General features: G+C 59.3%; 212 protein-coding genes, 5 tRNA genes and 7 pseudogenes (2 of these 224 only partly in view). 108 read left to right on the plus strand and 116 right to left on the minus strand.

What is annotated here, in order from left to right:
- A protein-coding gene (locus ACOERD_RS03040; RefSeq protein WP_419738011.1) for an Rne/Rng family ribonuclease crosses the window boundary here: on the minus strand, positions 1-2,122 show its 5' portion. The gene continues 728 nt to the left of window position 1, outside the view; only the first 2,122 of its 2,850 coding nucleotides appear in the window; its start codon is at positions 2,120-2,122; the stop codon falls past the left edge of the window.
- 645 nt (positions 2,123-2,767) lie between these two features.
- Here ACOERD_RS03040 and ACOERD_RS03045 point away from each other — a divergent pair.
- Complete coding sequence (locus ACOERD_RS03045; protein ID WP_419738012.1) at positions 2,768-4,312, plus strand: trimethylamine methyltransferase family protein; 1,545 nt, start codon at positions 2,768-2,770, stop codon at positions 4,310-4,312.
- A 51-nt stretch (positions 4,313-4,363) separates the two neighbouring features.
- Here the strand turns inward: ACOERD_RS03045 and ACOERD_RS03050 are convergent, their stop codons facing one another.
- Positions 4,364-4,609: a hypothetical protein gene (locus ACOERD_RS03050; RefSeq protein WP_419738013.1), complete on the minus strand. Its 246-nt coding sequence runs from the start codon at positions 4,607-4,609 to the stop codon at positions 4,364-4,366.
- A 536-nt stretch (positions 4,610-5,145) separates the two neighbouring features.
- A complete protein-coding gene (locus ACOERD_RS03055) occupies positions 5,146-8,760 on the minus strand; it encodes a vitamin B12-dependent ribonucleotide reductase (RefSeq protein ID WP_419738014.1) in 3,615 nt (1,204 codons plus the stop codon).
- 507 nt (positions 8,761-9,267) lie between these two features.
- Here ACOERD_RS03055 and ACOERD_RS03060 point away from each other — a divergent pair.
- From ACOERD_RS03060 to ACOERD_RS03075, 4 genes are all read left to right on the plus strand, one after another.
- Positions 9,268-9,507, plus strand: coding sequence for a hypothetical protein (locus tag ACOERD_RS03060; protein ID WP_419738015.1), 240 nt, complete (start codon positions 9,268-9,270; stop codon positions 9,505-9,507).
- A gap of 59 nt (positions 9,508-9,566) precedes the next feature.
- On the plus strand, positions 9,567-11,075 hold the full coding sequence (gene istA, locus ACOERD_RS03065) for an IS21 family transposase (RefSeq protein ID WP_419737605.1): 1,509 nt from the start codon (positions 9,567-9,569) through the stop codon (positions 11,073-11,075).
- A complete protein-coding gene (gene istB / locus ACOERD_RS03070; protein WP_419737606.1) occupies positions 11,062-11,793 on the plus strand; it encodes an IS21-like element helper ATPase IstB in 732 nt (243 codons plus the stop codon). The genes istA (ACOERD_RS03065) and istB (ACOERD_RS03070) overlap by 14 nt, the downstream gene beginning before the upstream one ends.
- A gap of 182 nt (positions 11,794-11,975) precedes the next feature.
- Positions 11,976-12,248 carry a hypothetical protein gene (locus tag ACOERD_RS03075; protein ID WP_419738016.1) on the plus strand — a complete coding sequence of 91 codons (273 nt, stop codon included), beginning with the start codon at positions 11,976-11,978 and terminating at the stop codon, positions 12,246-12,248.
- A gap of 9 nt (positions 12,249-12,257) precedes the next feature.
- Here the strand turns inward: ACOERD_RS03075 and ACOERD_RS03080 are convergent.
- The 4 genes from ACOERD_RS03080 to pdxH form a co-directional block, all read right to left on the minus strand.
- Positions 12,258-12,334: transfer RNA gene (locus ACOERD_RS03080), tRNA-Pro, on the minus strand.
- A 44-nt stretch (positions 12,335-12,378) separates the two neighbouring features.
- A complete protein-coding gene (locus ACOERD_RS03085; RefSeq protein ID WP_419738017.1) occupies positions 12,379-12,846 on the minus strand; it encodes a DUF192 domain-containing protein in 468 nt (155 codons plus the stop codon).
- 4 nt (positions 12,847-12,850) lie between these two features.
- On the minus strand, positions 12,851-13,378 hold the full coding sequence (locus tag ACOERD_RS03090) for a cold-shock protein (protein ID WP_419738018.1): 528 nt from the start codon (positions 13,376-13,378) through the stop codon (positions 12,851-12,853).
- Between the two features lie 121 nt (positions 13,379-13,499).
- The gene (gene pdxH, locus ACOERD_RS03095; protein ID WP_170373802.1) at positions 13,500-14,105 is read right to left on the minus strand and encodes a pyridoxamine 5'-phosphate oxidase; all 606 of its coding nucleotides are present in this window, start codon (positions 14,103-14,105) and stop codon (positions 13,500-13,502) included.
- A gap of 136 nt (positions 14,106-14,241) precedes the next feature.
- Here pdxH and fabI point away from each other — a divergent pair, with 136 nt between their 5' ends.
- The 5 genes from fabI to trpE all read left to right on the plus strand — a co-directional run bounded on the left by fabI (position 14,242) and on the right by trpE (position 20,230).
- The gene (gene fabI / locus ACOERD_RS03100) at positions 14,242-15,048 is read left to right on the plus strand and encodes an enoyl-ACP reductase FabI (RefSeq protein WP_170373803.1); all 807 of its coding nucleotides are present in this window, start codon (positions 14,242-14,244) and stop codon (positions 15,046-15,048) included.
- 6 nt (positions 15,049-15,054) lie between these two features.
- Positions 15,055-15,564 (plus strand): xanthine phosphoribosyltransferase, encoded by a 510-nt coding sequence (gene gpt / locus ACOERD_RS03105; RefSeq protein ID WP_170373804.1) that lies wholly within the window; start codon positions 15,055-15,057, stop codon positions 15,562-15,564.
- Between the two features lie 57 nt (positions 15,565-15,621).
- Positions 15,622-16,797 carry an aminotransferase gene (locus tag ACOERD_RS03110; RefSeq protein ID WP_419738019.1) on the plus strand — a complete coding sequence of 392 codons (1,176 nt, stop codon included), beginning with the start codon at positions 15,622-15,624 and terminating at the stop codon, positions 16,795-16,797.
- Between the two features lie 68 nt (positions 16,798-16,865).
- Positions 16,866-18,707: a SurA N-terminal domain-containing protein gene (locus tag ACOERD_RS03115; RefSeq protein ID WP_419738020.1), complete on the plus strand. Its 1,842-nt coding sequence runs from the start codon at positions 16,866-16,868 to the stop codon at positions 18,705-18,707.
- An 11-nt stretch (positions 18,708-18,718) separates the two neighbouring features.
- Positions 18,719-20,230 carry an anthranilate synthase component I gene (gene trpE / locus ACOERD_RS03120; protein ID WP_419738021.1) on the plus strand — a complete coding sequence of 504 codons (1,512 nt, stop codon included), beginning with the start codon at positions 18,719-18,721 and terminating at the stop codon, positions 20,228-20,230.
- A gap of 53 nt (positions 20,231-20,283) precedes the next feature.
- Here the strand turns inward: trpE and ACOERD_RS03125 are convergent, their stop codons facing one another.
- Complete coding sequence (locus ACOERD_RS03125) at positions 20,284-21,690, minus strand: divergent polysaccharide deacetylase family protein (RefSeq protein ID WP_419738022.1); 1,407 nt, start codon at positions 21,688-21,690, stop codon at positions 20,284-20,286.
- 195 nt (positions 21,691-21,885) lie between these two features.
- Between ACOERD_RS03125 and ACOERD_RS03130 the strand changes: the two genes are divergently transcribed.
- From ACOERD_RS03130 to glp, 5 genes are read left to right on the plus strand one after another with little or no spacing between them, the layout of a single operon-like run.
- Positions 21,886-22,467, plus strand: coding sequence for an aminodeoxychorismate/anthranilate synthase component II (locus ACOERD_RS03130; RefSeq protein ID WP_170459279.1), 582 nt, complete (start codon positions 21,886-21,888; stop codon positions 22,465-22,467).
- Positions 22,464-23,483 carry an anthranilate phosphoribosyltransferase gene (gene trpD / locus ACOERD_RS03135; protein WP_419738023.1) on the plus strand — a complete coding sequence of 340 codons (1,020 nt, stop codon included), beginning with the start codon at positions 22,464-22,466 and terminating at the stop codon, positions 23,481-23,483. The genes ACOERD_RS03130 and trpD overlap by 4 nt, the downstream gene beginning before the upstream one ends.
- Positions 23,480-24,292 (plus strand): indole-3-glycerol phosphate synthase TrpC, encoded by an 813-nt coding sequence (gene trpC / locus ACOERD_RS03140; RefSeq protein ID WP_170665064.1) that lies wholly within the window; start codon positions 23,480-23,482, stop codon positions 24,290-24,292. Before trpD ends, trpC begins: the two co-directional genes overlap by 4 nt.
- Positions 24,292-24,765 carry a cyclic pyranopterin monophosphate synthase MoaC gene (moaC, locus tag ACOERD_RS03145; protein ID WP_419738024.1) on the plus strand — a complete coding sequence of 158 codons (474 nt, stop codon included), beginning with the start codon at positions 24,292-24,294 and terminating at the stop codon, positions 24,763-24,765. Before trpC ends, moaC begins: the two co-directional genes overlap by 1 nt.
- A complete protein-coding gene (gene glp / locus ACOERD_RS03150) occupies positions 24,762-25,934 on the plus strand; it encodes a gephyrin-like molybdotransferase Glp (protein WP_419738025.1) in 1,173 nt (390 codons plus the stop codon). The genes moaC and glp overlap by 4 nt, the downstream gene beginning before the upstream one ends.
- Before the next feature lie 155 nt (positions 25,935-26,089).
- On the opposite strand, the gene ACOERD_RS03155 is transcribed toward glp, so the two are convergent.
- The gene (locus tag ACOERD_RS03155) at positions 26,090-27,271 is read right to left on the minus strand and encodes an ISNCY family transposase (protein ID WP_419737631.1); all 1,182 of its coding nucleotides are present in this window, start codon (positions 27,269-27,271) and stop codon (positions 26,090-26,092) included.
- A gap of 156 nt (positions 27,272-27,427) precedes the next feature.
- Between ACOERD_RS03155 and lexA the strand changes: the two genes are divergently transcribed.
- On the plus strand, positions 27,428-28,126 hold the full coding sequence (lexA, locus tag ACOERD_RS03160; RefSeq protein WP_170373813.1) for a transcriptional repressor LexA: 699 nt from the start codon (positions 27,428-27,430) through the stop codon (positions 28,124-28,126).
- Here lexA and ACOERD_RS03165 read toward each other — a convergent pair.
- Positions 28,120-30,171, minus strand: a complete 2,052-nt coding sequence (locus tag ACOERD_RS03165; RefSeq protein WP_419738026.1) for a ComEC/Rec2 family competence protein — start codon at positions 30,169-30,171, stop codon at positions 28,120-28,122. The genes lexA and ACOERD_RS03165 overlap by 7 nt on opposite strands.
- Before the next feature lie 78 nt (positions 30,172-30,249).
- Here ACOERD_RS03165 and gltX point away from each other — a divergent pair, with 78 nt between their 5' ends.
- The 3 genes from gltX (at position 30,250) to ACOERD_RS03180 (ending at position 34,192) form a co-directional block, all read left to right on the plus strand.
- On the plus strand, positions 30,250-31,650 hold the full coding sequence (gene gltX / locus ACOERD_RS03170; protein WP_419738027.1) for a glutamate--tRNA ligase: 1,401 nt from the start codon (positions 30,250-30,252) through the stop codon (positions 31,648-31,650).
- A gap of 124 nt (positions 31,651-31,774) precedes the next feature.
- Positions 31,775-33,070, plus strand: a complete 1,296-nt coding sequence (gltA, locus tag ACOERD_RS03175) for a citrate synthase (protein ID WP_170373816.1) — start codon at positions 31,775-31,777, stop codon at positions 33,068-33,070.
- 228 nt (positions 33,071-33,298) lie between these two features.
- Positions 33,299-34,192, plus strand: coding sequence for an autotransporter outer membrane beta-barrel domain-containing protein (locus ACOERD_RS03180; RefSeq protein ID WP_419738028.1), 894 nt, complete (start codon positions 33,299-33,301; stop codon positions 34,190-34,192).
- Between the two features lie 8 nt (positions 34,193-34,200).
- On the opposite strand, the gene ACOERD_RS03185 is transcribed toward ACOERD_RS03180, so the two are convergent.
- On the minus strand, positions 34,201-35,268 hold the full coding sequence (locus tag ACOERD_RS03185; protein WP_419738029.1) for a PA0069 family radical SAM protein: 1,068 nt from the start codon (positions 35,266-35,268) through the stop codon (positions 34,201-34,203).
- A 255-nt stretch (positions 35,269-35,523) separates the two neighbouring features.
- Between ACOERD_RS03185 and ACOERD_RS03190 the strand changes: the two genes are divergently transcribed.
- Both ACOERD_RS03190 and ACOERD_RS03195 read left to right on the plus strand, forming a co-directional pair.
- On the plus strand, positions 35,524-36,222 hold the full coding sequence (locus tag ACOERD_RS03190) for a cobalamin B12-binding domain-containing protein (protein WP_170373819.1): 699 nt from the start codon (positions 35,524-35,526) through the stop codon (positions 36,220-36,222).
- Positions 36,223-36,332: 110 nt separating this feature from the next.
- On the plus strand, positions 36,333-36,992 hold the full coding sequence (locus ACOERD_RS03195) for a DUF1638 domain-containing protein (RefSeq protein ID WP_419738030.1): 660 nt from the start codon (positions 36,333-36,335) through the stop codon (positions 36,990-36,992).
- A 2-nt stretch (positions 36,993-36,994) separates the two neighbouring features.
- On the opposite strand, the gene ACOERD_RS03200 is transcribed toward ACOERD_RS03195, so the two are convergent.
- The gene (locus ACOERD_RS03200) at positions 36,995-37,405 is read right to left on the minus strand and encodes a SufE family protein (protein ID WP_170374327.1); all 411 of its coding nucleotides are present in this window, start codon (positions 37,403-37,405) and stop codon (positions 36,995-36,997) included.
- A gap of 138 nt (positions 37,406-37,543) precedes the next feature.
- Here ACOERD_RS03200 and ACOERD_RS03205 point away from each other — a divergent pair, with 138 nt between their 5' ends.
- The gene (locus ACOERD_RS03205; RefSeq protein WP_419738031.1) at positions 37,544-38,071 is read left to right on the plus strand and encodes a hypothetical protein; all 528 of its coding nucleotides are present in this window, start codon (positions 37,544-37,546) and stop codon (positions 38,069-38,071) included.
- Between the two features lie 4 nt (positions 38,072-38,075).
- On the opposite strand, the gene rnd is transcribed toward ACOERD_RS03205, so the two are convergent.
- The 3 genes from rnd to purM all read right to left on the minus strand — a co-directional run bounded on the left by rnd (position 38,076) and on the right by purM (position 40,982).
- Complete coding sequence (gene rnd / locus ACOERD_RS03210) at positions 38,076-39,233, minus strand: ribonuclease D (protein WP_419738340.1); 1,158 nt, start codon at positions 39,231-39,233, stop codon at positions 38,076-38,078.
- A 109-nt stretch (positions 39,234-39,342) separates the two neighbouring features.
- Positions 39,343-39,939 carry a phosphoribosylglycinamide formyltransferase gene (purN, locus tag ACOERD_RS03215; RefSeq protein WP_419738032.1) on the minus strand — a complete coding sequence of 199 codons (597 nt, stop codon included), beginning with the start codon at positions 39,937-39,939 and terminating at the stop codon, positions 39,343-39,345.
- Complete coding sequence (purM, locus tag ACOERD_RS03220; protein WP_419738033.1) at positions 39,936-40,982, minus strand: phosphoribosylformylglycinamidine cyclo-ligase; 1,047 nt, start codon at positions 40,980-40,982, stop codon at positions 39,936-39,938. Before purM ends, purN begins: the two co-directional genes overlap by 4 nt.
- Before the next feature lie 107 nt (positions 40,983-41,089).
- On the opposite strand from purM, the gene ACOERD_RS03225 reads away from it, so the two are divergent.
- Positions 41,090-41,166 (plus strand) — tRNA-Ile (locus ACOERD_RS03225).
- Between the two features lie 32 nt (positions 41,167-41,198).
- On the opposite strand, the gene ACOERD_RS03230 is transcribed toward ACOERD_RS03225, so the two are convergent.
- Entirely contained in the window at positions 41,199-42,518 is a 1,320-nt protein-coding gene (locus ACOERD_RS03230) for an ATP-binding protein (RefSeq protein WP_419738034.1), read from the minus strand.
- A 44-nt stretch (positions 42,519-42,562) separates the two neighbouring features.
- Between ACOERD_RS03230 and ACOERD_RS03235 the strand changes: the two genes are divergently transcribed.
- Positions 42,563-43,477 carry an MBL fold metallo-hydrolase gene (locus ACOERD_RS03235; RefSeq protein ID WP_419738035.1) on the plus strand — a complete coding sequence of 305 codons (915 nt, stop codon included), beginning with the start codon at positions 42,563-42,565 and terminating at the stop codon, positions 43,475-43,477.
- 75 nt (positions 43,478-43,552) lie between these two features.
- A tRNA-Asn gene (locus ACOERD_RS03240) sits at positions 43,553-43,627 on the plus strand.
- Between the two features lie 146 nt (positions 43,628-43,773).
- Here ACOERD_RS03240 and ACOERD_RS03245 read toward each other — a convergent pair.
- Together ACOERD_RS03245 and ACOERD_RS03250 are read right to left on the minus strand one after the other, a co-directional pair.
- Positions 43,774-44,112, minus strand: a complete 339-nt coding sequence (locus tag ACOERD_RS03245; protein ID WP_419738036.1) for a hypothetical protein — start codon at positions 44,110-44,112, stop codon at positions 43,774-43,776.
- Between the two features lie 560 nt (positions 44,113-44,672).
- Complete coding sequence (locus ACOERD_RS03250) at positions 44,673-44,987, minus strand: hypothetical protein (protein ID WP_419738037.1); 315 nt, start codon at positions 44,985-44,987, stop codon at positions 44,673-44,675.
- Between ACOERD_RS03250 and ACOERD_RS03255 the strand changes: the two genes are divergently transcribed.
- Entirely contained in the window at positions 44,980-46,722 is a 1,743-nt protein-coding gene (locus ACOERD_RS03255; protein WP_419737624.1) for an IS1634 family transposase, read from the plus strand. The two genes, ACOERD_RS03250 and ACOERD_RS03255, sit on opposite strands and share 8 nt — an antisense overlap.
- 525 nt (positions 46,723-47,247) lie before the next feature.
- Positions 47,248-47,322 (plus strand) — tRNA-Asn (locus ACOERD_RS03260).
- A gap of 11 nt (positions 47,323-47,333) precedes the next feature.
- Here ACOERD_RS03260 and ACOERD_RS03265 read toward each other — a convergent pair.
- The 4 genes from ACOERD_RS03265 to zwf form a co-directional block, all read right to left on the minus strand.
- Positions 47,334-48,953 (minus strand): long-chain-fatty-acid--CoA ligase, encoded by a 1,620-nt coding sequence (locus tag ACOERD_RS03265; RefSeq protein WP_419738038.1) that lies wholly within the window; start codon positions 48,951-48,953, stop codon positions 47,334-47,336.
- 184 nt (positions 48,954-49,137) lie between these two features.
- Positions 49,138-50,745, minus strand: coding sequence for a glucose-6-phosphate isomerase (pgi, locus tag ACOERD_RS03270; protein WP_419738039.1), 1,608 nt, complete (start codon positions 50,743-50,745; stop codon positions 49,138-49,140).
- A 3-nt stretch (positions 50,746-50,748) separates the two neighbouring features.
- The gene (pgl, locus tag ACOERD_RS03275) at positions 50,749-51,420 is read right to left on the minus strand and encodes a 6-phosphogluconolactonase (protein ID WP_419738040.1); all 672 of its coding nucleotides are present in this window, start codon (positions 51,418-51,420) and stop codon (positions 50,749-50,751) included.
- Between the two features lie 11 nt (positions 51,421-51,431).
- The gene (zwf, locus tag ACOERD_RS03280) at positions 51,432-52,871 is read right to left on the minus strand and encodes a glucose-6-phosphate dehydrogenase (RefSeq protein WP_419738041.1); all 1,440 of its coding nucleotides are present in this window, start codon (positions 52,869-52,871) and stop codon (positions 51,432-51,434) included.
- A 189-nt stretch (positions 52,872-53,060) separates the two neighbouring features.
- Here zwf and ACOERD_RS03285 point away from each other — a divergent pair, with 189 nt between their 5' ends.
- Positions 53,061-54,629: a caspase family protein gene (locus ACOERD_RS03285; RefSeq protein WP_419738042.1), complete on the plus strand. Its 1,569-nt coding sequence runs from the start codon at positions 53,061-53,063 to the stop codon at positions 54,627-54,629.
- Positions 54,630-54,633: 4 nt separating this feature from the next.
- On the opposite strand, the gene ACOERD_RS03290 is transcribed toward ACOERD_RS03285, so the two are convergent.
- Positions 54,634-54,903, minus strand: coding sequence for an usg protein (locus ACOERD_RS03290; protein WP_170700535.1), 270 nt, complete (start codon positions 54,901-54,903; stop codon positions 54,634-54,636).
- Positions 54,904-55,313: 410 nt separating this feature from the next.
- Between ACOERD_RS03290 and gyrA the strand changes: the two are divergent.
- Positions 55,314-57,856, plus strand: a pseudogene (gene gyrA / locus ACOERD_RS03295) (DNA gyrase subunit A).
- 283 nt (positions 57,857-58,139) lie between these two features.
- Here the strand turns inward: gyrA and ACOERD_RS03300 are convergent.
- A complete protein-coding gene (locus ACOERD_RS03300) occupies positions 58,140-59,882 on the minus strand; it encodes an IS1634 family transposase (protein WP_419737624.1) in 1,743 nt (580 codons plus the stop codon).
- Between ACOERD_RS03300 and ACOERD_RS03305 the strand changes: the two genes are divergently transcribed.
- Positions 59,875-60,129, plus strand: a complete 255-nt coding sequence (locus ACOERD_RS03305) for a hypothetical protein (RefSeq protein ID WP_419738043.1) — start codon at positions 59,875-59,877, stop codon at positions 60,127-60,129. The genes ACOERD_RS03300 and ACOERD_RS03305 overlap by 8 nt on opposite strands.
- A pseudogene (locus ACOERD_RS03310) lies at positions 60,020-60,307 on the plus strand (DNA gyrase C-terminal beta-propeller domain-containing protein); the annotation flags it as partial. The gene ACOERD_RS03305 and the pseudogene ACOERD_RS03310, both read left to right, overlap by 110 nt.
- 29 nt (positions 60,308-60,336) lie before the next feature.
- On the opposite strand, the gene ACOERD_RS03315 reads toward ACOERD_RS03310, so the two are convergent.
- The 4 genes from ACOERD_RS03315 to ACOERD_RS03330 all read right to left on the minus strand — a co-directional run bounded on the left by ACOERD_RS03315 (position 60,337) and on the right by ACOERD_RS03330 (position 65,118).
- Positions 60,337-61,605 carry a DsbA family protein gene (locus ACOERD_RS03315; protein ID WP_419738044.1) on the minus strand — a complete coding sequence of 423 codons (1,269 nt, stop codon included), beginning with the start codon at positions 61,603-61,605 and terminating at the stop codon, positions 60,337-60,339.
- Positions 61,606-61,692: 87 nt separating this feature from the next.
- On the minus strand, positions 61,693-63,162 hold the full coding sequence (locus ACOERD_RS03320) for a carboxypeptidase M32 (protein ID WP_419738341.1): 1,470 nt from the start codon (positions 63,160-63,162) through the stop codon (positions 61,693-61,695).
- A gap of 4 nt (positions 63,163-63,166) precedes the next feature.
- Entirely contained in the window at positions 63,167-64,312 is a 1,146-nt protein-coding gene (ctaA, locus tag ACOERD_RS03325) for a heme A synthase (RefSeq protein WP_419738045.1), read from the minus strand.
- A gap of 62 nt (positions 64,313-64,374) precedes the next feature.
- Positions 64,375-65,118 carry an RNA methyltransferase gene (locus tag ACOERD_RS03330; RefSeq protein ID WP_419738046.1) on the minus strand — a complete coding sequence of 248 codons (744 nt, stop codon included), beginning with the start codon at positions 65,116-65,118 and terminating at the stop codon, positions 64,375-64,377.
- A 147-nt stretch (positions 65,119-65,265) separates the two neighbouring features.
- Here ACOERD_RS03330 and ACOERD_RS03335 point away from each other — a divergent pair, with 147 nt between their 5' ends.
- Positions 65,266-66,447, plus strand: a complete 1,182-nt coding sequence (locus ACOERD_RS03335; RefSeq protein WP_419737631.1) for an ISNCY family transposase — start codon at positions 65,266-65,268, stop codon at positions 66,445-66,447.
- A 248-nt stretch (positions 66,448-66,695) separates the two neighbouring features.
- Positions 66,696-67,319, plus strand: a complete 624-nt coding sequence (locus ACOERD_RS03340; protein WP_419738047.1) for a thiamine phosphate synthase — start codon at positions 66,696-66,698, stop codon at positions 67,317-67,319.
- On the opposite strand, the gene ACOERD_RS03345 is transcribed toward ACOERD_RS03340, so the two are convergent.
- Both ACOERD_RS03345 and ACOERD_RS03350 read right to left on the minus strand, forming a co-directional pair.
- Positions 67,312-68,154 carry a HupE/UreJ family protein gene (locus ACOERD_RS03345; RefSeq protein WP_419738048.1) on the minus strand — a complete coding sequence of 281 codons (843 nt, stop codon included), beginning with the start codon at positions 68,152-68,154 and terminating at the stop codon, positions 67,312-67,314. The two genes, ACOERD_RS03340 and ACOERD_RS03345, sit on opposite strands and share 8 nt — an antisense overlap.
- Positions 68,155-68,251: 97 nt before the next feature.
- Positions 68,252-69,994, minus strand: a complete 1,743-nt coding sequence (locus tag ACOERD_RS03350) for an IS1634 family transposase (RefSeq protein WP_419738049.1) — start codon at positions 69,992-69,994, stop codon at positions 68,252-68,254.
- Between ACOERD_RS03350 and ACOERD_RS03355 the strand changes: the two genes are divergently transcribed.
- A complete protein-coding gene (locus ACOERD_RS03355; protein ID WP_419738050.1) occupies positions 69,987-70,196 on the plus strand; it encodes a hypothetical protein in 210 nt (69 codons plus the stop codon). The genes ACOERD_RS03350 and ACOERD_RS03355 overlap by 8 nt on opposite strands.
- Here the strand turns inward: ACOERD_RS03355 and ACOERD_RS03360 are convergent.
- Positions 70,108-70,704 carry a hypothetical protein gene (locus ACOERD_RS03360; protein ID WP_419738051.1) on the minus strand — a complete coding sequence of 199 codons (597 nt, stop codon included), beginning with the start codon at positions 70,702-70,704 and terminating at the stop codon, positions 70,108-70,110. The two genes, ACOERD_RS03355 and ACOERD_RS03360, sit on opposite strands and share 89 nt — an antisense overlap.
- A 165-nt stretch (positions 70,705-70,869) precedes the next feature.
- On the opposite strand from ACOERD_RS03360, the gene ACOERD_RS03365 reads away from it, so the two are divergent.
- The 3 genes from ACOERD_RS03365 (at position 70,870) to ACOERD_RS03375 (ending at position 73,413) form a co-directional block, all read left to right on the plus strand.
- Complete coding sequence (locus ACOERD_RS03365; RefSeq protein ID WP_170466701.1) at positions 70,870-71,763, plus strand: PfkB family carbohydrate kinase; 894 nt, start codon at positions 70,870-70,872, stop codon at positions 71,761-71,763.
- Positions 71,760-72,671 carry a pseudouridine-5'-phosphate glycosidase gene (locus ACOERD_RS03370; protein WP_419738052.1) on the plus strand — a complete coding sequence of 304 codons (912 nt, stop codon included), beginning with the start codon at positions 71,760-71,762 and terminating at the stop codon, positions 72,669-72,671. The genes ACOERD_RS03365 and ACOERD_RS03370 overlap by 4 nt, the downstream gene beginning before the upstream one ends.
- 64 nt (positions 72,672-72,735) lie before the next feature.
- On the plus strand, positions 72,736-73,413 hold the full coding sequence (locus ACOERD_RS03375) for a DUF502 domain-containing protein (protein WP_170373840.1): 678 nt from the start codon (positions 72,736-72,738) through the stop codon (positions 73,411-73,413).
- On the opposite strand, the gene ACOERD_RS03380 is transcribed toward ACOERD_RS03375, so the two are convergent.
- Together ACOERD_RS03380 and ACOERD_RS03385 are read right to left on the minus strand one after the other, a co-directional pair.
- The gene (locus ACOERD_RS03380) at positions 73,414-74,439 is read right to left on the minus strand and encodes a patatin-like phospholipase family protein (RefSeq protein WP_419738053.1); all 1,026 of its coding nucleotides are present in this window, start codon (positions 74,437-74,439) and stop codon (positions 73,414-73,416) included.
- A gap of 64 nt (positions 74,440-74,503) precedes the next feature.
- Positions 74,504-75,277, minus strand: coding sequence for a 3-hydroxybutyrate dehydrogenase (locus tag ACOERD_RS03385; RefSeq protein WP_419738054.1), 774 nt, complete (start codon positions 75,275-75,277; stop codon positions 74,504-74,506).
- A gap of 286 nt (positions 75,278-75,563) precedes the next feature.
- Here ACOERD_RS03385 and ACOERD_RS03390 point away from each other — a divergent pair, with 286 nt between their 5' ends.
- Positions 75,564-77,378: an extracellular solute-binding protein gene (locus tag ACOERD_RS03390; RefSeq protein WP_419738055.1), complete on the plus strand. Its 1,815-nt coding sequence runs from the start codon at positions 75,564-75,566 to the stop codon at positions 77,376-77,378.
- A gap of 296 nt (positions 77,379-77,674) precedes the next feature.
- Positions 77,675-77,896, plus strand: a complete 222-nt coding sequence (locus tag ACOERD_RS03395; protein WP_170373844.1) for a hypothetical protein — start codon at positions 77,675-77,677, stop codon at positions 77,894-77,896.
- 2 nt (positions 77,897-77,898) lie between these two features.
- Here ACOERD_RS03395 and ACOERD_RS03400 read toward each other — a convergent pair whose 3' ends face one another.
- Positions 77,899-78,522, minus strand: a complete 624-nt coding sequence (locus ACOERD_RS03400; protein ID WP_419738056.1) for a helix-turn-helix domain-containing protein — start codon at positions 78,520-78,522, stop codon at positions 77,899-77,901.
- A 65-nt stretch (positions 78,523-78,587) separates the two neighbouring features.
- On the opposite strand from ACOERD_RS03400, the pseudogene ACOERD_RS03405 reads away from it, so the two are divergent.
- From ACOERD_RS03405 to ACOERD_RS03420, 4 genes and pseudogenes are all read left to right on the plus strand, one after another.
- A pseudogene (locus ACOERD_RS03405) lies at positions 78,588-80,104 on the plus strand (class I adenylate-forming enzyme family protein).
- Entirely contained in the window at positions 80,101-80,769 is a 669-nt protein-coding gene (locus ACOERD_RS03410; RefSeq protein WP_170373847.1) for a DsbA family oxidoreductase, read from the plus strand. The pseudogene ACOERD_RS03405 and the gene ACOERD_RS03410 overlap by 4 nt, the downstream one beginning before the upstream one ends.
- A 78-nt stretch (positions 80,770-80,847) precedes the next feature.
- A complete protein-coding gene (locus tag ACOERD_RS03415) occupies positions 80,848-82,056 on the plus strand; it encodes a multidrug effflux MFS transporter (RefSeq protein WP_419738057.1) in 1,209 nt (402 codons plus the stop codon).
- 61 nt (positions 82,057-82,117) lie between these two features.
- A complete protein-coding gene (locus ACOERD_RS03420) occupies positions 82,118-82,441 on the plus strand; it encodes a tetratricopeptide repeat protein (RefSeq protein WP_419738058.1) in 324 nt (107 codons plus the stop codon).
- On the opposite strand, the gene tnpC is transcribed toward ACOERD_RS03420, so the two are convergent.
- From tnpC to tnpA, 3 genes are read right to left on the minus strand one after another with little or no spacing between them, the layout of a single operon-like run.
- The gene (tnpC, locus tag ACOERD_RS03425) at positions 82,433-84,139 is read right to left on the minus strand and encodes an IS66 family transposase (RefSeq protein WP_419737621.1); all 1,707 of its coding nucleotides are present in this window, start codon (positions 84,137-84,139) and stop codon (positions 82,433-82,435) included. The two genes, ACOERD_RS03420 and tnpC, sit on opposite strands and share 9 nt — an antisense overlap.
- A 55-nt stretch (positions 84,140-84,194) precedes the next feature.
- Positions 84,195-84,548 (minus strand): IS66 family insertion sequence element accessory protein TnpB, encoded by a 354-nt coding sequence (gene tnpB / locus ACOERD_RS03430; protein ID WP_419737608.1) that lies wholly within the window; start codon positions 84,546-84,548, stop codon positions 84,195-84,197.
- Positions 84,545-84,955, minus strand: a complete 411-nt coding sequence (gene tnpA / locus ACOERD_RS03435; protein ID WP_419737609.1) for an IS66-like element accessory protein TnpA — start codon at positions 84,953-84,955, stop codon at positions 84,545-84,547. The genes tnpB and tnpA overlap by 4 nt, the downstream gene beginning before the upstream one ends.
- 83 nt (positions 84,956-85,038) lie before the next feature.
- Between tnpA and ACOERD_RS03440 the strand changes: the two genes are divergently transcribed.
- A complete protein-coding gene (locus ACOERD_RS03440; RefSeq protein ID WP_419738059.1) occupies positions 85,039-86,442 on the plus strand; it encodes a hypothetical protein in 1,404 nt (467 codons plus the stop codon).
- Between the two features lie 133 nt (positions 86,443-86,575).
- On the opposite strand, the gene mfd is transcribed toward ACOERD_RS03440, so the two are convergent.
- Positions 86,576-90,037, minus strand: a complete 3,462-nt coding sequence (gene mfd / locus ACOERD_RS03445) for a transcription-repair coupling factor (RefSeq protein ID WP_419738060.1) — start codon at positions 90,035-90,037, stop codon at positions 86,576-86,578.
- A 21-nt stretch (positions 90,038-90,058) separates the two neighbouring features.
- Positions 90,059-90,583 (minus strand): component of SufBCD complex, encoded by a 525-nt coding sequence (locus ACOERD_RS03450; protein ID WP_419738342.1) that lies wholly within the window; start codon positions 90,581-90,583, stop codon positions 90,059-90,061.
- 119 nt (positions 90,584-90,702) lie between these two features.
- Here ACOERD_RS03450 and hemB point away from each other — a divergent pair, with 119 nt between their 5' ends.
- The 4 genes from hemB to ACOERD_RS03470 all read left to right on the plus strand — a co-directional run bounded on the left by hemB (position 90,703) and on the right by ACOERD_RS03470 (position 95,546).
- The gene (gene hemB, locus ACOERD_RS03455) at positions 90,703-91,701 is read left to right on the plus strand and encodes a porphobilinogen synthase (protein ID WP_419738061.1); all 999 of its coding nucleotides are present in this window, start codon (positions 90,703-90,705) and stop codon (positions 91,699-91,701) included.
- A 142-nt stretch (positions 91,702-91,843) separates the two neighbouring features.
- The gene (locus tag ACOERD_RS03460; RefSeq protein WP_419738062.1) at positions 91,844-92,416 is read left to right on the plus strand and encodes a YSC84-related protein; all 573 of its coding nucleotides are present in this window, start codon (positions 91,844-91,846) and stop codon (positions 92,414-92,416) included.
- Positions 92,417-92,578: 162 nt separating this feature from the next.
- Complete coding sequence (locus ACOERD_RS03465; protein ID WP_419738063.1) at positions 92,579-95,041, plus strand: penicillin acylase family protein; 2,463 nt, start codon at positions 92,579-92,581, stop codon at positions 95,039-95,041.
- 109 nt (positions 95,042-95,150) lie between these two features.
- Positions 95,151-95,546 (plus strand): SgcJ/EcaC family oxidoreductase, encoded by a 396-nt coding sequence (locus ACOERD_RS03470; protein ID WP_170373854.1) that lies wholly within the window; start codon positions 95,151-95,153, stop codon positions 95,544-95,546.
- 3 nt (positions 95,547-95,549) lie between these two features.
- Here the strand turns inward: ACOERD_RS03470 and hflX are convergent, their stop codons facing one another.
- The 4 genes from hflX to trkA form a co-directional block, all read right to left on the minus strand.
- Positions 95,550-96,821 carry a GTPase HflX gene (gene hflX / locus ACOERD_RS03475; RefSeq protein ID WP_419738064.1) on the minus strand — a complete coding sequence of 424 codons (1,272 nt, stop codon included), beginning with the start codon at positions 96,819-96,821 and terminating at the stop codon, positions 95,550-95,552.
- Positions 96,821-97,060, minus strand: coding sequence for an RNA chaperone Hfq (hfq, locus tag ACOERD_RS03480; RefSeq protein WP_005982826.1), 240 nt, complete (start codon positions 97,058-97,060; stop codon positions 96,821-96,823). Before hfq ends, hflX begins: the two co-directional genes overlap by 1 nt.
- Positions 97,061-97,190: 130 nt before the next feature.
- Positions 97,191-98,729: a TrkH family potassium uptake protein gene (locus ACOERD_RS03485; RefSeq protein WP_170764485.1), complete on the minus strand. Its 1,539-nt coding sequence runs from the start codon at positions 98,727-98,729 to the stop codon at positions 97,191-97,193.
- The gene (gene trkA, locus ACOERD_RS03490) at positions 98,729-100,105 is read right to left on the minus strand and encodes a Trk system potassium transporter TrkA (RefSeq protein ID WP_170466662.1); all 1,377 of its coding nucleotides are present in this window, start codon (positions 100,103-100,105) and stop codon (positions 98,729-98,731) included. Before trkA ends, ACOERD_RS03485 begins: the two co-directional genes overlap by 1 nt.
- Positions 100,106-100,201: 96 nt before the next feature.
- On the opposite strand from trkA, the gene ACOERD_RS03495 reads away from it, so the two are divergent.
- The gene (locus ACOERD_RS03495) at positions 100,202-100,681 is read left to right on the plus strand and encodes a hypothetical protein (RefSeq protein WP_170466659.1); all 480 of its coding nucleotides are present in this window, start codon (positions 100,202-100,204) and stop codon (positions 100,679-100,681) included.
- On the opposite strand, the gene ACOERD_RS03500 is transcribed toward ACOERD_RS03495, so the two are convergent.
- From ACOERD_RS03500 to dusB, 7 genes are all read right to left on the minus strand, one after another.
- A complete protein-coding gene (locus ACOERD_RS03500) occupies positions 100,669-101,829 on the minus strand; it encodes an MFS transporter (protein WP_419738065.1) in 1,161 nt (386 codons plus the stop codon). The genes ACOERD_RS03495 and ACOERD_RS03500 overlap by 13 nt on opposite strands.
- A 43-nt stretch (positions 101,830-101,872) precedes the next feature.
- A complete protein-coding gene (locus ACOERD_RS03505; protein WP_419738066.1) occupies positions 101,873-102,463 on the minus strand; it encodes a helix-turn-helix domain-containing protein in 591 nt (196 codons plus the stop codon).
- 18 nt (positions 102,464-102,481) lie between these two features.
- On the minus strand, positions 102,482-103,891 hold the full coding sequence (locus tag ACOERD_RS03510; RefSeq protein WP_419738067.1) for a sigma-54-dependent transcriptional regulator: 1,410 nt from the start codon (positions 103,889-103,891) through the stop codon (positions 102,482-102,484).
- Complete coding sequence (locus tag ACOERD_RS03515) at positions 103,888-106,176, minus strand: ATP-binding protein (protein ID WP_419738068.1); 2,289 nt, start codon at positions 106,174-106,176, stop codon at positions 103,888-103,890. Before ACOERD_RS03515 ends, ACOERD_RS03510 begins: the two co-directional genes overlap by 4 nt.
- A gap of 99 nt (positions 106,177-106,275) precedes the next feature.
- A complete protein-coding gene (locus tag ACOERD_RS03520) occupies positions 106,276-107,643 on the minus strand; it encodes a response regulator (protein ID WP_170373863.1) in 1,368 nt (455 codons plus the stop codon).
- Positions 107,643-108,731 carry a two-component system sensor histidine kinase NtrB gene (locus tag ACOERD_RS03525; protein WP_170659687.1) on the minus strand — a complete coding sequence of 363 codons (1,089 nt, stop codon included), beginning with the start codon at positions 108,729-108,731 and terminating at the stop codon, positions 107,643-107,645. Before ACOERD_RS03525 ends, ACOERD_RS03520 begins: the two co-directional genes overlap by 1 nt.
- Positions 108,728-109,711, minus strand: coding sequence for a tRNA dihydrouridine synthase DusB (gene dusB / locus ACOERD_RS03530; protein ID WP_419738069.1), 984 nt, complete (start codon positions 109,709-109,711; stop codon positions 108,728-108,730). Before dusB ends, ACOERD_RS03525 begins: the two co-directional genes overlap by 4 nt.
- A 182-nt stretch (positions 109,712-109,893) precedes the next feature.
- On the opposite strand from dusB, the gene ACOERD_RS03535 reads away from it, so the two are divergent.
- From ACOERD_RS03535 to ACOERD_RS03580, 10 genes are all read left to right on the plus strand, one after another.
- Entirely contained in the window at positions 109,894-111,024 is a 1,131-nt protein-coding gene (locus ACOERD_RS03535) for a bifunctional 2-C-methyl-D-erythritol 4-phosphate cytidylyltransferase/2-C-methyl-D-erythritol 2,4-cyclodiphosphate synthase (RefSeq protein ID WP_419738070.1), read from the plus strand.
- A complete protein-coding gene (locus ACOERD_RS03540; protein WP_419738071.1) occupies positions 111,021-111,518 on the plus strand; it encodes a phosphatidylglycerophosphatase A in 498 nt (165 codons plus the stop codon). Before ACOERD_RS03535 ends, ACOERD_RS03540 begins: the two co-directional genes overlap by 4 nt.
- Positions 111,515-111,991: a CinA family protein gene (locus ACOERD_RS03545; RefSeq protein WP_419738072.1), complete on the plus strand. Its 477-nt coding sequence runs from the start codon at positions 111,515-111,517 to the stop codon at positions 111,989-111,991. The genes ACOERD_RS03540 and ACOERD_RS03545 overlap by 4 nt, the downstream gene beginning before the upstream one ends.
- Before the next feature lie 198 nt (positions 111,992-112,189).
- Positions 112,190-113,371: an ammonium transporter gene (locus tag ACOERD_RS03550; RefSeq protein WP_419738073.1), complete on the plus strand. Its 1,182-nt coding sequence runs from the start codon at positions 112,190-112,192 to the stop codon at positions 113,369-113,371.
- A 141-nt stretch (positions 113,372-113,512) separates the two neighbouring features.
- Positions 113,513-114,190 (plus strand): orotate phosphoribosyltransferase, encoded by a 678-nt coding sequence (locus ACOERD_RS03555; RefSeq protein WP_419738074.1) that lies wholly within the window; start codon positions 113,513-113,515, stop codon positions 114,188-114,190.
- 259 nt (positions 114,191-114,449) lie between these two features.
- Positions 114,450-115,940, plus strand: a complete 1,491-nt coding sequence (locus ACOERD_RS03560; protein ID WP_170466628.1) for a replicative DNA helicase — start codon at positions 114,450-114,452, stop codon at positions 115,938-115,940.
- Positions 115,941-116,046: 106 nt separating this feature from the next.
- On the plus strand, positions 116,047-117,090 hold the full coding sequence (locus ACOERD_RS03565) for a Hint domain-containing protein (RefSeq protein WP_419738075.1): 1,044 nt from the start codon (positions 116,047-116,049) through the stop codon (positions 117,088-117,090).
- Positions 117,091-117,316: 226 nt separating this feature from the next.
- Positions 117,317-118,351, plus strand: coding sequence for an alanine racemase (gene alr, locus ACOERD_RS03570; protein ID WP_419738076.1), 1,035 nt, complete (start codon positions 117,317-117,319; stop codon positions 118,349-118,351).
- Entirely contained in the window at positions 118,348-119,130 is a 783-nt protein-coding gene (locus ACOERD_RS03575; RefSeq protein WP_170458563.1) for an MlaE family ABC transporter permease, read from the plus strand. Before alr ends, ACOERD_RS03575 begins: the two co-directional genes overlap by 4 nt.
- Positions 119,127-119,873, plus strand: coding sequence for an ABC transporter ATP-binding protein (locus ACOERD_RS03580; protein WP_419738077.1), 747 nt, complete (start codon positions 119,127-119,129; stop codon positions 119,871-119,873). Before ACOERD_RS03575 ends, ACOERD_RS03580 begins: the two co-directional genes overlap by 4 nt.
- Here ACOERD_RS03580 and ACOERD_RS03585 read toward each other — a convergent pair.
- Positions 119,870-120,298 carry a thioesterase family protein gene (locus ACOERD_RS03585; protein WP_170486860.1) on the minus strand — a complete coding sequence of 143 codons (429 nt, stop codon included), beginning with the start codon at positions 120,296-120,298 and terminating at the stop codon, positions 119,870-119,872. The two genes, ACOERD_RS03580 and ACOERD_RS03585, sit on opposite strands and share 4 nt — an antisense overlap.
- A gap of 103 nt (positions 120,299-120,401) precedes the next feature.
- Here ACOERD_RS03585 and ACOERD_RS03590 point away from each other — a divergent pair, with 103 nt between their 5' ends.
- Positions 120,402-120,848, plus strand: coding sequence for a paraquat-inducible protein A (locus tag ACOERD_RS03590; protein ID WP_170638573.1), 447 nt, complete (start codon positions 120,402-120,404; stop codon positions 120,846-120,848).
- Positions 120,849-120,993: 145 nt separating this feature from the next.
- Here the strand turns inward: ACOERD_RS03590 and ACOERD_RS03595 are convergent, their stop codons facing one another.
- Together ACOERD_RS03595 and ACOERD_RS03600 are read right to left on the minus strand one after the other, a co-directional pair.
- On the minus strand, positions 120,994-122,175 hold the full coding sequence (locus ACOERD_RS03595; protein WP_419737631.1) for an ISNCY family transposase: 1,182 nt from the start codon (positions 122,173-122,175) through the stop codon (positions 120,994-120,996).
- 234 nt (positions 122,176-122,409) lie between these two features.
- Positions 122,410-123,582: an ISNCY family transposase gene (locus ACOERD_RS03600; RefSeq protein ID WP_419738078.1), complete on the minus strand. Its 1,173-nt coding sequence runs from the start codon at positions 123,580-123,582 to the stop codon at positions 122,410-122,412.
- Between the two features lie 308 nt (positions 123,583-123,890).
- Here ACOERD_RS03600 and ACOERD_RS03605 point away from each other — a divergent pair, with 308 nt between their 5' ends.
- The 3 genes from ACOERD_RS03605 (at position 123,891) to ACOERD_RS03615 (ending at position 126,726) form a co-directional block, all read left to right on the plus strand.
- Positions 123,891-124,610: a DNA repair protein gene (locus tag ACOERD_RS03605; protein WP_419738079.1), complete on the plus strand. Its 720-nt coding sequence runs from the start codon at positions 123,891-123,893 to the stop codon at positions 124,608-124,610.
- A gap of 120 nt (positions 124,611-124,730) precedes the next feature.
- Positions 124,731-126,095, plus strand: a complete 1,365-nt coding sequence (radA, locus tag ACOERD_RS03610) for a DNA repair protein RadA (protein WP_170373878.1) — start codon at positions 124,731-124,733, stop codon at positions 126,093-126,095.
- A gap of 40 nt (positions 126,096-126,135) precedes the next feature.
- Complete coding sequence (locus ACOERD_RS03615; RefSeq protein WP_170373879.1) at positions 126,136-126,726, plus strand: CvpA family protein; 591 nt, start codon at positions 126,136-126,138, stop codon at positions 126,724-126,726.
- Between the two features lie 161 nt (positions 126,727-126,887).
- Here the strand turns inward: ACOERD_RS03615 and ACOERD_RS03620 are convergent, their stop codons facing one another.
- A complete protein-coding gene (locus ACOERD_RS03620; protein WP_419737624.1) occupies positions 126,888-128,630 on the minus strand; it encodes an IS1634 family transposase in 1,743 nt (580 codons plus the stop codon).
- 136 nt (positions 128,631-128,766) lie between these two features.
- Between ACOERD_RS03620 and ACOERD_RS03625 the strand changes: the two are divergent.
- A pseudogene (locus ACOERD_RS03625) lies at positions 128,767-128,919 on the plus strand (DNA repair protein RadA); the annotation flags it as partial.
- Between the two features lie 40 nt (positions 128,920-128,959).
- Entirely contained in the window at positions 128,960-129,550 is a 591-nt protein-coding gene (locus ACOERD_RS03630) for a CvpA family protein (RefSeq protein WP_170373879.1), read from the plus strand.
- 549 nt (positions 129,551-130,099) lie between these two features.
- On the opposite strand, the gene ACOERD_RS03635 is transcribed toward ACOERD_RS03630, so the two are convergent.
- Entirely contained in the window at positions 130,100-131,842 is a 1,743-nt protein-coding gene (locus tag ACOERD_RS03635; protein ID WP_419737624.1) for an IS1634 family transposase, read from the minus strand.
- Between ACOERD_RS03635 and ACOERD_RS03640 the strand changes: the two genes are divergently transcribed.
- The 3 genes from ACOERD_RS03640 (at position 131,835) to ACOERD_RS03650 (ending at position 135,169) form a co-directional block, all read left to right on the plus strand.
- Complete coding sequence (locus tag ACOERD_RS03640; protein WP_419738080.1) at positions 131,835-132,134, plus strand: hypothetical protein; 300 nt, start codon at positions 131,835-131,837, stop codon at positions 132,132-132,134. The two genes, ACOERD_RS03635 and ACOERD_RS03640, sit on opposite strands and share 8 nt — an antisense overlap.
- A gap of 342 nt (positions 132,135-132,476) precedes the next feature.
- The gene (purF, locus tag ACOERD_RS03645; RefSeq protein ID WP_419738081.1) at positions 132,477-134,000 is read left to right on the plus strand and encodes an amidophosphoribosyltransferase; all 1,524 of its coding nucleotides are present in this window, start codon (positions 132,477-132,479) and stop codon (positions 133,998-134,000) included.
- 512 nt (positions 134,001-134,512) lie between these two features.
- A complete protein-coding gene (locus ACOERD_RS03650) occupies positions 134,513-135,169 on the plus strand; it encodes an SDR family NAD(P)-dependent oxidoreductase (RefSeq protein WP_419738343.1) in 657 nt (218 codons plus the stop codon).
- A 59-nt stretch (positions 135,170-135,228) separates the two neighbouring features.
- On the opposite strand, the gene ACOERD_RS03655 is transcribed toward ACOERD_RS03650, so the two are convergent.
- The 4 genes from ACOERD_RS03655 to ACOERD_RS03670 form a co-directional block, all read right to left on the minus strand.
- Entirely contained in the window at positions 135,229-136,071 is an 843-nt protein-coding gene (locus tag ACOERD_RS03655; RefSeq protein WP_419738082.1) for an ATP-binding protein, read from the minus strand.
- Between the two features lie 118 nt (positions 136,072-136,189).
- Positions 136,190-137,065: a twin-arginine translocase subunit TatC gene (gene tatC / locus ACOERD_RS03660; RefSeq protein ID WP_170373885.1), complete on the minus strand. Its 876-nt coding sequence runs from the start codon at positions 137,063-137,065 to the stop codon at positions 136,190-136,192.
- Entirely contained in the window at positions 137,062-137,520 is a 459-nt protein-coding gene (gene tatB, locus ACOERD_RS03665) for a Sec-independent protein translocase protein TatB (protein ID WP_170373886.1), read from the minus strand. Before tatB ends, tatC begins: the two co-directional genes overlap by 4 nt.
- A gap of 6 nt (positions 137,521-137,526) precedes the next feature.
- The gene (locus tag ACOERD_RS03670; protein ID WP_170373887.1) at positions 137,527-137,742 is read right to left on the minus strand and encodes a twin-arginine translocase TatA/TatE family subunit; all 216 of its coding nucleotides are present in this window, start codon (positions 137,740-137,742) and stop codon (positions 137,527-137,529) included.
- Between the two features lie 218 nt (positions 137,743-137,960).
- Between ACOERD_RS03670 and ACOERD_RS03675 the strand changes: the two genes are divergently transcribed.
- Positions 137,961-138,263: a hypothetical protein gene (locus ACOERD_RS03675; protein WP_170373888.1), complete on the plus strand. Its 303-nt coding sequence runs from the start codon at positions 137,961-137,963 to the stop codon at positions 138,261-138,263.
- A 21-nt stretch (positions 138,264-138,284) separates the two neighbouring features.
- Positions 138,285-138,956, plus strand: a complete 672-nt coding sequence (locus ACOERD_RS03680) for a helix-turn-helix transcriptional regulator (protein ID WP_419738083.1) — start codon at positions 138,285-138,287, stop codon at positions 138,954-138,956.
- Between the two features lie 63 nt (positions 138,957-139,019).
- Here ACOERD_RS03680 and ACOERD_RS03685 read toward each other — a convergent pair whose 3' ends face one another.
- The 7 genes from ACOERD_RS03685 to ACOERD_RS03715 form a co-directional block, all read right to left on the minus strand.
- Positions 139,020-140,201 (minus strand): peptidoglycan DD-metalloendopeptidase family protein, encoded by a 1,182-nt coding sequence (locus tag ACOERD_RS03685; protein ID WP_419738084.1) that lies wholly within the window; start codon positions 140,199-140,201, stop codon positions 139,020-139,022.
- Between the two features lie 64 nt (positions 140,202-140,265).
- Complete coding sequence (locus ACOERD_RS03690; RefSeq protein ID WP_170373891.1) at positions 140,266-140,916, minus strand: protein-L-isoaspartate(D-aspartate) O-methyltransferase; 651 nt, start codon at positions 140,914-140,916, stop codon at positions 140,266-140,268.
- Entirely contained in the window at positions 140,913-141,695 is a 783-nt protein-coding gene (gene surE / locus ACOERD_RS03695; RefSeq protein WP_419738085.1) for a 5'/3'-nucleotidase SurE, read from the minus strand. The genes ACOERD_RS03690 and surE overlap by 4 nt, the downstream gene beginning before the upstream one ends.
- Positions 141,696-141,806: 111 nt before the next feature.
- Entirely contained in the window at positions 141,807-142,850 is a 1,044-nt protein-coding gene (locus ACOERD_RS03700; protein WP_419738086.1) for an ABC transporter ATP-binding protein, read from the minus strand.
- 126 nt (positions 142,851-142,976) lie between these two features.
- Positions 142,977-144,092 (minus strand): hypothetical protein, encoded by a 1,116-nt coding sequence (locus tag ACOERD_RS03705; RefSeq protein ID WP_419738087.1) that lies wholly within the window; start codon positions 144,090-144,092, stop codon positions 142,977-142,979.
- A gap of 2 nt (positions 144,093-144,094) precedes the next feature.
- Positions 144,095-144,874, minus strand: coding sequence for an SDR family oxidoreductase (locus ACOERD_RS03710; RefSeq protein ID WP_419738088.1), 780 nt, complete (start codon positions 144,872-144,874; stop codon positions 144,095-144,097).
- A 74-nt stretch (positions 144,875-144,948) separates the two neighbouring features.
- Positions 144,949-145,311: a nuclear transport factor 2 family protein gene (locus tag ACOERD_RS03715; protein WP_170373896.1), complete on the minus strand. Its 363-nt coding sequence runs from the start codon at positions 145,309-145,311 to the stop codon at positions 144,949-144,951.
- 110 nt (positions 145,312-145,421) lie between these two features.
- Between ACOERD_RS03715 and ACOERD_RS03720 the strand changes: the two genes are divergently transcribed.
- On the plus strand, positions 145,422-147,029 hold the full coding sequence (locus ACOERD_RS03720; RefSeq protein ID WP_209253758.1) for a peptide chain release factor 3: 1,608 nt from the start codon (positions 145,422-145,424) through the stop codon (positions 147,027-147,029).
- 49 nt (positions 147,030-147,078) lie between these two features.
- Positions 147,079-147,918, plus strand: a complete 840-nt coding sequence (locus ACOERD_RS03725; RefSeq protein ID WP_419738089.1) for a hypothetical protein — start codon at positions 147,079-147,081, stop codon at positions 147,916-147,918.
- A 6-nt stretch (positions 147,919-147,924) separates the two neighbouring features.
- Here the strand turns inward: ACOERD_RS03725 and ACOERD_RS03730 are convergent, their stop codons facing one another.
- A complete protein-coding gene (locus ACOERD_RS03730) occupies positions 147,925-149,667 on the minus strand; it encodes an IS1634 family transposase (RefSeq protein ID WP_419737624.1) in 1,743 nt (580 codons plus the stop codon).
- On the opposite strand from ACOERD_RS03730, the gene ACOERD_RS03735 reads away from it, so the two are divergent.
- Both ACOERD_RS03735 and ACOERD_RS03740 read left to right on the plus strand, forming a co-directional pair.
- Positions 149,660-150,805, plus strand: coding sequence for a glycosyltransferase family 2 protein (locus ACOERD_RS03735; protein ID WP_419738090.1), 1,146 nt, complete (start codon positions 149,660-149,662; stop codon positions 150,803-150,805). The two genes, ACOERD_RS03730 and ACOERD_RS03735, sit on opposite strands and share 8 nt — an antisense overlap.
- 184 nt (positions 150,806-150,989) lie before the next feature.
- On the plus strand, positions 150,990-152,348 hold the full coding sequence (locus ACOERD_RS03740; protein WP_419738091.1) for a DEAD/DEAH box helicase: 1,359 nt from the start codon (positions 150,990-150,992) through the stop codon (positions 152,346-152,348).
- A gap of 12 nt (positions 152,349-152,360) precedes the next feature.
- On the opposite strand, the pseudogene ACOERD_RS03745 reads toward ACOERD_RS03740, so the two are convergent.
- Positions 152,361-152,900: pseudogene (locus ACOERD_RS03745) on the minus strand (EamA family transporter); the annotation flags it as partial.
- A 139-nt stretch (positions 152,901-153,039) separates the two neighbouring features.
- On the opposite strand from ACOERD_RS03745, the gene ACOERD_RS03750 reads away from it, so the two are divergent.
- The gene (locus ACOERD_RS03750; protein ID WP_419737624.1) at positions 153,040-154,782 is read left to right on the plus strand and encodes an IS1634 family transposase; all 1,743 of its coding nucleotides are present in this window, start codon (positions 153,040-153,042) and stop codon (positions 154,780-154,782) included.
- Between the two features lie 6 nt (positions 154,783-154,788).
- On the opposite strand, the gene ACOERD_RS03755 is transcribed toward ACOERD_RS03750, so the two are convergent.
- From ACOERD_RS03755 to ACOERD_RS03765, 3 genes are read right to left on the minus strand one after another with little or no spacing between them, the layout of a single operon-like run.
- Positions 154,789-155,712, minus strand: a complete 924-nt coding sequence (locus tag ACOERD_RS03755) for an EamA/RhaT family transporter (RefSeq protein ID WP_419738092.1) — start codon at positions 155,710-155,712, stop codon at positions 154,789-154,791.
- Between the two features lie 21 nt (positions 155,713-155,733).
- Positions 155,734-156,627, minus strand: coding sequence for a fatty acid desaturase (locus ACOERD_RS03760; RefSeq protein ID WP_419738093.1), 894 nt, complete (start codon positions 156,625-156,627; stop codon positions 155,734-155,736).
- The gene (locus ACOERD_RS03765; protein WP_170373903.1) at positions 156,614-156,823 is read right to left on the minus strand and encodes a DUF2061 domain-containing protein; all 210 of its coding nucleotides are present in this window, start codon (positions 156,821-156,823) and stop codon (positions 156,614-156,616) included. The genes ACOERD_RS03760 and ACOERD_RS03765 overlap by 14 nt, the downstream gene beginning before the upstream one ends.
- A gap of 109 nt (positions 156,824-156,932) precedes the next feature.
- Here ACOERD_RS03765 and ACOERD_RS03770 point away from each other — a divergent pair, with 109 nt between their 5' ends.
- The 3 genes from ACOERD_RS03770 (at position 156,933) to ACOERD_RS03780 (ending at position 159,332) form a co-directional block, all read left to right on the plus strand.
- Positions 156,933-157,799: a helix-turn-helix domain-containing protein gene (locus tag ACOERD_RS03770; RefSeq protein ID WP_419738094.1), complete on the plus strand. Its 867-nt coding sequence runs from the start codon at positions 156,933-156,935 to the stop codon at positions 157,797-157,799.
- Between the two features lie 80 nt (positions 157,800-157,879).
- Complete coding sequence (locus ACOERD_RS03775) at positions 157,880-158,062, plus strand: hypothetical protein (RefSeq protein WP_170373905.1); 183 nt, start codon at positions 157,880-157,882, stop codon at positions 158,060-158,062.
- A gap of 289 nt (positions 158,063-158,351) precedes the next feature.
- Positions 158,352-159,332, plus strand: a complete 981-nt coding sequence (locus tag ACOERD_RS03780; protein ID WP_419738095.1) for a GlxA family transcriptional regulator — start codon at positions 158,352-158,354, stop codon at positions 159,330-159,332.
- Between the two features lie 174 nt (positions 159,333-159,506).
- On the opposite strand, the gene ACOERD_RS03785 is transcribed toward ACOERD_RS03780, so the two are convergent.
- From ACOERD_RS03785 to ACOERD_RS03800, 4 genes are read right to left on the minus strand one after another with little or no spacing between them, the layout of a single operon-like run.
- The gene (locus ACOERD_RS03785) at positions 159,507-160,553 is read right to left on the minus strand and encodes an aldo/keto reductase (RefSeq protein ID WP_419738096.1); all 1,047 of its coding nucleotides are present in this window, start codon (positions 160,551-160,553) and stop codon (positions 159,507-159,509) included.
- A gap of 34 nt (positions 160,554-160,587) precedes the next feature.
- Positions 160,588-161,046: a DNA polymerase III subunit chi gene (locus ACOERD_RS03790; protein ID WP_170764539.1), complete on the minus strand. Its 459-nt coding sequence runs from the start codon at positions 161,044-161,046 to the stop codon at positions 160,588-160,590.
- 4 nt (positions 161,047-161,050) lie between these two features.
- Positions 161,051-162,517, minus strand: a complete 1,467-nt coding sequence (locus ACOERD_RS03795; RefSeq protein ID WP_419738097.1) for a leucyl aminopeptidase — start codon at positions 162,515-162,517, stop codon at positions 161,051-161,053.
- 31 nt (positions 162,518-162,548) lie between these two features.
- Positions 162,549-162,683: a hypothetical protein gene (locus ACOERD_RS03800; RefSeq protein ID WP_419738098.1), complete on the minus strand. Its 135-nt coding sequence runs from the start codon at positions 162,681-162,683 to the stop codon at positions 162,549-162,551.
- Between the two features lie 63 nt (positions 162,684-162,746).
- Between ACOERD_RS03800 and lptG the strand changes: the two genes are divergently transcribed.
- The 5 genes from lptG (at position 162,747) to rsmA (ending at position 169,136) form a co-directional block, all read left to right on the plus strand.
- The gene (lptG, locus tag ACOERD_RS03805; protein WP_419738099.1) at positions 162,747-163,847 is read left to right on the plus strand and encodes an LPS export ABC transporter permease LptG; all 1,101 of its coding nucleotides are present in this window, start codon (positions 162,747-162,749) and stop codon (positions 163,845-163,847) included.
- Positions 163,847-166,009: an LPS-assembly protein LptD gene (locus ACOERD_RS03810; protein ID WP_419738100.1), complete on the plus strand. Its 2,163-nt coding sequence runs from the start codon at positions 163,847-163,849 to the stop codon at positions 166,007-166,009. The genes lptG and ACOERD_RS03810 overlap by 1 nt, the downstream gene beginning before the upstream one ends.
- Before the next feature lie 44 nt (positions 166,010-166,053).
- The gene (locus ACOERD_RS03815; RefSeq protein ID WP_419738344.1) at positions 166,054-167,253 is read left to right on the plus strand and encodes a peptidylprolyl isomerase; all 1,200 of its coding nucleotides are present in this window, start codon (positions 166,054-166,056) and stop codon (positions 167,251-167,253) included.
- On the plus strand, positions 167,250-168,215 hold the full coding sequence (pdxA, locus tag ACOERD_RS03820; RefSeq protein WP_419738101.1) for a 4-hydroxythreonine-4-phosphate dehydrogenase PdxA: 966 nt from the start codon (positions 167,250-167,252) through the stop codon (positions 168,213-168,215). The genes ACOERD_RS03815 and pdxA overlap by 4 nt, the downstream gene beginning before the upstream one ends.
- Before the next feature lie 84 nt (positions 168,216-168,299).
- On the plus strand, positions 168,300-169,136 hold the full coding sequence (rsmA, locus tag ACOERD_RS03825; protein ID WP_419738102.1) for a 16S rRNA (adenine(1518)-N(6)/adenine(1519)-N(6))-dimethyltransferase RsmA: 837 nt from the start codon (positions 168,300-168,302) through the stop codon (positions 169,134-169,136).
- 55 nt (positions 169,137-169,191) lie between these two features.
- Here the strand turns inward: rsmA and ACOERD_RS03830 are convergent, their stop codons facing one another.
- From ACOERD_RS03830 to prfA, 3 genes are all read right to left on the minus strand, one after another.
- Positions 169,192-169,773 carry a DUF4167 domain-containing protein gene (locus ACOERD_RS03830; protein WP_419738103.1) on the minus strand — a complete coding sequence of 194 codons (582 nt, stop codon included), beginning with the start codon at positions 169,771-169,773 and terminating at the stop codon, positions 169,192-169,194.
- A gap of 241 nt (positions 169,774-170,014) precedes the next feature.
- Complete coding sequence (gene prmC / locus ACOERD_RS03835) at positions 170,015-170,860, minus strand: peptide chain release factor N(5)-glutamine methyltransferase (RefSeq protein ID WP_419738104.1); 846 nt, start codon at positions 170,858-170,860, stop codon at positions 170,015-170,017.
- A complete protein-coding gene (gene prfA / locus ACOERD_RS03840) occupies positions 170,857-171,912 on the minus strand; it encodes a peptide chain release factor 1 (RefSeq protein ID WP_170373916.1) in 1,056 nt (351 codons plus the stop codon). The genes prmC and prfA overlap by 4 nt, the downstream gene beginning before the upstream one ends.
- A gap of 63 nt (positions 171,913-171,975) precedes the next feature.
- Between prfA and ACOERD_RS03845 the strand changes: the two genes are divergently transcribed.
- A complete protein-coding gene (locus ACOERD_RS03845; protein WP_170373917.1) occupies positions 171,976-172,257 on the plus strand; it encodes a hypothetical protein in 282 nt (93 codons plus the stop codon).
- A gap of 7 nt (positions 172,258-172,264) precedes the next feature.
- Here ACOERD_RS03845 and ACOERD_RS03850 read toward each other — a convergent pair whose 3' ends face one another.
- The 4 genes from ACOERD_RS03850 to ACOERD_RS03865 form a co-directional block, all read right to left on the minus strand.
- The gene (locus ACOERD_RS03850; RefSeq protein ID WP_419738105.1) at positions 172,265-172,666 is read right to left on the minus strand and encodes a DUF1499 domain-containing protein; all 402 of its coding nucleotides are present in this window, start codon (positions 172,664-172,666) and stop codon (positions 172,265-172,267) included.
- A gap of 65 nt (positions 172,667-172,731) precedes the next feature.
- Positions 172,732-173,679, minus strand: coding sequence for an agmatinase (gene speB, locus ACOERD_RS03855; RefSeq protein ID WP_419738106.1), 948 nt, complete (start codon positions 173,677-173,679; stop codon positions 172,732-172,734).
- Between the two features lie 89 nt (positions 173,680-173,768).
- Positions 173,769-174,743, minus strand: a complete 975-nt coding sequence (gene speB, locus ACOERD_RS03860) for an agmatinase (RefSeq protein WP_419738107.1) — start codon at positions 174,741-174,743, stop codon at positions 173,769-173,771.
- An 11-nt stretch (positions 174,744-174,754) separates the two neighbouring features.
- Complete coding sequence (locus ACOERD_RS03865; RefSeq protein WP_419738108.1) at positions 174,755-175,918, minus strand: M20 aminoacylase family protein; 1,164 nt, start codon at positions 175,916-175,918, stop codon at positions 174,755-174,757.
- 66 nt (positions 175,919-175,984) lie between these two features.
- Between ACOERD_RS03865 and mazG the strand changes: the two genes are divergently transcribed.
- The 3 genes from mazG to ACOERD_RS03880 all read left to right on the plus strand — a co-directional run bounded on the left by mazG (position 175,985) and on the right by ACOERD_RS03880 (position 178,279).
- Entirely contained in the window at positions 175,985-176,830 is an 846-nt protein-coding gene (gene mazG, locus ACOERD_RS03870; RefSeq protein WP_419738109.1) for a nucleoside triphosphate pyrophosphohydrolase, read from the plus strand.
- Positions 176,831-176,894: 64 nt separating this feature from the next.
- A complete protein-coding gene (locus ACOERD_RS03875) occupies positions 176,895-177,833 on the plus strand; it encodes a nucleoside hydrolase (protein ID WP_419738110.1) in 939 nt (312 codons plus the stop codon).
- Positions 177,830-178,279 carry an N-acetyltransferase family protein gene (locus tag ACOERD_RS03880; protein WP_419738111.1) on the plus strand — a complete coding sequence of 150 codons (450 nt, stop codon included), beginning with the start codon at positions 177,830-177,832 and terminating at the stop codon, positions 178,277-178,279. The genes ACOERD_RS03875 and ACOERD_RS03880 overlap by 4 nt, the downstream gene beginning before the upstream one ends.
- Here the strand turns inward: ACOERD_RS03880 and ACOERD_RS03885 are convergent.
- The 4 genes from ACOERD_RS03885 to ACOERD_RS03900 all read right to left on the minus strand — a co-directional run bounded on the left by ACOERD_RS03885 (position 178,276) and on the right by ACOERD_RS03900 (position 183,057).
- Positions 178,276-178,446, minus strand: a complete 171-nt coding sequence (locus tag ACOERD_RS03885) for a hypothetical protein (protein ID WP_170466505.1) — start codon at positions 178,444-178,446, stop codon at positions 178,276-178,278. The genes ACOERD_RS03880 and ACOERD_RS03885 overlap by 4 nt on opposite strands.
- A 367-nt stretch (positions 178,447-178,813) precedes the next feature.
- The gene (locus ACOERD_RS03890; RefSeq protein ID WP_419737624.1) at positions 178,814-180,556 is read right to left on the minus strand and encodes an IS1634 family transposase; all 1,743 of its coding nucleotides are present in this window, start codon (positions 180,554-180,556) and stop codon (positions 178,814-178,816) included.
- Positions 180,557-180,731: 175 nt separating this feature from the next.
- Positions 180,732-182,009, minus strand: a complete 1,278-nt coding sequence (gene eno, locus ACOERD_RS03895) for a phosphopyruvate hydratase (RefSeq protein ID WP_419738112.1) — start codon at positions 182,007-182,009, stop codon at positions 180,732-180,734.
- Between the two features lie 136 nt (positions 182,010-182,145).
- Positions 182,146-183,057, minus strand: a complete 912-nt coding sequence (locus tag ACOERD_RS03900; protein ID WP_419738113.1) for a DMT family transporter — start codon at positions 183,055-183,057, stop codon at positions 182,146-182,148.
- Here ACOERD_RS03900 and ACOERD_RS03905 point away from each other — a divergent pair.
- Positions 183,050-184,792 (plus strand): IS1634 family transposase, encoded by a 1,743-nt coding sequence (locus ACOERD_RS03905; RefSeq protein WP_419737624.1) that lies wholly within the window; start codon positions 183,050-183,052, stop codon positions 184,790-184,792. The genes ACOERD_RS03900 and ACOERD_RS03905 overlap by 8 nt on opposite strands.
- An 85-nt stretch (positions 184,793-184,877) precedes the next feature.
- On the opposite strand, the gene ACOERD_RS03910 is transcribed toward ACOERD_RS03905, so the two are convergent.
- The 3 genes and pseudogenes from ACOERD_RS03910 to ACOERD_RS03920 all read right to left on the minus strand — a co-directional run.
- Complete coding sequence (locus ACOERD_RS03910) at positions 184,878-185,201, minus strand: EamA family transporter (protein ID WP_419738114.1); 324 nt, start codon at positions 185,199-185,201, stop codon at positions 184,878-184,880.
- Between the two features lie 140 nt (positions 185,202-185,341).
- Positions 185,342-185,755: a Fur family transcriptional regulator gene (locus tag ACOERD_RS03915; protein ID WP_170373928.1), complete on the minus strand. Its 414-nt coding sequence runs from the start codon at positions 185,753-185,755 to the stop codon at positions 185,342-185,344.
- 83 nt (positions 185,756-185,838) lie between these two features.
- A pseudogene (locus ACOERD_RS03920) lies at positions 185,839-186,039 on the minus strand (endonuclease/exonuclease/phosphatase family protein); the annotation flags it as partial.
- Positions 186,040-186,156: 117 nt separating this feature from the next.
- Here ACOERD_RS03920 and istA (ACOERD_RS03925) point away from each other — a divergent pair.
- Together istA (ACOERD_RS03925) and istB (ACOERD_RS03930) are read left to right on the plus strand one after the other, a co-directional pair.
- Positions 186,157-187,665 (plus strand): IS21 family transposase, encoded by a 1,509-nt coding sequence (istA, locus tag ACOERD_RS03925; protein WP_419737605.1) that lies wholly within the window; start codon positions 186,157-186,159, stop codon positions 187,663-187,665.
- Positions 187,652-188,383 carry an IS21-like element helper ATPase IstB gene (gene istB / locus ACOERD_RS03930; protein WP_419737606.1) on the plus strand — a complete coding sequence of 244 codons (732 nt, stop codon included), beginning with the start codon at positions 187,652-187,654 and terminating at the stop codon, positions 188,381-188,383. Before istA (ACOERD_RS03925) ends, istB (ACOERD_RS03930) begins: the two co-directional genes overlap by 14 nt.
- Positions 188,384-188,579: 196 nt before the next feature.
- Here the strand turns inward: istB (ACOERD_RS03930) and ACOERD_RS03935 are convergent.
- Positions 188,580-189,089 (minus strand): annotated as a pseudogene (locus ACOERD_RS03935) (endonuclease/exonuclease/phosphatase family protein); the annotation flags it as partial.
- Positions 189,090-189,246: 157 nt separating this feature from the next.
- Here ACOERD_RS03935 and ACOERD_RS03940 point away from each other — a divergent pair.
- On the plus strand, positions 189,247-190,164 hold the full coding sequence (locus ACOERD_RS03940) for an adenylate/guanylate cyclase domain-containing protein (RefSeq protein WP_170466490.1): 918 nt from the start codon (positions 189,247-189,249) through the stop codon (positions 190,162-190,164).
- On the opposite strand, the gene ACOERD_RS03945 is transcribed toward ACOERD_RS03940, so the two are convergent.
- A complete protein-coding gene (locus tag ACOERD_RS03945) occupies positions 190,140-191,558 on the minus strand; it encodes a protein adenylyltransferase SelO (RefSeq protein ID WP_419738115.1) in 1,419 nt (472 codons plus the stop codon). The two genes, ACOERD_RS03940 and ACOERD_RS03945, sit on opposite strands and share 25 nt — an antisense overlap.
- Positions 191,559-191,645: 87 nt before the next feature.
- Between ACOERD_RS03945 and ACOERD_RS03950 the strand changes: the two genes are divergently transcribed.
- A complete protein-coding gene (locus tag ACOERD_RS03950) occupies positions 191,646-192,068 on the plus strand; it encodes a cupin domain-containing protein (protein ID WP_419738116.1) in 423 nt (140 codons plus the stop codon).
- A gap of 514 nt (positions 192,069-192,582) precedes the next feature.
- Here the strand turns inward: ACOERD_RS03950 and ACOERD_RS03955 are convergent.
- From ACOERD_RS03955 to ACOERD_RS03995, 9 genes are all read right to left on the minus strand, one after another.
- The gene (locus tag ACOERD_RS03955) at positions 192,583-193,524 is read right to left on the minus strand and encodes an ABC transporter permease (RefSeq protein ID WP_170377319.1); all 942 of its coding nucleotides are present in this window, start codon (positions 193,522-193,524) and stop codon (positions 192,583-192,585) included.
- Positions 193,521-194,564, minus strand: a complete 1,044-nt coding sequence (locus ACOERD_RS03960; protein ID WP_419738345.1) for an ABC transporter permease — start codon at positions 194,562-194,564, stop codon at positions 193,521-193,523. The genes ACOERD_RS03955 and ACOERD_RS03960 overlap by 4 nt, the downstream gene beginning before the upstream one ends.
- On the minus strand, positions 194,554-196,074 hold the full coding sequence (locus ACOERD_RS03965) for an ABC transporter ATP-binding protein (RefSeq protein ID WP_419738117.1): 1,521 nt from the start codon (positions 196,072-196,074) through the stop codon (positions 194,554-194,556). The genes ACOERD_RS03960 and ACOERD_RS03965 overlap by 11 nt, the downstream gene beginning before the upstream one ends.
- A complete protein-coding gene (locus ACOERD_RS03970; protein ID WP_419738346.1) occupies positions 196,071-197,465 on the minus strand; it encodes an amidase in 1,395 nt (464 codons plus the stop codon). The genes ACOERD_RS03965 and ACOERD_RS03970 overlap by 4 nt, the downstream gene beginning before the upstream one ends.
- Positions 197,446-198,429 (minus strand): BMP family protein, encoded by a 984-nt coding sequence (locus tag ACOERD_RS03975; protein WP_170641936.1) that lies wholly within the window; start codon positions 198,427-198,429, stop codon positions 197,446-197,448. The genes ACOERD_RS03970 and ACOERD_RS03975 overlap by 20 nt, the downstream gene beginning before the upstream one ends.
- A gap of 48 nt (positions 198,430-198,477) precedes the next feature.
- Positions 198,478-199,770 carry an amidohydrolase family protein gene (locus ACOERD_RS03980; RefSeq protein WP_419738118.1) on the minus strand — a complete coding sequence of 431 codons (1,293 nt, stop codon included), beginning with the start codon at positions 199,768-199,770 and terminating at the stop codon, positions 198,478-198,480.
- 341 nt (positions 199,771-200,111) lie between these two features.
- Positions 200,112-200,573: a hypothetical protein gene (locus ACOERD_RS03985; RefSeq protein WP_419738119.1), complete on the minus strand. Its 462-nt coding sequence runs from the start codon at positions 200,571-200,573 to the stop codon at positions 200,112-200,114.
- Positions 200,574-200,583: 10 nt separating this feature from the next.
- Positions 200,584-200,865: a hypothetical protein gene (locus tag ACOERD_RS03990; protein WP_170373933.1), complete on the minus strand. Its 282-nt coding sequence runs from the start codon at positions 200,863-200,865 to the stop codon at positions 200,584-200,586.
- Positions 200,866-200,949: 84 nt separating this feature from the next.
- Positions 200,950-202,071, minus strand: coding sequence for an anhydro-N-acetylmuramic acid kinase (locus ACOERD_RS03995; RefSeq protein ID WP_419738120.1), 1,122 nt, complete (start codon positions 202,069-202,071; stop codon positions 200,950-200,952).
- A gap of 245 nt (positions 202,072-202,316) precedes the next feature.
- Here ACOERD_RS03995 and tyrS point away from each other — a divergent pair, with 245 nt between their 5' ends.
- Together tyrS and ACOERD_RS04005 are read left to right on the plus strand one after the other, a co-directional pair.
- Positions 202,317-203,567, plus strand: coding sequence for a tyrosine--tRNA ligase (tyrS, locus tag ACOERD_RS04000; protein ID WP_419738121.1), 1,251 nt, complete (start codon positions 202,317-202,319; stop codon positions 203,565-203,567).
- 220 nt (positions 203,568-203,787) lie between these two features.
- Positions 203,788-204,438 (plus strand): DNA/RNA non-specific endonuclease, encoded by a 651-nt coding sequence (locus tag ACOERD_RS04005; RefSeq protein ID WP_419738122.1) that lies wholly within the window; start codon positions 203,788-203,790, stop codon positions 204,436-204,438.
- A gap of 98 nt (positions 204,439-204,536) precedes the next feature.
- On the opposite strand, the gene ACOERD_RS04010 is transcribed toward ACOERD_RS04005, so the two are convergent.
- Complete coding sequence (locus tag ACOERD_RS04010) at positions 204,537-205,169, minus strand: hypothetical protein (RefSeq protein ID WP_419738123.1); 633 nt, start codon at positions 205,167-205,169, stop codon at positions 204,537-204,539.
- Between the two features lie 199 nt (positions 205,170-205,368).
- Between ACOERD_RS04010 and ACOERD_RS04015 the strand changes: the two genes are divergently transcribed.
- Positions 205,369-206,124, plus strand: a complete 756-nt coding sequence (locus tag ACOERD_RS04015; protein WP_419738124.1) for an SDR family NAD(P)-dependent oxidoreductase — start codon at positions 205,369-205,371, stop codon at positions 206,122-206,124.
- A gap of 10 nt (positions 206,125-206,134) precedes the next feature.
- Positions 206,135-206,689, plus strand: coding sequence for a sugar O-acetyltransferase (locus ACOERD_RS04020; protein ID WP_419738125.1), 555 nt, complete (start codon positions 206,135-206,137; stop codon positions 206,687-206,689).
- 43 nt (positions 206,690-206,732) lie between these two features.
- Here the strand turns inward: ACOERD_RS04020 and ACOERD_RS04025 are convergent, their stop codons facing one another.
- The 3 genes from ACOERD_RS04025 to ACOERD_RS04035 all read right to left on the minus strand — a co-directional run bounded on the left by ACOERD_RS04025 (position 206,733) and on the right by ACOERD_RS04035 (position 209,921).
- Positions 206,733-208,541 carry an ABC-F family ATP-binding cassette domain-containing protein gene (locus ACOERD_RS04025; RefSeq protein WP_419738126.1) on the minus strand — a complete coding sequence of 603 codons (1,809 nt, stop codon included), beginning with the start codon at positions 208,539-208,541 and terminating at the stop codon, positions 206,733-206,735.
- 68 nt (positions 208,542-208,609) lie between these two features.
- The gene (locus tag ACOERD_RS04030) at positions 208,610-209,344 is read right to left on the minus strand and encodes a GNAT family N-acetyltransferase (protein ID WP_419738127.1); all 735 of its coding nucleotides are present in this window, start codon (positions 209,342-209,344) and stop codon (positions 208,610-208,612) included.
- Between the two features lie 100 nt (positions 209,345-209,444).
- Complete coding sequence (locus tag ACOERD_RS04035) at positions 209,445-209,921, minus strand: outer membrane protein assembly factor BamE (RefSeq protein WP_419738128.1); 477 nt, start codon at positions 209,919-209,921, stop codon at positions 209,445-209,447.
- Between the two features lie 84 nt (positions 209,922-210,005).
- On the opposite strand from ACOERD_RS04035, the gene ACOERD_RS04040 reads away from it, so the two are divergent.
- The 8 genes from ACOERD_RS04040 (at position 210,006) to ACOERD_RS04075 (ending at position 215,316) form a co-directional block, all read left to right on the plus strand.
- Complete coding sequence (locus ACOERD_RS04040; RefSeq protein WP_419738129.1) at positions 210,006-210,542, plus strand: YceD family protein; 537 nt, start codon at positions 210,006-210,008, stop codon at positions 210,540-210,542.
- 204 nt (positions 210,543-210,746) lie between these two features.
- Positions 210,747-210,953 carry a 50S ribosomal protein L32 gene (gene rpmF / locus ACOERD_RS04045; protein ID WP_008756996.1) on the plus strand — a complete coding sequence of 69 codons (207 nt, stop codon included), beginning with the start codon at positions 210,747-210,749 and terminating at the stop codon, positions 210,951-210,953.
- 24 nt (positions 210,954-210,977) lie between these two features.
- On the plus strand, positions 210,978-212,066 hold the full coding sequence (gene plsX, locus ACOERD_RS04050) for a phosphate acyltransferase PlsX (RefSeq protein WP_170548168.1): 1,089 nt from the start codon (positions 210,978-210,980) through the stop codon (positions 212,064-212,066).
- Between the two features lie 22 nt (positions 212,067-212,088).
- Positions 212,089-213,060 carry a beta-ketoacyl-ACP synthase III gene (locus ACOERD_RS04055; RefSeq protein ID WP_419738130.1) on the plus strand — a complete coding sequence of 324 codons (972 nt, stop codon included), beginning with the start codon at positions 212,089-212,091 and terminating at the stop codon, positions 213,058-213,060.
- Between the two features lie 96 nt (positions 213,061-213,156).
- The gene (gene ihfA / locus ACOERD_RS04060; protein ID WP_037316145.1) at positions 213,157-213,459 is read left to right on the plus strand and encodes an integration host factor subunit alpha; all 303 of its coding nucleotides are present in this window, start codon (positions 213,157-213,159) and stop codon (positions 213,457-213,459) included.
- An 18-nt stretch (positions 213,460-213,477) separates the two neighbouring features.
- On the plus strand, positions 213,478-214,038 hold the full coding sequence (locus tag ACOERD_RS04065; RefSeq protein WP_419738131.1) for a MerR family transcriptional regulator: 561 nt from the start codon (positions 213,478-213,480) through the stop codon (positions 214,036-214,038).
- Positions 214,039-214,098: 60 nt separating this feature from the next.
- Positions 214,099-214,175, plus strand: a tRNA-Pro gene (locus ACOERD_RS04070).
- A 61-nt stretch (positions 214,176-214,236) separates the two neighbouring features.
- A complete protein-coding gene (locus ACOERD_RS04075) occupies positions 214,237-215,316 on the plus strand; it encodes a 2'-deoxycytidine 5'-triphosphate deaminase (protein WP_419738132.1) in 1,080 nt (359 codons plus the stop codon).
- On the opposite strand, the gene ACOERD_RS04080 is transcribed toward ACOERD_RS04075, so the two are convergent.
- The 9 genes from ACOERD_RS04080 to argS all read right to left on the minus strand — a co-directional run bounded on the left by ACOERD_RS04080 (position 215,313) and on the right by argS (position 222,153).
- Positions 215,313-215,447, minus strand: coding sequence for a hypothetical protein (locus ACOERD_RS04080; protein WP_419738133.1), 135 nt, complete (start codon positions 215,445-215,447; stop codon positions 215,313-215,315). The genes ACOERD_RS04075 and ACOERD_RS04080 overlap by 4 nt on opposite strands.
- A gap of 26 nt (positions 215,448-215,473) precedes the next feature.
- Positions 215,474-215,956 carry an ISAs1 family transposase gene (locus ACOERD_RS04085; protein ID WP_419737870.1) on the minus strand — a complete coding sequence of 161 codons (483 nt, stop codon included), beginning with the start codon at positions 215,954-215,956 and terminating at the stop codon, positions 215,474-215,476.
- Positions 215,871-216,602, minus strand: a complete 732-nt coding sequence (locus tag ACOERD_RS04090) for an ISAs1 family transposase (protein ID WP_419737869.1) — start codon at positions 216,600-216,602, stop codon at positions 215,871-215,873. The genes ACOERD_RS04085 and ACOERD_RS04090 overlap by 86 nt, the downstream gene beginning before the upstream one ends.
- A gap of 38 nt (positions 216,603-216,640) precedes the next feature.
- Entirely contained in the window at positions 216,641-216,769 is a 129-nt protein-coding gene (locus ACOERD_RS04095) for a hypothetical protein (RefSeq protein ID WP_419738134.1), read from the minus strand.
- Between the two features lie 64 nt (positions 216,770-216,833).
- Positions 216,834-217,484 (minus strand): SMC-Scp complex subunit ScpB, encoded by a 651-nt coding sequence (scpB, locus tag ACOERD_RS04100; RefSeq protein ID WP_170458690.1) that lies wholly within the window; start codon positions 217,482-217,484, stop codon positions 216,834-216,836.
- Positions 217,477-218,271 carry a segregation and condensation protein A gene (locus ACOERD_RS04105; protein WP_170688808.1) on the minus strand — a complete coding sequence of 265 codons (795 nt, stop codon included), beginning with the start codon at positions 218,269-218,271 and terminating at the stop codon, positions 217,477-217,479. Before ACOERD_RS04105 ends, scpB begins: the two co-directional genes overlap by 8 nt.
- Positions 218,261-219,268, minus strand: a complete 1,008-nt coding sequence (gene nagZ, locus ACOERD_RS04110) for a beta-N-acetylhexosaminidase (protein WP_419738135.1) — start codon at positions 219,266-219,268, stop codon at positions 218,261-218,263. The genes ACOERD_RS04105 and nagZ overlap by 11 nt, the downstream gene beginning before the upstream one ends.
- Positions 219,265-220,320, minus strand: coding sequence for an SPOR domain-containing protein (locus ACOERD_RS04115; protein ID WP_419738136.1), 1,056 nt, complete (start codon positions 220,318-220,320; stop codon positions 219,265-219,267). Before ACOERD_RS04115 ends, nagZ begins: the two co-directional genes overlap by 4 nt.
- Positions 220,321-220,407: 87 nt before the next feature.
- Positions 220,408-222,153 (minus strand): arginine--tRNA ligase, encoded by a 1,746-nt coding sequence (gene argS, locus ACOERD_RS04120; protein ID WP_419738137.1) that lies wholly within the window; start codon positions 222,151-222,153, stop codon positions 220,408-220,410.
- Between the two features lie 131 nt (positions 222,154-222,284).
- On the opposite strand from argS, the gene ACOERD_RS04125 reads away from it, so the two are divergent.
- Positions 222,285-222,641 (plus strand): hypothetical protein, encoded by a 357-nt coding sequence (locus tag ACOERD_RS04125; protein WP_419738138.1) that lies wholly within the window; start codon positions 222,285-222,287, stop codon positions 222,639-222,641.
- Between the two features lie 189 nt (positions 222,642-222,830).
- Here the strand turns inward: ACOERD_RS04125 and ACOERD_RS04130 are convergent, their stop codons facing one another.
- Entirely contained in the window at positions 222,831-223,973 is a 1,143-nt protein-coding gene (locus ACOERD_RS04130; protein WP_419738139.1) for a deoxyguanosinetriphosphate triphosphohydrolase, read from the minus strand.
- A gap of 76 nt (positions 223,974-224,049) precedes the next feature.
- On the opposite strand from ACOERD_RS04130, the gene ACOERD_RS04135 reads away from it, so the two are divergent.
- Together ACOERD_RS04135 and xth are read left to right on the plus strand one after the other, a co-directional pair.
- Positions 224,050-224,373, plus strand: coding sequence for a HesB/IscA family protein (locus ACOERD_RS04135; RefSeq protein WP_170373953.1), 324 nt, complete (start codon positions 224,050-224,052; stop codon positions 224,371-224,373).
- 281 nt (positions 224,374-224,654) lie between these two features.
- On the plus strand, positions 224,655-225,434 hold the full coding sequence (gene xth, locus ACOERD_RS04140; RefSeq protein ID WP_419738140.1) for an exodeoxyribonuclease III: 780 nt from the start codon (positions 224,655-224,657) through the stop codon (positions 225,432-225,434).
- A gap of 2 nt (positions 225,435-225,436) precedes the next feature.
- Here the strand turns inward: xth and ACOERD_RS04145 are convergent, their stop codons facing one another.
- Positions 225,437-226,588, minus strand: a complete 1,152-nt coding sequence (locus tag ACOERD_RS04145; RefSeq protein ID WP_419738141.1) for an FAD-dependent monooxygenase — start codon at positions 226,586-226,588, stop codon at positions 225,437-225,439.
- Between the two features lie 70 nt (positions 226,589-226,658).
- The gene (gene dksA / locus ACOERD_RS04150) at positions 226,659-227,081 is read right to left on the minus strand and encodes an RNA polymerase-binding protein DksA (RefSeq protein WP_170374347.1); all 423 of its coding nucleotides are present in this window, start codon (positions 227,079-227,081) and stop codon (positions 226,659-226,661) included.
- 371 nt (positions 227,082-227,452) lie between these two features.
- On the opposite strand from dksA, the gene ACOERD_RS04155 reads away from it, so the two are divergent.
- Positions 227,453-227,997, plus strand: the 5' portion of a protein-coding gene (locus ACOERD_RS04155) for an AAA family ATPase (RefSeq protein ID WP_170466382.1). The gene runs 301 nt beyond the window's last position; only the first 545 of its 846 coding nucleotides appear in the window; its start codon is at positions 227,453-227,455; the stop codon falls past the right edge of the window.

Genomic DNA, 227,997 nt, shown 5'->3' on the forward strand with positions numbered 1-227,997 from the left:
TCGCTTCGGGCACGATCCGGCTGGCGGTCTTGAACTTCTCTAGCGAGAAATCGGGGCTGACCAGATGCATGTCGCCCTCGACGCGCACGGACAGACCATAGCGCGCCTCGATCTGGGCGATATGTTCGCGTTTCTGGTTCATCAGGAAGTTGGCAATGCTGACCGGGCAGCGCACCAGAACCTCGCGTGAGCGGCGCCGGGTGCCTTCCTCTTCGATCTGGCGCAGGATCGACAGAGCCATGTTGTCATCCGAGCGGATTAGACCGGTGCCATGACAGGCCGGGCATGGCTGCGTCGTCGCCTCGAGCATACCGGGGCGCAGGCGCTGGCGGCTCATCTCCAACAGGCCAAAGCCCGAGATACGACCCACCTGAATACGCGCGCGGTCGGTTTTCAGCTTGTCCTTCAGGCGTTTTTCGACCGCCGTGTTGTTCTTGCGCTCGTCCATATCGATGAAGTCGATGACGATCAGACCGGCAAGGTCCCGTAGACGCAACTGGCGCGCCACTTCCTCGGCCGCCTCAAGGTTGGTCTTGAGCGCGGTTTCTTCGATCGAGCCTTCCTTGGTCGCCCGGCCCGAGTTCACGTCGATCGCCACCAGCGCTTCGGTCACGCCAATCACGATATAGCCACCGGATTTCAGCTGCACGGTCGGGTTGAACATCCCGGCCAGATAGGTTTCCACCTGATAGCGCGCGAACAGAGGCAACGCGTCCTCATACCGTTTCACGTTCTTTGCGTGCGACGGCATGATCATCTTCATGAAGTCCTTGGCGATGCGGTAACCGCCCTCGCCTTCGACCAAGACCTCGTCGATGTCGCGGTTATAGAGGTCACGGATCGACCGTTTAATCAGGTCGCCTTCCTCATAGATTTTTGCGGGCGCGATAGACTTCAGCGTCAGCTCGCGAATCTGCTCCCACATGCGCTGCAGGTACTCATAGTCGCGCTTAATTTCGGATTTCGTGCGTTTGGCGCCTGCGGTCCGGATGATCAGGCCCGCGCCAGTTGGCACGTCGATCTCGGCTGCGATTTCCTTCAGCTTCTTGCGGTCGGGCGCATTGGTGATCTTGCGGCTGATGCCGCCGCCACGTGCGGTGTTGGGCATCAGGACGCAGTAGCGACCGGCCAGCGACAGATAGGTGGTCAGCGCGGCACCCTTGTTGCCCCGCTCTTCCTTGACGACCTGCACCAGCAGAACCTGGCGCACTTTGATCACTTCCTGGATCTTGTAACGACGCGGGCGCGGCTTGCGCGGAGGGCGAATGTCCTCGCTGTCGTCTTCGTCCGCAACCGATTCAATCGAATCATCCTTGGCGGTCGCATCAGACTTTTTATCTTCGTCGTCGGAGTCGTCGCCTTCGGCAGGCTCTGTCTCAGTGGTTTCTGCCTCAGACTCCGCCTGCGCGGCTTCCTCAGCGTCAGCCTCGGCTTCTTCCGATTCAACTGCCGCTTCGCGCTGATCTTCCGCCTCGGTTTCGGCCTGCTCATCAGAGGTCGCCTCAACGGTTTCGACCTCAACCGCCTCAACCTCAGCAGTCTCTTCCTCGGCAGCCGGAGCGTCAGTGGCCTCAGACGCTTCATCCTCAGCAGGTTCTTCCACCGGCGTCTCGGCGACCGTCTCCATCGGAGAGGTCCCCTCGGGCACTGTCAGATCATCACTCTCTTCGCTGTCGTCGAGATCAATGGTCTCCATACCCGTTGGTTCGGACGAGACATCCAAGGTCTCGACCGGGTCGTTCGACTTGACATCCACCGCCTTGCTGCGCGACCGCGAGCGGCGTTTTTTGGGCTTGGCTTCCTCGGCCTCATCACGCGCCTTCATCGCCTCGGCATAGGCGCGCTCTTCCTCCATCAGTGCCTCACGGTCGGCGACGGGGATCTGATAATAGTCGGGGTGAATTTCAGAAAACGCCAGGAAACCATGGCGATTGCCGCCATAGTCCACGAACGCCGCCTGCAGAGACGGTTCGACCCGGGTAACTTTTGCTAGATAGATATTGCCAGCAAGCTGGCGTTTGTTTTCGGATTCAAAATCGAACTCCTCGACCTTGTTTCCGTCAACCACCACAACCCGAGTTTCCTCGGCGTGGGTGGCATCGATAAGCATTTTCTTAGCCATGTGTCCTTGATGCACCGCGCCAAACGCGTTGTCCTGACCCATCCAGGCGGACAGGCACTTTTGGGGAGGTGTCTTGTACGGGCGATATCAGACGGCGCGCGGCAGGGTCTGGCGCTGTGGCCCCCTGCCCGGTCTCTCAAACGTTGCGCGCGCGTCATCGCGGTTCTTCTCCGACAGGCGCGATCTTGGTCGCTGCCTGCCCATTTATTCCTTTCGCCCAGAATTTTCCGGGCTCAGGCACTCCATTGCCCCGATGGGGGCACAATCGGCCTGCCGTGCCGTGAAAGATCGATCATCACATGCGGCACAGCAGCGAAACTCAAAAAAGCGGGACTTATGGGCGTCAAAATCGCCAAGCCCGTTCGGACACAATAAAAGCAGTCCTGTGGAAAAGACAATGGGCAAACGTCATGTGACCGAGAAAGCAACATAATTGACAGTGAGGTCGCAAACAGAACAGACTTAAATCTACCGCTGCTCAGGATAGGGCTGAAAGTCCGAGGAACTGAATGCACAACGAAGTTTGGAAAATACGTCTGATCAGCCGCACCATTGGCGCGGATCGTGGGCGTGCGGCACGGGGACGCCCAGCACAGGTCTGATTTTGATCGCAATCTCAATCACCTGAATAATCGGATACCTAAAATGAACGAACAAACTCGCAGCTCTGCAAGAACTGGCGGACGCGCAGCGCGTCGTGCCGCCCGCGCCGCAGCCCTGCCCGACCACCTGCGCCCGGTCCGCCCGGGGATGGAGGGCGGCACCTACAAGCCTCTGACCCAAGCGCAGATGGAGCGTATTCACGAAGCGGCGCTTCAGGCTTTGGAAACCATAGGGCTGGCGGACGCTCCGCAAAGCGGGATCGACTATCTGGTGGGCGCTGGCTGCACTCTAGGCGACGATGGGCGCATTCGTTTCCCTCGCGCACTGGTCGAGGACACGATCGCAAAGGCAAACCGCTCGGTCACTCTGTATAGTCGAAACGGCAAGACGGATCTGGAGCTGAGCGGGACAAAGGTTCACTACGGCACGGCGGGTGCCGCGGTCAGCATGGTCGATGTGGATGGGCGGAATTACCGCGACTCGACCGTGCAGGACCTGCACGATGCTTCTCGCATCTGCGAGCAGCTCGACAATATCCACTTCGTTCAGCGCCCCATGGTGTGTCGTGACATCGCCGACAACCTCGAGATGGACCTGAACACGATCTACGCGGCATGCGCAGGTACGTTCAAACATATCGGCACATCCTTTACAGAACCCAGCCACGTCGCCCCGGCGATGGAAATGATCCACATGATCGCTGGCGGAGAAGATAAATGGCGCGAACGTCCGTTTATCTCGAATTCGAACTGCTTTGTTGTGCCGCCCATGAAATTCGCAACCGAAAGCTGCGAAGTCATGGAAGCGGTCATCAAAGCCGGGATGCCGGTCCTGTTGCTGTCTGCTGGCATGGCCGGAGCAACTGCACCGTCGACCATCGCAGGGGCAATCACTCAAGCGACCGCGGAATGCCTGGCCGGTCTGGTCTACGTAAACGCCGTGGTGCCCGGCGCGCCCGCCATCTTTGGCACATGGCCGTTCGGTCTGGACCTGCGCACCGGGGCGATGTCCGTGGGATCGGGCGAACAGGCGCTGCTGAGCGCAGGATGCGCCCAGATGCACAACTTCTACAACCTTCCGGGCGGAACCGCAGCCGGAGCGTCAGATTCGAAACTACCCGACATGCAAGCCGGATGGGAGCAGATGTGTTCGAACGTCATGACCGGCCTGTCTGGTGCCAACATGATCTATGAGGCCGCCGGTATGCATGCGTCCCTTCTGGGGTTCTGTCTTGAAAGCCTGATCCTGGGCGACGACCTGATCGGACAAGCGCAGCGTTGCGTGCGTGGGATCGAAGTTTCAGACGAAACTCTGGCGCTGGATCAGATCGCCGAGGTTTGCCTGGGCGGCCCTGGCCACTATTTGGGCACGGATGCGACGCTCAGCCGGATGCAGGCGGATTATGTGTATCCAACGTTCGGCGACCGCACCTCACCCAAAGAATGGGCCGAATTGGACAAGCCTGACCTGATCGAAAAGGCAATCGCGCGGAAAAACGAAATACTCTCCAGCCCGTCTGCAGCGAATTTCGACCCTCTGCTGGACGCGGAAATTCGCGCCAAATTCAACATCCACTTACCGTTGTAACAAGTTGAAAAGCAGCCCGATTTTACTCGGGCCGCTAAATTATCTCAGCAATCAGCCGTTGCTTGGGGGCAGCAAACCGGCTTCTTGCGCGATGGCGATTTCATCCGCATCCAATGCGCCATCCCCATTTGCATCCATGGCCGAAAACGTATCAGCGTTAACCTCGGGCACGACGGCTTGAACCTCTTCGATGGTCAGCACGCCGTCTCCATTTGCGTCTGCAGCCGATTGCGCAGCGGCCAGAGTGGGCATTGCAAGTACTACAGCCGCGAGAGCGGTCAGATATTTCGGTGTCATAAGTTTGCCTCCTGAGTGAATATTTGGGTTTTGCGTCCGGACGAGCGCAAGAAACCTCAGGACCGGGCCAGCGTCACCCGCATAACGAGATCACGCCTGCTTCGCGCCAATCTCCGCGTGTTTGACCGAGTCGCCTCTGCGACTTGTTGCCGGGCAAAAATCCCCCATCGCGCCTCGGCAGAACTTGCCCGACGGTTTTGAGGTGATCTGGCAAAACTCAGCTTAGCAGCCGGTCGTTGGACAAAAAGAAAGGGGGCCGAAGCCCCCTGTCAGTTTCGCCTTCCAGGCTCATTTCGTTGACCGCCCGGTATTTTTTTGCCTGCGGCCTGGACTGCGCATGGGGCGAGCGCACCCGCCCCGTGAAAGAGTGGGAGGGAGCAATATTCCGCCCCACCCTGTTCCCGGCCAACACGGGCATGTCGGCCGAGTGGAACATGGCTTTGATGGTAAGTCTCAGCGCCATGCTCCGTATTCGTCGGGGCCGGTACATAACGCAGCGACCGACCCCTGCACCCCGGGTTGCCAGGGTGCTAAACTCAGCTACACCCGCTTGTCGCGCCGCAGGTGTTGCACTTCATGCAGGTGCCGTTGCGCACCAGCGTGTAGTTTCCGCATTCGCCGCAAGGGTCCCCTTCATAGCCCTGCATTTTGGCTTTGGTCCGTGCGTCCATGCCGGTCGCCACGGCCGTTTCTGCCGACGCTTCAAACGCGGCTGCCGGTTCGGACATTCCGTTGAGCTCGGCTTGCGGATTGAACATCGCCAGATCCTGCGGCAAGCGTTTCCGCAGATAGCCTGTCGAACTGATTTGCTTCAACACTTCCAAGGACTTGGACGCTGCAGTGTCACTGATCTCAGAAACGTTCGAAACGCCCTCTTCCTCACCGCGACCCAGATCATCGAAGCTCGCGCCTTCGGGTTTCACATGGGCCAAGTCGGTGCGATCCAGATAGGACACGGCCAGTTCGCGGAAAATGTAGTCCAGGATCGACGTCGCGTTTTTGATCGAGTCGTTGCCCTGCACCATCCCAGCCGGTTCGAACTTGGTGAAGGTGAAGGCGTCGACGAACTCTTCCAGCGGCACGCCGTATTGCAGGCCGACCGAGACCGCGATGGCAAAGTTGTTCATCATCGCCCGGAAGCCAGCGCCTTCCTTATGCATGTCGATGAAAATCTCGCCCAGCTTGCCGTCTTCGAACTCACCGGTGCGCAGATAGACCTTGTGGCCGCCAACGATCGCCTTTTGGGTATAGCCCTTGCGGCGATGCGGCAGTTTCTCGCGATGGCTGCGGATCATCTCCTTGACTACAACCTTCTCGATGACCTTTTCGGCCAGAACGACAGCTTTTTCCTGCGTCGAGCCGCTCTCCAGAACTTCCGCCGCCTCGTCGTCATCCTCAACCAGCGCTGCGGCCAGAGGCTGCGAAAGCTTCGAGCCGTCACGATAGAGCGCGTTGGCTTTCACACCCAGCGACCACGACAGTTCGTAAGCCTTCTGGCAATCCTCGATGGTCGCATCATTCGGCATGTTGATCGTCTTCGAGATCGCGCCCGAGATGAAGCTTTGGGCAGCAGCCATCATGGTGATGTGGCTATCAACCCCAAGGAAACGCTTGCCTTTCTTGCCGCACGGGTTGGCGCAGTCGAAGATCGAATAATGCTCTTCCTTCAGATGCGGAGCGCCTTCCAGCGTCATGGTTCCGCAGACATGATCGTTGGCTGCGTCGATATCTGCCTTGGTGAAGCCCAGATGGCGCAGCAGATCGAAGGTCGGATCATTCAGCTTGGTGGCCGGGATGCCCAGAACGCCGGTGCAGAAATCCTCACCCAGTGTCCACTGGTTGAAGACGAACCGGATGTCGAAGGCGCTTTCCAGCGCGGCATCCACTTTGGCCAGCTCATTCGGGCCAAATCCATGACCTGTCAGCGAGGTGTGGTTGATCCCCGGCGCGTTGCCGATCGTGCCGTGGCCAACCGCGTAGCCCACGATCTCTTCGATCTGAGACGAGGAATAGCCCAGCTTCTCCAGCGCCGACGGCACCGAGCGGTTGATGATCTTGAAGTAACCGCCGCCCGCGAGCTTCTTGAACTTTACCAGAGCAAAATCCGGCTCGATCCCTGTAGTGTCACAATCCATTACCAGACCGATGGTGCCGGTGGGCGCGATCACGGTGGCCTGCGCGTTGCGATAGCCGTTTTGTTCACCAAGGCTCAGTGCCTCGTCCCATGCCGACATGGCCAGATCGACCAGACGTTTGTCCGGGCAGTTGCTGTGGTCCAGAGGCACCGGCTTTACGGCCAGTTTCTCATATCCATTGGTCACGCCTTGCGCTGCACGGCGGTGGTTGCAAATGACGCGCAGCATGTGGTCCGCGTTGCGCTCATAACCCTTGAACGGACCCAGCTCTCCGGCGATCTCGGCAGAGGTCGCATAGGCCACACCGGTCATGATTGCAGTAAGCGCGCCACAGATCGACCGACCCTCGTCCGAGTCGTAGCTGTAGCCCATGTTCATCAGGAGGCCGCCGATGTTCGCATAGCCCAGACCCAAGGTACGGAAATCATAGGAGAGTTTGGCGATTTCCTTCGACGGGAACTGCGCCATGGTCACAGAGATTTCCAGAGTCAGGGTCCACAGGCGCGCCGCATGCATGTAATCGGCCGCCTGGAACTCACCATCCTTCAGGAAGGTCAGCAGGTTCATGGACGCCAGGTTACAGGCCGTGTCGTCCAGGAACATATATTCCGAACACGGGTTCGAGCCGCGAATCTCACCATCTTCTGGGCATGTGTGCCATTCGTTGACCGTGTCATGGAACTGGATGCCCGGATCAGCGCAAGCCCATGCTGCGTGGCCGACTTTCTCCCACAGATCGCGTGCCTTTACGGTCTTGGCGACCTTGCCGTCGGTGCGGTTGATCAACTCCCAATCGGCGTCTTTCTCAACAGCGGTCAGAAACGCGTTGGTCACGCGGATCGAGTTATTCGAGTTCTGACCCGAGACCGAGCTGTAGGCTTCCGAATCCCAGTCCGTGTCATAGGTGGGGAATTCGATGCTGTCGTGACCCTGCCGCGCATAGTCCAGCACGCGCTTGATGTAAGTCTCGGGGATCGCGACCTTTTTGGCCTCACGCACCGCTTTCTTCAAACTATCATTCTTGTTGGGATCATACGCATCGTCCTGCGCGCCGTCCCAGCTGCGGATGGCCTCGAAAATGCCGTTCAGCATCTTCTCGTGCATCTTCGATCCGGCAACGATCGAGGCCACCTTCTGCTCTTCGATCACCTTCCATTCGATGAATTGCTCGATGTCCGGGTGATCCGCATCGACGATCACCATCTTTGCTGCTCGACGGGTTGTCCCGCCTGATTTGATCGCGCCAGCGGCGCGGTCGCCGATCTTGAGAAAGCCCATGAGGCCTGAGGATTTACCGCCACCCGACAACGCTTCGCCTTCTGCGCGCAGATGGCTGAAATTGGTGCCGGTTCCCGAGCCATATTTGAACAGGCGCGCCTCGCGCACCCACAGATCCATAATGCCGCCTTCGTTCACCAGATCATCATCGACGGACTGGATGAAGCAAGCATGCGGCTGCGGATGCTCGTAAGCGGATTTCGACTTGGTCAGTTTGCCGGTTTTATAGTCGACATAGTGATGTCCCTGTGCCGGGCCGTCGATCCCGTAAGCCCAGTGCAGACCGGTGTTGAACCATTGCGGCGAGTTCGGCGCGGCGCGCTGGGTCGCTAGCATGTAGCGCATTTCGTCAAAATAGGCGCGCGCGTCTTCCTCGGTTGAGAAATAGCCACCCTTCCAGCCCCAATAGGCCCAAGCGCCTGCCAAACGGTCAAACACCTGTTTCGAAGATGTCTCACCTTCGAACTCGGCATCGTCAGTCGGGACCGAGCGCCACAGGAATTCAGGAACATCCTTTTCTTTGACCTTCTTCAGCTTGCTGGGAACGCCAGCCTTGCGGAAGTATTTCTGCGCGATGACATCGCTGGCCACCTGGCTCCAGCTTGAGGGGACTTGGATATTGTCCAGACGAAAGACAATTGTGCCGTCAGGGTTTCGAATCTCGGAGGTTGCCGAGACGAAATCGAGCTCCGCATACGCATCCTGCCCTGATTTGGTAAATTTTCTTTCAATCTTCATGTCCGCCGCCTTTTATTGTCCGTCAACCCTCGCTGCGGCTTGGGAAATGCAAAGCCACCAGCAATGCCGAACCTGACAGACGCAAAGGACCAACCGCTGCCCGTATGAGCGCGATACCGCCGCTGCGGTTGCACAAATGTACTCGTGTGCGTTCCGTCCCTGCCCTGCGTCCTCTCCGGCTTTCATACCAGATGTAGTGGCGTCATATTCGGCCCATACAATCTGGCGTATCTTTGCATATCAGGTCAACGACCTTTTTAAGTCATTTTTGAAATCTTTTGTGTTGACCTGTTTGTCGGGTGCTGGGCGATCTGATTCCTCCACAGAATGATCCACGGCGGGACGGCGCCGATCGCAAAACCGGCCAGATGAAATTGCCTTTTTTACCAGCATGGTTATCCGGGTTTGATCATCCAGTCCTGTGCTGGCTAAGCTGGCAGGGAATCACGTTGTGGCCTTTCGGCCATATCCTCGCGTCAACCCATTGAACAAAGAGCAGGCAAAACGATGAAGTTGCTTCAACTCGCCCCGATAGGCGCCCTGATCGCGGCCTGCACAGCACAAGAATTGCCAACGGCGTCGCGTAGCGCTCAATTCAGCGCCTACCCCGACAGGTTGTTCGAAACCTTCCAGACCAGTTGCGACGGCCCCGGCGAAACCTTCCAGAAAATCGACGCCAATTCTTATGAGTGTAGAAAAGCGTGCAATTTTGACCCCCTAAGCGGGGAAATCGGCGTCCAAATTTGACCCCTCCCTATGGTTGTAGACATCCTTTTCATTGAGCAGTCGATGGAGAGGCAAGCGGGATGATTTGCGTGGAAACTATTAGAAAAGTGCGTCGCTTACACCTGATCGAAAAAAAGAGCATCAAGGAAATTTGCCGTTCGCTCAATTTGAGCCGTGCAACGGTTCGAAAGATAATCCGATCGGGAGTGACGGAGTTCAAATATGAGCGCAAATCGCAGCCATACCCGGTGCTCGGGCCTTGGCGCGCGCGTCTGGATGAAACGCTTGAGGAGAACGAGGCGCTTCCGAAGAAACACCGCAAGCGGATGACCAAAATCTGGAAGGAACTCTCCGATGATGGTTTTGGCGGCGGGTATGACAGTGTTCGACGCTACACAAAGAATTGGCGCATTGCGCACGGCCGACAACAGGCGCAGGCGTTCATCCCGCTGATCTTTGATCCTGGGGAGGCGTACCAGTTCGACTGGAGTGTGGAGACGGTTTTGATGGACGGTGCACTCACGACCGTGAAGGTTGCCCATTTCAAACTTTGCCATAGCCGCATGCCATTCTCCATTGCCTATCCGCGCGAGACGCAGGAGATGGTCTTTGATGCCCACGACGAGGCCTTCAAATTCTTTGGTGGAGGCTGCATCAACGGGATCTACGATAACATGACGACCGCCGTCGATGCGATCCTGTCGGGCAAGGAAAGAAAGTTCAACAAGGCATTCTCCCGGATGTGTTCTCATCATCTGGTGAACCCGATCGCCTGTACGCGCGCGGCCGGTTGGGAGAAGGGTCAGGTTGAGAATCTGGTCAAGGAGAGCCGCGCCTATAGTTTTACACCGCGTCTGGAGGTGGCCGACTTCGATGAATTGAATGCCCGGCTGCAAAAAGACGCGATCAAACGCGCAAAAGAACTGCGGCATCCGGAAAACCTGGAGGTGACGGTCTGGGAGGAGTTCCAGCAGGAAAAGCCGCTGCTGACGCATCTGCAGAAGCCCTTCGTCGGGTTCCGTGAAAAGACGGTCGCCGTGAGCCGAACCTGCCTGATCAACTTCGAAAGAAACAAATACAGCGTTGAGGCAAGAGCTGTTGGACGTCAGGTCCAGTTGCAGGTCTACGCCACGCGGATTGTCCTGCGCCAAGACGGTGAGATTGTCGGAGAGCACGAACGGTGCTTCGGCCGAGGAAAAACGATCTTCAACCCTTGGCACTATGTGCCCGTCCTCAAGCGCAAGCCTGGCGCTCTGCGCAATGGAGCACCGTTCCGTGACTGGGACCTACCACCGGCAATGACGCAGATCTGGACCCATCTGCGGGGCACATCCGACGGAGACCGGCAACTTGCCGATATTCTTTTCGCTGCTTACCAGCACGACATTGATGTGGTCGAGGCTGCCTGCGAAGAAGCTCTAAAATCTGGCCTGCGCAAGGCCGATGCGATCCTGAACATTGTCTCTCGGCGCACCAATCCCCCGCCGCCAAAGGCGATTGAGCCGCCTGCCCACCTGCAGCTGAAAATGGCACCGATCGCGGATTGCGCTCGCTATGACAGGCTTGGAGGCTCCCATGCAACTGCGTAAGGAAATTCTCGAACTTGCCCGTCAACTGAAGTTGCCAGGCATCGTCAACTGCTTTGACGAAGTGATGCAGGCCGCAGCCAAAAACAACTGGCGGCCCCAACAGGTCGTGGCCGAACTCCTCACGGCCGAACTGGCCGAAAAGACTGCGCGCTCGATCCGGTATCAGATGGGTGCCGCAAAGTTCCCGGTCTGCAAGTCCTTACCTGAGTTCGACTTCACGGTCAGCCCCGTCAACGAGGAAGTCGTGCGCAATCTTCATGACGGCGATTTTATGGACCAGGCCAGGAATGGCGTGCTGGTCGGTGGAACCGGATCGGGCAAAACGCATCTCGCAACAGCGATCGGGGGCCACGCGGTCAATAACCGCCGGCGGGTCAGGTTCTTCAGCGCTGTGGATCTCGCGAACAAGCTGGAGGCTGAACATCGCGAAGGCAACGCCGGGCGGCTCAGCGAGCAGCTGATCCGCGTCGACCTCGTGATTATAGACGAACTCGGTTATCTGCCGTTCGCAGAGTCTGGTGGACGATTACTCTTCCATCTCATCAGCAAACTGTACGAGCGAACGTCTATTCTGCTAACAACCAACCTCGCATTTGCTGAATGGCCGAGTGTGTTCACAGATGCCAAAATGACCACTGCTCTCCTGGATCGACTGACACACCATTGCGATATCATCGAAACCGGGAACGAAAGCTGGCGAATTAACCACCGCGACTAACCTCGAAATCGGGGAATAAATTCAAAACAGACAGCAGGTCAAACCTTCAGTCGAGCTACGCTCTCTTTTCGGTTTGACCTGCTGTCCACCCCCTCCTGAATCAACCTAAACACGACCCCCTCAACGCCCCTCTTAGCTCCAAGGGGGGTCAAATTTGGACGCCGATGGGGGGTCATTATTCAATGCCGATTGACACTTATGAGTGCCGCGAGTTTCTACCACCGGATACCACAGCCTTTTTGATTCTCAGCTATGATGGCTCGCCCGAGGATCTGCCGCAGAGTATCATGCGCATGACCTCAACCAAAACCTCTGGCGGGTACCGCGTGGATGCGCGGCTGTTCTTTCAAGTGCCGCAGAAAAGCGGCGCAACCGTCGAAGTTCCCGTTGAAAGCAAAACGCTGGATAAAGCGCTGAGCGCGCTCTACCAAGCGATGGGTGGTTCACCAACATAAGTGAAGAAGTGGTCGGGGCGGCAGGATTCGAACCTACGACCCCCTGTACCCAAAACAGGTGCGCTACCAGACTGCGCCACGCCCCGAACCGTGCGCCGTTCCTAACGATGCTGATCTGATTTGAAAAGCCCTAACAGGGCCAAATCGCACTCGCTTGTGAAAAAATTTCGTGCCGCATCTGGGTGCCGGGCTGAATGCCGTAACGCGCGGACAAACCGGCGTTGATTTCAAGCACGGCAAAGATGTCGCCGCCCCCTTCAATCGGAGTTAGATCACCGGGAATCGCACCTTCATGCAGGCGGGTCACAACGCCCGAGTGATCGACGAAAATCATGTCCAGAGGAATCAGCGTATTCTTCATCCAGAACGCCACCTGTTGCGGTGGGTCGTAGACGAAGAGCATGCCAGACCGGTTCGGCAAGTGCTCGCGGAACATCAGCCCGCGCGATTTCTCGGGACCGGTCACGGCCAGTTCAACATCAAATCGGACATGAGTCTGATCGTTGCGCAACTCTACCCGGTCAGGACGACATTCTGCGGCCACGCTTTCTGCCAGAAATGTCACGCATACTGCCAGAGAAGCCCAAAACCGCATCATGGTGTTAGTGATCCAGCGCCGCTTCCCAAGCCAAGACCTGAGCCGCCATGCGGCCCCGTTTGCCATCAATCACCCGCATGGCAAGCGCTTCGCCCGGCTGCAGATCGGCAAGACCGGAACGGCGGAGAACCTCGATATGCAAAAACACATCCTCATCCCGGCCGAACACATTGGCGAAACCGAATCCCTTGCCTTTGTCGAACCATTTCACCCGTGCAGCTTCCAACGGCGCGGCCGCAATCGCCGCCGGATCCAGCTCGGCAAAGTCGGCGAACATCATTGAGTCGGCGCGCACCGGAGGATCGACAGCAACAACTTCGACCGCCTGAACACCGCGATCCGTACGATGGGTCATGATCTCGATGCCTGCCCCATCGGCGACCGAGCTCTGCCCGAAATTCCGCAACACGTTCACATGCAACAGAATATCCGGGCCGCCTTCATCAGACACAACGAACCCGTATCCCTTTGCGGGATCGAACCATTTTACGTGTCCACGAACGCGGTACATGTTGTTCAGGTCTTCAGGCACGGTGTTCCCATCGAATGATTTAGTAGTGCGTTAAGGTTTCGATTTTTATGGCAATGGCAGGCAAATACAAGCTGAAAAAAACCTTTGATTTCGGTCTGTTGCATTTCGCGATACGTGAACGTCATGGATTTAACCTCTGCACATCCCAAGCGGAACCCGGATCAGCCCTCCGCCATCTAAACCGATCATGCAGGCGAAATGCGCCGTCGGCCCAGAATTCAATTTCAGTCGGAACCAACCGGTATCCTCCCCAAAATGGAGGGCGTGGCGGATTGGATCCAAGTTTTGCCGTCACCTTGGCAACCTCGGCCATCAGGGCCGTTCGGCTGCTAAGGGGTTGCGACTGCTTAGACGCCCAAGCACCCAGCCGACTTTTCAGCGACCGTGACGCATAATATTCATCCGCCTTGGGCCCGCTTTCCCGACTGACTATACCACGAACACGAATCTGACGCCGCAAAGATTTCCAATGCATGACAAAAGCGGCTTTTTCAGCCTGATCCAACTCAGCCGCCTTGGCACTTTCATAGTTGGTATAGAAAACAAAGGCCTCCGGCTCGATGTCTTTCAAAAGTACCATGCGCGCGTTCGGCATGCCGTCTTTGTCAACGGTCGCCAGCGCAATCGCGTTCGGGTCATTCGGTTCATTCTGTTCGGCCTCACCCAACCACCGCGCCGCTATTTCAAACGGATCGGAGCCAGCAAAAATGCCATCACGCTCGGTCATTTCCATCCCCTGGAAAGTATTTGTCGGAAGCCTAGGGCGATTACCCGCCGCGGGCAAGACCACACGGCCTTGAAGCAGGGCAGTCAATGGCATAAACCCATCGCAACATAACGCGACGACAGGCGGAGAACCAATCATGTCAAATCAGTTGATGGCCGGAAAACGCGGCCTCATCATGGGACTGGCCAATGACAAATCAATCGCATGGGGAATCGCCCGCGCCTTGTCCAACGCCGGGGCCGAGCTGGCCTTTTCTTATCAGGGCGATGCTCTGAAAAAACGTGTCGACCCTCTGGCAGCGCAACTCGGTAGTGAAATCGTGCTGCCATGTGATGTCAGTGACGAGGCGTCGATCGACGCTCTGTTTACTTCACTGGAAGAGAAATGGGGCAAACTGGATTTCGTTGTCCACGCCATTGGTTTCTCGGACAAAAACGAGCTGCGCGGCCGCTATGTCGACACCAGCCGAGCAAACTTCAAACTAACTATGGATGTGTCCGTCTATTCCTTCACCGCCGTGATGCAGCGGGCCGAAAAGATGATGTCCGAGGACAGCAGCGCCATTACTCTGACGTATTACGGCGCCGAGCAGGTAATGCCCCATTATAATGTGATGGGTGTCGCTAAAGCCGCGCTCGAAGCGTCGGTCAAGTATCTCGCCGAAGATCTGGGCAAGGACGGTATCCGCGTTAACTCGATTTCCGCCGGCCCGATCAAAACACTGGCCGCCAGCGGCATCGGAGACTTCCGCTACATCATGAAGTGGAACGAATACAACTCGCCCCTGCGCCGCAACGTGACGATCGACGACGTGGGCAACTCGGCCCTGTATCTGCTGTCCGACCTCAGCAGCGGCGTCACCGGAGAGAATCTGCACGTGGATTCGGGGTATCACATCGTTGGCATGAAAGCCGTCGATGCCCCGGACGTTGAAAAGGGTTAAGACAACATGAGCGCCAAAGACCGCCTGCCCCACGAAAAAGGCTTCCACATCAGTTGGGATCAAATTCACCGCGACTCGCGCGCTCTGGCGTGGCGGCTGGATGGTCAAGGCCCGGATGATGGCGCATGGCGCGCTGTTGTTGCGATCACCCGCGGCGGCATGGCCCCTGCCATGATCGTCAGCCGCGAGTTGGACATCCGCACCGTCGACACAATCAGCGTCCGCTCGTATCACCATCAGGAACAAGGCGAAGCCGAAGTTTTGAAGGCACCAGATGCAAATCTGATGGGCGATGGTGAAGGCGTTCTGATCATCGACGATCTGGTCGATAGCGGCAAAACGCTGGAACTGGTGCGCGCGATGTACCCTAAGGCGCATTTCGCCACCGTCTATGCCAAGCCCAAAGGCCGCCCCATGGTGGACACGTTCATCACCGAAGTCAGCCAGGACACGTGGATCTTCTTCCCCTGGGATATGGCCCTGCAATATGTCGAGCCTTATCGCGGCACCGACTAGCTTCTTCTGTTCAAAAATACCTCGGAGCGCGAGGCAGAGCCTCGCGAAGATTCTGCCATGTCCCAAACACGAACTCGGTCCACCTTCCCGCCACCAGTGATGGAGGCGCGGCGTTGGTTGGACGGAGTCGTGTTTCATGACGGCCAGCCTCTGATCAATGTCAGTCAAGCCGCGCCGGTTGACCCTCCGCCGCTATCCATGCGGGAGGCCATAGCAGAGTTCGCTGTAAACGAAGACAGCGCCCATCTCTACGGACCTGTGCTCGGTAATAACGATCTGCGCACCGAATTGGCCGCGCAAATCAGCAATCACTATGCGGGACAGGTTTCGCCGGATCAGATCGCCATAACGTCGGGTTGCAATCAGGCATTCTCTGCCGTGATTTCGGCACTGACCGACGAAGGGGATGAGGTCATCCTCCCAACCCCATGGTATTTCAACCATAAAATGTGGTTGGACATGGCAGGCGTGCGGGCAATTGACCTGCCCACGGGCGACGATTTGCTCCCCGACCCAGAGGCGGCGCGTGCTTTGGTCACCGAAAAAACCCGCGCCATTTCTCTGGTAACCCCAAACAATCCGGGCGGCGTCGAATACCCGGCTGAACTGGTCAGCGCCTTCTACGATCTCGCGCGTGAGGCAGGCATTCGTCTGCTGGTCGACGAAACCTACCGCGATTTTGACAGCCGCAGTGGCCCTCCGCATGACCTGTTCCAAAGGCCCGGCTGGGATGAGACACTGGTGCATCTCTATTCCTTCTCCAAAGCCTACCGCCTGACCGGACATCGCGTCGGCGCGGTTGCAACCAGTACAAGCCTGCTGGCCGAGGCCGAGAAGTTTCTCGACACCGTCGCCATCTGCCCCGGTCAGATCGGCCAGTTTGCCGCCCTGTGGGGCATGCAGAACCTGTCGCAATGGCTTGCCGGAGAGCGGGACGAAATCCTCGACCGCCGCGCCGCGATTGCTGAGGGCGTGCCTCAGCTTGAGGCCAAAGGGTGGCGCCTGCTGGGTCTTGGTGCCTATTTCGCCTATCTCGAACACCCTTTCGACCTCCCGTCGGACGAGCTGGCGCAAAGACTGGTGCCTGAGGCCGGTATCCTGCTGCTGCCCGGCACCATGTTTATGCCTGATCATGACCCGGCTGGAAAACGTCAGGTGCGCATCGCGTTCGCCAATCTAGACCGCGCCGGGATCGCCCAATTGTTCGACCGGTTGCAGGCTCTGTCCTTCTAAGCTTGCCCCCCGGCGGTGCCCGTCGTATTCAGGGCCGCAACCAACAGGGCAAGCAGTAAGAGGGCATCATGGCCGCAGGCAAGAACAGCATCTCGAAAACCTTTGTCTGGATTCTGATGGGCCTTCTGTTCGTAGGCCTCGCAGGGTTTGGCGCCACCAGCCTGACCGGCACCATCCGCACGGTTGCGCAGGTCGGGGATGAGAGTATCTCGGTCGACGCCTATGTCCGCGAACTTCAACGCGAAATCCGCGCGGTTGAGGCGCAGACCGGCCAAGCCCTGCAGATGTCTCAGGCGCGTGAGCTGGGTCTGGAACAGCTCGCCCTGTCCCGCCTGACCGCTCTGGCCGCGCTTGATAACGAGGTTGGTCAACTGGGCCTGTCCATTGGCGACGAGAACTTGCAAGACGAGATCGTCTCGATCCCGGCCTTTCAAGGCGTGAACGGCACGTTCGACCGCGAAGCCTATCGCTTTCAGCTGGAACAGATCGGGATGACCGATACCGAGTTCGAATCGGACCTGCGAAAGGAATCCTCGCGCACGATCGTACAGGGCGCGATCATTGGTGGCGTCGAAATGCCTGCGACGCTGACCGACACTCTGACAAATTACATCGGCGCGCGCCGTAGCTTTACCGTGGCGACTTTGGGCACGGACGCGCTGGAAACCCCAGTGGGCGATGCGACCGATGCGCAAATCCAAGATTACTACGACGAGAACACCGACCAATTCACCCTGCCCCGCACCAAGCGTCTGACCTATGCGATCCTGTCGCCAGAAATGCTGCTGGATACGGTCGAAGTGGATGAGGACACGCTGCGCCGCCTCTATGATGAGCGCGCCGATGAATACCAGCAGCCTGAGCGCCGCTTGGTCGAACGCCTGAACTTCCCGGATGAGGACTCTGCGAACAACGCCAAAGCCCAGCTTGAGGTCGGCGGCACAACCTTCGAGCAACTCGTACGCGAACGCGAGCTTGAGCTGAGCGACATTGATCTGGGCGACGTAACCCGCGACGATCTGGGCGAGGCCGCGGATGAGGTCTTTGCAGCGGAGCTGGACTCGGTCGTTGGCCCTCTGCCTTCCGTGTTCGGCCCGGCGCTGTTCCGCATCAACGGCTCACTGGCGGCCAACAACGTCCCGTTCGAGGATGCCGAGCCTGCTTTGCGGGAAGAACTGGCCTCGGACCGCGCGCGTCGTTTGATCGAAGCACAATCCGAAGACATCAACGATATGCTCGCCGGTGGCGCCACGCTCGAAGAGCTGGCACAGGAAACCGATATGGAGCTTGGCCAAATCGACTGGACCCGCGACAGTGTGGATGAAGTTGCCGCTTATGACGGCTTCCGCAGCGCGGCTGAGGCAGTACGCGACGGCGACTTCCCCGAGATAGACTTCCTCGAAGACGGCTCAATTTTCGCGCTGCGTCTGAACGAAGAACTGGCGCCACGCCCGGAGCCTCTGGACAGCGCCCGTGACCGCGTCGCCGCTGCATGGGTTGCCGCCGAGACCGCCAAAGCACTGCAAGAGCAGGCCAATTCTGTTGTCACCACCCTGGCAACGGATGGCGATTTCACTGCCACCGGTCTGCCGTTCCGGGTGGAAAACGCCCTGACGCGGACTGCGTTTCTGGATGACGTCCCCGCAATCTTCATGAACGAAGTTTTCGAGATGGAGCCGGGCGACCTGCGCGTCATTGGCGGCGAAAGAACTGCCCTGATCGTCCGTCTGGACGAGGTTCTGCCACCAGCAGAAAGCGATGAGCTGCGTCAACTGAGCGACGCATTGGCCGCGCAAATGAATCAGGCTCTGGCGCAGAACATCTTTGACGCCTATGTGCGCGACGCCCAAACCCGCGCGCGCCCGGTTGTCGACCAGCAGGCCCTGAACGCCGTGCAGGCGAGTTATTAAACGAGACCCCAATGGCCCTGACACCCGAATATGAAAGCTTCGCGCGCGCCTATGAAGCGGGCGAAAACCAGGTCGTCTATACGCGCCTTGCAGCCGATCTCGACACACCTGTCTCGCTGATGCTGAAACTGACAGGGGCGCAGAAGGATGCGTTTGTGCTGGAATCGGTTACCGGAGGCGAGGTGCGCGGGCGCTACTCGATCATCGGTATGAAGCCCGATTTGATCTGGCGTTGCCGGGGCGAGGAGTCCGAGCTGAATCGCTCGGCCCGGTTCGATGGCGAAGCCTTCACGCCGCAAGAAGGCAATCCGATGGACAATCTGCGCGCGCTTCTGGCCGAAAGCCGTATCGACCTGCCCGATGATCTGCCTCAGGCAGCGGCTGGGCTGTTCGGCTATCTGGGCTATGACATGGTCCGTCTGGTCGAATATCTGCCCGACGTGAATCCTGACCCGCTGGGCTTGCCAGACGCCATCATGCAACGCCCCTCGGTCATTGCGGTGCTGGACGGCGTGAAGGGCGAAGTGACCGTCGTGTCCCCTGCATGGGTCACCGACGGCCAATCGGCCAAGGCCGCCTATGCGCAGGCCGCCGAGCGTGTGATGGACGCGGTGCGTGATCTGGAACGCGCCATGCCTGCTGAAACACGCGATCTAGGCGAAGCGCATGAGGTTGCGCCTCCGGTGTCGAATTTCACCAAATCCGGCTATATGGAGGCGGTCGAAAAGGCCAAGGAGTACATCCGCGCAGGCGATATCTTTCAGGTCGTCCCAGCCCAACGCTGGACTCAGGACTTCCCGCTGCCGCCTTTTGCGCTCTACCGATCGCTGCGCCGCACGAACCCGTCGCCCTTTATGTTCTACTTCAATTTCGGAGGCTTTCAGGTCGTGGGCGCCAGCCCCGAGATTCTGGTGCGCGTCTTCGGCAGCGAAGTGACGATCCGCCCGATCGCCGGAACGCGCCCGCGTGGCGCGACCCCGGAAGAGGACAAGGCAAATGAACTTGACCTGCTGGCCGATAAAAAGGAACTGGCCGAGCACCTGATGCTGCTGGATCTGGGTCGCAACGACACCGGCCGCGTCGCCAAGATCGGCACCGTTCGCCCGACCGAAGAGTTCATCATCGAGCGCTACAGCCACGTGATGCATATCGTCTCGAACGTGGTCGGAGAACTGGCCGAAGACAAAGACGCGCTGGATGCGTTCTTTGCCGGGATGCCTGCGGGCACCGTCTCGGGCGCGCCCAAGGTCCGCGCGATGGAGATCATTGATGAGCTGGAGCCAGAAAAGCGCGGCGTTTATGGCGGCGGTGTTGGGTATTTCAGCGCCGGTGGTGACATGGATATGTGTATCGCCCTGCGCACGGCCATCGTGAAGGATCACAAGCTTTATATTCAAGCCGGTGGCGGCGTTGTCTACGACAGCGACCCCGAGGCGGAATATATGGAAACGGTCCATAAATCCAACGCCATACGACGGGCAGCAGCGGATGCGGCCCGCTTCACGCGCAACCGCAACTCATAAAGAAAGGGCGGCTGATTGCAGGATCAACCGCCCTCCTCTTTTCTGCGGAAAGGTTACTGGATTTCGCGTTTCATAACCGCCGAGATCGGCGCCATGGCAACGCGGTTGCCGCGATCCTCAAGACCCCACAGCAGCAGGGCTGAAATCGTCTCGGGGCGCACACGACCCAGCATCACAACCGTCCCCTCCTGCCCGGCACGGAACGCTGCTTGATCAAGGAAACGGCGCATGATTTTCGGGTCCTGCCGTGCGCCATCAATGTCGCGGAACACGACGCCCGAGGGGATGCCGTTTCGCGCGGCCAGTTTCTGGACCGTGTTCAGCCCGTTATCCTGCGTGATCAACCCACGACCGGTGGCCGCCGCAATCGACGCAACCTGATCCGCCAGTTTCCGATTGCCCTGAATTCCGCTTTCGACTCCTTCCAGAATACCAACTGTCTCGTGCAGCGTGTCCAACCATACGGCCATCGACACCTCGGCATCCTGCGCGCTGGCGGATTCGTGCAGATCGGCCATGGCCAGAACCTCAAACCCGGCGGCGCGGTGGCGGGCCATTTTCTCGGCGGCGTCGGGGTCGGATGGGCTGATCGCGAAGCTGACGGGATACGGGAAGTCCTGCAACGCTTCGGCTCCGAAAGAGCCCTCATCATCGATCAGGATAATCGACATCAGCGGCTTGGCTTCGGGGTTTTCAAAGCTGGCAGCGTAATCCTCGATCGGCTTTCCGGTCATCTCATCTACGACTGTTTCATCGGTTTCAACCGGGGCATCGTCCCGTTCGGTCAAGGGGACAACGCGCGTGCCGACCAGTGTGTTGGTCGAGGTCGTGTCCTCTCCGCCAATCTGGGGGAGTGCGGCCAGTTTGGGCAGATTGCGGGGCAGAGTATCCTCATCCCCTTCCACAGCGATTGGGCTGTTTTCAAAAGGATTCTCTTCATCCAGCTCAGCCTCTTCAGGCGCAAGCTGCGATGGCAGTTCGGGCAAAAGCGTCGCCACATCTTCTGGCTCGGCAGAGGGTTCTGGGGCTTCATCCACAACAACCGGCGCCGCGTCTGTTTCCGGCAAGGCGGGGGCGGTACTAGGTGCCTGCGGAGCAGCCGGCGCGTCGGTCATGACGGTCACGCTGGTTTGATCTTCGGCCTTAGGTTCCTGCAACGCGTCCTCGGCCTCAGCCACGACGGGCTGTTCGTCGGGCACCGTTTCCAGATCGGACAGATCAAGCGCCTCATCCGGCGCTTCGGCGGGTTTCGGCCCAGCAGGCGGCAATTCGACAAGATCCGCGTCCGACGGGGTCTCGGCGATTTGTTCCGGTGCTTCGGGTGTTTCCACATCCACCGGTTCGGGAGCCTGGGTCTTGACCACCGGCTTATTGGCCAGCGGCGTGTTGAGCGATAACATCACCCCCACGATCAAAACAACGACCGCCCCGACGATCATTCCTCCGAAAAATCCACGCATTGCTCGTGCCTCTCGCCTTTAGTCTTGCCTCGCCCATTCTGCGCCATCTTCTGCGGCGCTCGACCTGATGGCGGGTCAAGAACGGGATGTCCTCTTGACGCTGCCTCACAAGCCTGAGCATGTATGTCCCGACATTATACCGTGGCCCGGGGCTGCATCGCCAGCCTGAAATGCCCAAGCGAAGACAAGTGCCAAATGCTGCTGCTGATCGACAACTACGACTCGTTTACCTACAACCTGGTGCATTATCTGGGCGAACTTGGGGCCGAAATGGTCATTCGCCGAAATGATGCGCTGGATGTGCAAGAGGCCATGGCGATGAATCCCGCCGGAATTCTGCTGAGCCCCGGACCCTGCGACCCGGATCAGGCGGGCATCTGCCTTGCCCTGACTGAAGCTGCAGCCGAAACCAAAACTCCGCTTTTGGGCGTGTGCCTGGGGCACCAGACAATTGGGCAGTCTTTCGGCGGTAAGGTCGTGCGCTGCCATGAGATCGTGCATGGCAAGATGGGCACCATGAACCACACCGGCAAAGGTGTTTTCGCCGGGCTTCCTTCGCCCTTTGAGGCCACGCGTTATCACTCGCTGGTGGTTGAACGCGAGAGCCTGCCAGACTGCCTCGAGATCACGGCCGAGCTGGAAGACGGCACTATCATGGGGCTGCAACACAAAGAGCTGCCCATCCACGGTGTCCAGTTCCACCCGGAGTCGATCGCATCCGAGCATGGCCACGCCCTCCTCAAGAACTTCCTGCAAGAGTTGAAAGTCCCCGCATGAGCGACGCCCTGAAACCGCTGATCGGAGCGTCAGCCGACCGCCCTTTGACCCGTGCCGAGGCAGAGCAGGCCTTTGCCATCCTCTTCGACGGCGAAGCCACGCCCAGCCAGATTGGCGGTCTGTTGATGGCAATGCGCACGCGCGGTGAAACGGTCGATGAATACGCCGCCGCCGCCGCCGTGATGCGCGCCAAATGCAACGCGGTTAACGCACCCGACGGTGCAATGGACATCGTCGGAACGGGCGGTGATGGCAAGCACACCCTCAATATCTCCACCGCGACGGCCTTTGTGACTGCCGGAGCCGGTGTAACGGTCGCCAAACACGGCAACCGCAACCTCAGCTCGAAATCGGGCACCGCTGATCTGCAGTCACAGATGGGGATCAATGTAATGGTTGGGCCTCAAGTGGTTGAAAAAGCGCTGAATGAGGCCGGTATCTGCTTCATGATGGCCCCAATGCATCACCCTGCGATTGCCCATGTCATGCCCTCACGGCAAGAGCTTGGAACCCGTACGATCTTCAACATTCTCGGGCCGTTGACCAACCCTGCGGGCGTCAAACGCCAGCTCACCGGTGCCTTCACGCGCGAGCTGATCCGACCTATGGCCAAAACGCTGGGCCTGCTGGGGTCCGAGCGCGCGTGGCTTGTACATGGCTCGGACGGCACGGATGAACTGACGATCACGGGCATAAGCTGGGTCGCCGCTTTGGAAGACGACCGCATCAAGGAGGTCGAACTGCACCCCGAAGACGCTGGACTGCCCGTCCATCCGTTCGAAGACATCGTCGGCGGCACACCCGAAGACAACGCCGTCGCGTTCCGCGCTCTACTCGACGGCGCGCCCTCGGCCTATCGCGATGCGACGCTGTTGAACGCGGCGGCCGCTCTGGTCGTGGCTGATGCCGCGTCAGATCTGCGCGAAGGTGTTGAAATGGCTGCTGAAAGCATCGACAGTGGCAAAGCAAAAGAAAAAGTTACCGCGCTGGCGCGGATCACACAGGAAGCTGCATGACCGAGACCGTTCTGGACAAAATCAAAGCCTACAAGCTGGAAGAAATCGAAGCGGACAAGGCGCAAAAATCCCTGGATGAGCTTGAAAGCGAAGCCAGGAGCGCGCCCGAGGTTCGCGGCTTTGCCGAAGCTCTGCGTAAAGCCGCCCGGTCTGGCTATGGCCTGATTGCCGAGGTGAAAAAGGCCAGCCCGTCCAAAGGTTTGATCCGTCCCGACTTTGATCCGCCGCTTCTGGCGAAAGCCTATGAAGAAGGCGGTGCGGCCTGTTTGTCGGTTTTGACCGATACACCCAGTTTCCAGGGTTCGAAAGAATATCTGACCGCCGCACGTGCCGCGACCAACCTGCCCGCGCTGCGCAAGGATTTCATGTATGACCCCTATCAGGTCGTCGAGGCGCGTGCCTTGGGCGCCGACTGCATCCTGATCATAATGGCCTCGGTCGAGGACAGTCAGGCCGCCGAGTTGGAACAGACAGCGTTCGACTGGGGTATGGACGTCCTGATCGAGGTTCACGATCAGGAAGAATTGGAGCGCGCAACAGAACTCAAGAGCCCGCTGATCGGGATAAATAACCGCAATCTCAAGACCTTCGAGACCACTCTGGATACAACGCGCCGCCTGTCCAAGCTGGTGCCCGGGGATCGCACCATCGTATGTGAAAGCGGCTTGAGCACACCCGAGGATCTAGCGGACATTGCCCGCTACGGCGCGCGGTGCTTCCTGATCGGCGAAAGCCTGATGCGGCAGGATGATGTAACTTCGGCCACCCGCCACATCCTCTCCAACCCCCTGATCCCCGGGGTGATGTGATGCCTCTCACCCATTTTGATGCGCAGGGGCAGGCTCATATGGTCGATGTCTCGGATAAAGAGGTGACTGACCGCGTGGTCGTAGCCGCTGGTCACATCAAGATGGCCTTGGAAACCTTTGATTTGATTTCAGAAGGTCGCGCCAAGAAAGGTGACGTTCTGGGTATCGCACGTCTTGCGGGGATCATGGGGGCCAAGAAAACCCCGGACCTGATCCCGCTTTGTCACCCTCTGCCGGTGACCAAGGTCGCAGTCGAGTTGACGCTGGACCCCGACCTGCCTGGTGTTCAGATCGAGGCCACCGTCAAGACGTCGGGCCAAACCGGCGTTGAAATGGAGGCCTTGACTGCCGTCTCGACCGCAGCGCTGACCGTTTATGACATGACCAAGGCGGTCGACAAAGCGATGGAGATCGGCGGTATTCGCGTATTACTGAAAGACGGCGGTAAATCAGGGCGTTACGAGGCGACATGATAACTGTCGAAGACGCCCGCGCGCTGCTTTTTGATCTGGTTGAGACCCTTCCCGTAGAAACCGTCCCTTTGGCCGAGGCCGCAGGTCGTGTGCTGTCGCAAGACGTGAGCGCTACGCGCGATCAACCGCCTTTCGCGGCCTCATCCATGGATGGCTATGCAGTCAAAGCGGCCGAGGTCGAATTGCACGCCATGTTCAAGCTGGTGGGTGAATCGGCCGCCGGAAACCGCTTTGACGGCGTGGTGGGTCCGGGTCAGGCCGTGCGTATATTCACCGGCGCGCCAGTGCCGGAAGGTGCTGATTTCGTTGTGATTCAGGAAGATGTCGACCGTAAGGGTGACCTGATCACCATCAGCGACGATCCCGGCCAAAAGACCAACATCCGACCGGCGGGCATTGACTTCACAAAGGGCACCACAATCAGCGCCCCGCGCGTGATCCGCCCTGAGGATATGGCGCTCATGGCGGCTATGAATATCCCTCAGGTCCCGGTTGCGCGGAAACCTCAGATCGCGTTGATCTCGACCGGGGATGAACTGGTGATGCCCGGAGAGGTTCCGGGTCCGGATCAGATCATCGCGTCGAATACGTTCGGTTTGAAGGCGTTGTTGGAGCGTAAAGGCGCGCATGTTCGCATTCTGCCCATCGCGCGAGATACCGCGTCTTCGCTGGAAACCGCGTTTGGACTGGCCAAGGGAGCGGATCTGGTGGTCACGATCGGAGGGGCATCTGTCGGCGACTATGATCTTGTCTCCGAGGTCTCCGAGGCGTTAGGCATGGATCGTTCCTTCTACAAAATCCGTATGAGGCCCGGAAAACCTCTGATGGCCGGTCGCATGGGGGATGCAGCGATGGTCGGGTTGCCTGGAAACCCTGTGAGTGCAATGGTTTGCGGCTATTTGTTCCTTGTTCCTTTAGTCCGACGAATGCTGGGGCTGGAGGCCATTCTCAACCCGTTCAAAACAGCCGTACTGACCGAACCGCTTGCAGCCAATGGTCCGCGAGAGCATTACATGCGCGCTATCGTCGATGAAAACGGCATTCGGGCCTGCGCGGATCAGGACAGTTCCTTGCTGAGCGTTCTGGCCGATGCGAATGCTTTGCTGATGCGCCCGCCCAAGGATCCGGCCTGGCCCGCAGGGGCCCAAGTTCAGTACCTGCTGCTGTAGAACATCCTCAAAATCGTGTCGAGAACATTCTGAATTGTCCGGTGTAGGTAACATGCCAATTGTCCGCTTCAGTTGATTGCGCGGTGGCCCAATTCGGAGGGAGCCGTAGGCGACCGTAGATTTGGGCCACCGCGTTCGCGCCACGTCGAAGCGGGTCACGCGACTTTGTGTTTGCTATCCTCCTGTGTGATGGGTGATCCGTCAGGCTGGTAGCGGCCAATGCATCTCGGGCCGTGGAAGATGACCAGTTGACCATCGGGGTATTCGTGGACCCTGACCTTCGCCTTGACGAAATGATGACGGTGCCTGTCTGCCGCGATCTGCATGACCAGGCCCTTGTAGCGCACCGTATTGTCGTTGCCGACGACGCGGTCTTCCTGCACACACAGGGTGTCGCGCACATTGCCTGTAAACGGCACGAAGGCCGAGGTCGTATCCTCCGGCTCCTTTGCAAACAGGGCATTGTGTTCGGGAAGATAGACCTCTTTCAGGAACTGATTGGCCTCTTCAATGGTTGTGATCCCATGGGACCGCAGTTCCTGCGGCAATCGGTTCTGGAACGTGCCAAACATGCGTTCAGACCGTCCACGGGCCTGCGGTGAATAGGCCGGGATCAGCTCAATGCCGAGTTGCTGCAAGGCGCGCCCGACCTGGGTCAGATTGTCCTTGTCCACTTTGCCGCCCGCTTCGGGCGTATGCCAGTAATGAGAGCCCCGATCGGCATAGAGCGAGCAAAACAGACCTTGCGCCTCGATCACCTCTGTCAGCCCCTGAAAACTGCTCATCGTCCCTTCTTCCTCGACAAAGAATGCCGAATAAACCCGGTTGGTGGCATCGTCCATGGTGACGATCAGATCCCACCACTGACCCGGAACCCATTCATGGCTGGAGCCGTCCTGATGCAACATCATGCCAACCATCGGACGGCGGGGCCGCTTGCGCCGATGGGCACCTCGTCGGGGTGCTGCCTGAACCCGGCCGTGGCGCTGCAGTGTAAGCCGCACCCAGTTGTAGCTCTGTGTGAAACCATGGTGGGCCACCAGCTTCTCGTGGAAATGCTTCGGCGTGTAATCCCAGTACTTGGTATCAAACAGTTCAAGCATCTCCATGACCTTATCCGTGGCAACACGATTGTTGGCCAGTTTGCCAAGCCGACGGTCGTACAGACCTTCTGCACCATCCGCCTCAAATCGATCCTCCCAACGCCTGACGGTGCGCACGGATACACCCAGTATCTCAGCCGCCTGTTCTTGCGTCAGCTTGTTCGCGCTTCGCCGCGAATACACATCTTCAAACTTCATCAGTCGAACTTCCTGTAACACTTCTGCTCGGTTCATAACGCCTCCTCTCAGAGACAGAATAGAACCGGACAGATCGCATGTTACATACACCGGACATATCGCGTGTTAGCGACAAACATCCTCAAAATCGTTGACACAAAACGTGAACATGCGTAGAACAAATGCAAACGCATAAGCGACGAGGTATGAGCGATGCTGACCAAGAAGCAGCTGGATTTGCTGGAATTCATCCACAAACGCGTACAAGCGGACGGCGTTCCGCCCAGCTTTGACGAAATGAAGGCGGCGTTGGACCTTCGATCCAAATCCGGCATTCACCGTCTGATCACCGCGCTTGAAGAACGCGGCTTTATCCGGCGTCTGGCGCACCGCGCCCGCGCGATTGAGATTGTCAAACTTCCAGAGAGCTTAGGCGGAGAGCCCACGGCGGGCTTCACCCCCCGCGTGATCGAGGGCGACAAGCCCGAAGGCCCGCGCCCTGCGAATTTCGAGCCGGTCTCGGTCGACGCGATGGAGCTGCCAGTCATGGGCCGGATCGCAGCCGGTGTTCCGATTGAGGCGATCAGCCATGTCTCACACCACGTGGCGGTGCCCGGCCCGATGGTCTCGGGCCAAGGGTCGCACTATGCACTTGAAGTACGTGGAGATTCGATGATCGACGCCGGGATCAACGACGGCGATGTTGTGGTGATACGCGAAACTTCAACCGCAGACAATGGCGATATTGTTGTTGCTCTGGTCGAGGATCAGGAGGCGACACTGAAAAGGTTCTTCCGCCGTGGCAAAGCCATCGCGCTGGAGGCTGCAAACCCCGCCTATGAAACCCGCGTTCTGCCGCAGGAAAAGGTCAAGGTTCAGGGCCGTCTAGTCGGATTGATCCGGACCTACTGATTGCCCGTTTTCGCGCGGGTCCCCGTGGATTTCGGGGACCACAGCCGATCGCCGATCATCTCGGCGCTTGAGGTGATTTTGCCACCTGAGATCGACAGGCTTCCGGTTTCATATAGCCGGTCCGGGTCGAAAATGGTACAGTCTCCGCTGAGCCTCAGATCGACCGAAGACACTATAATCTGACCGGTTTTGCATTCGTCAAACTCAAGCGCCGCGCGTTTACCCGTGAGGTGGATCACCTCCGCCCCGGTCAGAGCAATCCTTTGCACACGATCCGCATGGCCCGGCCATCGACTGGCAGCCTGCCCCTGCGTCAGATCGTCTCCGTCATTCTCAAGCCAGACCGTGGCCACGAATCCGCTGCCTTTTTCTTTGCTGAGCGCGCGGCCCTCACTAGTCATAACACCGACCAGCCCACCGGATTCGGCGATCAGAACCTCAGGTCGGCTGCCCGAGGTCCAAAGCACAAAGGCGAGGAACAGCGGAGCCACCCCGACCCACCGCGCTCCGCCCTGCCACAAAGCCAGCCAGAGCGCCCCTAACGCGATCATGGGCAGGACAAACCATGGCGGCGCAACCACATAGCCCTGAGATCCGTCCAACCCGGACACCCACTCCGCGATCATCAAAATCCAACGCAGTCCCAGTCCCATAACGTCAAGCGCGATCCACTCCAGTCCGAAAGGCGACAACAGCGCCGCGACAACGGCCGCGGGGACGACGACGGACCCCATGACCGGTACAGAAAGCAGATTCGCAAGTAGACCGTAGTGCGACATCGTATTGAAATGCGCCGCTCCGATTGGTGCGGTCGCAAGGCCAGCGATGGCTGATGACATCAGAAGGCCAATAGCGGCTTTAGACCATTTCTGCCCGGGCATGGGCCCGAAATCACGCAGCGCTCCGAACACAGCGACCAAGGCGGTGGTCGCCGCGAACGACATTTGGAAACCGGGGCTGAGCAAGGTTTCGGGGCGCAGGGTCAAAACGATCAATGCGGCCACCGCGACGGCCCTGAGTGAAATGGCGCGACGGTCGATCAGAACTGCTCCGAACATGACGCTGACCATGACAAAGGACCGCTCTGTCGCGACATTGCCGCCGGACAGCATCAGATAGATCACAGCCGCGACCAGCGCACATCCAGCGGCAAGTTTGCGGACGGGCAAACGGAGGGCTAGCGCGGGGATCGCAGACAACCCAACGCGGCAAATCATGAAAACAAACCCGGTCAGCAGCCCCATATGCAGGCCTGATATCGCCAACAGATGCGCCAGGTTTGACGCGCGCAGCGCATCGAGCGTGTCCTGCCCCATGCCGCTGCGGTCGCCTGTTGTAACAGCGGCTGCGAACCCTCCGACCTCGCCCGGAAGATGGGCGCGCACGTGGTCTGAGATTGCCATGCGAATAGCAGTGACCCGAACGCCCTGCACCGCGTCCTGCGGCGGCGCGATGGTCATCACTGGAACCCGCGTATAGCCCACACCCCCTAGCCCCTTAAACCAGGCGTGGCGGCGGAAATCGAACCCTCCGGGCTCGACAGGGCCTTGCGGCGGGGACAGATGCGCCGTGGTCATGATCCGTTGTCCCGGCGCGATGGACCCAACCTCGGAATGAACAGAAAGGCGGATGCGCTGCGGACGTCGGTGCTCTGGCACGTCCCCTACCCGCACCTGATCCAACGTCAATCGCAGCGCATCCGAGGCGGAGCGGTCCATGGCGACGACCCTCCCCTCGACAGGGCCATAATATCGCCACGACAGAACCGGTTCCGCTACCATATGGGCACGGGCACCTGCCAGCAGAAAGCCCGCCGCCACCAGCGCCCCCCCGATTGCCAACGCGCCCCATCCGGCGGGCAACACACGACCCAAGCCGATCAAAGCCAATCCTGCGACGGCCAGACCCAGGTAGAAAGGCCCCTCAGGTTCGAACCGCAATCCGAAATAGAGACCGATCCCAAGGGCCAAACACACCGGAGACCACGGAAACAAAAACCCGATCTGGTTCAGCAGCGCCAACCGGACCTGTGCGAGAACACGCATGGTTGCCCCCGTCCTTGAGGCTCGTTAGACAGGCGCCAAGCTAAGCCCATCGCGGTTACCAAAAGGTTAATCAACACAATGTCCGATCAGGTCGTCACCCGTTTTGCCCCTTCGCCTACCGGTTTTCTTCACATTGGCGGCGCGCGCACTGCGCTGTTCAACTGGCTCTATGCACGGGGACGCGGCGGCAAGTTCCTGTTGCGGATCGAGGACACGGACCGGGAACGCTCGACCCCTGAGGCTACGGCGGCCATCCTGCAAGGGATGGAGTGGCTGGGTCTGGATCATGACGGAGATGTCATCAGCCAATTCGAAGGGGCTGCGCGTCATGCCGAAGTGGCGCATCAGCTTCTGGCCGAGGGCAAAGCCTACAAGTGTTTCTCGACCCAGGACGAAATCGCGGCTTTTCGTGAGCAAGCCCGGGCCGAGGGTAAATCGACCCTGTTCCGCAGCCCGTGGCGCGATGCTGATCCGACTAGCCACCCGGATATGCCCTTCGCGATCCGCATCAAGGCCCCGCAAGACGGTGCCACCGTGATCCGAGACCAAGTACAGGGTGACGTGACCATCCGGAACGACCAGTTGGACGACATGATTCTGCTGCGCTCAGACGGGACACCGGTCTACATGCTCGCGGTTGTGGTGGACGACCACTACATGGGTGTAACCCATGTGATCCGGGGCGACGATCACCTGAACAACGCCGCGCGCCAGATGATGATCTACGAGGCGATGGGCTGGAATGTTCCGGTCTGGGCCCATATCCCGCTGATTCACGGGCCCGACGGCAAAAAGCTGTCGAAACGTCACGGGGCCCTCGGCGCGCAGGAATATCAGGCTATGGGCTACCCCGCCGCAGGGATGCGCAACTATCTGGCCCGCCTCGGCTGGAGCCACGGCGACGACGAGTTCTTTACCGATGAACAGGCCAAAGAATGGTTCGATCTGGGCGGAATCGGCAAAAGCCCGGCGCGGTTCGATCTGAAAAAGCTCGAGAACCTGTGTGGCCAGCATATTGCGATCTCAAATGATGCTGCACTGCGGCGTGAAATCGAAGCCTACTTGGCGGCGGCCGACCTGCCACCTCTCTCGGAGACACAATCCAGTGATCTGGAAAGCGCGATGTATTGTCTCAAGGACCGCGCTCGGACTTTCCCGGAACTGCTTGAAAAAGCGCATTTTGTACTGACCTCGCGCCCCATCGAGTGCGATGAGAAAGCCCAAAAGGCGCTCTCATCTGTATCCGATGGTATACTGACTGAATTGACGCCGCAGCTGCAAAATGTTAGCTGGTCCCGGAACGAGCTGGAGGAGGCTCTGAATTCCTTTGCAGAAGCAAAGGAGGTCAAGTTCGGTAAGCTGGCAGGTCCGCTTCGGGCGGCATTGGCGGGTCGGGCAGTCACTCCTTCGGTTTTTGACATGATGCTTGTGCTGGGGCGCGATGAAACCCTGGCGCGGCTTTCTGAAGCAGCGGATTAAACCCAATCTTCATATTCGGGTAACGCTGCACCGCTAACACACCCGGGCTGCGCGCCCGCGCGCAGCCATTGCCCGCAGGTCAGGGCAATGAACTGACCTGCGCACAAATGAAGAAGGGACAACCATGACTGATAGCAATAAGACAGCAACTCTGACCGTACATGGCAAAGAGTATGAGTTGCCCGTTCACTCTCCAACTGCTGGGCCTGATGTTGTCGATATTCGCAAGCTTTACGGTCAGGCAGGTGTGTTCACCTACGACCCCGGCTTTACCTCGACCGCCAGCTGCGACAGCACCATTACCTATATCGACGGCGACAAAGGTGAGTTGCTGCACCGCGGCTACCCGATTGATCAGCTGGCCGAAAAGTCCCACTTCCTCGAAGTCTGCTACCTGCTTCTTTACGGAGAGCTGCCGGTCGCAAAAGATCTCGAAACATTCGAATCCACGATCACGCGTCACACCATGCTGCACGAGCAGATGCAGTATTTTTACCGCGGCTTCCGTCGCGACGCGCACCCGATGGCCATTATGGTTGGTGTTGTCGGCGCGATGTCGGCCTTCTATCACGATTCGACCGATATCTCGGACCCGCATCAGCGCGAGGTCGCCTCGCACCGCCTGATCGCCAAGATGCCAACGATTGCGGCTTGGGCCTACAAGTACCACACAGGCCAGCCCTTCGTGTATCCGCGCAACGATCTGGACTATGCGTCGAACTTCCTGCGCATGTGCTTCAGCGTTCCGGCCGAAGAGTATGAGGTGAACCCGATCCTCAGCCGTGCGATGGATCGCATCTTTACCTTGCACGCGGATCACGAACAGAACGCCTCAACCTCGACCGTGCGTTTGGCGTCGTCCTCGGGCGCGAACCCGTTTGCGTGTATCGCTGCTGGTATCGCCTGCCTCTGGGGCCCGGCGCATGGTGGTGCGAACCAGGCCTGCCTTGAGATGCTGGAAGAGATAGGCACCGTTGATCGTATCCCCGAATACATCGCCCGCGCTAAGGACAAGAACGATCCGTTCCGTCTGATGGGCTTCGGTCACCGGGTTTACAAAAACTTCGATCCGCGTGCGAAGGTGATGAAGCAATCGGCTGACGAAGTGCTGGATCTGCTGGGTGTCGAAAACAACCCCAAGCTTCAGGTCGCCAAAGCGCTGGAAAAACAGGCGCTGGAAGATCCGTATTTCGCCGAGAAGAAACTGTTCCCGAACGTGGACTTCTATTCGGGCATCATCCTCGAGGCGATGGGCTTCCCAACCTCGATGTTCACACCTATCTTCGCCCTGTCGCGCACAGTTGGCTGGGTCAGCCAGTGGAAAGAGATGATCGCCGATCCTCAGAACAAGATTGGCCGCCCGCGTCAGCTGTATCTGGGCGAAACACTCCGCGACTACGTGGATATCGAAAAGCGCTGAACCGCGCGTTAAGTTAAGAAATCAAGGCTCCGGACGTTCTCCGGGGCCTTTTTTTGATCCTGAGTTGTTGTAGCGCTGCGTCACTTGCCCCGGCGGTTTTTGCGCCTGCTTCTCTCAGCCTAAGACCATGGATATGGTCTCGTGAAATTGTAGAAACCCTGTGTTGCGATGGTATGTCGGTTCCTTCAAATAGCCTTTCTGGTGTTCTTTGCATTTCCGGCGTCTGGTTTGGCGCAAGGGATTCTTGAGGACATTTTCAAACAGATCCAGCGCGAAAACGCGGCGGGTTCTCTGGCGATTTTAGGCCTTGCTGGCATCCCTGATGACTCAGCCAGTGCGATCTCGCTGCAATCGAACACGGGAAACCGCGAGTACGACTTCAAATCCGCGCAATTGGGCGGGGGCTTTCGGCTGAGCGAAGGCGTACCCATCTACCTTGAAGGCTATATCGGCTATGCGCGCTATGACCCGGTCCTGTTCTTCTCTGGCTCCGGCGAGACCACCACGTTGCCGCTCAAATGGACGAGCGCCGCTGTAACAGGCGGTATCGGATACCAGTTCGACCTGGGAGAGCGCTGGAAACTGACGCCCATGGCGCATATCTCGATCGGGCGCACCCAATCTGACACGTCAGTCGCCGCCCAAGTGATAGCAGAGCGGCTTGGCATAGAAGCCGATTTCCTTGAAAGCGGCGGTCTCTGGGCCGGAGGTGCGGGCGGTTCGCTGACGCTGGATTACGCACGCCCTCTGACCAATGACCGAGAGTTCGAGATGAGCCTTCGCTACACGCATATCGAATACTGGCCCATTGGTGACGACGAAGACCTCCTCGTGCAATCGACGGCTGCAAATGCAGTGCTTTGGTCACGGTACCGGTTTCCGACAGGCGGTCGGATGTTTGGCCGACCGGTGCGTTGGGTCGGGGATCTGTCTATCTCTTACCTGGTCGGGGATCAGTCGATTGTTCTGGGCACAGATTGGCTGGCCCGAGTTGGCGGCGGGATTGAGGTCGATCTGTCTGACACCTGGGTTCCATGGGTAAGCACAACCCGGATCATGGTTCGTTACTATGGCAGCGACACGGTCAACGGGTTCACAGCCGGGATCGGTATCAGTTTCTGACGCGCGGCCTAAAACAGGCTCATTTGATCGCCCGGCTGCGCAGGTTTTGCGAAAAGATCGCGACGCAGGTCGTCGGACTTCACCTTCAGGCCTAAACGTTTAACGGCCACCTTGAAGCGCTTTGCGATCAATTCGGCATACTCACCTTCTCCCCGCATCCGGTGACCCCAGCGCGGGTCATAGTCGCGACCACCATGCATTTCGCGCAGCCGCGTCGTGACCTTTTCGGCCCGCGCGGGTTCATGTTCGGCCAGCCAGTCCTGCCACAGCACCGACACCTCTCGGGGTAGGCGCAGCATGATCCAGCTCGCGGTGTCGGCACCGGCCTCATGCCCGGCCTCCAGCAGAGTCTCCAGTTCATGATCGGTTAGCCCGGGCACAACGGGCGAGGTCATTACCCGCACCGGCACCCCTGCCCCGGTGAGACGTCGAATGACCTCCAGCCGCCGTTTGGGAGACGGCGCGCGCGGCTCCATCCGGCGGGACAGGCCCGCGTCCATAGTTGTCAGGGATATCCCGACGCGGACCAGCCCCCGCGCGGCCATGGGGGCAAGAATATCCATATCCCTCTCGATCAATGTCCCTTTGGTCACGATCGCTATAGGGTGGTTGAAATCCCTCAGAACCTCAAGACAGGCCCGTGTGATCCTGCGTTCTTTTTCAACAGGTTGATAAGGGTCAGTGTTGGTGCCCAAGGCAATTGGCGCGACTTTGTAGGAGCGCGCGGACAATTCCCTGCGCAGCACTTCGGCCGCATTGCCACGCGCGGTCAAACGGGTCTCAAAATCCAACCCTGCAGACAGCCCCAGATAGGCGTGACTGGGCCGCGCAAAGCAATAGACACAGCCATGCTCGCACCCCCGATACGGGTTTATCGAGCGGTCGAACGGCAGGTCTGGCGAGCGATTATAGGTGATCACACTGCGCGCCACCTCGTCCCGGACCTCGGTTCTCAGAAGCGGTTGGTCTTCTTCGATGTCCCAACCGTCATCCGTCTGGACCGTGGCAAGTTTTTCAAAGCGACCCGCGTCATTAGATGCGGTCCCCCGAGCGCGGATATTGGGTTGAGGTTGCATGTGTTCACCTTATGTTCTCACCTCATAGGTAAGCGAATACTGAACGCGAGGCAACCACCCCCTGTTTTTGCTAACCTGAGCCAGACACAGGATGATCATGCATATTATTCTGTCGCCCGATGCCGATTTTTGACATAAACGTCGGTCCCGAAACCGCCGAGGTCGCAATCGTCACAGTAAATCTGCGACGTTTTGGCCAAAACGAAAAAAATGCCACCTCGGACCAAGGGTCCGCACAGCTCAGGAAAACACCCCATGTCCGACGAAGAAGACATCATCCTGTCCGAACTGAACGACGAAGAGCTTGTTGAACAGATGTTCGACGATCTCTACGACGGCCTGAAAGAAGAGATTGAAGAAGGCACCAACATCCTTCTCGAGCGCGGCTGGACCCCCTACGACATTCTGACCAAAGCTCTGGTCGGCGGCATGACCGTGGTTGGCCACGACTTCCGCGACGGCATCCTGTTTGTGCCAGAGGTTCTGCTGGCCGCCAACGCCATGAAAGGCGGTATGGCGATCCTGAAGCCTCTGCTGGCTGAAACAGGTGCACCGCGCGTTGGCAAGATGGTCATCGGCACCGTAAAGGGCGACATCCATGACATCGGCAAGAACCTTGTTTCGATGATGATGGAAGGCGCTGGCTTCGAAGTTGTCGACATCGGCATCAACAACCCGGTCGAAAACTACCTGGAAGCGCTGGAAAACGAACAGCCCGACATCCTGGGCATGTCGGCCCTGCTGACCACGACCATGCCTTACATGAAAGTCGTGATCGACACGCTGGTCGAGCAAGGCGTTCGCGATGACTACATCGTTCTGGTCGGCGGCGCGCCACTGAACGAAGAGTTCGGCAAAGCCATCGGCGCTGATGCATATTGCCGTGACGCGGCTGTGGCTGTTGAGACAGCCAAGGACTTCGTCTCGCGCAAGCACAACCAGCTGGCGGGATAAGAACACCGTTTCTGTTCTGAAAGGGCCGCTCGATTTCGGGCGGCCCTTTTTTGTTTCAAGCCGCGTTTTCGGGCAAAATCACCCGGACCAGCCAGCCAGAGGACCTAGGAATGTCAAAGAGCCAACATCCCGATGACGCTAGTCTGACGACCGATGGATATGAAGAAACCGGCAAGGGACGTATTCTGTTGCTGGCCTGCGGGGCCTTGGCGCGCGAGATTCTGGACCTCAAGACCCGCAACGGCTGGGACCATATGGACCTGACCTGCCTGCCCGCGATCCTTCATGTCCACCCCGAAAAGATCACTCAGGCCGTAGAGGACGCGATTGCCAAGCATCGTGAGCGCTACGATCAGGTCTTCGTTGTCTACGCGGATTGCGGCACCGGTGGCCTGCTGCAACAGGCGTGTGACCAGCTGGGTGTCGAGATGGTCAAAGGCCCGCATTGCTATTCGTTCTTCGAAGGGAATGAGGCCTTTGCCGCGCAAAGCGAGGACGAGACAACCGCATTCTACCTGACCGATTTTCTGGCCCGGCAGTTCGATGCATTCGTCTGGAAACCGCTGGGGCTGGATCGTCATCCTCAGCTACGAGACATGTATTTCGGGAACTACACCAAACTGGTCTATCAGGCCCAAACAGATGATCCCGCGCTGACGGCACGCGCACAGGAATGTGCTGAGCGTATGGGTCTGGATTTTGAGCGCCGCTTGACCGGCTATGGCGATCTGGAAACCACGTTGACCGATTGGGCGACCAGAACGCGCTGACGCTACGCTTTTTCCTGCGCAACCTCGCGGATGCGTTCGATCATCGCCCTCAGACCGTTCGACCGCTGCGCGGACAGGTGGTCATTCAGGCCCAACCGCGCCAGCTCTCCGCCGGCATCGACCTTGATCACTTCGGCCACTGGCAAGTCGTTGTAAAGCAAACGTAAAACCGCGATTAGACCACGAACGATCAACGCGTCGCTATCCCCATCGAACCGAAACACACCACCGTCGATCATCGGGTGCAGCCACACCTGGCTGGCGCAGCCGTCCACTTTGGTGGCTGGAACTTTCAGCGCATCGTCCAGCGGCTCCATCGCTTTGCCCTGTTCGATCACATGGCGATAGCGGTCCTCCCAATCCTCAAGGAACTCGAAATCTTCGACAATTTCTTCAAAGGCGGGCGTTGCCATGGCGCGGCGGTCCTTCTGTTTCATTCACAATTGTGACCTATGCCGACGATAGCCCCCTGTCCAGCCCTCGCCGTGGCTTTTCAAGGCAAGGAAATTGCGCTAACCCATTGCGTGAATGACTGTTAAAGCCGTGGGTCCATGCAAAAATCACTGTCTCTTCTTATCATCGCCGCGTTGACCCTGTCTGCCTGCAATAGCTGGCGCAATTCACGGGCGAACCCGTCGAACTGGTTCGGATCCAGCCAGCCCGCCCCGGTCGAAACCGCTCCGGTAGACGAGGCGTATGCCCTGGTGCCGAGACAAAGCGATGGCATCGGCTTGTTTGACCGTCCCATAGAAGAAGACACCAGCGTTCCGATCGCAAAAATCGACGAACTGCGCATCGACGCAACGCCCACCGGAGCGATCGTCTATTCCTCGGGCACGGCGCAACGCCAAGGCGCGTTCAACGCCCGTCTGGTTCCCGTGGATTCGGAAGAAAACCAGAAGAACGGCGTGATGGAGTTTACCTTCCGGGTGAACTACCCCAAGGCGCAGACGGCGCAGGGTACAGAGCGTTCGCGCATGGTCTCAGACGCCATCAACGTCTCCCGGCAAGAGCTTGAAGGCATTCGACTGGTCCGTGTGGTTGGACAGCAAAACGCCTTGGAGTCGCGCCGCCGCTAAACGGTCAGAGGGGCACGACCTTCACGCTTTGTCCCTTTGCCGCCAGTGCGATCTTGCCTTCGCACAGCTTCAGAGCATCCTCACCGAATACCTCGAACCTCCAGCCAGTCATGGAGGGAAGACCCCGCTCGCCCGCTGCGATCTGGTCCAGTTCGGCGCTGGTGGCGATCAGCTTTGCCGCCACGCCCGAGCTTTCGGTTTTCGATTTCAACAGCACCCGCAACAGATCCGCCAACGCCGGGTTCACCTTTAGCTTGTCGCGGCTCGTGTCGACCTTGGGCAATTGTTCAGGCGGACAGTTCACACCCTTTTTGACGGCCGTCAGAATGCCTTCTGCAATCGCCCCTTTGCGCGCCTCTCGCAGTAATAGGCGCGAGCCGCCAAGGTCCGATGGCGTTTTGGGTTTGGTCGAGGCCAGCTCGATCAGCGCGTCATCCTTGAACACGCGGTTGCGCGGGATGTTGTTGTCCTGCGCATGGGATTCGCGGAAATGTGCCAGCTCCCGCACAACCGCCAGAAACTTGGCCGAATTCGTCCGCGTTTTAACACGCTTCCAAGCATCCTCGGGCCGGATGTCATAGGTGCCGGGCTGGGTCAGGATGCGCAACTCCTCGGACACCCAATGGCTGCGCTTGGTTTTCTCAAGCTCGGCCGCGAGATGTTCGTAAATCTTGCGCAGATGGGTCACATCGGCCAGCGCATAGGTCTTTTGCGCATCTGTCAAAGGGCGCCGCGACCAGTCAGTAAAGCGCGAGGTTTTATCCACCCCCTGCTTGCAGATCTTGCGCACCAGCGTCTCATAGCCGACCTGTTCTCCAAAGCCGCAAACCATCGCAGCAACCTGCGTGTCAAACAGCGGCGTCGGGAACACATGCGCATCGACCCAGAAGATTTCCAGATCCTGACGCGCGGCGTGGAACACCTTGACCACGCCCTCATTCCGGAACAGCTCATAGAGCGGCTCAAGCGAGATACCATCGGCCAGCGGGTCGACCAGAACGGCGCTGTCTTCATCCTCAGAAGGGACGGCAAGCTGCACCAGACACAGTTTTGAATAGTAGGACCGCTCGCGCAGAAATTCGGTATCTACAGTGACATAGGGAAAGGCAGCAGCAGCCGAGCAGAAATCAGCCAGCTCTTGCGTCGTTGTCAGAGTTCTCATGCGCCGTACTATTCTTGTTCTTTGTGTGACTGCCCGTTTTTCTACCGTCCCGAGCGTTATCGGCGACCATAGGACGAATTTCCGCCGGGTGTAAATCACCCAAGGGCGATCAGGGCAGCATAAGAACGGACCTGTTGCCTTCCGCATACCGCCGCAGCACCGGCGGGTAGAGCTGATGCTCATAAACCAACACTTTGGCGGCCAGGCTGTCGGGGGTGTCCTCGGGCGCAATGGCGACCCGCGCCTGCCCCAGAATTGGGCCATCATCCAACGCCGCGGTGACCTCATGCACGGTGCAGCCGTGTTCGGCGTCACCGGCTTCGATCGCGCGGGCGTGGGTATGCAGGCCCTTGTATTTCGGCAGAAGCGAGGGGTGAATGTTAAGCATCCGCCCTTGAAAGCGCGAGACGAAATCGCCGGTCAGGACCCGCATGAACCCGGCCAGACAGACAATATCGGGTTGCGCAGCCTCAAGCGGTTTCAGCAGTTCCGCCTCAAACGCCGCTCGATCCCCTTTAAAGGGGCGGTGATCAACCACAGCCGTTTCAATGCCGCGATCCCGCGCCTTTGCCAGACCACCGGCCTGCGCGTCGTTGGACAGAACCAGACATGGGCGCGCAGGGTGGTCTCCGGTCATGCTGTCGACCAGAGAAACCATGTTTGACCCGCCGCCGGAAATCAGGATCGCGACGCGCTTGTGGCTCACAGCAGTTTGCCCGAATAGGCCACGCCAGCCTTGTCAGTTACGGTGCCGATGCGCGACACGGTCTCACCCGCCTTAGCCAGCAAAGCCGTCAGCGCGTCGGCCTGATCTTCGGCGCAGACCACGATCATGCCGATGCCGCAATTGAAAGTCTTCAACATCTCAGCTTCGGCAATCCCGCCAGTTTCGGCCATCCAACCGAAGACAGGCGGCAAATCCCATGCGTCCAAATCGATCTGCGCGCCCAGGCCTTCGGGCAGAACACGCGGCAGGTTTTCGGTCAGACCGCCGCCGGTGATATGGGCCAGCGCATGCACACCCCCGGCCCGGATTGCAGACAGAGCAGGCTTCACATAAAGCCGCGTCGGCGTCAGCAGCGACTCGCCCAGTGTGCCGCCGCTAAAGGGCGAGTCGGCCTCCCAGCCCAGCCCGGAAATCTCGACCAGTTTGCGCACCAAGGAGTAGCCGTTGGAATGCACCCCGTTGGAGGCCAATCCCAACAGAACGTCGCCCGCCGCTACGCCGTCGGGCAGATCGGCACCACGCTCCATCGCGCCGACCGAGAACCCGGCCAGATCGAAATCACCATCGGGATACATGCCCGGCATCTCGGCGGTTTCACCACCGATCAGGGCGCAACCCGACTGAGCGCAGCCTTCGGCAATCCCTTCGATGATCCGCGCGGCGGTATCGGTGTCCAGCTTGCCAGTGGCGAAATAATCGAGAAAGAACAATGGCTCAGCGCCCTGGCAGATCAGGTCGTTGACGCACATTGCGACCAGATCAATGCCGACGCCATCGACAACACCGGTATCAATCGCGATCCGCAGCTTGGTGCCAACGCCGTCAGTTGCTCCAACCAGAATGGGGTCTTTGTAGCCAGCGGCCTTGAGGTCAAACAGAGCGCCGAACCCGCCCAGGCCGCTCATGACACCAGGGCGATTGGTGCGTTTGGCGGCAGGCTTGATGCGGTCGACCAGAGCATTGCCTGCATCAATATCCACACCCGCGTCGGCGTAGGTGATTCCGTTCTTGCCCGCTGTCATGGCCTATCCCTCATGAATGGTTTGCGGGCGGGTTAGTCGATTGTGCGCTTTGATGCAACGGTCAGGCTTGACGCGGGCGACCACCGTGGTACTCAAAGCGCTCAGGCGGGCCTGTAGCTCAATTGGTTAGAGCAGAGCGCTCATAACGCTTTGGTTGCGGGTTCAAGTCCTGCCGGGCCTACCAAATTCCGCCGTTTTCATAAGAACGCCGCGCCTCTAGCGCCCTACGATGATGTCGGCGCAAAGCCCGCCCAGTCGCTCGCTTTTGCCTAGGCGCAAGACGCCGCCATGGGCACGGGCGATGTCAGCTACGATGGCAAGGCCCAGACCAACACCGCTGCCTTGGTTCTGATTGCGTGCAGGGTCCAGCCGGGAAAAAGGCTTAACGGCCTCGGTCCGCTGTTCGGGCGGGATGCCCGGTCCATCATCCTCGACCCGGATACGCAGGGATTTGGGCGTAAGCGTCAGGCTGACATCCGCTTTGCTGCCATAGCGCACGGCGTTGCCGATCAGGTTCTCAACCGCCCGGCGCATGGCCGATGGCCGCAACATCACGGTCCCCTGCCCGTCGACTGCTACCAGTTCCGCTTGATGGCCTGCCCGTTTTGCGTCGCTGACAATCTGCGCAAGCAAGGCTTCGGGATCGACCTCTTCGGGCGCGCCTTCTGCGGCACCGCGTGAAAAGTCGAGGAACGCATCCAGAAGCGACTGCATCTCGGTCACGTCCTGCTGCAACGGCGCAGCCTCTTCTTCGGGCAGCATTGATAGGCCAAGCTTAAGCCGTGTCAGCGGCGTACGCAGGTCATGGCTGACACCCGACAGCATCATTGTCCGCTGCTCCATCTGCCGCTCGATCCTCGCCCGCATGTCGAGAAAAGCGTTGCCCGCGGCCCGAACCTCGACCGCACCGCCGGGGGAATACGGCACCACCCGTCCGCGACCAAAAGCCTGCGCAGCATCCGCAAGCCGCGTAATGGGCCGCAGCTGATTGCGCATGTATAGAAACGAGATCGAGGTCATGATGATGGCAAAGAAAACCATCGTCACAATCAACTGATGCGGCGCTGCAGGGGACAGACGCCGTCGATCAAAGGTCAGCTGCAACAGGCCCAGATGAGTGGGCATATACAGGCGTGCCTCTTGCCCGCTGGGCAGGGCAACCGCCGCAAGGTCGGGCAATTCTGCCATGAGATCTGCCTCAACCTGTGGCGCAATAAAGTCATACCACCGGCGCCGACCGATTTCCGGCATTTCATCCGCATCGAGGAACTGCATCTTCATGGACAAAGCGCTTAGATCGGGACGCACGGCGGCCAGCGCCTGTTGCCGAGTCTCAGATTCGGCCATGGTCTGAGTGATCAGTCGGACCTCACGCGCGGCGGCTTGCGTCATTTGCGCGGTCACGTCCTCCAGATGCTTTTGCAGGAACGCAATGCCCACCACTAGCAGCAAGGCCACCACCGGCAGGACAAGAATCAGCGCAGCCCGGACATACAGGCCGCGCGGCATATAGGGTTTGAGCCATTGCGTGGACATGCGCTAAACCTAGCGGGCTGCCCGGACAAGAGAAAGAGGACAGAATGCAGGCACCTGAGGAATTCAACCCGCCGGCTGGCGTGGCCCAGGAGTTGGATCCGGGTTTGCGGCGCATTTTGGCTCCAAATCCTTCGCCGATGACGTATCGGGGCACAAACACCTATCTTCTGGGGACGCGGGATCTGGCGGTGATCGACCCCGGACCGCTGTGCGACGCGCATTTGGAGGCGATTCTGGACGCACTGACACCCGATCAGAGAATCAGCCATATCCTCGTGACCCACACCCATCTGGATCATTCGCCTCTAGCCGCCCCACTCTCGGCCCGCACCGGTGCCCCTATTCTGGCCTTTGGAGGCCCCGAGGCCGGGCGCAGTGCGGTCATGACCGACCTCGCCAAAAGTGGCATGGTGCAAGGCGGAGAAGGCATCGACACCGCTTTCCGACCGGATATCGAATTGGCGGACGGAGAACTCATCACAGGCGACGACTGGCAGCTTGAGGTCATCCACGCCCCCGGTCATCTTGGCAATCATATCGCGCTGGCCTGGGGCGATGTGTGCTTTACGGCGGATCACGTGATGGGTTGGGCCAGCTCGCTCGTCTCTCCCCCTGACGGAGATCTCACCGATTTCATGGCGGCCTGCCACCGGCTGCAACAGCGCGACTGGTCCGTCTTTCACGCGGGTCACGGCGCGCCGATCGAAAATCCTGCCGAGCGGTTGGAGTGGTTGATTCAGCATAGGCTAGGACGAGAAGCGCAAATCCTGGCGGCGCTGGCAGATCGGCAAGGCTCGGCCAGGCAATTGGCTGAGCGTATTTACACCGACACCCCAAAAGCTCTGCTGCCCGCAGCCGAGCGTAACGTCCTGGCGCATTTGATTGATTTGGCAGGAAAATCCAAAGTCACCTACGATGGCCCGATTGCGTCAGGCGCGGTTTTCCGGCGACTTTCATGAGCGTGCGAAAAAATTCAGTTTTCTCGCGCTTCCCCTCTGGACGTCAAAAATCGGGGTTGTTATACGCCCCTCAGTTCCGGCGTAGCTCAGCGGTAGAGCAGTTGACTGTTAATCAATTGGTCGTAGGTTCGATCCCTACCGCCGGAGCCAATCTTCTCAGCAAGTTGGTTAGTTTTCCTCTGCGTAGAACCTTCGCAGGTCTTGGTGAGGAAACCGGCAAATAGGGTTAGAGCTATGTCGGGTATTATTCGTACAAAAGAGTCCACCTCCTCCGTTTGGTAGAACCCACAGTAGTCTCACACCTCAAAATTAAGCATAGCTCCCAAAGAGCCACACAACATGGGGGTGAAGGATTCAACTAAGCTGTTGTCAAAAAAACGAATAACGCGAACCAGTCGATCTACTGGAATCTCCAAAGGCTCTACGTCAAAAATCGCCATCCGACCGACAAATTTCGGAGCTTTAAGAAACTCTTCGGCAGCGCGCATACGCGGACGATGAAGGTAATCATCAAACAAAAGTGTCACCGGTCGCTTGATGTTAAAAGCCGTCGCCAGGGCACAGCCGACGCGAAACCTTCCATCCACCAGGACAACGTCAGGATGCTGAAAACCATCGCTTTGCCAAATTGACAATGGCTATCCGGGAAACCGGTTTGATTCCTTGCTATTTACCGGGAAACCCCATTTCTTTGTTTTCCCAATTTTCACCCATGAAATATTGACTTCGGTACCCGCCTTGGGTGGATTTTCCTGGAACCACCGCTGCATCATTTGAGCCCAGTATTGATCGCTTTCCACACTATAGACTTTTTTGTTCTCCAGTCCCCCCGCTAATACATGGATCCCCCAGAATGACAGAAGATTTTTGATAGTACTCGCGCAGTACTTCCTGCACGTCATTAGGCATAGTCAGAACTGGTTTCTTGAGCTGAGCTGTGTTCAATTCGGTCTCCAAGCTGTTGCAATGCATCTAACTGACCTCAAAAGAAAAGTATCACGAACGACAGTGATTTGAACCAGATACTGCGCTCCGCAGCTGACAAACAAAAGAAAACTAAATCAAGGTCAAGCGTGCAAATATACGCGCAGCGGCCTTTGGGTGTTGAACTCATTGAGTTCTTTTGCAGCTAAATGAGTGTCAAAGCCAGGGCGATGGTCTAGAACGAGGTTTTTGAGTCATCGGTCGCATCGCTCTACTTCGCGACACCAGTGTTCAAGCCTGACAAACACTGTCTCGAAACGGCTGTTGCGTTTTTTGCCGACGAGTGCCGTATTTTGCGTACTTCTTGCGCCTTTTTCGAACGACGATAGCAAATTGCAATTCGCTCTCGCGGCAAACGAACCGGGGGTTGAACCGAAGTCTCCTGACTTCCGACCTTTTTGTTGATCTGACTGGGTTTTTGGTTTGTTTTCAGGTGTGGTTGCTCAGAGGCGCGTTGTAGTGCCCCATTATTATAAAAAGTATTGACATGGGCCTTCAGATGGCTAACCTCTTCGCCCATGTTCATCCGCACCAAACATGACGCAAAGCTCAACCGCACACGGATCCAGATCGTTGAATCCGTCCGCACCGGCTCCAAGGTACGCCAGAAGATCCTGCGCCATGTGGGTGTGGCCCATAACGACAGCGAGATTGAGGATATCAAGCGTCTGGCGGGCCGCTTGATGGAGCAATTACGCATTGATCGCTCGCCGCAAATGGAACTGTTCACGCCCACGGAATATGCCGATCTGCAGGCGCTGGTGCGCCGCGCTCCGCGGCCGGACAAGCTTGGCGTTGATCTTGCCGAGTGCCGTGAGGAGGCGCGGGTCTCTCTGGGTCTGCGGGATGTCATGGGGACGATGTATGACCAACTGGGTTGGGGGGCCCTTCTGGGGGCGGCGCGTAAAAGTGCCAATCGCATTGTGAAAGAGCTGGTTATGGCGCGGATCGCACAGCCCGAGAGCAAGCGCGCGACCGTGGAGGCGTTGGAGAACCAGGCAGGCATCACGCTCAATCTGGACGTGGTCTATCGGAGCATGGATTACATCAATACGCCGGTGATAGACGGGATTTGCAAAACCTCTCACGCGGCGGCAGAGAAGTTGCTGGGCGGGCCAGTGACCGTGCTGTTCTACGATTGCACGACCCTGGCCTTTGACACCGAGCGCGAGGACCCGGCCGAGGATGCGGACGGGGTCGAGCAGGATCATCTTCTGGCCAAGGGCTTCAGCAAGGATGGCAAGCATCACCGCGCTCAGGTCATGCTGGCGCTGATCGTCACCTCCGATGGGCTGCCTGTGGGCTATGAACTCTTCCCGGGAAACACCTGGGAAGGTCATACGCTGGAAGCTGCGCTGAAGGCGTTGGAGGGACGCTTCGACGTGGCCAGGGTCACGTTCGTGGCCGATGCCGCCATGCTCAGCAAGGACAACCAGCAGATGTTGCAGAACAAGGGTCTGCCCTACATCCTCGGCTATCGCATGAAGTCCGCCCCGGCCGCCGTGAAGGCGAACATTTTGAGCCCGGAGGGACGCCAGCCTTGGGCTGGACACGGTTCTGAAGAGGCAACCGAGAAGGGCTGGTACAAGGTGATCGACCAGGAGGGAGCGCGGGTCATTGTGACCTGGTCACCCACCCGGGCACGCAATGATGCCCACAAGCGCGACAAGGCAATCGAAAAGCTGCACAAGAAGCTCAAGCGCTCTCGCAAACCCGGCAGCTTCAGCAGCCGGGGATATGGCCGCTTCCTGGCCTTCCCCGACAGCGGGGACGTCACGCTGGATGATGCAAAGATCAAGGCAGCGGCACAATGGGACGGGCTGCATGCCATTGTTGTTCATGGTGCGGACGAACTGGAGGCACAGGACGTCATTGCCCGCTATCACCAGTTGTGGGAGATCGAAGCCTGCTTCCGCACCAACAAGCACGATCTGAAAATCCGGCCCATCTATCACTGGTCGCCGCGTCGGGTCCGGGCCCATATCGCCATCTGCTACATGGCCTTCTGCTGCCTGCAGCACCTGCGCAAGCATCTGGACCTGCTCGGACACCCGATGAGCCCGGCTCGTATCCGCAACGAGTTGAACGCATTGCAGCTCTCGATCCTGCGCCACAAAGGCACCCCTGACCGCTACGGCATGCCAAGCCATGCCACGGTCGATGCCAGACGCATCCTCACCTGCGTCGGCCTGACCTGGAACGAAGCCCCTTTCAAGATACCCCCCGGGCGCACCCGAAAAACTGGCCAGACCAAAGCCTGAGCTCCCTCAACACTCCGAAACAATCGCTGGCGAAAAAAGTCCGTGTAGTGCCTTTTGGCAACCAAGGCATAATAATATCAATGACTTATACGAAAAAATGTCGGAAGTCAGGAAATCAAGGTCAAGCGTGCAAATATACGCGCAGCGGCCTTTGGGTGTTGAACTCATTGAGTTCTTTTGCAGCTAAATGAGTGTCAAAGCCAGGGCGATGGTCTAGAACGAGGTTTTTGAGTCATCGGTCGCATCGCTCTACTTCGCGACACCAGTGTTCAAGCCTGACAAACACTGTCTCGAAACGGCTGTTGCGTTTTTTGCCGACGAGTGCCGTATTTTGCGTACTTCTTGCGCCTTTTTCGAACGACGATAGCAAATTGCAATTCGCTCTCGCGGCAAACGAACCGGGGGTTGAACCGAAGTCTGACGAGATCAGTACCGAGGAGGAGCGGCCTGTTTGATAATTTTACTCAAAATCCCACAAGATGATCTAGACGCCATGAAAACAGCTTGCTATACGGCGCGAACCGTTCCGGCGTAGCTCAGCGGTAGAGCAGTTGACTGTTAATCAATTGGTCGTAGGTTCGATCCCTACCGCCGGAGCCAATTCCCCCAGATCACCCCATCAATGCGTCGGCAAACTGCGTGCGCAAAGTCCGTTTCAGCACCTTACCCGTGGCGTTCAACGGCAGAGCGTCGATGAACACAACCTTATCCGGCACCTGCCATTTGGCGATCTTGCCATCGAAGAAGGACAGCAGTTCTTCCTCTGACGGCTCCTCTCCCTCGGCCTTCACGGCGACCAGAATTGGGCGCTCATCCCATTTGGGGTGCGCCACACCAACAACGGCGGCTGTGGCGAGTTTTGGATGGGCAACCGCGATGTTTTCCAACTCGACCGAGCTGATCCATTCGCCGCCTGATTTGATGATGTCCTTGGAGCGGTCGCGGATCGTCATGTAGCCGTCGGCATCCAATGTTGCGACATCCCCGGTGGCGAACCAGCCGTCCTGCAAAAGCGTCTCGTCCTGCATCTGGAAATAGCTGTCCAGCACCCACGGGCCGCGCACCATCAGGTCGCCCTGGGTTTCGCCGTCATGGGGCAAGTCATTGCCGTCGTCATCCACGATCTTCAGCTCAACCCCATAGGGAGGCCGCCCCTGGCTTTCGCGCAGGCGGTGCTGCTCATCGATCGGCAGGTCGCGATGTTTGGCAATCGGGACATTGGTTGAGCCCAGCGGGCTCATTTCACTCATACCCCAGGCGTGGACGGTATCGACGTCGTAGACCTCACGGAAGGTCTCGATCATCGAGGGCGGACAAGCGGCGCCTCCGATCACGGTGCGCTCAAGACTGGCGAGTTTGCTGTCGGATTGCCCGGCATGGGCTAGAAGACCCTGCCAGATCGTGGGAACGCCCATCGCGACCGTCACGCCATAAGTGTCAATCAAGTTGACCAGCGCCTCACCATGCAGTCCCGGCCCCGGCAGAACCATGCGCGACCCGGACATAGCACAGCCATAGGGCGACCCCCAGGCATTTACATGGAACATCGGCACCACGGGCATCACCACATCCATCGCCGAATAGCCAATGACGTCTCGCGCATTCGAGGCAAAGCCATGCAATACGGTCGAGCGATGCGAGTACAGCACCCCCTTGGGATGGCCCGTCGTGCCTGAAGTGTAACACAGGCCGGAGGCCGTGTTTTCATCCAAGTCCGGCCATGCGAAATCGGTATCGCCCGTCTCGATCAGTTCATCATAGAATTGCAGCCCGTCGATCTGCGCCGCCGCTTCCTCATCACGGGGCCCCATCAGCACAAAGTGATGAACCTCCCCCAGCCCTTCTTGCAACGCGGCGACCAGAGGGATGAAGGTTGCATCAAAGAACAGAACGCGATCCTGGGCGTGGTTGATGATGTAGGTCAGCTGTTCGGGGAAAAGGCGCGGATTGATCGTGTGACATACGAAACCGGCACCCGAGGTCGCATAGTAGATCTCAAGGTGGCGGCGGTTGTTCCAGGCCAGGGTGCCGATGCGGTCTTGTGGTTCCAGTCCAAGCTTGGTTAATGCCGATCCCAACCGGCGAGCGTTGCGTGCCACTTCGGACCAATTGGTCTGCGTTACGGTGCCGTCTGTTTCAACCGACACGATTTCCGTCTGACCGTGGTAGCGCTCGGCGTGATCAATCAGTGACGAGATCAGCAAGGGCTGCGTCATCATCTGTCCCAGCATGGACATCCTCCCTTTTTTGTTCAGGCCACGCTGACCGCGGCCATTCCGTGCTTTGAGTGATACGCGGGCCTGTGGCCGGGCGATCAATCATGACGGTTCATTGGGAAGAACCCTGCCAAGCAATTATTTGTCTGACAATAAAAAGATTGCAGCCCGAGGTTGCCCCGGGCCGCAATTCACCACGTCAATTGCGGTGACGCAGGGCATAGGCGACCAAGGCCGCAGTCGAGCCATCCTTGTCGTCGGCGCTTTCTTCTCCGTCCACGATCGGCCCGAGTGAGGTGGCAAGTTCTTTGCCCAATTCAACGCCCCATTGATCGAAGGAATTGATGCCCAGAAGAACGCCTTCGACGAACACCCGATGTTCATAAAGCGCAATGATCTGCCCCAGCACAAAGGGCGTCAGTTTGGGATAGATCAAGGTAGTCGAAGGCCGGTTGCCCGGAAACACCCGATGCCGTGCCTGACGGTCGAGTTCTTCGCCCTGCAGGCCTTTGGCAGCCATACGGGCGCTGGCTTCGTCAAGAGATCGCCCACGCATCAAAGCCTCGGACTGCGCGAGGCAGTTGGCCAGAAGTAAGCGGTGGTGATGGGCCAGTTCAGGCTCATGCCCTTCGGCGGCGACCATGAATTCGCAAGGGTTCACGTCGGTGCCCTGATGGATCAACTGGTAGAAGGCATGCTGGCCATTGGTGCCCGGCTCACCCCAGACAACAGGCCCCGATGGCACCGACAGCGCGCTGCCATCCATTGCGACCGTTTTGCCGTTCGATTCCATCTCAAGCTGCTGGAAATAAGCCGGCAAGCGCAGCAGCCTCTGGTCGTAGGGCAACACCGCGCGGCTGGCATGGCCCAGCACCTGGCGATGCCAGATCCCGACCAAGGCCAGCATAACCGGAACGTTCTCGGTCCAGTCGGCCGAGCGGAAATGCAGGTCCATAGCCTGCCCGCCCCGCAGGAACGCATCGAACGCGTTCGAGCCGATCGCGATCATCACCGGCAAACCGACAGGACCCCAGACGGAGTACCGCCCGCCGACCCAATCGGCAAAACCGAATACGCGGTCCTCGGGGATGCCGAAGGCCTGCGTTTTGTCCAACGCGCTTGAGACGGCGGCAAACTGCCTTGCAGGGTCGCCTCCGCCCTCGCTCATCCAGGCCCTTGCAGTGCGGGCGTTGGTCATGGTTTCAATCGTCGTGAAGGTTTTCGAGGCCACGATCACCAATGTCCGGGTCGGGTCCAACTGGCGCAACGTATCCGCGATATGCGCGCCATCGACGTTCGAGACATAGTGCAAACGCGGCCCATCATGGTAGGGCGACAGCGCATGGGTCGCCATCACTGGCCCCAGATCCGAGCCTCCGATACCGATATTCACCACATCGGTAAAGCTGCCCCCTGCCCCGGCTGCCGTGCCTCCGCGCACCTCCTCGGCGAAGACACGCATCCGCTGCAAGGTGTCCAAAACGTCCGGCATCACATCCTGACCATCGACCTGCACCGCGTCGCCGTCCAGGTTTCGCAACGCCGTGTGCAACACCGCGCGATCTTCGGTCTCGTTGATTTTCTGGCCAGAAAACATCGCCTCACGGCGCGCGGCCAGATCGGCTTGGTCACATAGTTGGATCAGAGCGTCCCGAATCTCGCCGTCGAGCTGCGTTTTTGAGTAGTCGAACAGCATATCGCCGGTTGAGGCGGAGAAATCCTGTGCCCGAACTGCGTCCGCTTCGAACAGGTCGAGAATGCGCGCCTGCTGTGATGCCGCCAGTGCTTTCAATCTATCCAGTTGCATGGTTCACTCCGCCCAATGCACGGTCATGCCGCCCAGAACGGCCGCGATCGGCGCCTCTTCGGGCGGCAGAGACATGGCCTTCTCCAGCGCTTCCCGCTTCTCGGCGCCGAAAATGATCAGGTGTTTCGACAAGGCCCCATCTAGGACCGGAGCCGTCAGGGTGATGCGCGGTTCCGGTTGCACATCCGTCCGCGCCACGGCCAGTGTCGGCGCGTTGCTGTCCAGCGCGTCAGCCAGCCCCTGCATTCCTGGAAACAGTGAGGCTGTGTGCATATCGCCTCCCATCCCCAACACCAGTACCGACAAAGGCAGAACCGGTGCGATCAATGACTCGATCTCAGGCAGAGCGTCCTCGGGTGCGGCCCCCGGGACGTAGAGCGGCACGTATTGCGCCACCGAGGCGCGGTTGGTCAGAAGGCGTTCGCGGATCAGACGCTCGTTCGAGCGGTCACTGTCCGCAGGCACACAGCGTTCGTCGGTCGGCAGCACGCGTATCCGCGCCCAGTCCAGATCTGCGGCACAGAGGACATCGAAAACCGGCCCCGGAGTCGTTCCGCCCGGCACCGCAAGGGCCACCGTGTCGTCATGCAACAAAGCGGCCTCTAATTCTCCGGCCAATGCGTTGGCCACGTCGATCGCCAACATGTCGCGGTCGGCATATTCCTGAATATTCATGGCTTGATTCCTTACCAGTGGCGACCGTCTCGTTTCATCAGCAGCTCGGCGTCGCCCGGCCCTGTGCTGCCACTGTCATAGGGTTTGGGGACATCGCCCCGCGCCTGCCATCCGGCAATGATCGGATCGGTCCAGGCCCAAGCGGCCTCAACCTCATCACCACGCATGAACAGGGTCTGGTTGCCCCGGATCACGTCCATGATCAGCCGTTCATAGGCATCAGGCGGGTCCTGATTTTCCGGACCGAGCGCCTCGGCAAAGCTCATGTCGAGCGGCACGTCAATCAGACGCATTCCACCCTGCCCCGGCTCTTTGATGGTCACCTTGAGGGTGATCCCCTCATTCGGCTGCAACCGGATGGACAAGGCATTGGCGTGTCGCCCTGCTGCCTCGCCAAAGATCGAATGCGGCGCATCCTTAAACTGCACGTTGATCACCGAGGAGCGCGCCACCAGCTGCTTGCCGGTGCGTAGGTAGAACGGCGTCCCGGCCCATCGCCAATTGCTGATATGCGCCTTCAAGGCCACGTAACTTTCCGTGGTCGAGCGGGGATTGCCGACAACCTCACGATAGCCCGACCCATCAGCCTCGGCAGCGAACTGCCCGCGTACAATGTGGTGCGGCTCAACCGGATCGAGCGCGCGGATGACCTTGAGCTTTTCGTCGCGTACAGCGTCCGGATCGAACTTGGCGGGCGGCTCCATCGCGATGAGGCAGAGCAGTTGCATCAGGTGGTTCTGCACCATGTCGCGCATGGCTCCGGCGCGCTCGTAATAGTCTTCGCGCCCTTTTACACCGACCGTTTCGGCCACAGTGATCTGGATGTGATCCACGTATTGACTGTTCCAAAGCGGCTCGAACAGCATGTTGCCAAATCGCACGGCCATCAGGTTCTGGACGGTTTCTTTCCCCAGATAGTGGTCGATCCGATAGATCTGCCCTTCGTAGAAATGCGCCGCCAGCGTTGCGTTCAAATCCCGCGCACTTTCCAGATCGTGGCCAAAGGGTTTCTCCACCACGATCCTTGTATCCTTAGTCGCAAGCGCATGCGCGCGGATACGTTCGGCCAGAGGGGCAAACAGGCTGGGACCAACCGAGAAATAGAACGCCCGCACGCGGTCCGGGGTCAGTTTGCCTGCCAGCTCATCCCACCCGCCGGTTGAGAGCGCATCCAACTGGACGTAGTCGAGGCGCTGCAGAAATCCTTGCAGATTCTCAACCTCGCCCGACCGTCTGGGCGCATAGCTCCGCAACGACTCGGCCACGAGTTTCCGGAACGCATCCGTCGAAAGCTCACTGCGCGCAGCCGCAATTATGCGCGCGCTTTCGGGCCATTGCCCCGCGCAGAACCTGCGAAACAAAGCAGGTAGAATCTTGCGCTGCGCAAGATCTCCGGTGCCGCCGAAAATGACCAGATCGAACGGATCGACGGGAATGACGCGTGAAACCATGAGTTGTCCTTAACCTGCCCCTAAGGTCATGTCCAATGTTAGCGCAATCATGTTGCGTCTTTTTTCCGTCGCATGACCCGAAAACCGCGTCGTATTCGATGGGTTCAGCCAAAGTAATCCAAATCACTGAGGGACGCGGCGGTTTTCCGCTATAGATGTAACAGGATCATTCCAGTTTGGGTTGTTGAGATGAACAAGTTTCTGTTTTTTCTATTTGCATGTTTCGCCGCCCCGCTTTGGGCGCAAGAGCGTTTGGCGCTGGTGATCGGCAATGATCAGTACAACTCGGTCGTTGACCTGAAGAAAGCTGTCGCCGACGCCGAGGCGGTTTCCAACAAGCTGGAAAACCTGGGCTTTGAAACCATCCAAGGCCTCAACCTCGACCGGCGTGGTATGAACCAGAAAATCGCGGACTTCACCGCTCGGCTTGAGGCTGGCGATACCGCTTTTGTGTTCTTTGCCGGTCACGGGGTTGAGATCGACGGAGAGAATTACCTGCTGCCCATCGATATTGTTGCGCCCTCGTCCGGTGAGACCGATTTCGTGAAATCCGAATCCATCGCCCTGTCGAACCTGCTGGACCGCGTCCGCGCCACCGGCGCGCGCACCTCCATCGCGATCATAGACGCCTGCCGCGACAATCCGTTCGAAAGCGTATCGGGGCGCAGTGTCGGGCGCACCCGCGGGCTGGGCCGCATCAACGCGCCTGAGGGTATGTTCGTGATCTTCTCAGCCGGGGCTGGCCAGATGGCGCTGGACCGCCTGAGCGATGATGAACCCGCGCAGAACTCAGTCTTCACCCGCGCATTGCTGCCGCGCCTGTCGGAACCGGGGCTTGAGCTGCGCAGTATGGTCTCGGACCTGCGGCGCGAGGTGCGCGATCTGTCCCGCACCGTTCAGCATACGCAGATCCCGGCCTACTACGATGAGCTATTGGGAGAGTTCTATTTCACCCCAGCTGTCGCGACGGTACCACGGATCACACCAACGCCCCCGACAGATGACATGCGCGCAGATCTAGAGCTTGCCCGCTCGGTCGGGACGGTGACCGCGCTGGACGCCTTTCTTGAGAAGTATGAGGAACAGTCCGAGAACTACTCCTACGAGGTAGCTCTGCAATTGCGCGACAGCCTAGCCTCGGTCGAATTGCCAATCGAGACAGAGCGCACTCCAGCCCCCGAAGCCTCAGACACCCCGGTCATTTCAGATTCGCGCGAAGTGATGCGCGCCACGCAATCGGCCTTGAACGCACTGGGCTGCAGTGCCGGAGGCGCAGATGGTGTCGCCGGACCACGCACAAGACAGGCCTTTGCACGCTACCGCGACGCGAGCGCGTCGCAATTGGGGGCAGATGATTTGGGAACTCAGCACGCGCTGGAGGAGTTGCAGGGTAAAAGCGGCACGATCTGCAAGGTCGTCGCTGCACCGTCCCCCACACCGGCCCCTGCGCCGCCTGTGTCGGCAAGTGTGACGATGGCTGGCACCTGGCAGTTCAAGGCCACTTGCGCGGTGGTCGTCAAAGTGACCGGAACAGTGCGCTACTCTCATGCCGGTGGCAACAAATACACCGGAAGCCTCACCGACTCGCTGGGTCAAAAAGCCAACACGGTGATCTATGTGAATGACCAACAGATCAGCGGCACCGACTATTTCCCCGGCATCACGGTTCAATGGCGCGGTCGTCTGGCTGAAGATGGCAACAGCTTCACCAGCTCGGGCTCAACCGGATGTTCGGTCTACGCGTGGCGGGCGGGATAAGGCGTCAGTTCACGCGGAACTCACCCACCATATTGCGCCACTCCCCCGGCGCAATCATCTTGCGGTGCGTGAACTTGACCGAGTGCAAAGGCCCCTCGATCTCACGCTGCCAAAAATCGATGAATTCGAACAGTTTTGGATGATCTGGCGCGAGATCATATTCCTGCCAGATAAACGTATTCAGAACATGGATATAGTCAGGCATATGGTAGAAGAATTCCGCCGTCGTCAGACCGTATCCCCTCAGCATCAATTCGGTTTCGCTTTGCTGCATTCAGACCTCCTGGGTTTTTGGTTTGTTTTCATTTCATTCAGGGTCTCTCTATGATAGCAGCAAAACCACCTAACATTTGGATAACAAGATGTTACCCGAGTGTTACTTTGGATTTTCACGCGCGGATTCGTTGCTTGCTTGCACCTTATGTGCTGGGTCTGATAGAGTAGAACCACAAAATATAGAGTCTGCACAAGAAACGAGCAGTTTACGTGAGCGATACGCCAGAAACACCTGAAAACATGGATAAAACCCCGCCCGAGCGCCCTGTCTATGACGGCCCGACGGTCTCCATCGAATCCGAGATGCGCACGTCCTATCTGGACTATGCCATGTCGGTCATCGTTTCCCGCGCGATCCCCGATCTGCGCGATGGCCTGAAACCCGTGCATCGGCGGATTTTGTACGCCATGCACGAGACCGGTAACACGCATGACAAGGCCTATCGCAAATCGGCCCGTCCGGTCGGCGATGTGATGGGTAAATACCACCCGCATGGCGATAGCGCGATCTATGATGCGCTGGTGCGGATGGCGCAGGATTTCTCGATGTCGCTGCCGTTGCTGGACGGTCAGGGCAACTTTGGTTTCGATCGGACGGCGATAACCCAGCGGCCATGCGTTACACCGAAGTTCGGATGGACAAACCTGCCGCAGCCCTGCTGGCCGATATCGAAAAAGAAACGGTTGATTTTCAGGACAACTACGACGGCAAAGATAAAGAGCCGACCGTCCTGCCCGCCCGCTTCCCGAACATGCTGGTCAATGGTGCCGGTGGTATCGCCGTTGGTATGGCCACGAATATCCCGCCGCACAATCTGGGCGAAGTGGTCGACGCCACGCTGGCTCTGATCGACGATCCGGATCTGACCTCCGAACAACTGATAGAATACGTCCCCGGCCCCGATTTCCCAACCGGCGGCGTCATGTTGGGCCGCTCCGGTGCGCGCAAAGCTTATCTGGAAGGCCGCGGCAGCGTCATCATCCGCGCTAAGACCCGAGTCGAGGAACTGCGCAAGGATCGCTACGCCATTGTCGTGGATGAGATCCCCTATCAGGTGAACAAAGCTTCGATGATCGAAAAGATCGCCGAAGCGGTGCGCGAAAAGCGCATCGAAGGCGTAGCGCATGTGCAGGACGAATCCGACCGCAACGGCGTGCGTGTCGTGGTTGAGCTGAAGCGCGACGCAACGCCCGAAGTGGTGCTGAACCAGCTTTATCGTTTCTCGCCAATGCAGACGTCGTTTGGCTGCAACATGCTGGCCCTGAATGGTGGTCGGCCCGAGCAACTGACCCTGCGCCGGTTCCTAACATCCTTCATCGACTTCCGCGAGGATATTGTAGCCCGCCGAACCGCATACGATCTGCGTAAAGCGCGCGAGCGTAGCCATATCTTGTGTGGTTTGGCTGTGGCCGTCTCGAACGTGGACGAAGTGGTTGCCACCATCCGTTCGTCGGCAGACGCGGCTGAGGCACGCGAGAAACTGATGACCCGCCGTTGGCCTGCGGCCGAGATCGAAGGCTATCTGCGCCTGATCGACGACCCGCTGTCCAAGATGAACGATGATGGCACCTATAACCTGACCGAGGTTCAGGCCCGTGCGATCCTCGAGTTGCGCCTGCAGCGCCTGACCCAACTGGGCGTCAAAGAGGTCACGGACGAGCTGGAGCAACTGGCTGCCAAGATCAAGGAATACCTCGATATTCTGTCCTCGCGCGAACGCATCATGTCGATCATCGGCGATGAGCTGCGCGAAGTGCGCGAACAGTTCGCCGTGCCTCGTCGCACCGAGATCGTCGACTGGTCCGGCGACATGGAAGACGAGGACCTGATCGAGCGGGAAGACATGGTCGTGACCGTCACCTCGGGCGGCTATATCAAACGTACTCCGCTGGCCGATTTCCGGGCGCAAAAGCGTGGTGGCAAGGGCCTGTCGGGGATGCAGACCAAGGAAGAGGACGTGGTCACCACCCTCTTCGTGGCCAACACCCATACGCAGCTGCTGTTCTTCACGACCGACGGGATGGTCTACAAGCTGAAGACTTGGCGCCTGCCGCAATCGGGGCGTACCGGCAAGGGCAAGGCGATCGTCAACATCCTGCCGATCCCGACCGGAGTCTCCATCGCGGCGATCATGCCGGTCGACGTCCCTGACGAGGAATGGGAAAACCTTCAGGTCGTCTTCGCCACAAGCGCGGGCACCGTACGGCGTAACCGCCTGTCGGACTTCACCAATGTGAAGCGCAACGGCAAGATCGCCATGAAGTTCGAGGATGAGCACGCCGAAACGAAACTGATAAACGCGCGCATCTGCTCGGAAGAGGATGATGTGATGCTGGTCACCAAATCCGGCCGCGCAATCCGCTTCCCGACGACGGACGTGCGGGTGTTTAACAGCCGCTCTTCGGTCGGTGTGCGCGGTGTGCGCCTCTCCGGCAATGATGAAGTGGTTTCGATGTCCGTCATCCGCCATTTCGATGCCACCTCGGATGAGCGGGCCGCCTATCTCAAGATGCGCCGTCTGATGGCGGGCGTCACCGATGAGGCCGAGGGCGATGAGGAAGAAGGCAATGCCGACAGCGTCTTGCCTCAGGAACGTTATGCCGAGATGTCGGCCGCGGAGAACCTGATCCTGACCATTACAGCGGGCGGTGCAGGCAAGCTGAGTTCCAGCCACGACTACCCCGTCCGCGGACGTGGCGGCATGGGCGTTGCCGCAATGGACAAAGCAATGCGCGGCGGAGAGCTTGTGGCTTCCTTCCCGGTCGAGATTGATGACCAGATCATGCTGGCCACCTCCAAAGGTCAGTCGATCCGAGTGCCGGTCGATGGCATTTCCTTCCGGTCCCGCAGCGCCGGTGGCGTGCGGGTATTCAACACCGGCAAAGGAGAAGAGGTCGTCAGCGTCGCCTGGATCGCCGATCAGGGCGATGAGGACGAGGCCGAAGAATAGTCTTTCGGCCATGGAACATGAAACAGGCGCTATCCGAACCCGGGCAGCGCCTGTTTTGATTCAGTGCCCAATAGATCAGCCACAGCCCAGAGCCGATCCTGACCCCAAATGCTCTGACCGTCGACGTGGAAGCTGGGAACACCCCAAAGGCCAACGTCTTGCAGCCTGTTTCCTGACTTCCGACATTTTTTCGTATAAGTCATTGATATTATTATGCCTTGGTTGCCAAAAGGCACTACACGGACTTTTTTCGCCAGCGATTGTTTCGGAGTGTTGAGGGAGCTCAGGCTTTGGTCTGGCCAGTTTTTCGGGTGCGCCCGGGGGGTATCTTGAAAGGGGCTTCGTTCCAGGTCAGGCCGACGCAGGTGAGGATGCGTCTGGCATCGACCGTGGCATGGCTTGGCATGCCGTAGCGGTCAGGGGTGCCTTTGTGGCGCAGGATCGAGAGCTGCAATGCGTTCAACTCGTTGCGGATACGAGCCGGGCTCATCGGGTGTCCGAGCAGGTCCAGATGCTTGCGCAGGTGCTGCAGGCAGCAGAAGGCCATGTAGCAGATGGCGATATGGGCCCGGACCCGACGCGGCGACCAGTGATAGATGGGCCGGATTTTCAGATCGTGCTTGTTGGTGCGGAAGCAGGCTTCGATCTCCCACAACTGGTGATAGCGGGCAATGACGTCCTGTGCCTCCAGTTCGTCCGCACCATGAACAACAATGGCATGCAGCCCGTCCCATTGTGCCGCTGCCTTGATCTTTGCATCATCCAGCGTGACGTCCCCGCTGTCGGGGAAGGCCAGGAAGCGGCCATATCCCCGGCTGCTGAAGCTGCCGGGTTTGCGAGAGCGCTTGAGCTTCTTGTGCAGCTTTTCGATTGCCTTGTCGCGCTTGTGGGCATCATTGCGTGCCCGGGTGGGTGACCAGGTCACAATGACCCGCGCTCCCTCCTGGTCGATCACCTTGTACCAGCCCTTCTCGGTTGCCTCTTCAGAACCGTGTCCAGCCCAAGGCTGGCGTCCCTCCGGGCTCAAAATGTTCGCCTTCACGGCGGCCGGGGCGGACTTCATGCGATAGCCGAGGATGTAGGGCAGACCCTTGTTCTGCAACATCTGCTGGTTGTCCTTGCTGAGCATGGCGGCATCGGCCACGAACGTGACCCTGGCCACGTCGAAGCGTCCCTCCAACGCCTTCAGCGCAGCTTCCAGCGTATGACCTTCCCAGGTGTTTCCCGGGAAGAGTTCATAGCCCACAGGCAGCCCATCGGAGGTGACGATCAGCGCCAGCATGACCTGAGCGCGGTGATGCTTGCCATCCTTGCTGAAGCCCTTGGCCAGAAGATGATCCTGCTCGACCCCGTCCGCATCCTCGGCCGGGTCCTCGCGCTCGGTGTCAAAGGCCAGGGTCGTGCAATCGTAGAACAGCACGGTCACTGGCCCGCCCAGCAACTTCTCTGCCGCCGCGTGAGAGGTTTTGCAAATCCCGTCTATCACCGGCGTATTGATGTAATCCATGCTCCGATAGACCACGTCCAGATTGAGCGTGATGCCTGCCTGGTTCTCCAACGCCTCCACGGTCGCGCGCTTGCTCTCGGGCTGTGCGATCCGCGCCATAACCAGCTCTTTCACAATGCGATTGGCACTTTTACGCGCCGCCCCCAGAAGGGCCCCCCAACCCAGTTGGTCATACATCGTCCCCATGACATCCCGCAGACCCAGAGAGACCCGCGCCTCCTCACGGCACTCGGCAAGATCAACGCCAAGCTTGTCCGGCCGCGGAGCGCGGCGCACCAGCGCCTGCAGATCGGCATATTCCGTGGGCGTGAACAGTTCCATTTGCGGCGAGCGATCAATGCGTAATTGCTCCATCAAGCGGCCCGCCAGACGCTTGATATCCTCAATCTCGCTGTCGTTATGGGCCACACCCACATGGCGCAGGATCTTCTGGCGTACCTTGGAGCCGGTGCGGACGGATTCAACGATCTGGATCCGTGTGCGGTTGAGCTTTGCGTCATGTTTGGTGCGGATGAACATGGGCGAAGAGGTTAGCCATCTGAAGGCCCATGTCAATACTTTTTATAATAATGGGGCACTACAACGCGCCTCTGAGCAACCACACCTGAAAACAAACCAAAAACCCAGTCAGATCAACAAAAAGGTCGGAAGTCAGGAGTTCCAGCCACGACTACCCCGTCCGCGGACGTGGCGGCATGGGCGTTGCCGCAATGGACAAAGCAATGCGCGGCGGAGAGCTTGTGGCTTCCTTCCCGGTCGAGATTGATGACCAGATCATGCTGGCCACCTCCAAAGGTCAGTCGATCCGAGTGCCGGTCGATGGCATTTCCTTCCGGTCCCGCAGCGCCGGTGGCGTGCGGGTATTCAACACCGGCAAAGGAGAAGAGGTCGTCAGCGTCGCCTGGATCGCCGATCAGGGCGATGAGGACGAGGCCGAAGAATAGTCTTTCGGCCATGGAACATGAAACAGGCGCTATCCGAACCCGGGCAGCGCCTGTTTTGATTCAGTGCCCAATAGATCAGCCACAGCCCAGAGCCGATCCTGACCCCAAATGCTCTGACCGTCGACGTGGAAGCTGGGAACACCCCAAAGGCCAACGTCTTGCAGCCTGTTTTGGTTCTGCTCAACCCGCCGACGCCAAGTCTGTGATTTCAGCTGATCGCGCGCCGTGGGCCAATTCAAACCGGCGGCTTTGACGATTTGAGAGAGGCCCTTGTCGCTGGCTGCGTCTACGCCTACCGACCAGACTGAGCGCATGAAGGTAGAGCAAAACGCTCCCATCCGACCTTCGGATTCAGCGTAGTCGAACAAGGCATAGCCGCGCTCGATCCCGCTCCCCAAAGGGTCGCAGATGCGGCCAAACGGGATACCCAGTCGCCGCGCCTCGCGCATGCAATCTTGCAGGATGTATCGGGATTTCGCCTTAGGCACCGGCAAGCCGCGCATCAGCATCGGCAACACCGGACGCAGGATCAGTTCGGCATTGCATTGATCCGCCAAGTGCTGAACCCGGTCGAAAGCCAGATAGGAATACGGGCTGCGGAAGGAGAAAAAGAACTCCAGAGTTTTCGGGGTAGCGTCTTGGCTGTCGAATGCCAATTCTGGGGGCGGCACTAGAAGGGGGCCGGTGCCCAGGCCAGCGCTCTGAAACCTGTCTTCAAGATAGTGCAGCCGGTCCACGCCCCAGTACCATTCGCCGCCATAGTAAAACGTGCCGCCGAGGTAGTGCCCCATGGCCCGCAACTTCAGGTCTCCGGCGCTTGTAGCAGCGGCGGGATCACTCTGTTTCCCCGCAGGTAAATCCCGCCCAGCCCATTGGGCGGCGCTGATGGTTTTAAGGTGTTGCGCGAAATCCGGCTCTCCGAGCTGTGCGGCCAGACGAGCATTGACCTCTGGCGTCACACCATCCGCCTTCGGCGCGTCCAAACCCAGCTTTTGCGCCAAGCGCGTCGCGTCTTTGATGGCGTTCTCACGATGCGCTTTCGGATCAGGAACCGCCTCTGCTGGCGGGCCTGAGATCAAATGCGGGCGCAGCGCAATGTCATAGCGCGCCTCAAATGCCGGCAAAACCTGCGCGGTCAGTGCGCAATACGGGTCTGACGCATCGTGAAAATAGTGAACTTCGTGTCGCGCACCACGCGCCCTACGACCAAGTTCGTGCAGGCCTCGACGCGCGTTTTGCAGACCTCGGCTGGTGATGATCTCGGCCAGCCGGGGTTTTACCAATGATGTAAAGGGCACAGTCGTCTCCGCCGGGGTCAGATGCCCTACCCTAGCCACTCCCACGCGGAATACCACGCGGGCACACGGCAACGTGAGTGGTCCGGGTTACAGCCCGTAGAGCGCGCCGAATTTCTGCTCCAGATAACTCAGCAGCGGGTCCGGCCCCGGTTCAACACCACTTGCACGCGCGATGACCTCACGCGGGGCGTAGAGCCCGCCATATTGCTGCACATTCTCGCGCAGCCACGTGGTCGCGCCCGAGGTATCACCTTCGGCCAATTGGCCATCCAACCCCGGTACAGCGCTGCGCAACGCTTGGTAGAGGCACCCGGCATAGACGTTGCCCAGCGAATAAGTCGGGAAATAGCCGAACAGCCCCACGGACCAATGCACATCCTGCAAACACCCGTTCGAGGGCTTGTCGACCGCATAGCCAAAATCTGCCTTGAAGCGGTCATTCCACGCGGCTTCGAGGTCCGAGACCTGCAGGTCTCCGGCCATCAATGCGCGCTCCAGATCAAAGCGCAGCATGATGTGCAGGTTGTATTGCACCTCATCCGCCTCGGTCCGGATATAGCCGTTCTGGACGTGGTTCACAGTCGCGTAGAAGGCGTCGGCATCCGCGATCCCGAAATCTCCGAACGCGTCGCGCATCTGGGTGAAGAGCCATCCGGTGAAGGCGCGCGAGCGGCCAAGCTGGTTTTCATAAATCCGGCTTTGGCTTTCATGCACACCCATCGACACGCCCTGACCCAGAGGCGTCAGCGCGTAGTCGGGGTTGATACCTTGTTCATAGGCGGCGTGCCCGACCTCATGAATGGTTGAGTAGAAGCAGTTGAACGGGTCAGTCGCGCTGGTCCGGGTCGTGATCCGCACGTCCGAGCCACTGCCCGAGCTGAACGGATGCACCGCCTTGTCGACGCGGCCCCGGTTCAGGTCATAACCGAAGGCACGCGCCAGCTTTTGAGACAGGCGCATCTGTTCGGTTTCGTCGAACGAGCCGTCCAGCGCCTTTGGGGAGGGTCGATCCAGAACCGCCGCCCGCAGTGCCACCAAGCGGGGGCGCATCTGATCGAAGATCTCAGCAATCTGGGCTCCGGTCGTATAGGGCTCATAATCCTCGACCATGGCGTCATAGACGTCACCGCCCTGCGCCAGCGCGGCCCCTTCCTCGCGTTTCAGCGCGACGACCTCCTCCAGCACGGGCAGGAAGGCCGAGACATCCTCATCCGCGCGCGCCTGCGCCCATTTGCCTTGCGCGGCAGATGTGACCCGAGCAAGCGCCTTGGCCAGATCGGCGGGGACTTTGATGGTGCGTTCATAAGACCGGCGGATCTCACGCAACTGGGCCTTGCCCGAAGCATCACTCGCGTCGGCCTGGTCCAGCCACTCGGCCACGCGCGGGTCGGACTTGCGCGCGTGCAAAACGGCCTCGATCGCGGCCATTTCCTCGGCCCTTTGTGGGGCAGCTCCGCGTGGCATCATGGTTTCCTGATCCCAGCCGAGCCGGCCGGCAATCTGACCAAGGGCCGAGGTTTCACGTTGAAAGGCCATCAGGTCGTCAAAGGCGCTCATCGGGTCACGCTCCACGGATTGAGGTTGCAATGGGAAAGCCGCTCAGGAAGCGCGCGCGCAGGATCAGGGTCCAGACCACGACGGCCATGAACTGGTGGAAAATGGCGATCTGCCAAGGGGCTGCGTAAACGACGGTGACGATACCAACCACCACCTGCAGCGACAGGGCCGCAAAGGCTGCGTTGAAGGCGAAACGGGTCTGTGGATGGGCGCTGCCCTGCCCCCGACGCCAGACGATGATGGCGAAGATGAACAGCAGATAGCCCGCGCAACGGTGGATGAACTGCACCAGACCGGGGCTTTCGAAGAAGTTGCGCCACACCGGTTCCAGCATGGTGGCATCTGGCGGCAAAAGCTGCCCACCGATCAGGGGCCAATCAGTGTAAGACCGTCCAGCGTCGATCCCGGCGACCAGCGCACCGATGAGGATTTGCAAAAAGGTGAAATGCAGCAAACCGGTAGATAGCGAGAACAGTTTCGCCTCTTTCGCGCGGCGCGCCTGCATCAGATCACGCTCGTCCCGACCCAGCTCAAAGATATACCACGCAAGGAACCCAAGGATCACAAAGGCCAAACCGAGATGTGTCGCCAGACGATAGCTGGCAACGGCCGTCATCCCCTCGCCCTGCGTCACGCCCGAGGCAACCATCCACCAGCCGACCGCGCCCTGAATGCCACCCAAGGCGCCGGGGATCAGCAGTTTGCCGGTCCAACCCGTGGGGATTTTGCGCGCGATCAGGAAGCCAAAGAAGCCAATCGCCCAGACAAGACCGATCACGCGGCCCAGTTGGCGGTGGCCCCATTCCCACCAGTAGATGAATTTGAAATCACTCAGCTCCATCCACTGGTTCTGGATGCGCCACTGGTCGATTTCCTTGTATTTGTCGAATTCGGATTGCCAGTCTGCCTCGGTCATCGGCGGAATGGCCCCAGTGATCGGACGCCATTCGGTGATCGACAACCCACTATCGGTCAGGCGGGTCAGGCCCCCAACGGCGATCATAACAACGACCAGAGCGAACAGGATCATCAGCCACGCCCGGATCGCCTTGCGTGCCCCGCCCCGGCCCTTGTCGATCATACCGGGTTGAACGGCTTGTTGTTTTTCGGTGTCTGAGACTTCTTCGAAGATGCTGCGCTTGGCGCTCATGCTGTCCTCATATGTCCTGGATTTCGTCGCAAGCTAGGGCCAGTGAGGGGCAAGGTCCAGCCTTACCCTTTGTCTTTCCAACGGACCATCTGACGCATGACTCCGTGCATCATCTGCACATCCGCCCGCGTCATCCGCATCCGCGACCACAGGTTGCGCAGATTGGTCTTCATGCCCTCGGCCTTTTCCGGCGGGTAGAAGAAACCCGCCTCTTCCAGCCTGTCTTCATAGTGTTCGACCAGCTTCTCGACCTCGATGCCGGTCGCCCAGTCGCCCTTGCCCAGATCGGTGGCCTCATGCACCACATCACCGGTCTGACGCATCCACTCATAGGCTGTCAGCAGCACGCATTGTCCAAGGTTGAGCGAGGCATATTCCGGGTTCACAGGCACCGAGATGATGGCATTGGCCTTGGCGATATCTTCATTCTCAAGCCCCGCACGTTCGGGGCCAAACAGAACGGCGACCTTTTCACCTGCGGCGACCTTTGCAGCCGCGATATGCATGGCGCGTTCCGGGCTGTAGACCGGCTTGGTCAACCCGCGTTGCCGTGCGGTGGTCGCAAACACAAAGGTGGTGTCAGACAGCGACCCCGCCAGATCGTCAAACAATTGCGCCTCATCCAGAAGTCGACCGGCACCGCTGGACATCGCCACCGCCTTAGGGTTCGGCCACCCGTCCCGAGGAGCCACGATCCGCATCCGGTCCAGCCCGAAATTCCACATCGCCCGCGCGGCGGCACCGATGTTTTCGCCCATTTGCGGGCGCACGAGCACAAAGGAAGGCTGAGAGGTGTCACTAGGCATGGCTGTCTCCGTAAGTTCCGCCTGCTCTAATCACCCAGCCCCATCAGGGCAACCCGATCCTCTTCTTCTTGTCGCTAACACGCGATATGTCCGGTGTATGTAACATGCGATCTGTCCGGTTCTATTCTGTCTCTGAGAGGAGGCGTTATGAACCGAGCAGAAGTGTTACAGGAAGTTCGACTGATGAAGTTTGAAGATGTGTATTCGCGGCGAAGCGCGAACAAGCTGACGCAAGAACAGGCGGCTGAGATACTGGGTGTATCCGTGCGCACCGTCAGGCGTTGGGAGGATCGATTTGAGGCGGATGGTGCAGAAGGTCTGTACGACCGTCGGCTTGGCAAACTGGCCAACAATCGTGTTGCCACGGATAAGGTCATGGAGATGCTTGAACTGTTTGATACCAAGTACTGGGATTACACGCCGAAGCATTTCCACGAGAAGCTGGTGGCCCACCATGGTTTCACACAGAGCTACAACTGGGTGCGGCTTACACTGCAGCGCCACGGCCGGGTTCAGGCAGCACCCCGACGAGGTGCCCATCGGCGCAAGCGGCCCCGCCGTCCGATGGTTGGCATGATGTTGCATCAGGACGGCTCCAGCCATGAATGGGTTCCGGGTCAGTGGTGGGATCTGATCGTCACCATGGACGATGCCACCAACCGGGTTTATTCGGCATTCTTTGTCGAGGAAGAAGGGACGATGAGCAGTTTTCAGGGGCTGACAGAGGTGATCGAGGCGCAAGGTCTGTTTTGCTCGCTCTATGCCGATCGGGGCTCTCATTACTGGCATACGCCCGAAGCGGGCGGCAAAGTGGACAAGGACAATCTGACCCAGGTCGGGCGCGCCTTGCAGCAACTCGGCATTGAGCTGATCCCGGCCTATTCACCGCAGGCCCGTGGACGGTCTGAACGCATGTTTGGCACGTTCCAGAACCGATTGCCGCAGGAACTGCGGTCCCATGGGATCACAACCATTGAAGAGGCCAATCAGTTCCTGAAAGAGGTCTATCTTCCCGAACACAATGCCCTGTTTGCAAAGGAGCCGGAGGATACGACCTCGGCCTTCGTGCCGTTTACAGGCAATGTGCGCGACACCCTGTGTGTGCAGGAAGACCGCGTCGTCGGCAACGACAATACGGTGCGCTACAAGGGCCTGGTCATGCAGATCGCGGCAGACAGGCACCGTCATCATTTCGTCAAGGCGAAGGTCAGGGTCCACGAATACCCCGATGGTCAACTGGTCATCTTCCACGGCCCGAGATGCATTGGCCGCTACCAGCCTGACGGATCACCCATCACACAGGAGGATAGCAAACACAAAGTCGCGTGACCCGCTTCGACGTGGCGCGAACGCGGTGGCCCAAATCTACGGTCGCCTACGGCTCCCTCCGAATTGGGCCACCGCGCAATCAACTGAAGCGGACAATTGGCATGTTACCTACACCGGACAATTCAGAATGTTCTCGACACCCGATCCTCTTCTTCTGTTTCCAAATACCCGCTCGGCAGGCATAAAAGTTTGCTTCCCCCGCTCAATCCGCTAAACCGCGCCAAAGAATGAAAGCGAAGGACGCGCTAATGGACACCCCCGAGCAGCCGCAGATCTATCTGATCACACCGCCGACCATCACGCTCAGCACCTTCCCCGACCAGTTGGCGCGGGTTCTGGACGGGACCGAGATCGCCTGCATCCGGCTGGCCTTGGCCGGAAATGACGAGGACACGATTGCCCGCGCCGCAGATGCCTGCCGCGAGGTTGCCCATGCGCGCGACGTGGCCATCGTGATCTCCAACCACGTTCTGCTGGCGCAACGGCTGGGGTTGGACGGTGTGCATCTGGACGATGCGGCGCGCTCGGTTCGGGCTGCACGAAAGGAGCTTGGCGCAGATGCGATTGTCGGCAGTTTTTGTGGGTCCTCCAGCCATGACGGCATGATGGCTGGCGAAGCCGGCGTCGACTATGTCGCCTTCGGTCCGGTCGGAGCGTCTTCTCTGGGCGACGGCACTCTTGCCGAAAAGGATCTGTTCCAATGGTGGTCGGAAATGATCGAGGTCCCGGTCGTGGCGGAGGGCGGCCTGACCCCAGACTTGATCCGCAGCCTGTCCCCGCATACGGATTTCTTCGGCATCGGCGATGAAATCTGGTCGGCCGAGGACCCTTCGGCCGCTCTGAACGACCTGTTGTCCCAAATGGCTAGCTAAGTATCAGGGGCTCGGCCAACCAATAGACGGCAATTCCCGCAATCAGGATCGAGGCCAGAACCGATATCCGGCCTCGCATTCGCTCGGAAGCGCCGGAAATCAGCGCCGAGATCACAAAACTTACGGCAGCTATGGCGTAGAGCGCTACCAGTACTCCGCCCGCATAGCCGAATATCGCGGGCGGCAAATGATCCGGTGGCACCCCAATTCTCGCCAGCGAGGTGCTGAGCGCTATCCCACACAACAATCCGGCACCAAAAACAGCGAGCAAGCGGAAAACGGTCAGACGCCTGAGAACCAAATTCCACAGCGCCACAACGAGGGTTGCAGCCGCAAGCGCCTGAGAGGCCACCGCAGAGGGCAACGCAACCGCGCCATAGACCGAAAGCGCCAGACCGAAGATCAGTCCTAGGGACACAAACAACATCTGCGCCAACAGCGGACGCAGGCTGAGAGTCAAAAAGACCAGCGACAGCACAAGGGCGATCTCGTGGTAGCCATGCGGAAGGATGCGGGTCAGCCCCTTGGGCAGAAACACCTGCAGCACCTGTTGCGGGTCGAGCGCGGCACCGCCTTGCAACGGGATCAGAGGGCTGACCTCTCCGGCGACCAGATAGCCCGTGTAGGGTGCGTCGACACGCTGTTGTTTAACGACGGCAGGCCCGTGCCCCTCCGGCCATGTCAGGCGCAGACTGGACGCGCCTTCCGGCAGCGGCGCGGCCAGCAGCAGCTTTGACAGACGAGAAGTATTGGGATCACCGACGATGGGAATGCGCACGCCCTCATAGGACAGGCGGGTCGGGCCTGCGAGTTCGACCCTCCTGACTTCCGACATTTTTTCGTATAAGTCATTGATATTATTATGCCTTGGTTGCCAAAAGGCACTACACGGACTTTTTTCGCCAGCGATTGTTTCGGAGTGTTGAGGGAGCTCAGGCTTTGGTCTGGCCAGTTTTTCGGGTGCGCCCGGGGGGTATCTTGAAAGGGGCTTCGTTCCAGGTCAGGCCGACGCAGGTGAGGATGCGTCTGGCATCGACCGTGGCATGGCTTGGCATGCCGTAGCGGTCAGGGGTGCCTTTGTGGCGCAGGATCGAGAGCTGCAATGCGTTCAACTCGTTGCGGATACGAGCCGGGCTCATCGGGTGTCCGAGCAGGTCCAGATGCTTGCGCAGGTGCTGCAGGCAGCAGAAGGCCATGTAGCAGATGGCGATATGGGCCCGGACCCGACGCGGCGACCAGTGATAGATGGGCCGGATTTTCAGATCGTGCTTGTTGGTGCGGAAGCAGGCTTCGATCTCCCACAACTGGTGATAGCGGGCAATGACGTCCTGTGCCTCCAGTTCGTCCGCACCATGAACAACAATGGCATGCAGCCCGTCCCATTGTGCCGCTGCCTTGATCTTTGCATCATCCAGCGTGACGTCCCCGCTGTCGGGGAAGGCCAGGAAGCGGCCATATCCCCGGCTGCTGAAGCTGCCGGGTTTGCGAGAGCGCTTGAGCTTCTTGTGCAGCTTTTCGATTGCCTTGTCGCGCTTGTGGGCATCATTGCGTGCCCGGGTGGGTGACCAGGTCACAATGACCCGCGCTCCCTCCTGGTCGATCACCTTGTACCAGCCCTTCTCGGTTGCCTCTTCAGAACCGTGTCCAGCCCAAGGCTGGCGTCCCTCCGGGCTCAAAATGTTCGCCTTCACGGCGGCCGGGGCGGACTTCATGCGATAGCCGAGGATGTAGGGCAGACCCTTGTTCTGCAACATCTGCTGGTTGTCCTTGCTGAGCATGGCGGCATCGGCCACGAACGTGACCCTGGCCACGTCGAAGCGTCCCTCCAACGCCTTCAGCGCAGCTTCCAGCGTATGACCTTCCCAGGTGTTTCCCGGGAAGAGTTCATAGCCCACAGGCAGCCCATCGGAGGTGACGATCAGCGCCAGCATGACCTGAGCGCGGTGATGCTTGCCATCCTTGCTGAAGCCCTTGGCCAGAAGATGATCCTGCTCGACCCCGTCCGCATCCTCGGCCGGGTCCTCGCGCTCGGTGTCAAAGGCCAGGGTCGTGCAATCGTAGAACAGCACGGTCACTGGCCCGCCCAGCAACTTCTCTGCCGCCGCGTGAGAGGTTTTGCAAATCCCGTCTATCACCGGCGTATTGATGTAATCCATGCTCCGATAGACCACGTCCAGATTGAGCGTGATGCCTGCCTGGTTCTCCAACGCCTCCACGGTCGCGCGCTTGCTCTCGGGCTGTGCGATCCGCGCCATAACCAGCTCTTTCACAATGCGATTGGCACTTTTACGCGCCGCCCCCAGAAGGGCCCCCCAACCCAGTTGGTCATACATCGTCCCCATGACATCCCGCAGACCCAGAGAGACCCGCGCCTCCTCACGGCACTCGACAAGATCAACGCCAAGCTTGTCCGGCCGCGGAGCGCGGCGCACCAGCGCCTGCAGATCGGCATATTCCGTGGGCGTGAACAGTTCCATTTGCGGCGAGCGATCAATGCGTAATTGCTCCATCAAGCGGCCCGCCAGACGCTTGATATCCTCAATCTCGCTGTCGTTATGGGCCACACCCACATGGCGCAGGATCTTCTGGCGTACCTTGGAGCCGGTGCGGACGGATTCAACGATCTGGATCCGTGTGCGGTTGAGCTTTGCGTCATGTTTGGTGCGGATGAACATGGGCGAAGAGGTTAGCCATCTGAAGGCCCATGTCAATACTTTTTATAATAATGGGGCACTACAACGCGCCTCTGAGCAACCACACCTGAAAACAAACCAAAAACCCAGTCAGATCAACAAAAAGGTCGGAAGTCAGGAAACACCTGCAGCACCTGTTGCGGGTCGAGCGCGGCACCGCCTTGCAACGGGATCAGAGGGCTGACCTCTCCGGCGACCAGATAGCCCGTGTAGGGTGCGTCGACACGCTGTTGTTTAACGACGGCAGGCCCGTGCCCCTCCGGCCATGTCAGGCGCAGACTGGACGCGCCTTCCGGCAGCGGCGCGGCCAGCAGCAGCTTTGACAGACGAGAAGTATTGGGATCACCGACGATGGGAATGCGCACGCCCTCATAGGACAGGCGGGTCGGGCCTGCGAGTTCGACCCTCAGCGTCCCGGACCAGTCTTTGACAAACGACCGGACCTCAGGCTCCAGCTCTGAGGAGACCCGTCGGCGCAACTCTCTGTACCGCGCGTCATCGGCAAAATCCGGGCGGGTTTCGGGGTCGATCCCGGACAGGAACATCTCGGCATTCAGCGTGACCTCTAGGAACAGAGTGTCTTCCTTCGTCCAGAACTCGACAATCGTCGGAGTGGTCTGAGCCTTCGCGGACCACGTCGAAAGCACCAGAAAGACAGGCAAAATCAGGAGAAAACGGAAAATACCGTTCATCTGCGACGCTCATCAATAAAACCATCAATCATACAGGTCGAGTGTCCCGCCGAACGCATCGGATCGCAAGTCGAAACGACGGCGGGCGAGATCACAGAGGCCTTATCTCTGTTATCGCTGACGTTCTGGCTTGCACGGCCCTCAGCGCTGCGGCATGACAGCACCATGACTCAGAACAGTGAAATCCTGTGTATCGGCTCGGTCCTGTGGGACGTGATCGGACGCTCGGCCAGTGCCATGCGGCAAGGATCGGACGTGCCGGGGCGGATCACCCGCCTGCCCGGCGGCGTCGCCATGAACATCGCCATGACGCTGGTGCGGTTTGGCATGACCCCTACCCTACTGACCGCCATTGGCCGCGACCCGGAGGGTGACGAGCTGGTCCACGCTTGCGCCCGGCTCGGCATGGTCACCGACCATATCTACCGCTCGCAAGACCTGCCGACCGATCGCTACATGGCGGTCGAAGGGGCCAACGGTCTGATCGCGGCCATCGCTGACGCCCACTCGCTTGAGGCTTCGGGGGCGAAAATCCTGCGCCCGTTGATGCACGGGCCGCTGGGCTATGAGAACACGCCGTTTGAAGGACCCATAGCACTGGACGGCAACCTAACGCTGGACCTTTTGGAAGAAATCGCCCAAAGCCCCGCCTTCGCCAAGGCGGACCTACGGGTTGCACCCGCCTCACCCGGCAAAGCCGAGCGACTGCTGCCCTTCCTAAAACATGCCCGCGCGACGCTCTATGTGAACCTCGAGGAGGCTGGCCTGCTGTGTCAGCGCGAGTTCACCGATTCCGAATCCGCCGCCAAAGGCCTGCTGGACCGGGGAGCGCTGCGCGTCCTCGTCACCGATGGCGGCAATTCGGCCACCGTTGGCTCGGCCTCGGGCGTTCTGACCCAGACACCTCCGTCTGTGCTTGTAACTCGCGTGACCGGCGCGGGCGATACATTCATGGCCGCTCATATCGCTTCAGAATCAGACGGCGCCGATGCGCAAACGGCATTGACCCGCGCGCTCCACGCCGCTGCAACCTACGTTTCAGGAGAAACTCCGCTGTGATCCCTATCCACTACTCTGCCGAGGTCCGCGCCGCGAAAGACGCAGGCCACCCCATCGTGGCGCTTGAAAGCACCATCATTACTCACGGCATGCCCTACCCTCAAAACGTTGAGGTCGCCGCGCAGGTGGAACAGGACATCCGCGATGCAGGAGCTGTGCCAGCGACCATGGCTGTGATCGAAGGCGTGCTGCATGTGGGCCTTGAACCCGACCAGCTGCAGGCCTTGGGCCAGGCTCAGGGCGTCGCGAAAATCTCACGCGCGGACATGGCCGCCTGTATCTCGACCGGCGGGACCGGAGCCACAACAGTGGCCGCAACCATGATCGCCGCGCAATATGCGGGGATTGAGGTCTTTGCCACCGGCGGGATCGGAGGCGTCCATCAGGGGGCCGAGACCACGTTTGATATCTCAGCCGACCTGCATGAGCTGGGTCAAACCCCAGTGACGGTTGTGGCGGCGGGTGCCAAAGCGATCCTCGATCTAGCTAAAACGCTTGAGGTTCTTGAAACGCTGGGCGTTCCGGTCATCGCCTATGGTCAGGATGCCTTTCCCGCCTTCTGGTCCGCACAATCCCCATATGCCGCACCGCTGCGCATGGACAGTGCCGAGGCCATCGCAAAAGCTCATGCGACGCGCCGCGCGCTGGGCCTACCGGGCGGTCAGCTGGTCGCGAACCCGATCCCGGCCGCAGACCAGATCCCGGCCGAGGAGCTGGCCCCGATCATCGCCGCTGCCCAGGCGGATGCAGATGCTCATCGGATCACCGGCAAGGCCGTCACACCCTATCTGCTGCAACGGATTTTTGAAAAGACCGAGGGCCGCTCACTCACCGCGAACATCGCCTTGGTGCGCAACAACGCACAATTGGCGGCGAATATTGCTAAGGCACTGGTAAACGGCGCGTAAACCTGCCCTATTGCACCGGCGCATCGGACTGCTTAGGTAGTTTTGCAAACCACTCGGACCTGTAATGAACACACCGTTTGACGAAGAGCCCCATCGCCGCCCCGGCCTGTTCTCGCGCCTGCGCGGGTCTTTTCTGACGGGTATTGTTGTCATTGCGCCTGTCTGGCTGACAATCTGGCTGATCTGGTCCGTCGTGGGCTGGATCGACAGCGCCGTTCTGCCGCTGGTGCCACAGCAGTTCCGCCCCGAAGAATATGTGGGCATCAACCTGCGCGGCGTCGGGGTCATCATCTTCCTGGTGTTCACCATTCTGGTCGGCTGGGTCGCCAAAGGCATCTTGGGCCGGTCATTCATCTCATTCACCGAGAGCCTCGTCGATCGGATGCCGATTGTCCGTTCGATCTATTCCGGGATCAAACAGATCTCGGAGACGGTGTTCGCGCAGACCGAGCGCTCTTTCGAGAAAGCCTGCCTCGTGCAATATCCGCGGCGTGGCATCTGGGCCATCGGGTTCGTATCGACCACAGCAAGGGGTGAGGTTAGCAATCGCGCCGAAACCGGCGGCAACCTCCTGAGCATCTTCATACCGACAACGCCCAACCCGACCTCCGGCTTTTTGCTGTTCTTCCCTGAAGAGGATGTGATCCTGCTGGACATGTCGATTGAAGAGGCCGCAAAGCTCGTAATCTCGGCCGGCCTGGTCTATCCCAACGAAAAAGACCCGACGCAGCCCCCCGAGTAATCAGCCAAACATTGCGGGCAGATCGACGGTACTGTGCCGCCCAAGGTCATCCTTGTGACGTGCCAGAAACCCATCTGCCGCGTCGCGGCCCGCGTGCTTCAACTTGTGCAAGATCACCGGATTGGGCACCGTTTTGGTCGCCACAGACAAGCTGTTCATCAGCTCATTATCCGCAATCATGTGGACCAAAACGCGGCTCATCTCACCGGCTTTCAGCTTGCCTTCTTCCAGCAGCCGCTGAACAAAATTGATCGCCCGCAGCTCGCGGAACAGGGATGAGTTAAAGCTGATCTCATTGATCCGGTTCTGGATTTGCTGCGGCGTAACCGGCAACTCGTCCCGCTCCAAAGGGTTGATATTCACGATCACCACATCATCGGGCAGTTCACCCTCGAACAAAGGATACAGCGCCGGGTTGCCGGTATAGCCGCCATCCCAATAGGCCTCCGTCCTGTCGGTTTCGGGGTCGTAAATCTCAACCGCTTTGAACAGCGTAGGCAAGCAGGCCGAGGCCAAAATCGCATTTGTCGAGATCTCATCGCCCGTGAACACACGGATCTTGCCACTGCGCACGCAAGTGGCGCACACAAACAGACGTGGCCCCTGATCGGCGCAGACCTCATCAAAGTTGAACCGATCCACCACGGTTTCCAGTGGGTTCGAATAGAAGGGACCATAGGCATAGGGGGACACCATCCGGGACCACGCATCGCCAATGGAGTAAGGCAGCGAATACTCCATCGCCTGCGCAATGCTCGCAGGTTCAAGCCCCCTGAACCAGTTGGCAATACGCATATCGCCAAGAGCCCCCATGCGTTTCCACAACCCGTCCAGCCGCGCCCGCGCGCCCTCGCGCCCATTTGCAACCATGCCCGACTTGAACGCAGCCCCGTTCAATGCCCCGGCTGAGGTTCCGGTGATCGCCGCAACCTCAATATCCTCTTCATCGAGGAGGCGGTCGAGGACACCCCAAGTGAACGCCCCATGCGCCCCACCACCCTGCAAAGCCAGATTGATCCGTTTCATGGTTTCGCCTCTTCATCTGGCCAAAAATATCCCGGGGGTTTGGGGGCAGAGCCCCCGTGAAAGCTCACAAGGCCGTCCAGCCACCATCGACCGAGATCGTCGTGCCGGTGATCTGCGCCGCCGCATCCGAGCAGAGGAACTGAACCGTCCCGCCCAATTGCTCGACCGTGGCGAACTCCTTGGACGGTTGCCGCTCCAGCATGACGTTCTTGATCACGTCCTCACGACTCATGTTGTATTCCTTCATAGTGTCGGGGATCTGCGCTTCGACCAGAGGGGTCAGCACATAGCCCGGACAAACCGCATTGCAGGTGATCGGCTCTTGCGCGGTTTCCAATGCAACGGCTTTGGTCATGCCAACAACACCATGCTTGGCCGCCACATAGGCCGCTTTAAACGGAGAGGCCGTCAAACCATGGGCTGAGGCGATGTTCACGACGCGCCCCCACCCACGCGCGCGCATCAACGGCAAGGCGGCGGCGGTCGTGTGGAAGGCCGAGTTCATGTTGATCGCAATGATCGCGTCCCACTTGTCGATCGGGAACTGGTCAATCGGGGACACATGCTGAATACCCGCATTGTTCACCAGAATATCGCAGGAGCCCGCCTTCTCGATCAGGGCGCGACTTTCGTCGCCCTTGGACATATCGGCCTGAATGTAGCGCGCGCTCGTACCGGTCTCTTTCGAAATCTCCGCGGCCAACGCGTGATCTTCATCCCGATCTGTGAACGAGTTCAGAATCACATCCGCCCCAGCCTTCGCCAGCTCGCGCGCGATGCCCAGACCGATGCCCGAATTTGATCCCGTGATGATTGCCGTTTTTCCCGAAAGGCTCATGACTGCATTCCCTCTGAGTTCACCTGGAACGCAGAGTGCCATGCTGCACCTGCAAAGAAAACTGGGAACTGCAGAATGAGTGGCTGCAAATCTGCGAAAAAAAACGCCCGCACGAAGCGGGCGTTAAGTTATTGAGGCAGGTTTCATACAGGCAAGAAACCTATCGAGCAGTGAAATCTTTATAAGCAATTCTGCGCTTTCGTCCAAGCTAAAAGTTTGAAAACAAGAAAAATCATCGCTACGATGAATCCCAACAAAATAAGGCCAGAGCAGGATTGTTTCCAAAATGAGCCCGTATTTTTCACACCCGCTTCGTGGTTTGGCAGCGGGAATCGCCCTGCTTTTTGCGTCCTCACTGGCACAGGCAGAATCGACTCATGGCATAGCTATGTATGGCGACCCGGCCTTACCACCGGATTTTGTGTCTCTACCCTATGCGAACCCAGAGGCGCCCAAAGGCGGCAAAGTCGTTTTCGGAAATACGGGCGGCTTTAACAGTTTGAACCCGTTTGTGCAAAAAGGCACCACTCCGTGGCAGTTAAGATTTTGGACCCACGAGAGCCTGATGGGCCGCTCCTGGGACGAACCTTTCACTCTTTACGGGCTGTTAGCCGAATCGGTTGAGACTGCGCCAGACCGGTCATGGGTGGAATTCACCCTCCGGGAAGAGGCTCGATTCTCCAATGGCACCCCGGTCACAGTTGACGATGTGATCTGGTCTTTCCAGACCCTCGGGACCGAAGGGCATCTGCGCTATCGCGGTCTATGGTCCAAGATCGACAGTATCGAACAGACCGGCCCGCGCTCGGTCCGGATCAGCTTTAACGAGGCTGACCGCGAACTTGCATTGATCGTAGGGCTGCGCCCGATCCTTCAGAAAGCCCAATGGGAAGGTAAGGATTTTGCGGACGCGCAGTTGCACGACGTTCCTGTTGGAAGCGGACCCTATGTGATCGACGATTACGAGGCCGGGCGCTATGTGAACCTGCGTCGAAATCCGGACTATTGGGGCGCGGATGTTCCGTTTCGCCGTGGCACGATGAATTTCGATGACATCCGGATCGAATTCTACGGCGATGCCACCGTTCTGTTCGAAGCCTTCAAAGCCGGAGAGCTTTCGGCCGTGCGCGAGTTCAACGCCGACAAATGGGACACGCAGTACAGTTTCCCCGCTGTTCAGCGCGGCGATGTAATCAAGACCGAGATCCCGCATGGCAAGCCTTCGGGCATGACCGGGCTGGTGATGAACACCCGCAAAGCTCCGTTCGACGACTGGCGCGTGCGTGAGGCCCTGATGCTGGCCTTCAATTTCGAATTCATCAACGACACGATCACCGGCGGTGCGCAGTCGCGGATTTCATCTTATTTCTCTGGCTCTGACCTGGCTATGCAACCAGGCCCCGCGACGGGGCGCGTTGCGGAGCTGTTGAAGCCATATAGCGCAGACCTGATCCCTGGAACGCTTGAAGGCTACGCCCCACCCGAGGGCGACGGTTCAGCCCGAAACCGCGCGAACCTGCGTAAGGCGGCAAAACTGTTGGCCGAGGCTGGCTGGACCATTCAGGACGGCGTGCTGCGCAATGCAGCGGGCGAGCCGTTCCAGATCACCGTTCTGTTGCAACAGGGCGATGGTGAGATGCAGACAGCGGTCGAGATTTACACGCGCGCGCTGGAGCGTCTGGGCATTCAGGTCACGACCGAACGTGTCGACAATGCCCAATACACCGGACGGGTGTCTGAGCTGGATTTCGATATGACCCCGTTCCGCCGTGCCTTGTCACTGTCGCCGGGTAATGAACAGCGCCTTTATTGGGGCAGCGAGTCCGCCGATGCAACGGGCACGCGCAACCTGATGGGCGTCGCCTCACCGGCTGTGGACGGAATGATCGACGCCATGCTGGCTTCGGAAAGTCGCGAGGATTTCGTGGCCGCCACCCGCGCCCTCGACCGGGTTCTGACAGCGGGCCGATACGTGATCCCGATCTGGAGCTTCGACGTCGGTCGCATCGCCCATGTCAGTGCGCTGAAATACCCTGAAACCCTGCCCATCTACGGCGATGGCCCGCAATACATGCCCGAGGTCTGGTGGTACGCGGACTAAGACCGCGCGCTTAGGGTGTGCAGGTTTGGACCTGCCATCCAGGGCAAACGCGGATCGGCAAAAACTGGCACATTCCGCGATGAACAAAATCATGAGCTCATAGCGCAAAGCGCCCCTATATATGGGCGTTTCACCGGATTTTGCGCCAAACCCGCCGCGCAAACCTGACTCTGATCGGCATAATTCTGATCAGGCCAGGGGTGCGACATCTTGTCATGTCTTCCGCTGCGTCAACTCGTCCGTACGCTGTTCATAGGGGAGAGCCGTCCTGAAACCTGAAGAAGGAAAGCTCGCAGATGCTGAACTGGACCGATCTGACACAAGACTGGAACGCGTGCTACGCCCGCGCGAAACGCCGTTTTCCCAACCTGAGGGACAAGGACATGCCGCGTGTCGGCAAGGATCGCAAACAGTTCGAAGCCTATCTGGCCGAACGCCATCACCTAACTGTTAATGAAGCCCACGAAGAGGTCGAGGATTTTCTGTTCACGGAGTCTTTGAACCGCGAATTGAACTGATCCTAGGCGAGTGATGTCACCCAGAGGATGGTCGCATCCTCATCGCTGACCGAAATCACATTATGCCCCATGCTGCCGTCGTAATAGGCGCTGTCGCCCCGGCGCATCTCCGCCGGTTCGTAGAACTCGGTATACAACCGCACGACGCCGGTCAGGACGTACATGAACTCCTCCCCGTCATGGCGCACCCAACCTTCGAACTCATCCATCGAGCGGGCGCGGACGCGGGCGCGATAGGGGAGCATCTGCTTTTTCGTCAGGGTTTCAGCCAGCAACTCATGCTCATAGGTGGCAGTGGCATGTGCAGCCCCCTCGCCGGACCGGGTCACGGCCATACGACCAATCACCTGCTCACGCTGCGGCGGGGTGAAGAGCTGAGGCACCGAGATCTCCAACCCGATGGCCAGCTTTTTCAGCGCATCGTAGGTGGGTGACATCTGACCATTTTCGATCTTGCTGAGCGTCGAACGCGCCAGACCGGCCTGCGAGGCTGCCTGCTCCAGCGTCCAGTTGCGCGCCTTGCGCAACTCGCGCACGCGGGCGCCCAGGTCCAAAGGCTCGGGTTCCGTGTGTTCGCCTGCGTCGCGGGCAATGCGGATCAGGGATTTGGGATCTTGGGTACTCATGACTTCGTCTATAGGGCGCACAAGCCGCGCTTGCAACGCGCCATGGGCCGGGTTAGCCAGTTGCCATGCTTTCAATCTTCGATCAGGGGCCACCGACGCCCTGTCCGACCCCGTTCAATCTGGCCGCTCACGTGCTTGGCAAAGCAGATGGGTTGGCCAACAAAACCGCCCTGTCCGTGTTGCGCAGAAACGGGTCCGAAGACTGGAGCTATAGCGCATTGAAAGCCGCCGTTCTGGGAACAGGTCAGGGCCTGTTGCAGGCCGGACTGCACCCCGGTGATATCGTGCTGATGCGTCTTGGAAACACCGTCGAGTTTCCGATCGCCTATCTTGGGGCCATCGCCGTCGGCATCGTTCCTGTTCCGACCTCATCGCAACTGACCGAACCGGAAACCGCGCGGATCATTGCGGAGCTTTCCCCGCCGCCATCTTGCACGACCCCTCTGTGGCTTGTCCCGAGCACCCCAATCAGATCCACCTGCACGACCTGATCACCATGCATGACCTGCCACCTGCGCAGTTCGACATGGGCGACCCCGAGCGTCTGGCCTATGTGGTCTATACCTCGGGCACCTCAGGCAAGCCCCGCGCAGTCGCCCATGCTCACAGAGCGATTTGGGCGCGCCAAATGATGGTCGACGGCTGGTATGGCCTGACGGAACACGACCGCCTGTGCCACGCGGGTGCGTTCAATTGGACTTATGCGCTGGGCACCGGGCTTATGGATCCGTGGACGATCGGAGCCTCGGCCCTGATCCCCGAACCCGGCACCGATATGTCTCAGCTGCCGCAAATGCTGCGCCAAAACCGCGCGACGATCTTTGCTGCAGCACCGGGTGTTTTCCGCAAGATGCTGTCCGGTATGGATCGGATCGAGCTACCCGATTTGCGCCACGGTTTGTGCGCCGGGGAAAAGCTGTCTCGGTCCCTGCACGCCCAGTGGGAAACGGCCACCGGAACAGAACTATACGAAGCGTTCGGCATGTCCGAATGTTCGACCTTTATTTCATCCAGCCCAAACCATCCTGCGCGTGGGGATGCCCTCGGACAGCCGCAACCGGGCCGCCGAGTCGCGATCCTCGGGCCAGAGGGGCCTGTGCCGCAAGGGAGCGAAGGGACCATCGCCATTCACCGCTCAGATCCCGGCCTGATGCTGACCTATCTGAACGCCCCCGACGAGGCCGCCGCCCGACTACAAGGTGACTGGTTCCTGACCGGCGATCAGGGCGCCATGGCCGTCGATGGGCAGATCACCTATCTGGGGCGTGACGATGACATGATGAACGCGGGCGGCTACCGCGTCTCGCCAGTTGAGGTCGAATCCGTCCTGTCCCGCTACCCCGGCATCACTCAGGTCGGGGCCGCAGCCGTCGAGGTCAAACAGGACACATTCGTGATAGCGGCCTTCTACTCCGGCCCCGATAGACTGGACGAAGACGCTCTGCACGCCTATGTCCAAGCCAATCTGGCGCGCTACAAACAGCCGCGCGCCTTTGTTCACCTTCCCGAGTTGCCAACCGGCGGCAACGGCAAACTCCTGCGCCGCGCGTTGCCGGCCTATTTCAAGGCGTCCACCCCATGAGCCAAACAGACACCCAGACCGTCAAACTTGATATCCTTTCCGATCCGATCTGCCCTTGGTGCTACATCGGCAAAACCCATCTGGACAAAGCCTTGGCAAAACTGCCGGATCATCCTTTTGTGATCGAGTGGCACCCGTTCCAGCTGAACCCCGACATGCCGGATGCAGGCATGGATCGGCGCGAATATCTGGAACGGAAATTCGGCGGCAAGGACGGTGCGGTGCGCGCCTATGCGCCCGTGGTCGAACATGCCGAGAATGCGGGCCTCAAGATCGACTTTGAGGGGATGAAGCGCACACCAAACACCTTGGACGCGCATCGCCTGATCCACTGGGCCGGGATCGAGGGCAAGCAGAACGCCGTCGTCGATGCTCTGTTCGACGCCTATTTCGTTCAGGCCCGCGATATCGGCGACCCGGAGGTACTGTCCGACATCGCCGACAGCGCGGGCATGGACGCGGCGGTGGTGATGAAACTTCTGAAATCCGACGCCGACCGCGAGGATATCCGCAACCGCGACACCCACTCACGTGAGATGGGCGTCAGCTCGGTCCCGACCTTCATTGTTGCCAATCAACATGCCGTTCCGGGCGCGCAACCTCCTGAAATGTGGGAGAAAGTGATTGGGGAAATCATGTCTCAACTTGAGGCCTCCTCTGCGTAAAAGCACAGAGGTCTGTGCGAAATTCCGGTCTGGCGCAACCTGATCCGTCGTGATAGCGCGATCAGGTAAGGAGTCCCCATGACCAACCGCATGTCTCGTGGAGAGTTCATTGCGCTGATCGCAATGATGTTCTCGACCATCGCCTTTTCGATCGATTCGATGCTGCCTGCCCTACCCGAGATCGGCGCGCAGCTCAGCCCGGATGACGTCAATCGCGCGCAGTTGATCCTGACGTCTTTCGTGCTTGGGATGGGGATTGGCACGTTCTTTACCGGCCCCCTGTCGGATGCGTTTGGCCGTAAACCGGTCATCTATGGTGGTGTCGCGCTTTATATTGCGGCCTCGGCCGTGGCTTGGGCCAGTTCCTCGCTCGAGCTGGTTCTGGCGGCCCGTGTGGCGCAGGGCCTTGGTGCTGCGGGTCCGCGCGTTGTGGCCATGGCGGTCATCCGAGATTTGTACTCGGGCCGGATCATGGCGCGTATCGTCTCAATCGCCATGCTGCTGTTTACACTCGTGCCTGCCGTCGCGCCCTTATTGGGGGCCGGAGTAATTGCCCTGTTTGGCTGGCGCGGTATCTTTGTATCGTTCATCCTGTTCGCCCTGATCGTCTGCGTCTGGATGGGAGCCCGCCTGCCCGAGACGCTGGCAGTCGAGAACCGTCGCCCCTTCCGCCTGCCGCTGATGGTCGCCGCGACCAAAGAGATGTTCGCCCATCCGACCGTGCGCCTGTCGATCATGGTGCAAACCCTGTGCATGGGGATTTTGTTCACCATGCTGACCATGGTTCAGCCCGTCTATGACGTGATACATGACCGGGCCGAGAGTTTTCCGTTCTGGTTCGGGTTCGTCGCACTGATGTCGGGATCGGCCAGTGTGTTGAATGCAGCCCTTGTGGTGCGCGTTGGCATGCGCCGCATGGTGACTTGGGCGCTGGGGGCGCAGATCGGTATCACCGCGTTGGTTATCGTGACCAATTCCTTCCCGCTGTCGCCCGACGCCTCGTTTGGCCTGTTCGTGGCCTGGCAAACCACCGTGTTCTTCATGGCGGGTGTCACCATGGGCAACCTGAACGCCATCGCGATGGAGCCGATGGGGCATATTGCCGGAATGGCGGCCTCTGTCATCGGCTCGGTCTCGACAGTGCTGGCCGCGGCCATTGCAGCCCCAGTCGGGCTGCTATTTGACGGCTCGATCTTGCCTTTGACTACCGGCATTCTGACCATGTGTATCCTGGCCTTCAGCCTGATGATCCATATGGGCCGCATCGAAAACAGACTGCTCGCCTGAGGATTTTCAGACCGGATCAAACGCGCTACGCTGTCTCGACCAACATGGCGGAGGGTCAGTTATGAGTGAGTACTACGATCTGGGCACCTATTCCTGCCCTGTTTCGATAGCATCAGCTGAAGCCCAACTCTGGTTCGACCGAGGGCTCGTCTGGACCTACGGCTACAATCATGATGAGGCCGTCGCCTGCTTTGAAAAAGCAGTCGAACATGACCCAAACTGCGCCATGGCGCATTGGGGCGTCGCCTACGCAGCCGGCCCGAACTACAACCTGCCGTGGGACTTGCAAGACGACCGGGGACGGCAGAAAGCACTGACAAAGGCCTTTGAAGCCACGCAAAAGGCGGTAAGCGTAACGAGGCACACACATGGCATTTCAGCTTGACTTTTGAAAGTTCCATGGCAGGAGCTCGTCGATACGGCTTTGGGGGTGACCGGCTGCTATTTTTTGGAGCGTTGAGGTCAGATATGCATTGGGTTCCACGCCGTTCAACTTCGCGGTCTGTATCAGAGATGCGATACGGCCCCAACTGGCGCCGCCTTCATCATGACCCGCAAACAGTGCGTTTTTCCGCCCAAGGGCAATTGGTCTTTGGAGATTTTCGACGTTGTTGGAGTCGATCTCAACCCGGCCGTCACTGAGAAAGACCTGCAAGCCGTCCCAATGTTTGTGAATGTAGTTGAGCTTTTCACCAAGTCTGGATTTTTTAGAGACCTGCAGGCGCTGCTCCTGAAGCCAGGTGCCGAACTCGGCAACCAAGGGCGCGGTTTGTGTCTGGCGCGCAGACAGGCGCTGTTCGGGTGGAAGGCCCCGAATTTCAGTTTCAATTGCGTAAAATTCGGCAATCCGACGCAAGCCCTCTGCTGCGATCCCGGACTTGTCGCGGTCAAAGACCTCCTTCAGTTTGCGGCGAGCGTGGCTCCAACAATAGGCGGCTCGGATCGGAGAGCCCCCTTTCCGCGTTGGCCGCATCAACCGATTATACCCCTGATACCCATCCAACTGCAGAACACCGTTGAACCCCTTGAGAAACTTCTCTGCGTTTTCGCCAGCCCGACCGGGTGCATAGAAATAAACAACCCCTGGTGGTGCATCGCCCCTCCAGGATCGGTCGTCACGTGCCAACGTCCAGAAATAACCGGTTTTCGTTTTACCCTCTCCCGGATCGAGGACTGGGACCGTGGTTTCATCCATGAACAGTTTGGTCGAAGACTTCAGGTGTTCCGCCAGCCGCTCAACAACCGGCTTGAGGTGGAACGCGGCCTTTCCGACCCAGCCCGCGAGCGTGGCGCGATGAATGTCGATGCCAGAGCGCACAAGTATCTGCGATTGACGGTACAGAGGAAGGTGGTCTGCATACTTGCTGACCAACACGTGCGCGATGGCCGCTTCGGTCGGAAGTCCGCCCTCGATCAGCCACGATGGTCCCGGTGCTTGTTTCACGCCTCCAGCACATGACCGGCAGGCATATTTCGGACGGACCGTTACGATCACACGCAACTGCGCGGGCACGATGTCCAGCCGTTCACTGCGATCTTCACCAATCTTATGCATCGCGCCGCATCCGCACGGACATTCAACACTGTCAGGTTCGATCACCTGTTCGATCCGCGGCAGATCTTCAGGCAGATTGCCGATATTGCGCTCAGGCGCTTTCCTGGGCTTTGCCTTTTTCTCTTTGTCACAGGATTGAGTGGCTGCCTCGCTTGAGGCCTCCGCCTCGCTGAGCGCAACTTCAAGATCTTCGGCCCCGAGATTACGCTCGTCCTGAGTTAGTTTTTCCGATTTCTTGCCGTAAAGCGCCCGCTTCAATTCCGCAATCAGGCTTTCATAACGAAGGATCAAAGCGTTTTGCTCTGCAATCTGTTGGTCTTGACCCGTTATCTGCCGATCTTGATCCGATATTTGCTGGGCCTGATCTGCAATGTGCGCCCCCTGATCTGATATGCAGGCGCTCTGCTTGGTTGTCAGTTCCTCCAACTCGGCAACCCGACGTGCATTGTCCTCGACAAAGGCCTGAACAGCCTCTTTATGTTCGGCGGGCAGAGCATCAAGATTGAAACCATTGGAGTCGGCAGTCATACCTGCGAGCATACACAGCCCGAACTTCTAAATCCTGCCCAATCAACCGCCTGATTCACTCTGCCGCAGTTGGCCGCCGCGTCTCGACAGGTTTGACCTTCCGCCAGTCCAGACCAGAAAAAAGCGCCTCAAACTGTGCTCTGTTCAGCGTCATCACCCCATCGCGAATAGCAGGCCAGACGAAGTCTGTATCTTCCAGACGCTTATAAGCCATAACCAGACCTGACCCATCCCAAAAAACCAGCTTCAGCCGATCCGTTCGCTTCGCGCGAAATACGAACACCGTCCCGCTGAACGGGTCTTCCCGCAGAACCGACTGCACCAGAGCACATAAGCCATCATGACCCTTGCGAAAATCCACCGGCTGTGTGCTGACCAGAATGCGCAACTTCTGTGCAGGGAAAATCATTCAACAACCCCAACCGCTCGGGCAATCTCGGCAATTCGCTGTGCCGATGTATCGGTGCCCAAATTGATCGACACCCCGCGGAAAACGATCTCGACCTTTTCCGCTGGTGACGATGGCGGGCGAACCTGCGGCTGAACACTTGCCTCATCACCGTCACAAAGAACCACGGGCGCAAACTCAACATGTTCATCAGGCTCCGGAGCTGGAAGCACCAGTTTCCCATCTTTTGCCAGACAACGCCATTCCGACAATCGGTTCGCATTGACCCCGAATTTACCAGCCACAGCTTTTACCGTCGCCCCCGGCTTCAAAGTCTCGGCAACAATGTATGCCTTCGCATCATGCGACCATCGGCGACGGCCATCAACTTGATACTCAACGCCCAACGAGCGGAGGAACTCCGTCATCGACTCCATGGAGAAAATCCTTATCCCTGTTACGATAAGGAAAATCTGACAGCGCAGGGGCTAGCGCGCGAGGCAAAAAATGGGTGAGCACCTCGTTACGCTTACAAAAGGCGCTGAGCCTAGCCGATAGCTGTACCGAGGTTGAAAAGGCTCTGATCCTCGCCCTGCCGTCCCGCTATCCGCAGCGCGACACGACCGAGGGCATGCATGAGTGGGACTATGATTTTGCCGACGCGATGCGCGCGGCCTTCAAGGCTCAGCCAGATCACCTAGACTTGCGTACAATCTATGTTGAGGCGCTGCTCAACCTGACGCCGTGGCAAATGTGGGACCTGTCAACTGGTCAACCCGCCGAAGGTGCCGCCACGCTTGAGGCGCAAGAGGCGCTGGAATGGGCCATGCAGAACGACCCCGACGCCATGTCTCACCCCGGCCTTCTGCACCTTTATGTCCACCTGATGGAGATGTCCCCAACCCCCGAAAAGGCCCTCAAAGCGGGCGATATCCTACGCACTCTGGTCCCCGATGCGGGCCACCTTGTTCATATGCCGACGCACATAGATATCCTCTGCGGCCACTATCATAACGTGGTGCATTGGAACCAGAAAGCCTCGGAAGCGGACCTGAAATACTATGAGCGTGAAGGAGCGTTCAACATCTACACAGGCTACCGCCAGCACGACTATCATTTCACAATCTATGGCGCGATGTTTCTGGGCCAGATCGAACCAGCCCTGCGGGCCAACCAAGGTATCTGGGACACGACCCCCGAAGAGATGTTGCGCATCGAGAGCCCGCCCATGGCGGATTTCTTCGAAAGTTACATGTCCATGGGGCCTCACATTTTGATCCGCTTTGGGCGATGGGAGGAGGCAAAAGCGCTGGTGCTACCCGACGACCCCGACCTGTACCGCACGCTGACGGCAACCACCCACTACGCCCGCGCGCTTGCTTTCGCCGCGACCGGCGATGTGCCCTGCGCCGAGGCCGAAGAGCAGCTGTTCCTCAACGCCAAAGCCCGAGTGCCCGAGGCTCGGCGATTGCACAACAACCGCGTCATCGACCTGCTGGAGATCGCAACCGAAATGCTGCGCGGTGAGATCGAATACCGAAAGGAAAACTTCGATCTCGCCTTCGCCCACCTGCGCCGATCTGTCGAATTGGACGACACGTTGCCCTACGACGAGCCTTGGGGATGGATGCAACCCACCCGCCACGCGTTGGGCGCGCTGCTCTTCGAACAAGGCTATTTGACCGAGGCGGAAACCGTTTACCGAGAAGATCTGGGCCTTGGTGGAACTCTCAGTCGCGCCTCGATCCATCCGGACAATATCTGGAGTTTGAAGGGCCTGCACGATTGCCTGAAAGCCCGCGGTGATACGATTGAGCTACCTCAGATCAAACAGAGGCTGGACTTGGCCCTGGCAAGGGCCGACCGCGCAGTCGCCGCATCCTGTTTCTGCGCCCAGTCCGCTATGCAGACCTGAATCGCGCTACGCGCGATGCCTCCGGCGGAGGTATTTTTAGCCAGATGAAGTCCGGATCCAATGCTTCATCTGGCCGGAAATATCCCGGGGGAGTCGCGGCTTGCCGCGGCGGGGGCAGCGCCCCCCTTCCTAACTATCCGCCTGTTTTGGCCTTTTTTCTTTCTGCCACGACTTTCTCAGCAAGGTCACGCGCAATCGCAAAAGCGCCTTTGATCTTGTCGCTGTCTTTCTTCCAGTCGCGCCGCACAACGATTTTGTTGTCTTTGACCTTCGCCATGCCGCGCTGGTTCTGGATGAATTCGACCAACCCTTGCGGCGAGGCGAATTTATCATTGTGAAACTGGATCGTCGCGCCTTTCGGCCCGCCATCCAGTTTTGCAATACCTGCACGCTTACACATGGCCTTGATGCGGACGACCAGCATCAGGGTGTTCACCTCTTTCGGCAAGGCACCGAACCGGTCAATCAGTTCCGCGGCGAACCCTTCGAGTTCCACCTTGGTCGAGAGCGACGACAGGCGGCGATAGAGGCCCAAACGCACATCCAGGTCGGGAACGTAATCTTCGGGAATCAGGACCGGAACGCCCAGATTGATCTGAGGCGCCCATTGGTCATCGGCGTCCGACAGCCCTTCCATCTCACCGGCTTTGATCTTGGCAATCGCCTCTTCCAGCATCGACTGGTAGAGTTCATAACCCACATCGCGCATCTGGCCGGATTGTTCTTCGCCCAACAGATTTCCGGCCCCACGAATATCGAGGTCCTGACTGGCCAGTGTGAACCCGGCCCCCAGCGTATCAAGCGACCCCAAAACACGCAGGCGCTTTTCGGCGGTGCCTGTCAGTTTCTGGCGCGGTTTAGTGGTAAGGTAGGCATAGGCACGGGTTTTCGACCGCCCGACCCGGCCTCGGATCTGATAGAGCTGCGCGAGGCCAAACATATCCGCCCGATGCACAACCATCGTATTCGCAGTTGGGATATCCAAACCGCTCTCAACAATCGTCGTCGCCAGAAGCACGTCATACTTGCCGTCGTAGAATGCGTTCATTCGGTCGTCGAGTTCACCTGCCGCCATCTGACCATGGGCAACCACATAGGTCAGCTCTGGCAGCTGTTCTTTCAGGAACTCTTCGATCTCGGGCAGGTCCGATATGCGTGGTACCACATAGAAGCTTTGCCCACCGCGATAGTGTTCGCGCAGCAGGGCCTCGCGGATCGTGACCGCGTCGAACTCGCTGACATAGGTGCGGATGGCCAGACGGTCGATGGGCGGCGTGCCGATGATTGACAGGTCGCGCACACCCGTCAGCGACAGTTGCAGCGTCCGAGGGATCGGAGTTGCGGTCAGGGTCAGGACGTGGATATCCGAGCGCAGCTGTTTCAGGCGCTCTTTGTGGCCGACGCCGAAATGCTGTTCCTCGTCGATGATCAGCAGGCCGAGATTGTTGAAACGGATACCTTTCGCCAGCAGAGCATGGGTGCCGATCACAATATCGACTGTCCCGCGCGCCAGCCCGTCTCGAGTCTGTTGCGCCTCTTTCGCCGAAACAAAACGCGATAGCTGCCGGACCTCCAGAGGGAAGCCTCGGAAGCGTTCCTTGAACGAGGCCGCGTGTTGACGAGCCAGCAGAGTGGTCGGCGCGACGACGGCTACCTGCACGCCCGACATTGCGGCGACAAAGGCCGCGCGCATGGCGACTTCGGTCTTGCCAAATCCCACATCGCCACAGATCAGACGATCCATTGGCGCGCCGGAATGCATGTCCTCCATGACTTCCGAGATGGCCCGCAACTGATCGTCCGTTTCCTGATAGGGGAAGCGCGCGCTGAACTCCTCCCACGCGTGGGGTGGTGGGTCCATCACGGGGGCTTTGCGCAGGGCGCGTTCAGCGGCAATGCGGATCAGCTTGTCCGCCATCTCGCGGATGCGCTCTTTCAGCTTGGCTTTCTTTGCCTGCCAGGCGCCGCCGCCCAGACGGTCCAACAGCCCTTCGTCATGTCCGTATTTCGACAGCAGCTCGATATTCTCGACCGGCAGGTACAGCTTGGCCGCTTCGGCATATTCCAGCAGCAGGCATTCATGCGCCGCACCGGCGGCTGTGACGACCTCCATGCCCATGTAGCGGCCTATGCCGTGGTCAACATGCACCACAAGGTCACCCGGGCTAAGGGATTGGGTCTCGGTCAGGAAGTTCTCGGCCTTGCGGCGTTTCTTGGGCTGACGGATCAGGCGGTCGCCCAGAACGTCTTGTTCGGCGATCACGGTCAGGTCCGCCGTCTCGAACCCATGCTCCAACGCCCAAACCGCCAGATGGAGGCCCCTTTTGCCGATACGCGTGCCGTCGGTGACCGGGATCGCCTCGGCCAGACCTTCGTCTTCGATCAAGCCGGTCAGACGTTCGCGCGCGCCTTCGGAATAGGACGCGATCAGCACCGGCCCCTTGTCCAGTTTGCCCTTGATGTGGTCCGCCAAAGCGCCAAACAGGCTGATGCTTTCCTGCTGACGCTCAGGCGCAAAGTTCCGCCCGATCCGCCCGCCCGCGTCGATCACGCCGGGTCCGCTGGCCTGCGGCAGAGGGCTGAATTGCAACACCCGCCGATCGCCCACGGTCTGATCCCACGCGGCGTCATCGAGATAGAGCAAACCGGGCGGTGTCGGCTTGTAGACCGTATCCATGCGCGAGCGGTTTTCCAGCGCCAGCCGCCGCGTCTCATACTGATCAGCAATCGTATCCCACCGCGCCAGACGCGCGGGTGAGACCTGATCGTCCAGAGAAATCGTTGCTTCTGGAAGATAGTCGAACAGGGTTTCCAGCTTTTCGTGGAAGAAAGGCAACCAATGTTCAATGCCCTGGTGTTTTCGGCCCGCGCTCACGGCCTCATAGAGCGGATCATCCGTACCCGCCGCGCCGAATTCGATGCGATAGTTCTGGCGGAATCGGGTGATGGCGGCCTCGTCCAGAATGACCTCGGAGACCGGGGCCAGTTCCACAACCTCCAGCTTTTCAGTAGTCCGTTGCGAGACCGGATCAAAGCGGCGCGCGCCGTCCAGAACGTCTCCGAACAGGTCCAGCCGGACGGGGCCGGATTCGCCCGGAGGGAAAATGTCGATGATCCCGCCCCGGATCGCGTAGTCTCCGGGCTCCATCACGGTGGGGCTTTGGGTGAACCCCATCCGCACCAGGAACTTGCGCAGGGCGTCTTCGTCCACGCGTTGGTTGACGCGAGCGGTAAAGGCTGCCTCGCGCAGAACCTCGCGCGCGGGAACACGCTGGGTCGCGGCATTCAGCGTAGTCAGCAGCACGAAACGCTCAGGCATCTGGTGGACCAGTGCGGCCAGCGTTGCCACCCGTGCCGCGGCAATATCCGCGTTGGGCGAGACCCGGTCATAGGGCAGACAATCCCAACCGGGGAAAACGAAAACCGGCATATCGGGGGCAAAGAACGCGAGTGCTGCCCGCATCCCCTCCAACCGCTTGTCATCGCGCGCGACATGGCAAACCGGCCCGCCCGAGTGCGCGATTTCGTTCAGGACAAGCTGTGCGTCATACCCTTCGGGGGCGCCGCCGACTGTCACGTGGTTCGGAGCCTTCATCCCTGACCCTTTCAGATTTCGCTATCCCAGAACGCCGATTGAAAGGTTCTGATACATGCCCCACATCGAAGTGACCAGTATCGAGATCATGCCGATGATCTGCGTGTACAGGCGGCATCGTGACAGCGTCTTGGAGACTCGCTCCAAAGTCAGCTCGTGCCGCCGCAAACGGCGTGCGTGAAAGATGTTGATGAAAGTCACGATCACCAGGGGAAACAACAGTAGGAACACGGCCTGTGCGAATTCAACCCAATAGAAAAAGCCAAGTGTCGCCAACGCCGTAAAGACGAAACACGCCATTGCCAGCATCACCATGCCCGACACCTCGACATAGTAGAGCATGCGGTTTGTGTTGATGCGCACGATGTCCAGCAGGTCGACCTCAAGCTGGCCGCCGACGCGGCGGGCGCGGACTACCATGTCGTAGGGTACCCCCATTGACCAGTGACTGGCCGAAGACCAGATCACCGCCAGCACAATCCAGAACCACAGATTCGAAAAGCTGCGCATGTCGATGAGTTCGAAAATCTTAGAGTACCAGTCCAAACGCAGCCCTTTATTCACAATCCTCAGAGGGTTCTGTCGCAATGGCGCGTCCATTGATGCCCTTGAGCCCTTGGCGGATTCATGCCACCCAATGCGGCAATGTTCAAGGAGGACGCGCTATGAAACCGACCATCGCCCCTTACCCTCAGACCCGTTTTCGCCGGGCGCGTCAGACCGATGCGATCCGCGGGCTGGTGCGCGAGCATACGCTGACCACCGATGATCTGATCTGGCCGGTTTTCGTGCGCGACGGCGAAGGTATTGAAGAGCCGGTGCCCTCGATGCCCGGCGTGATGCGGCGGTCGGTCGACCTGATCGCCAAAGCAGCGGTCGAGGCGCAAGCCCTTGGAATCCCCGCGATCTGCATCTTTCCCTATACCGATGCTTCACTCAAGACCGAGGATTGCGCTGAGGCCTGGAGTCCTGACAACCTCTCGAACCGCGCGATCCGCGCGATCAAGGCCGCGGCGCCGGATATCGCGGTCATGACCGACGTGGCGTTGGATCCGTACAACATAAATGGTCATGACGGCTATGTGGTGGATGGCGAGATCGTGAACGACCAGACCGTTGAGGCGCTGGTCAAGATGACCCTTGCGCAGGCCGAGGCCGGGGCCGATATCATCGGTCCGTCAGACATGATGGACGGCCGGATCGGCGCGATGCGCTCGGCGCTTGAGGCGGCGGGTCATCACAACGTGATGATCCTCAGCTATGCCGCGAAATATGCCAGCGCCTTTTACGGCCCGTTCCGCGATGCGGTTGGTGCCTCTGGCGCCCTGACCGGCGACAAGAAAACCTATCAGATGGACCCAGGGAATTCGAACGAGGCCCTGCGCCTGATCGAGCGCGATCTGACCGAAGGGGCCGATATGGTGATGATCAAGCCGGGCATGCCCTATCTAGATATCTGCCGCCGTGTGAAAGACACGTTTGGTGCGCCCACCTATGCTTATCAGGTCTCGGGCGAATACGCGATGATCCAGGCGGCGGCGCAGAACGGGTGGATCGATGGCGACAAGGTGATGCTGGAGAGTCTGCTGGCGTTCAAACGCGCGGGTTGCGACGGAATACTGACCTATTTCGCGCCGCTAGTCGCACGGGTTCTTCAAGGCTAAAACCCCGGCACCTCGCGATTTTTCGCCGATTGTTTCGCGGGCCGCGGCAGCTTTGTCGTGACATGCAGGGCCAATCGGCGTATTCTTGCACATAAGATCGGGAACACCCGACATATCAGGCACAGTTACAGAGACAAAAACCATGAGCAGTTCCACCCTTCCCCGACTGAATCGTCGCGGCTTTGCCTTGGGCATGGCAGGTCTGACCCTGACCGCAGCCTGCGGCAACGGCGTCGGCAACTCGAACGCGGCCACCCTTGATGCCCGTGTCGACGCGACCCTGACCGAGATGTTTGCCCGCTACCCCAACACGGTCGAGATCGCAGAAAAAGCCAACGGCATGCTCGTCATGCCCCTGATCACAGAGGCCGGGTTCATGTTCGGCGGCGGGTATGGTCAGGGCGCACTGCGCATCAATGGAGCGACGGTTGACTATTACTCGGCCGTCAAAGGCACCGCGGGTCTGCAGATCGGCGCGCAGCAATATGCGCACGTTCTGTTCTTCATGACCGAGGACGCGCTCAACGACTTCCGTCGCTCCAGCGGATGGACGGCCGGTGCCGATATCGGCTATGTGGTCAGCGATCAAGGCGACCAGTTGTCGACCGATACGACCACCCTGCTCAGCCCGGTCTTGGCGGCCATCTTCGGCCAGGCGGGCCTGCAGATCGGCGCGACCGTCGAAGGCATCAAATACACCCGCATCGTCCCCTGATTTTGCACTACCACGCCCCTCTCTGAAAGACCTCGCCCCCTCTTGGGGCGGGGTCTTTTTCATTGCCACTTCAAGGCAGGTTTCCGCAGTGTTCCTCTTTCGATTGGGGCGACCTTGAAGTAACCTCTCGCCAAGTGAAGAACGAATAAAAGTGGGACGTCCATGGCTCTTGTCTTTCGCTGGTTGATACGCATCACCACGGGTCTTGTCCTGCTGGTTCTTGCCGCCATCGGACTGGTCTATTTTCTGGCCAGCCAGTCGCTGCCCGAATACAATCAAACCCTTGAGGTACAGGGTGTCACCGCCCCGGTTGAGATCATTCGCGATACAGCGAATGTGCCCCATATCCTTGGCGAAACAGATCCGGATGTGTTCTTTGGCTTGGGCTACGCACATGCACAGGATCGTTTGTGGCAGATGACAGTCATGCGCCGCACCGCACAGGGCCGTCTATCCGAGGTTTTTGGCGCGCGCACCGTTACCATCGACAAGCTGTTGCGTCGGCTTGACCTCTATGGCCTGGCCCATCGCTCGGTCGAGGCGCAGGACGACTACACAAAGGCTGCGCTGCGCGCCTATTCCGCGGGGGTCAATGCCCGCCTCACACAGATCAACGAAGAGGCTTTAGGCCGCGGCGCGCCCGAGATGTTTCTATTCAACGCCCCGGTCTCACCCTGGCAACCCGGTGACAGCCTCGCCGTGATCAAGCTTATGGGGTTACAGCTGTCAGGCCATCTGAAGGATGAGGTCCTGCGCGCCAGAACCTCGCTGATACTGGACGATCCGGCACGGCTGGTCGACATTCTGCCAGATGTGCCCGGCGCCGGTATCGCCGCCCTGCCCGAATATGCCCAGTTGTTTCCCGGCCTGCCGCGCTATGCCACTGGGACGCCTATGCCGGATACGCCGCTGTCGCCGTTCCCCAAACGTGGTTTAGCCGGAGCGTCAAACGCATGGGTTGCCGCGCCTTCGCGATCGGCCAGTGGCGGAACCCTGCTGGCCAACGACCCGCATCTGGGTTTCACTGCGCCCGGCGTGTGGTATCTGGCCCATCTGAACCTTGCCAAGGGCGGCGTGATCGGCGCAACAATTCCCGGCATTCCCGCCGTGATGAGCGGCCGCAGCGACCGTTTGGGCTGGGGCCTGACCTCCTCCTATCTGGACGATCAGGACCTGCATATCGAGCAGCTCAACCCTGACAATCCCGAGGAATACCTGACCCCGGACGGGTTCAAGGAATTCCAGAGTCGCCCTTCGATCATCGAAATCAAGGACGAAGCCCCCATCACTCTGACCCTGCGCTGGACGGAAAATGGCCCGGTTCTGCCCGGCAGCCACTATGATCTTGAGACGATCACGCCACCCGGGCATGTCGCGTCACTGTCCTGGACCGCCCTCAGCCCGAATGACACGTCGATGAGCGCCTCAATGGCCCTGATGAACGCCGATACCGTGCGCGAAGCCATTGACGTCGCAGAGAAGTTCATCGCACCGTCCCAGAACTTGTCTCTGGTCGACACCGAAACGATTGGCCTGAAACTGATCGGAGCAGTCCCTCAGCGCGACCGCCTCAACCAAAGCAAAGGGCGCATTCCAACGCCCGGCTGGATTGCGGAAAACCGGTGGCAAGGCCGGATGCCCTACGCCACCAACCCCGAGTTCACCTCACCCGCCGGTGGTCTGCTGGGCAACACCAACAACAAGATCATCGACCGTCCGTTTCCCAACCATGTCTCGTTCGAGTGGGGTGACACGCAGCGCGTTCACCGCTGGGAACGGCTGATGCAATCACGCGAAGTCCATACCCGCGACAGCTTTATCGAGGCGCAACTGGACACTGTCAGTTTCACCGCGCGCTCGCTGCTACCGCTGATCGGAGCTGATCTGTGGTTCACCGGTGCCTCGGCCCCCGAAGGCACGCCCGAGCGCCAGCGCCAGATCGCCCTGTCCCTGCTGGCGGAATGGAATGGCGAAATGAACGAACATCTACCCGAACCTCTGATCTATGCCGCTTGGCTACGCGCCTTGCAGATCCGCCTTATCGGGGATGAACTCGGCCCGCTGGCCAGCGAGTTCAAACATGTAGAACCTCTGTTCATCGAACGGGTTTACCGCGACATTGATGGCGCGTCGGTCTGGTGTGACGTGCGCCAAAGCGCCCCGGTCGAGACCTGCTCGGACATGGCAGAGCTGGCGTTGGACGACGCGCTGATCTGGATCGCCGAGACCTACGGCACCACACTGGAATCCCTGCGCTGGGGCGATGCCCATCAGGCCACCCATGATCATCCGGTCCTGGGGAATGTTCCTGTCCTGCGCTACTTCGTAAACATTCGCCAATCTACTAGCGGAGGCGACAACACGCTGCTGCGTGGACGGACATTAGGCGAAGGCCCCGATCCCTTCCTGAACGTGCATGGCGCAGGCTATCGCGGAGTCTACGATTTCGCCGATCCCGACAGTTCCGTCTTTATCACCGCAACCGGGCAGTCCGGGCATTTCCTGTCACGCTACTATGACGATCAGGCGCAGTTGTGGCGGCGCGGAGAATACATCCCGATGTCCCTCGACATTGATCTGGCCCGGGCCGCTGCGGTGGGTGTTACCACGCTCACCCCGCAATAATCCGCCCATTCGGCGACTCCTCGCCCCGATTTCCGAGGTGTCGTGGCAAGCCTTCCCATTTTAACCTAGGATCACCGACCAGGTGATGTGGGATCCGTGGGGGACGATCATGGCAAGCATTCGGGACATCCTGAACAATCTAGCGCGCGACTACGCCATCGCCTGGAGCTCCGGTGACGCAGAGGATGTCGCACGTTTTTTCGCGCCCGATGGGCAGATCATCATCAACCGAGGCGACCCGCACAAAGGCCGGGACGCCATCGTAGAAATGGTGCATGGTTTTCACGCTGAATTTTCCAACCTCGAAGTGCGATGCGATATGTTTCGCTGGGCTGGATCACACGCGATCTTCGTGAAAACGATGGAAGGGCATCATTCCGAAACAGGTAATCAGGTGGTGGTTCGTGGATGGGAAGAGTGGGAGCTGACACCCGAATACACGGTCAAATCCTCTGTGGGCTGGTTCGATATGGAGGATTTTCACAGGCAGATCGCCGGTAGCTAGCCTTCAAAGCCCTGCAAACTGCGCTGCCTGTTTGTCGGTCCAAAGTACCGTAATCTCAAACCCGTTTTCCGTCTGCTCTTCGGATCGAACGACATCCTGTCGGAACAGCCACGCGCGCTTGTTCCCTTCGGCGAAGCTCAGCGAGAGAGTGGTTTCGCGCCGGACCCCCTGCAGTTTTGTCGCGATATCAGCCAACAGAGGCGCGATCCCATCCCCGGTCACGGCCGAGATCGCAAAGATCGAAGGATCCCGGTCAGCACGCGCCAAAACCGCCTCACGCTCATCCGCGTCCAGCAGATCGGTCTTGTTCCAAACCTCGAGCATGGGCCGCTCATCATCCACACCCAGTGAGGTGAGAATAGCCTGAACGTCATCGGCCTGCGCTTGCGATTCATCATGGCTGATGTCGCGCACATGCACGATCAGGTCCGCGCCCAGAACTTCCTCAAGCGTTGCCCGGAACGCAGCGACCAGCTCGGTCGGTAGGTTCGAGATGAAACCCACCGTGTCCGACAGGATCACCTCGGGGCCGTCGGGAAGAACAACGCGGCGCATGGTCGGGTCCAACGTGGCAAACAGCATGTCCTTGGCCATCACCTCAGCCCCGGTCAGGCGGTTGAACAGGGTTGATTTGCCCGCGTTGGTATAGCCCACCAGGGCAACAATCGGATACGGCACCTTGGCCCGTGCAGCCCTATGCAGCGTGCGCGTCTTGACCACCTTTTGCAGCTGCCGACGCAAACGCACCAGTTGCTCGTCAATGGCGCGGCGGTCGGCCTCGATCTGAGTTTCACCCGGGCCGCCAACAAAGCCCAAACCGCCCCGCTGGCGTTCCAGGTGGGTCCAGGCCCGGACAAGCCGCGTGCGCTGATAGCTGAGCGCGGCCATCTCGACCTGCAAAACACCTTCGCGGGTGCGGGCGCGGTCGCTGAAAATTTCAAGGATCAAACCCGTCCGGTCGAGGATCTTGACCTTCCAGGCTTTCTCAAGATTGCGCTGCTGAACCGGTGTCACGGGGCCGTCGATCAGAACCAGTTCGACCTCGCTATCGTGCAACCGTTCAGCCAGCTCGTCGATCTTGCCGCTGCCAAACAGAAGCCCCGGTTGGGCGCGCGGCAGGCGCACGATCTCGGACCCGATCACATCCAGATCGGGCAATGCGGCAGCCAGTGCCACTGCCTCTTCCAGCGCGGGTCCGGGGACGCGGCGCTGTTCATCTGATTTGATTTCAGGATGCAGCACCCAAGCTCGGGTGCGCTTCCTTTCATGTTCCATCAAGAGGCGTCTTCGCCCTCATACAGGTTGATCGGCTGCGATGGCATGATGGTTGAAATCGCGTGTTTGTAGACCAACTGCGACTGTCCGTCGCGGCGCAACAATACGCAGAAATTGTCGAACCAAGTGATCACACCCTGCAATTTCACGCCATTGATCAGGAAAATCGTGACCGGGACTTTTGCTTTCCGTACATTGTTCAGGAACGCGTCCTGCAGATTCTGTCTGTCCGAAGCCATATTTTATTAACTCGCCATTGTTCTTGCTACGCGCTGCGGACCAACGCGCTCCCTCTGGCAGAGTATGGAGTGACGCGCACAGATATTCCAGACGAAAAATCAGGCAGTAACGCCGGGCACGCGCAGTGGTTCAATCCCGCCACAGGGTCGGCGTGATCAGCGCGATGATTGCCAGCGTCTCAAGCCGACCGATCACCATCGCCGCGCAGAGCGTCAGTTTGGCCCCGCCCGACAGGTCAACCAGGCGGATCGGGACATCCGTCGCAAGCTCGATCAGCGGCCCGGTTGTGCTGAGGGCGGCGACACTCAGCACCATGGCCTGTTCGAACCCCGACCCCATCAGGGCCAGCAGCAGGTTAAACAGGGCAAGGGTCAGCGCGAACATCATCAGGAAGATCCACGCGATGAAGGCTCCGTCGCTTTGAATGCGGCGGTTGCCGCCGCCGGTACCACTGACCGAGGATGGGTGGATCAGCCGGTCAATCTCGCGCGCGCCGTTAAGGTAAAGCGCAAAGACCCGCAGCAATTTGACCCCACCTGCCGTAGTCGCGACACCGCCACCAACCAGCGCCAGCCCCATCAGAACCAAGCCTGGAGTCCCCAGACCCGAAAGCTGCTGGGCATCGTTCCAATTCGCACTCTCGAACCCAGCTGTGGTCAGGAACGCAAGGCCGGTGAACAGCATTCCCCAGATCACGTGTAGGGCTTGCAACGGCTGCAGCTGGCCTCCAATTTCATTGACCCCTGCCCAAACGCGGAAGAACAGCAGCAACGCGACCGCCAACACGATGAACAGCCCGATACGAAACTCCGGGTCTTTGTCCAGCCTCGCAAAGCCGCTGGCAGCCGTGTCGGTTGAAAAGGTCAGGCGCGACAGGGCGAAAAGCAGGAAGAGAAACAGGATCATTTCCCCCGTAATGCCCGCCTGCGCGCCCTCCAGCCCACCAACAGGAGAGATACCCGAGGTCGCCATCACCGACATCGCATGGCAAATTGCGGCCAGGCCTTGTTCTCCGGCGATCAACAGCAGGATGCAGACCACGGCGGTCAGGCCCGCATAGATCGGCGTCAGGGTTCGGGTCACGCGCAGCAAGCGGCCACGCGGATCGACCTGCTCGCTTTGTGCCACGCCCGATACCGGCCGACCAGGCTGGCCCCGCGCTGTGACCTCGAACCCGCCCAGTGACAGCGGCGCCAAGATCGCGGCAGCGGCAATCCACATCAGCAATCCGCCCATCCAACCCACCAGTGCACGCCAAAGATGCAACGGTGCGCTGAGGCGACCAGGGTCGGGAAACAAATCTGCTCCGGTCGTGGTCAGGGCACTGACCATATCGAAATAGGCGTTCAGAAAGGTGGTATTGCCGAGCGCGTCGTGGAACGGGATGGCCAGAAAGATCGGAAGAATGGTGAAACAGCCCAGCAGCACCGCCAACTGCCCAAGCGTCCCCCGCCGCGGCACCCGGTTCGAGGCCGCCAGCGCGATCGCGGATACCAGAAACAACCCAAGCAGCCCGGAATAGAGAAAAGACCGCGAGGTATCGTGATCATCCAGCGCCAGCGCATAACCCGCCGGCACCCACATCGATAGCGCCGAAATCCCCCAGATCAGCAGAAACAGCGGCAAGCGCCGCAATACCCCGATCCGAGCTGTGACCACACGCGCCATCAGAAGAAATCAATCGAGACCTGCAGCAGCCGTTCGACCTCGGGGACGTCCTTAGCCATGGCAAAGATCGACAGCACGTCCTTTTCGTCAATCCGCAGACTGCCCGTTGGGCGCAACAGTTCGTCGCCTTTTAGAACAGCGCCAACCAGAACACCCTCGGGGAAGTCGATATCGCGCAGTTTCTGCCCGGCCATGGGCGAGGTTGAAAGCACCTCAGCCTCAATCACTTCGGCTTCGGCGTCGCCGATGGAGTAAACCTGCCGCACCCGCCCATGCCGGATATGGCGCAGGATCGAGCTGACGGTGGTCGCTCGCGGGTTGATATAAGCATCGATCCCCAGAGGCCCCATCAACGCCACCATGCTGGGATCGTTGATCAGCGCAATCGCCAGCGCACAGCCTTCGGCCTTGGCGCGCACGGCTGCCAGCATGTTGGTGCGGTCATCATCTGTGACGGCAAGCATCGCGTCGGCACGGTCGATGCCTGCCTCGTTCAGCAAAGCCGAGTCCAGCCCGTCGCCATGCAGGACGATGGTCCGCTCCAGCGCTTCGGCGGCTTTTTCGGCGCATTCCCGGTCTCGTTCAATTATCTTTGCCCGCACGCGGCTTTCGCGTTCTTCAAGTGTTCGCGCGACTTCGAGCCCGACATTGCCACCGCCGACGATCACAACACGGTCCTGCCTTTTTTGCGCTTTGCCGAACACCTCCATCGTTCGGTCGACATCCTTCACGCTGGTGAAGACATAACATTCATCGCCCACGAACAGCTGATCTTCTGATTCAGGTGCGAAAAGGCTGCCCTCGCGCCGGACCCCGACCACGATGGAGCTGAGGGTCGAGAACAAATCGGTCAATTGCCGCAGAGGCGTGTTCACGATCGGGCAATCTTCGTCGATCCGAATGCCCAGCAGCTGGGCCTTGCCGTTCATGAACATCTCGGTGTCAAAGGCGGACGGGGCCGACAAGCGGCGCATAGCGGCGGCGGCGACCTCACGCTCGGGGCTGATCACCACATCAATTGGCAAGTGATCGCGGCGATAGAGGTCCGAGTGGATCGCCTGAAGGTAGGATTGCGACCGCAAACGCGCGATCTTGCGCTGGATGGCGAAAACCGAATGGGCCATCTGGCAGGTGACCATATTCACCTCGTCCGAATGGGTTGCGGCGATGATCATGTCGGCATCGCGCGCCCCCGCCCGTTCCAGCACATCCGGATAGCTGGCGAAGCCCGCGATCCCCTGCACGTCGAGCGTTTCCGTCGCGCGGCGCACAAGATCAGGGTTGTTGTCCACCACCGTGACGTCGTTCAGCTCGCCCGATAGATGCCGTGCGATCTGCCAGCCAACCTGACCCGCACCGCAAATGATGACCTTCATGTTTCTGGCCCTTCTGCCTGAAATCTTTGAATGACAGATGGTCCTGAGAGGGTCAATTGAATTGTCATACCCGACCTTTTCGGGCAGAATAAGCATATGAAAACACTCGTTCACCTGCTTGTTCCAGTGATGCTGCTGACTGCCTGCGGCCCGCTTTCCATATACTATCGCGAGGGGGAAAGCGTATCGAAGATGCAGGAACAAACCACTCAGTGTAAGGTACAGGCGCTTGAACAGGCACCGGTTGCCAACCAGGTCCGTCAGGGCCCGCCGACCTATTGGCCGGGCCGCACCTATTGCGACGGAAGCGGACGGTGCTATCGGTCGGGCGGTTGGTGGGAGCCGGGGCGCATATACACGGTCGACGTCAACCAACCCCTTCGCAACACGGTTGAGGCACAGTGCATGGCGCAGAAAGGGTTTCGCCCTGTCAGCCTGCCGCCCTGCAAATCCGGGGTGAAATCCCGCGTTCCGGCAACCCGTACAACGACCCTGCCTCCGCTGAATACGGAATCCTGCTTCGTCAAATTCGATGACGGGTCGTTTCAGATCATCACGCCCGGTCAGGCCGGCTGACGGAGCGCTCGTTTTCGCGCCAATGCGACATGCGCAAGGATCGCCACCGCGTAGATTCCGATCACTGTCATCAACATACCGGCCTCGCCCGTCCGCCCAAGGACGGCCAACAGAACAGGCGTACCCAACAGGTTCCCCGCATTGCCCATCTGCGCCATGGCGCCGTAGCTGAGGGCCTGCGTCTCGGGCGTTTGGTTCAGGATCGGCACGGCAGCAAAGCTACCCCCTTGCACGAGGCCCAGCACCGCAAACAGAAATATACAAACAAGTTCGAGCGGCACGCCAAGAAACACCCCTGCGATAGCCATCATGCCAAGCGCAAACCCCAAGTTTACGACCGCAACGCAGGACGTGCGAGACAACAGGATCGGAACCGCAAGCCAGCTCAGAACAATGCCTGCCAAGGGCATAAAGCCTGCGACCGTAGCGGCCAGCCCATCGGGCAGCCGACCGGGCAGGATGGCCAGCAAAGAGACGAAGGTTAAGGTGTAGAAGAACCAGCCTATGGCCGGAGCCGATATAAAGGGCGACCGGTAAGTGCGCAGATGCACGTCAAGGAGTTCGCTCCAACGCCAAGGCGCAACATCCTGAGATGGTTGAACGTGCAGTCCACAAAGCAGGATCAGACCCGCGATGGCGATCATCAAGCCCCCGTGCAGAGCGAAGAAAAAGGGCAACCCGAAATGCTCAACGACCGGCAGGCCGATCCAGGCGTTCAGTGCAAAGGCCACGCCGAAGAATGTGCTCCACAACACCATCGAGATATTGCGCGCCTTGCCACTGGTAATCTGAGCGATCAGCGTGGGCGCAGCGACGACGATGGCGAGGTGCGAGACCCCCTCGACAAACCGGGTGGCCAGCATTGTGTTAAACCCGGGAAGGCTCGCCTGAAAGATCGACAGCGCGCCGCCCAGACACAACCCGCCAAAGAGCAGTTTCAACGCCCCGACGCGCCCCACGACGGCACCGGACACCGCACCCAGAACCGCGCCCAGAAGACTGATGATCGACAACAGCCACCCCATACTCTCGGCATGATCGGGGTAAAGCAGCACAAGCTCGGGAAACGGCACGGCAATCTTGGCAAATTGCGTGGCCGCACCCAGACCGGCCAGCCAGAGGAGAAGAACCTGAAATGCTTGCATCATGGGGCGCTTTTACAGCGCCTACTCAGCCCACGGAACGCATAAATTATGCGCCTGCTTTCGTCCCGCTGACCAGACGAACCGGCGTGCCGTCAGACAGGTAGAGACGTTCCCAGAAGATTTGTCCGGCACTGATCCGAATACGGTCGTGAATGGCCTCGGAAGTCTGGAAAGCCTTGGGCGCGGGCGTGTGCATATCCCACCACCCTTCGGCTTCCAACTCGGCCTCGGCCTTCTGGATTTCTTCGGTCGCAAACTGCCAGAGCGACACGCCCAAAAGCGCGTTCTGGCTGGTTTTCCAGTCCCTTGCCCGACTGGCGGAATAGGCAAGGCATTTATGGCTCGCCTCTTCGACCAGATGAAGGCAATCGGAGGAATTCATCACCAAGCGCCGCAACGCACTGTCATCGGAACGCTTTGGACCAAGCACGGCAAAGACCGCTTGTTGCGTGTCCGGAGGCGGCGTTTGCCCGCCTCTCTCCCAACGTGAGATGGTGGCCTGATCCACCTCCAGCAGCTCGGCCAGATAGGCCTGTTTGTACCCGACGGACCGGCGCAACCGTTTCAGGCGTTTGCCGAAGCCCGGATAGCCCCGAGTCTCAAGCCGCTTGCCCGTGGTTGGCGCGCCGATGCCCATCGTGACCTTCCCAGCAGATTACTCTGCCGGTTCCGGCTCATCAATTTGGGCAACGCGCGCGCCCGATTTGTTCGAGGTCACAACACCCAGCGATTTCAGCTTGCGGTGCAGCGCGCTGCGCTCCATCCCGACGAAGCTGGCGGTGCGGCTGATATTGCCGCCAAACCGGTTGATCTGGGTCAGCAGATACTCCCGCTCAAACGCCTCGCGCGCCTCGCGCAGGGGCAGAGTGGCCAGCGCACCGGACAGGACGACACGACCCGAATCCTCGGCCTTGTCCTCATCGCTCGGCAGCTCGCGCGCCTCAATCGGGCCTGTGCCATCGCCGAGGATCAGGACACGCTCGATCAGGTTCTTCAACTGACGGACGTTGCCCGGCCATGTCATGGTCTGCAGCAGCGCAACCGCTTCCTCGGACAGTTCCCGAACCGGCAAACCCCGAGTTTCATTGCACATTTCGATGAAATGCTGCGCCAGAACCGGGATATCCTCACGACGGTCCTCCAGCGAAGGGACGTCAATCGGGACAACGTTCAGACGGTGATAAAGTTCCTCCCGGAACCGCTCGGCCACAATCTCATCATCGAGGTTCTTATTGGTCGAGGAAATCACGCGCAGATCGACCCGCACCTTGTCCGAGCCGCCAACGCGTTGGAATTGCTGATCAACCAGTACACGCAGGATCTTGGACTGGGTGCCCAAGGGCATATCAGCCACTTCGTCAAAATAGATCACACCGCCGTGGGCCTCTTCCAGCAGGCCCGGCTCCACACCGCGTTCGCTGCTTTCGCGCCCGAACAGAACCTCTTCGACCCGCTCTGGCTCGATTCCAGCGCAATTGACCGTCACGAAGGGCGCATTGGCCCGGTTGGAATGCGCGTGGATATAGCGCGCCGCGATTTCCTTGCCCGAACCCGCCGGTCCGCTCAGCATCACACGGCCGTTCGACTTGGTGACCTTGTCCAACTGGCCTTGCATCGCCCGGAACGAGGCCGATTTGCCGATCATATCCGAGCAGCTGACCTCTTTGCGTTTCAGCGAAGCATTCTCTCGACGCAAGCGTGAGGTCTCCATCGCGCGGCGGATCACGACCATCAACTGGTCGATATTGAAGGGCTTTTCGATAAAGTCATACGCGCCCTGTTTGATTGCGGCGACGGCGATTTCGATATTGCCGTGACCCGAAATAATCACCACCGGCACATCCGGGTTGTCGCGTTTCACCGCCTTAAGAATATCAATCCCATCCATGCGGCTGTCTTTCAGCCAGATATCCAGGATCAACAGCCCCGGCGGCTCAGCATTGATCGACGACATGCACTCATCCGAGTTCGCCGCTAGCCGGGTTGAATAGCCTTCGTCCTCCAGAATGTCGGACACCAGTTCGCGAATATCGCGTTCGTCATCTACGATCAGAATGTCGCTCATCTTTGGCCTGCTTTCATTATGTTGGTTTTAATCGCCTGCTTCTGTGGCGCTGAATTGGATGGGAGGTTCGCCCCCGGTAAACGGATCACGGCCATTGCGCCGAAATGGTCCTGTCCGTCAAAGGTGGGCGCGTCTTCTAGCGTCAGCGCTCCGCCGTGTTCTTCGATGATTTTCTTGACGATAGGCAGGCCCAGCCCGGTCCCTTCGTCGCGTGTGGTTACGTAGGGCTCGAACAACCGCGCACGGTCTTCCGGCAGCCCGATCCCGTTATCCGCAATGGTGATGATCGTCCCAGCATCGTCGCTGGAGACCGCTACCTTGATCTGCGGCTTCAGGTTTTCAGGAGCGCCCTTTTCCTTCAAGGTTTCAATGGCTTCCCCGGCATTCTTGATCAAGTTGGTAAACGCCTGATTCAGCATGGTCGCGTCCACATCCACCGGGATTGGTTGGTCCGGAAGATCCGCATCAATCTGCACCTCGGGTTGACCAGCCTGTTGTAACAGCACCGCCTCGCGCACCAGCGCAACGACATCCTCTTCGCTCCGTTCAGGCTCGGGCATGCGCGCGAATTTCGAGAACTCATCCACGATCCGGCGCAAGTCATTGGTTTGACGCACGATCACGTCGGTCATGGAGACGAGGATATCGCAATCCTCTTCATCCAGCTTACGTGAGAATTTCCGCTTGATCCGCTCAGCGCTCAACTGAATCGGGGTCAGAGGGTTCTTGATCTCGTGTGCAATCCGCCGGGCCACATCGCCCCACGCGGCCATACGCTGCGCGCTGACCAGATCGGTGACGTCATCAAAGGCCACGACATAGCCCTCGAGCCCGCCATCCTCGCCCCGCCGCGTGGCCATCCGCACCAGCAGGTTTTCCAACTGGCCTTTGCGGGTGACCTTGATCTCACCTTGCACGGCCTCTTGTCCGCTGTCTTTCAAGCTTTCGAACAACGGCAGAAATTCGGGCACCGCGATGCCGATGGCCAGATGCTCCTCGCCCCGGGACCAATCCAGCAGCCGCTCGGCCGAGCGGTTTACGAAGGTCACGCACCCTTCCGGGTCCACGCCGACCACGCCCGAGGTTACCGAACTCAGCACCGAGTCGAACAGGCGTCGGCGGCTTTCGATCTGCTGAGTATTCTCGAGCAGCGTGTCCCGCTGGCCTTTCAACTGCCGTGTCATCTGGTTGAAGTACCGACCCAGCATGGCAATTTCGTCATCGCTGGCCTCTTCGATCACTTGCACGCTTAGGTCGCCCGCACCGACCCTCTGCGCCGCTGTAGTCAGGCGCCCCACGGGCCGCGAGAGGCGTTCCGCGAACCACATCCCCAGCGACATCGCTGCAAGTATCAGGATTAGCGCAAAGCCCAGATAAAGAAGACCGAACTCGAACAGCACCCGCCCGCGTTCGCTTTCAAGCTGCTGATAGAATTGCGCTGTTTCCTTGGTGTCATCCAGCAGGGTCAGCAATTGGCCGTCGACCTCACGACTGACATAGAGGTACCGATCCAGATATGCCTGCAACGGCACTAGCGCGCGGAACTCGTTGTTCTGCCAGTCCGCGATGATCAGAAGGCCACTTTCTGTGGCTGCGGCCATCTGCTCGGGGGTCGGCGCTTCGTAGTTGAACAGGTAAGAGCGATCACCGCGCGACCGGATTTCACCGTCGCCGTCAATTACGTAGGCCTCACGCAGGCCACGCTGGATCTGAGCCTGCCCCTGCGCCAGAACCTCGCGCAATTCCGCATCCGAGATGTAGAAATCCCGCGCGCGTGCATTGTCGAGGAAAAGCGCCAGAACGGCGGCGTCTTGTGTCAGACCCTGCCGATGCTCAAGCTCATAAGCCTCGGCTGCCGTCAGCGACGACCCCACAACCTGCCGAACCCGGTCCGAGAACCAGCCTTCAAGGCCGATATTCACCGTCAGCCCGGCAAAGATCGCGACCGTCACCGTCGGCACCAGTGCCAGCAGTGTAAACGCGCCAATCAAACGCAAATGCAGGCGCGATCCCGCTGATTTGGCCCTCCGCGCCGCGATCAGACTGCCCAGCTGACTCATCACCAGAGCCGCAACGACCAGCACGTAAACGAGGTCGGCCAGCAGAATCAGGCGCAACGTCGGGGCAGTTGCGCCCAGATCGAAAGGACCAATGACAAGATATGTCGCAAGCGCCAAGACCGGCCCCAGAAGAACCAGCCCGAAGGTGCTGTAATTGCGCAGTTTCCGGGATCTGCGCCACCGGTTAACCGATGGGAGAATCCCGCTCTGTGCCCGGGTTGCCACCGTCTGCCCTCATCCTGATGTGCTGCTTTCGCAGCGAACCGCCATATCTCGTGGTCTATTCCCGGGCGATACCCGAATGCCACGCTTTGTGTGGCGATATTACATCAGTTTGCGACGGCGTGTCACCTGAATATCGAGGTCCGTGATCTTTTTCCGCAGCGTATTTCGGTTAATCCCAAGTAAATCCGCGCATTTTGCCTGGTTTCCGCCGGTGGCTTCCAGTGCGATTTCGATCAACGGGGCCTCAACTTCCCGCAAAATGCGCTGATACAGGCCCGGAGGTGGCAGCATATTGCCGTGCAGATCGAAATAGCGGCGCAGATGGCGTTCAACCGAGGTTGCCAGCTTCTCACGCTCTCCTCCGCCCAGAACGGGCTCGGCTTCGGGTTGGCTGCCCAGAACCATCTCTACCTCGGCCTTAGAGATCTCGTCGGATCGGCTGGTCAGGCTGAGCCTGCGGATCGCATTCTCCAACTGCCGCACATTGCCCGGCCAGGAATAGCGCCGGACCAGCTCAACCGCATCAGCGCTGAGCCAGCGTTTGGACCCAAGGTCTTTTTCCTCGCGGGCCAGAAAATGCTCGGCCAATAGGGTAATATCATCCACCCGCTCACGCAGAGCCGGGACATGGATGGTTGCGCCGCAGAGGCGGTAGTAGAGGTCCTGACGGATACGCCCGCCCTCCATCCCGGCGGTCAGATCCGATTGGCTGGTGGCCATGAAGCGCGGCACGTGATCACCAGGCGTATCCATCATCCGCACGATCCGCGCCTGAATCTCGTCGTCGATATCGGCGATCTCATCAATCAACAGCGTCCCGCCACGCACCCGCGCCATAACGCGTGCGGGGCCTTCGAGGTCACGCAGATCTGCCGCCGTTGCCGTCACAAACGGAAGCGTCCGACGATCCGAGAAGTCATGGATAGCTCGCGCAATCAGAGACTTACCGGTCCCACTTTCACCAGAAATCATGACCGAGAGATCGGTGTTCATCACCCGCGCCACCAGACGATAAAGCGACTGCATCACCGGGGTACGCCCGACCAGAGGCAGCTCATCCGGGCGCTCATTCTCCTGGGGTTCAGGGTCGCTCTGCAAGCGTTGCTTCTGCTCCAAGGCACGCGCCGTCCGCTTCATCAGGTCTGGCAGGTCAAACGGCTTGGGCAGGTAATCGTAAGCATCCGCCTCGGCCGCCTGGATCGCTGTCATTATCGTGTTCTGAGCCGAGATCACGATCACCGGCAAGCCAGGACGGTCCTCGGCGATCTTTGGAAGCATTTCCAAGCCGTTACCGTCCGGCATGACTACGTCCGAGATCACCACGTCCCCTTTGCCTTCGCCAACCCAACGCATCAGCGTGGTCAGCGAGGATGTGGCATGCACCTTACATCCGGCGCGCGTCAGAGCCTGTGTCAGAACGGTGCGGATCGTGCGGTCGTCATCCGCGACCAGAACGGTGCCATCCATCAGATACTCTCCTCTTTCGGTTTTTTATTTTCAGCCGGCGCACGGCGCAGCGACAGTTTGAAAACGGTCCGCCCCGGAACAGAATCAACGGAAATCCAGCCGTCATGGTCCGAGATGATCTTGCTGACCAAGGCCAGCCCCAGCCCTGTCCCGTTTTCCTTGCCTGAGACAAAGGGGTCAAAGATGTCACTGCGGATTTTCTCCGGCAGGCCCGGCCCGTCATCAATGATCTCTATCTGCAGCGGCAGCGAATGTCCCGATCCATCACTGCGGCGCAGGCGGAAGGAATGTTCGAAATAAGTGCGCAGGCGGATTGTACCGCCCTGCGGACCAGCCGCCTCGGAGGCGTTTTTCAAAAGGTTCAGGACAACTTGCAGAAGTTGGTCCGGGTCGCCAAAGGCCAGTGGCAGCGAAGGGTCATAATCCTCGACAATGGCCATATCCGCGCCAAAACCCAACAAGGCCGAACGGCGGGCGCGGTCTAAAACATCGTGGATGTTGACCGGCTTGAAGTCGGGTTGCTGCAGGTTTCCGAACTGCTCGACCTGCTCCAACAGCTTTACGATCCGACGGCTTTCGGCAACGATTAGATCTGTGAGTTCAAGGTCTTGCGGTGCGATATTCATGCTCAACAATTGCGCGGCGCCGGTGATCCCCGCAAGTGGGTTCTTGATCTCATGCGCCAGCATTTCTGCCATTCCGATGGCGGATTGCGCTGCGGATTTGACCGTATTGCCCCGCGTCATACGCCCCGCCAATTCGCGCGGAGATATGATCATGATCATCGAGCCGGGATGCCCAACCAGCGGTGCAATCTGCAAGGCGCATTGCAGCGGTGCGCGATTGCCCGACCCCGCATCCACATCGTTGACGAACAAAGGCGTTCCCTGAGCACGCGCGCGGTCAAAGGCTTCCTCTAGCGGCGCATCAACGGCGATCTGATCCCAGACGGGGTGGCCGATCACCGACTTGCGCGAGGCGTTCAGAAACCCCTCGCCCGAGGAATTCACATCCGCAATCCGGTCGTCCTGGTCGATAATGAAAGCCGGAACCGGCAGCGAGTTCCAGATGCTCTGATCCGAAGTCATGCTGCCACTCCCTGCTGCCACTCCAGCGCATCACCCAACAGGCGCAGCACCTCATCCGTATCGCGCGAGGTCAGAACCGCGCGACGCAGAGGCGCGGGCGTTCCGGCCTCATCCATGTACCAGCCCAGATGCTTGCGGGCGACGCGGAGGCCAAGGTCCGTGCCGTAAAAGCTCAACATCGCCTGATAATGCGCGCGCACCATGTCGATCAGATCCGCGCTTTCGGGGATCTCCGGTGCATCGGTGCCGTAGACCTCATGGCAGATCTGCGCCAGCAGCCATGGCTTACCCTGCGCCCCTCGGCCAACCATGACACCATCCGCGTCCGATTGCTTCAGCGCTGCGCGGGCCGCACGCGTATCCACGATGTCCCCATTGGCAATGACGGGGATCGAGACCGCCTCTTTCACCGCTCGGATCGCCTGCCAATCGGCGCGGCCTTTGTAAAACTGGCAGCGCGTCCGTCCGTGGATCGTAACCATCTGAATTCCCGCCCCTTCAGCCCGGCGCGCCACGTCAGGCGCATTCAGCAACGCGTCATCCCATCCAAGCCGCGTTTTCAGCGTCACGGGGACATCGACGGCCTCAACCACAGCCTCGATCAAACTCAGGGCGTGATCCGGTGTCTTCAGCAAGGCCGAGCCGGAATAGCCGTTGGTCACTTTCTTGGCCGGACAGCCCATGTTGATGTCGATCACGCGCGCGCCGCGATCAGCCACCTGACGGGCAGCTTCGGCCATCCAATGCGCCTCACGCCCGGCAAGTTGAACGGCAGTGTTTTCCACATCGGCTGACAGCTCGGCCCGCTCGCGCACGCCGGGTTTGGCCTGTACCATTTCCTGACTGGCGACCATTTCACTGACCACCATGCCCGCGCCAAAACGCATCACCAGATCGCGAAACGGGCGATCCGTGATTCCAGCCATCGGGGCCAGCAACACAGGCGGAGATACGGTTTTGTCAGCGAGGTGCAGCGTCAACGTGCTTAATCCTTGGGCAATTGCGGATTTGATATCGAATTCGAAGCATATGAACAACAAAACCACGGTCATCAAGCCTGCAAAATCATCACTTGCCTATTTTTTAATCACATTACCATGGGTGATTGCCTCTGCATTCACCGCCCCCTAAACAAAGCGCAGCATTCCGGAGAAACCCGACCATGACCACAGCCGCCATAATCGTTGCCGCAGGGCGTGGATTGCGCGCCGGAGGCGGCACGCCCAAGCAATGGCGCACGCTGGCCGGTCGACGCGTGGCGGATTGGACGATCGACCGGTTCCGTGGCGTTGTCGACCACATCGTATTGGTCTTGTCGGACGAAGACGCCCGGGCTTGGGAGGAGTTTCGTGACACCGACTTAATACTGGCCAAAGGCGGTACAGATCGGGCAAGTTCGGTTCGTAACGGATTGCAGACATTGGAAAATCACCAAGTGACCCGCGTGCTGATCCATGACGTGGCGCGGCCCTGTGTCTCGGCTCATCTCATTCAAAACGTCCTGAGCGCGCTGGACACGCATCAGGCCGCCGCCCCCGGTTTGCCTGTTACGGATGCGCTTTGGATCGGGCATGATGGCTCGGTTTCTGGGACGCAGGACCGTAGCAACCTGTTCGCTGCGCAGACCCCTCAGGGATTTGACTACGATGCCATCGTCAAGGCGCACGCCGCGCATCCCGGCGGAGCCGCGGATGATGTAGAGGTCGCACGGGCCGCAGGTCTTGAGGTTTGCATTGTGCCGGGCGACGCGGACAATCTGAAAATCACCCGCCCCGAGGATTTCGAACGGGCGGAAAGCATAATGGGAACGACTATGGATGTGAGGCTGGGCAACGGCTATGACGTGCATCGTTTTGGCGATGGCGATCACGTGATGCTCTGCGGTGTGAAAGTCCCGCATGAACGCGGGCTGCAAGGGCATTCCGACGCGGATGTCGGGATGCACGCGGTCACCGACGCGATTTACGGCGCGCTAGCACAAGGGGATATCGGCCAGCACTTCCCCCCTTCGGACCAGCAATGGAAAGGCGCAGCCAGCGAGATCTTCCTGCGCCATGCGGTCGAGTTGGCCGAGGCGATGGGCTACCGCATCTCGAACGTCGATTGTACGCTGGTCTGCGAATACCCCAAGATCGGCCCTCATGCCCCGAAAATGAAAGAAGAAATGTCGAATATCATGGGATTGCGCACCGATCAAGTCTCGGTCAAGGCAACTACGTCCGAGCGTCTGGGCTTTACCGGTCGTAGCGAGGGCATCGCGTCGCTCGCCACAGCCTGTCTGGTGAAAGCATGAACATCGCGCGTCTGATCGGAACCGTCTGCGGCGTCGGATATCTGCGCCCTGCCCCCGGCACATGGGGATCGCTTGCGGCTCTGCCTCTGGTCTGGGTGCTGCATGTTTTGGGCGGCTTCCCCCTGCTCGTGCTTGCGACGCTCGTCGTGTTCATCGCGGGCCTTTGGGCCACAAAGGTGATGACCGCCGGGCAAGAGGATCACGACCCGTCCGAGATCGTCGTCGACGAGGTCGCAGGCCAGTTCATCGCGCTCTGGGCCATTTCCTACCCCAGCTGGGCGCATGGGATCGAGATCACCGCGCTCTGGCCCGGTTGGGTCGCGGGGTTCCTGCTGTTCCGGCTGTTCGACATCACCAAGCCCGGCCCGGTCGGCTGGGCCGATCGCAAAGGAGACGCATTAGGCGTGATGCTGGACGATGTGATCGCCGGTGCCTTTGCCGCCATCGGCGTGATGGTTCTGGCCGGGATCGCACATGGAGTGTTGGGCCTATGACTGTCTCCGAGCTTCTGGACCGTGCAAAAGCACAAGGCATCATGATCGCGACGGCAGAAAGCTGCACGGGTGGCATGGTGGCCGCTGCTTTGACCGACATCCCCGGCAGCTCGGCCGTGGTGGATCGGGGGTTCGTTACCTACACCAACGAGGCCAAGCAGCAGATGCTAGGCGTGCGCGGCGAGACGCTGGACGCCTATGGCGCGGTCTCAGAGCAAGTCGCACGAGAAATGGCCGATGGCGCGCTGAGGCAGTCGAGCGCGCAACTGGCCGTGTCGATCACCGGCATCGCAGGCCCCGGAGGGTCAGAATTCAAACCCGAAGGCCGCGTGTGCTTTGGCCTTGCCGTCGACGGGCAACCCACGCGCACCGAAACTGTCGAGTTCGGCGCTCTGGGCCGCGACAAGGTCCGTCAGGCGGCGCGGGACCATGCGCTGGAAATGCTTTATTTCGGCCTTTCGCAAACCGCTTAAATTTAAAGCAACGACACCGCATTGACGCAAAATTAAGCGTCAGTTGACAAAAAGCCACCTAAATAGGCGTCTTTTTGCACCTCTGCCTCTTTTTTCCCCGATCCAGCTCGGCTTCAACCCGCCGCACACCACTCACGAGGTGTCGGCCGTGGCGGTTTGCCCGGCCGACGCCCAAACGGCAAAAAAGGAGACCGGCCCATGAACGGAGCCGATACAGCCTGGATCATTGTGGCAACTGCACTGGTCCTGTTCATGACATTGCCGGGCCTTGCCCTGTTCTATGGCGGGCTTGTACGTGCCCGAAATGTCCTCAGCGTGTTTATGCACTGCTTCTCGATTGCCTGTTTAATGAGCATCCTTTGGCTGGTCGCGGGCTATTCCATCGCCTTCGGACCCGGTGAAAGCGGTTTGTGGGGTGGCTTGGGCAAAGCGTTTCTGAATGGTGTTGATGCCGACAGCCTGGCGGGCACCCTGCCCGAAATCCTGTTCTTTGCCTTTCAGATGACCTTCGCGATCATCACCCCCGCCCTAATCGTCGGCGCCTATGTCGAGCGGGTCGGCTTTGGCTTTGTCCTCACATTCTCGGGCCTGTGGATGCTGCTGTGCTATGCGCCGGTGGTCCACTGGATCTGGGGCGGCGGGATGCTGTCTGATGGCGGCATTCTGGGTGAGATCGGTGTGCGCGACTTTGCTGGCGGCATCGTTGTTCACGAAACCGCCGGTCTGGCCGCGCTGATCATCGCCGTGATCCTCGGCCCACGCCGCAATCGCACAACGCCTCCGCACAATCCGGGCTTTGTCATGATCGGTGCCGCGATGTTGTGGGTCGGCTGGTTCGGCTTCAACGGCGGTTCGCAACTGGCCGCTGACGGCAGCGCCGCGATGGCCATGACCGTCACACATCTGTCCGCCGCGACCGCATCTCTGACCTGGGCGCTGTGGGAGAAGATCCGCTTTGGCAAAGCGTCGATGGTCGGTCTGGTCACCGGCACCATTGCGGGTCTGGCCTCGATCACTCCGGCCTCGGGCTTTGTGGGTCCGGTGCAGGCGCTGATCATCGGGGCCGTTGCAGGTGTACTGTGTCAGGAGGCCGTCTTTGTCATCCGCAACAAGCTGAACATTGACGACACGCTGGACGTCTTTGCCGTGCACGGTGTCGGAGGCATCTTTGGCACCCTGATGATTGCGCTGTTCGGTCTGGGCACATGGACAGCGCAGCTTGGAGGCCTTGTGATTGTGGGTGCCTTTACGGCAGTTGTCACCTTTGTGCTGATCAAGGTGGTTGCAGCCATCACCCCGCTTCGCGTAGACGCCGAGACCGAGACAAACGGCCTCGACCTGTCGGTACACGGCGAGCGCGCCTATGACATGAGCAGCTAAGCCCACCTTGGTTGCCCATCGCCCGCAAGGGCAAAAGCGGACCTGTCGCGGGTCCGCTTTTTCTTTGTTCGGCCCTCTCGACTCCGGGCCGATGGACAGGCTATCAGCCCGCAACACTCTTTCAGCCCCGAGGTTTGCGCCATGATCCCCAGTTCATTTCCCGACAGCTCTGAAATTGCCCGCCTGACCGCGCGGATGCTGCTGGAGATCAAGGCCGTTCACTTCAACTCGCGTGAGCCGTTCACGCTGGCCAGCGGCCTGCCCAGCCCCACCTATATCGATTGCCGAAAGCTGATCTCATACCCACGCATCCGCTCGACCCTGATGGACTTCCTGACCGTCACCGTGATGCGCGAGGCGGGGTTCGAGGCGTTTGACAATATCGCGGGCGGTGAGACAGCCGGCATCCCCTTTGCCGCCATGGTCGCCGAGCGGATGGCCCTGCCCATGACCTATGTGCGCAAAAAGCCCAAAGGCTACGGCCGCAACGCCCGCATTGAAGGCGCAATGAGCGAAGGGGAACGCGTGCTGCTGGTCGAGGATCTGGCCACCGATGGCGGCTCGAAACTGTCCTTCGTGGACGCGATCCGTGAAACCGGCGCGACCTGTGGCCATACCGCGGTGATTTTTTACTATGGCATCTTCCCCGAGACCGAGAAGACCCTGGGCGATCACGGTGTGAAGCTGCATTCGCTGTGCACCTGGTGGGACGTTCTGGCCGAGGCCAAGGCGCAAAAGGCCTTTGACGAAGAGACCCTTAGCGGTGTCGAAGCCTTCCTGAACGACCCGCGTGGGTGGCAGGACGCGAAAAAATCGTAAGATTCGGCCTGTGGGTAAGCTGGGGATAGTTGATTTTCGAATCGATCCAAAGCGCGCCTATCTAGTCGAATTTCGCGCCCATCACACCAAATGTTGCGATAGCTTTCGTCCCGTGCAAAACTGGGCGGAAGTTATCCCCATTCAGATGGGCAGTTATCCCGAAGCCGGGGGCGGTTATCCCAACTTACCCCCATTCATTTGCAGATAGCTTGAACCGGGGCTTGGCGTGTAGAACCTCGGAACGGGCAGCGGGGACAAGATGAACGAGATCAGCAGTATCGAGCAGGCAGCGGCGCAGATTCAAAACGCCGAGACCATGCCGCATTCCATCGAGGCCGAGCAGCAGCTTCTGGGCGCGATCCTGACCAACAACGATCTTTATGACCGGGTCGCCTCGATCATCGGGGCCGAGCATTTCTACGACCCGGTTCACTCACGGATTTACGAGGTCGCGGCCACGCGCATCGCCAAGAATGCGCTGGCTTCGCCTGTGACTCTGAAATCCTTCATGGCGGATGACGAGGGCCTGAAGGAGTTGGGCGGACCCGCCTATCTTGTCAAACTCGCTGGGGCTTCAATCAGTGCCTTCGCGGTGCATGACTATGCCCAGATGATCTATGACCTCGCAATCCGGCGCGAGCTGATCCGGCTCGGCCGTGACATCTCGGACAAGGCGGCGCGGGTCGATGTGTCCAGTGAACCAAAAGAGCAAATCGTTGAGGCCGAGCAACAGCTCTATCAGCTTTCCGAGCAGGGCCAGACCGAACAGGGTTTCCAATCCTTCCTTAAGGCGGTCACAGAAGCCGTTAACGTTACCAATGAGGCGTACCAGCGCGGTGGCGGCATGGCGGGGATTTCCACCGGTCTGGCCGACTTGGATAAACAATTGGGCGGGTTGCACCCATCGGACCTGATCATTCTCGCGGGTCGTCCGTCGATGGGTAAAACCTCGCTCGCGACCAACGTGGCGTTCAACGTGGCCAAGGCTTACAAGCGCGGGCTTAAACCCGATGGCAGCGAAGGCGCGATTGATGGCGGCGTCGTGGGATTCTTCTCGCTCGAGATGAGCGCCGAACAGCTGGCAGGTCGTGTTCTGGCCGAAGCCTCTGAAATCTCCAGCCACAAGATCCGTCAAGGTGACATGACCGAGGCCGAGTTCCGCCGCTTCGTCGATGCCGCCAAGGAATTGGAGGCCTGCCCCCTATTCATTGACGACACGCCTGCGCTACCGATCTCGCAGCTGGCCGCCCGCGCACGGCGGTTGAAGCGTACGCACGGGCTGGACCTGCTGGTGATCGACTATCTGCAGCTGTGCCGGGGCATGTCCGACAACCGTGTCAATGAGATCGCCGAGATATCGATGGGCATGAAGGCCATTGCCAAAGAACTGAATATCCCTGTGATCGCTCTGTCTCAGCTGTCCCGTCAGGTCGAAAGCCGCGACGACAAGCGCCCGCAACTGTCTGACCTGCGGGAATCGGGCTCGATCGAGCAGGACGCCGACGTTGTGATGTTCGTGTTTCGCGAGGAATACTACAAGGAACGCGAAAAGCCCGGCGATCACGAGCTGGAAAAGATGGAAGAGTGGAAGCAGGCCATGGAGCGCCTGCATGGCAAGGCCGAGGTCATCGTCGGCAAGCAGCGCCACGGCCCCATCGGCACGGTCGAGCTATCGTTTGAGGCGCAGTTCACCCGCTTTGGCAATCTGGTCAAACCCTGGCAACAAGGCGGCGAGATTGAGGGTTACTAAAAGTCACCTTAAATATCCAAAAAGCCGATTTTGAATGCCAATCGTCGTGTGTTAGTGTGTACTGAATGACGGCACGTACTGCCGGATTTTAGCAAGGCCTACGTCATTGCCCGCGATCATTTCGGAAATACGATACAGAAACGGGCCAAATTTTGCGCCAGACGGCGATTTCATCGAAATCCGCGTTCCGACCGGTACGGATGTCTCGGACCTGAGGGTTCAAGTTTACAATGCCAACGGAACAGTACGAAGCTCCACAGATGTCGATACAGCGCCGGTGAACACGGTCAACGGTTTCGACTATTATGTGGTCTCGGCACGTATCAACCGGCTGGGCGCTGTGTCGCTTGACGACAATGGCACGGTGCTGAGCTTTGTGTCCTTCGACAATGAGGTCACCGCAACACAAGGCGCCGCCAGCGGGCAGACCTCTACCCAGATCGGCAGCAACGGAACAGATGACACCTCGTCCCTTACCTCGACCGACGGGGTGAATTTCGTCGAGAACCCCAACCCAAGTCCCGGCGCGCCATGCTTCACAGCCGGCACTCTGATCGGCACGCCGCGTGGCAAGGTTCCTGTTGAGGCACTCCGCGCCGGAGATCAAGTTCTACTCGAAGATGGCCCGCCGGAGACCCTGCGTATGACCCTGTCCCGCAGCCTCAACCGGGCCGAGTTGATAAAGACCCCGCAACTGTTTCCGGTTCGCATCGTCGCTGGAGCGCTTGGGCAGTCGCTGCCGAAACGTGATCTTATGGTCTCGCGCCAGCATCGGATGCTGATCCGATCTCCGATTGCGCAACGCATGTTCGGGACCGAATCCGTTTTGGTCTCGGCCATTCAATTGACCCGAATGCCCGGTGTATTCGTCGACACCATTGTCTCGCAGGTGACCTATCACCACCTTGTGTTCGACCGCCACGTGGTGCTGTTTGCCGAAGACGCGCCCAGTGAAAGTCTATTTACCGGCCCGCAGGCGCTGCAATCCATGGATGACGCCTCACGCGAAGAGTTGATGCTGCTGTTCCCGCAGCTTGCACTCTTTGCCGCCCCGCAGCCCGCGCGCTACATTCCAAGCAAAAAGCGCCAGCGCAAATTGGTGACCCGGCATCTTAACAACAACAAGCCGCTGCTTGACGAGCGGCGATAAGACGGGCCTCCTGCGTGGGTCGCTCTGAACGATCCGCCGCTCAAAAGACCTTTGACTTGTATCGCTGCACAGTCCCGGTACGCGCATCACTGCCAGTCAACAGCCCCTCAAACCTACCCAAATTCCTGCGTCAGATGGCCGTATGCCGCCTATCTTGCGGATTTTCCTGACAGGTTGTGTACGATCCCCTCTTGACCTGCCGCGTTCCCGTGTCATGAACAACTCCATGAGTACCGCACGTTTGACGATCAATCTTCAGGCGCTCGCCAGTAACTGGCGGGCGCTCGATGCAAAAACGGATGTCGAAACCGGCGCCGTAGTTAAGGCCGACGCCTATGGTCTTGGGGCCGAACCTGTCGCCTGGTCATTGGCCGAGGAAGGTGTCCGCAAGTTTTTTGTCGCCGTCGCCGAAGAAGGCGCAGACGTTCGCGAGGCGGTCGGGCCCGGCCCGATGATCGCTGTATTCTCAGGTCATATGGACGGGGATACCGAGCTGCTGCGCGATCACGACCTGACGCCGCTGCTGAACTCGGGCGCGCAATTCCAGCGCCACCAGCAGGCCCTGCCCGGCCACAGCTTTGGCATCCAGCTTGACACCGGCATGAACCGTCTGGGGCTCGAGGCCCCCGACTGGGCCGAATTGCGCCCCAAGGCCGAGGCGTTGAACCCGGCGGTTGTGATGTCTCATCTGGCCTGCGCGGACGAGCCGGATCACCCCATGAACCAGCAACAGCTGACCGCGTTTCGCGGCATGACAGACGGTATGACGGCCCCCCGGTCTCTGGCAGCCACCGGAGGCACCTTGCTGGGGCCTGAATTTCACTTCGACTTCTGCCGCCCCGGCATCGGCCTTTACGGCGGAATGCCCTTTGCCGAAGCCAAGCCCGTCGTCACCGTCGATCTGCCGGTCGTGCAGGTGCGCGACGTCGCGGTCGGAGAAACCGTGGGCTACGGCAACAGCTGGACGGCACGCCGACCGTCGAAGATCGCCACCGTCACCGCCGGATACGCCGACGGCCTGCACCGCGCCATTGGCGGCGGTATTGACGCCTTCGCGGGCAACCAACCCTGCCCGGTCGTCGGTCGGATCTCGATGGACCTGATCACCATCGACGTCACCGATCTGGGCTTTGAGCCCGAGAAACTGCGCATCCTCAACGGACATCAGACCGTCGATGATCTGGCCGAGGCCGCCGGCACGATCGGCTATGAAATCCTTACCTCTATGGGCCGCCGTTATTCACGAGGGTACGTGGAATGAACCCGCTGTCTCTGCTGGGTGGGTTGGGCCGCACAGTTCTGACCCTGCTGGCCGCGTTTGGGCGCGTGACCCTGTTCGCTCTGGACTCGCTGTCGCACATCCTGCGCCCGCCCTACTACCCGCGCGAGATCGCGATGGCGTTGTTGAATATCGGCTGGCTGTCGCTGCCCGTGGTCGGCCTGACCGCCATCTTTACCGGAGGCGCGCTGGCCCTGCAGATCTACGCAGGCGGCGCGCGGTTCAATGCCGAGGCCGTGGTCCCTCAGATCGTCGCCATCGGCATGGTGCGAGAGCTTGGCCCGGTGCTGGTCGGCCTGATGATCGCCGCCCGCGTGACCTCCTCCATCGCAGCCGAAATCGCCACGATGAAAGTGACCGAACAGATTGACGCGCTGGTCACCCTGTCGACCCATCCGATGAAATACCTCACCGCTCCGCGCGTACTGGCGGCACTGATCACGGTGCCGATCCTTGTCGGTATCGGAGACATCATCGGCATCATGGGCGGCTATACTGTGGCGACACAGAACCTCGGGTTCAACCCGGCCGCCTATCTGCAAAACACGGTCAACTTTCTTGAGGCCCGCGACATCGTCTCATCCCTTGTCAAAGGCGCAGCCTTCGGCCTGATCGCGGCCATCATGGGCTGCTACTACGGCATGAACTCGGGCCGGGGCGCCCAGGGCGTGGGTCGCGCCACCAAAGGCTCGGTCGAGGCCGCCGCCGTGCTGATCCTCGCCGCCAACTTCGTTCTGACAGGAGTGTTCTTCTCGCTATGATCCGGATGGAGAACGTCAAAAAGTCCTTTGATGACAACCACGTGCTGCAGGGCATGAACCTTGAGATCCCCAAGGGCACCTCGATGGTGATCATCGGTGGGTCCGGCACGGGCAAATCGGTCGCGCTGAAATGTATCCTCGGCCTAATCAAGCCCGACAGCGGCATGATCTATGTCGACGGCAAGGACGCCAGCAAGGGCGACCGAGACGCGTTTCTGGCACGCTTTGGCATGTTGTTTCAGGGCGCGGCCCTGTTTGACTCGCTAACCGTCTGGCAGAACGTCGCCTTCCGCCTGCTACGCGGCTCACTGAAACGCCCCACGGATGAGGCGCGCGAGATCGCCATCGAGAAACTCCGCCGTGTGGGTCTGAAATCCAACGTCGCTGACCGCTTTCCGTCCGAGCTGTCGGGCGGGATGCAGAAACGCGTGGGCCTAGCCCGCGCTATCGCCGCCGAGCCCGAGATCATCTTTTTCGACGAACCCACAACCGGGTTGGACCCGATCATGTCCGGCGTCATCAACGACCTGATCCGTGAGATCGTGACCGAGATGGGCGCAACCGCGATGACCATCACCCACGACATGACATCCGTCCGCGCAATTGCCGACAATGTGGCAATGCTGCATGACGGGGTGATCCAGTGGACCGGGCCTGTGGGTCAGATGGATGCCTCGGGCGATCCGTATCTGGAGCAGTTCATCAGCGGAAGCGCGGAAGGGCCGATTGAGGCGGTGCGTTAATCTTCGCTCTTTGCCATCCACCTAGTCGAACGTTCGATAACGTCCTGCGGAATAGCTTCTGCTCGCCTTGTCTGCAGGTTGAGCAAGACGCATTTGAAAACAGTGGAAAATGTCGTTTTACTGTCCGCAACTCGAATTAGTTTGTGGCTGAAGGTCATGGATTTCGTTCCTACCTCAAGGATTTCGCTTTCCATCTGGATCGCTTCGCCGGCACTCAATTCCGAAAGGAAATTGCTGTCTGCATGGACCACCGCAAAGGATAGCTTTCGCCCCGAACGCATGTCTTCGGCCGTAAGCCCCAGCTCTGCCTGCAACGCAAAAACGGAATCCGAGCATGCCGCAAAATACTTGGACACATTCATATGCCCCAGAAAGTCACAGTCCGATGGATCAACAATTGACTTGTAGGCCACAAAACCCGACATCGTTCCTCCCCGTCTAAAAATAACTCAGTGGCGAGTACCGGTTTAAGTTAACCATAACAAAACATCGCCGCAAAATCTGAAATCTCGACGAGACGCACAGCCAATGACCCTCCGCCTCGCCACCCTCTCCCTCCTGATCCTCTACCCGATCGCGTGGTTCGCCCCGCTGATGCGCGCGGGCCTGCTGCCGATCTTCGGACTTTCCGAAATCAGCGTCATCACCGGCCTCCAATCTCTTTGGAAATCCGACATCTTCCTCGCGCTCGTCGTCACAGTCTTTGCCCTTTTCGCCCCCTACATCAAAACCATCGGCACAGCGCTGATCCAATGGGACCTGCTGGATGCCCGCGTCCAACCCGCGCTGAACATCCTAGGCAAGCTCGCCATGGCGGATATTTTCCTGATCGCGCTCTACATCACGCTGGCCAAGGGGATCTCTTACGCGACCATCGAGACGGCCTGGGGCCTCTACCTGTTCACCGGCTGCATTCTGGCCTCGATCGCGCTGGGATATATTACCGAGATGACATCCACTTCACGAAAAGCTTAGACCGTGTGTCGAGAACATTCTGAATTGTCCGGTGTAGGTAACATGCCAATTGTCCGCTTCAGTTGATTGCGCGGTGGCCCAATTCGGAGGGAGCCGTAGGCGACCGTAGATTTGGGCCACCGCGTTCGCGCCACGTCGAAGCGGGTCACGCGACTTTGTGTTTGCTATCCTCCTGTGTGATGGGTGATCCGTCAGGCTGGTAGCGGCCAATGCATCTCGGGCCGTGGAAGATGACCAGTTGACCATCGGGGTATTCGTGGACCCTGACCTTCGCCTTGACGAAATGATGACGGTGCCTGTCTGCCGCGATCTGCATGACCAGGCCCTTGTAGCGCACCGTATTGTCGTTGCCGACGACGCGGTCTTCCTGCACACACAGGGTGTCGCGCACATTGCCTGTAAACGGCACGAAGGCCGAGGTCGTATCCTCCGGCTCCTTTGCAAACAGGGCATTGTGTTCGGGAAGATAGACCTCTTTCAGGAACTGATTGGCCTCTTCAATGGTTGTGATCCCATGGGACCGCAGTTCCTGCGGCAATCGGTTCTGGAACGTGCCAAACATGCGTTCAGACCGTCCACGGGCCTGCGGTGAATAGGCCGGGATCAGCTCAATGCCGAGTTGCTGCAAGGCGCGCCCGACCTGGGTCAGATTGTCCTTGTCCACTTTGCCGCCCGCTTCGGGCGTATGCCAGTAATGAGAGCCCCGATCGGCATAGAGCGAGCAAAACAGACCTTGCGCCTCGATCACCTCTGTCAGCCCCTGAAAACTGCTCATCGTCCCTTCTTCCTCGACAAAGAATGCCGAATAAACCCGGTTGGTGGCATCGTCCATGGTGACGATCAGATCCCACCACTGACCCGGAACCCATTCATGGCTGGAGCCGTCCTGATGCAACATCATGCCAACCATCGGACGGCGGGGCCGCTTGCGCCGATGGGCACCTCGTCGGGGTGCTGCCTGAACCCGGCCGTGGCGCTGCAGTGTAAGCCGCACCCAGTTGTAGCTCTGTGTGAAACCATGGTGGGCCACCAGCTTCTCGTGGAAATGCTTCGGCGTGTAATCCCAGTACTTGGTATCAAACAGTTCAAGCATCTCCATGACCTTATCCGTGGCAACACGATTGTTGGCCAGTTTGCCAAGCCGACGGTCGTACAGACCTTCTGCACCATCCGCCTCAAATCGATCCTCCCAACGCCTGACGGTGCGCACGGATACACCCAGTATCTCAGCCGCCTGTTCTTGCGTCAGCTTGTTCGCGCTTCGCCGCGAATACACATCTTCAAACTTCATCAGTCGAACTTCCTGTAACACTTCTGCTCGGTTCATAACGCCTCCTCTCAGAGACAGAATAGAACCGGACAGATCGCATGTTACATACACCGGACATATCGCGTGTTAGCGACAGTTAGCGACAGACCGTGTGTCGAGAACATTCTGAATTGTCCGGTGTAGGTAACATGCCAATTGTCCGCTTCAGTTGATTGCGCGGTGGCCCAATTCGGAGGGAGCCGTAGGCGACCGTAGATTTGGGCCACCGCGTTCGCGCCACGTCGAAGCGGGTCACGCGACTTTGTGTTTGCTATCCTCCTGTGTGATGCCGTCAGGCTGGTAGCGGCCAATGCATCTCGGGCCGTGGAAGATGACCAGTTGACCATCGGGGTATTCGTGGACCCTGACCTTCGCCTTGACGAAATGATGACGGTGCCTGTCTGCCGCGATCTGCATGACCAGGCCCTTGTAGCGCACCGTATTGTCGTTGCCGACGACGCGGTCTTCCTGCACACACAGGGTGTCGCGCACATTGCCTGTAAACGGCACGAAGGCCGAGGTCGTATCCTCCGGCTCCCTTGCAAACAGGGCATTGTGTTCGGGAAGATAGACCTCTTTCAGGAACTGATTGGCCTCTTCAATGGTTGTGATCCCATGGGACCGCAGTTCCTGCGGCAATCGGTTCTGGAACGTGCCAAACATGCGTTCAGACCGTCCACGGGCCTGCGGTGAATAGGCCGGGATCAGCTCAATGCCGAGTTGCTGCAAGGCGCGCCCGACCTGGGTCAGATTGTCCTTGTCCACTTTGCCGCCCGCTTCGGGCGTCCAGTAATGAGAGCCCCGATCGGCATAGAGCGAGCAAAACAGACCTTGCGCCTCGATCACCTCTGTCAGCCCCTGAAAACTGCTCATCGTCCCTTCTTCCTCGACAAAGAATGCCGAATAAACCCGGTTGGTGGCATCGTCCATGGTGACGATCAGATCCCACCACTGACCCGGAACCCATTCATGGCTGGAGCCGTCCTGATGCAACATCATGCCAACCATCGGACGGCGGGGCCGCTTGCGCCGATGGGCACCTCGTCGGGGTGCTGCCTGAACCCGGCCGTGGCGCTGCAGTGTAAGCCGCACCCAGTTGTAGCTCTGTGTGAAACCATGGTGGGCCACCAGCTTCTCGTGGAAATGCTTCGGCGTGTAATCCCAGTACTTGGTATCAAACAGTTCAAGCATCTCCATGACCTTATCCGTGGCAACACGATTGTTGGCCAGTTTGCCAAGCCGACGGTCGTACAGACCTTCTGCACCATCCGCCTCAAATCGATCCTCCCAACGCCTGACGGTGCGCACGGATACACCCAGTATCTCAGCCGCCTGTTCTTGCGTCAGCTTGTTCGCGCTTCGCCGCGAATACACATCTTCAAACTTCATCAGTCGAACTTCCTGTAACACTTCTGCTCGGTTCATAACGCCTCCTCTCAGAGACAGAATAGAACCGGACAGATCGCATGTTACATACACCGGACATATCGCGTGTTAGCGACAGTTAGCGACAGACCGTGTTGATTGAAAACACATTTCTAAGTATCATCTCTATATTTCGAGCAGCAAAGTTCTAGTCGTGTACGGGTCCGCAGAGGATCACCTTGCGTGTTTGATATGTCCTCCGCTTCGGCCCGATTTGTATAGGTTTGAGAAGGAGATGGACGACCATGCCCGCCCTCAACAACATTACATTTCAATTTCAGAATGCCTTTTTAAGACTGACTTTTTTCATGATCTGCGTCGCAGCCCTCGGCGCGGTGGTTGCAACCTCACTTTCGGCGCTGGGGGTTTTGCCCTGGCTGTCCCTTCAGGCCGGATTCGGCCAGACCGGCGTGATCGACGCTGGTATTTTTGTTCAGATCGGCCTGACCTGCCTGATTCTCATGCTGGGCTTCTACCTGCCTTCAAGCGCCCGAATGATGGCACTCGAGAACGCACACAGGAAGTTTTCGCTGAACATGCAGGATATCGTCGAGGCCTACCAGATCGCCCATGCTGCCGACCGCAGCGGCGTTTTCGCTCTGGCCTCGGAGTTCGATGCGGTCAAAGAGCGTATGGCGTTTCTGCGCGACCATCCCGACCTTCAGGCGTTGGAACCTGAGATCCTGGAAACCGCTGCTCAGATGAGCCAGATCAGCCACGAACTGGCCGAAACCTATGGCAACGACCGGGTCGAACGCGCCCGGATGTTCCTGAAACAGCGGCAGGAAGAGGTCGAACTGTTCCAGCAACGGATCGAGGACGCCCAGACCATCCTGCACGAACTCAGCCAATGGACCCGCGATATCGAGATCGAGGAATCCATCGCCAAATCCCAACTGTCGCGCTTGCGGGATGAACTGTTCGAACTTCTACCTGAGCTTTCGGCACAATTGCAGACACCACCCGACGGCAGCGACCCAAGCGCCTCCAGCGTGGTCGCAATGTCGCCCCCTCGCGCCGCGGAATAGGCGCGGCAGCGCCCGGCGCACCCGATGGCCCGCAGGGCCTGAGGACGCGGCGCGCCACCGGCGGAGATGAAAGCCTGCAAGGGCTTGAAGAACCGCCCGTCCTCGGGCACCAAAGGCCTCATGGCAAAGACGACTTCTTTCTCCTGTTCGGCCTGCGGTGCGACACATACTCGGTGGTCCGGGCGGTGCGACGCCTGCGGCGAATGGAACACGATCACCCAGGACGTGCCCCTGTCGGCTGGTCCAGCCAAGAAATCCCTCGGCGGCAAGCGGGGCCAGTCCATTGCACTCACGGACTTGTCGACCGAGGAGACCCCACCACCCCGTACACTCAGCGGGGTGGATGAACTTGACCGCGTTCTGGGCGGCGGCCTCGTCCCCGCCTCGGCCCTGCTGGTGGGCGGAGACCCCGGTATCGGCAAATCCACCCTTCTGCTGCAAGCCGCCGCTCGGTTCGCGCGCGCGGGTGTCAAAACGATCTATGTCTCGGGCGAGGAAGCCAGCGCGCAGGTCCGTATGCGTGCCCGCCGTCTGGGGCTCGAGGACGCGCCGGTGCAACTGGCGGCGGAAACCAATCTGCGCAACATCCTGACAACGCTGGAGGCCGAAAGACCTGGCCTCGCCATCATCGACTCGATTCAGACCATGTGGGCCGACAATGTGGACAGCGCGCCCGGCTCGGTGTCACAAGTCCGGGCTGCAGCGCATGAATTGACCACGTTTGCGAAACGACACGGTGTGTCGATCGTAATGGTCGGCCATGTCACCAAAGAAGGCCAGATCGCAGGCCCGCGCGTTGTCGAACATATGGTCGACACCGTTCTCTACTTCGAGGGCGAACGCGGCCACCAGTTCCGCATCCTGCGCGCGGTCAAGAACCGTTTTGGCCCCGCAGACGAGATCGGCGTGTTCGAGATGACGGGCAAAGGGTTGGCGCAGGTCACCAACCCCTCGGCCCTGTTCCTGTCCGAACGCGGCACGCCGAGCCCCGGCTCGGCCGTCTTTGCCGGGATCGAGGGTACTCGCCCTGTTTTGGTGGAATTGCAGGCACTCGTCGCCCCGTCACCGCATTCGCAACCCCGTCGTACCGTCGTCGGCTGGGACAGCGGGCGGCTGGCGATGATCCTCGCCGTGCTCGAAGCCCGCTGCGGCATCCCCTTCGCGGGTCTCGACGTCTATCTGAACGTCGCCGGAGGGCTGAAGGTCAGTGAACCCGCCGCCGATCTGGCTGTTGCCGCAGCGTTACTAAGTGCACGAGAAGACAGCGCCCTGCCCGCTGATACGGTCGTTTTCGGAGAAATCTCGCTTTCTGGGGCACTTAGACCGGCCCCTCAGACCGAAAACAGGTTGAAAGAAGCACAAAAACTTGGTTTCACATCGGCAATCGCTCCGGCGGGCGGCAAAACCGGTACTGTGGCAGGTCTGACACTCACCCGACCCTCTGATTTGGTTGGGTTTGTTGGCGAAACCTTCGGAGCAGGTTAAAGTCCGGCCCTGAGGGGCAGAAAAAGAACAGGCGAGGGCCATGGAAGGTTTTACAATTATTGACGGGGTTGTGGCCCTGATCATCGTGCTGTCAGGCATTCTGGCCTATTCGCGCGGTTTCATGCGCGAGGTTCTTGCCATCGCGGGTTGGGTGGCAGCAGCTGTCCTCGCATTCATCTTCGCACCGCAGGCCGTGCCGCTGGTCAAAGAAATCCCGGTGGTCGGAGACTTCCTGCGTGACAGCTGCGAATTATCGGTAATCACCGGCTTTGCAGCCGTGTTTGCAATCGCCCTGATCATCGTCAGCATCTTCACGCCGCTATTTTCATCGCTGGTGCAACGGTCGGCACTGGGCGGTCTGGATCAGGCGCTTGGCTTCTTCTTCGGCATAGCGCGGGGCATCCTGCTGGTCGCTATCGCGTTCTTTGTCTACGACACCGTGATGACCGGCCAGTCCTACACGCTTGTAGACGAAAGCCGCTCGGCCAAGGTGTTCGAACAGTTCAGCACCCAGATCGAAGAACAAAACCCCGAGGCAGCGCTGGGTTGGGTCACGGCACAATACGAAGAGCTGGTGGCCAGCTGCACCGCAGGCGACGCGGCCCCTGCTGCGGAAACCACCGACAGCTAATTCATACAGAATGTTATTCGAAAGGCCCGGCCTAGCGCCGGGCTTTTTTCCTGACTTCCGACATTTTTTCGTATAAGTCATTGATATTATTATGCCTTGGTTGCCAAAAGGCACTACACGGACTTTTTTCGCCAGCGATTGTTTCGGAGTGTTGAGGGAGCTCAGGCTTTGGTCTGGCCAGTTTTTCGGGTGCGCCCGGGGGGTATCTTGAAAGGGGCTTCGTTCCAGGTCAGGCCGACGCAGGTGAGGATGCGTCTGGCATCGACCGTGGCATGGCTTGGCATGCCGTAGCGGTCAGGGGTGCCTTTGTGGCGCAGGATCGAGAGCTGCAATGCGTTCAACTCGTTGCGGATACGAGCCGGGCTCATCGGGTGTCCGAGCAGGTCCAGATGCTTGCGCAGGTGCTGCAGGCAGCAGAAGGCCATGTAGCAGATGGCGATATGGGCCCGGACCCGACGCGGCGACCAGTGATAGATGGGCCGGATTTTCAGATCGTGCTTGTTGGTGCGGAAGCAGGCTTCGATCTCCCACAACTGGTGATAGCGGGCAATGACGTCCTGTGCCTCCAGTTCGTCCGCACCATGAACAACAATGGCATGCAGCCCGTCCCATTGTGCCGCTGCCTTGATCTTTGCATCATCCAGCGTGACGTCCCCGCTGTCGGGGAAGGCCAGGAAGCGGCCATATCCCCGGCTGCTGAAGCTGCCGGGTTTGCGAGAGCGCTTGAGCTTCTTGTGCAGCTTTTCGATTGCCTTGTCGCGCTTGTGGGCATCATTGCGTGCCCGGGTGGGTGACCAGGTCACAATGACCCGCGCTCCCTCCTGGTCGATCACCTTGTACCAGCCCTTCTCGGTTGCCTCTTCAGAACCGTGTCCAGCCCAAGGCTGGCGTCCCTCCGGGCTCAAAATGTTCGCCTTCACGGCGGCCGGGGCGGACTTCATGCGATAGCCGAGGATGTAGGGCAGACCCTTGTTCTGCAACATCTGCTGGTTGTCCTTGCTGAGCATGGCGGCATCGGCCACGAACGTGACCCTGGCCACGTCGAAGCGTCCCTCCAACGCCTTCAGCGCAGCTTCCAGCGTATGACCTTCCCAGGTGTTTCCCGGGAAGAGTTCATAGCCCACAGGCAGCCCATCGGAGGTGACGATCAGCGCCAGCATGACCTGAGCGCGGTGATGCTTGCCATCCTTGCTGAAGCCCTTGGCCAGAAGATGATCCTGCTCGACCCCGTCCGCATCCTCGGCCGGGTCCTCGCGCTCGGTGTCAAAGGCCAGGGTCGTGCAATCGTAGAACAGCACGGTCACTGGCCCGCCCAGCAACTTCTCTGCCGCCGCGTGAGAGGTTTTGCAAATCCCGTCTATCACCGGCGTATTGATGTAATCCATGCTCCGATAGACCACGTCCAGATTGAGCGTGATGCCTGCCTGGTTCTCCAACGCCTCCACGGTCGCGCGCTTGCTCTCGGGCTGTGCGATCCGCGCCATAACCAGCTCTTTCACAATGCGATTGGCACTTTTACGCGCCGCCCCCAGAAGGGCCCCCCAACCCAGTTGGTCATACATCGTCCCCATGACATCCCGCAGACCCAGAGAGACCCGCGCCTCCTCACGGCACTCGGCAAGATCAACGCCAAGCTTGTCCGGCCGCGGAGCGCGGCGCACCAGCGCCTGCAGATCGGCATATTCCGTGGGCGTGAACAGTTCCATTTGCGGCGAGCGATCAATGCGTAATTGCTCCATCAAGCGGCCCGCCAGACGCTTGATATCCTCAATCTCGCTGTCGTTATGGGCCACACCCACATGGCGCAGGATCTTCTGGCGTACCTTGGAGCCGGTGCGGACGGATTCAACGATCTGGATCCGTGTGCGGTTGAGCTTTGCGTCATGTTTGGTGCGGATGAACATGGGCGAAGAGGTTAGCCATCTGAAGGCCCATGTCAATACTTTTTATAATAATGGGGCACTACAACGCGCCTCTGAGCAACCACACCTGAAAACAAACCAAAAACCCAGTCAGATCAACAAAAAGGTCGGAAGTCAGGAGACCGAAAACAGGTTGAAAGAAGCACAAAAACTTGGTTTCACATCGGCAATCGCTCCGGCGGGCGGCAAAACCGGTACTGTGGCAGGTCTGACACTCACCCGACCCTCTGATTTGGTTGGGTTTGTTGGCGAAACCTTCGGAGCAGGTTAAAGTCCGGCCCTGAGGGGCAGAAAAAGAACAGGCGAGGGCCATGGAAGGTTTTACAATTATTGACGGGGTTGTGGCCCTGATCATCGTGCTGTCAGGCATTCTGGCCTATTCGCGCGGTTTCATGCGCGAGGTTCTTGCCATCGCGGGTTGGGTGGCAGCAGCTGTCCTCGCATTCATCTTCGCACCGCAGGCCGTGCCGCTGGTCAAAGAAATCCCGGTGGTCGGAGACTTCCTGCGTGACAGCTGCGAATTATCGGTAATCACCGGCTTTGCAGCCGTGTTTGCAATCGCCCTGATCATCGTCAGCATCTTCACGCCGCTATTTTCATCGCTGGTGCAACGGTCGGCACTGGGCGGTCTGGATCAGGCGCTTGGCTTCTTCTTCGGCATAGCGCGGGGCATCCTGCTGGTCGCTATCGCGTTCTTTGTCTACGACACCGTGATGACCGGCCAGTCCTACACGCTTGTAGACGAAAGCCGCTCGGCCAAGGTGTTCGAACAGTTCAGCACCCAGATCGAAGAACAAAACCCCGAGGCAGCGCTGGGTTGGGTCACGGCACAATACGAAGAGCTGGTGGCCAGCTGCACCGCAGGCGACGCGGCCCCTGCTGCGGAAACCACCGACAGCTAATTCATACAGAATGTTATTCGAAAGGCCCGGCCTAGCGCCGGGCTTTTTTCATTGAACGAACCCCTCACCCCCGCAGACCGTACAGCGAGTGGTTTTCAAACCGAAACAGCCATCACAGCGGCTGGAAATCGGTTTACCCAGAATATCACGGATTTTGACCATTTCACCTGCCCCATTGCAGATCGGGCACGGCGCACGCCCCATGCCGCGGCACCGATGGCAGCGCCTTTTGGGCGGCTCATCTTTCTTGTATGGTGAGCGTTCCTGCCACATTCTGGCCCCCACCCCGAAAAGATCCGCGATGAAATTATGCATATGTCAGCACAAATGAATTCATATGTCACCACGCCGCAACTGAAGAAACCGGAACTGCGGCCTATAGAAATGTGATCCTTTGATGACAGCCGCGTTCTAAGGCAGTATGTGGAGGCCAAACTCCTGACTTCCGACATTTTTTCGTATAAGTCATTGATATTATTATGCCTTGGTTGCCAAAAGGCACTACACGGACTTTTTTCGCCAGCGATTGTTTCGGAGTGTTGAGGGAGCTCAGGCTTTGGTCTGGCCAGTTTTTCGGGTGCGCCCGGGGGGTATCTTGAAAGGGGCTTCGTTCCAGGTCAGGCCGACGCAGGTGAGGATGCGTCTGGCATCGACCGTGGCATGGCTTGGCATGCCGTAGCGGTCAGGGGTGCCTTTGTGGCGCAGGATCGAGAGCTGCAATGCGTTCAACTCGTTGCGGATACGAGCCGGGCTCATCGGGTGTCCGAGCAGGTCCAGATGCTTGCGCAGGTGCTGCAGGCAGCAGAAGGCCATGTAGCAGATGGCGATATGGGCCCGGACCCGACGCGGCGACCAGTGATAGATGGGCCGGATTTTCAGATCGTGCTTGTTGGTGCGGAAGCAGGCTTCGATCTCCCACAACTGGTGATAGCGGGCAATGACGTCCTGTGCCTCCAGTTCGTCCGCACCATGAACAACAATGGCATGCAGCCCGTCCCATTGTGCCGCTGCCTTGATCTTTGCATCATCCAGCGTGACGTCCCCGCTGTCGGGGAAGGCCAGGAAGCGGCCATATCCCCGGCTGCTGAAGCTGCCGGGTTTGCGAGAGCGCTTGAGCTTCTTGTGCAGCTTTTCGATTGCCTTGTCGCGCTTGTGGGCATCATTGCGTGCCCGGGTGGGTGACCAGGTCACAATGACCCGCGCTCCCTCCTGGTCGATCACCTTGTACCAGCCCTTCTCGGTTGCCTCTTCAGAACCGTGTCCAGCCCAAGGCTGGCGTCCCTCCGGGCTCAAAATGTTCGCCTTCACGGCGGCCGGGGCGGACTTCATGCGATAGCCGAGGATGTAGGGCAGACCCTTGTTCTGCAACATCTGCTGGTTGTCCTTGCTGAGCATGGCGGCATCGGCCACGAACGTGACCCTGGCCACGTCGAAGCGTCCCTCCAACGCCTTCAGCGCAGCTTCCAGCGTATGACCTTCCCAGGTGTTTCCCGGGAAGAGTTCATAGCCCACAGGCAGCCCATCGGAGGTGACGATCAGCGCCAGCATGACCTGAGCGCGGTGATGCTTGCCATCCTTGCTGAAGCCCTTGGCCAGAAGATGATCCTGCTCGACCCCGTCCGCATCCTCGGCCGGGTCCTCGCGCTCGGTGTCAAAGGCCAGGGTCGTGCAATCGTAGAACAGCACGGTCACTGGCCCGCCCAGCAACTTCTCTGCCGCCGCGTGAGAGGTTTTGCAAATCCCGTCTATCACCGGCGTATTGATGTAATCCATGCTCCGATAGACCACGTCCAGATTGAGCGTGATGCCTGCCTGGTTCTCCAACGCCTCCACGGTCGCGCGCTTGCTCTCGGGCTGTGCGATCCGCGCCATAACCAGCTCTTTCACAATGCGATTGGCACTTTTACGCGCCGCCCCCAGAAGGGCCCCCCAACCCAGTTGGTCATACATCGTCCCCATGACATCCCGCAGACCCAGAGAGACCCGCGCCTCCTCACGGCACTCGGCAAGATCAACGCCAAGCTTGTCCGGCCGCGGAGCGCGGCGCACCAGCGCCTGCAGATCGGCATATTCCGTGGGCGTGAACAGTTCCATTTGCGGCGAGCGATCAATGCGTAATTGCTCCATCAAGCGGCCCGCCAGACGCTTGATATCCTCAATCTCGCTGTCGTTATGGGCCACACCCACATGGCGCAGGATCTTCTGGCGTACCTTGGAGCCGGTGCGGACGGATTCAACGATCTGGATCCGTGTGCGGTTGAGCTTTGCGTCATGTTTGGTGCGGATGAACATGGGCGAAGAGGTTAGCCATCTGAAGGCCCATGTCAATACTTTTTATAATAATGGGGCACTACAACGCGCCTCTGAGCAACCACACCTGAAAACAAACCAAAAACCCAGTCAGATCAACAAAAAGGTCGGAAGTCAGGAAACAGCCATCACAGCGGCTGGAAATCGGTTTACCCAGAATATCACGGATTTTGACCATTTCACCTGCCCCATTGCAGATCGGGCACGGCGCACGCCCCATGCCGCGGCACCGATGGCAGCGCCTTTTGGGCGGCTCATCTTTCTTGTATGGTGAGCGTTCCTGCCACATTCTGGCCCCCACCCCGAAAAGATCCGCGATGAAATTATGCATATGTCAGCACAAATGAATTCATATGTCACCACGCCGCAACTGAAGAAACCGGAACTGCGGCCTATAGAAATGTGATCCTTTGATGACAGCCGCGTTCTAAGGCAGTATGTGGAGGCCAAACTGCCACGGAATCGGAGCTGTCGGGTTTGTCCTTTCAATGTTCATCTGCCTGCAATGCGGTGATAATGCACCGTCTGGCCTGCAAGATACGAACGGTAAGACCCCTCCCTATCCGGCCGTCACTCAACCCTCTCGTCAAAACGTCATAGTAATTGGAGCCCGTAAATGTGTGGGATTTTGGGGATCGCAAGCCGGACACATGATGTGTTTGCGGAAATCTATGACGGGCTGCTGATGCTGCAGCACCGGGGTCAGGATGCCTCGGGGATCGTCACATACAACGGTGAGTTCTTTCGCGAGAAAAAAGCCAACGGTCTGGTCAAGGACGTGTTCAACGCGACGGATGCCGAAACGCTTCTGGGCAAGGTTGGAATGGGCCATGTGCGCTATCCCACTGCTGGGTCGCTCAGCGCGTCCGAGGCGCAGCCATTCTTCGTCAACGCGCCCTACGGGATTTATCTGGTCCATAACGGCAACATCACCAACACCGCCGAGCAACGCGAAAAAGTCACCGGAAAGTACAGCCGTCACCTGCGCACCACGTCAGATTCCGAGATCCTGCTGAACGTTCTGGCCGACAAGGTGGCCGACGCGATCAAGGTGAATGGCAATGCCGAACCCATTCGCAACATCTTTGCCGGCGTGAAGATGACGATGGAGCGTGTACAGGGTGCCTACTCGGTCATCTGCCTTGTTGCAGGTGTGGGCATGCTGGCCTTCCGCGACCCGCACGGCATTCGTCCGCTTTCGGTCGCAATCCGCGAGACCGAGGGCGATGGCAATGACTACGCCTTCGCCTCTGAGGATGTGGCCTTTGGCATCAACGGCTTTACCAAGATCCGTGACCTGAACCCGGGCGAGGCCATCCTGATTGATCTGGACGGCAACATGCACGAGTTTCAGGCCGTCGAAGGCAAGCTGACGCCCTGTATCTTCGAATATGTCTACCTCGCCCGTCCGGACTCCCTGCTGGACGGCGTCTCGGTCTACAAAACCCAGATGCGTATGGGGCAAACGCTGGCCAACCAGATCCAGGACTCGGGTCTTCAGATCGACCGCATCATTCCCGTCCCCGACAGCGCCCGCCCCGTGGCACTTGAGGCTGCCAAGATCACCGGCATCCCCTATCGCGAAGGTCTGGTAAAGAACCGCTATGTCGGCCGGACCTTCATCATGCCCGGTCAGGAAGAGCGGCAGAAATCCGTGCGCCGCAAGCTGAACGCCATTCCGCTGGAGTTCAAGGACCACAATGTCCTGCTGATCGACGACTCGATCGTGCGCGGAAATACGATAAAGAAGATTGTTCAGATGTGTCGTGAGGCCGGGGCCAAGAAGGTCTACATCGCCAGCGCCTCGCCCCCGGTGAAATACCCCAATGTCTATGGCATCGACATGCCTACTAAGCATGAGTTGATCGCCAACGGAAAAGAGATCGAAGAGATTCGCGAAGAACTGGGTGCGGATGCTCTGTTCTATCAGAACCTCGACGATCTGATCTGGGCCGCCAAAGAAGGCAACCCCGAGATCGAGGCGTTCGACTGTTCCTGCTTTGACGGAAATTACATCACCGGCAGTGTCAGCGGTGACTATCTCGACAGTCTCGAAAACAGCACCCGCGTCAGCAAAAAGCGCGAAGACATGCAGGTTGTTGGCGGGTCGTGGAACGCGGCGAAACTGGCGTCGGGCTAAAGAGACAACGCGAATCAGAAAACAACGCAGGCCATGGGCATCGCCACGGCTTGGGCTGGATTTTGCCGATAGGAATGGCCTGATTGCAAAGACTTCTGGCCGCCTCACCCCGCCGTGATCTCGTGCGAGCGGGGTGATCTTTTGATTTACTTTGCGGTTTGGTAAGCAGCTCTTCACCACCACTCACACAAGGGGTTCGAACCGGGTTCGAGCCGCAGAAAATGCCAAATGCCAATGTCAAAAGCGCGGCCACGCAGCGGGGCGCGTTAAAAAGAAATTCGGTCTCGGTTCTGGGTGTCTTTGGCCCGAAAGCCGACCTGCGCGCGTTGATGCGCCTGTCTTCGGGACGTGTAAAAGAGGTCAAGCCAGGCAGCCGCGTGGCCTCGGGGACGGTCGTAGCTATTGATGAACACGGGATCATGCTGCGACAAAGCGGCCAGACTCGCCGGATTGGAATTCCGGGGGGCTAGCGCCCTCTTGACGACCCGAGCGTGGGCGTTCAAACCGCTGCCATGACCGATCAGACCAAAATTGCCACCAAAATTGCCCTTGTCACCGGGGCCTCTCGCGGGTTGGGCGCTGCCCTGGCCGAAGCACTGGCCCCCGAGTATCACATCGTCGCCGTCGCCCGCACCACCGGCGGGCTGGAAGAGCTAGACGACCGGATCAAGGCCAAGGGCGGTTCGGCTACCCTTGCGCCCATGGACATTACCGATCCAAACGCGATGGCCACCCTGTGCCGGGGCATTCATGACCGCTGGGGCAAAGTGGATTTGTGGCTGCACACGGCCGTCCACACCTCGGCCCTCACACCGGCGCATTTCGTTGATCCCAAAGAGTGGGCAAAGGCGATGAACACCAACGCCAATGCCACTTCGGTTCTGATCCCTTATGTGACGCCTCTATTGGGTGAGGCCGGGCATGCCGTGTTCTTTGATGATCCCAAAGCGGGCGAAAAGTTCTATGGTATCTACGGCGCCACCAAGGCCGCCCAGATGGCTCTGGCGCGCAGTTGGCAGGTTGAGACGGAAAGGACAGGACCCAAAGTGTCGATTTTGGAGCCTGCCCCGATGCCTACAGCCGTGCGCGCGCGGTTTCACCCCGGTGAGGATCGCGATGTGCTGTCCAGCACAGCGGATGAGGCGGCTCGGATTCTTGCGCGGTTGTAGGGAATGGTCCTTTGGACCATGCCTCCGGCGGAGGTATTTTTAGCCAGATGAAGCTGGTATCACGCGATATGGACGCCGTTGCGCCCGGCGAGATCGACGAAGAATTGCCACGCAACACGGCCCGAGCGTGACCCGCGCGTCGCCTGCCATTCGATAGCATCCGCGCGCAGGGTGTCCGGGTCGACCGACACATTGTAGGCGGCGCAGTAGCGGTCGATCATGGCCAGGTATTCGTCCTGGTCACAGGGGTGGAAGCCCAGCCACAACCCAAAACGGTCGGAGAGAGAGACCTTTTCTTCGACGGCTTCCGACGGGTTGATGGCGCTGGAGCGTTCGTTCTCGATCATGTCCCGGGGCATCAGGTGGCGGCGGTTCGAGGTGGCGTAAAACACCACGTTTTCTGGGCGGCCTTCAATGCCGCCGTCCAGCACAGCCTTGAGCGATTTGTAGTGCTGGTCGTCATGGCTGAACGACAGGTCATCACAGAACAGGATGAACCGGTGCGGTGCGGCGCGCAGGTGGTTCAACAGCCGCGCGACCGAACTCATGTCTTCGCGCTGAAGCTCGACCAGTTTCAGGTTTGCGTGCTCGGTTTGCAGCGTGCCATGGACGGCCTTTACGAGGCTGGATTTGCCCATCCCTCGCGCGCCCCAAAGCAGTGCGTTGTTGGCCTTGTACCCCGCCGCAAAGCGCCTTGTGTTGTCCAACAGCGTATCGCGTGAACGGTTTATGCCGACCAGCAGGTCCAGATCAACGCGGTTGACCTGAGGGACAGGCTCAAGCCGGTCAGGCTCAACCTGCCAGACGAAGGCCGGCGCGGCATTGAAGTCCGGAGCAGCCAGAGGAGCCGGAGCCATCCGCTCTAAAGCGTCGGCGATACGGTTCAGGGCTTGGGTATCCATGGTGGCCTCCGGGGTCATATTCCAACGGTGTCAAACCACGTTCGGCTTTTGGCAACAAGGGGTTCCAACGAAAAAGGCGCGCCAGTCATGGCGCGCCTGTCTTGGGAACAGCAAGAGATTACTTCCCGTCTTCTTCCTGCATCAGGTCCTCATCCGCTTCGGCCTCGTCATCATAGTAGCCATCCGCGCGGAGTTGTTCTTCGCGTTTCTTCTCAACCCGCGCCACAAGGAAGATCGACACCTCATAAAGGCCGTAGACCACTACGAACAGAATGATCTGTGTGATCACGTCGGGAGGCGTCACGAGCGCAGCAAGCACCAGAATGGCGACTACCGCGTATTTACGGACACTACCCAGCCCCTCAGCCGTGACCAGCCCCGCCTTGCCCATCAGCGTAAGCAACACGGGCAGTTGGAAACACAACCCGAAGGCCACGATGAACTTGATTGTCAGGTTCAGGTATTCCTGAGCGGAGCCTTGGAACACCACACTAAGCGGTGCGGCGGTGGCGCCATCCACGACGGCCTCACCTTCAGCGCCGAACTGCTGGAACCCGAGGAAAAAGTCATAGGCCAAAGGTGTGACAACGTAGAAGGCGAAGCTTGCCCCTAAAAGAAACATGAAGGGCGAGGCCAACATGAACGGCAAGAAAGCGTTCTTCTCGGACCTATATAGCCCCGGAGCAACGAAGCGCCACATCTGCATCCCGATGTAGGGGAACGCTAGAATGAAGCCCCCTAGCAGCGACACCTTGATCGCAACAAAGAAGCCTTCCTGCGGCGAGATGAAGATCAGCCCGCAATCCTGCCCACGCTCATTCAACACCTCACACAAAGGATGCGTCAGGAAGTTGAAAAGAGGCGTCGCAACCGTGAAACAGATGATCATACCGATCAGAAACGCCACGACGCAGTGAATGAGCCGTGTCCGCAATTCGGCCAGATGCTCGATCAGCGGGGCCGAGCTGTCTTCGATTTCGTCGGTCTTGCTCATGTCTTGTTCTCAGTGTTCAGCGCGGCTTCGGCCTCTTCGGCTTTGGCCAGCGCATCAGCGGCTTCTTTGGCCTTGCGCTCGGCTGTGGCGCGGGCGGAGGTGGCTTGAATCTTCTTGGCCTGTTCAGCCCGCTCAGCCGCCAGCTTGCCCGTTTCGCTTTCAGGATCGAACTTGGTGGGGTCGATGCTGCTGCTCAGATCCTGAGCGGCCTTTTTCACACCGTCCATCGCGCTGTTTACGGGATTCGTGGCCGCGTTCAGACCCTTCTTGATCTCGTTCACACCGGCCTGATCCGCGGCCTCGTTCATAGCGCTGGTAAATTCACGCGCCATCCCGCGAGCCTTGCCGACAAACCGCCCGACATTGCGAAACAGCACGGGCAGGTCTTTTGGCCCCACCACAATCAGGGCAACGATGCCGATGACCAGAAGCTCGGTCCAGCCCAGATCAAACATCTGGGTTTAGACCTTGTCTTTCTCGGTTTCGGGCGTGACGTCCTTGGCCACTTCCGCTGCGTCCTGCTCCAGCTCGTCCGCGCCTTCCTTGACGCCTTTCTTGAACGAGGTGATGCCCTTGCCCACTTCACCCATAAGCGAGCTAATCTTGCCGCGGCCAAACAGCACCAGCACCACAACAGCGATCAGCAGCAGGCCGGGAAGTCCGATATTGTTGAGCATGTTTATTCTCCTTCTCAAAGGCGCACTGCGCCTGAACCCTTGTCTGACCCCGTGTTTACGCGGCAAGCCGCGTTCTCAAAAGGTGGCCGAGCCAATTCGGGCGGCAAATTTGATGTGATCTTGCGGATTCATGGCTCTCGCTTTTCTCAACTGACAGGTTTATGTCAGTTGTAACAGGCTAGGACAGCGGTATTGCAACCTGGTCAACGGAGAAACACATGACCCATGTCGCCGAAATCGTCACCTTCACCCTGGCCGAGGGCACCTCACCCGAGGCCTTCGTCAAACTCAGCCAATCGACCGAGAGCTTCGTGCGCGCAGCACCCGGCTTTGCCCACCGCCACCTCAGCCAAGGGGAAGACGGCCGCTGGACGGACTATGTCGTTTGGCAAGATATGAACGCTGCTCAGACGGCCGCCGCAGAATTTCCGCAGCAGGAGTTTGCGCCGGCCCTGATGGCGGCCATCAACCCGGAAAGCCTGCAGATGCGGCATGAGGCAGTGCTATGGAACATGACTTGACGCAGGTCGGAACGGCGTATCATGCGCCGCACTGATCGCCTGTTCGACATCATTCAAATCCTGCGCGACGGCAGACTACACCGCGCGCAGGACATCGCGGACCGGCTCGAGGTGTCGGTCCGCACGATCTATCGCGATATGGACACATTGGTCGCCTCGGGCGTTCCCGTCGAAGGCGAACGAGGCGTGGGTTACATGGTGCGAGAGCAGATCACCCTGCCCCCACTCAACCTGACCACGGCCGAGCTTGAGGCGCTGAACCTCGGGATGGCCATCGTCTCCGAGGCGGCTGACCCAGACCTTAAAGCCGCAGCCGAGTCACTGGCGGAAAAGATCGACGCCGTCCTGCCCATGCAGGTCGTAGCCGAGGCCGATACTTGGAAATTTGCGGTCTACCCCTTCGCCGATGCCGCGCGCGGATTGGCACATATGGCCCCGCTCCGCGCCGCCATCAAAACCCGCCAGAAACTGCACCTGTCCTACCGCCGCATCGACGGCGCCCTGACTGAACGCACCATCCGCCCCCTCCATATGGAGTATTGGGGCCGTGTCTGGACCCTCACTGCATGGTGCGAACTGCGCAACGGCTTTCGCGTCTTTCGCATCGACCTGATCGAAACCGTCACCCCCCTGCCCGAGCTTTTCACAGACGAGCCGGGAAAACGCCTGAGCGACTTCGATCCACACGGGTGATCCACCCTTCATCTGGCCACAAATATCCCCGCCGGAGGCATGGCCCGGAACGGGTCATTCTGGTCACCGCAGATAAGGTTCAGGATCAACCGACTCAAAGCCTTTGCGAACTTCGAAATGCACATAAGCATTGTCGCCGCCGCGCAGTTCCGCCAGTTTCTGCCCCCGCCGCACGCGATCACCTTTCTTGACGGTGATATCCTCAACATTGGCATATACCGTCAGCAAGTCATTGTTATGCTTAACAACAATGATCGGCACCTGATCGGCATCTGCGGTAATCGCAGCTACGGTACCTGCCTCGGCTGCAGTGACCGACGTACCCGGTGCGGCTGCGATGTCGATGCCTTCGTTCTTACCCTTATCATAGGTTCTGATAATGTTGCCCGCGACCGGCAAGGATAGCGCGGAATTGCCGGAACTTCTGGTGGGCGCTTCGGCTGTGACATCCGGCGCCTCGGGCGCCTCGGCCAGCGGCGCGACCTGTTCATCCGGTAGCGGCTGGGTCGCACTCGGCGGTGTCGGTGTCGGAGAACCCTGCCCCGGCTGCGTCACCTCGGTCGCAGCGACCGGAGCCGCTGCCGCCGCCTGACGCGGAGCGGCCTGGTTCTTGACCGGAATCAACAGGTACTGCCCTTCACGAATGGCGAAATCCGGGCCCAACCCGTTCCACTCTCCCAAAGCCTCAACCGGCACCTGATAGAGGCGCGAGATGGTAAAGGCCGTCTCGCCCCGCTTCACCTTGTGACGCACCGGCTCCGGACCAGAAGCGACCGGCGCAGGTGTTGGCGCAGGTTCGACTGGCTTCAGCACCGTCGTCTGCACGCCGCCCGTATCCGGGGCCTGATCAATGGCGTTTCCAGCGATTGAGGCAATATCCACGCCGCTTGACGCGCCAACAGATCGCGGTAGGGCCAGAACCTCGCCCTCGCGCAGCGTGTCGGTTGTCTGCAAACCGTTGAACCGCGATAACTCACCTTCGGGCAAGCCGACCCGGGCCGCCACGTCGCGCACTGTATCGCCCCGGCGTGCCACGGCGACCTGATAGTTCGGATAGGTGATCACCCCGCGCGCGTCGGGCGTAGGGCGGCTGGTGGTGGCGGATTGCGCGGCATCCGTGGTGGAAAACCCGCCGAGTTGTCCGCGCAGGTCGTAATCCAACGGCCCCTCGCACCCGGCCAGAATGGCCAGAGCCGCAACTCCTGTCGCACAACGGCGCATCGTTGATTTGGTAACTGCTCTCATGACTTTTGTCCTCAACACCTGCCCCTGTTATCCGGGGTTCCGGCGATCCATTCCAAAAAACCTGTTACGTCTCGTCCTTGCCAAGCCCTTCAAGCAACGGCACGAACCGAACCGACGTCAATTCATCATAGTCCAAACCGGTCTCGGTGCGCGTCACCTTAATCAACTGCTGCACCGCATCCGACTGCCCGACGGGTAGCACCATGATACCCCCGATTTTCAGCTGCGCCAAGAGCGGGCCTGGCGGGTCCTCGGCCGCGGCGGTCACGATGATTCGATCAAAGGGTGCCTGTTCCGGCAAACCGAACGAGCCATCCGACAGCATCGACGTGACATTGGTCAGCCCCAGTTCGGCAAACAGCTTGCCGGTCTCGCTAACAAGCCGCCTGTGCCGTTCAACCGTGTAAACGCGACGCGCCAATTTCGCGAGGATCGCCGCCTGATATCCCGACCCGGTCCCGATCTCGAGAACAGTGTCACGCGGACGCACATCCAGTGCCTGTGTCATCAACCCCACCACCGACGGCTGGCTGATCGTCTGACCGCAGGCGATAGGCAGCGGCATATCCTCATAGGCGCGGTCGGCGAACAGGCCGGTGACGAAGCGCCCCCGGTCGACCGCCTCCATCGCGGCCAGAACACGCGCATCGGTCACGCCTCGCTTACGCAGGGCGAACAGGAACTGCATGACGGTTTCTGGGTCCAGTCCACTCATTCGATCGACTTCAATGCCTCTAGCGTGTCATGCGCGGTCAGATCCGCGCGCATCGGCGTGACCGAGATATAGCCTTCCAGATTGACCGCCGCGTCCGTGCCGGGCGCGGTCGGGTTGTGCTGGTATCCGCCCTTGATCCACAGAAACCGCCGCCCCGAGGGCGAGCTGTGTGGCTCAACCGAGAAATGCGTATCACGGCGGAACCCTTGCGGGGCAACGCGGGTGCCCAGAACTTCGTCGGCGGGAACGGGCGGGAAATTCACATTGTAGAACAGCCGGTAGTCGCCTTGATCTGCAGGGGTCGCGTCCAGAATCCGGCGCACCAGATCGGCGCCAAAGCGACTGGCGGCCTCGAACGGATCCTCGAGCCCCAGATTGCGCGGGCCGAAATATTGTGACAAGGCAATGGCCGGCACGCCCTGCAAAGCAGCCTCCATCGCGCCGCCAACGGTCCCGGAATAAAGCGTATTTTCAGCCGAGTTGTTGCCCCGGTTCACACCAGATAACACCAAATCGGGCGGGCAATCCTTCATCACGTCATGCAGGCCCGCCAAAACACAATCCGCCGGAGAGCCCTCGGCCGCAAATCGCCGCTCATCCAGTTTGGCGACCATCATGGGATGGGTGTAGCTTATGCAGTGGCCGACACCGGATTGCTCGAATGCTGGGGCCACGACCCAGACCTCACCGTCAGGTCCGGACAGATCCTTTGCAATCGCCTGAAGCGTGATCAGCCCCGGCGCATTGATGCCGTCATCATTGGTAATCAGAATACGCATGACAGTCCCACCCCCGCGTTTCGCCCTTGATAGACCCGACCCCGCGTTGCGGCAAGCAATGCAGGCCCGCAATCTGCGGCTTTCGCGCACCACTTGCGGGGAAATTGCGCTCTATCTAGGGAAAACGAAACAGCGGTCGCGTCGGATGGTCAGCCACATCGCCCGCCCAGGCGCGGGGACAAACACGTTCGGAACGGTCGCCTTGAGGATCGAGCCGTCATAGTCCATCCGAAACTCGACCAGGCTTTCATTGCCCAGGAACCTGGCGCGCTCAACCACGCCCCGCGCGGCGACGCCGTCTGTGGCCGTGGGCAAAGGCCCTTTGCCGTTTCGGTCGAAATCCAACCTTACGTGCTGGGGGCGGAAAACGATCTCGACATCGGTACCGTCCGGAAAGCCCGGTGCCAGGAACTGTCCGAACGGGGTCTCGGCCAAGGCACCATTCACTTGCGCCTGCAACACGTTGACATCACTGAAGAATGCGACGGCCGCCTTGTCCGCTGGCCGCGTGTAGACATTGTACGGCGCGCCTTGTTGCACGATCTTGCCGCCCCGCATGAGGGCGATCTCGTCGGCCATGCGCATGGCCTCTTCCGGCTCATGGGTGACTAGCAGAACGGCGGCGTCTTCCTCTTTCAAGATAGCCAGCGTTTCGTCCCGGATACCGTCGCGCAAACGGTTGTCGAGGCCCGAGAACGGCTCGTCCATCAGCATGATCCGGGGACGCGGGGCCAGAGCGCGCGCCAAAGCCACCCGTTGCTGTTCGCCGCCGGACAGTTGATGCGGGAACCCGTCGATGAACCGCATCAGATCGACTTTGGTCAGCAGTTCCTCAACCCGGGCACGTTTCAGATCCTTGCTACCTTTCAGGCCGAAACTCACGTTGTCGGCCACGCTGAGATGCGGGAACAGGGCAAAGTCCTGAAACATCAAGCCAATCTCGCGACGTTCTGGTGGGACACGGAACACCGTATCGCAGATCAGTTTGCCGTCGACATAGATCTCACCTGTATCCTGCATCTCGACCCCGGCGATCATACGCAAGGTCGTGGATTTGCCGCACCCGGACGGCCCAAGCAGGCAGGTCACCCGCCCAGCCTCGACCGTCAGCGAGACGTCATCCACCACAACCCGGCCTTCGAACCGGCGGATCATATTGCGAATTTCCAAGCGAGGAGGAGTCGTGTTGCCTGTCACAGATGGGTCCTGTTGCCTTTCCCGATCAATTCCATCGGGCGTGAGCGGGGATAGCAACCCCGCCCGTCCGGCGCAAGGGATCAGCTATTCCGCAAGCAGCTCGAAATCGACACCAGCGCGGATTTTTCCGTTCACCTGAACCTCAAGCCGATGCGCTCCCGGCACCAGTTTGAACGTGGTCGCATTGCCTTTGAGCTTGTGGCGTTTGTCCAGACGCAACGCGCCGTTCTTCAGCGCGGCCTGTTTCAGCTTGTGAACCTTGACTGAGGTTTTTCCGTTAGGGCGTTGAAAGTGAATGATATAATCCACCAAAACGGGTTGATCAGCGGGCCCATTCAACTCGACCGAGAACGCCAACGCGCCATTGATCCGGGCCTCGCCGTCCACTGAAATGTCTGCAGTGACGTCCGCGTCCGGGTCATAGCCCAGCATCTTCATCGCCCCCGGATGCCCGGCCTTCACAAGACCGCGTAGGGTATGAGAGATCATCCACTCAAGCTCTATCTCTTCTTGCTCACCCGCCTCGCGCCAGCGCTGCAGGCATTCCAAAACCAGATCCGGGTTCTTTTTGGTAATATCGTTCAGATGGTTCGCAACCGAGCGCGTCACATAGCGTGTTTTGTCCCGATGCAGACCATCCAGCAAAAGCAAGGGATCGGTCAGCGCAAGACCCACCGCCTGCCCCCATGGCAAACGGGGCCGTGTGCCCTCGCTGACCAGACGGCGCACATGATAGCTGTCGTGCTTGCTCCAAAGTTGCATCCGCGCCAAGACCAGATCGGGATGGCTGTTCAGGAATGGGCGGATCGCCCATTCCATCGAAAAGCGCTGTGTGAGTTCCTCCAGAATATCCAACGCCAGCTCGGGATGCTCGGCCCCAACTGCGACAACCCAATCCCCAAGAGGCGCAAAGATGAAATCGCCGAAATCATCATCCGTCTTGCCGGGGTCTAGTGGCGGCGGCAAGGCGCGCAGGATCACCGGCGCAACCGCTGGCAGATCGCCCGGAAAGGACTGCTGGAGGCAATCAGCGATCCATGCCATTCTCTCTTTCAGTTCCAAGTCCAACAGGCGCGACATGACCTGCGCTTCGAACGCCTCGGCGTCGAAATCCGGGTCCGCCGACTGGAACAAACCCGCCAGATAGCGGGTCTTTTCCATGTTGAACAATTGGTCCTTCAGAGAGAAATTCTGTGCCATTCCTACATTGTCAAATTGGTTGCGCCGCCATCCAGCAGTATGTTCTGCCCAACGATAAAGCCCGCATGTTGAGAACACAGGAAAGCGCAGGCCGCGCCGAACTCCTGACGCGTGCCGTAGCGACGCGCCGGGATCGTGGCGGACCGGGCCGCGCGGGCCTCATCCAGCGAAATCCCCTGTTGGTTGGAAACACCGGTATCCAGCGACAAGGCCCGGTCGGTGTCATGGATACCCGGAAGCAGGTTGTTGATCGTCACACCTTGCGGGGCGACCTGACGCGCCGTTCCGGCCACATAGCCGGTCAGCCCGGTGCGCGCGGCGTTAGACAGCCCCAGAGCCGGGATCGGCGCGCGCACGGATTGCGAGGTGATATTCACCACCCGCCCCCAACCTTTGTCCATCATCCCTGGCAGCAGCGCTTTCATGAAAGCGATCGGCGTCAGCATGTTGGAATCCAGTGCCTTGATGAAATCCTCACGATCCCAGTCCGACCACAAACCCGGAGGCGGCCCGCCCGCATTTGTGACTAGAATATCAACACTTTGCGCCGCCTCGATCACTTGCGCCTGACCTTCGGTTGAGGTCACATCGCAGGGCACCGTCTCAACCGCGACGCCATGGTCCGCACGCAACCGCGCCGCTTCAGCTTCAAGCGCCTCAGCACCACGCGCATTCATCACCAGATCCACACCTGCTTCAGCCAACGCCTCGGCACAGCCCAGCCCAAGCCCTTTGCTGCTGGCACACACCAACGCACGCTTGCCGCGAATTCCAAGATCCATTCTGATCCCCTCTGTCTGTTGTTACGCGCATGTCTAGCACCAGCCAGACAGAGAAGACCAGAATTCAACAGGCCCTAGTAGAAGAACTCTTCCCTCACAATTTTGCCATCGGCCACGTGGTACACACCCACTTCGCTCATATCGAAATTCTCACCGCTTTCTATGAACTTGCCTTTGATCTCGAAAATCACAGCAAAGCGGTCGTCGCCATGCAGCATCGGATCGCTGACCGAGACATGGCTGACCTCTGTCGCGCTGTCCCACCATTCATGTTTGCCGCGAATAGCATCAAGACCCTGAACCTCGCGCCCCATGCCAACGTCATCCACCGCCTCGGCCGAGACAGCATCTGCGGCGTAGAGTTTACCCAGATTTTCGGCGGTCCGGTTTTCGCGGCAACCGGCCACAAGCTCGTTCGCAATCTCTTTCAATTCCATTGGTTCACTCCCATAATTTGTTCACTATATGTTCTCTTTGCCACAGCTTACCGATTCGAACCAGCCCGTTTGTCTTGCTTCGGCGAGTTTCCCCGCCTATACGCGCGCTCATGCTTGATACCGCCTCGAACCAACCCGTATTGCCGCCCGAGATCGCTCGTCGTCGGACATTCGCCATCATCTCGCACCCGGATGCGGGTAAAACGACGCTGACCGAGAAGTTCCTTCTGTATGGGGGTGCGATCCAGATGGCTGGTCAGGTGCGCGCCAAGGGTGAGGCGCGGCGTACGCGATCGGACTTCATGCAGATGGAGAAGGATCGCGGTATCTCGGTTTCCGCCTCGGCGATGTCGTTCGACTATGGGGACTTCCGGTTCAACCTTGTCGACACTCCCGGCCACAGCGATTTCTCGGAAGATACTTATCGCACACTGACCGCTGTAGATGCCGCTGTGATGGTGATCGACGGTGCGAAAGGTGTCGAAAGTCAGACGCAAAAGCTGTTCGAGGTCTGCCGCCTGCGCGATCTGCCGATCCTGACCTTCTGTAACAAGATGGACCGCGAAAGCCGCGATACGTTCGAGATCATCGACGAAATTCAGGAAATGCTGGCCATTGACGTCACGCCTGCCGCATGGCCCATCGGCGTGGGCCGCGATTTCATCGGCTGTTATGACATGCTGCGTGACCGGCTGGAACTGATGGACCGCGCCGACCGCAACAAAGTGGCCGAAAGCATCCAGATCGACGGTTTGGACGATCCCAAACTGGCCGAACACGTGCCCGAACACCTGCTGGAGAAGCTGCTGGAAGAGGTCGAAATGGCGCGCGAGCTTCTACCCGCGCTCGACCCTCAAGCCGTGCTTGAGGGGCATATGACCCCGATCTGGTTCGGCTCAGCAATCAACTCATTTGGCGTGAAAGAGCTGATGGAGGGCATCGGCGCCTATGGCCCGCAGCCGCAGATCCAATCGGCTGAGCCCCGCCAGATCTCCCCGGACGAAAAGAAGGTCGCCGGTTTTGTCTTCAAGGTGCAGGCCAATATGGACCCCAAGCACCGCGACCGAGTGGCCTTTGTGCGTATGGCCTCGGGGCATTTCAAACGCGGCATGAAGCTGACCCACGTGCGGTCGAAAAAGCCGATGGCGATTTCGAACCCGGTTCTGTTTTTGGCCTCCGACCGGGAACTGGCCGAGGAAGCTTGGGCCGGCGATATCATCGGCATCCCAAACCACGGCCAGCTGCGCATTGGCGATACGCTTACCGAGGGCGAAGCGATCCGCGTGACCGGCATCCCGTCCTTTGCACCGGAACTGCTGCAGACCGTCCGTCCGGGCGATCCGATGAAGGCTAAGCATTTGGAAAAGGCGCTCATGCAGTTTGCCGAAGAAGGCGCGGCCAAAGTGTTCAAACCCTCGATCGGCTCGGGCTTTATCGTGGGCGTCGTCGGCGCGCTGCAATTCGAAGTGCTCGCCAGCCGGATCGAGATGGAATACGGCCTGCCGGTTCGGTTCGAGGCGTCTCAATTCACCTCGGCCCGTTGGGTCAGCGGTGAGAAGGCCGAGGTCGAGAAATTCGTCAACGCCAACAAACAGCACATCGCTCATGACCATGATGGCGACATAGTCTATCTGACCCGTCTGCAATGGGATATCGACCGGGTCGTGCGCGACTATCCGGCACTGAACCTGACGGCCACCAAAGAGATGATGGTGTGATCCAACTGCCTGATTGCACAGCCAATCCCGGCTGTGCAATTCTGCCCGCATGAGCGATGACGACCTGACCTTTCCCGGCGGCCTGCCCGACATGCTGGAGATCCTGGAAAACAGGCGCGCGCCTTTTGCGTTCGGCGCCCGCCCTCTACCCGATTTGGACGTCGATCTGGATGCACTGGCGCAGCAGATCGTGCCGGAACGCGCGACCCTCGCCCCCGAAAGAGAAGATGCCACGGCGTGGGACCAGAAGCGTGCCAAGATCGCCACCGAGTTCGTGGGCAATTCGGAATTGGCTTTCCTGAACGCCCAGCTGATAGCCAATCTGCGCAAACGCTCCTACCCGCGTCACACGCCCGCTTTGTTCCGGCGGCTCTGGGCCGAGCAATCCCCGCATCTGCTTGAGGCGCTTGATCTGCGCTGGCTCGTCTCCTCGGTGCAAACCTTTGCCGATCACGGCGACACCCCGACCCAACGCGAGGTTGGTCATGCGCTGCGGATGCTGTTCGGGCTGATGAAGCTCTATGAGTTCGAACGGTTGTTCTCCAAACGCGGGCCGGAGGAAACCCATTGGTTTCGCGGCAAAAGCACCGCCCCGCTGCCGTTGCAAATGCAGTCTTTCTCACTGGAGCGCGGCGGGCTGGCCGTGTCGCTGATCGCGCCGATCTGGACCAAGGCGCTGACCGATCCCACCATCGCCCCGCTGGCGGATCACCTGATGACAGAGCTGAACAAAGACCCCGGAACCGTCTTTCGCCGCCTGAAAAAGATGCGCGAACGCCGTCTCCTGACTTCCGACATTTTTTCGTATAAGTCATTGATATTATTATGCCTTGGTTGCCAAAAGGCACTACACGGACTTTTTTCGCCAGCGATTGTTTCGGAGTGTTGAGGGAGCTCAGGCTTTGGTCTGGCCAGTTTTTCGGGTGCGCCCGGGGGGTATCTTGAAAGGGGCTTCGTTCCAGGTCAGGCCGACGCAGGTGAGGATGCGTCTGGCATCGACCGTGGCATGGCTTGGCATGCCGTAGCGGTCAGGGGTGCCTTTGTGGCGCAGGATCGAGAGCTGCAATGCGTTCAACTCGTTGCGGATACGAGCCGGGCTCATCGGGTGTCCGAGCAGGTCCAGATGCTTGCGCAGGTGCTGCAGGCAGCAGAAGGCCATGTAGCAGATGGCGATATGGGCCCGGACCCGACGCGGCGACCAGTGATAGATGGGCCGGATTTTCAGATCGTGCTTGTTGGTGCGGAAGCAGGCTTCGATCTCCCACAACTGGTGATAGCGGGCAATGACGTCCTGTGCCTCCAGTTCGTCCGCACCATGAACAACAATGGCATGCAGCCCGTCCCATTGTGCCGCTGCCTTGATCTTTGCATCATCCAGCGTGACGTCCCCGCTGTCGGGGAAGGCCAGGAAGCGGCCATATCCCCGGCTGCTGAAGCTGCCGGGTTTGCGAGAGCGCTTGAGCTTCTTGTGCAGCTTTTCGATTGCCTTGTCGCGCTTGTGGGCATCATTGCGTGCCCGGGTGGGTGACCAGGTCACAATGACCCGCGCTCCCTCCTGGTCGATCACCTTGTACCAGCCCTTCTCGGTTGCCTCTTCAGAACCGTGTCCAGCCCAAGGCTGGCGTCCCTCCGGGCTCAAAATGTTCGCCTTCACGGCGGCCGGGGCGGACTTCATGCGATAGCCGAGGATGTAGGGCAGACCCTTGTTCTGCAACATCTGCTGGTTGTCCTTGCTGAGCATGGCGGCATCGGCCACGAACGTGACCCTGGCCACGTCGAAGCGTCCCTCCAACGCCTTCAGCGCAGCTTCCAGCGTATGACCTTCCCAGGTGTTTCCCGGGAAGAGTTCATAGCCCACAGGCAGCCCATCGGAGGTGACGATCAGCGCCAGCATGACCTGAGCGCGGTGATGCTTGCCATCCTTGCTGAAGCCCTTGGCCAGAAGATGATCCTGCTCGACCCCGTCCGCATCCTCGGCCGGGTCCTCGCGCTCGGTGTCAAAGGCCAGGGTCGTGCAATCGTAGAACAGCACGGTCACTGGCCCGCCCAGCAACTTCTCTGCCGCCGCGTGAGAGGTTTTGCAAATCCCGTCTATCACCGGCGTATTGATGTAATCCATGCTCCGATAGACCACGTCCAGATTGAGCGTGATGCCTGCCTGGTTCTCCAACGCCTCCACGGTCGCGCGCTTGCTCTCGGGCTGTGCGATCCGCGCCATAACCAGCTCTTTCACAATGCGATTGGCACTTTTACGCGCCGCCCCCAGAAGGGCCCCCCAACCCAGTTGGTCATACATCGTCCCCATGACATCCCGCAGACCCAGAGAGACCCGCGCCTCCTCACGGCACTCGGCAAGATCAACGCCAAGCTTGTCCGGCCGCGGAGCGCGGCGCACCAGCGCCTGCAGATCGGCATATTCCGTGGGCGTGAACAGTTCCATTTGCGGCGAGCGATCAATGCGTAATTGCTCCATCAAGCGGCCCGCCAGACGCTTGATATCCTCAATCTCGCTGTCGTTATGGGCCACACCCACATGGCGCAGGATCTTCTGGCGTACCTTGGAGCCGGTGCGGACGGATTCAACGATCTGGATCCGTGTGCGGTTGAGCTTTGCGTCATGTTTGGTGCGGATGAACATGGGCGAAGAGGTTAGCCATCTGAAGGCCCATGTCAATACTTTTTATAATAATGGGGCACTACAACGCGCCTCTGAGCAACCACACCTGAAAACAAACCAAAAACCCAGTCAGATCAACAAAAAGGTCGGAAGTCAGGAAAGACCCCGGAACCGTCTTTCGCCGCCTGAAAAAGATGCGCGAACGCCGTCTCGCCCGGATGCAGCGCCGATGACCACATGGGGTGTCGTCTCCATGGTGCGAGGACCCGCGCTGGATATCCTGCGGTTTGCGGCCCATCACCTCGATCTGGGGGCCGACCGGCTATACCTCTATCTAGATGAACCTAACCCTGAGGCGCAGCACCAGTTGGAGCAGCACCCGAAGGTACAGGTGACACTCTGCGATGACGCCTTCTGGCTAAGCCGGAACCGGACGCGGCCGGGCAAGCATCAAGTGCGCCAATCCACCCATGCCAGCTATACCTATCGCAAAACCGATCTGGATTGGTTGGCGCATATTGATGTGGATGAGTTCCTGTGGGCGGACGCTCCCATCCCGGAGCGGCTGGATACCGTGCCCGCAGACATCCCAGCCGTTCGGGTCCGACCGATCGAGGCCATTGCGGGGGCCGAGGACCTGTACAAAGCGCATATCCCCAAAAGCCCGGATCGCGAGGCTTTGGTGCAGGCGCTCTATCCCACCTATGGCGCCCATGTGCTTGGAGGGTTCCTCAGCCATGTGCAGGGCAAACTGATCGTGCGCACGGGCCTGAAAAAGCTGAGTTTTCGCATCCACAATCTGTTTCAGGACAAGACCCTCCTGCCCTGCAAGTTCGAGCTGCCGGGGCTGGAGCTCTGCCACCATCACGCCCTGAGTTGGGAACATTGGTTCAAACACTACCGTTTCCGGATGGAGCGTGGCTCGTACAAACCCGGCATGTCACCGAACCTGCCTCGCGATCAGGGCGGTCTGAACAAGAACGAGCTATTCAGCCAGATCGAGTCTTCCAGCGGCCTTGATGGGCTGCGGGCGTTTTACGATGAACTCAGCGCCGCTGACCCGGACGTCCGTGCTCGGCTTGAGGCACATGATCAGATCCGGCACCGCCCGTTGCATCTGGATGAAAAAGTGGCGAAACACTTTCCCGGAAGCTGCTGAATTGTTGCAAAAAATGCCATTTCCAGCCGGTTGACGCCGTCGGGATTTCAGTTCATTTGACCCCGCCCCACGTTTTTGTTATGTCCCGCCTCAAGCCGAAACGCGCATGGTGCGCATGGTCAGATTGACCCGGCATGACGCAGACGCGCGGGCCAGGTCAAGTGTCCGCAATAATCGGACATATATGACAAAGTTTACCGAACTGAACCTGAACCCGAAGGTCCTCAAAGCCATTGAGGAAGCCGGATACGAAACCCCCACTCCGATCCAGGAAGGCGCGATTCCCCCAGCGCTTGAAGGGCGCGACGTATTGGGCATTGCCCAGACCGGCACCGGGAAAACCGCAAGCTTCACGCTGCCGATGATCACCCTGCTGGCCCGCGGTCGCGCCCGTGCGCGGATGCCACGCTCGCTGGTGCTGTGCCCGACACGGGAATTGGCCGCGCAGGTCGCCGAGAATTTCGACACCTATTCCAAACATCTGAAACTGACCAAGGCCCTTCTGATCGGCGGTGTCAGCTTTAAAGAGCAAGAGGCCCTGATCGACCGGGGCGTAGACGTCTTGATTGCCACGCCGGGGCGTCTTCTGGACCATTTCGAACGCGGTAAGCTGTTGCTGACCGGCGTGCAGATCATGGTCGTGGATGAGGCCGACCGGATGCTGGATATGGGCTTCATCCCCGATATCGAACGCATCTTCTCGCTAACTCCCTTCACGCGTCAGACGCTGTTCTTCTCGGCTACCATGGCCTCGGAGATTGAGCGGATCACCGACACCTTCCTGTCCGCCCCTGCGCGGATTGAGGTCGCCCGTCAGGCCACCGCGTCCGAGACGATTGAACAGGGCGTGGTGATGTTCAAAGGCGGTCGTCGTGACCGTGAGGCCAGCGGAAAACGCAAAGTTCTGCGCGCGCTGATCGACGCCGAAGGTGAGAAATGCACGAACGCGATCATCTTCTGCAACCGCAAGACAGATGTGGATATCTGCGCGAAATCGCTGAAGAAACATGGCTACAATGCCGCCGCGATCCATGGCGATCTGGATCAGTCGCAGCGGATGAAAACGCTGGACGGGTTCCGCGATGGATCACTGCGCCTGCTGGTTGCCTCGGACGTGGCGGCGCGTGGTCTCGATATCCCGTCGGTTAGCCATGTGTTCAACTTCGACGTCCCCGGCCATGCCGAGGACTATGTGCACCGCATCGGCCGCACGGGCCGTGCCGGACGTGAAGGCAAGGCCGTGACGATCTGCTCGGGTCGTGACGAAAAGGCTCTGGATGCGATTGAAAAGCTGATCCAGAAGGAAATTCCGCGCCTCGACAATCCGGTTAAGGACGAACCCAAGCCCGAGAAGCCGAAAGCCGAGAAGCCCGCCAAAGCAGCGGAAGGCAAGCGCAGCGAAGGCAAGAAAGAACGCGAGCCCCGCGAACCCAAAGGTCGCGGTCGTGGCCGCAAGGACGATCATGGCCCGGCCGTTGTCGGCATGGGCGATCACCTGCCCAGCTTCATCGCCCTTAGCTTTGATGAACGTCGCGCGGGTTAATCGCCAAGACGCTTAGATCGACAGCACCAGCGCCAGAATCGACGCACCCAGCAACAGCATCCCGGCGATCTCGCGCCGGGTGATTATCTCACGGAAAAACAGGGTCGAGGCAAGCAGGCTGAGCAATAGCTCAACCTGCCCCAGTGCTTTGACATAGGCCGCGTTCTGCAAGGTGAAGGCGAAGAACCAGCAGAACGATCCGCACAGGCTGGTCAGGCCAACGAACACGCCGGTTCGGCGCGTGTTCCACACTGCGCGCAGCTCGGCCCGGTCGCGCCACAGTAGCCAGATCCCCATGCTGACGAACTGAAACGTGACCACTGCGGCCAGCGTGACCAACGCGCGAAACCACGCGTCGATATCGCCCAGCTCAAGCGAGGCTCCGCGATAGCTGACCGAGGAGAAGGCGAACAATACCCCCGAGCCCAGCCCCAATCGCGAGGCGCGATTGGTCAGATGCTGCCACCACGCCCCGTCCCCTCCGGGGGTTTTGGACAAAAGCAGCACCGCCAGCAGTCCCACGACAATCGCCCCCAATGCTCCGGTCGAGACCTCCTGACTTCCGACCTTTTTGTTGATCTGACTGGGTTTTTGGTTTGTTTTCAGGTGTGGTTGCTCAGAGGCGCGTTGTAGTGCCCCATTATTATAAAAAGTATTGACATGGGCCTTCAGATGGCTAACCTCTTCGCCCATGTTCATCCGCACCAAACATGACGCAAAGCTCAACCGCACACGGATCCAGATCGTTGAATCCGTCCGCACCGGCTCCAAGGTACGCCAGAAGATCCTGCGCCATGTGGGTGTGGCCCATAACGACAGCGAGATTGAGGATATCAAGCGTCTGGCGGGCCGCTTGATGGAGCAATTACGCATTGATCGCTCGCCGCAAATGGAACTGTTCACGCCCACGGAATATGCCGATCTGCAGGCGCTGGTGCGCCGCGCTCCGCGGCCGGACAAGCTTGGCGTTGATCTTGCCGAGTGCCGTGAGGAGGCGCGGGTCTCTCTGGGTCTGCGGGATGTCATGGGGACGATGTATGACCAACTGGGTTGGGGGGCCCTTCTGGGGGCGGCGCGTAAAAGTGCCAATCGCATTGTGAAAGAGCTGGTTATGGCGCGGATCGCACAGCCCGAGAGCAAGCGCGCGACCGTGGAGGCGTTGGAGAACCAGGCAGGCATCACGCTCAATCTGGACGTGGTCTATCGGAGCATGGATTACATCAATACGCCGGTGATAGACGGGATTTGCAAAACCTCTCACGCGGCGGCAGAGAAGTTGCTGGGCGGGCCAGTGACCGTGCTGTTCTACGATTGCACGACCCTGGCCTTTGACACCGAGCGCGAGGACCCGGCCGAGGATGCGGACGGGGTCGAGCAGGATCATCTTCTGGCCAAGGGCTTCAGCAAGGATGGCAAGCATCACCGCGCTCAGGTCATGCTGGCGCTGATCGTCACCTCCGATGGGCTGCCTGTGGGCTATGAACTCTTCCCGGGAAACACCTGGGAAGGTCATACGCTGGAAGCTGCGCTGAAGGCGTTGGAGGGACGCTTCGACGTGGCCAGGGTCACGTTCGTGGCCGATGCCGCCATGCTCAGCAAGGACAACCAGCAGATGTTGCAGAACAAGGGTCTGCCCTACATCCTCGGCTATCGCATGAAGTCCGCCCCGGCCGCCGTGAAGGCGAACATTTTGAGCCCGGAGGGACGCCAGCCTTGGGCTGGACACGGTTCTGAAGAGGCAACCGAGAAGGGCTGGTACAAGGTGATCGACCAGGAGGGAGCGCGGGTCATTGTGACCTGGTCACCCACCCGGGCACGCAATGATGCCCACAAGCGCGACAAGGCAATCGAAAAGCTGCACAAGAAGCTCAAGCGCTCTCGCAAACCCGGCAGCTTCAGCAGCCGGGGATATGGCCGCTTCCTGGCCTTCCCCGACAGCGGGGACGTCACGCTGGATGATGCAAAGATCAAGGCAGCGGCACAATGGGACGGGCTGCATGCCATTGTTGTTCATGGTGCGGACGAACTGGAGGCACAGGACGTCATTGCCCGCTATCACCAGTTGTGGGAGATCGAAGCCTGCTTCCGCACCAACAAGCACGATCTGAAAATCCGGCCCATCTATCACTGGTCGCCGCGTCGGGTCCGGGCCCATATCGCCATCTGCTACATGGCCTTCTGCTGCCTGCAGCACCTGCGCAAGCATCTGGACCTGCTCGGACACCCGATGAGCCCGGCTCGTATCCGCAACGAGTTGAACGCATTGCAGCTCTCGATCCTGCGCCACAAAGGCACCCCTGACCGCTACGGCATGCCAAGCCATGCCACGGTCGATGCCAGACGCATCCTCACCTGCGTCGGCCTGACCTGGAACGAAGCCCCTTTCAAGATACCCCCCGGGCGCACCCGAAAAACTGGCCAGACCAAAGCCTGAGCTCCCTCAACACTCCGAAACAATCGCTGGCGAAAAAAGTCCGTGTAGTGCCTTTTGGCAACCAAGGCATAATAATATCAATGACTTATACGAAAAAATGTCGGAAGTCAGGAACAGGGTCGAGGCAAGCAGGCTGAGCAATAGCTCAACCTGCCCCAGTGCTTTGACATAGGCCGCGTTCTGCAAGGTGAAGGCGAAGAACCAGCAGAACGATCCGCACAGGCTGGTCAGGCCAACGAACACGCCGGTTCGGCGCGTGTTCCACACTGCGCGCAGCTCGGCCCGGTCGCGCCACAGTAGCCAGATCCCCATGCTGACGAACTGAAACGTGACCACTGCGGCCAGCGTGACCAACGCGCGAAACCACGCGTCGATATCGCCCAGCTCAAGCGAGGCTCCGCGATAGCTGACCGAGGAGAAGGCGAACAATACCCCCGAGCCCAGCCCCAATCGCGAGGCGCGATTGGTCAGATGCTGCCACCACGCCCCGTCCCCTCCGGGGGTTTTGGACAAAAGCAGCACCGCCAGCAGTCCCACGACAATCGCCCCCAATGCTCCGGTCGAGACCTGATCGCCCAGCACGACAAATCCAACGATCGCGGTTTGGATGACTTCGGTTTTCTTGAACGTGATACCGACGGCAAAATTGCGCTGCTTAAACAGGGCGACAACACAGATCGTCGCAAGGATCTGCGAGGTGCCGCCGATGATCGCAAACACCCAGAACCGCGCGGACAAATCGGGCAGGCTCAATCCGGTGACCTGAATGGCCACGACCAGCCCCAGCAGGGCCAACGGCAAGGAATAGACAAAGCGCGCAAAGGTCGCCCCCGCCGCAGACAGTTTCACGCTGCTCAGCGATTTTTGCAGCATAAACCGGACCGTCTGAAAACCGGCGGCGGCGATGGTAATTGGAATCCATAAACTCATGAACTCCGTTCTGTCTTTTAATCAGGGTTTTGGCCAGAGCGGATGCGGCACCGGGTCCTTCGCGCGCCAGAAATACGCCCTGAAGATCTCGGCATAGGATGCGTAGACATAGGCCTCGTTGCAGTCCTGATACCGCTCTTTGCCCGATTGATAGAGCGCGGGTAATTCGTACCATGGGGCCGATGGATTCATGTGATGAACCACGTGCAGGTTGTTGTTCAGAAACAAGAAAGCCAAAATTCCGCGGTCTTCAACGATCACCGTGCGAGCGCGTGATTTCTCATGCGCGCGGTGTTCAAGGAAGGTGCGGATCTTCACAAGACCCAAACCGATATAGGCCGACATGACATAGGCCCAAATCGGCATGGAGGAGTGCGCGACGACCCACAGAACCACCGCAACTCCGGGGATATGCAGCACCCATGCAAGGGCGACCGAACGGTCTCCACGGATCAGGCTGCTCCATTCATCCCGCAGAAACATGACCTGCCCAATCGCAGGCCCCAACACCATGCGCCCGAGCAGGGTGTTGTTGGTGGCAAGCAGCCTCTTTTGCCATCCAGACAGCTGCGCCCAGACCTTTGGGTCATGGTAGTTGCTTTCGGGGTCGTCATAGGGATCTGTCAGGTTCGAATCCTGATGATGCGCAAGATGTAGGTCGCGAAACCGGTTAAACGGAATGAACAGGGTCAATGGCAGGGCCATCAGTGCCTCGTTCAACCATTTCGTGCGAAACGGATGTCCGTGCAACGCCTCATGCGTCAGCGAGGAATGAAGGGCGGTAACCGCGCCCATCGTCGGGATAGCAAGCCAAAGGCTCCAACCCGCCACGTAGAAAGTGGCAATCAACCAGGCGGCGTAACATGCAGCGATCAGGGCCAATGTGCCCCATTCAGGCGTTTCAGCTTTCCCCATGACGCCCCCACGAGATCCCCGCCCAGACCCGCTCATAGACAATGTAAAGCGTCAGACCGATAGCGGTGTTGACCAGCGCCACCACGCCGCCCAAGGCAACCGACCCGGTGGCGATCAGGCCCACCAGAGTCATCATCACCAACCCCATCACATTCCAAATGAGTGCTTTCACGACAGATCTTCGTCGCGTTTCCATTCCGGACCCCGTTTTTTGTTGTTATCATAAAAGCGTTACTCAACGGGCGGCGTGTTGGGAATTCTGAATATGATTAACAAAAATCATCAGAAGTGATATTTATCTCCCTATGATAGAGAAAATCGACAAACGAGTCCGCGCTGCTCAGTTTCGCCAGCGACTTTCCCGCGCGATGGAGGACACCGGTGTCAGCCAAAGCGCCCTCGCCCGACATATCGGTGTCGACCGCTCGACCGTATCACAGCTGCTGACCGATGAAGGCGCCCGCTTGCCCAACGCTCATGTGGTCGGCAGTTGTGCCTCTGCTTTGGGCGTTTCCGCGGATTGGCTGCTAAGCCTGTCGGACCGACCCGAAAGCGCCGCCGAGCTTCTGGCCAGTTCCCTGACCATGACCGAGGCCCCACGCGCCCTTGTCGATGAGCGTATTTTCCAATGGCATCAAGAGGCTGCAGGCTACAAAATCCGCTACGTACCCGCCACCCTGCCCGATATGCTCAAGACCCGCGCGATACTCGAATGGGAATACGCCCCGCATTTGGGCCGCACAGCAGATCAAGCAATTGGCGCGTCCGAGGATCGCCTGTCCTGGATGCGCAGCGCCCAGTCGGATTATGAGATTGCCATGCCCCTATATGAGATCCGAAGCTTTGCCCTCGGTACCGGCTACTACGAGGGGCTGCCTTTGCTAGTCCGTCTGGAACAGATCGACCACCTTCTGGACCTCAGCGAGCAGCACTATCCCCGCCTGCGCATCTATCTGTTCGATGCCAAACGCCTGTACTCCGCACCTGTCACGATCTTCGGGCCCCTTCTTTGCGTCTTCTATGCGGGCAGCCACTATATGGCCTTCCGCGACCGCGACCGGATCGAGGTGTTCAGCCGGCATTTCGATACTCTGATCCGCGAGGCTGAGATGACCGCCCGCCGATTCCCGGAATATCTGCGCGGATTGCGGGACGAGATTGCAAAGGGCTGACGCCTCAAACGTGCGGTTTTCCGGTTCCTGTAGTATAGTGACACCGCGAACGCGCAGACACTCTACGGAGGATGATCAGAATGGACGCACTACAAACAGCTCAATATGCACGCGCCCTATATTCCGCGCACGGCGACCGGGCCGAGGCAGAAGCCGCTCAGAAGATGCGCGAATGTGAGGCCGCCGGAAACACACAAGAGGCCAAAGACTGGCAGGCCGTCCGCCGCACAATCCGCCAGATCCGAGGTCCGAATCAAGGCTGACACCTAGCTCCACGCGCTTGTCGCGCCCTCAAAAACAACACGCTCCGCCCATCCGGTTCGCGGGCCAATTCGGCTGGCCAGCAGATCGAAACACGGTGCCCGGCCCTGTCTGATGGGCGGGCTCCTAACAATGGAATACCTGCCGTTTTCCGGGCGAAAACGTTTTCCCCAAGTTATACCCAGTTTTGACCAATGTTTTCCCTAGGCTTCTCCCCGGATTCCGATTTGCGCAACCGCCGCCTCTGGCGCAGCCTTGTGGAAACACTTGCCAGAATGCGAATCGAACTTGATGAAATCCGCAAAAAACATACTGCAACCGGAACATCGTGCCCTGAAAACGGCGCTGTTGGTTCTGAATGAATGCAGCACGCTCAGCTTCGCCTCGGCCGTGGACCCGATGCGCGCGGCCAATCGTTTGGCCGATCGCCCGGCCTTTGATTGGGACTATGTGACCCCGACGGACGCGCCGGTCATGCTGACCAGTGCGCTCGCCGTTACCGGTATCCCGCTGGCCCGTCTGCAAAGCTGCGACCTGATGATTGTGGTTGCCGGATTTCAAATGGCCCGCCAAGCAACACCCAGCCTTCTCGCGGGATTGCGGCGTATCGCGGCCACGGGTGCCACCATGGCCGGCATAGACGGAGGGCCCTGGCTGCTGGCCGAGGCTGGTCTGCTCGATGGTCACACCGCGACCACCCATTGGGACGATTTTGACAGTTTCGCGAGCCGCTTTCCCAAGGTCGATGTTCAAGCAAACCGCTTCGCAATCTCCGAAAACCGTCTGACCTCGGGCGGCGCGATCCCCGCGGTCGAGATGATACTGCACATCATCGCGGCACGTCATGGCGCAAGCTTTGCTGCACGTGTCTCAAACCAATTCCTATGCGAAGGCGCTCCGGCCCAAACCAAAACAGACGCCCCCAAGGCGAACCACCACTCCGCGCTGACGTCCAAGGCCAATAGCCTGATGGAGGCCGCCCTCGACGATCCGCTGCCACTGGCCCATATCGCCGACCGGCTGGGCACCAGCCCCCGCACTCTGCAACAGCAGTTTCGCCTGCGCCTCAACACCACGCCGCAGGACCACTACTTGCAACTGCGCATGGCCGAGGCCCGCCGACTGGTGACCGATACCGACATGTCGCTGATGGACGTGGCTCAGGCCACCGGGTTCACCTCGCAATCCAGCTTTGCCCGCGCCTTCCGCACAGCCCACGGTTTGTCGGCCCGTGACCTCAGACAGGATAGTGCCTACCCCACCCATCACTGACCGGATCCACTCCATCTGGCCAGAAATACCTCGGGGGAGGCGCGCGGCACGCGCGGCGGGGGCAGCGCCCCCTAGATCGCTTCGGGTTAAGCCTGCGACACGAATACCCGCCACGCTTTCCGCGTTCTCGGGAAATTCTTGTCACTTGGCGATCTAGGTAAAACCCGAAACGTCTCAATACGGCATCGGATGCGCTTTGTGCGCCGCCTCGATCTCGGACAGAACTTCATCCGACAAGCGCAGATCAACGCCAGACAGGATATGCTCCAACTGCGCCACTGTCGTTGCGCCAAAGATGGCTGACATCAGGAACGGCCGGGTCCGGCACCAAGCCAGCGCCATGTGCGTCGGGTCCAGCCCATGCCGCGCAGCGATCTGCAAATAGACGTCAACGGCATCAAAAACCCGCTCGGACTTGCGCCCCCCCAGTTCAGGCGTCAGTGACATGCGCGAGGCTTCGGGAATGGCGCCGCCCTGATATTTGCCGGTCAGCAAACCCGTCCCCAAAGGCGAGAACGCCATCAGGCCTACATCTTCATGAACGCTCAACTCGGCCATGTCCGTATCAAACAGCCGGCACAGCAGCGAGTATTCGTTTTGAACCGACGCCACCCTCGGTGCACCCATCTGCTCGGACAAACGCAGCCATTGCGCTGTCCCCCAGGCACTTTCATTGGATAATCCAAAGGCCCGGATGTTGCCCTTGTCGACCTGAACCTGAAGCGCCTCCAGACACTCCTGCATATTCTCCAGCACTTCATCGGTGTTGTGCCCCTTCGGGGAGAACGTCCAGTTCTGCCGGAACATATAGCTGCCGCGATTGGGCCAGTGAAACTGATAGAGGTCGATATAGTCGGTCTTCAAACGCTTCAGTGAGCCCTCGATGGCCTCGGGGATTGTCTGAGCGGTGATCGGCGCGCCATCGCGGACAAAGCGAAGCCCCTCACCGGAATGCTTGGTGGCCAGAACATAATCCCCCCTACGCGCGGTATTGGCAGCATTCAAGTTGCCAAGGATTTCCTCGGTCCGGCCAATCGTCTCTTTGGCGACCGGATTGACCGGGTACATCTCGGCGGCATCGACAAAATTGATCCCGGCCGCCAGCGCCACGTCCATCTGCGTATGCGCGTCCGCTTCCGAGGTTTGCGATCCGAATGTCATCGTCCCGAGACACAGATCAGACACCATGATCCCGGTGCGGCCCAAAGGCTTCATTTCCATTTGTCGCTCTCCTGATTTCCGCAACAGCCGCGCGCTAGGCTTCGGCTTTCTTTTCCCAACGGCCCGATTCCTCGGACCAGTATTGCGCTGAACATCCCGCGCCGGTCAGCGCTTTCCATTGGCCACGCGCATGTTGAACGGCCTCCATGTCATTGCCGTCGAACAGAATGCAAACCCGGTCCAAAGCGGCGACCTCATCCGGGTCAACCGTGGCCCCGTCCACCGCCATCACGCAGCTGGCATCGTTTGCGGCCTGCATGTCCGAGGTCAGCAGGATCGGTTGCATCGCATCATGCGGCCCACCGGCCCGTCCATGCGGCAGGAACCCGTCCTCGGGTCCCAACCACAGTTTTTCATCAAGCCAGTCCAGCCGCGCAGGATCAGTCCCCCGCACGGCGATCTTCCACCCGGCCTGACGCGCCTTGTCCAGCAGGACTGGCAAAGTATGCTCCAGCGGCTGACGGGTCAGGTGATAGAAATAGACGGCCCCCATGGGTTTACTCGAAATTGTCCTGCACAAAGCGGCTCAGCGCGCGCACACCCCAGCCTGTTGCGCCTTTGGGGGCATAGGATGTCTCAGCCGCGACCGAGGCAACACCGGCGATGTCGAGGTGAATCCAAGGCGTTTCTTCTTTCACGAAGCGTTGCAGGAACTGCGCCGCGGTGATCGAGCCTGCAGGCCGTCCGCCCACATTCTTCATATCGGCGATGCGCGATTTCAGCTGCTTGTCATAGGCCGCGCCCAAAGGCAGCCGCCATGCGCCTTCGTCCTCGGCCTTAGCCGATTTCAGGAAGGCATCACAGAAGGTGTCATTGTTCGAAAACACACCCGCATTCTCATGGCCAAGTCCGATGATGACCGCACCGGTCAGGGTCGCCAAGTCGATCATACCGACCGGAGAGAACCTCTCCTGCGCGTACCACATCACGTCGCACAGAACCAAACGGCCCTCGGCATCGGTGTTGATGATCTCGACCGTGTCACCCTTCATTGACTTCACAACGTCGCCCGGACGGGTCGCATTGCCCGAGGGCATGTTTTCGACCAGCCCCACAAGACCGACCACATTGGCCTTAGCCTTGCGCTTGGCTAGAGCGCGCATGGTGCCGGCCACAACGCCTGCGCCGCCCATGTCCATGGTCATGTCTTCCATGCCACCCGCAGGTTTCAACGAGATCCCCCCGGTGTCGAACACAACGCCCTTGCCGACCAGAGCCAGAGGCGCATCGTCTTTGTCGCCCCCGTTCCACTGCATCACCACAACTTTCGACGGGCTAACCGAGCCTTGTCCAACGCTCAGCAGCGTGCTCATGCCCAGTTCGGCCAGCTTGTCTTCCTCTAGCACCTCGACCTCGAGGCCCAGCGATTTCATCTCGTCCAGACGGTCGGCGAATTCGGTAGTGGTCAGGATGTTCGCAGGCTCATTCGTCAAGTCGCGGGTCATCCGCACACCGTCGGCAACCGCATACATCGGTGCAAAGGCCGCCTCGGCCTCGTCATGCTTGCTGTGACTGATCGCGACCGAACCTGTCGCATCGCTCTCCTTGGTCTTGTGGACGTCGAAATCGTAGCTGCGCAGAGCGATGCCCATCGCCAGATCTTCCACACGCACCTGATTGCCCGCCATCACCAACAGGTCTTTGCCACCGGCCAGTTTTGCCAATGCCGCGCCCGCTTTGCGCGCCTCATCCGCTTCGGGGCGGCGCGGCAGGACCACGATATCCAACGCTTGCGCGGCCATACCAACCGGCCACGCCAGAGAGATCACATCCCCGGTTTTCACCTCTTCGAAACGGTCGCTTTCCACCAACCGAGAAACCGCACCACGGGTCAGTTTGTTGGCACGACGCGCGGCGGGGCTCATCTTGCCATCCGCGGGAATGATGATTGCCACGCGCCCTTCTGCCTGCGCCATGGCATCCACGTCAAAAGCCTCAAAACGGATTGGTACCAGACTGCTCATCGCAAACTCCTCAAAATCTGTTCTCCAAGACCTAGCCCGCGCTGCGCGGCTTGACCAGATAGCAGTTTTCCCCGCCTGCCATTTGCATTAAGGTCCTGCAAAAATAAACGGCAGGCTCGGGGGAGATATAAGTGGCACCAAACGGCAGGCATTCGCTGTCGCGCATGATGACATGCTTTGGCGATCCGGGCGTGAACCCCTGCGTTTCAAGCCCTGAGAGGGTCTTTTCGTGATCCTCGACCGCTATTTCGCGCGCCGCTTTCTTCAAAGCTTTGTGGTCATCGGCGGCATCTTTCTGACCCTGATGATTCTGATCGACCTGATCGAACAGCTGCGCCGCTTTGACGACTATGACCTGTCCGTCGGCCAACTGCTGGGTTTGACACTGCTGAACACCCCTGCCGCGATCAGCGAGATGCTGCCCCTGCTGGTTATCCTGTCCACCATCGCGCTGTTCGTTGGGCTGGCGCGCACCTCAGAACTGGTGGTGACCCGCGCCACCGGTCGCTCGGGCCTGCGGGCGCTGGTAGCCCCCGTCACCCTGGCCCTGATGATTGGCATTCTGGCCGTTGCTTTGCTGAACCCGATCGCCGCTGCGACCTCGGAAGAGTTCGAGCGCTTATCGGACGCCTACCGTGACGATGGCAGCTCTGCCCTGTCGATCAGCCGCGAGGGGCTGTGGTTGCGTCAAAGCTCGGACAATGGCCAATCCGTGATCCACGCCAGGGGTACATCGAACGGGGATACTCTGCGTCTTGACGATGTGACCATCATCACCTTTTCGGGCGGCGGAAAGCCAAACCAGCAGATCGTGGCCGAACGCGCGGAGCTAACCAACGGAACCTGGGTTTTGACCGACGCCAAACTCTGGCCGCTGCGGGACGACCTCAACCCTGAAACAAACGCTGTTTCGCATGAACGTCTTGAGCTGCCGACCACACTGACGCGGGAACGCATTCTGGACACGCTGGGTAAGCAAGACTCGGTCTCGGTCTATGATCTGCCCAAGCTGATCCGAGATTTGGGTGAGGCCGGGTTTTCGACCAAGCAATATGAGGTCTGGCTGCATGTCCAACTTGCCCGGCCGCTGTTTCTGGTCGCCATGGTCCTGATCGGAGCCGCCTTCACCATGCGCCATGTGCGCTTTGGTGGAACCGGTGTGGCGGTGCTGACGGCTGTTCTGCTGGGCTTTGCGATCTATTTCGTGCGCAACTTCGCGCAGATTTTGGGCGAAAACGGCCAGCTTCCGATCTACGTCGCCGCCTGGGCACCGCCCTTTGCGGCGATCCTACTCTCGCTTGGCCTGTTGCTGCACGCGGAGGACGGCTGATGCGACGTTTTATGCCGTTTGCAGCGACCAGCCTGCTGGCTCTGACCCTACCCCTTGGCCTGGCCGCGCAGAATCTGTCCGATCCGACCGTCACCCAAAGCCCGGCGCAAGAGGAAGAACCAGCGCTGCTTGTTGCCGACAAAATCTTTATCACGCCCGAACGCAAACTTGTGGCCGAAGGCAATGTCGAGGCGTTTCAGGGCAACGTCAAACTCAGCGCCAATCGTATCGTTTACGACCGCGAAACTGGAGAGCTGACGCTGGATGGCCCCGTCCGCATTGATCAGGGTGGGCAGACGACTGTACTGGCGGAGTCGGCGCAGCTGGACAACGGGCTTCAGAATGGCCTGCTGGTGGGCGCGCGGATGGTGTTCGAGCAGCAGGTGCAAATCGCATCCGTTCAGGCCCGCCGCGCCGGAGGGCGCTATACGCAGTTCAGCAAGATCGCCGCAACCTCGTGCCATGTCTGCACCGATGGCCGTCCGCCTCTGTGGCAGATCCGGGCGCGCAAGGTCACGCATGACTCGTTAGAGCGGCAGCTTTACTTTGAAGGAGCGCAGCTGCGGGTACTGGACGTTCCCGTTTTCTACTTCCCCTATCTGCGCCTGCCCGACCCGACTCTGGAGCGTGCGACCGGTTTTCTGGTGCCGTCGATTCGCACCACCTCTCAGCTTGGAACCGGGGTGCAGGTGCCGTATTTCTTCAAAATTGGCGACCACAAGGACCTGACCCTTACGCCCTATCTCTCGTCCAAAACCACGACGCTTGGCTATCGCTATCGACAGGCTTTCGTGAATGGCCGGATCGAGATCAACGGCGCGCAGACCCGGGACGACATTCAACCGGATCAGGATCGCGGTTATCTGTTCGCCGAAGGCTGGTTCGACTTTAAAAATGACTATCGCTTTACCTTCGATCTGCAGACGACCTCGGATGATTCCTATCTGGCCGACTACGGTCTGCCCGATTTGGACCGCCTCCGCAGCGAAGTTGCGCTGGAACGGATCAAGCGCGACACGGCGTTCCGGACCAGCTTTATTCACTACAAAACGCTGCGTGACAGCGAAGATCAGGATGAAATCCCCTCGCGCATTTTCGATCTGAACTTCCAAAAGCGCTATTTCCCAACCTCCGTCGGCGGAGAAGTTCGGGTGAACGTCATCGCCCACGCGCATGAGCGCACCAGCGATGAGGACGTGGTCGGACGCGACGTGGCGCGCACTACCTTTGACGCAGAATGGCTGCGCAGCTGGACCTTTGCCATCGGATTGCGGGCAGATGCGTTGTTCGGTGCCTCCATTGACGCGTTCAACATCCGCCACGACAGCAATTTCCCCACGCAGGCTACCCGGACGACCCCTCGGGCCGCCCTGACCTTGCGCTATCCGATGACACGCCGCGAAAAATCCGGCGCGACGCAATTTCTGGAACCCATCGTTCAGTTCGGCTGGACGGATGTCTCTGACAATGACGTGCCTATCGACGAAAGCACGTTTCAGGAATTCGACGAGGGCAACCTGCTGTCTCTGTCGCGCTTTCCGGCAGAGGATCGCCGCGAGGATGGCGCAACCGCCGCTGTCGGCGTCAACTGGGCGCGCTATGGTCGCGGAGGCTGGCAGGCGCTTGCCACGGTGGGCCAAGTCTTTCGTGCGGATGCCGATCCGGATTTCACTCTGACTTCGGGACTGCAGGGCACATCGTCCGATATCCTGCTGGCCGGTCAGCTCAAAACCGCCAATGGCTGGTCTTTGGCCGGGCGCGGAATTCTCAACGGTGACCTGAGCTTTGCCAAGGCCGAGCTGCGTGGAGAGTGGGCGAAAGAAGGTTCAGCCTTCACCGGCAGCTATATCTGGCTGGAACCCGACCCGGCTGAAAACATCGAAGAGGCGGTCTCCGAGGTCTGGCTGCGCGGGCGCTATCAGGTTGACCAGAACTGGCTGACCCGGGCCGAGGCTCGCTACGACCTGAACGAATCCGAACCCATTCGCCTGGGCCTCGGCGTGACCTACCAGAACGAATGCGTTCGGGTTAACATGTCCGTAAGGCGGCGCTTTACTTCAACATCAACTATTGAGCCTTCGACCGAATTCGGCTTTACCGTATCGTTGACAGGATACGCCCTCGAAGGCGCTGGTAACACTTACAAGAGAACATGCAGTTGATATCAACTTTCTCACGGTTTCTTCGTTCCGCTTCGATCCGGCTGGTGCTTCCGGCCCTGGCCGCTACGACTCTTACCTTCACCGCGCCACATACGTTTGCGCAAAGCCTGTTTTCGCCAGCGATCCGGGTCAATCAGGACGTGGTCACTTGGTATGAGTTGGAGCAACGTCAGCAATTCATAAACGCACTCGGAATCTCTGGCGGGTCCGAGGCCGAAGTCCGGCAAGCACTGATTGATGACCGCTTGCGCAAACAAGCCGTGCGCGAAGCCGGGATCGAGGTCCCGCCCGAAGCGATTCAGGCCGGCGTCGATGAATTTGCGGCCCGAGGGCGCCTCAGCACCGAACAGTTCCTGCAACTGCTGGCCAACGAAGGCGTCGATCCGGAAACAGTCCGCGATTTCGTCGCCGATCAGCTAACATGGCGCAACTATATCAGCGCGCGTTTTCTGTCTCAGGCCAACCCCTCCGAGGAAGAGATCAACCGCGCTCTGGGTCAGGGCGGCGGTGGCGGACTTCAGGTCTTGTTGTCTGAAATCATCATTCCTGTAAACCAGCAGACCCTCGCCCAGACCGAGCTTCTCGCTGAAGAAATCGCCAATCTCGAAGGGTTTGACGCGTTTTCGGCAGCGGCGGCGCAATACTCGGCTGCAGAAACCCGCAGCAATGGCGGCCGCCTCGACTGGCTGAACCTGTCCGGTCTGCCCCCAGCGCTACAGCCCGTGGTTCTGGGCTTGAAGAATGGTGAGATCACCAGCCCGATCGCCCTGCCAAACGCCTTCGCTTTGTTCCAGATGCGCGGCCTGCGTGAAGTTTCAACCGGCACGCCCTCTTATTCCAAGATCGACTACGCCATTTACTACATGGCCGGCGGCCGTAGCGCCGAGACACTGGCCGCCGCTGCAAAACTGCGCGAAGAGATCGACACCTGTGATGACCTTTACGGTATCGCGCAGGAGCAACCGGCCGAAGTGCTGGAACGTGTCGACGCTGCCCCTTCCGAGATCCCGCGCGACATCGCGGTCGAGCTGGCAAAGCTGGATCCGAACGACGTCTCGACCACGCTGACACGCAACAACGGCCAAACGCTGATGTTCCTTATGCTGTGCAACCGCACCCGCAATCTGGGCGAAAATACCTCGCGCGCGGACGTCGCGAATGCGCTGACGCAACAGCGCCTGCAAGCCATTGCTGACAGCCTGTTGGAACAATTGCGCGCCGACGCCAGCATCATCGAACAATGAGCGCCCCCATCGCGCTCAGCTGCGGCGATCCGGCCGGCATAGGTCCCGAGATCGCCGCAAAAGCGTGGGCGGAATTGCGCGACACCTGTCCCTTTTTCTATATCGGCGACGCCGCGCACCTCCCCGCAGACAAACCGGCCCAACAGATCAGCGACCCGGCCGAGGCCAACTCGGTTTCCCAAACGGCGCTGCCGGTTTTGCAGCTGAACTTCCCAGCCCCCAACACGCCCGGCCAACCCGACCCGGACAATGCGCCGTCGGTTATTGACGCCATCGAACAGGGCGTTTCCCTTGTGCAATCCGGCGCGGCCTCGGCCCTGTGTACGGCTCCAATCCACAAAAAGGCGCTCATCGACGGGGCGGGTTTCTCTTACCCCGGCCATACCGAATTTCTTGCGGCGCTGGCGGGCCGTGAACGGGTGGTGATGATGCTGGCCAGCGATCAACTGCGCGTCGTGCCCGCGACCATTCACATCCCCCTCTCCCGTGTCCCGCAAGAGCTGACCCCGGCCCTGCTGCACGACACGATCGAGATCACCGCCACCGGCCTGCACTCTCAGTTCGGCATTGAGGCCCCGCGCATCGCCGTGGCTGGCCTGAACCCTCATGCCGGCGAAGGCGGCAAAATGGGAACCGAGGAACTGGACTGGATCGCCCCGATGCTGGCGAACCTGCAGCCCGAGGGCTACAGCGTCACCGGCCCGCATCCCGCCGACACCATGTTCCACGCCGCCGCGCGCAGCCGCTATGATGCGGCCATCGCGATGTATCACGATCAAGCCCTGATCCCGATCAAAACGCTGGATTTCGACCGGGGCGTGAATGTCACCCTCGGCCTGCCCTTCATCCGCACCTCGCCAGATCACGGCACCGCGCTGGATATCGCAGGGCAAGGCATCGCCAACCCAACCAGCCTGATCGAAGCGCTGAAACTCGCGCAGAAGATGACACAAAGCGCTTGATCCTTCACCTGGCTGGAAATATCCCCGCCGGAGGCAAAAAATCTCTGGCGCTAACCACCCCAAACGCGTCACGGTAACCGGATCATGAGCGCTATCGACACCCTCCCTCCGCTGCGCGAAGTCATCGCGACCCACCAGCTGTCCGCCCGCAAATCGCTGGGCCAGAACTTTCTGCTGGACCTGAACCTGACCGCCAAGATCGCGCGCCAGGCAGGAGACCTCAGCACCTGTGACGTTCTGGAAATCGGCCCCGGAGGGCTGACCCGTGGGCTGCTATCTGAGGGCGCGCGCAAGGTCGTAGCGGTGGAAAAAGACACCCGCTGTATCGCTGCCCTAAATGACATCGCCACCGCCTATCCGGGCCAGTTGGAGGTGATCAACGGCGACGCGCTGGAAATCAATCCGCTGGAACACCTGACCCCGCCCATCCGAGTCGCGGCCAACCTGCCCTATAACGTCGGCACCGAGTTGCTGGTGCGCTGGCTGACCCCGCCGGAATGGCCGCCCTTCTGGCAAAGCCTGACGCTCATGTTCCAGCGCGAAGTGGCCGAGCGGATCGTCGCCCAACCCGGAAGCAAAGCCTATGGTCGCCTTGCGATTCTGGCTCAATGGCGCGCCGAAGCACGTATCGCCATGTCTCTGCCCCCCGGAGCGTTTACCCCGCCGCCCAAAGTCTCCAGCGCAGTGGTTCACCTGACCGCCCTGCCCGAGCCGCGCTATCCAGCCGACGCCAGCACCCTATCGCGCGTCGTTGCCGCCGCCTTCAATCAACGCCGCAAAATGCTGCGTGCCTCATTGAAAGGTGTGGCGCCTGATATCGAAGATCGCCTGATCGCAGCCGGCATCAAGCCCACCGATCGGGCCGAGCAGGTCCCGCTTGAGGCCTTCTGCGCCCTCGCCCGCGAAGTTAAAAAAACCTAGGCCCAACGAAAAAGCCCCGGATAAAACCGGGGCTTTCTTCGTATCAGTGTCCGGCTTACTCCGCCGCTTCGGGCGCGTCCCCATCGGTTTTTGGCGCTTCCTCAGCCGTAGGTGCAGCTTTGGGCTTGCGCGGCGCACGCGGTTTGCGCGCGGGCTTTTCTTTCTTCTCAGGGGCCTGAGTACCTTTGTCTTTGCTCTCAGGGGTCTCGACCAACCCGCTTTCCGGCGCAGGTTCAGGCGCGCTGAAATCCATCACATCAGGCTGGGGCGCCTCGGCCGGGTCGGCCTGACGGGCGGCTTCACGCTCCTGACGTTCGGCGCGTTCACGGTCGCGCTCGGCCTGACGTTCGCGGTTCTGGCGCTCCTGCTCTTCGCGGCGCGCTTCAATCTCGCGCTGCGCCTCGCTCAGCATCCGCAGATAGTGTTCGGCATGCTGCTGAAAGTTCTCAGCCGCGACACGGTCGTTGGACAGCTGTGCGTCGCGCGCAAGCTGGTTGTATTTGTCAATGATCTGCTGCGGTGTGCCACGCACCTTACCCTCGGGGCCCGAGCTGTCGAACACACGGTTGACGACGTTGCCGCCAGAAGGACGATTGCGGTTATTTTTGGCCCGCGAGCGGGATTTGGAAGATCTCATCTTACTTTACGTCAGCCTTATCAATTCGCTGCCGATCAACCCGTACCTTACGCTGCTCAGAGGCCTGTCCCGTAACGTGTCATCGGCTTTTTTGGGCTTGGCGTCAGGGGCGCGCTGAAGCAGCGTCAACCTCTCCGACCATTCCTGAGTAAACATGTCCTGCCGCCTCAGACAAGAGGTTTCTGGGATATTTCGCAGCTTTTTTGCAAAGACCGGCGCTTTTCGGCCTCTAACGCTGCGTTCAACCCGGGATTCTGCCCAAAACAACACGGTCTCGCCCGTCCAGATCGGGGATGACGCGGATATCCGACAAGCCAGCGGCACCGAACAAAGCCGACACGTCCTTGGCCTGTGTCGGTCCGATTTCTACCAGCAAGCGCCCGCCCGCCATCAAGAAATCAGGTGCACCCGCCGCGATCCGGCGATAGGCGTCCAGCCCGTCCCCTTCATCGGTCAAAGCCATGCGAGGTTCATGCTCGCGCACTTCGGGCGACAGGTCCTGCATTTCTGACAGCGCGATATAGGGCGGGTTCGAGACGATGAGGTCAAACTGCCCCTCAATCCGATCGAACCAATCCGAGCGCACAATCTCGGCCCGGTCCTGCACATTATGCTCAACCGCGTTGGCGCTGGCCTGCAAACAGGCCGCTTCGCTCAGATCTGCCCCCAGGCCCGTAGCACTGGCGCGCTCGGCCAGCAGCGTCACCAGAATACAGCCCGAGCCGACCCCAAGGTCCAGAACATGGTCAAACGGCTCGCTCAACGCGGCTTCGATCAGCGTTTCTGTCTCGGGGCGCGGGTCCAGCACATCGCGGCTGACGCGGAAATTGCGACCGTAGAACTCCCGCTCTCCCAACAGATGCGACACAGGCACCCGGATCGCGCGCAGCGACACCAGTTGCTCATAGCGTTCGGCAATGTCGGGCGACAGTTCCTCGGGTGCGATCAGAGTGACGCGGCTGGCCTCGATTCGGGCCGCGTGCGCCAACAGAACTCGCGCGTCACGTGCCGGGTCATTGACACCGGCAGCGCGCAGGCGGGCTGTTGCGGCAGCCATCGCCTTGGCGGCGGTCAGGGCCGCAATCATTGCGCCATCTCGGCCAGCAGCCGGGCCTGATCATCTGCGGTCAGGGCGTCGATCACCTCATCCAGATCGCCCTGCATGACCTGATCCAGCTTGTAGAGCGTCAGGTTGATGCGATGATCCGTCATCCGGCCTTGCGGGAAGTTATAGGTCCGGATCCGCTCGGACCGATCGCCCGAGCCGACCTGACTGGCCCGATCCGCCGAGCGTTCACTGTCGATCCGCTGACGCTCCAGATCATAGAGGCGTGTTTTCAGCACCTGCATCGCGATCTCGCGGTTGCGGTGCTGCGATTTCTCGGAGCTGGTCACCACGAGACCGGTCGGCAAGTGGGTAATCCGCACCGCCGAGTCGGTGGTGTTCACGTGCTGCCCCCCGGCTCCGGACGACCGCATCGTATCAATGCGAATGTCATTGGCGTCGATCTGGATGTCGACATCCTCGGCCTCGGGCAGAACCGCAACCGTCGCCGCCGAGGTATGAATACGCCCACCGCTTTCGGTTTCGGGCACGCGTTGCACCCTATGCACGCCGGATTCGTATTTCATCCGCGCAAAGACATTGTCGCCTTTGATATGGGCAACGACCTCTTTGATGCCGCCAAGGTCCGAGGCCTGTTCTTCGATGATCTCGAACCGCCATCCCCGCGCCTCGGCATAGCGTTGGTACATGCGCAGCAGGTCCCCGGCGAACAACGCCGCCTCATCCCCGCCGGTCCCCGGACGGATTTCCAGCATGGCCGGTCGCGCATCCGCTGCGTCCTTGGGCAGCAGCGCCAGTTGCAGCGCATGTTCGGCCTCGGGGATACGGGACTGAAGCTGGGGGATTTCCTCTTCAGCAAGTTCCTTCATATCCGGGTCCGCCAGCATCGCCTCGGCCTCAGCCAAATCCGAGACCAGCTGACGCCAGGACAGGATCTGATCGACCACCGGTTTGAGGTCAGAATACTCTTTGGCCAGGGTCGCTATATCCCCGCCCGAGGCGCCATCAGCCATGGCGGCTTCGAGGTATTGGAATCGCTGGGTTATCTGCTCAAGGCGTTCTTCGGGGATCATCCGGCGGGTGTCTCTCAATCTGGGGCTTTGGTCAAGGGCCAGCCTTGTGCTAAGGTTCCCGGCATGAAGGGGTTGGTTTTCATTTTATCGCTGTTCGCACTCCCCGCCATGGCCGACTATGTTGGGCCGGATGGCAAGGTTCGCGATTGCTACTGCACCGACAAGTCAGGCTCGCGGATCGAGTTGGGGCAAATGATCTGCTTGCAGGTTGATGGCCGGATTTTCACCGCGCAATGCCAGATGTCATTGAATGTGCCGATGTGGCGTGAGGTGCAGGAAGGGTGTTTGTCGTCAGATTTGGACTGGCCCGATCTGGATCAGACCCTCAAGACATCCGCGTCCTGAACGCTGCCTACATCTGCGCCAGCCACCCATCAACGCGGGCCTTGTTCACCCCGAAATCCTTGCGGCCAAAGCGCAAGCGGCCATGGATGCGCAGCAGGTCTCCGTCCTGCTCGACTGTGGTGTAGTCGGGAAAGCCGATAATCTTGGTGCGGGTGATATAGGTGATCCGCCCTTCGTCCACCGAACCGGCCAAAACGATTGTGCGGGGCGCGTTGCGGGCAATGGCATCCAGCCTCGCCAACCCCTCTGGCCCTGTTTCGACCACGCGCAATACGCCACCTTGCAGATCCTGGTTGGTCTCGGCCCTAGGGGCAATGTGCCAGTCCGCCGGATCGGAGGGCGCAAGCCGGATGTAGGCTCCCAGTGCGATCACCACACCAACAACACCCAAAATCAGCATGCGTTTCATTCCGTCTCTGTCCTTTTCCTGAACCCTATGCGGAACAGATGCCGTTTCAAGGCGAACCCGGCTAGCTACCGTGACGTCACACCGGGCAGAATGCACAGAAGTTCGAACAGAAGATTGGCGGCCGTAAGGGCCGTGTTCCCCGACGGGTCGTAGGGCGGAGACACCTCCACCAGATCGCAGCCCACCACGTTCACGCCTTGCAGCGCGTGGATCAGCTGCATCGCTTGCGGGGTCGTCAGCCCTCCGATCTCGGGCGTGCCCGTACCGGGGGCGTAGGCCGGGTCCAGACTGTCGATGTCATAGGTGATATAGACCGGGTGATCGCCGACCGTCTTGCGGATTTGCGAGCCGATCTGCGTGAGGTTCTGCTGCCACAACTCCCACGCGGGAAATTGCTGGAAGCCCCAGCCCTGCGCCTCGGTAAAATCGGTTGAGGCATAGCCCGAACCGCGAATGCCGATCTGAAAGGTCTTGTCGGGGACGATCAGCTTTTCCTCGTGGGCGCGGCGGAAGACGGTGCCGTGGGTCTCACGCTCGCCAAACATCTCGTCGTTTACATCTGCATGGGCATCCACATGCACAAGGGCGACCGGCCCGTGTTTTGCGGCAATCGCGCGCAGGATCGGCAGGGTGATGGAGTGATCTCCGCCCATCGCCACCGGGATCACATTCTGCGCAAGGATACCGTCATAGCTGTCTTTGATGATCTTGAGGCTTTCCGACAGCGAGAACGTATTGATCGCCAGATCGCCGATATCCGCAATCTGCAACGTATCAAACGGGGCTGCGGATGTAGCCATATTGTAGGGCCGGATCATCGCGCTTTCGCTGCGGATTTGCTTGGGGCCGAACCGTGTGCCCGACCGCCACGAGGTGCCGATATCCATCGGTATCCCCAACAACGCCACATCCAGCCCGGCCAGCGAGGTCGCCTGCGGCAGCCGCATGAACGTGTTCGGCCCGGAGAACCGCGCCAGATCATTTCCGCTGATCGGTTGATTAAATTCAGTCATTTGCGGTTGGTTCCCATCCCATCAGATCATGTTTCTCAGCACATACCGGAAACTTGGCTAACCATTGGTTAACGCGCTTCGATCCCCGTTTACATTTTCTCGGCCATAAGCCGGTTCCACCCCAGCAGGCAGATGATCTGCGTGGCCACATGAGCGCCCGCAATGGCAGTCGCCCCGGAGGTGTCATAGGGCGGAGAGACCTCGACCACATCCCCGCCTTTGATGTTGATCCCGGCGATGTCGCGCAGAATGATTTGCGCCTGAATCGAGGACAAACCGCCCCAAACTGGCGTCCCGGTCCCCGGCGCAAATGCGGGATCCAGGCCGTCGATATCGAAGCTCAGATAGACGGGGCGGTCGCCGAGTATGGATTTGATCTTCTGCGCCACGGCAGCGGGGCCGGATTCGTAAACTTCACGCGCGTCGATAATGTTGACGCCCAACGTGTCCTCGTTGCTGGTGCGAATACCCACCTGAACCGAGCGTTTCGGGTCCACGATCCCCGATTTCACGGCCTTGTAAAACATGGTCCCGTGATCGACGCGGGACATATCATCGTCCGCCCAGGTATCCGTATGCGCATCGAACTGCAGCAAGGATATCGGGCCGTATTTCTCGGCATAAGCTTTCAGGATCGGAAAGCTGATATAGTGATCTCCGCCCAAGGTGACCGAGGCCACGTCAGCCGCCAGAATCGTGCGGATATGATCGGTCAGCGTGTCCGGAAAGGCCGGGATATTGGCGTAGTCATAGGCCATATCGCCATAGTCGACGATCGCCAGTTCGCTCAGCGCGTCAAAGGGCCAACCGTATGGTGCATCGGGGGATTGCAGGGCGCTCGCCTCGCGGATCGCACGGGGGCCGAGCCTTGTGCCGGGGCGGTTCGTCACCGCCTGATCGAAGGGCACGCCGGTGACGGCGATATCCACGCCCTTCAGGTCCTTAGTGTAAAGCCGCCGCAGGAACGAGGTCGCGCCGCCGAAGGTGTTCTCATAGGACAGGCCCTTGAGGTCGGGGTTGGTAAAGGCCTCATCGACCTGATGTTTTGCGTCTTCCAGTGCCATGTCTTGTCCCCTCAGCCCAGCGGCTGCGCCTTTTCCACGATCCGGGCAAAGAACGAGGCCCCGACCGGTGCTATATCATCGTTGAAGTTGTATTTCGGGTGGTGCAGCCCGGCGCCCTCACCCTGACCCAGAAACAGATAAGCCCCTGGACGCGCCTGCAACATGTATGAGAAATCCTCGGCCCCCATGTCACGGCCCATATTGTCGACAACGCGGTCCTCGCCTGAGACCTCGCGCGCCACATCTGCGGCAAAGGCCGTTTTCTCGGCGTCATTGATCGTCGCCGGATAGCCGATCTGATAGTCCAACCTCGCCTCAACCCCGTATGAGGCCGCTTGCCCTGCCACGACCTGCTCCATCCGCTCCATCACCATCTTCTGAACAGTTGGGTCAAACGTGCGCACGGTGCCGTTCAGGTAAGCCGTGTCCGGAATCACATTGTTCACCGTTCCGGCGTGAATCTGCGTGACGGAAATCACCAGATCCTGCACCGCATAGTGGTTCCGGCTGACAATCGTCTGGATCGCCTGCGCAATCCCGCAGGCCGCCATGACCGGGTCCTTTGTCTGGTGTGGCAAAGCTCCGTGGCCGCCCTGCCCTTGCACGTGGATCTCGAACGTGTCCACGGCGGCCATCAGAGGCCCGGCGGTCGTGTAGAAGGCGCCCTCGGGGTTTCCCGGATCATTGTGAATGCCATATACCTGAGAGATATCGAACCGGTCCATAATGCCTTCCTGCACCATCACATCCGCGCCACCGCCTTCTTCTTCGGCCGGTTGAAAGATCAGCGCCACGCGGCCCGCGAAATTCCGCGTCTCGGCCAGATAGCGTGCAGCCCCCAACAGCATCGTGGTATGGCCGTCATGCCCGCAGGCATGCATCTTGCCGGGGTTTTTCGAGGCGTATTCAACGCCCGTCTCCTCGGGGATCGGCAGCGCGTCCATATCGGCCCGCAACCCGATGGTCGGGCCGTCGCCCTGTCCGTTGATGATCGCCACCATCCCGGTCTTGGCAATGCCTTCGTGCAACTCATCCACGCCGAACTCCCTCAGACGCTCGGCCACGAAAGCGGCTGTCTCGTAGCATTCGAACTCCAGTTCAGGGATCGTATGCAAGTGCTGGCGCCACTTGGCCATATCGGCGGCAAAATCGGCAATTCGGTTGACGACGGGCATCTGGGGTGGACTCCTGATCGTGACTGCGGAATGGATGCATCTCACACCGGAACGAAAGGGTTCGCAATGGCTGAAAATCCTCTGATCCATGACAGCGATGCGGGTATCGAGCGCCTGCTGGAAATCATGCGCCGTTTGCGCGACCCGCAAAGCGGTTGTCCGTGGGACATCGAACAGGATTTCGCCACCATCGCCCCCTACACGATCGAGGAAGCCTATGAGGTCGCCGACGCCATCGAACGGCAGGCCTATGATGAGCTGAAGGGAGAGCTGGGCGACCTTCTCTTCCAATCCGTCTTCCACGCGCAAATGGCTGAGGAAGCCGGGCATTTCACCTTTCAGGACGTAGTCCGCACCATGTCGGACAAGATGGTCAATCGGCACCCGCATGTGTTCGGCGACGAATCTCGTGAAAAGTCCGCCGACCAGCAAACCAAGGACTGGGAGACCATCAAAGCCGCCGAACGCGAGGGCAAAGAACAAAAAGGTGCGCTGGATGGTGTAGCCGCGAACCTGCCCGCCCTACTGCGGGCGCATAAGCTGCAGAAACGGGCGGCGCGTGTGGGATTCGACTGGCCCGATGCCAGTCATGTCCTCGCCAAGATCACCGAAGAGGCCGCCGAGTTGGAAGAAGCGCGCAACGCCAAGGACGCCGACGCGCTGGAAGATGAATTCGGCGATCTGTTGTTCGTGATGGTCAATCTCGGGCGGCATCTGGGGATCGAACCCGAGGCCGCTCTGCGCCGCACCAACGCCAAGTTCACCCGCCGCTTTGAACAGGTCGAGGCTCGTCTGGCCGCGCGAGGCAAGACCCCTGCGCAAAGCGATCTGGCCGAGATGGACGCGCTGTGGGATGAGGTGAAGACTGAGGAACATCGCGCCAATGGCAAACTCCCGCCAGTTGGGGCCTGAATCAGGTGGACAAGTCGCGTGACACTTGCGACTGTCCGACCTTCACGCCCCCCCGGAGACTCCAATGCCCCGCAAGATCATCATCGACACCGACCCCGGTCAGGACGACGCCGTCGCCATTCTTTTAGCGCTCGCCAGCCCCGAAGAGATCGAGGTGCTGGGTATTACTGCCGTCGCCGGGAATGTGCCGCTTGAACTGACCGCCAAGAACGCGCGTATTGTCTGTGAGTTGGCGGGCCATACCGAGGTGCCGGTCTATGCCGGATGCGACCGGCCGCTTAAACGCCCTCTTATCACGGCTGAACATGTGCACGGCAAAACTGGGCTCGACGGGCCTGTGCTTCCCGATCCCGAAATGCCTTTGACCGAGGGCCACGCGGTCGATTTCATCATCGAAACCCTGCGCACGCAGGAACCCGGGACAGTCACGCTCTGCCCGCTGGGGCCACTGACAAACATCGCGACCGCCTTCCAGAAGGCCCCCGATATCGTCGACCGGGTGCAGGAAATCGTGCTGATGGGCGGTGCCTATTTCGAGGTCGGGAACATCACACCAGCCGCGGAGTTCAACATTTATGTCGACCCCGAAGCTGCTGATATCGTGTTTAAATCTGGCGCTCATATTGTCGTCATGCCTCTTGATGTGACCCATGACGCTTTGGTTACACCGCATCGCAATGACGCATTCAGATCGCTGGATAGTAAGGTCGGTCATGCCGTCGCTGAAATGACCGATTTCTTCGAGCGCTTTGACAAGGAAAAGTACGGCTCAGAAGGCGCACCATTGCACGATCCCTGCGTTACCGCCTATTTGATTCAGCCAGAACTGTTCTCGGGTCGCCACATTAATGTTGAGATCGAAACCAAGTCAGAATTGACGCTGGGCATGACAGTCGCTGACTGGTGGCGTGTAACAGACCGAAAACCGAATGCTATGTTCATGGGCGACGTAGACGCCCAAGGATTCTTCACCCTCCTCACGGAAAGGCTGGCCCGCCTATGACCGCCGCTTTAAGACTGGCTCGCCCCGAAGATCTGGACCGCCTGATGGGGCTGGTCTCTGCGTTCCATGCCGAACAAGGGATCGCACAGGACGCCGACCAACGGCGCGAGGCACTGATGCCTTTGCTTGAGGGCATCCCCCATGGCTGCATCTACCTGATCGGCCCAGGTCGCGCGCCTTTGGGCTATATCATCCTGACCTTCGGCTGGTCGGTTGAATTCGGAGGCATGGATGGGTTCGTGGACGAAATCTACATCCGCCCCGCCGTTCGTGGCCGAGGTATCGCAACCGAGGTCCTACTTGAATTGCCTAAAGCCTTGGCCGAGGCCGGGCTGACGGCCCTGCACCTAGAAGTTGAACGCACGCATGAGGCGACGCAGAAACTATATCTGCGCACCGGCTTCAAACCACGCGAGCGCTACATGCTGATGAGCAAAGCGCTCTAGCGCGACTCGCCCCGGAAAACCACATTCGGGTTATAGTACATCTCCTGCACCGGATCGTCGGAGGAGACCTTTTGCCCAGTGATCGGATAGGTCCCCGGCCCCGCACAGGCCGCCAGAAATACAGTGCTGAGAACTGTCGCTACGAGAAGGAATTTCGAACCAGTCATGGTGTGCTCCTTTCTGTAATGACTTCAGTATAGAACACGAAACCGTGAGCTCTGTGTGATTAAGTTCACACATAAGATCCGTTAACCCGCTAAACACCTGCAGATAAGACGAATTCTCTTAGCCGAAGGAATTCACAGTCGCAGCCGTCCTTTTACCATCAAAAAGGCCCTCTTTCCGGGAAAAGAGGGCCTCCGGCAGTGCTCAGAACCGGGTTTGAAATCAACGTTTCAGGATCGATGCTCCGGCATATTCCGCCTGACTTCCGACATTTTTTCGTATAAGTCATTGATATTATTATGCCTTGGTTGCCAAAAGGCACTACACGGACTTTTTTCGCCAGCGATTGTTTCGGAGTGTTGAGGGAGCTCAGGCTTTGGTCTGGCCAGTTTTTCGGGTGCGCCCGGGGGGTATCTTGAAAGGGGCTTCGTTCCAGGTCAGGCCGACGCAGGTGAGGATGCGTCTGGCATCGACCGTGGCATGGCTTGGCATGCCGTAGCGGTCAGGGGTGCCTTTGTGGCGCAGGATCGAGAGCTGCAATGCGTTCAACTCGTTGCGGATACGAGCCGGGCTCATCGGGTGTCCGAGCAGGTCCAGATGCTTGCGCAGGTGCTGCAGGCAGCAGAAGGCCATGTAGCAGATGGCGATATGGGCCCGGACCCGACGCGGCGACCAGTGATAGATGGGCCGGATTTTCAGATCGTGCTTGTTGGTGCGGAAGCAGGCTTCGATCTCCCACAACTGGTGATAGCGGGCAATGACGTCCTGTGCCTCCAGTTCGTCCGCACCATGAACAACAATGGCATGCAGCCCGTCCCATTGTGCCGCTGCCTTGATCTTTGCATCATCCAGCGTGACGTCCCCGCTGTCGGGGAAGGCCAGGAAGCGGCCATATCCCCGGCTGCTGAAGCTGCCGGGTTTGCGAGAGCGCTTGAGCTTCTTGTGCAGCTTTTCGATTGCCTTGTCGCGCTTGTGGGCATCATTGCGTGCCCGGGTGGGTGACCAGGTCACAATGACCCGCGCTCCCTCCTGGTCGATCACCTTGTACCAGCCCTTCTCGGTTGCCTCTTCAGAACCGTGTCCAGCCCAAGGCTGGCGTCCCTCCGGGCTCAAAATGTTCGCCTTCACGGCGGCCGGGGCGGACTTCATGCGATAGCCGAGGATGTAGGGCAGACCCTTGTTCTGCAACATCTGCTGGTTGTCCTTGCTGAGCATGGCGGCATCGGCCACGAACGTGACCCTGGCCACGTCGAAGCGTCCCTCCAACGCCTTCAGCGCAGCTTCCAGCGTATGACCTTCCCAGGTGTTTCCCGGGAAGAGTTCATAGCCCACAGGCAGCCCATCGGAGGTGACGATCAGCGCCAGCATGACCTGAGCGCGGTGATGCTTGCCATCCTTGCTGAAGCCCTTGGCCAGAAGATGATCCTGCTCGACCCCGTCCGCATCCTCGGCCGGGTCCTCGCGCTCGGTGTCAAAGGCCAGGGTCGTGCAATCGTAGAACAGCACGGTCACTGGCCCGCCCAGCAACTTCTCTGCCGCCGCGTGAGAGGTTTTGCAAATCCCGTCTATCACCGGCGTATTGATGTAATCCATGCTCCGATAGACCACGTCCAGATTGAGCGTGATGCCTGCCTGGTTCTCCAACGCCTCCACGGTCGCGCGCTTGCTCTCGGGCTGTGCGATCCGCGCCATAACCAGCTCTTTCACAATGCGATTGGCACTTTTACGCGCCGCCCCCAGAAGGGCCCCCCAACCCAGTTGGTCATACATCGTCCCCATGACATCCCGCAGACCCAGAGAGACCCGCGCCTCCTCACGGCACTCGGCAAGATCAACGCCAAGCTTGTCCGGCCGCGGAGCGCGGCGCACCAGCGCCTGCAGATCGGCATATTCCGTGGGCGTGAACAGTTCCATTTGCGGCGAGCGATCAATGCGTAATTGCTCCATCAAGCGGCCCGCCAGACGCTTGATATCCTCAATCTCGCTGTCGTTATGGGCCACACCCACATGGCGCAGGATCTTCTGGCGTACCTTGGAGCCGGTGCGGACGGATTCAACGATCTGGATCCGTGTGCGGTTGAGCTTTGCGTCATGTTTGGTGCGGATGAACATGGGCGAAGAGGTTAGCCATCTGAAGGCCCATGTCAATACTTTTTATAATAATGGGGCACTACAACGCGCCTCTGAGCAACCACACCTGAAAACAAACCAAAAACCCAGTCAGATCAACAAAAAGGTCGGAAGTCAGGAAGAGGGCCTCCGGCAGTGCTCAGAACCGGGTTTGAAATCAACGTTTCAGGATCGATGCTCCGGCATATTCCGCAACTTCACCCAGAGATTCTTCAATACGGATCAGTTGGTTATACTTGGCCAACCGGTCCGAACGCGCCAGCGAGCCGGTTTTGATCTGTCCACAATTGGTCGCCACGGCCAGGTCGGCGATGGTGGCATCTTCGGTCTCGCCCGAGCGGTGCGACATCACGTTGGTATAGCGCGCGCGGTGGGCCATATCGACGGCGCGTAGTGTCTCGGTCAGCGATCCGATCTGGTTCACCTTGACCAGCATCGAGTTGGCGCAGCCACGTTCGATCCCTTCAGCCAGACGTGCTGGGTTGGTCACGAAGAGGTCGTCGCCGACCAGCTGAACCTTGTCGCCAATCGCGTCGGTCAGTGCTTTCCAGCCATCCCAGTCGTCTTCGGACATGCCGTCCTCGATCGAGATGATCGGATAGTCTTTGACCAAGGTCGCTAGATACTCGGCGTTTTCCTCTGAGGTTAGCGAGATATTTTCACCCGCCAGCACATATTTACCGTCCTTGAAGTATTCGGTCGCGGCGCAATCCAGGGCGAGGTGAATTTCCTCACCCGGCTTGTAGCCCGCTTTTTCGACCGCCTGCAGGATGAAATCCAATGCCTCACGGGTCGATGCGATGTTGGGGGCAAAGCCGCCTTCGTCGCCCACTCCGGTGGCCAGACCGGCAGCCGACAGCTCGCGCTTAAGCGTGTGGAACACCTCGGAGCCCATGCGGACCGCCTCGCGAATATTCGCAGCCGAGGTCGGCATGATCATGAATTCCTGAATGTCGATTGGGTTGTCGGCGTGTTCGCCGCCATTGATGATGTTCATCATCGGAACCGGCAAAACGCGGGCCGAGGTACCGCCGACATAGCGGTACAGAGGCTGCGTGGTGAAATCCGCTGCCGCCTTGGCCGCTGCAAGCGAAACACCCAGAATGGCGTTTGCGCCCAGACGACCCTTGTTCTCGGTGCCGTCTAGTTCAATCATAGCCTGGTCGATGGCGACCTGTTCGGTCGCGTCAAAACCCACCAGTTCCTCAGCGATCTCACCGTTGACGGCAGCAACGGCCTCGAGCACGCCCTTGCCCATGTAACGCGCCTTGTCACCGTCGCGTTTTTCAACCGCCTCATAGGCGCCGGTGGAGGCACCCGAGGGCACAGCCGCGCGGCCCATTGTGCCGTCTTCCAGAATCACGTCGACCTCAACCGTCGGGTTGCCCCGGCTGTCCAGGATTTCGCGTGCGTGAATGTCGATGATGGTACTCATGAGGGCGGTCCCTGTGGCTGCATTCCGTTGCACGCGTCATAGCAGCACGGAACTAAAAGTAAACCATTTCCGTTATCGCTAACACGTACATTCCCGGCCCTTTAGGGCTAACAGCGTCATGTTTGCGCCAACAGGGCTACGCGGCGGCCAATGCCATTTCGCGCGCCAACTTGCGTTCGCGTAGAAAGGTATACAGGCCCGAGCCGATGATCAGGGACGCCCCGGCCAGTGTCATCAGGTCCGGACGTTCGCCAAAGACCAGGACACCCGCAAGGATCGAGAACAACAGCCGCGTGTAGCGAAACGGCGTGACGGCCGAGGCTTCGCCGACGCGCATTGCGATCACGATCGCATAGTAGCCCAGAACACCGAAAAAGGCCGCTCCAGCAAAAGGCCATATCTCAGCGCTTTGCATGGCTTCCAGTGGATGGCCGCTCATGATCATCAAGGCTGCACCGCCGACAGCCAAAGCCAGATAAGCCTGTAACGACACCACCGCTGACGAGACCTTGCTGTCCAACCGCCGCGTAATCAGATCACGCGCCGCCACGCCGATCACCGCAGCCACCACATAGAGGGATTCCGGGCGGAACCCTTCAAGCCCGGGCCGGATGATCATCAGCACGCCGATAAAGCCAACGCCAATCGCGCTCCAGCGTCGCCAGCCGACCTGTTCACCCAGAAACAGCGCTGCCCCCATGGTGACCGCTAGTGGCATTGCCTGAAACACGGCCGCGACGGTCGAAAGGTCCACACGGGCCAGCGCCGTCACAAAGGCCACCGCAGCGACGGCCTCGGACATAGCGCGGATCATCGGCAAAAGCTGCCACGCCTCGGGCACAAAAATCCGTTTGCGGGTTGCGATGGCCATGACCAGAAATACGACAGAGCAGACCAGCCCCACCTGACTTCCGACCTTTTTGTTGATCTGACTGGGTTTTTGGTTTGTTTTCAGGTGTGGTTGCTCAGAGGCGCGTTGTAGTGCCCCATTATTATAAAAAGTATTGACATGGGCCTTCAGATGGCTAACCTCTTCGCCCATGTTCATCCGCACCAAACATGACGCAAAGCTCAACCGCACACGGATCCAGATCGTTGAATCCGTCCGCACCGGCTCCAAGGTACGCCAGAAGATCCTGCGCCATGTGGGTGTGGCCCATAACGACAGCGAGATTGAGGATATCAAGCGTCTGGCGGGCCGCTTGATGGAGCAATTACGCATTGATCGCTCGCCGCAAATGGAACTGTTCACGCCCACGGAATATGCCGATCTGCAGGCGCTGGTGCGCCGCGCTCCGCGGCCGGACAAGCTTGGCGTTGATCTTGCCGAGTGCCGTGAGGAGGCGCGGGTCTCTCTGGGTCTGCGGGATGTCATGGGGACGATGTATGACCAACTGGGTTGGGGGGCCCTTCTGGGGGCGGCGCGTAAAAGTGCCAATCGCATTGTGAAAGAGCTGGTTATGGCGCGGATCGCACAGCCCGAGAGCAAGCGCGCGACCGTGGAGGCGTTGGAGAACCAGGCAGGCATCACGCTCAATCTGGACGTGGTCTATCGGAGCATGGATTACATCAATACGCCGGTGATAGACGGGATTTGCAAAACCTCTCACGCGGCGGCAGAGAAGTTGCTGGGCGGGCCAGTGACCGTGCTGTTCTACGATTGCACGACCCTGGCCTTTGACACCGAGCGCGAGGACCCGGCCGAGGATGCGGACGGGGTCGAGCAGGATCATCTTCTGGCCAAGGGCTTCAGCAAGGATGGCAAGCATCACCGCGCTCAGGTCATGCTGGCGCTGATCGTCACCTCCGATGGGCTGCCTGTGGGCTATGAACTCTTCCCGGGAAACACCTGGGAAGGTCATACGCTGGAAGCTGCGCTGAAGGCGTTGGAGGGACGCTTCGACGTGGCCAGGGTCACGTTCGTGGCCGATGCCGCCATGCTCAGCAAGGACAACCAGCAGATGTTGCAGAACAAGGGTCTGCCCTACATCCTCGGCTATCGCATGAAGTCCGCCCCGGCCGCCGTGAAGGCGAACATTTTGAGCCCGGAGGGACGCCAGCCTTGGGCTGGACACGGTTCTGAAGAGGCAACCGAGAAGGGCTGGTACAAGGTGATCGACCAGGAGGGAGCGCGGGTCATTGTGACCTGGTCACCCACCCGGGCACGCAATGATGCCCACAAGCGCGACAAGGCAATCGAAAAGCTGCACAAGAAGCTCAAGCGCTCTCGCAAACCCGGCAGCTTCAGCAGCCGGGGATATGGCCGCTTCCTGGCCTTCCCCGACAGCGGGGACGTCACGCTGGATGATGCAAAGATCAAGGCAGCGGCACAATGGGACGGGCTGCATGCCATTGTTGTTCATGGTGCGGACGAACTGGAGGCACAGGACGTCATTGCCCGCTATCACCAGTTGTGGGAGATCGAAGCCTGCTTCCGCACCAACAAGCACGATCTGAAAATCCGGCCCATCTATCACTGGTCGCCGCGTCGGGTCCGGGCCCATATCGCCATCTGCTACATGGCCTTCTGCTGCCTGCAGCACCTGCGCAAGCATCTGGACCTGCTCGGACACCCGATGAGCCCGGCTCGTATCCGCAACGAGTTGAACGCATTGCAGCTCTCGATCCTGCGCCACAAAGGCACCCCTGACCGCTACGGCATGCCAAGCCATGCCACGGTCGATGCCAGACGCATCCTCACCTGCGTCGGCCTGACCTGGAACGAAGCCCCTTTCAAGATACCCCCCGGGCGCACCCGAAAAACTGGCCAGACCAAAGCCTGAGCTCCCTCAACACTCCGAAACAATCGCTGGCGAAAAAAGTCCGTGTAGTGCCTTTTGGCAACCAAGGCATAATAATATCAATGACTTATACGAAAAAATGTCGGAAGTCAGGAAACACGGCCGCGACGGTCGAAAGGTCCACACGGGCCAGCGCCGTCACAAAGGCCACCGCAGCGACGGCCTCGGACATAGCGCGGATCATCGGCAAAAGCTGCCACGCCTCGGGCACAAAAATCCGTTTGCGGGTTGCGATGGCCATGACCAGAAATACGACAGAGCAGACCAGCCCCAGCATAACAAGAATCTGGCCAGGCATGATGGATGACGTCAGCTGCTTGATGAACACATCCTCAAGCGTGAAAGCCGCCATAGACGCAATGACCAGCAAAATGCCGTTGACGTTGTTCATGGGTCTGTCCGTAAAGAAATGGGCGGCACCAATTGCCGCCTTCTCGCTTCAGCAAAACCGTATGTATTGCGTTAAATCAAGACCTATCACATCGCGGGCGATGAATTGTCTTGTTGCCACCCATCGCGTTTGGTGATGGATCACTCAGGCTTGATGGGAACGCCATACAGCTCCAGCCGGTGCCCCTTCAGGCGATAGCCCAACTTTTCCGCGATCTTTTCCTGCAGGGCTTCGATCTCGGGGTCGACGAATTCGATCACTTCCCCCGATTGCATGTCGATCAGGTGATCATGGTGATCTCTCTCGGCATCTTCATAACGGGCGCGGCCATCGCCGAATTCCAGACGCTCCAGAATGCCAGCCTCTTCGAATAGTTTCACCGTGCGGTAGACCGTTGCGATCGAGATACCCGAATCCAAAGCGGACGCGCGGGCGTAGAGTTCTTCGACATCCGGGTGGTCCGCGCTCTCCTCGAGAACCTGCGCAATGGTGCGCCGCTGGCCGGTCATGCGAAGGCCCTTGGCTTCACAACGCGAAATGATCGTATCCGGCATGATGCCCCTCAGAAACTACTCGGGTGTCTGTCTTAGTATGTCCGCACGCGCCGCGCCACAAGAATTCGACATGCCTGCGCAGATCATCCTTCAAGGCGCAGATCGGCCCAGATAGGCAAATGGTCCGAGGCGATATGGGCCGGGCGATCCTCGTGCACGCCATGCGCATGCACCTCGACCCCCTGCCCCAGGGCAATCCGGTCCAAAGCGCCCAAGGGCTGGGCGGCGGGAAAGCTGGGTATCGGAGGCAGAAACCGCATCTCGGGCACGAGGTTGTCCAACACCTGTAGAAAAGCGTGCAATTTTGACCCCCTAAGCGGGTAAATCGGCGTCCAAATTTGACCCCTCCCTATGGTTGTAGACATCCTTTTCATTGAGCAGTCGATGGAGAGGCAAGCGGGATGATTTGCGTGGAAACTATTAGAAAAGTGCGTCGCTTACACCTGATCGAAAAAAAGAGCATCAAGGAAATTTGCCGTTCGCTCAATTTGAGCCGTGCAACGGTTCGAAAGATAATCCGATCGGGAGTGACGGAGTTCAAATATGAGCGCAAATCGCAGCCATACCCGGTGCTCGGGCCTTGGCGCGCGCGTCTGGATGAAACGCTTGAGGAGAACGAGGCGCTTCCGAAGAAACACCGCAAGCGGATGACCAAAATCTGGAAGGAACTCTCCGATGATGGTTTTGGCGGCGGGTATGACAGTGTTCGACGCTACACAAAGAATTGGCGCATTGCGCACGGCCGACAACAGGCGCAGGCGTTCATCCCGCTGATCTTTGATCCTGGGGAGGCGTACCAGTTCGACTGGAGTGTGGAGACGGTTTTGATGGACGGTGCACTCACGACCGTGAAGGTTGCCCATTTCAAACTTTGCCATAGCCGCATGCCATTCTCCATTGCCTATCCGCGCGAGACGCAGGAGATGGTCTTTGATGCCCACGACGAGGCCTTCAAATTCTTTGGTGGAGGCTGCATCAACGGGATCTACGATAACATGACGACCGCCGTCGATGCGATCCTGTCGGGCAAGGAAAGAAAGTTCAACAAGGCATTCTCCCGGATGTGTTCTCATCATCTGGTGAACCCGATCGCCTGTACGCGCGCGGCCGGTTGGGAGAAGGGTCAGGTTGAGAATCTGGTCAAGGAGAGCCGCGCCTATAGTTTTACACCGCGTCTGGAGGTGGCCGACTTCGATGAATTGAATGCCCGGCTGCAAAAAGACGCGATCAAACGCGCAAAAGAACTGCGGCATCCGGAAAACCTGGAGGTGACGGTCTGGGAGGAGTTCCAGCAGGAAAAGCCGCTGCTGACGCATCTGCAGAAGCCCTTCGTCGGGTTCCGTGAAAAGACGGTCGCCGTGAGCCGAACCTGCCTGATCAACTTCGAAAGAAACAAATACAGCGTTGAGGCAAGAGCTGTTGGACGTCAGGTCCAGTTGCAGGTCTACGCCACGCGGATTGTCCTGCGCCAAGACGGTGAGATTGTCGGAGAGCACGAACGGTGCTTCGGCCGAGGAAAAACGATCTTCAACCCTTGGCACTATGTGCCCGTCCTCAAGCGCAAGCCTGGCGCTCTGCGCAATGGAGCACCGTTCCGTGACTGGGACCTACCACCGGCAATGACGCAGATCTGGACCCATCTGCGGGGCACATCCGACGGAGACCGGCAACTTGCCGATATTCTTTTCGCTGCTTACCAGCACGACATTGATGTGGTCGAGGCTGCCTGCGAAGAAGCTCTAAAATCTGGCCTGCGCAAGGCCGATGCGATCCTGAACATTGTCTCTCGGCGCACCAATCCCCCGCCGCCAAAGGCGATTGAGCCGCCTGCCCACCTGCAGCTGAAAATGGCACCGATCGCGGATTGCGCTCGCTATGACAGGCTTGGAGGCTCCCATGCAACTGCGTAAGGAAATTCTCGAACTTGCCCGTCAACTGAAGTTGCCAGGCATCGTCAACTGCTTTGACGAAGTGATGCAGGCCGCAGCCAAAAACAACTGGCGGCCCCAACAGGTCGTGGCCGAACTCCTCACGGCCGAACTGGCCGAAAAGACTGCGCGCTCGATCCGGTATCAGATGGGTGCCGCAAAGTTCCCGGTCTGCAAGTCCTTACCTGAGTTCGACTTCACGGTCAGCCCCGTCAACGAGGAAGTCGTGCGCAATCTTCATGACGGCGATTTTATGGACCAGGCCAGGAATGGCGTGCTGGTCGGTGGAACCGGATCGGGCAAAACGCATCTCGCAACAGCGATCGGGGGCCACGCGGTCAATAACCGCCGGCGGGTCAGGTTCTTCAGCGCTGTGGATCTCGCGAACAAGCTGGAGGCTGAACATCGCGAAGGCAACGCCGGGCGGCTCAGCGAGCAGCTGATCCGCGTCGACCTCGTGATTATAGACGAACTCGGTTATCTGCCGTTCGCAGAGTCTGGTGGACGATTACTCTTCCATCTCATCAGCAAACTGTACGAGCGAACGTCTATTCTGCTAACAACCAACCTCGCATTTGCTGAATGGCCGAGTGTGTTCACAGATGCCAAAATGACCACTGCTCTCCTGGATCGACTGACACACCATTGCGATATCATCGAAACCGGGAACGAAAGCTGGCGAATTAACCACCGCGACTAACCTCGAAATCGGGGAATAAATTCAAAACAGACAGCAGGTCAAACCTTCAGTCGAGCTACGCTCTCTTTTCGGTTTGACCTGCTGTCCACCCCCTCCTGAATCAACCTAAACACGACCCCCTCAACGCCCCTCTTAGCTCCAAGGGGGGTCAAATTTGGACGCCGATGGGGGGTCATTATTCAATGCCGATTGACACCAACACCGGTGAGCGCGACCATTCGTTGAAATCCCCGGCCCAGACCGTCGGCATATCCTCCAGATCCGCGCCGAACTGGCGGATGTGAGTGATCTGCCGGCGACGCGAAGCGGACAGCAACCCAAGATGCATGCCCATCACCCGAAGCGGCCCAATGGGAGTATCGAACTCAACCCGCACCGCGCCGCGCGGCTCGAACCCCGGCAATTCGTGATGGCCGGTTTGACGGACCGAGATCGCATCGCCCCGCCAGATCACCGCATTTCCATGCCATCCCAAACTGCCTGCCCCGCCGAGATCGACGATCTGCCATCCCGCCTCATCCAACATGAACTGAGGCAGCGCTGCAGGCCGTGGCGGCAAGCGTTTGTCAGCCTCCTGCAACACGACGATATCGGCGCGCATTCCTTCGAGAACCTGAAGGATACGCTGTGGCTGACGCCTAAGATCAAGGCCGACACATTTCTGGATATTGTAGCTGGCAAGCCGCAGAACCGAGGGTATTTTCATATCGCTTTTCAGGGTCAACGGCACCGATTTGGAACCTTTGGAATGGGCGCGGTGTTGCAATTCTCAGCGCGTTCCCTCAAAGGTTTATGAGCATTACATTAAATAAGTTTACACGAAATCAAGCGGGGTTAAACTGCCGCAAAAAGGAAACTCGCCCTTGGACGTTGAATCCACATTCGCCACGATGATCATTGCCGATATCGTGGGCAGTACGCCGCTCTACAAGGCGGTGGGCGATGACGAAGCCCAGCGCTTGATCCAGCTCGAGATCGACCGGCTGCGCTCGGTCCTGCAGGAATTTGGTGGCATTCCGGTCGGGCAGAAGGGCGACGATGTTCTCAGTTATTTCGAGAACCCAAGCGCGGCCTACAACGCTGCCCTGAAGCTGATCGAGCCTTCAACCCATACGCCGCTGTCGGTCCATGTCGGCGTACATTGCGGCCCCATCGTGATCGGCAAGCGTGGCATCTATGGCGAGGCCGTCAACGTGACCGCCCGTTTTGCAACCGCAGCCAACCCGGGCGAGGCCTGCTTCAGCCAGGGGATCGCTGTCTTGCTGCCTGCCGATCTTCGGCGCACGCTGACACCTCTGGGCCAACTCAGCCTAAAGGGGCTGACCGAGCCTCAGACGGCCTATTCCTTGATCCATCCCGAATCCGACTCGATCTCGCAGACGAGGCTGCCACAGAGTTTTGGCCGCACGGAAGAGAACTGGCAGCCCCGCGAAGGTCTGACCCTGATCCTGCGCCATGAGGACCGCGTCTGGCGCTGTCTCGGCAACGGAGAGTTCAAGATTGGCCGTGCACCTGACTGCGATGTGGTCCTGCCGCAGCCCTGGATCTCGCGCTTGCATGCGGTCCTTGCCATGAAAGCCGGCAAGCTGATCCTGACAGATCGCAGCACCTCGGGGACCTACGTGAAATCAGAATCCGGGCGCGAAATCCAACTGAAACGGGAATCGGTCATGCTGGCCGATAGCGGTCTGATCTCACCGACCCTTCCCATCGACATGTCCGAGACCTGCCTTCAATTCGAGCTGCTAGGCCGCAATCAGGTTCCGCAGAACGTGGCGTGAACCACTTCATTTGCACTGGGGGGCCGTGTTAGGTCGACATTCTCGGGCTGATCCGCAAAGGGGCGTGACAACACATCGTTCAAACGATGGAATGGCGCATAATCCCCCTTCACCGCAGCTTCGATCATTTGCTCAATGCGGTGGTTGCGCGGAATGAACGCTGGGTTCGCCGCTGCCATCACCCCTTCCGGGTCCGCTTCGCGCGACATGCGGTCCTGCCAACCCTCAGCCCAGCCATCAAAGGCCTCTGGATTCGTGAACTGATCCCGCGCGGTCTCACCGCCCAGCGCCCGGAACGTGTTGGTGAAATCCGCCTGCTCCTCCGCCATACGCTTCAACAGGTCGGTGATCAGCTCAAGATCGCCCTCCTCCTCACGCGTCAAACCCAGCTTGGCACGAAAGTGGCTCAACCACTCCTGCTGCAGCAGATCGGGCATGGCGTGTACGATCTCAGTCGCCTTTTCGACACCGTTCTGAGGGTCATCGTATTGCTGGATCAAGGCCGTTGCCAGTTGCGCAAGATTCCACACCGCGATTTCGGGCTGGTTGGAATAGGCATAACGCCCCATCCGGTCGATCGAGCTGAAGACCGTATTCGGATGATAGCTGTCCATAAAGGCGCAAGGACCATAGTCGATGGTCTCCCCTGCGATCGAGGAATTGTCCGTATTCATCACCCCGTGAATGAACCCAACGCTCATCCACGCCGCGATCAGCTTTACCTGCGCATCACGAACCGCCCGCAACAGCCCCATAGGCCCTTCAGCCTCGGGGTAGTGGCGCTGGATGGCATAGTCGGTCAATTGCTTCAGACTTTCGACCTGCCTGCGCCCGGCAAAGACCTGAAATGTTCCAACGCGCAAATGGCTCTGCGCCACACGGGTCAGAACTGCCCCGGGCATCGGCCCTTCGCGGTAAACGGCTTCGCCTGTTTCAACAGCGGCCAAAGCCCGCGTGGTCGGAATGCCCAGCGCATGCATCGCTTCCGAGACCACATACTCTCGCAACACCGGCCCCAGCCATGCCCGCCCATCGCCTTGCCGCGAATAAGGTGTCCGGCCCGAGCCCTTTAGTTGAATGTCACGGCGTATCCCGTCTTCGCCCACAGTCTCTCCCAGCAAAACCGCGCGCCCGTCCCCGAGCTGAGGATTATAAGTCCCGAACTGGTGCCCTGAATACAGCTGCGCCAAAGGCTCTGCTCCGTCGGGCACCGTATTCCCTGCAAAAGCCTGCGCCATCTCCGTGACATCTCCAGGTGAGATGCGCAAAATCCGCGCCAACCCCTTGTTGAACGCAATCAACTGAGGCTCTTTCACAGGGACCGGAGACTGCCGCGTGTAAAAGGCATCCGGCAAACGGGCGTAGGAGTTATCAAAGGGGATCGTAAAGGTCATGGCGCAAACATATGACCTGACGCGATGATTGCCATAGCGGATCGCGCGAACCCATGCATAATCGTGCAAAAACCCAAAAGGACAAACATGACCGCGCAAGAGATCATTGACCACTTGAACCTACAAAAACACCCTGAAGGCGGCTGGTACCGCGAGACTTGGCGGGCCCAAAACGAGGGCCGCGCCACGGGCACCTGCATCTATTTCCTGCTAGAGGCCGAGGAATCCAGCCACTGGCACCGTGTCGATGCGACCGAGATCTGGCTTTACCATGCAGGCGCCCCTTTGATCTTGTCGATCAGCGAAACCGACCAAGGCCCCGCCACCGACCACCTTCTCAGCCCCGACCTGTCCAAAGGCGCGCCGCAACTGATCGTTCCTGATAACCACTGGCAAGCCGCCCGAACGACCGGAGACTATACTCTGGTCAGCTGCACCGTCTCTCCCGGTTTCGAATTCGAAGGCTTCGACCTCGCCGCCCATGGTTTCGACATCCCTCGCAGCCGATAGAACGAAGGATCCAAACTTCATCTGGCTAAAAATATCCCGGGGGAGGCGCGCAAAGCGCGGCGGGGGCAGAGCCCTTAGCCCCTTCTATAGCTTTACTTTCAGTTTTACTCGAGAAGCTATCACTCCTGATTGTGATCTCTCGGGCATGGGCCAAGCGCGAACGTAAAAATCGGCCCAAGGCAGCCATTTGCGTCAGCTGCATAGAAGGTTTGGTTCGAACCCTAAAGCGACCAATGCGATCAGCGCAGCGTTCATCAAAAAGGGCGGAAACCGGCCATTCGCCGCGTGCGCGAGCTTGTCAGGTAGAACAATCGGAGGCAGGCATTCAAGTGATCTTTAGTCCGGATTTCGATCTGCGCGACTGAATGACACCGGAATGTGAAAAAATAGATATTGTGCAGAGAATTCCGGATTGTGATTTTGGTCTTGTGCGCAGCGCTTCGTTAGCTGGTCGAGTAGATGGCTATTTTGATGATTTTTTCGTTTTCTAGCCAATATGTTTGAAACTATGCCACTAACGTTCGCCGCGTCGGTAGGGTGCCATCAATGCCGCGGGGACTTCGGCTCTGCGGGCGACAAGGACGAGCGCAACGATCGAAAGTACATACGGCGCCATAAGGAACAATTGATATGGCACACCCTCAACCGTTGTCTGTAATCGCAGTTGGTAGGCATCGAAGAAAGCGAACAACATCGCGCCAATCAAAGCCTTGCTGGGCCGCCAGCTAGCGAAAACTACCAATGCGATGCAGATCCAACCGCGCCCTTGCACCATGCCCGGGAAAAAGCTGTTGAACGCCGTTGTGGTCAGGAAGGCTCCGCCGACCGCCATCAAGGCCGACCCGACAACAACTGCGCCGATACGGATACGGATCGGGTTCAGCCCCTGCGCCTCAACCGCATGAGGGTTCTCTCCGGTCATACGAATAGCCAACCCCAAGGGCGTGCGGGCAAGAACATAGGCCATCACAACCACCGCAGCGAGCGCCAGATAGGTCGGCAAAGCTTGGTTAAAAAGGATCGGTCCCAAAACGGGAAGATCTGACAGGACCGGAATATCGAGCGGCTTAAAAGCCTCGATCGTAGGGGGCAAATCTCCCACCTCAACAAGCAACCTGTACAAGTAATAGGCTAAAGCGGATGCAAAAAGCGTTATGCCCAGCCCTGAGACGTGTTGGGAAAGCCCTAGTGGAACTGTCAGCATGGCATGAAGCAATCCCATCACCGCGCCGCAAAACGCTGCAAAAATGAGGCCTGCAAGCAATGGTGCTCCCATGTAGACGACAAGCCAACCGCTCATCGCCCCCATGGTCATGATCCCCTCGATTCCCAGATTAAGCACGCCCGAACGTTCGCAAAGCAACGCACCCAGAACACCAAATATGAGCGGTGTCGCAATACGCAGCACGGAAGCCCAAAGACTGGTATTCAGCAGCAGGTCAATTGCATCACTCATCTGCGCACCCGGTAGGTTGTGAAAAGAAGGGCCACGATCATGGTGAGTAGGCAAAGCGCCACAATCACATCGGCAATGAAACTGGGAACACCCGTCGCACGGCTCATGGCGTCGGCCCCGACAAAGACGGTGTCGACGAAAACAGCGGCAGCGACCACTCCGGCCGGATGCAAAGCGGCGAGCATGGCGACGACAATGCCTGCATAACCAAATCCGGGGCTCATAGTGGTGGTAACCCCCGCAGTGACCCCCATGACTTCGACAGACCCGGCAAGCCCAGCCAGCGCGCCCGAAAGCAGGGCCACCTCCATGATCGTCTTAGGCAGGGAGACTCCGGCAAAAGCGGCAGCGCTGGTATTTAAACCTGCGGCGCGTGTTTCAGCACCAAAAACAGTGCGCGCAAGGATCAGCCAAACAGCACCAGCTGCAGCGATGGCAGCAAGCAACCCGATATGGAGACGTGTGCGGGGGATCAGATCCGGAAGGCGGTAATCCCCGTCTACGGGCACCGAAGAGGGCCACCCAAAGGCCAGCGGATCGCGCATAGGACCCTCAATCATGAGACCAACGAAAAGGATCACGATGAAGTTGAGCAGCAGGGTTGTCACCACCTCATCTACGCCGAAACGCAAGCGTAGAAAGGCAGGCCCTGCCAACAGGGCCGCGCCTGCCGCCATGCCTGCCAACATCAAGATCGGAATACCTATCCACCCTGGAACCCCGAGGGAATGACCGATCCAAGCGGTGATTAGCGCCCCAACAAAGAACTGTCCCTCGCCCCCGATGTTCCAAAGCCGCGCTCGGAAGGCGACAGCTGCGGCAAGCCCCGTAAAGATAAGCGGAGTGGCGCGGGTCAGCATCTCGGCGATGGAAAGGCGCGAGCCGAATGCGCCATTCACCATTTCGCCATAAGCCGATAGCGGATTTACATCAGCAGCTGCGATGAGACCTGCGGCCAAAAGCAATGCAGCAAAGATCGCGGCCAGTGGTGCAATGATCGCGAGGTGCAGCGGCACATGTGAGCGTCGTTCAAGCCGCATCATCATTTTCCTTCCAAACACCTGCCATCATCAGGCCAAGGCGTTGTGGGTCGGCTTCATCGGCCGATATCGGTTCTGACAAGCGCCCTTTTACGATGGCCTGTATTCGGTCTGACAGGGCTACAGCTTCTTCCAATTCTTCTGAGATGAGCAGGATTGCGGCACCTTCCGCCCGCGCTGCCAAAAGCTCGGCATGAACCGAAGCAATTGCCCCTTCATCAAGACCACGCGTTGGCTGGTTTGCGAGCACAAAGCGCGGCCCATTGGTCAGAACCCGGCCAAGGATCAGCTTTTGCATATTGCCGCCGGACAGCAGCCTTGTTCGCGTGTCGGGGCTGGCGCCGCGGATATCAAAGCGTTCGATCAGCGCCGCAGTGTAATCCCGGGCGGCGCGTTGTCGAACAAAGCCGCGGTGCGAAAATTCAGGTGTGCGCAAGCGCTCAAGCACCGCATTTTCCCACAAACTCAATTCGCCCACAACGCCTTCTGCATGCCGATCTTCAGGCACCCTGCCTGCCCCCGCGCGGATCATGCCGCGCGGACCCAGATGGCCGATATCTTCGTCCAAAAGTGTTAACTGACCCGCACTCGGGTGTGCCAATCCTGACAGCAGCGCTCCGAGGGAGGACTGACCATTGCCTGAAACGCCAACGATACCAAGGATTTCACCGGCATTGACGGCGAACGACACATCATCCAGCCGCAACTCACCGTCTTCCTTTACGCTCACATCCTTTGCGATCAGGACTGGCGCTCCAATCTCATGGTCTAGACGTACGGGGCGTTCAACCTTGCGGCCAACCATCAGTTCCGCCAACTCTTCTGGTGTGGTTTCGGATGTTTTGCGTTCCGCGACCATCCTGCCGCCACGAAGCACCGCCACGCGGTCAGAGGCTGCCATGACCTCGTGCAGCTTGTGGCTGATGAAAATAAGCGAGAGGCCTTCTTTCGTCATATCTCGCAGCGTCTCGAACAGGCGCATCGCCTCGGGCCGGGCCAGAACGGCAGTAGGTTCATCCAAGATCAGTATGCGCGCGTCGCGATAGAGCGCTTTCAGAATCTCGACCCTTTGACGTTCGCCAACGGAAAGCGTCCGAACCTTGGCCTCTGGATTTACAGGCAGGCCGAACCGCTCTGAGATCTGCAACAGTTTCTTGCGCGCCTCTCCACGAGCAGAACGCACGCGCGTCAGGGGTTCGGAACCAAGCATAACGTTTTCCAGAACCGTAAGGTTGCCCGCAAGCGTGAAGTGCTGGTGTACCATCCCCACTCCCACCTCGATCGCTGCGCGCGGCAGGCCCGGGGGCAGCTCTTTTCCAAATACCCTGACCGTGCCTTCGTCGGCTGCGTAATGGCCGAACAGGATATTCATTAGCGTAGTCTTACCCGCACCATTTTCGCCCAGAAGAGCAAGAATTTCACCTTTTTCTAGTGTGAGGGTCACATCATCATTGGCGGTGAGTGTTCCGAAATGCTTGGTTATGCCGTTTAGTTCCAGAACCTTGTTCATGTGGTCAGGCCTGCGATTGGGTGTGGAAAAGGGATTGCGGGCGCGCGGGCTTCGATAAGTGCGCCAAGTTTCAGCAGCGCAAAATCCGAGCCGGGGGGACCAATCAGATGAACGCCGATTGGAAGACCATTTGCCAGGCCAAAAGGCAGCGCCAAAGCTGATAAGCCCGCTACATTTGCAAGTGCTGCGTTCGGGGCAAAAGCCTCAAGCCGCGCCATGTGATCGTCTGGGGAGGAGCCGGACAGATCCAAAGCGCCTACAACGGGCGGCGCAGACGAGAGAATCGGCATCAGGACAGCATCGGCAGACTTGAAAAGCTTGCGAGATCGTTTTTTCAGATGTGCGAGCTGTCGTGAGGTAGCAAAAAGCGCTGTGGCCGACGTCGCACGGCCCTCGGCAGCCATGGCCGCAGCAAGTGGTGGAACCTCATCATCATGTATCTTGAGCGCAGTCAGCCACTCGGCCAACGAAACAGCTAGTATGGTTCGGGCGATTGCGTGAGCCTCATCCCCCAATTGGTCGGGAGCACGAATATCGCGCACCTCACAACCTGCATCGCGTAGCGCGTCGGCAGCACTTTCAGCGGCCTTGCACTGGTCGGCACCGCAACGCGCCGGCAATGCCAATGCGACACGGGGGCGTTCTGACAGATATACCGGGGCCATGGGCTGGGCTACCGCTTCAAAGGCGGTCTTTACATCGCGGACAGACCGCGCAAGGACCAACTCAGACGCTATGCCCATCAGGTAATTGGCAAAATCAGGGCCTCCGGGCACCGCGCCACGAGAAGGCTTGAGTCCGGTCAAGCCGCAGCACGCAGCCGGAACCCTGATTGACCCGGCTGCATCCGTGGCATGAGCAATTGCAACAATACCAGCTGCAACCGCGGCTGCGGCGCCGCCGGATGAGCCACCGGGTGTCAGTGCAGGGTTCCATGGATTACGGGTCACAGCCGCGCCATCGGGTTCGCATGTCAGTGAAAGGCCAAACGGCGGTGTTGCGGTCAAGCCGAAAGGGATCAGGCCGGTTCGGCGAAGACGGTGTAGCAGGTGGCTGTCGCTTTCGGGTCTACGACATCGCGCACGGATTGCCGCAGATCCTGCCGTCGCCGGCAACCCTTTTGCGGAACCACCTAGGTCTTTCACCAAAAAGGGAACCCCATGAAATGGCCCGCGCTGGTCTGGTGGCAATGCGTCTGCCACCTTTGCCCCATCGCGGGCCATTTCTTCGTCCAGATATACCACGGCCCCCAAATCCACCCGTGCGTGGCAGGCGGCAAGGCTGGATTCAATCAGTTCGCAGGCAGAAATCTGCCCTGCCGTGATGGCAGCTGCAAGAGCCGTGGCATCGGTCACGTCGAGACCCTCTGGATCAGGAGGGCTCGCTTTCATCAATCGGAACGTCCCATTCACCGGATTGAATCGCGGCTTGTTTGGCCTCCATCCCCGGGATGGCGTCGGCGGGCACTTCATCGGCGACATAGATCAACTCATTGCCGCCATGCGCCATAAAGGAATATTCGGTGTAGTTACGACCTGTTGGATTACCGGCCTGAACATCCGCCACGATGGCCTGGATGGTCGGACCGTAATTCCAGATTGCATTGGCAAAGACCGTGCCCGGGTAGCGTGGAGTATAGTCGATGAGCGAACCGATGGCCTTTACACCTCGCGCTTGGGCCGCATCCGCAGTGCCAATGCGCTCACCAAACAATATGTCCGCGCCCGCATCGATCTGGGCAATCGCAGCTTCCTGCGCGCGGGCCGGATCGAACCATGCACCGATAAAACCGTTAACGAAGGTGGCGTCTGGGTTCACTTCGCTTACGCCCATGCGGAAAGCATTGATCAACAGGTTCACCTCGGGGATCGGATAACCACCGACCGAGCCATAGACATTGCTTTCGGACATTTGACCCGCGAGCATACCGGCCAGATAGGCTGCCTCGTGGTTGCGTGTGCCAAAGACACCGAAATTGTCACCTTCTGGCCCACCGGAAGACCCCATCAGAAACGCAGTGTCGGGGTAGTCACCCGCCACTTCGCGTGCTTCACGCTCCACAGCGTAAGATTCACCCCAGATGATTTGCGCACCTCCTTCGGCATATTCGCGCATCGCGCGGGGATAGTCGGTCGGAGCTACTCCTTCTGAAAACTCATACTCTATAAGGCCAGCGCCGGCGGCTTCCTGCATCGCCAGGTGAATGCGGCTGTTCCACGCATTTTCGACCGGAGACATGTGCACGCCGGCGACGCGGATCGCAGATTGCGCATTCACGCGACGGATATAAGCCGGCAGGGCCAGCGTGGCCGCAGCGCCGACCATCAGTTGCCGGCGGGTTGTGGTGAGTTTCATTGGTAGATCCTCTTCTGTTGGTTACAATTCTTCTTGTTATTGAGCTTCCTAAGTATTTGGCCTGGACGCGTAATCTGCGGGATCCAGGGTCGTGGGACGGTCAGGCAAAGAAAGCGCGGCCATTCGTGGTTCTGTGCGGGCTAGCACCTTTCCGTTTTTGATAACGGCAAGCCGGGTGGCTTTCATGCGAACTGCTTCAATCGGGTCCTGCGCTTGCAGCACAATCATATTGGCAGGGCCGCCTTCGCGGATCGTCGGGTCGGGCAAGCCCATTGCTTTGGCACCATTCTGAGTAACGGACCTAAACGCCCACTCCATCGCCTCGCGGGATGTCATCGGCACGGCATGCACGCCCATGTGAGCCACTTCCAACATGTCGGCGGAGCCAAGCGAGTACCATGGGTCCATCGTGCAATCCTGTCCGAAGGCGACATTCACACCTGCTGCGCGCAGCTCTGGCACTCGGGTCAGCCCCCGACGACGCGGATAGGTATCTGAACGGCCTTGCAGCGTGATATTGATGAGAGGATTGGGCACTACATTCATGCCACTTTCTGCGATTAGCGGTATGAGCTTCGATGCATAGTAGTTGTCATACGAGTGCATCGCGGTGACATGACTTGCCGTTACCCGCCCGCCAAGCCCAAGGCGCGTGGTCTCATAGGCTAAGGTTTCCACGTGGCGCGACATTGGATCGTCGCTTTCATCGCAATGTAAATCCAGCATCAGGCCTCGGTCCGCCGCTATCTCGGCCAGTCTTCTGACCGACCGGGAACCTTCCGACATCGTACGCTCAAAATGCGGGATGCCGCCCACGACATCGACACCCATATCAAGAGCTTGGATCAAGTTTTTTTCCGCATTTTCTGCGCGGTAAAGGCCATCTTGAGGGAATGCCACCAGTTGCAGATCAATATAGGGGGTGACCTGCTTGCGGACCTCCAACAGTGCTTCAACGCCAACCAAAGGTGTGGATGAAACGTCCACATGCGATCGGATTGCCAGCAATCCCTGCGATACAGCAAGGTCGCAATATCGCATGGCGCGTTCAATTACTGCTTCTGGTGTCAGCAGGGGCTTCAATTCGCCCCAAAGCGCGATGCCTTCCAATAATGTACCCGAGACATTCATGCGAGGCGTTCCAAGGCTCAGGGTCGCGTCCATATGGAAGTGCGGGTCGGTAAACGGGGGCGAAACCAAGCGCCCAGCCGCGTCAATGTCTTCGCCTGCTTCAGCCTCGATCTTGGGGGCAATCTTTGCGACGCGGTCGCCCTTGATCGCAATATCCACCGGCCCTCGGCCATCCGGCAGTTGGGCTTGTCTAATGATGATGTCTAGCATTCATCTTCCCCCAAATTTGACCACATGGTAAAAGTATTCTGATAAAATGCTACATTTTTTTGCTGTGTTTCAGGAACCATCGCCTCGGATAATCTGACGCAATTCGAATGCCTGCAAGGCGGAATGCGAACGCAGCAATTCGTCGTATCGATGGATGGCGGCTATGGAGCCATCCGCGCCATCCAATTATCCGGAACACATTGGCTTGATAGCGCGGTTATCGCCTCAGCACTCAGCTAGGCGCGGGAGCGCCAAGGCATTTAGCCACAATTGACAAGTGCGAACGAGTACCAACCAAAATGCAATCGACGGCTTGGAAGCGCCCCCAACCCCGCACCCACCTATTTCTCGGCCCGGTTCTTCAAAAGCGCGGTCAACAAGGGCACCAGCAACGCCGGCAAAGATCCCAGCGGATTTGCGCCAATGCTCTTGACCGCCTGAACCACCTCACGCGCCTCAGTGGCCATCTCCTCCATCTCGTCTTCAACGTCCACGATTGCCATGTCGCGCACTTCCACCGCCGGGGCGATTTCATCCTCGACACTGGTCCGCCGCGCAAACAGAACCAGTAGCGCCGCCAAAACTAGGTTCCCGGCCGCCAGCACCGCTGCTGCACCGGCGGAAGACATCAACGCGTCCAACGCAAAAAAGATGGCAACATTCAGGGCAACCAGACCGGCCAGTGCCGCGATACCTGCCAGCACCATCAGGATCGTCTGTTGCTGCATGACCGCAAGACGACGACGCGCGATTAGGCGCTCCGTGCGATAGATCGTTACAAGATTTCTGCTAAGTCTGCTCATCTAACCCTCTCTATCTGCTGGCCCGACCGACCACATACCCAAGCGAGAACGCAATCAGCAGAACTGTAATCGGATAATCCTTCTGCAAACGGCCAAACTCGGCAACGACCTCCTCACCCATGGCCTCGGCTCCGGATAGATCAACGCCATGCTCCTTCAGCAATCGCCGAATCTCATCGCTCGTTTTGGTTGAGGTCTTCTCTTCCGCGCCCGCCTCAGCGCTCTCCTCCAACTTCGCGTTGCGCGCGCGCAACGCCTCAAGTTCGGCTTCCAGTTCCGCTTTTGTCGCCATGAAACAAGACCTTTGTTGAAACACGTTTACACAAGCGTCGCACACTTATGCCCGCTTTTGAACCACTTGGTCCGAGTTCCCAGCTTAGCTGGCCTGGTCCACCGAGACACGGCTGACAATGCCACCGCCCACCAGGGCCTGCACCCCCGTCGTTCCAGGGCATGAGGTCGGCAAGCCCCGCGCCACGCGGACCGCCAGATAGGCAAAGGCCTGAGCTTCCAGCATATCGCCGTCCAGCCCTACGGCCTCGACCGGCTCAACCGGGCAATCCAACGAGACGCGCAGCATCTCCATCAGAACGGGGTTATGCCGCCCGCCGCCGGTTACCAGCACTCGCGCAGGTGGTTTCGGGCAATGCTGCATACCCTGCGCCACACCTGCCGCACACATCGCGGTCAGAGTGGCGACCGCGTCCGCATCGCTCAACTCCTGCACCAACCGTACCATCTCGGCAAAGTCGTTTCGATCCAGGGATTTGGGCGGTATGCGTGCAAAGAAGGGTTCAGCCAGAAACAGCTCAAGCGCACCAGTTTCCACGGTGCCGCCTCGGGCCACTGCACCGTCGCGATCCATCGGCTGGCCCAGACGGGCCTGCATCAGATCATCGACAGGCGCATTTGCCGGGCCAGTATCAAACGCCAACAAAGCCCCGGGCGCTTCGGGGCCATCAAAGGACGGGTCCACATAGGTCAGGTTGCCGACACCGCCGAGGTTCAGGAAACACAGCGGCTCCTGCGCATCGATCCATTTGGCACAAGCGAAATGGAAGAACGGGGCCAGAGGCGCGCCTTCGCCCCCCAAAGCCACATCGTCACTGCGGAAATCCCAGACAACCGGCAAACCCAGCGCCTGCGCCAGACCGACGCCATCGCCCACTTGCAAGGTGCCGCGCCCACGCGGCTCATGCGCAAGGGTCTGGCCGTGAAAGCCGATCAAATCCACCTCTTCGAATTCCGACAGGGCCTCGGCATGGGCCACGGTCACCAGCTCGGCCGCGACCTCGACATCGGGCCCTTGCCATTGCCCCAAGGCTGCGCGGATCACCGCACGTTCGGCCTCGGAATAGGCGCGATAGTCGGTTTCACCAAAGCTGAAGATCCGATGACCATCGGTTTCGACCACGGCGGCATCCACGCCATCCATCGACGTTCCGGACATCGCCCCAAGCGCACGGATTGGCCCTTGTTTGTTGTTGGACTGCCGCACGGCTGCCTCCTGCCTGTATCAGACGCCACACTTGCCTTCTGAACAATCAGAGCGTGCAACGGCGCCAACCTGCCCCGCCTATGGCAGACAAGGCAAGCGCCTTGCGCCCAAGCTGCAAAGAATTCTGCCCCAAGCGCCCTGGATGTGACGCTGGCCTGCGGTGTTTTTCAGCACAAAAGGCACCTTCCCCTTCCCCACGCCGCCGCCTATACAGTGCCCCGCAACAGTAACCCCGAGGGCACGATATGACCTACCACCCCAAATCGGATTTCATCGCCACGATGATCGAGCGCGGCTTTCTCGCCGACTGCACCGATTATCAAGGCCTTGACGACGCGCTGATCGACGGGGTGCAGACGGCTTATATCGGCTATGACGCCACTGCGCAGTCGCTGCATGTGGGCCACCTGATGAACATCATGGTGCTGCGTTGGCTGCAAAAGACCGGCCACAAGCCGATTACCCTGATGGGCGGCGGCACCACCAAGGTGGGTGATCCGTCCTTCCGGTCGGACGAACGCCCCCTGCTCGGCCCAGAACAGATCGATGCCAATATCGCCGGGATGCAGAAGGTTTTCGCCAAGTACCTGTCCTATGACGACAGCGACACCGGCGCGTTGATGTTGAACAATGCCGAGTGGCTCGACAGCCTGAACTACCTCGATTTCCTGCGCGATATCGGGCGGCATTTCTCGGTCAACCGAATGCTGTCCTTCGAGTCGGTGAAATCCCGGCTGGACCGCGAACAATCGCTGAGCTTCCTGGAATTCAACTACATGATCCTGCAGGCCTACGACTTCCTTGAGCTGAACCGCCGCTATGGCTGCGTTCTGCAAATGGGCGGCTCAGATCAGTGGGGCAACATCGTCAACGGTATCGACCTGACCCGCCGCGTTTTGGATCAGGAAATCTACGGCCTGACGACGCCTCTGCTGACCACCAGCGACGGCCGCAAGATGGGCAAATCGCAGGGCGGTGCGATCTGGCTGAACGGCGATATGCTTTCGCCCTATGAGTTCTGGCAGTTCTGGCGCAACACCACCGACGCCGATGTGGGTCGCTTCCTGAAGATTTTCACCGAGCTTCCGGTCGAGGAATGCGACCGCATGGGCGCGTTGCAAGGGTCCGAGATCAATGAGGCCAAAATCCGCCTCGCCAATGAGGTAACGACCCTTCTGCATGGTGCTGAAGCCGCTGCCACAGCCGAGGCCACCGCGCGCGAGGTGTTCGAAAAGGGGGGCGTGGGTGGAGACCTTCCGACCCTCACGCTCAGCGCGGATGAGCTGGGCGATAGCATGTCGATCGTGCAGTTGATCGTGAAATCCGGTCTGGCCAAGTCCGGCAAAGAAGCCAAGCGCCTGATCTCGGAAAACGGCGCCAAGCTGGACGACGCGCCGCTGACGGACGCAGGCCTGATGATTGACGCAGGCGCGCTTTCCTCTCCGATCAAACTGAGCGCAGGCAAGAAACGACACGCTCTGGTTCAGCTGGGCTGATCTTTCTCGTTTCCGGGCGCAAACACCTGCGCCCGGAGCGCCTTATTTCGTTGATGCCGAAATCTATGCTAAACTGCTGACTATTGAAGCGTTTTAGTATGATTTGAACATGGTAGTTGCGAACAAATTCACATCTTCCCGCCGCGCCGACGTTGTCTTTGAAGGCGAAAAATTCTCAACTGGCGCGGATGAGGTCACCTGCATCCTGACAACCGACAGCTTGAAGCAAAAGGGCAGCTCTCCAGCTACCGGCCATTGCGCGATTGTCGAACGGTTCAACTCGCGCTGGGATGTAAAAGACCTGATTGATCTGGCTGCCGTGCAGAAGGCCCTGTCCAGCAAGTCGACGCTCCAAAAGCTTGCCAAGGCAAATTCGGTCGATAAGATTTTGGAGCTTCTGGCGCTGACAGAAATTCAGATGCTGTCCGACTACTCGGAACTGCAGGCTCAGACATACATCAAAGGCCACATCCTAAGCGAAAAACTTGGCGGGCCCGGCACCAATGTCAATCTGACGCCCATGTCGGCCAGCTCGAACTCGACCTACTACAGCGCCTTTGAATCCAAGCTGATCAAGAGCTTGCAGGACTTCAGAAAAGAAGAGAAAGCCTCGGGCTATCGGGTCCGCATCCGGTTTCATGCAAAGTGCAGCGGCGGCATGAAACCCTGGTGGAGCAGTGCGTCAAAGGAAACCTCGCGCATGTTGAGCAAACTGCCAAGAACCCTGAAAGCAAGCTGGCGGGTCGACAGTTTTTTCAAAGACGGCAAACCAGGCGAGCGGATCGCAAAGTCGAAATTACCGGCATCGGCAGCAAAGAAGATGCCTAAAGCGACTGGCGCTAAACCGGTCACATACCCGCTGGCGCTGTAAATTGCCGAGATGGCGCTAGTTGTATCCGGGGTTTTATGTTGGTGTAGGTCGCCGGATGTGGAGACCTACAAAAATTTCAGGGACTGCGCCACGATGGGCTACTTCTTGCCCTTTCCTCCGCCGCCTTTGCCCCCACCTTTGCCGTCGCCGCCCTTGCCACCGCCTTTGCCGCCACCGCCTTTACCGTCGCCGCCTTTACCGCCACCGCCTTTGCCGTCGCCGCCCTTGCCGCCACCTTTTCCACCGCCCTTACCAGGGCCATCACCGCCCTTGCCGGGGCCGTCACCGCCGTCACCAGGACCGTCACCGCCATCACCCGGGCCGTCACCGCCATCACCAGGGCCGTCGTCACCACCTGCGTCACCGCTGCCAGCCGAACCACCTCCACCGCCATTACCCGAGCCGTCAGACGATCTGTTCTCGCCTTGGTTTGATGCCGTCTGCACACTCGCCGTGGGCAAATCGGTCAGCAACGTGGCCAATCCCGGACACTGCGCACCTGTTACGCTCAGAGTGGTCTCGAAATCGGCGCGACTCTGCAGTCGCTCCAGAAAGCTCGGCGTAACCTGAGCGCAATCGCACAAACCCGCGTAGTCTCCGGCATTGGCGAGATCACGCGCTGTTTTCCAGTTACAGGTTTCAGGCGCGGCTGCTGCGCTTCCGACCATGAACACCCCGACAAACGGCGCAATCGCAAGCGCGCCAAGTTTTTGCTTTGTACTCTTTAACATTTCAGCACCTCCTGACAAAAAAACACCCGACCGCGTCAGGTTGTTCATTCACGAATTGGCGATCTTCCGTGAAGCCGATCTGAAAACTTTCTGAGGATTTCTTCAGAACGCAACGCGGGGTCCAAAGCCAAACCTATAGACAGGACGCGGCCAAACTATTTATTGAACATATGTTCATTAACCCGCGAGGAGGCCCATCATGAACCTGTCCGATACCGCAGCCATCATCACCGGCGGTGCGTCCGGTTTGGGCGAAGCCACCGCCAGGTACTTTGCCGCGCAAGGCGCTCAGGTCACGCTACTGGATTGCGATGCCGACCGAGGCGCGAAGGTCGCCGCCGAGATCGGAGGGCATTTCACTGAGACCGATGTAGCCCAAGAAGCCTCGGTCGCAGCAGCGGTTGGGCTGGCCACGGACAAAATGGGTAAGATCACTGCTGCCGTGAATTGCGCCGGTATTGCGGACGGTATCAAAACCGTTGGACGTGACGGCCCGCACCCTCTGGACGCGTTCCAGCGCACCATCGACATCAATCTGGTGGGCAGTTTCAACGTGGCCCGTCTGGCCGCGGCCCAAATGGCCTTGAATGACCCCGACACAGACGGGGCCCGCGGAGTCATCATCAACACCGCATCTATCGCGGCGTTCGACGGGCAAAAGGGTCAGGCGGCGTATGCGGCCTCAAAAGGCGGCGTTGTCGGCATGACCCTACCCATGGCGCGCGACCTGGCCTCAACCGGTATCCGCGTAATGACCATCGCCCCCGGCATCTTCATGACGCCGATGCTGGCCGGTCTGCCAGAAGAAGTGCAGGCGCAATTAGCCGCCGACGTCCCGAACCCACCCCGCTTGGGGGACCCGAAGGAATACGGACGCCTCGCCGCCTTCATCGTCGAGATGGGATATCTGAACGGAGAGGTCATCCGCATCGACGGCGCCCTAAGGATGCGCTAACCCTAAGGACATGAGCGAACGGCAGAAAATGGCGGCGGGTGAGTGGTACACCTGCCTAGATCCGGAACTGGAAGACTTGCGCCAGACCGCCCGTCGCGCCGTTTACGCCCACAACACATGCCAACCGGATGATCGCGGCCCCATCGCGCCCGAGCTGAACGCGCTTTTCGCCGAAACTGGGCATATGTGCTTCATCGAAGCCCCGTTTCATTGCGCCTATGGATTCAACCTCTCTCTGGGCGATCGCGTCTATTTTAACGCGGGCTGTACCGTATTGGATACCGCGCCGGTAAGGATCGGCAGCGACACAATGCTGGGCCCTAACGTCCAGATCTACTGCGCCGAACACGCAAAGGACCCCGCCCTACGCGCAGACGGTCTTGAAATAGCGCATCCCGTCACGATCGGCGAGAATGTCTGGATTGGCGGCGGCGCTATAATCCTGCCTGGTGTCTCAATCGGCGACCGGGCCATTGTAGGCGCGGGCAGTGTCGTGACCAAATCTGCCGCACCCGATGAAACCATCGTTGGCAACCCAGCACGCCCGATCCGGGGACGCGCATAAGACGACCTTGAAAACCTGAGGAAACTGAGTTTCGGGTCTTTTGCTAACCGCCTTCGGCCTTTTCCTCCAGCATCAGCCACTCTTCCTCGGAGGCCGACAGTTTTTCCTGCCGTTCGACCAACGCCTCGGTGGCTTTTTGGAACTTGACCGGCTCACGCGTGAACAAATCCGGGTCCGCCATCAGCTCTTCCAGTTTGGCAATCTCGGCCTCCAGCCGCGCGATCTCGGCCGGGAGCTTCTCCAACCGGTGCTTTTCCGAGAAGGACAGGCCTAGTTTCGGCTTGGCCTCTTGCTTCACCTTGGGCTTGGAAGCTTTTGTTTTCTCTTCTTTCTTAGGGGCAAGATCACCCCGCTGAGCGATATAGTCCGACCACCCGCCCGCATAAACGGTAGCACGGCCATTGCCCTCCATCGCGATGGTTGTGGTGGCCACACGGTCCAGAAAGTCCCGGTCGTGGCTGACCAGCAGAACCGTGCCGTCATAGTCGTCCAACAGCTCTTGCAGCAGGTCCAGAGTTTCCACATCCAGATCGTTGGTCGGTTCGTCCAGCACCAGTAGATTCGACGGTTTCGCCATTAACTTCGCCAGCAGCAAACGCGCTTTTTCCCCGCCGGAAAGGGACTTAACAGCCGCTCTTGCCTGGCGTTCATCGAACAGGAACTCTTTGAGGTAACCCACAACATGCTTGGGCTGCCCGCCAACCATGACCTGATCGGCCTTGCCCGACACGCGCATCTCTGGGTCGCCGGTCAGGCTGTCCCAGAGGCTCATTTCAGGGTCCAACTGCGCGCGGGTCTGGTCAAACATCGCGATTTCGAGGTTGGTTCCCAGCGTCACAGAGCCTTCATCCGGGGCCTCCTGCCCCAGCAGCATCTTCAACAGAGTGGTTTTGCCAACCCCGTTCGGCCCAACAAAAGCAACCCGATCGCCACGCTGCGCCAACAGATCAAAGCCGCGTACGATCTGCTTGTCGCCATAGGCTTTCGACAAAGCCTTGGCCTCGATCACCTTGCGACCGGACTTCGGGCCCGCTTCGAGTGACATAGCCGCCGAGCCCTGACGTTTGATCTGCGCCGCCTTCTCGGCCCTCAAGGCCTGCAACGCGCGCACCCGCCCTTGGTTGCGCTTACGTCGCGCGCTGATCCCTTCGACCGCCCATTTCGCCTCGGACTTGATCAGACGGTTCAATTTGTGCCGCTGCTGATCTTCCTCTTCCCAGACCTTGTCGCGCCAAGTCTCGAACGCCTCAAACCCCTGCTCCTGCCGCCGCACCATGCCGCGATCAATCCACAGGGTTGCACGGGTCAATGCCCGCAGGAATGCGCGGTCGTGCGAGATCAGCACATAGGCGGCCCGCGTCGCGCCCAATTCGCGCTCAAGCCAAGCGATGGCTTCGATGTTCAGATGGTTGGTCGGCTCGTCCAGCAACATCAGGTCCGGCGCTTCGGCCATCAGTTTGGCCAATGCGGCCCGCCGCCGTTCCCCGCCTGAGGCGGTCTCAACGGGGCGTGAGGGATCGAATTTCAGCCCCTCACCGGCGCGTTCGACCTTATACAGCTCGCCCGGTTCCAACCCGCTTGAGGCATAGTCGCCCAGCGTCGCGAACCCCTCCATCCCCGGGTCCTGCTCCATATACCCAACGGATTTACCGGGCGGCACAACGATCTCGCCCTGATCGGCCTCAACCAACCCCGCCATCACCTTCATCAGGGTGGACTTACCCGAGCCGTTGCGCCCTACAAGCGCAACTCGATCACCCGGCTGGACCACCAGATCCAAACCGGAAAACACCGGATCACCCCCGAAAGTCAGGGAAATGCCGGACATCTGCAACAAAGGAATTCTCGCCATGCCCGCCAGCTAAACCGGCAGCGCTGGCGCGTCAACGCCCACACCTTCTTCTCGTCGAAAATCCGGAGTTACCGAGCCACCGCCCGCAGCAACCGTTTGCGGGCCGGGGGAATCGCCCCAATCTCCAACCCGGTGAAAACGTGCAACGTGTTCATGTGCCGATCCACCACCGCATGATCGCTAACCCAGCCGCCCATCATCAGATAGGTGCGCAGCAATGGAGGCATCCGCAGCATCGCTTTCTTGGCGTCCGGCCTGCGACGCAGCTTGGACGCAAACCGAAACACATCCGGAGCCTTCACCCGCGGCAGCCAGCGTTTCGGGGCCAAATAACGGTGTTTGAGCATCGCGAACGCGTCCAGATACTCGGCCGTCTCGGTCCCTGCGAATGAGGAACATCCAAACAGCATCTCGATTCCATTCCGGTCCACATAGGCCGTCATCGCACCCCACGCGACGCGCAGGATATCCGGGTCTGTCCGGTCGGGGTGGATACAGAACCGCCCCATCTCGACCATACGGCCCGAGAATCCTTCGAGGCTGGACAGATCGTAAAACTGCGCCGAGTAGCTACGCCCGACCTCAGTCCCGCTATCCATGTTCAGCATGCGGAAACAACAGACCAGATCGCCCTCGTCCTGCAGGTCTTCGACCAGAACATGGGCGCAAACCAGATCGAACGCGTCAGCATCCAATGAGCCGGTGCCAAACGCCCGCGTTCGAAGCGCCTGCGCCGCCGCCAGATCTTTGTCACTCTGCGCCAGACGCGCCCGAAAGCGCCCTTTGCTCAACAACACCGCCATGACCGCATCCTCCGCCCTTGCCGACCGGATTTCAACCTTATGGCTCTGCTATCACGGCAGATGTGACCGCCTTGTGAAGACGACACGACAGTCCTGTGACTTAGTTTGTGGCGCCCGGAATGTTGGCTGGGTTGAAGTTGCCGATATTGCCCAGCAGCTGACGCAGGAAGCCGTTGTTCTGGATACTGGATTCCGTCACGCGCCGTTCAAGGGTCACGACGACTCCGTCCTCCAGACCGAACCTCTCGATATTGCGGACGACGCCGCGCTGGTCAAAGCTGATGGCAACCAATTCGCGCGAGACGACCTCGGGCCGTTTGGGGCCATAGAAGCGCACACGAGAGGCGACGTAGTAATAGCCCGAATCTTGCACAACGCCGGAAATGCCGGGCGCCCCGATGGCTTCGGCCACGGTGTCGCGGGTATCGACACCCACTTTGATCTCGGCCAGATCTTCGGCAGGCGGAATATAGCCGTGATTCTTGAAGGTCGGCGTACAGGCCGCAACCGCAGCCAGACAGGCAATAAAGACGAGCGATTTCGCTGCTCGTTTCACCTTGTTTACACCCATCACCATATACACCCTCTTGCCTTGATCCGTAACGGCCCCTATCCGCTTACAGAAACCGATGCCCCGGTTCAACACAGGAAAGGGTCACGAATGAGCAACACGACATCTCTGCGGGTGGCCGACCTGCCCCAAAACACGCCAACATCCTTCGAATTGCGCCCAAACGCGACGGAACTGGACGACATCAAAGCCGCGCTTGACCTGCTGGGTCTTCGCAAGCTCAGCTTTTTCGGCAAAGTTGAGGCCGAAGGAAAGAAGGATTGGGTTCTGACCGCCAAACTGGGCGCAACGGTCGTACAACCCTGCGTCGTGACGCTGGAACCGGTGACCACGCGCATCGACGTCCCTGTCACCCGCACCTTTCTGGCCGAATGGGCGGACCCTGAGGATGAAGAGTTCGAAATCCCCGAAGGCGACGAAACCGAGGCTCTGGGCGCCGAAATTGACCCCACCCAGGTGATGATCGAGGCGCTGTCGTTGGCCCTCCCCCTCTATCCACGCAAAGAGGGTGCCGAACTGGAGCAGGCCGACTATACCGAGCCGGGTAAACAGGCGATGACGGACGAAGATGCCAAACCCTTCGCCGGACTGGCAGGTTTGCGCGATGCGCTGAAAAAAGACGAGTGACAGGGCAGAGATTTCCTGTCATAGCAAGCGGTCAGAAAAATCGCTTGAACATGTCGAGAATCGCTGTATTTTCGCGCGCTCATCGGATTTAGGGTTGGACAACGTGGGGCATGTACCCTAAACGCGCGCCAAACCACGATAAACGAAATATGAAACCCGGTCGGCGGCGATTCTGCTGACCCTCAGTAGACAAAGGTTGAGACCATGGCCGTCCAACAGAACAAAGTTTCCAAGTCGCGTCGCAACAACCGCCGCGCACACGACGCTCTGGTTGCTGCAAACCCGAACGAATGCCCGAACTGCGGCGAGCTGAAGCGCCCGCACCACGTTTGCGCATCCTGCGGCCACTATGACGACCGCGAAGTCGTCGCTCAGGCCGACGAAATCGACCTGGACGAAGACGCAGCCTAAGCCTGATCGAGCGCAAGCCTTCGCATGACGGAACAACCCACGCACGCCGGACGGATCATCATTTCCGTTGATGCCATGGGGGGGGACGATGGTCCCGTAGCTGTTGTTGCAGGTTTGGCGCAATCGGCGAAGAAGAACCCCGATATCGGGTTTCTGCTGCACGGTCCCGAAGACAAGCTGCGCAAGCTCGTAGCGAAACGGCGCGTCCTTGATGGGCGCGTCGATTTTCGTGATTGTCCCGACGTCGTCACGATGGAGGACAAGCCCAGCCAGGTTGTGCGCAACGGCAAACAGACCTCGATGTGGTCCACGCTTGAGGCCGTGCGTCAGGGTGATGCCCATGGTGCGGTATCTTGTGGCAACACCGGCGCGCTGATGGCGCTGTCGATGATGCGTCTGCGCAAACTGCCAGGTGTCAGCCGCCCGGCGATTGCGATTCTGTGGCCCTCACGCAACCCTCAGGGTTTCAACGTGATGTTGGATGTAGGCGCCGATGTGCGCGCCGACGCCAAGGATCTGCTGCAATATGCGCTGATGGGCGCCTCCTACGCCCGCAACGGCATGGCGCTGCAACGCCCTCGGATCGGGCTTCTGAATGTCGGTACCGAGGAACACAAAGGTCGGGCAGAGCTGAAAGAAGCGCATGCCATGATCACCGACTTCGCCGAATCCGCGAATTTCGATTTCGTGGGCTTTGTCGAAGGCAGCGATATTCCCGGCGACAAGGCTGATGTCATTGTGACCGATGGGTTTACCGGCAACGTTGCGATCAAAACCGGCGAAGGCACAGCCAGCCTGATCGGCGATCTTCTGCGCGAAGCCTTCAAATACACCCCCCTCTCGCGGCTTGCGTCGGTGCTGGCGATCACGTCGCTGAATCGTCTGAAAAAGCGCATCGATCCGCGCCGCGTGAACGGAGGCGTTTTCCTTGGGCTGAACGGAACCGTGGTGAAATCCCACGGCGGCGCTGACGCGACCGGAGTGTCAGCCGCAGTCAAGCTGGCCTTCACGCTGGCCCAATCAGGTTTTGCCGAAAAATTGGCAGCACGGGTTGCATCAACGGCCCAGCTTGCACAAGATGCCGCGCATGCCGCGCCGCAGGCGGAAAAATAACAAAGAAGGCAGTACCTCAAACATGGCAGGCCGTTCAGTCGTTGTAGGTGTCGGACATTATTTGCCCGAACGTGTTGTCCCGAATTCCGAGTTTGAACAGACTTTGGATACGACGGATGAATGGATCCGAACCCGGTCGGGGATCGAACGCCGCCACTTTGCTGCCGAAGGCGAAACCACCTCGGATCTGGCGACCAATGCCGCAAAAGCCGCCCTTGCAGACGCGGGGCTGGAAGCTGACGACATCGACGCCATCGTCCTTGCGACCTCGACCGCTGATCTGACCTTTCCTTCAGCGGCGACCATGGTTCAGGCCCGCCTTGGCATGACCCGCGGCTTTGCCTTCGATGTGCAAGCCGTATGTGCCGGATTCGTTTTCGCGCTGAGCAACGCAAACGCGCTGATCCTCTCGGGTCAGGCCAAACGCGTTCTGGTGATCGGGGCCGAAACGTTTTCCCGAATCATGGACTGGACCGACCGTTCGACCTGCGTGTTGTTCGGCGACGGCGCAGGTGCCCTGATCCTTGAGGAACAGGAAAGCGCCGGCACCTCGGACGACCGAGGCGTTCTGGCAACCGATTTGAACTCGGACGGCCGGTATCAGGACCTGCTTTATGTGGATGGTGGCGTGTCAACGCAATCTACCGGTCATTTGCGGATGCAAGGCAATCAGGTTTTCCGCCATGCCGTTGAAAAGCTTTCAAAAACTGCCAATACCGCACTGGATCGTGCCGGGTTGGGGGCTTCAGATGTAGACTGGATCGTACCGCATCAGGCTAATATCCGCATCATTCAAGGCACAGCCAAGAAGATGGGCCTGCCGATGGAGAATGTGGTGGTGACCGTACAGGATCACGGCAACACCTCGGCCGCGTCGATCCCTCTGGCCCTGTCGGTTGGCAAACAGCGTGGGCAAATCAAGCAAGGCGATCTGATCGTGACCGAAGCCATCGGCGGCGGGCTGGCTTGGGGCGCTGTTGTTCTGCGCTGGTAACCGGCGCAATTCAGCTTACGTCCCCACCTGCAATTCATTGATATTGACAGTGAATTTGCCCCCGCCCTATGCTTTGACAGCAACAGGGGAAAAGGTATGAGCGACAAAACACTGACCCGAATGGATCTAAGCGAAGCCGTCTTTCGTGAAGTTGGCCTATCACGCAACGAAAGCGCGCAGCTGGTGGAAAGCGTTCTGAACCACATGTCCGACGCGCTAGTTCGCGGTGAACAGGTTAAGATTTCCTCATTCGGCACGTTCAGCGTTCGGGACAAAACCGCTCGTATCGGTCGCAACCCCAAGACCGGCGAAGAGGTTCCCATTCAACCCCGCCGCGTGCTGACTTTCCGTCCGTCGCACCTGATGAAGGATCGCGTCGCCGCCGGGAATCGCAAGTAATCCTAGGACCTCGCGGACATGAGTAAATCTCCCGACGCATTTCGCACCATAAGTGAAGTTGCGGATTGGCTCGGAGTACAGGCCCATGTCCTGCGCTTTTGGGAAAGCCGGTTTACCCTGGTCAAACCCGTGAAACGGGCCGGAGGGCGCCGGTACTACCGCCCCAACGATATGCGCTTGCTCGGCGGTATCAAAAAGCTGCTGCACGAGGATGGGATCACCATCAAGGGCGTACAGCGGATTTTGCGCGAACAGGGTGTTGCCCATGTCGCCGCGCTCTCACCGTCTCTGGATGAGCCTGCGGTCGTGGAAACGGACAGCACCGTTGTTCCGTTTTCCGCCAAACCTGCCCCGCAGACGGAACAAATCCCAATGGACCTCGACGCACCGAAAGAGGCTGAGGCATCAGAGGAAAGCGCCGAACCAGCCGAGTTGGATGCCGCGCCTTTGGTTGGAGGCATCGCTTCACTGGCATGGAATCGGTCCGAATTCGACGATGAACTACTCAGCCGTATCGCGCCCTTGGCCAAGGATTTGCGCGCATGGTTGAACCGGGTGGAAACACGGGCGGCAGGATAGAAAAAAGGCAATGTTTTCCTCTTGCCCCTGCCGGGAAAACCGTTATGAACACTCCAACGTCGGGCTATGGCGCAGCCTGGTAGCGCGTCCGTCTGGGGGACGGAAGGTCGCAGGTTCGAGTCCTGCTAGCCCGACCAAATCACACCGACGTTTATGGCAGACAGGCCAGATCCCGCTCTGGCATCAGGGGGGATCGAAATGACAGGTGTATGCCCAAACCAGCAGATCGAAGCGATGATCACACGGGGTGAGATCAGTGCCAGCCCGGACGTGATCCCGGCACAGGTGCAACCCGCCAGCCTTGATCTTCGTTTGGGAACAGTGGCTTACCGCGTCCGCGCTTCATTTCTTGCGGGCGAAGGGCGATCGGTCGCCGACCGTTTGGCCGAGTTTGAGATGCACCGGATCGATATCACCGACGGAGCCGTGCTCGAGAAAGGCTGCGTCTATCTCGTGCCGTTGATGGAATCGCTCGCCCTGCCCGTTGAGACCAGCGCGGTGGCGAATGCCAAAAGCTCAACCGGGCGGCTGGACCTGCTGACGCGAACAATCACCGATGGCGGCACCGAGTTCGACCGGGTGCCCGCAGGCTATACCGGTCCACTCTATGCTGAGATCTGCCCGCGCTCCTTCTCGGTTCTTGTACGGCCCGGCATGCGGCTGAACCAGATTCGCTTCCGTCAGGGTCAAGCCGTTCTGACCGACGCCGAATTGACCGCTCTACACACCGAATCCCCGCTGGTCGATGGACCTGCCGTCATTCAGGACGGTCTGGGCTTTTCGGTTGACCTGCAATTGCCTGACACCGATCTGGTCGGCTATCGCGCTAAGCCGCATACCGGCGTGATTGATCTGGACCGGATTGGCGCATACGACCCGCAGGACTATTGGGAAGAGGTGCGCACGAGTGATGGCTGCATCATCCTCGATCCCGGCGCGTTCTATATCCTCGTCAGCCGGGAGGCGGTGCATATCCCGCCCATGTACGCAGCGGAAATGGCCCCCTATCTGGCCATGGTCGGCGAGTTCCGTGTTCATTATGCGGGCTTTTTTGACCCCGGCTTTGGCCACGCCGCCGCAGGGGGTGCAGGATCGCGCGGCGTGCTTGAGGTCCGCTGCCACGAGGCCCCGTTCGTGCTGGAACACGGTCAGGTCGTCGGGCGCTTGGTCTATGAGAAGATATCCGAAATGCCCACGCAGCTATATGGCGCGGGTATTGCCTCGAACTATCAGGGACAGGGGCTGAAACTGTCCAAACACTTCAAGGCAGCTACCTAAAACCGCATGAACCGGCGCATCTGACGGGTCATCTGCTTGGCCTGTTTGATATTCTGCGACTGGGCAGGCGCCGGTTTCCCTTTTGGTTGGCTACTGTCCGCTTCCGACGAACCGCCCTTACGGCTGGCCATATTAAACCCCTTGTCGACAGGGCGATTCAGAGAAAGGTGTTTTTGGGTTGATCTGTGACGATTCTGATAGCCCTTGCGCGGTTGTCCTGCATCATTTCGATAGCCTTTGTTGGTGATTTCGATATGCGCTTGAGCAAGGTTCTGGTCGCGCTGACAAGGGTAAAGATATTGCGTGGCGCGTTGTCAGATCGGTTGGTGTAGCGATCCTCTCCCAGAGTGACATCCTTGTCGCGGTGCATGGTCTCGATGCGCCAATGGTTACGGTTCAGGCGCAGGATGTCTTTGGGTTTGGGCCGCGTCAGGCTGGTGATGAGATACACTGTCTCGGCCTGTGTTCTGGTAATCTGCCCGGCGCGGATATGCTCGCGGGTTCGGCTGATGCAGGCGATACTGCGGATCGTTGGCCACTGCTTGCGCATGTGCTCACTCAATGCCTCGACGGGAAGGAGTTCGATGCAACGCTGGTCGATTCTGCCGTGCCCCGATTGCGGCGTCTCCCGCCATTCCAACAGGGGGAAAAACCGGCGTCTTGAACGCCGTTTCGATTTCTCCCCGCAGGTCTTTCTGATTGTTCTTTACAGGGAACACGTAATCGCCACCCCTCTCCACAACTTTGGAAGTGACTGTTTTTTGGCAGAAAATGGCATCCCCGGTGACGATCTGTCCCGCAAGGTCAATCTGGTTCAGCAGCCGCAGGGCATCAGGTATTTCCATGCCCTTGCCACGCGATGATGTGTGTCCGACGGATTGTTCAAGCGTCGCGCAGAACCCCGACAACACATGTTCCGCCTTGCCTGCCGCGTCCTTGCTGCCGCGTAGAGTTTTGCCATCAATGGCGATCTGATGGTGAGCTTCATCATCTTGTGCTGGTGCCGTAAGCCGCCCAAACGCCTGCGCCAGGGTAGCCGGGTCGAGGATACGTAGCGTTTCCGTTAGCGTTGCATGGCAGGGTGACGCGCGCCCGCGACGGAACCCCAAGCGCATGAGTTGACGCGGCGTGAGCGTACGACCAAGGCGGAACGCCGCCATCATACCCTTGCGCCCACTGAGCATGGAGAGAAGCATCAACCCGACCAGCGCTTCAAGTGGGTGTTGACGGCCCTTTTTACCGCGCGGGTCGGGAATTTGACGCAATACTGAACGAACCGATACCATCGCTGAAACCTCCTGTACCTCACATCCATAGAATAGATTCACTCAATCAAATGATTTGCAAGCGCTTTTTGACGTCTGGTAAATAGCCCTGCCTTGTCGATACCTTTGTTGACAAGTCGGCGCGTGATCTGGCGGACGATCATGTCGATGATCCGATTTGCATTCATTGCTCAACTCCGTTTCCTGCGCCTAAAGATAGGGTATATATACGGCGGCAAAAGGGCTGTCTGATCACTCTTCCTCGAAGAGTTCGGTCTGATCTTCGTCAACTTCGTCTTCGCGCCCTTCACCCAGCGGGATTGCACCCGGCGGCGGGCGGTTTTCCAACAAGCCAGCGGCGCGCAATTCCTTGAGGCCCGGCAGGTCGCGGGCGTTTTCCAACCCGAAATGATCCAGAAACTCGGGTGTGACGACAAAGGTCACCGGGCGGCCCGGCGTCATGCGGCGACGGCCCAGCCGAATCCACTCCATCTCGAGCAGTTGGTCGATTGTCCCGCGTGAGACGGAGACACCGCGAATCTCTTCGATCTCAGCCCGCGTGCAAGGCTGGTGATAGGCCACGATGGCAAGTGTTTCGATCGCCGCGCGGCTCAGTTTGCGAGTCTCAACCGTTTCTTTCTGCATCAGAAAGCCAAGGTCAGGGGCGGTCCGAATCGCCCATGCCTCACCGACCTTGACCACGCGTACACCGCGGCCCTCGTAACGTTTCTGAAGCAACTCAACGGCTTGCGCGGCATTGCTACCATGCGGCATCCGCGCCTCAAGATCGGCATTTGTCACCGGTGCGGCGCTGGCAAACAGCACCGCCTCGACCATCCGCTCCTGCTCGGCCAGAGGGGGCGCTTCGAACAGGGTGCCGGTTTCTTCGGGGGCATCAGTCACGGGTCTCGGTCCTCTTGCGCAGATGGATCGGGGCAAAGGTGTCGCTTTGCTTGATCTCCATATGTCCTTCTTTCACCAGCTCCAGCGAGGCCGCAAAGGTTGCCGCCGTAGCCGAGCGTCGCCGCACCGGATCACCGTCCCATCCGTCGGGCAAATAGGTCTCCATATCGGTCCAGGCGCCGGCAAACCCGATCAGAGGGCGCATACGTTCCAGCGCCTGCTCCATCGTGAACACCGAGTCTCGGTCCATCACAAAGGGACGGAATTCATCCCGGGTACGGATGCGCGCATAGCCCTGCATCAAGTCCAACAGCGTGGCGGAATAGGTAACGGTGCGAATGCGAGTGACATCCTCGGCCTGCCCGCGCTTGAAGAAATCACGCCCGAGCTGGTCCCGCGCCATCAGCCGGGCAGCGGCGTCACGCATGGCCTGCAGGCGTTCGAGCTGAAACGCCAAGTGGGCTGCAAGTTCCTCACCCGAGGGCCCCTCGTCATCCGGGTCAGGCGGCAGCAGGAGGCGGGATTTGAGAAAGGCCAGCCAAGCGGCCATCACCAGATAGTCGGCGGCCAGTTCGATCCGCAGCGCGCGGGCCTTTTCGACAAAAGCCAGATATTGCTGCGCCAGCGCCAGAACCGAGATTTTGCGCAGGTCGACCTTTTGCGTCCGCGATAGGGTCAGCAGCACATCCAACGGGCCCTCGAACCCGTCGACGTCAACGATCAGCGCTTCGGCTGCCAGCCGGTCGGCGACCGAGACCGGATCTTCGCTGAAAAGACTATCGTTCATATACCTGCCCGCCCATTAGGGCAGATAGTTCAGCCTCAGTGGCCTCGATGTCAAGTTCGGCGGGCTTTTTGCGCATGGCCAAGGCCCGATCTGCGCGGGCCTGCGCCGCCTCAGTCATCTGGCCTGCGGCTTCAAGCACATCACGACGCTCAGCGAAGCTGCCGTTGCAGTGCAAAACGACATCACAACCCGCCAACAAAGCCTGTTCCGCGCGCTCGGGCACAGACCCGCTGAGCGCCTTCATGGTGATGTCATCGGTCATGACCAGCCCACCAAAGCCGATCACCTCGCGGATGACCTTCATCATCGGGGCCGAGATCGTGGCCGGAGTCGGATCGATCTGCTCGAACACCAAATGAGCGGTCATCGCCATTGGCAGGTCGTTCAGAGCCTTGAACGGGGCGAAATCGGTTTGTGTCAGCTCTTCGAGCGGCAGGTCGACGCGCGGCAGGTCGAAATGTGTGTCCAGCGTGGCCCGACCGTGACCGGGCATGTGCTTGACGACAGGCAATACCCCGCCATCCAAATGCCCCTGCGCAACCGCGCGCCCCAGTTGAGCGATGCTATCTGCATCGCTGCCGTAGCAGCGGTTACGTAGAAAGGCGTGGGTTTCCGGGCGCGCGACATCCACCATCGGCGCGCAGTTGCTGTCGATCCCCAGCTCAAAGAGCTCATGCGCAATCAGGCGATAGCGCAGGTACATGGCGCGTTCCGCATGCTCTCCGGCCAGTTCAGCATGATCGAGCGGCGGCATCCATTCGCGCGCCAGAGGGGCGCGCAGACGTTGAACACGGCCTCCCTCCTGATCAATCGTTATGGGACAATTCCGCCCTACGGCCTCGCGAAAGTCATCGCACAGGGCCCGGACCTGATCGGCACTTTCGATGTTGCGCGCGAACAAGATGAACCCAAACGGGTTCATATCACGGAACAGGGCCCTTTCGTCATCGGTCAACCGCAGCGCTTCTGCGTCAGAAATCGCGGCGCCGAACGTCACCTGACGGCCACCGGGATACAATCGGCCCCCTGGGCCACCAATGCCGCACAGAACTGGCGCGAGTCGCTCAGGTCATCAAAGCCAAGCACGCGCAATCGGTAAAAGGTGCGGCCACCGCTTGAGGTTTTCTGGATAACGCGCTGTTTTCCATCCATATACTCACCGAACTGACCGTTCAGACGTGCCCATTCGGACTTGGCGACATCCGCGCTCTCAAAAGCGCCAAGCTGCGCCAGACGAGTACCTTTGCTCAGCGTGTCAGGGTCTACATCCAACCCAACGGCAGTTTTGACGGCGGCGTTGATCGCCGCCTCAGACGTTTCGGTGACCACCGCACGGCGGGCCGGACGGGTTTGCGGGCGCAACGAACGGCGCACACCCGGAAGCTCGGCAATGGCCGGATCCGGCAGGGCCGCGGCGAAATCCGCCGGGTCAATCGCCGGCTCTTCCTCGGGCGTCACCAGAGAGGCCAGCTGCAAGCCATCCTCAGTCTGTTGATCATTGGCACGAGCCGCCTCGCCCGCGAGTTCGGCGACCAGAGCGTCCACTGCGTTCTGCCGCAGGGCCGCGGCCTCTTCGTTCGAAATCGGCTCTTCGACGACATGAACAGCTTTGGTGGGCTTCAGTTCCCCAGCGGGCAGATCCTCGTCCGTCAGCGAGACCGGACGCGGGGCCAGGATCAGACGATCCGCAGGGGCCGCAGCCGAGCCTTCAGCAGCAACGGCATTCACGGCCAGACCCTGATGATCTGCGGGGCGTCCACCCGGATTTTCCGGCTGAATGCGCATTGGACCTTCGGCAGCTCGGACAACAGGCACGCCGCTGACATCGCGCATCACCAGCTTGTAGCTCCAGATCCCGATCCCGGCGACCAGCGCCAGAGAGGCAACCGCCCCCAGCACATTCATCGCCTTGCCAACGCCAAAACCGCTGCGCGGCGCGGCATGGTCGGCCATTTCGTCTGGGTAGTCATACCCATCATCGGCATAGGATTGATTCGGGTAATGCATCTGACCGGGGCTTTGATGCCCCGAGTAATCGTAACTCGTCATGTCCGCCTCACCGCCCGATTGCGCCTGAAATTAAGGCGCGCGGGTCATTTCTTGTCTGCCTCAGACCGGCGGTTCGGGCGGTATTGGTTACCGCATCTCCTGCGCCGGAGTAACGCCAAGAATACCCAAGCCTGCTGAAATCACAACAGAAACGGCACGAGCCAAGGCGATTTTCGACTGGCTTGTGGCAACATCGCCATCCTGGATGAAACGCAACTGAGTTTCTTCGTTGCCCTTATTCCACAGAGCGTGAAAATCCCCTGCCAATTCATACAGATAGAAGGCGACGCGGTGTGGCTCGTTGGTGCGGGCCGCGATCTCAACCAAGCGTGGCCATTCGGCCAGTTTCTTGGCCACAGCCAGCTCAGAGGTATGGTCGATCTTGCCCAGATCTGCGCCCACAAGGGTCGCATCGTCGGCAGCAATCTCGGCCTCGGCCGCGCGGCGCAGCACGCTCATGACGCGGGCATGGGCGTATTGCACGTAGAACACGGGGTTCTCACGGCTTTGCTCCAGCACCTTGTCGAAATCGAAATCCAGCGGCGCGTCGTTCTTGCGGGTCAGCATTACGAAACGGGTCACATCCGGGCCCACCTGATCGACCACATCGCGCAGGGTGACAAAGTTCCCGGCCCGCTTGGACATCTTGAACGGCTCACCATTCTTCCACAGCTTCACCAACTGGGTCAGCTTGATATCCAGTGGCACCTTGCCGTCAGACAGAGCCGAAACAGCGGCCTTCATCCGTTTGACATAGCCACCGTGATCCGCGCCAAACACGTCGATCAGCGCGTCAAAACCACGGCTGACTTTGTCATAGTGATAGGCAATATCCGGGGCGAAATAGGTCCATGCACCATCCGATTTCTTGACCGGTCGGTCGACGTCATCGCCATGTTCGGTCGATTTGAACAGGGTCTGCTCGCGCGGCTCCCAATCCTCAGGCTTTTTGCCTTTGGGCGGCTCCAGCACGCCCTCATAGATCAGTCCCTTGTTGGTCAGCGACTGCAGCGCAGCCTCAATCCGGCCCGTGCCATAGAGGGATTTCTCCGAGAAGAACACATCCATTTCAACGCCCAGCGCCTTCAGGTCGGCGCGGATGAGATCCATCATCGCGTCGGTGGCAAAGTTGCGCAGGTCTTCCAGCCATTCGCCCTCGGGCTTGTCGATCAGGCTGTCGCCGTATTTCTCTTTTAGCGCCTCGCCGATCGGGATCAGGTAGTCGCCGGGATAGAGACCCTCGGCGATTTCGGGGCTCAGACCGTTGGCTTCGCGGTAGCGTTCATAGGCCGAGCGCGCCAAAACATCCACCTGCGCGCCACCGTCGTTGATATAGTATTCACGCGTCACGTCGTGGCCGGAATAGGCCAGCAAACTCGCCAAAGCATCCCCGAACACCGCGCCCCGCGTATGGCCTACATGCAGCGGACCGGTCGGGTTGGCCGAGACATATTCCACGTTGACCTTCTGCCCCTGTCCCATGGTCGAGCGGCCGTAGTCCGTGCCCATCTCCAACACGCGCGCCAGAACACCCTGCCAGACCGTTGCGGCCAGACGCAGGTTCAGGAAGCCCGGCCCCGCAACCTCGGCGCTGGTGATCCGGTCATCGGCGGCCAGCTTGACCGCCAAAGCATCCGCGATGTCGCGCGGCTTCATCTTCGCGGGCTTCGCCAGCACCATCGCCGCATTGGTCGCCATATCGCCATGCGCGGCATCGCGCGGCGGCTCGACCGCCACGTTGTCAAAGCTCAACCCCTCGGGCAGAGCGCCTTCGGACTGCATCTGCGCCAACGCGTCCAGTACAAGGCCGCGGATCTCGGAAAACAGGTTCATTTCGGATGTCCTTTTGCTTGCCCGGCGGTTTACCACGCAATGCGTCAAGGTCAATGGAAGGCATCAGTTTGGGCTTGGTTTGTCCCCGAACACCGCTAATTTGTGCAGGATTGCAAAACCGGAGACGACCCATGCGCCTAGTCCTGCCCCTTGTCCTTGCCCTAGCGACGCCCGTATGGGCGGAGATGCCCGCGCCCAAGGGGCACGTTCTGCTGACATTGGGTGGCGCAGTCTCTGAGACCAACCTGCCCGCACGCGGTGAGAATGACGGCGGTCTGCTTGGATATCTGGAGATCACGCATAACGGAGCAGCCGGTTTCGACACCGCGATGCTGGACGCGCTTGATCAGACCGAAATCACGATCCCCTATGGCCCCGAAGGCAACAAACGCGAGATCACGTTCTCTGGCCCTCTTCTGTCGGCGGTTATGACCATGGCCGGGGCCGAAGGGAAAACCGCGAAACCCATGGCGCTGGACGGCTATTAGGCCGAAATTTCCTGGAGCAGTATCGAGGCCCACAACCCAATTGTCGCGACCCACGCGGACGGCGGCCCAATGGGCATTGGTGGCTACGGCCCAACCATGATCGTCTTCCCGCCAACCGACGACGCTGATCTGGCTGCGGAACAGGCCGGTCAGCAAGTCTGGGCGCTGGCCTATATAGTGATCGAATAGTTATTGGCCGGTCAGGCGCTTGTAATCCTGCAGCGCAAACCGATCAGTCATGCCCGCAATGTAGTCTGAAACGATCCGCGCCAACGCAGTCTCATCTTGCGCCGCTTCGATATCGTCGTGCCAGCGGTTCGGCATCTGCTTGGGATCATTCAGGTAGATCGGGAACAGATCTTCAACCACACGAGCCACTTTTTCCCGCACTTCCATCACAGTGGGCGCGCGATACATCCGCGCGAAAAGGAAAGAGCGTATCTCCTTGAGTTGCGCCCGAAGCCCTTCAGAAAACTGAATGACCGGAGCGCCATAGTGCCTGATATCCTCAACCGACCGCGCCCCCGATCCGGCAATAAGCTCTCGCGATGTATCAATCACATCCGCGACCATGACGCCAAAAACCCGCCGCAACGCCTCATGCCGACGGCGATACGGATCAAGCTCGGGATAGGCCCGATCAACTGCCGCATAGCACTCTCCCACAATCGGGAGTAGCTGGATTTCCTCGTCAGAGAACAGGCTGGCCCGAAGCCCATCCAACAGATCGTGGTTGTTATAGGCAATATCGTCCGACAAGGCCGCCACCTGCGCTTCGGCACTAGCATGGGTGTGCAGTTCCAAATCGAACCCGCCGTTGCATTCGGCCAGAGCCCAAGGAAGCTCTCCGGTCACCGGTCCGTTGTGCTTTGCGATCCCTTCCAGACATTCCCAAGTTAGATTGCAGCCGTCGAACTCGGCATAGTGGCGCTCCAACTTTGTGACGATGCGGATGGCCTGCGCGTTGTGGTCAAAACCACCATAGGGCACCATCAACGCATGCAGCGCGTCCTCACCCGTGTGACCAAAAGGCGTGTGACCCAAATCATGCGCAAGCGCGATGGCCTCGGTTAGTTCCGGGTTCAGGTCTAACGCACCCGCAATGGTCCGCGCAACCTGAGCCACCTCGATCGAATGCGTCAGGCGGGTGCGGTAGCTATCGCCTTCATGTTCGACAAAAACCTGCGTCTTGTGCTTAAGCCGCCGGAACGCGCTGGCATGAATGATGCGATCCCGATCACGCTGAAAGCATGACCGGAAACTGCTTTCCTCCTCAAGCACCAACCGCCCCCGTGCACGGCCTGGATCCGAGGCAAAACCCGCTCTGTCCAAAAGTCTGGTCCTTGTCGCCTGTCGATAGGTTTCATATATTGTACGTTGGTTGGGAAATAAACCTTTGGAGTCCGGCATGAATCTGCCTCCGACAGTCACAGAACGAGCGTTTGAGCGCCTTGCTGAAATCGGTGCCGCCAATCAAGGTCAGGCCCTTCGAGTCGCCGTTGAAGGCGGCGGATGTTCCGGTTTTCAATACGAAATCGCGTTGGACGAACCAAAAGAGGACGACCTTGTGCTGGAAGGCAAAGGCCAAAAGGTGATTGTCGACTCGATCTCCCTGCCCTTTCTGGAAAATGCGGTCATTGATTTTACCCAGGAACTGATCGGCGCGCGGTTCGTGATCGAAAACCCCAACGCGACGTCCTCCTGCGGATGCGGCACGTCGTTTTCCATGTAAACCACGTGGGGGCTTTGCGCCCAAACCCCCAAGGTATTTTCAGCCAGATGAAGCAGGGATCCACTCTCCGACCTGAACGCCGGAGAGCTTCACCTGGCGCGGTCATCGGCGCCTCCGCGTGTACCGCATCTCATTGCTACAACCAAATTGGTTAAGGATCCGTTTCTTCATCTGGCCAAAAATACCTCGGAGCGCGAGGCAGAGCCTCGCAACCCCACCCACCACCTTGCCGCTGGGATCATTCTGGGCGATAGGTTGCCAACAGCTTCGGAGGATCGCGCATGAAAATCGCCACGTTCAACATCAATGGCATAAAAGCGCGGGCCGAAGCCTTGCCACGTTGGTTGGATGACGCCCAGCCAGACGTGGTTCTTTTGCAGGAAATCAAATCTGTCGACGAGAACTTCCCCCGCGAAATTTTCGAAGAACGCGGGTACAATGTCGAGACACATGGCCAAAAGAGCTTTAACGGCGTCGCAATCCTCTCGAAGCTACCTTTGGAGGATGTAACGCGCGGTTTGCCCGGTGACGATGAAGATGAACAAGCGCGTTGGATCGAAGCAACTGTTGTCGGCAAGCAGGCGCTGCGGGTCTGTGGCCTTTATCTACCGAACGGAAACCCAACGCCCGGGCCAAAATACGACTACAAACTGGCGTGGATGGAGCGTCTGTATGATCGCGCCCGTGCCCTGTTGGCCAGCGAAGAGCCTGCGTTAATGGCGGGCGACTACAACATCATTCCCCAAGCAGAAGATGCAAAGCGCCCCGATGCATGGCGCGAGGACGCCTTGTTTCGGCCCGAAAGCCGGGCCGCGTTCCGCAAGATCCTGAACCTTGGGTTCACCGAAGCGTTCCGTGCCCGCGTGCAAGGTGCGGGCCACTATTCCTTCTGGGACTATCAGGCCGGAGCCTGGAACAAGGATGACGGCATTCGCATCGACCATTTTCTACTGACCCCACAGGCCGCAGATCTGATGCGGGACTGTCAGATCGACAAAGAGGTGCGTGGGCACGAAAAACCCTCGGATCACGTGCCGGTCTGGGTCGATCTGGACACCTGAGATCAGACGGTCGGATCGTAGTTGTAGATCCAGTCGTATTTACGCGTCAGTCGCGGACCTATTGCTGCCAGAACCGCTTGAGCGGCCAGGCGCATCGGACCCCGCAGATGGAAGTTGCGCGCGTTAGCGGAAGCCGCAGCGACCACGTGCTGCGCGCGGCGCTGGCGCGCGGATTCGTAGGCTGCAAGAGCCTGCCTCACACCCGATTGGCTGTCGAAAGAGCGCGCCAGAACCCAAGCATCCTCAAGCGCCAGACACGCCCCTTGCGCCATGAAGGGCAACGTCGGATGTGCCGCATCGCCCAACAGGGCCAAGCGACCGTTCTGCCATCTCTCGGCCACCGGGCGCTGGAACAGCGCCCACAGATGCGTTTCTTCGACCTTTGTCAGAATATCCCTCACCGGCCCGCCAAAATCGGCAAACCGCGCGCGCAAGTCGTCGGGATCGCCCTTAACGCGCCAGCTTTCCTGCTGCCAGTCCGAGCGTTCTTCAATTGCGACGATGTTCATCAGGCGTTGGTCGCGCAGCGGATAGGTGACCACGTGGCGCCCCGGCCCCATAGTCAGTGAGGCTTGCGGTCTCTCGACCCGGTCCTCCCAAGGCACCGTTGCACGCCAGGCGATCTGGTGGGTAAAGGCAGGAGCCTCAGGGCCATTCAGGATCGGGCGAAGGGCGCTGCGTCCACCATCTGCCGCAATGACACATTCGGCGCGAAGGCGCTGTCCATCATCCAGCACAATCTCGGCCTCGGACGGGTGTTTGCGAACCGTCTGCACTCGCGCGCCAAGGCGTATGTCGACACCTGCGTCCTCTGATGCCCGTCGCAACAATTCAAGCAAATCGGCGCGGTGATAGTAGAATGTCGAGCCCGCCGCCGGGGCTGGAATACGACTGATCACCCGGCCCTTGCGATAGTCGCGCAGAAGTGTTCCGTGCGAGAATTGCGCGGCTTCAGGCTGATCCCCCGCAACCCCCAAGGCGCGCAGAACGGACATTCCGTTTGCGCTGATTTGAAGGCCTGCTCCGACCTCGATCAGCGCTGGGGCCTGCTCTAACACGGTCACCTGCGCCCCGCGCTGGCGCAGGGCCAACGCCAACGCAAGGCCGCCAATGCCGCCGCCAACCACGCAAAACTTCAAACCGTTGATCTTCATGGCTTTGCCTTAACGCAAAAACGCCGGAGCGACAGGCCCCGGCGTTTGAATTCTTCACATTTCAGGACGATCAATCGTCGCGATGGACCTTTTCGCGACGTTCGTGCCGTTCCTGTGCCTCAAGCGTCATGGTCGCGATCGGGCGCGCATCCAGACGCTTCAGCGAGATTGGGTCACCTGTTTTTTCGCAATACCCGTATTCGCCTTCGTCGATCCGGCGCAGGGCCGAGTCGATCTTCGCCACCAGTTTGCGCTGACGATCCCGAGTGCGCAGTTCAAGCGCGCGGTCGGTTTCCTCACTGGCGCGGTCGGCGACGTCCGGAATGTTGCGGGTGTTGTCCTGCAGCCCTTCGATCGTGTCGCGGCTGCCTGCGAGTAGTTCTGTCTTCCAGTCCAGCAGCTTGCGGCGAAAATACTCAAGCTGCAGATCATTCATGAAAGGCTCATCTTCGGCCGGACGGTAGTCCTCCGGCAGAAAAACTTCCTGCTTCATATTTGCTCCCTCGGTATGGCCTGTAACGTCGGTCACGGTTGCTTCACCAGACATTTGGCTCTCCCTTCTGCGCAGCGTTTAGCCGACGGGCACTGGAATGTCACTACACAAACGTAGAACGGACGCCCCGTCGCAAGCCTTCATCTAAATATGAGACTTAAAACAACAAATCCTTGTTTTTCTGTGAAAATCGACAGGCAATTTCAGGGCATTGTTCAACCCTCGAGAAAGGCACCTGCCCGCGAATCATGCAAAAGCGGTTGGACTCGCTGGTAAATTTGATTCACCGACGCAGCGGCCCGGCTTGTCAAATTCCCCATCGCTCTGTAACCCGGACACCACAGTTTCGCCGGAAACAGCAAGAGGACCCGATGACCGCACGTTTTCAAGGCACAGCCGAATATGTCGCCACCGATGATCTGACCATCGCCGTGAACGCCGCCGTCACGCTGGAGCGCCCCTTACTGGTCAAAGGGGAACCCGGCACTGGCAAGACCGAATTGGCAAAACAGGTCGCTGGCGCGTTGGGTCTGCGCATGATCGAGTGGAATGTGAAATCCACAACGCGCGCGCAGCAGGGCCTTTACGAATACGACGCCGTCAGCCGGTTGCGGGACAGCCAGCTGGGCGAAGAGCGTGTGCATGACGTCTCGAACTACATCCGCAAGGGCAAGCTCTGGCAAGCGTTTGAGGCCGACGAAAAGGTCGTTCTGCTGATTGATGAGATCGACAAGGCGGATATCGAGTTTCCCAATGACCTTCTGCAGGAACTCGACAAAATGGAGTTCCACGTCTACGAGACCGGCGAGACGATCAAGGCCAAGAATCGCCCGATCGTGATCATCACTTCGAACAACGAAAAAGAGCTGCCCGACGCTTTCCTGCGCCGTTGCTTCTTTCACTATATCCGCTTCCC

Origin of the sequence: Ruegeria sp., from assembly GCF_965199275.1 — a bacterium.
GTDB lineage: Bacteria > Pseudomonadota > Alphaproteobacteria > Rhodobacterales > Rhodobacteraceae > Ruegeria.

Bases quoted from the DNA above. Each gene is read 5' to 3' on its own strand.
- ACOERD_RS03045 (WP_419738012.1), top strand. From the start codon at position 2,768: ATGAACGAACAAACTCGCAGCTCTGCAAGAACTGGCGGACGCGCAGCG.
- ACOERD_RS03050 (WP_419738013.1), bottom strand. From the start codon at position 4,609: ATGACACCGAAATATCTGACCGCTCTCGCGGCTGTAGTACTTGCAATG.
- ACOERD_RS03055 (WP_419738014.1), bottom strand. From the start codon at position 8,760: ATGAAGATTGAAAGAAAATTTACCAAATCAGGGCAGGATGCGTATGCG.
- ACOERD_RS03060 (WP_419738015.1), top strand. From the start codon at position 9,268: ATGAAGTTGCTTCAACTCGCCCCGATAGGCGCCCTGATCGCGGCCTGC.
- istA (WP_419737605.1), top strand. From the start codon at position 9,567: ATGATTTGCGTGGAAACTATTAGAAAAGTGCGTCGCTTACACCTGATC.
- istB (WP_419737606.1), top strand. From the start codon at position 11,062: ATGCAACTGCGTAAGGAAATTCTCGAACTTGCCCGTCAACTGAAGTTG.
- ACOERD_RS03075 (WP_419738016.1), top strand. From the start codon at position 11,976: ATGCCGATTGACACTTATGAGTGCCGCGAGTTTCTACCACCGGATACC.
- ACOERD_RS03085 (WP_419738017.1), bottom strand. From the start codon at position 12,846: ATGATGCGGTTTTGGGCTTCTCTGGCAGTATGCGTGACATTTCTGGCA.
- pdxH (WP_170373802.1), bottom strand. From the start codon at position 14,105: ATGACCGAGCGTGATGGCATTTTTGCTGGCTCCGATCCGTTTGAAATA.
- fabI (WP_170373803.1), top strand. From the start codon at position 14,242: ATGTCAAATCAGTTGATGGCCGGAAAACGCGGCCTCATCATGGGACTG.
- gpt (WP_170373804.1), top strand. From the start codon at position 15,055: ATGAGCGCCAAAGACCGCCTGCCCCACGAAAAAGGCTTCCACATCAGT.
- ACOERD_RS03110 (WP_419738019.1), top strand. From the start codon at position 15,622: ATGTCCCAAACACGAACTCGGTCCACCTTCCCGCCACCAGTGATGGAG.
- ACOERD_RS03115 (WP_419738020.1), top strand. From the start codon at position 16,866: ATGGCCGCAGGCAAGAACAGCATCTCGAAAACCTTTGTCTGGATTCTG.
- trpE (WP_419738021.1), top strand. From the start codon at position 18,719: ATGGCCCTGACACCCGAATATGAAAGCTTCGCGCGCGCCTATGAAGCG.
- ACOERD_RS03125 (WP_419738022.1), bottom strand. From the start codon at position 21,690: ATGCGTGGATTTTTCGGAGGAATGATCGTCGGGGCGGTCGTTGTTTTG.
- ACOERD_RS03130 (WP_170459279.1), top strand. From the start codon at position 21,886: ATGCTGCTGCTGATCGACAACTACGACTCGTTTACCTACAACCTGGTG.
- trpD (WP_419738023.1), top strand. From the start codon at position 22,464: ATGAGCGACGCCCTGAAACCGCTGATCGGAGCGTCAGCCGACCGCCCT.
- trpC (WP_170665064.1), top strand. From the start codon at position 23,480: ATGACCGAGACCGTTCTGGACAAAATCAAAGCCTACAAGCTGGAAGAA.
- moaC (WP_419738024.1), top strand. From the start codon at position 24,292: ATGCCTCTCACCCATTTTGATGCGCAGGGGCAGGCTCATATGGTCGAT.
- glp (WP_419738025.1), top strand. From the start codon at position 24,762: ATGATAACTGTCGAAGACGCCCGCGCGCTGCTTTTTGATCTGGTTGAG.
- ACOERD_RS03155 (WP_419737631.1), bottom strand. From the start codon at position 27,271: ATGAACCGAGCAGAAGTGTTACAGGAAGTTCGACTGATGAAGTTTGAA.
- lexA (WP_170373813.1), top strand. From the start codon at position 27,428: ATGCTGACCAAGAAGCAGCTGGATTTGCTGGAATTCATCCACAAACGC.
- ACOERD_RS03165 (WP_419738026.1), bottom strand. From the start codon at position 30,171: ATGCGTGTTCTCGCACAGGTCCGGTTGGCGCTGCTGAACCAGATCGGG.
- gltX (WP_419738027.1), top strand. From the start codon at position 30,250: ATGTCCGATCAGGTCGTCACCCGTTTTGCCCCTTCGCCTACCGGTTTT.
- gltA (WP_170373816.1), top strand. From the start codon at position 31,775: ATGACTGATAGCAATAAGACAGCAACTCTGACCGTACATGGCAAAGAG.
- ACOERD_RS03185 (WP_419738029.1), bottom strand. From the start codon at position 35,268: ATGCAACCTCAACCCAATATCCGCGCTCGGGGGACCGCATCTAATGAC.
- ACOERD_RS03190 (WP_170373819.1), top strand. From the start codon at position 35,524: ATGTCCGACGAAGAAGACATCATCCTGTCCGAACTGAACGACGAAGAG.
- ACOERD_RS03195 (WP_419738030.1), top strand. From the start codon at position 36,333: ATGTCAAAGAGCCAACATCCCGATGACGCTAGTCTGACGACCGATGGA.
- ACOERD_RS03200 (WP_170374327.1), bottom strand. From the start codon at position 37,405: ATGGCAACGCCCGCCTTTGAAGAAATTGTCGAAGATTTCGAGTTCCTT.
- ACOERD_RS03205 (WP_419738031.1), top strand. From the start codon at position 37,544: ATGCAAAAATCACTGTCTCTTCTTATCATCGCCGCGTTGACCCTGTCT.
- rnd (WP_419738340.1), bottom strand. From the start codon at position 39,233: ATGAGAACTCTGACAACGACGCAAGAGCTGGCTGATTTCTGCTCGGCT.
- purM (WP_419738033.1), bottom strand. From the start codon at position 40,982: ATGACAGCGGGCAAGAACGGAATCACCTACGCCGACGCGGGTGTGGAT.
- ACOERD_RS03230 (WP_419738034.1), bottom strand. From the start codon at position 42,518: ATGTCCACGCAATGGCTCAAACCCTATATGCCGCGCGGCCTGTATGTC.
- ACOERD_RS03235 (WP_419738035.1), top strand. From the start codon at position 42,563: ATGCAGGCACCTGAGGAATTCAACCCGCCGGCTGGCGTGGCCCAGGAG.
- ACOERD_RS03255 (WP_419737624.1), top strand. From the start codon at position 44,980: ATGTTCATCCGCACCAAACATGACGCAAAGCTCAACCGCACACGGATC.
- ACOERD_RS03250 (WP_419738037.1), bottom strand. From the start codon at position 44,987: ATGAACATGGGCGAAGAGGTTAGCCATCTGAAGGCCCATGTCAATACT.
- ACOERD_RS03265 (WP_419738038.1), bottom strand. From the start codon at position 48,953: ATGCTGGGACAGATGATGACGCAGCCCTTGCTGATCTCGTCACTGATT.
- pgi (WP_419738039.1), bottom strand. From the start codon at position 50,745: ATGCAACTGGATAGATTGAAAGCACTGGCGGCATCACAGCAGGCGCGC.
- pgl (WP_419738040.1), bottom strand. From the start codon at position 51,420: ATGAATATTCAGGAATATGCCGACCGCGACATGTTGGCGATCGACGTG.
- zwf (WP_419738041.1), bottom strand. From the start codon at position 52,871: ATGGTTTCACGCGTCATTCCCGTCGATCCGTTCGATCTGGTCATTTTC.
- ACOERD_RS03285 (WP_419738042.1), top strand. From the start codon at position 53,061: ATGAACAAGTTTCTGTTTTTTCTATTTGCATGTTTCGCCGCCCCGCTT.
- ACOERD_RS03290 (WP_170700535.1), bottom strand. From the start codon at position 54,903: ATGCAGCAAAGCGAAACCGAATTGATGCTGAGGGGATACGGTCTGACG.
- ACOERD_RS03305 (WP_419738043.1), top strand. From the start codon at position 59,875: ATGAACATGGGCGAAGAGGTTAGCCATCTGAAGGCCCATGTCAATACT.
- ACOERD_RS03300 (WP_419737624.1), bottom strand. From the start codon at position 59,882: ATGTTCATCCGCACCAAACATGACGCAAAGCTCAACCGCACACGGATC.
- ACOERD_RS03320 (WP_419738341.1), bottom strand. From the start codon at position 63,162: ATGAGCGCCTTTGACGACCTGATGGCCTTTCAACGTGAAACCTCGGCC.
- ctaA (WP_419738045.1), bottom strand. From the start codon at position 64,312: ATGAGCGCCAAGCGCAGCATCTTCGAAGAAGTCTCAGACACCGAAAAA.
- ACOERD_RS03330 (WP_419738046.1), bottom strand. From the start codon at position 65,118: ATGCCTAGTGACACCTCTCAGCCTTCCTTTGTGCTCGTGCGCCCGCAA.
- ACOERD_RS03335 (WP_419737631.1), top strand. From the start codon at position 65,266: ATGAACCGAGCAGAAGTGTTACAGGAAGTTCGACTGATGAAGTTTGAA.
- ACOERD_RS03340 (WP_419738047.1), top strand. From the start codon at position 66,696: ATGGACACCCCCGAGCAGCCGCAGATCTATCTGATCACACCGCCGACC.
- ACOERD_RS03345 (WP_419738048.1), bottom strand. From the start codon at position 68,154: ATGTCGGAAGTCAGGAGGGTCGAACTCGCAGGCCCGACCCGCCTGTCC.
- ACOERD_RS03355 (WP_419738050.1), top strand. From the start codon at position 69,987: ATGAACATGGGCGAAGAGGTTAGCCATCTGAAGGCCCATGTCAATACT.
- ACOERD_RS03350 (WP_419738049.1), bottom strand. From the start codon at position 69,994: ATGTTCATCCGCACCAAACATGACGCAAAGCTCAACCGCACACGGATC.
- ACOERD_RS03360 (WP_419738051.1), bottom strand. From the start codon at position 70,704: ATGAACGGTATTTTCCGTTTTCTCCTGATTTTGCCTGTCTTTCTGGTG.
- ACOERD_RS03365 (WP_170466701.1), top strand. From the start codon at position 70,870: ATGACTCAGAACAGTGAAATCCTGTGTATCGGCTCGGTCCTGTGGGAC.
- ACOERD_RS03375 (WP_170373840.1), top strand. From the start codon at position 72,736: ATGAACACACCGTTTGACGAAGAGCCCCATCGCCGCCCCGGCCTGTTC.
- ACOERD_RS03380 (WP_419738053.1), bottom strand. From the start codon at position 74,439: ATGAAACGGATCAATCTGGCTTTGCAGGGTGGTGGGGCGCATGGGGCG.
- ACOERD_RS03385 (WP_419738054.1), bottom strand. From the start codon at position 75,277: ATGAGCCTTTCGGGAAAAACGGCAATCATCACGGGATCAAATTCGGGC.
- ACOERD_RS03390 (WP_419738055.1), top strand. From the start codon at position 75,564: ATGAGCCCGTATTTTTCACACCCGCTTCGTGGTTTGGCAGCGGGAATC.
- ACOERD_RS03395 (WP_170373844.1), top strand. From the start codon at position 77,675: ATGCTGAACTGGACCGATCTGACACAAGACTGGAACGCGTGCTACGCC.
- ACOERD_RS03400 (WP_419738056.1), bottom strand. From the start codon at position 78,522: ATGAGTACCCAAGATCCCAAATCCCTGATCCGCATTGCCCGCGACGCA.
- ACOERD_RS03410 (WP_170373847.1), top strand. From the start codon at position 80,101: ATGAGCCAAACAGACACCCAGACCGTCAAACTTGATATCCTTTCCGAT.
- ACOERD_RS03415 (WP_419738057.1), top strand. From the start codon at position 80,848: ATGACCAACCGCATGTCTCGTGGAGAGTTCATTGCGCTGATCGCAATG.
- ACOERD_RS03420 (WP_419738058.1), top strand. From the start codon at position 82,118: ATGAGTGAGTACTACGATCTGGGCACCTATTCCTGCCCTGTTTCGATA.
- tnpC (WP_419737621.1), bottom strand. From the start codon at position 84,139: ATGACTGCCGACTCCAATGGTTTCAATCTTGATGCTCTGCCCGCCGAA.
- tnpB (WP_419737608.1), bottom strand. From the start codon at position 84,548: ATGATTTTCCCTGCACAGAAGTTGCGCATTCTGGTCAGCACACAGCCG.
- tnpA (WP_419737609.1), bottom strand. From the start codon at position 84,955: ATGACGGAGTTCCTCCGCTCGTTGGGCGTTGAGTATCAAGTTGATGGC.
- mfd (WP_419738060.1), bottom strand. From the start codon at position 90,037: ATGAAGGCTCCGAACCACGTGACAGTCGGCGGCGCCCCCGAAGGGTAT.
- hemB (WP_419738061.1), top strand. From the start codon at position 90,703: ATGAAACCGACCATCGCCCCTTACCCTCAGACCCGTTTTCGCCGGGCG.
- ACOERD_RS03460 (WP_419738062.1), top strand. From the start codon at position 91,844: ATGAGCAGTTCCACCCTTCCCCGACTGAATCGTCGCGGCTTTGCCTTG.
- ACOERD_RS03465 (WP_419738063.1), top strand. From the start codon at position 92,579: ATGGCTCTTGTCTTTCGCTGGTTGATACGCATCACCACGGGTCTTGTC.
- ACOERD_RS03470 (WP_170373854.1), top strand. From the start codon at position 95,151: ATGGCAAGCATTCGGGACATCCTGAACAATCTAGCGCGCGACTACGCC.
- hflX (WP_419738064.1), bottom strand. From the start codon at position 96,821: ATGGAACATGAAAGGAAGCGCACCCGAGCTTGGGTGCTGCATCCTGAA.
- hfq (WP_005982826.1), bottom strand. From the start codon at position 97,060: ATGGCTTCGGACAGACAGAATCTGCAGGACGCGTTCCTGAACAATGTA.
- ACOERD_RS03485 (WP_170764485.1), bottom strand. From the start codon at position 98,729: ATGGCGCGTGTGGTCACAGCTCGGATCGGGGTATTGCGGCGCTTGCCG.
- trkA (WP_170466662.1), bottom strand. From the start codon at position 100,105: ATGAAGGTCATCATTTGCGGTGCGGGTCAGGTTGGCTGGCAGATCGCA.
- ACOERD_RS03495 (WP_170466659.1), top strand. From the start codon at position 100,202: ATGAAAACACTCGTTCACCTGCTTGTTCCAGTGATGCTGCTGACTGCC.
- ACOERD_RS03500 (WP_419738065.1), bottom strand. From the start codon at position 101,829: ATGATGCAAGCATTTCAGGTTCTTCTCCTCTGGCTGGCCGGTCTGGGT.
- ACOERD_RS03505 (WP_419738066.1), bottom strand. From the start codon at position 102,463: ATGGGCATCGGCGCGCCAACCACGGGCAAGCGGCTTGAGACTCGGGGC.
- ACOERD_RS03510 (WP_419738067.1), bottom strand. From the start codon at position 103,891: ATGAGCGACATTCTGATCGTAGATGACGAACGCGATATTCGCGAACTG.
- ACOERD_RS03520 (WP_170373863.1), bottom strand. From the start codon at position 107,643: ATGGATGGCACCGTTCTGGTCGCGGATGACGACCGCACGATCCGCACC.
- ACOERD_RS03525 (WP_170659687.1), bottom strand. From the start codon at position 108,731: ATGACTTCGGATCAGAGCATCTGGAACTCGCTGCCGGTTCCGGCTTTC.
- ACOERD_RS03535 (WP_419738070.1), top strand. From the start codon at position 109,894: ATGACCACAGCCGCCATAATCGTTGCCGCAGGGCGTGGATTGCGCGCC.
- ACOERD_RS03540 (WP_419738071.1), top strand. From the start codon at position 111,021: ATGAACATCGCGCGTCTGATCGGAACCGTCTGCGGCGTCGGATATCTG.
- ACOERD_RS03545 (WP_419738072.1), top strand. From the start codon at position 111,515: ATGACTGTCTCCGAGCTTCTGGACCGTGCAAAAGCACAAGGCATCATG.
- ACOERD_RS03550 (WP_419738073.1), top strand. From the start codon at position 112,190: ATGAACGGAGCCGATACAGCCTGGATCATTGTGGCAACTGCACTGGTC.
- ACOERD_RS03555 (WP_419738074.1), top strand. From the start codon at position 113,513: ATGATCCCCAGTTCATTTCCCGACAGCTCTGAAATTGCCCGCCTGACC.
- ACOERD_RS03560 (WP_170466628.1), top strand. From the start codon at position 114,450: ATGAACGAGATCAGCAGTATCGAGCAGGCAGCGGCGCAGATTCAAAAC.
- alr (WP_419738076.1), top strand. From the start codon at position 117,317: ATGAGTACCGCACGTTTGACGATCAATCTTCAGGCGCTCGCCAGTAAC.
- ACOERD_RS03575 (WP_170458563.1), top strand. From the start codon at position 118,348: ATGAACCCGCTGTCTCTGCTGGGTGGGTTGGGCCGCACAGTTCTGACC.
- ACOERD_RS03580 (WP_419738077.1), top strand. From the start codon at position 119,127: ATGATCCGGATGGAGAACGTCAAAAAGTCCTTTGATGACAACCACGTG.
- ACOERD_RS03585 (WP_170486860.1), bottom strand. From the start codon at position 120,298: ATGTCGGGTTTTGTGGCCTACAAGTCAATTGTTGATCCATCGGACTGT.
- ACOERD_RS03590 (WP_170638573.1), top strand. From the start codon at position 120,402: ATGACCCTCCGCCTCGCCACCCTCTCCCTCCTGATCCTCTACCCGATC.
- ACOERD_RS03595 (WP_419737631.1), bottom strand. From the start codon at position 122,175: ATGAACCGAGCAGAAGTGTTACAGGAAGTTCGACTGATGAAGTTTGAA.
- ACOERD_RS03600 (WP_419738078.1), bottom strand. From the start codon at position 123,582: ATGAACCGAGCAGAAGTGTTACAGGAAGTTCGACTGATGAAGTTTGAA.
- ACOERD_RS03605 (WP_419738079.1), top strand. From the start codon at position 123,891: ATGATCTGCGTCGCAGCCCTCGGCGCGGTGGTTGCAACCTCACTTTCG.
- radA (WP_170373878.1), top strand. From the start codon at position 124,731: ATGGCAAAGACGACTTCTTTCTCCTGTTCGGCCTGCGGTGCGACACAT.
- ACOERD_RS03615 (WP_170373879.1), top strand. From the start codon at position 126,136: ATGGAAGGTTTTACAATTATTGACGGGGTTGTGGCCCTGATCATCGTG.
- ACOERD_RS03620 (WP_419737624.1), bottom strand. From the start codon at position 128,630: ATGTTCATCCGCACCAAACATGACGCAAAGCTCAACCGCACACGGATC.
- ACOERD_RS03630 (WP_170373879.1), top strand. From the start codon at position 128,960: ATGGAAGGTTTTACAATTATTGACGGGGTTGTGGCCCTGATCATCGTG.
- ACOERD_RS03640 (WP_419738080.1), top strand. From the start codon at position 131,835: ATGAACATGGGCGAAGAGGTTAGCCATCTGAAGGCCCATGTCAATACT.
- ACOERD_RS03635 (WP_419737624.1), bottom strand. From the start codon at position 131,842: ATGTTCATCCGCACCAAACATGACGCAAAGCTCAACCGCACACGGATC.
- purF (WP_419738081.1), top strand. From the start codon at position 132,477: ATGTGTGGGATTTTGGGGATCGCAAGCCGGACACATGATGTGTTTGCG.
- ACOERD_RS03650 (WP_419738343.1), top strand. From the start codon at position 134,513: ATGACCGATCAGACCAAAATTGCCACCAAAATTGCCCTTGTCACCGGG.
- ACOERD_RS03655 (WP_419738082.1), bottom strand. From the start codon at position 136,071: ATGGATACCCAAGCCCTGAACCGTATCGCCGACGCTTTAGAGCGGATG.
- tatC (WP_170373885.1), bottom strand. From the start codon at position 137,065: ATGAGCAAGACCGACGAAATCGAAGACAGCTCGGCCCCGCTGATCGAG.
- tatB (WP_170373886.1), bottom strand. From the start codon at position 137,520: ATGTTTGATCTGGGCTGGACCGAGCTTCTGGTCATCGGCATCGTTGCC.
- ACOERD_RS03670 (WP_170373887.1), bottom strand. From the start codon at position 137,742: ATGCTCAACAATATCGGACTTCCCGGCCTGCTGCTGATCGCTGTTGTG.
- ACOERD_RS03675 (WP_170373888.1), top strand. From the start codon at position 137,961: ATGACCCATGTCGCCGAAATCGTCACCTTCACCCTGGCCGAGGGCACC.
- ACOERD_RS03680 (WP_419738083.1), top strand. From the start codon at position 138,285: ATGCGCCGCACTGATCGCCTGTTCGACATCATTCAAATCCTGCGCGAC.
- ACOERD_RS03685 (WP_419738084.1), bottom strand. From the start codon at position 140,201: ATGAGAGCAGTTACCAAATCAACGATGCGCCGTTGTGCGACAGGAGTT.
- ACOERD_RS03690 (WP_170373891.1), bottom strand. From the start codon at position 140,916: ATGAGTGGACTGGACCCAGAAACCGTCATGCAGTTCCTGTTCGCCCTG.
- surE (WP_419738085.1), bottom strand. From the start codon at position 141,695: ATGCGTATTCTGATTACCAATGATGACGGCATCAATGCGCCGGGGCTG.
- ACOERD_RS03700 (WP_419738086.1), bottom strand. From the start codon at position 142,850: ATGATCCGCCGGTTCGAAGGCCGGGTTGTGGTGGATGACGTCTCGCTG.
- ACOERD_RS03705 (WP_419738087.1), bottom strand. From the start codon at position 144,092: ATGGCACAGAATTTCTCTCTGAAGGACCAATTGTTCAACATGGAAAAG.
- ACOERD_RS03710 (WP_419738088.1), bottom strand. From the start codon at position 144,874: ATGGATCTTGGAATTCGCGGCAAGCGTGCGTTGGTGTGTGCCAGCAGC.
- ACOERD_RS03715 (WP_170373896.1), bottom strand. From the start codon at position 145,311: ATGGAATTGAAAGAGATTGCGAACGAGCTTGTGGCCGGTTGCCGCGAA.
- ACOERD_RS03720 (WP_209253758.1), top strand. From the start codon at position 145,422: ATGCTTGATACCGCCTCGAACCAACCCGTATTGCCGCCCGAGATCGCT.
- ACOERD_RS03725 (WP_419738089.1), top strand. From the start codon at position 147,079: ATGAGCGATGACGACCTGACCTTTCCCGGCGGCCTGCCCGACATGCTG.
- ACOERD_RS03735 (WP_419738090.1), top strand. From the start codon at position 149,660: ATGAACATGGGCGAAGAGGTTAGCCATCTGAAGGCCCATGTCAATACT.
- ACOERD_RS03730 (WP_419737624.1), bottom strand. From the start codon at position 149,667: ATGTTCATCCGCACCAAACATGACGCAAAGCTCAACCGCACACGGATC.
- ACOERD_RS03740 (WP_419738091.1), top strand. From the start codon at position 150,990: ATGACAAAGTTTACCGAACTGAACCTGAACCCGAAGGTCCTCAAAGCC.
- ACOERD_RS03750 (WP_419737624.1), top strand. From the start codon at position 153,040: ATGTTCATCCGCACCAAACATGACGCAAAGCTCAACCGCACACGGATC.
- ACOERD_RS03755 (WP_419738092.1), bottom strand. From the start codon at position 155,712: ATGAGTTTATGGATTCCAATTACCATCGCCGCCGCCGGTTTTCAGACG.
- ACOERD_RS03760 (WP_419738093.1), bottom strand. From the start codon at position 156,627: ATGGGGAAAGCTGAAACGCCTGAATGGGGCACATTGGCCCTGATCGCT.
- ACOERD_RS03765 (WP_170373903.1), bottom strand. From the start codon at position 156,823: ATGGAAACGCGACGAAGATCTGTCGTGAAAGCACTCATTTGGAATGTG.
- ACOERD_RS03770 (WP_419738094.1), top strand. From the start codon at position 156,933: ATGATAGAGAAAATCGACAAACGAGTCCGCGCTGCTCAGTTTCGCCAG.
- ACOERD_RS03775 (WP_170373905.1), top strand. From the start codon at position 157,880: ATGGACGCACTACAAACAGCTCAATATGCACGCGCCCTATATTCCGCG.
- ACOERD_RS03780 (WP_419738095.1), top strand. From the start codon at position 158,352: ATGAAATCCGCAAAAAACATACTGCAACCGGAACATCGTGCCCTGAAA.
- ACOERD_RS03785 (WP_419738096.1), bottom strand. From the start codon at position 160,553: ATGGAAATGAAGCCTTTGGGCCGCACCGGGATCATGGTGTCTGATCTG.
- ACOERD_RS03790 (WP_170764539.1), bottom strand. From the start codon at position 161,046: ATGGGGGCCGTCTATTTCTATCACCTGACCCGTCAGCCGCTGGAGCAT.
- ACOERD_RS03795 (WP_419738097.1), bottom strand. From the start codon at position 162,517: ATGAGCAGTCTGGTACCAATCCGTTTTGAGGCTTTTGACGTGGATGCC.
- ACOERD_RS03800 (WP_419738098.1), bottom strand. From the start codon at position 162,683: ATGCGCGACAGCGAATGCCTGCCGTTTGGTGCCACTTATATCTCCCCC.
- ACOERD_RS03810 (WP_419738100.1), top strand. From the start codon at position 163,847: ATGCGACGTTTTATGCCGTTTGCAGCGACCAGCCTGCTGGCTCTGACC.
- pdxA (WP_419738101.1), top strand. From the start codon at position 167,250: ATGAGCGCCCCCATCGCGCTCAGCTGCGGCGATCCGGCCGGCATAGGT.
- rsmA (WP_419738102.1), top strand. From the start codon at position 168,300: ATGAGCGCTATCGACACCCTCCCTCCGCTGCGCGAAGTCATCGCGACC.
- ACOERD_RS03830 (WP_419738103.1), bottom strand. From the start codon at position 169,773: ATGAGATCTTCCAAATCCCGCTCGCGGGCCAAAAATAACCGCAATCGT.
- prmC (WP_419738104.1), bottom strand. From the start codon at position 170,860: ATGATTGCGGCCCTGACCGCCGCCAAGGCGATGGCTGCCGCAACAGCC.
- prfA (WP_170373916.1), bottom strand. From the start codon at position 171,912: ATGATCCCCGAAGAACGCCTTGAGCAGATAACCCAGCGATTCCAATAC.
- ACOERD_RS03845 (WP_170373917.1), top strand. From the start codon at position 171,976: ATGAAGGGGTTGGTTTTCATTTTATCGCTGTTCGCACTCCCCGCCATG.
- ACOERD_RS03850 (WP_419738105.1), bottom strand. From the start codon at position 172,666: ATGAAACGCATGCTGATTTTGGGTGTTGTTGGTGTGGTGATCGCACTG.
- speB (WP_419738106.1), bottom strand. From the start codon at position 173,679: ATGACTGAATTTAATCAACCGATCAGCGGAAATGATCTGGCGCGGTTC.
- speB (WP_419738107.1), bottom strand. From the start codon at position 174,743: ATGGCACTGGAAGACGCAAAACATCAGGTCGATGAGGCCTTTACCAAC.
- ACOERD_RS03865 (WP_419738108.1), bottom strand. From the start codon at position 175,918: ATGCCCGTCGTCAACCGAATTGCCGATTTTGCCGCCGATATGGCCAAG.
- mazG (WP_419738109.1), top strand. From the start codon at position 175,985: ATGGCTGAAAATCCTCTGATCCATGACAGCGATGCGGGTATCGAGCGC.
- ACOERD_RS03875 (WP_419738110.1), top strand. From the start codon at position 176,895: ATGCCCCGCAAGATCATCATCGACACCGACCCCGGTCAGGACGACGCC.
- ACOERD_RS03880 (WP_419738111.1), top strand. From the start codon at position 177,830: ATGACCGCCGCTTTAAGACTGGCTCGCCCCGAAGATCTGGACCGCCTG.
- ACOERD_RS03885 (WP_170466505.1), bottom strand. From the start codon at position 178,446: ATGACTGGTTCGAAATTCCTTCTCGTAGCGACAGTTCTCAGCACTGTA.
- ACOERD_RS03890 (WP_419737624.1), bottom strand. From the start codon at position 180,556: ATGTTCATCCGCACCAAACATGACGCAAAGCTCAACCGCACACGGATC.
- eno (WP_419738112.1), bottom strand. From the start codon at position 182,009: ATGAGTACCATCATCGACATTCACGCACGCGAAATCCTGGACAGCCGG.
- ACOERD_RS03905 (WP_419737624.1), top strand. From the start codon at position 183,050: ATGTTCATCCGCACCAAACATGACGCAAAGCTCAACCGCACACGGATC.
- ACOERD_RS03900 (WP_419738113.1), bottom strand. From the start codon at position 183,057: ATGAACATGGGCGAAGAGGTTAGCCATCTGAAGGCCCATGTCAATACT.
- ACOERD_RS03910 (WP_419738114.1), bottom strand. From the start codon at position 185,201: ATGAACAACGTCAACGGCATTTTGCTGGTCATTGCGTCTATGGCGGCT.
- ACOERD_RS03915 (WP_170373928.1), bottom strand. From the start codon at position 185,755: ATGCCGGATACGATCATTTCGCGTTGTGAAGCCAAGGGCCTTCGCATG.
- istA (WP_419737605.1), top strand. From the start codon at position 186,157: ATGATTTGCGTGGAAACTATTAGAAAAGTGCGTCGCTTACACCTGATC.
- istB (WP_419737606.1), top strand. From the start codon at position 187,652: ATGCAACTGCGTAAGGAAATTCTCGAACTTGCCCGTCAACTGAAGTTG.
- ACOERD_RS03945 (WP_419738115.1), bottom strand. From the start codon at position 191,558: ATGACCTTTACGATCCCCTTTGATAACTCCTACGCCCGTTTGCCGGAT.
- ACOERD_RS03950 (WP_419738116.1), top strand. From the start codon at position 191,646: ATGACCGCGCAAGAGATCATTGACCACTTGAACCTACAAAAACACCCT.
- ACOERD_RS03955 (WP_170377319.1), bottom strand. From the start codon at position 193,524: ATGAGTGATGCAATTGACCTGCTGCTGAATACCAGTCTTTGGGCTTCC.
- ACOERD_RS03960 (WP_419738345.1), bottom strand. From the start codon at position 194,564: ATGCGGCTTGAACGACGCTCACATGTGCCGCTGCACCTCGCGATCATT.
- ACOERD_RS03965 (WP_419738117.1), bottom strand. From the start codon at position 196,074: ATGAACAAGGTTCTGGAACTAAACGGCATAACCAAGCATTTCGGAACA.
- ACOERD_RS03970 (WP_419738346.1), bottom strand. From the start codon at position 197,465: ATGAAAGCGAGCCCTCCTGATCCAGAGGGTCTCGACGTGACCGATGCC.
- ACOERD_RS03975 (WP_170641936.1), bottom strand. From the start codon at position 198,429: ATGAAACTCACCACAACCCGCCGGCAACTGATGGTCGGCGCTGCGGCC.
- ACOERD_RS03980 (WP_419738118.1), bottom strand. From the start codon at position 199,770: ATGCTAGACATCATCATTAGACAAGCCCAACTGCCGGATGGCCGAGGG.
- ACOERD_RS03985 (WP_419738119.1), bottom strand. From the start codon at position 200,573: ATGAGCAGACTTAGCAGAAATCTTGTAACGATCTATCGCACGGAGCGC.
- ACOERD_RS03990 (WP_170373933.1), bottom strand. From the start codon at position 200,865: ATGGCGACAAAAGCGGAACTGGAAGCCGAACTTGAGGCGTTGCGCGCG.
- tyrS (WP_419738121.1), top strand. From the start codon at position 202,317: ATGACCTACCACCCCAAATCGGATTTCATCGCCACGATGATCGAGCGC.
- ACOERD_RS04010 (WP_419738123.1), bottom strand. From the start codon at position 205,169: ATGTTAAAGAGTACAAAGCAAAAACTTGGCGCGCTTGCGATTGCGCCG.
- ACOERD_RS04015 (WP_419738124.1), top strand. From the start codon at position 205,369: ATGAACCTGTCCGATACCGCAGCCATCATCACCGGCGGTGCGTCCGGT.
- ACOERD_RS04020 (WP_419738125.1), top strand. From the start codon at position 206,135: ATGAGCGAACGGCAGAAAATGGCGGCGGGTGAGTGGTACACCTGCCTA.
- ACOERD_RS04025 (WP_419738126.1), bottom strand. From the start codon at position 208,541: ATGGCGAGAATTCCTTTGTTGCAGATGTCCGGCATTTCCCTGACTTTC.
- ACOERD_RS04030 (WP_419738127.1), bottom strand. From the start codon at position 209,344: ATGGCGGTGTTGTTGAGCAAAGGGCGCTTTCGGGCGCGTCTGGCGCAG.
- ACOERD_RS04035 (WP_419738128.1), bottom strand. From the start codon at position 209,921: ATGGTGATGGGTGTAAACAAGGTGAAACGAGCAGCGAAATCGCTCGTC.
- ACOERD_RS04040 (WP_419738129.1), top strand. From the start codon at position 210,006: ATGAGCAACACGACATCTCTGCGGGTGGCCGACCTGCCCCAAAACACG.
- rpmF (WP_008756996.1), top strand. From the start codon at position 210,747: ATGGCCGTCCAACAGAACAAAGTTTCCAAGTCGCGTCGCAACAACCGC.
- plsX (WP_170548168.1), top strand. From the start codon at position 210,978: ATGACGGAACAACCCACGCACGCCGGACGGATCATCATTTCCGTTGAT.
- ACOERD_RS04055 (WP_419738130.1), top strand. From the start codon at position 212,089: ATGGCAGGCCGTTCAGTCGTTGTAGGTGTCGGACATTATTTGCCCGAA.
- ihfA (WP_037316145.1), top strand. From the start codon at position 213,157: ATGAGCGACAAAACACTGACCCGAATGGATCTAAGCGAAGCCGTCTTT.
- ACOERD_RS04065 (WP_419738131.1), top strand. From the start codon at position 213,478: ATGAGTAAATCTCCCGACGCATTTCGCACCATAAGTGAAGTTGCGGAT.
- ACOERD_RS04075 (WP_419738132.1), top strand. From the start codon at position 214,237: ATGACAGGTGTATGCCCAAACCAGCAGATCGAAGCGATGATCACACGG.
- ACOERD_RS04080 (WP_419738133.1), bottom strand. From the start codon at position 215,447: ATGGCCAGCCGTAAGGGCGGTTCGTCGGAAGCGGACAGTAGCCAACCA.
- ACOERD_RS04090 (WP_419737869.1), bottom strand. From the start codon at position 216,602: ATGGTATCGGTTCGTTCAGTATTGCGTCAAATTCCCGACCCGCGCGGT.
- ACOERD_RS04095 (WP_419738134.1), bottom strand. From the start codon at position 216,769: ATGAATGCAAATCGGATCATCGACATGATCGTCCGCCAGATCACGCGC.
- ACOERD_RS04105 (WP_170688808.1), bottom strand. From the start codon at position 218,271: ATGAACGATAGTCTTTTCAGCGAAGATCCGGTCTCGGTCGCCGACCGG.
- ACOERD_RS04115 (WP_419738136.1), bottom strand. From the start codon at position 220,320: ATGACGAGTTACGATTACTCGGGGCATCAAAGCCCCGGTCAGATGCAT.
- argS (WP_419738137.1), bottom strand. From the start codon at position 222,153: ATGAACCTGTTTTCCGAGATCCGCGGCCTTGTACTGGACGCGTTGGCG.
- ACOERD_RS04125 (WP_419738138.1), top strand. From the start codon at position 222,285: ATGCGCCTAGTCCTGCCCCTTGTCCTTGCCCTAGCGACGCCCGTATGG.
- ACOERD_RS04135 (WP_170373953.1), top strand. From the start codon at position 224,050: ATGAATCTGCCTCCGACAGTCACAGAACGAGCGTTTGAGCGCCTTGCT.
- xth (WP_419738140.1), top strand. From the start codon at position 224,655: ATGAAAATCGCCACGTTCAACATCAATGGCATAAAAGCGCGGGCCGAA.
- ACOERD_RS04145 (WP_419738141.1), bottom strand. From the start codon at position 226,588: ATGAAGATCAACGGTTTGAAGTTTTGCGTGGTTGGCGGCGGCATTGGC.
- dksA (WP_170374347.1), bottom strand. From the start codon at position 227,081: ATGAAGCAGGAAGTTTTTCTGCCGGAGGACTACCGTCCGGCCGAAGAT.